The organism is Arthrobacter sp. K4-10C (assembly GCF_059090085.1).
This window is the reverse complement of sequence record NZ_JBNHFI010000010.1, coordinates 1-213,407: the sequence shown is the minus strand read 5'-3', so window position 1 is coordinate 213,407 and position 213,407 is coordinate 1. Positions and strand designations below refer to the sequence as shown.

Annotated in this window: 180 protein-coding genes, 1 rRNA gene and 3 pseudogenes; 107 read left to right on the top strand and 77 right to left on the bottom strand. The window is 63.3% G+C overall.

What is annotated here, in order from left to right; translation table 11 throughout:
• Positions 1 to 96, top strand: a 5S ribosomal RNA gene (rrf, locus tag AC5RUU_RS15575); the annotation flags it as partial.
• A 189-nt stretch (positions 97 to 285) separates the two neighbouring features.
• On the opposite strand, the gene AC5RUU_RS15570 is transcribed toward rrf, so the two are convergent.
• Positions 286 to 1,845, bottom strand: a complete 1,560-nt coding sequence (locus AC5RUU_RS15570; protein WP_493976098.1) for a serine hydrolase domain-containing protein — start codon at positions 1,843 to 1,845, stop codon at positions 286 to 288.
• Positions 1,846 to 2,214: 369 nt separating this feature from the next.
• Between AC5RUU_RS15570 and AC5RUU_RS15565 the strand changes: the two genes are divergently transcribed.
• From AC5RUU_RS15565 to AC5RUU_RS15530, 8 genes are all read left to right on the top strand, one after another.
• Complete coding sequence (locus AC5RUU_RS15565; RefSeq protein WP_493976108.1) at positions 2,215 to 3,579, top strand: GmrSD restriction endonuclease domain-containing protein; 1,365 nt, start codon at positions 2,215 to 2,217, stop codon at positions 3,577 to 3,579.
• A 102-nt stretch (positions 3,580 to 3,681) separates the two neighbouring features.
• The gene (locus AC5RUU_RS15560; protein WP_493976097.1) at positions 3,682 to 4,377 is read left to right on the top strand and encodes an excalibur calcium-binding domain-containing protein; all 696 of its coding nucleotides are present in this window, start codon (positions 3,682 to 3,684) and stop codon (positions 4,375 to 4,377) included.
• A 209-nt stretch (positions 4,378 to 4,586) separates the two neighbouring features.
• The gene (locus tag AC5RUU_RS15555; protein WP_493976096.1) at positions 4,587 to 4,913 is read left to right on the top strand and encodes a hypothetical protein; all 327 of its coding nucleotides are present in this window, start codon (positions 4,587 to 4,589) and stop codon (positions 4,911 to 4,913) included.
• A gap of 235 nt (positions 4,914 to 5,148) precedes the next feature.
• Entirely contained in the window at positions 5,149 to 5,367 is a 219-nt protein-coding gene (locus tag AC5RUU_RS15550) for a hypothetical protein (protein ID WP_493976095.1), read from the top strand.
• Between the two features lie 853 nt (positions 5,368 to 6,220).
• On the top strand, positions 6,221 to 7,156 hold the full coding sequence (locus AC5RUU_RS15545; RefSeq protein ID WP_493976094.1) for a dihydrodipicolinate synthase family protein: 936 nt from the start codon (positions 6,221 to 6,223) through the stop codon (positions 7,154 to 7,156).
• Positions 7,157 to 7,246: 90 nt separating this feature from the next.
• Positions 7,247 to 8,275: a TRAP transporter substrate-binding protein gene (locus tag AC5RUU_RS15540; RefSeq protein ID WP_493976093.1), complete on the top strand. Its 1,029-nt coding sequence runs from the start codon at positions 7,247 to 7,249 to the stop codon at positions 8,273 to 8,275.
• A complete protein-coding gene (locus tag AC5RUU_RS15535) occupies positions 8,272 to 8,853 on the top strand; it encodes a TRAP transporter small permease (protein ID WP_493976092.1) in 582 nt (193 codons plus the stop codon). The genes AC5RUU_RS15540 and AC5RUU_RS15535 overlap by 4 nt, the downstream gene beginning before the upstream one ends.
• Positions 8,853 to 10,136: a TRAP transporter large permease gene (locus AC5RUU_RS15530; RefSeq protein ID WP_493976091.1), complete on the top strand. Its 1,284-nt coding sequence runs from the start codon at positions 8,853 to 8,855 to the stop codon at positions 10,134 to 10,136. The genes AC5RUU_RS15535 and AC5RUU_RS15530 overlap by 1 nt, the downstream gene beginning before the upstream one ends.
• Before the next feature lie 45 nt (positions 10,137 to 10,181).
• Here the strand turns inward: AC5RUU_RS15530 and AC5RUU_RS15525 are convergent, their stop codons facing one another.
• On the bottom strand, positions 10,182 to 11,189 hold the full coding sequence (locus AC5RUU_RS15525) for a LacI family DNA-binding transcriptional regulator (RefSeq protein ID WP_493976090.1): 1,008 nt from the start codon (positions 11,187 to 11,189) through the stop codon (positions 10,182 to 10,184).
• 154 nt (positions 11,190 to 11,343) lie between these two features.
• On the opposite strand from AC5RUU_RS15525, the gene AC5RUU_RS15520 reads away from it, so the two are divergent.
• Genes AC5RUU_RS15520 through AC5RUU_RS15505 form a run of 4 tightly spaced genes read left to right on the top strand, consistent with a single transcriptional unit; the run spans position 11,344 to position 17,235 of the window.
• The gene (locus AC5RUU_RS15520; protein WP_493976089.1) at positions 11,344 to 13,455 is read left to right on the top strand and encodes a hydantoinase/oxoprolinase family protein; all 2,112 of its coding nucleotides are present in this window, start codon (positions 11,344 to 11,346) and stop codon (positions 13,453 to 13,455) included.
• The gene (locus tag AC5RUU_RS15515; protein ID WP_493976088.1) at positions 13,452 to 15,701 is read left to right on the top strand and encodes a hydantoinase B/oxoprolinase family protein; all 2,250 of its coding nucleotides are present in this window, start codon (positions 13,452 to 13,454) and stop codon (positions 15,699 to 15,701) included. Before AC5RUU_RS15520 ends, AC5RUU_RS15515 begins: the two co-directional genes overlap by 4 nt.
• Complete coding sequence (locus AC5RUU_RS15510; protein ID WP_493976087.1) at positions 15,698 to 16,393, top strand: RraA family protein; 696 nt, start codon at positions 15,698 to 15,700, stop codon at positions 16,391 to 16,393. Before AC5RUU_RS15515 ends, AC5RUU_RS15510 begins: the two co-directional genes overlap by 4 nt.
• Positions 16,390 to 17,235: a fumarylacetoacetate hydrolase family protein gene (locus AC5RUU_RS15505; RefSeq protein WP_493976086.1), complete on the top strand. Its 846-nt coding sequence runs from the start codon at positions 16,390 to 16,392 to the stop codon at positions 17,233 to 17,235. Before AC5RUU_RS15510 ends, AC5RUU_RS15505 begins: the two co-directional genes overlap by 4 nt.
• A 68-nt stretch (positions 17,236 to 17,303) precedes the next feature.
• Here AC5RUU_RS15505 and AC5RUU_RS15500 read toward each other — a convergent pair whose 3' ends face one another.
• Positions 17,304 to 18,371 carry a glycerophosphodiester phosphodiesterase family protein gene (locus AC5RUU_RS15500; RefSeq protein WP_493976085.1) on the bottom strand — a complete coding sequence of 356 codons (1,068 nt, stop codon included), beginning with the start codon at positions 18,369 to 18,371 and terminating at the stop codon, positions 17,304 to 17,306.
• Positions 18,372 to 19,369: 998 nt separating this feature from the next.
• On the opposite strand from AC5RUU_RS15500, the gene AC5RUU_RS15495 reads away from it, so the two are divergent.
• A complete protein-coding gene (locus AC5RUU_RS15495) occupies positions 19,370 to 19,879 on the top strand; it encodes a mycothiol transferase (RefSeq protein ID WP_493976084.1) in 510 nt (169 codons plus the stop codon).
• A 15-nt stretch (positions 19,880 to 19,894) separates the two neighbouring features.
• Here the strand turns inward: AC5RUU_RS15495 and AC5RUU_RS15490 are convergent, their stop codons facing one another.
• Entirely contained in the window at positions 19,895 to 21,196 is a 1,302-nt protein-coding gene (locus AC5RUU_RS15490; RefSeq protein WP_493976083.1) for a hemolysin family protein, read from the bottom strand.
• A 194-nt stretch (positions 21,197 to 21,390) separates the two neighbouring features.
• Here AC5RUU_RS15490 and AC5RUU_RS15485 point away from each other — a divergent pair, with 194 nt between their 5' ends.
• From AC5RUU_RS15485 to AC5RUU_RS15470, 4 genes are read left to right on the top strand one after another with little or no spacing between them, the layout of a single operon-like run.
• A complete protein-coding gene (locus tag AC5RUU_RS15485) occupies positions 21,391 to 22,176 on the top strand; it encodes an ATP-binding cassette domain-containing protein (protein WP_493976082.1) in 786 nt (261 codons plus the stop codon).
• Entirely contained in the window at positions 22,173 to 23,054 is an 882-nt protein-coding gene (locus tag AC5RUU_RS15480) for an ABC transporter ATP-binding protein (protein ID WP_493976081.1), read from the top strand. Before AC5RUU_RS15485 ends, AC5RUU_RS15480 begins: the two co-directional genes overlap by 4 nt.
• Before the next feature lie 30 nt (positions 23,055 to 23,084).
• Positions 23,085 to 24,620, top strand: coding sequence for an ABC transporter substrate-binding protein (locus tag AC5RUU_RS15475; protein WP_493976080.1), 1,536 nt, complete (start codon positions 23,085 to 23,087; stop codon positions 24,618 to 24,620).
• The gene (locus AC5RUU_RS15470; RefSeq protein WP_493976079.1) at positions 24,620 to 26,407 is read left to right on the top strand and encodes an ABC transporter permease subunit; all 1,788 of its coding nucleotides are present in this window, start codon (positions 24,620 to 24,622) and stop codon (positions 26,405 to 26,407) included. The genes AC5RUU_RS15475 and AC5RUU_RS15470 overlap by 1 nt, the downstream gene beginning before the upstream one ends.
• Positions 26,408 to 26,611: 204 nt before the next feature.
• Here AC5RUU_RS15470 and arr read toward each other — a convergent pair whose 3' ends face one another.
• On the bottom strand, positions 26,612 to 27,037 hold the full coding sequence (gene arr, locus AC5RUU_RS15465; protein ID WP_493976078.1) for an NAD(+)--rifampin ADP-ribosyltransferase: 426 nt from the start codon (positions 27,035 to 27,037) through the stop codon (positions 26,612 to 26,614).
• Positions 27,038 to 27,159: 122 nt separating this feature from the next.
• Here arr and AC5RUU_RS15460 point away from each other — a divergent pair.
• Positions 27,160 to 27,396: pseudogene (locus AC5RUU_RS15460) on the top strand (DNA alkylation repair protein); the annotation flags it as partial.
• 289 nt (positions 27,397 to 27,685) lie between these two features.
• Here the strand turns inward: AC5RUU_RS15460 and AC5RUU_RS15455 are convergent.
• From AC5RUU_RS15455 to AC5RUU_RS15440, 4 genes and pseudogenes are all read right to left on the bottom strand, one after another.
• The gene (locus AC5RUU_RS15455) at positions 27,686 to 28,720 is read right to left on the bottom strand and encodes a LacI family DNA-binding transcriptional regulator (protein WP_493976077.1); all 1,035 of its coding nucleotides are present in this window, start codon (positions 28,718 to 28,720) and stop codon (positions 27,686 to 27,688) included.
• Positions 28,713 to 30,401, bottom strand: coding sequence for an alpha-amylase family glycosyl hydrolase (locus AC5RUU_RS15450; RefSeq protein WP_493976076.1), 1,689 nt, complete (start codon positions 30,399 to 30,401; stop codon positions 28,713 to 28,715). Before AC5RUU_RS15450 ends, AC5RUU_RS15455 begins: the two co-directional genes overlap by 8 nt.
• Before the next feature lie 250 nt (positions 30,402 to 30,651).
• Positions 30,652 to 31,550: pseudogene (locus AC5RUU_RS15445) on the bottom strand (IS30 family transposase).
• Positions 31,484 to 31,936, bottom strand: a complete 453-nt coding sequence (locus AC5RUU_RS15440) for a helix-turn-helix domain-containing protein (RefSeq protein WP_493976075.1) — start codon at positions 31,934 to 31,936, stop codon at positions 31,484 to 31,486. The pseudogene AC5RUU_RS15445 and the gene AC5RUU_RS15440 overlap by 67 nt, the downstream one beginning before the upstream one ends.
• Before the next feature lie 103 nt (positions 31,937 to 32,039).
• Here AC5RUU_RS15440 and AC5RUU_RS15435 point away from each other — a divergent pair.
• A pseudogene (locus tag AC5RUU_RS15435) lies at positions 32,040 to 32,415 on the top strand (DNA alkylation repair protein); the annotation flags it as partial.
• 33 nt (positions 32,416 to 32,448) lie between these two features.
• On the opposite strand, the gene AC5RUU_RS15430 reads toward AC5RUU_RS15435, so the two are convergent.
• Entirely contained in the window at positions 32,449 to 33,243 is a 795-nt protein-coding gene (locus tag AC5RUU_RS15430) for an alpha/beta fold hydrolase (RefSeq protein ID WP_493976074.1), read from the bottom strand.
• A 110-nt stretch (positions 33,244 to 33,353) separates the two neighbouring features.
• The gene (locus tag AC5RUU_RS15425; protein WP_493976073.1) at positions 33,354 to 34,538 is read right to left on the bottom strand and encodes a metallophosphoesterase family protein; all 1,185 of its coding nucleotides are present in this window, start codon (positions 34,536 to 34,538) and stop codon (positions 33,354 to 33,356) included.
• A 258-nt stretch (positions 34,539 to 34,796) separates the two neighbouring features.
• Between AC5RUU_RS15425 and AC5RUU_RS15420 the strand changes: the two genes are divergently transcribed.
• Positions 34,797 to 35,579, top strand: coding sequence for a hypothetical protein (locus tag AC5RUU_RS15420; protein WP_493976072.1), 783 nt, complete (start codon positions 34,797 to 34,799; stop codon positions 35,577 to 35,579).
• Between the two features lie 145 nt (positions 35,580 to 35,724).
• Here the strand turns inward: AC5RUU_RS15420 and AC5RUU_RS15415 are convergent, their stop codons facing one another.
• Positions 35,725 to 35,907: a hypothetical protein gene (locus AC5RUU_RS15415; RefSeq protein ID WP_493976071.1), complete on the bottom strand. Its 183-nt coding sequence runs from the start codon at positions 35,905 to 35,907 to the stop codon at positions 35,725 to 35,727.
• 142 nt (positions 35,908 to 36,049) lie between these two features.
• On the opposite strand from AC5RUU_RS15415, the gene AC5RUU_RS15410 reads away from it, so the two are divergent.
• The 3 genes from AC5RUU_RS15410 (at position 36,050) to AC5RUU_RS15400 (ending at position 40,019) form a co-directional block, all read left to right on the top strand.
• Complete coding sequence (locus tag AC5RUU_RS15410) at positions 36,050 to 36,943, top strand: VOC family protein (protein ID WP_493976070.1); 894 nt, start codon at positions 36,050 to 36,052, stop codon at positions 36,941 to 36,943.
• Between the two features lie 195 nt (positions 36,944 to 37,138).
• A complete protein-coding gene (locus AC5RUU_RS15405) occupies positions 37,139 to 38,500 on the top strand; it encodes an MFS transporter (protein WP_493976069.1) in 1,362 nt (453 codons plus the stop codon).
• A gap of 211 nt (positions 38,501 to 38,711) precedes the next feature.
• A complete protein-coding gene (locus tag AC5RUU_RS15400) occupies positions 38,712 to 40,019 on the top strand; it encodes an NtaA/DmoA family FMN-dependent monooxygenase (protein ID WP_493976068.1) in 1,308 nt (435 codons plus the stop codon).
• On the opposite strand, the gene AC5RUU_RS15395 is transcribed toward AC5RUU_RS15400, so the two are convergent.
• Positions 40,016 to 40,966, bottom strand: coding sequence for a LysR family transcriptional regulator (locus AC5RUU_RS15395; RefSeq protein WP_493976067.1), 951 nt, complete (start codon positions 40,964 to 40,966; stop codon positions 40,016 to 40,018). The two genes, AC5RUU_RS15400 and AC5RUU_RS15395, sit on opposite strands and share 4 nt — an antisense overlap.
• A gap of 147 nt (positions 40,967 to 41,113) precedes the next feature.
• Between AC5RUU_RS15395 and AC5RUU_RS15390 the strand changes: the two genes are divergently transcribed.
• From AC5RUU_RS15390 to AC5RUU_RS15370, 5 genes are all read left to right on the top strand, one after another.
• Positions 41,114 to 42,703, top strand: a complete 1,590-nt coding sequence (locus tag AC5RUU_RS15390; protein ID WP_493976066.1) for an FAD-binding oxidoreductase — start codon at positions 41,114 to 41,116, stop codon at positions 42,701 to 42,703.
• A 103-nt stretch (positions 42,704 to 42,806) separates the two neighbouring features.
• A complete protein-coding gene (locus tag AC5RUU_RS15385) occupies positions 42,807 to 43,817 on the top strand; it encodes an ABC transporter substrate-binding protein (RefSeq protein ID WP_493976065.1) in 1,011 nt (336 codons plus the stop codon).
• A 40-nt stretch (positions 43,818 to 43,857) separates the two neighbouring features.
• Positions 43,858 to 44,637 (top strand): ABC transporter permease, encoded by a 780-nt coding sequence (locus tag AC5RUU_RS15380; RefSeq protein ID WP_493976064.1) that lies wholly within the window; start codon positions 43,858 to 43,860, stop codon positions 44,635 to 44,637.
• Positions 44,630 to 45,499 (top strand): ABC transporter permease, encoded by an 870-nt coding sequence (locus tag AC5RUU_RS15375; protein ID WP_493976063.1) that lies wholly within the window; start codon positions 44,630 to 44,632, stop codon positions 45,497 to 45,499. The genes AC5RUU_RS15380 and AC5RUU_RS15375 overlap by 8 nt, the downstream gene beginning before the upstream one ends.
• Positions 45,500 to 45,534: 35 nt before the next feature.
• Positions 45,535 to 46,341: an ABC transporter ATP-binding protein gene (locus tag AC5RUU_RS15370; RefSeq protein WP_493976062.1), complete on the top strand. Its 807-nt coding sequence runs from the start codon at positions 45,535 to 45,537 to the stop codon at positions 46,339 to 46,341.
• 74 nt (positions 46,342 to 46,415) lie between these two features.
• Here AC5RUU_RS15370 and AC5RUU_RS15365 read toward each other — a convergent pair whose 3' ends face one another.
• On the bottom strand, positions 46,416 to 47,126 hold the full coding sequence (locus AC5RUU_RS15365) for a GntR family transcriptional regulator (protein ID WP_493976061.1): 711 nt from the start codon (positions 47,124 to 47,126) through the stop codon (positions 46,416 to 46,418).
• A 141-nt stretch (positions 47,127 to 47,267) separates the two neighbouring features.
• Between AC5RUU_RS15365 and AC5RUU_RS15360 the strand changes: the two genes are divergently transcribed.
• The 5 genes from AC5RUU_RS15360 (at position 47,268) to AC5RUU_RS15340 (ending at position 55,025) form a co-directional block, all read left to right on the top strand.
• Entirely contained in the window at positions 47,268 to 49,259 is a 1,992-nt protein-coding gene (locus AC5RUU_RS15360; protein ID WP_493976060.1) for a flavin-containing monooxygenase, read from the top strand.
• Positions 49,256 to 50,773 (top strand): carboxylesterase family protein, encoded by a 1,518-nt coding sequence (locus tag AC5RUU_RS15355; RefSeq protein ID WP_493976059.1) that lies wholly within the window; start codon positions 49,256 to 49,258, stop codon positions 50,771 to 50,773. The genes AC5RUU_RS15360 and AC5RUU_RS15355 overlap by 4 nt, the downstream gene beginning before the upstream one ends.
• Positions 50,774 to 50,905: 132 nt before the next feature.
• Positions 50,906 to 52,414, top strand: a complete 1,509-nt coding sequence (locus AC5RUU_RS15350) for a 4-hydroxyphenylacetate 3-hydroxylase N-terminal domain-containing protein (RefSeq protein WP_493976058.1) — start codon at positions 50,906 to 50,908, stop codon at positions 52,412 to 52,414.
• Between the two features lie 8 nt (positions 52,415 to 52,422).
• Positions 52,423 to 53,856, top strand: coding sequence for an MmgE/PrpD family protein (locus tag AC5RUU_RS15345; protein ID WP_493976057.1), 1,434 nt, complete (start codon positions 52,423 to 52,425; stop codon positions 53,854 to 53,856).
• Between the two features lie 17 nt (positions 53,857 to 53,873).
• Positions 53,874 to 55,025 carry a flavin reductase gene (locus AC5RUU_RS15340; protein ID WP_493976056.1) on the top strand — a complete coding sequence of 384 codons (1,152 nt, stop codon included), beginning with the start codon at positions 53,874 to 53,876 and terminating at the stop codon, positions 55,023 to 55,025.
• Between the two features lie 255 nt (positions 55,026 to 55,280).
• Here AC5RUU_RS15340 and AC5RUU_RS15335 read toward each other — a convergent pair whose 3' ends face one another.
• From AC5RUU_RS15335 to AC5RUU_RS15325, 3 genes are all read right to left on the bottom strand, one after another.
• Positions 55,281 to 56,903 carry an FAD-dependent monooxygenase gene (locus tag AC5RUU_RS15335; protein WP_493976055.1) on the bottom strand — a complete coding sequence of 541 codons (1,623 nt, stop codon included), beginning with the start codon at positions 56,901 to 56,903 and terminating at the stop codon, positions 55,281 to 55,283.
• Positions 56,904 to 56,957: 54 nt separating this feature from the next.
• The gene (locus AC5RUU_RS15330) at positions 56,958 to 57,809 is read right to left on the bottom strand and encodes a fumarylacetoacetate hydrolase family protein (RefSeq protein ID WP_493976054.1); all 852 of its coding nucleotides are present in this window, start codon (positions 57,807 to 57,809) and stop codon (positions 56,958 to 56,960) included.
• A 268-nt stretch (positions 57,810 to 58,077) separates the two neighbouring features.
• Positions 58,078 to 58,740, bottom strand: a complete 663-nt coding sequence (locus AC5RUU_RS15325) for a TetR/AcrR family transcriptional regulator (protein WP_493976053.1) — start codon at positions 58,738 to 58,740, stop codon at positions 58,078 to 58,080.
• A 51-nt stretch (positions 58,741 to 58,791) separates the two neighbouring features.
• On the opposite strand from AC5RUU_RS15325, the gene AC5RUU_RS15320 reads away from it, so the two are divergent.
• Both AC5RUU_RS15320 and AC5RUU_RS15315 read left to right on the top strand, forming a co-directional pair.
• On the top strand, positions 58,792 to 59,241 hold the full coding sequence (locus AC5RUU_RS15320) for a nuclear transport factor 2 family protein (protein ID WP_493976052.1): 450 nt from the start codon (positions 58,792 to 58,794) through the stop codon (positions 59,239 to 59,241).
• On the top strand, positions 59,238 to 60,128 hold the full coding sequence (locus AC5RUU_RS15315) for an SDR family oxidoreductase (RefSeq protein ID WP_493976051.1): 891 nt from the start codon (positions 59,238 to 59,240) through the stop codon (positions 60,126 to 60,128). The genes AC5RUU_RS15320 and AC5RUU_RS15315 overlap by 4 nt, the downstream gene beginning before the upstream one ends.
• On the opposite strand, the gene AC5RUU_RS15310 is transcribed toward AC5RUU_RS15315, so the two are convergent.
• Complete coding sequence (locus tag AC5RUU_RS15310) at positions 60,125 to 60,919, bottom strand: MBL fold metallo-hydrolase (protein ID WP_493976107.1); 795 nt, start codon at positions 60,917 to 60,919, stop codon at positions 60,125 to 60,127. The two genes, AC5RUU_RS15315 and AC5RUU_RS15310, sit on opposite strands and share 4 nt — an antisense overlap.
• 100 nt (positions 60,920 to 61,019) lie before the next feature.
• Entirely contained in the window at positions 61,020 to 62,093 is a 1,074-nt protein-coding gene (locus AC5RUU_RS15305) for a Gfo/Idh/MocA family protein (RefSeq protein ID WP_493976050.1), read from the bottom strand.
• Positions 62,094 to 62,382: 289 nt separating this feature from the next.
• Between AC5RUU_RS15305 and AC5RUU_RS15300 the strand changes: the two genes are divergently transcribed.
• The 9 genes from AC5RUU_RS15300 (at position 62,383) to AC5RUU_RS15260 (ending at position 69,521) form a co-directional block, all read left to right on the top strand.
• On the top strand, positions 62,383 to 63,348 hold the full coding sequence (locus AC5RUU_RS15300; protein WP_493976049.1) for a Gfo/Idh/MocA family protein: 966 nt from the start codon (positions 62,383 to 62,385) through the stop codon (positions 63,346 to 63,348).
• A 116-nt stretch (positions 63,349 to 63,464) separates the two neighbouring features.
• On the top strand, positions 63,465 to 64,349 hold the full coding sequence (locus tag AC5RUU_RS15295; protein ID WP_493976048.1) for an ABC transporter substrate-binding protein: 885 nt from the start codon (positions 63,465 to 63,467) through the stop codon (positions 64,347 to 64,349).
• A complete protein-coding gene (locus tag AC5RUU_RS15290; RefSeq protein WP_493976047.1) occupies positions 64,346 to 65,164 on the top strand; it encodes an ABC transporter ATP-binding protein in 819 nt (272 codons plus the stop codon). The genes AC5RUU_RS15295 and AC5RUU_RS15290 overlap by 4 nt, the downstream gene beginning before the upstream one ends.
• Positions 65,151 to 65,957 carry an ABC transporter permease gene (locus AC5RUU_RS15285; protein WP_493976046.1) on the top strand — a complete coding sequence of 269 codons (807 nt, stop codon included), beginning with the start codon at positions 65,151 to 65,153 and terminating at the stop codon, positions 65,955 to 65,957. Before AC5RUU_RS15290 ends, AC5RUU_RS15285 begins: the two co-directional genes overlap by 14 nt.
• Positions 65,958 to 66,023: 66 nt before the next feature.
• Positions 66,024 to 66,848 (top strand): GntR family transcriptional regulator, encoded by an 825-nt coding sequence (locus tag AC5RUU_RS15280; RefSeq protein ID WP_493976045.1) that lies wholly within the window; start codon positions 66,024 to 66,026, stop codon positions 66,846 to 66,848.
• Positions 66,835 to 67,572 (top strand): amidohydrolase family protein, encoded by a 738-nt coding sequence (locus AC5RUU_RS15275; RefSeq protein WP_493976044.1) that lies wholly within the window; start codon positions 66,835 to 66,837, stop codon positions 67,570 to 67,572. Before AC5RUU_RS15280 ends, AC5RUU_RS15275 begins: the two co-directional genes overlap by 14 nt.
• An 8-nt stretch (positions 67,573 to 67,580) precedes the next feature.
• Complete coding sequence (locus tag AC5RUU_RS15270) at positions 67,581 to 67,898, top strand: hypothetical protein (RefSeq protein ID WP_493976043.1); 318 nt, start codon at positions 67,581 to 67,583, stop codon at positions 67,896 to 67,898.
• A gap of 2 nt (positions 67,899 to 67,900) precedes the next feature.
• Positions 67,901 to 68,539, top strand: a complete 639-nt coding sequence (locus AC5RUU_RS15265) for a bifunctional 4-hydroxy-2-oxoglutarate aldolase/2-dehydro-3-deoxy-phosphogluconate aldolase (protein ID WP_493976042.1) — start codon at positions 67,901 to 67,903, stop codon at positions 68,537 to 68,539.
• Position 68,540: 1 nt separating this feature from the next.
• On the top strand, positions 68,541 to 69,521 hold the full coding sequence (locus AC5RUU_RS15260; protein ID WP_493976041.1) for a sugar kinase: 981 nt from the start codon (positions 68,541 to 68,543) through the stop codon (positions 69,519 to 69,521).
• A gap of 170 nt (positions 69,522 to 69,691) precedes the next feature.
• Here the strand turns inward: AC5RUU_RS15260 and AC5RUU_RS15255 are convergent, their stop codons facing one another.
• Positions 69,692 to 70,336, bottom strand: a complete 645-nt coding sequence (locus tag AC5RUU_RS15255) for a GntR family transcriptional regulator (protein ID WP_493976040.1) — start codon at positions 70,334 to 70,336, stop codon at positions 69,692 to 69,694.
• A 129-nt stretch (positions 70,337 to 70,465) separates the two neighbouring features.
• On the opposite strand from AC5RUU_RS15255, the gene AC5RUU_RS15250 reads away from it, so the two are divergent.
• Positions 70,466 to 71,347, top strand: coding sequence for an aminotransferase class IV (locus AC5RUU_RS15250; protein WP_493976039.1), 882 nt, complete (start codon positions 70,466 to 70,468; stop codon positions 71,345 to 71,347).
• Positions 71,348 to 71,385: 38 nt separating this feature from the next.
• Positions 71,386 to 72,864, top strand: a complete 1,479-nt coding sequence (nhaC, locus tag AC5RUU_RS15245) for a Na+/H+ antiporter NhaC (protein WP_493976038.1) — start codon at positions 71,386 to 71,388, stop codon at positions 72,862 to 72,864.
• Positions 72,865 to 72,987: 123 nt separating this feature from the next.
• On the opposite strand, the gene AC5RUU_RS15240 is transcribed toward nhaC, so the two are convergent.
• Positions 72,988 to 73,716 (bottom strand): hypothetical protein, encoded by a 729-nt coding sequence (locus AC5RUU_RS15240; RefSeq protein ID WP_493976037.1) that lies wholly within the window; start codon positions 73,714 to 73,716, stop codon positions 72,988 to 72,990.
• A 372-nt stretch (positions 73,717 to 74,088) separates the two neighbouring features.
• Here AC5RUU_RS15240 and AC5RUU_RS15235 point away from each other — a divergent pair, with 372 nt between their 5' ends.
• Positions 74,089 to 74,409 (top strand): GYD domain-containing protein, encoded by a 321-nt coding sequence (locus tag AC5RUU_RS15235; RefSeq protein ID WP_493976036.1) that lies wholly within the window; start codon positions 74,089 to 74,091, stop codon positions 74,407 to 74,409.
• 140 nt (positions 74,410 to 74,549) lie between these two features.
• On the opposite strand, the gene AC5RUU_RS15230 is transcribed toward AC5RUU_RS15235, so the two are convergent.
• Positions 74,550 to 75,647, bottom strand: a complete 1,098-nt coding sequence (locus tag AC5RUU_RS15230) for a LacI family DNA-binding transcriptional regulator (protein ID WP_493976035.1) — start codon at positions 75,645 to 75,647, stop codon at positions 74,550 to 74,552.
• Positions 75,648 to 76,012: 365 nt separating this feature from the next.
• Here AC5RUU_RS15230 and AC5RUU_RS15225 point away from each other — a divergent pair, with 365 nt between their 5' ends.
• The 7 genes from AC5RUU_RS15225 (at position 76,013) to AC5RUU_RS15195 (ending at position 84,885) form a co-directional block, all read left to right on the top strand.
• Positions 76,013 to 77,293, top strand: a complete 1,281-nt coding sequence (locus tag AC5RUU_RS15225; protein WP_493976034.1) for a sugar ABC transporter substrate-binding protein — start codon at positions 76,013 to 76,015, stop codon at positions 77,291 to 77,293.
• 78 nt (positions 77,294 to 77,371) lie between these two features.
• On the top strand, positions 77,372 to 78,988 hold the full coding sequence (locus AC5RUU_RS15220) for an ABC transporter permease subunit (RefSeq protein WP_493976033.1): 1,617 nt from the start codon (positions 77,372 to 77,374) through the stop codon (positions 78,986 to 78,988).
• The gene (locus AC5RUU_RS15215) at positions 78,988 to 79,917 is read left to right on the top strand and encodes a sugar ABC transporter permease (RefSeq protein ID WP_493976032.1); all 930 of its coding nucleotides are present in this window, start codon (positions 78,988 to 78,990) and stop codon (positions 79,915 to 79,917) included. The genes AC5RUU_RS15220 and AC5RUU_RS15215 overlap by 1 nt, the downstream gene beginning before the upstream one ends.
• A complete protein-coding gene (locus tag AC5RUU_RS15210) occupies positions 79,914 to 81,767 on the top strand; it encodes a glycoside hydrolase family 13 protein (protein ID WP_493976031.1) in 1,854 nt (617 codons plus the stop codon). The genes AC5RUU_RS15215 and AC5RUU_RS15210 overlap by 4 nt, the downstream gene beginning before the upstream one ends.
• The gene (locus tag AC5RUU_RS15205) at positions 81,764 to 83,494 is read left to right on the top strand and encodes a glycoside hydrolase family 13 protein (RefSeq protein WP_493976030.1); all 1,731 of its coding nucleotides are present in this window, start codon (positions 81,764 to 81,766) and stop codon (positions 83,492 to 83,494) included. The genes AC5RUU_RS15210 and AC5RUU_RS15205 overlap by 4 nt, the downstream gene beginning before the upstream one ends.
• 396 nt (positions 83,495 to 83,890) lie before the next feature.
• Positions 83,891 to 84,676: a hypothetical protein gene (locus tag AC5RUU_RS15200; protein WP_493976029.1), complete on the top strand. Its 786-nt coding sequence runs from the start codon at positions 83,891 to 83,893 to the stop codon at positions 84,674 to 84,676.
• 83 nt (positions 84,677 to 84,759) lie between these two features.
• The gene (locus AC5RUU_RS15195; RefSeq protein WP_493976028.1) at positions 84,760 to 84,885 is read left to right on the top strand and encodes a hypothetical protein; all 126 of its coding nucleotides are present in this window, start codon (positions 84,760 to 84,762) and stop codon (positions 84,883 to 84,885) included.
• Between the two features lie 36 nt (positions 84,886 to 84,921).
• Here the strand turns inward: AC5RUU_RS15195 and AC5RUU_RS15190 are convergent, their stop codons facing one another.
• The 5 genes from AC5RUU_RS15190 to AC5RUU_RS15170 all read right to left on the bottom strand — a co-directional run bounded on the left by AC5RUU_RS15190 (position 84,922) and on the right by AC5RUU_RS15170 (position 88,457).
• Positions 84,922 to 85,140, bottom strand: a complete 219-nt coding sequence (locus AC5RUU_RS15190; RefSeq protein ID WP_493976027.1) for a hypothetical protein — start codon at positions 85,138 to 85,140, stop codon at positions 84,922 to 84,924.
• Between the two features lie 55 nt (positions 85,141 to 85,195).
• On the bottom strand, positions 85,196 to 85,465 hold the full coding sequence (locus tag AC5RUU_RS15185) for a hypothetical protein (protein ID WP_493976026.1): 270 nt from the start codon (positions 85,463 to 85,465) through the stop codon (positions 85,196 to 85,198).
• A 177-nt stretch (positions 85,466 to 85,642) separates the two neighbouring features.
• Complete coding sequence (locus AC5RUU_RS15180; protein WP_493976025.1) at positions 85,643 to 86,716, bottom strand: hypothetical protein; 1,074 nt, start codon at positions 86,714 to 86,716, stop codon at positions 85,643 to 85,645.
• Between the two features lie 142 nt (positions 86,717 to 86,858).
• On the bottom strand, positions 86,859 to 87,221 hold the full coding sequence (locus tag AC5RUU_RS15175) for a hypothetical protein (RefSeq protein WP_493976024.1): 363 nt from the start codon (positions 87,219 to 87,221) through the stop codon (positions 86,859 to 86,861).
• A gap of 627 nt (positions 87,222 to 87,848) precedes the next feature.
• On the bottom strand, positions 87,849 to 88,457 hold the full coding sequence (locus AC5RUU_RS15170; protein ID WP_493976023.1) for a hypothetical protein: 609 nt from the start codon (positions 88,455 to 88,457) through the stop codon (positions 87,849 to 87,851).
• A gap of 492 nt (positions 88,458 to 88,949) precedes the next feature.
• On the opposite strand from AC5RUU_RS15170, the gene AC5RUU_RS15165 reads away from it, so the two are divergent.
• Entirely contained in the window at positions 88,950 to 89,714 is a 765-nt protein-coding gene (locus AC5RUU_RS15165) for a hypothetical protein (protein WP_493976022.1), read from the top strand.
• 18 nt (positions 89,715 to 89,732) lie between these two features.
• Positions 89,733 to 90,311 carry a hypothetical protein gene (locus AC5RUU_RS15160; RefSeq protein ID WP_493976021.1) on the top strand — a complete coding sequence of 193 codons (579 nt, stop codon included), beginning with the start codon at positions 89,733 to 89,735 and terminating at the stop codon, positions 90,309 to 90,311.
• Between the two features lie 75 nt (positions 90,312 to 90,386).
• On the opposite strand, the gene AC5RUU_RS15155 is transcribed toward AC5RUU_RS15160, so the two are convergent.
• A complete protein-coding gene (locus tag AC5RUU_RS15155) occupies positions 90,387 to 92,045 on the bottom strand; it encodes a thiamine pyrophosphate-binding protein (protein WP_493976020.1) in 1,659 nt (552 codons plus the stop codon).
• Positions 92,046 to 92,164: 119 nt separating this feature from the next.
• Complete coding sequence (locus AC5RUU_RS15150) at positions 92,165 to 92,668, bottom strand: Lrp/AsnC family transcriptional regulator (RefSeq protein ID WP_493976019.1); 504 nt, start codon at positions 92,666 to 92,668, stop codon at positions 92,165 to 92,167.
• Positions 92,669 to 92,761: 93 nt separating this feature from the next.
• On the opposite strand from AC5RUU_RS15150, the gene hisC reads away from it, so the two are divergent.
• The 4 genes from hisC (at position 92,762) to AC5RUU_RS15130 (ending at position 101,351) form a co-directional block, all read left to right on the top strand.
• The gene (gene hisC, locus AC5RUU_RS15145; RefSeq protein WP_493976018.1) at positions 92,762 to 93,859 is read left to right on the top strand and encodes a histidinol-phosphate transaminase; all 1,098 of its coding nucleotides are present in this window, start codon (positions 92,762 to 92,764) and stop codon (positions 93,857 to 93,859) included.
• 57 nt (positions 93,860 to 93,916) lie between these two features.
• Positions 93,917 to 95,329, top strand: a complete 1,413-nt coding sequence (locus AC5RUU_RS15140) for an amino acid permease (RefSeq protein WP_493976017.1) — start codon at positions 93,917 to 93,919, stop codon at positions 95,327 to 95,329.
• A gap of 282 nt (positions 95,330 to 95,611) precedes the next feature.
• On the top strand, positions 95,612 to 97,693 hold the full coding sequence (locus AC5RUU_RS15135) for a CHAT domain-containing protein (RefSeq protein ID WP_493976016.1): 2,082 nt from the start codon (positions 95,612 to 95,614) through the stop codon (positions 97,691 to 97,693).
• Between the two features lie 538 nt (positions 97,694 to 98,231).
• The gene (locus AC5RUU_RS15130) at positions 98,232 to 101,351 is read left to right on the top strand and encodes a DEAD/DEAH box helicase (protein WP_493976106.1); all 3,120 of its coding nucleotides are present in this window, start codon (positions 98,232 to 98,234) and stop codon (positions 101,349 to 101,351) included.
• A 60-nt stretch (positions 101,352 to 101,411) separates the two neighbouring features.
• Here AC5RUU_RS15130 and folE2 read toward each other — a convergent pair whose 3' ends face one another.
• The 4 genes from folE2 to queC are packed head-to-tail and all read right to left on the bottom strand — an operon-like array spanning position 101,412 to position 103,926.
• Positions 101,412 to 102,206, bottom strand: a complete 795-nt coding sequence (folE2, locus tag AC5RUU_RS15125) for a GTP cyclohydrolase FolE2 (RefSeq protein WP_493976015.1) — start codon at positions 102,204 to 102,206, stop codon at positions 101,412 to 101,414.
• Positions 102,196 to 102,579, bottom strand: coding sequence for a 6-carboxytetrahydropterin synthase QueD (gene queD / locus AC5RUU_RS15120; RefSeq protein ID WP_493976014.1), 384 nt, complete (start codon positions 102,577 to 102,579; stop codon positions 102,196 to 102,198). Before queD ends, folE2 begins: the two co-directional genes overlap by 11 nt.
• Positions 102,576 to 103,211: a 7-carboxy-7-deazaguanine synthase gene (queE, locus tag AC5RUU_RS15115; protein WP_493976013.1), complete on the bottom strand. Its 636-nt coding sequence runs from the start codon at positions 103,209 to 103,211 to the stop codon at positions 102,576 to 102,578. The genes queD and queE overlap by 4 nt, the downstream gene beginning before the upstream one ends.
• A gap of 1 nt (position 103,212) precedes the next feature.
• The gene (gene queC / locus AC5RUU_RS15110) at positions 103,213 to 103,926 is read right to left on the bottom strand and encodes a 7-cyano-7-deazaguanine synthase QueC (RefSeq protein WP_493976012.1); all 714 of its coding nucleotides are present in this window, start codon (positions 103,924 to 103,926) and stop codon (positions 103,213 to 103,215) included.
• 86 nt (positions 103,927 to 104,012) lie between these two features.
• Between queC and AC5RUU_RS15105 the strand changes: the two genes are divergently transcribed.
• From AC5RUU_RS15105 to AC5RUU_RS15045, 13 genes are all read left to right on the top strand, one after another.
• Positions 104,013 to 104,897, top strand: a complete 885-nt coding sequence (locus tag AC5RUU_RS15105; RefSeq protein ID WP_493976011.1) for a hypothetical protein — start codon at positions 104,013 to 104,015, stop codon at positions 104,895 to 104,897.
• Positions 104,894 to 106,027: a DGQHR domain-containing protein DpdB gene (gene dbpB, locus AC5RUU_RS15100; protein ID WP_493976010.1), complete on the top strand. Its 1,134-nt coding sequence runs from the start codon at positions 104,894 to 104,896 to the stop codon at positions 106,025 to 106,027. The genes AC5RUU_RS15105 and dbpB (AC5RUU_RS15100) overlap by 4 nt, the downstream gene beginning before the upstream one ends.
• On the top strand, positions 106,024 to 107,271 hold the full coding sequence (dpdA, locus tag AC5RUU_RS15095; RefSeq protein WP_493976009.1) for a tRNA-guanine transglycosylase DpdA: 1,248 nt from the start codon (positions 106,024 to 106,026) through the stop codon (positions 107,269 to 107,271). The genes dbpB (AC5RUU_RS15100) and dpdA overlap by 4 nt, the downstream gene beginning before the upstream one ends.
• On the top strand, positions 107,264 to 108,367 hold the full coding sequence (gene dbpB / locus AC5RUU_RS15090) for a DGQHR domain-containing protein DpdB (RefSeq protein WP_493976008.1): 1,104 nt from the start codon (positions 107,264 to 107,266) through the stop codon (positions 108,365 to 108,367). Before dpdA ends, dbpB (AC5RUU_RS15090) begins: the two co-directional genes overlap by 8 nt.
• A 321-nt stretch (positions 108,368 to 108,688) precedes the next feature.
• Positions 108,689 to 111,913, top strand: coding sequence for a protein DpdE (dpdE, locus tag AC5RUU_RS15085; protein ID WP_493976007.1), 3,225 nt, complete (start codon positions 108,689 to 108,691; stop codon positions 111,911 to 111,913).
• Positions 111,906 to 114,503 (top strand): protein DpdF, encoded by a 2,598-nt coding sequence (gene dpdF, locus AC5RUU_RS15080; protein WP_493976105.1) that lies wholly within the window; start codon positions 111,906 to 111,908, stop codon positions 114,501 to 114,503. The genes dpdE and dpdF overlap by 8 nt, the downstream gene beginning before the upstream one ends.
• Entirely contained in the window at positions 114,503 to 115,333 is an 831-nt protein-coding gene (locus tag AC5RUU_RS15075; RefSeq protein ID WP_493976006.1) for a hypothetical protein, read from the top strand. Before dpdF ends, AC5RUU_RS15075 begins: the two co-directional genes overlap by 1 nt.
• Positions 115,333 to 118,341 carry a protein DpdH gene (gene dpdH / locus AC5RUU_RS15070; protein WP_493976005.1) on the top strand — a complete coding sequence of 1,003 codons (3,009 nt, stop codon included), beginning with the start codon at positions 115,333 to 115,335 and terminating at the stop codon, positions 118,339 to 118,341. The genes AC5RUU_RS15075 and dpdH overlap by 1 nt, the downstream gene beginning before the upstream one ends.
• Positions 118,331 to 119,011: a hypothetical protein gene (locus AC5RUU_RS15065; RefSeq protein WP_493976004.1), complete on the top strand. Its 681-nt coding sequence runs from the start codon at positions 118,331 to 118,333 to the stop codon at positions 119,009 to 119,011. Before dpdH ends, AC5RUU_RS15065 begins: the two co-directional genes overlap by 11 nt.
• Positions 119,008 to 123,405 carry a protein DpdJ gene (gene dpdJ / locus AC5RUU_RS15060; RefSeq protein ID WP_493976003.1) on the top strand — a complete coding sequence of 1,466 codons (4,398 nt, stop codon included), beginning with the start codon at positions 119,008 to 119,010 and terminating at the stop codon, positions 123,403 to 123,405. The genes AC5RUU_RS15065 and dpdJ overlap by 4 nt, the downstream gene beginning before the upstream one ends.
• Positions 123,402 to 123,920, top strand: coding sequence for a phospholipase D-like domain-containing protein DpdK (gene dpdK, locus AC5RUU_RS15055; RefSeq protein ID WP_493976002.1), 519 nt, complete (start codon positions 123,402 to 123,404; stop codon positions 123,918 to 123,920). The genes dpdJ and dpdK overlap by 4 nt, the downstream gene beginning before the upstream one ends.
• Positions 123,920 to 125,950 carry a protein DpdD gene (gene dpdD / locus AC5RUU_RS15050; protein WP_493976001.1) on the top strand — a complete coding sequence of 677 codons (2,031 nt, stop codon included), beginning with the start codon at positions 123,920 to 123,922 and terminating at the stop codon, positions 125,948 to 125,950. Before dpdK ends, dpdD begins: the two co-directional genes overlap by 1 nt.
• A 138-nt stretch (positions 125,951 to 126,088) precedes the next feature.
• Entirely contained in the window at positions 126,089 to 126,649 is a 561-nt protein-coding gene (locus AC5RUU_RS15045) for a VUT family protein (RefSeq protein WP_493976000.1), read from the top strand.
• Positions 126,650 to 126,684: 35 nt separating this feature from the next.
• On the opposite strand, the gene AC5RUU_RS15040 is transcribed toward AC5RUU_RS15045, so the two are convergent.
• From AC5RUU_RS15040 to AC5RUU_RS15030, 3 genes are all read right to left on the bottom strand, one after another.
• Positions 126,685 to 128,424 (bottom strand): ATP-dependent nuclease, encoded by a 1,740-nt coding sequence (locus AC5RUU_RS15040; RefSeq protein WP_493975999.1) that lies wholly within the window; start codon positions 128,422 to 128,424, stop codon positions 126,685 to 126,687.
• Between the two features lie 437 nt (positions 128,425 to 128,861).
• Positions 128,862 to 129,347, bottom strand: a complete 486-nt coding sequence (locus tag AC5RUU_RS15035) for a hypothetical protein (protein ID WP_493975998.1) — start codon at positions 129,345 to 129,347, stop codon at positions 128,862 to 128,864.
• 732 nt (positions 129,348 to 130,079) lie between these two features.
• Positions 130,080 to 131,366 carry a GAF domain-containing protein gene (locus AC5RUU_RS15030; RefSeq protein WP_493975997.1) on the bottom strand — a complete coding sequence of 429 codons (1,287 nt, stop codon included), beginning with the start codon at positions 131,364 to 131,366 and terminating at the stop codon, positions 130,080 to 130,082.
• Positions 131,367 to 131,537: 171 nt separating this feature from the next.
• On the opposite strand from AC5RUU_RS15030, the gene AC5RUU_RS15025 reads away from it, so the two are divergent.
• On the top strand, positions 131,538 to 133,337 hold the full coding sequence (locus tag AC5RUU_RS15025) for an NAD(P)-binding domain-containing protein (protein WP_493975996.1): 1,800 nt from the start codon (positions 131,538 to 131,540) through the stop codon (positions 133,335 to 133,337).
• Positions 133,338 to 133,352: 15 nt separating this feature from the next.
• On the top strand, positions 133,353 to 134,408 hold the full coding sequence (locus AC5RUU_RS15020; RefSeq protein WP_493975995.1) for a 2,3-butanediol dehydrogenase: 1,056 nt from the start codon (positions 133,353 to 133,355) through the stop codon (positions 134,406 to 134,408).
• Between the two features lie 123 nt (positions 134,409 to 134,531).
• Here the strand turns inward: AC5RUU_RS15020 and AC5RUU_RS15015 are convergent, their stop codons facing one another.
• From AC5RUU_RS15015 to AC5RUU_RS14995, 5 genes are read right to left on the bottom strand one after another with little or no spacing between them, the layout of a single operon-like run.
• Positions 134,532 to 135,380, bottom strand: a complete 849-nt coding sequence (locus tag AC5RUU_RS15015) for a sugar phosphate isomerase/epimerase family protein (RefSeq protein ID WP_493975994.1) — start codon at positions 135,378 to 135,380, stop codon at positions 134,532 to 134,534.
• Between the two features lie 48 nt (positions 135,381 to 135,428).
• Positions 135,429 to 136,652, bottom strand: a complete 1,224-nt coding sequence (locus AC5RUU_RS15010; RefSeq protein WP_493975993.1) for a substrate-binding domain-containing protein — start codon at positions 136,650 to 136,652, stop codon at positions 135,429 to 135,431.
• Entirely contained in the window at positions 136,652 to 137,764 is a 1,113-nt protein-coding gene (locus tag AC5RUU_RS15005; RefSeq protein WP_493975992.1) for an ABC transporter permease, read from the bottom strand. Before AC5RUU_RS15005 ends, AC5RUU_RS15010 begins: the two co-directional genes overlap by 1 nt.
• Positions 137,761 to 138,798 (bottom strand): ABC transporter permease, encoded by a 1,038-nt coding sequence (locus AC5RUU_RS15000; protein ID WP_493975991.1) that lies wholly within the window; start codon positions 138,796 to 138,798, stop codon positions 137,761 to 137,763. The genes AC5RUU_RS15005 and AC5RUU_RS15000 overlap by 4 nt, the downstream gene beginning before the upstream one ends.
• Positions 138,795 to 140,396 (bottom strand): sugar ABC transporter ATP-binding protein, encoded by a 1,602-nt coding sequence (locus AC5RUU_RS14995; RefSeq protein WP_493976104.1) that lies wholly within the window; start codon positions 140,394 to 140,396, stop codon positions 138,795 to 138,797. Before AC5RUU_RS14995 ends, AC5RUU_RS15000 begins: the two co-directional genes overlap by 4 nt.
• A 278-nt stretch (positions 140,397 to 140,674) precedes the next feature.
• On the opposite strand from AC5RUU_RS14995, the gene AC5RUU_RS14990 reads away from it, so the two are divergent.
• Entirely contained in the window at positions 140,675 to 141,082 is a 408-nt protein-coding gene (locus AC5RUU_RS14990; protein ID WP_493975990.1) for a hypothetical protein, read from the top strand.
• A gap of 48 nt (positions 141,083 to 141,130) precedes the next feature.
• Here AC5RUU_RS14990 and AC5RUU_RS14985 read toward each other — a convergent pair whose 3' ends face one another.
• From AC5RUU_RS14985 to AC5RUU_RS14940, 10 genes are all read right to left on the bottom strand, one after another.
• Complete coding sequence (locus AC5RUU_RS14985; protein ID WP_493975989.1) at positions 141,131 to 141,838, bottom strand: hypothetical protein; 708 nt, start codon at positions 141,836 to 141,838, stop codon at positions 141,131 to 141,133.
• 113 nt (positions 141,839 to 141,951) lie between these two features.
• Entirely contained in the window at positions 141,952 to 142,515 is a 564-nt protein-coding gene (locus AC5RUU_RS14980) for a dihydrofolate reductase family protein (RefSeq protein ID WP_493975988.1), read from the bottom strand.
• A gap of 330 nt (positions 142,516 to 142,845) precedes the next feature.
• The gene (locus AC5RUU_RS14975) at positions 142,846 to 144,123 is read right to left on the bottom strand and encodes an MFS transporter (protein WP_493975987.1); all 1,278 of its coding nucleotides are present in this window, start codon (positions 144,121 to 144,123) and stop codon (positions 142,846 to 142,848) included.
• Positions 144,120 to 145,487, bottom strand: coding sequence for an ATP-grasp domain-containing protein (locus AC5RUU_RS14970; RefSeq protein WP_493975986.1), 1,368 nt, complete (start codon positions 145,485 to 145,487; stop codon positions 144,120 to 144,122). Before AC5RUU_RS14970 ends, AC5RUU_RS14975 begins: the two co-directional genes overlap by 4 nt.
• Complete coding sequence (locus AC5RUU_RS14965; RefSeq protein WP_493975985.1) at positions 145,484 to 146,353, bottom strand: branched-chain amino acid transaminase; 870 nt, start codon at positions 146,351 to 146,353, stop codon at positions 145,484 to 145,486. Before AC5RUU_RS14965 ends, AC5RUU_RS14970 begins: the two co-directional genes overlap by 4 nt.
• On the bottom strand, positions 146,350 to 147,612 hold the full coding sequence (locus AC5RUU_RS14960) for an ATP-grasp domain-containing protein (RefSeq protein ID WP_493975984.1): 1,263 nt from the start codon (positions 147,610 to 147,612) through the stop codon (positions 146,350 to 146,352). Before AC5RUU_RS14960 ends, AC5RUU_RS14965 begins: the two co-directional genes overlap by 4 nt.
• A gap of 33 nt (positions 147,613 to 147,645) precedes the next feature.
• A complete protein-coding gene (locus AC5RUU_RS14955; RefSeq protein WP_493975983.1) occupies positions 147,646 to 148,929 on the bottom strand; it encodes a DUF6421 family protein in 1,284 nt (427 codons plus the stop codon).
• A gap of 55 nt (positions 148,930 to 148,984) precedes the next feature.
• Entirely contained in the window at positions 148,985 to 149,488 is a 504-nt protein-coding gene (locus AC5RUU_RS14950; RefSeq protein ID WP_493975982.1) for a type 2 periplasmic-binding domain-containing protein, read from the bottom strand.
• 243 nt (positions 149,489 to 149,731) lie between these two features.
• Complete coding sequence (locus AC5RUU_RS14945; RefSeq protein WP_493975981.1) at positions 149,732 to 152,089, bottom strand: beta-L-arabinofuranosidase domain-containing protein; 2,358 nt, start codon at positions 152,087 to 152,089, stop codon at positions 149,732 to 149,734.
• A gap of 38 nt (positions 152,090 to 152,127) precedes the next feature.
• Positions 152,128 to 153,123, bottom strand: coding sequence for a LacI family DNA-binding transcriptional regulator (locus tag AC5RUU_RS14940; RefSeq protein ID WP_493975980.1), 996 nt, complete (start codon positions 153,121 to 153,123; stop codon positions 152,128 to 152,130).
• Positions 153,124 to 153,327: 204 nt separating this feature from the next.
• Between AC5RUU_RS14940 and AC5RUU_RS14935 the strand changes: the two genes are divergently transcribed.
• From AC5RUU_RS14935 to AC5RUU_RS14920, 4 genes are all read left to right on the top strand, one after another.
• A complete protein-coding gene (locus tag AC5RUU_RS14935; RefSeq protein WP_493975979.1) occupies positions 153,328 to 154,572 on the top strand; it encodes a S8 family serine peptidase in 1,245 nt (414 codons plus the stop codon).
• A gap of 102 nt (positions 154,573 to 154,674) precedes the next feature.
• Positions 154,675 to 155,244: an RNA polymerase sigma factor gene (locus AC5RUU_RS14930; RefSeq protein ID WP_493975978.1), complete on the top strand. Its 570-nt coding sequence runs from the start codon at positions 154,675 to 154,677 to the stop codon at positions 155,242 to 155,244.
• A gap of 239 nt (positions 155,245 to 155,483) precedes the next feature.
• Positions 155,484 to 156,065 (top strand): hypothetical protein, encoded by a 582-nt coding sequence (locus tag AC5RUU_RS14925; RefSeq protein WP_493975977.1) that lies wholly within the window; start codon positions 155,484 to 155,486, stop codon positions 156,063 to 156,065.
• Positions 156,066 to 156,243: 178 nt separating this feature from the next.
• Positions 156,244 to 156,918 (top strand): aspartate/glutamate racemase family protein, encoded by a 675-nt coding sequence (locus AC5RUU_RS14920; protein WP_493975976.1) that lies wholly within the window; start codon positions 156,244 to 156,246, stop codon positions 156,916 to 156,918.
• On the opposite strand, the gene AC5RUU_RS14915 is transcribed toward AC5RUU_RS14920, so the two are convergent.
• Positions 156,915 to 157,241, bottom strand: a complete 327-nt coding sequence (locus tag AC5RUU_RS14915) for a hypothetical protein (RefSeq protein ID WP_493975975.1) — start codon at positions 157,239 to 157,241, stop codon at positions 156,915 to 156,917. The genes AC5RUU_RS14920 and AC5RUU_RS14915 overlap by 4 nt on opposite strands.
• Before the next feature lie 172 nt (positions 157,242 to 157,413).
• Between AC5RUU_RS14915 and AC5RUU_RS14910 the strand changes: the two genes are divergently transcribed.
• A complete protein-coding gene (locus AC5RUU_RS14910; protein ID WP_493975974.1) occupies positions 157,414 to 157,932 on the top strand; it encodes a DUF2087 domain-containing protein in 519 nt (172 codons plus the stop codon).
• A gap of 235 nt (positions 157,933 to 158,167) precedes the next feature.
• On the opposite strand, the gene AC5RUU_RS14905 is transcribed toward AC5RUU_RS14910, so the two are convergent.
• The 4 genes from AC5RUU_RS14905 to AC5RUU_RS14890 all read right to left on the bottom strand — a co-directional run bounded on the left by AC5RUU_RS14905 (position 158,168) and on the right by AC5RUU_RS14890 (position 162,143).
• Positions 158,168 to 159,757, bottom strand: coding sequence for an alkaline phosphatase D family protein (locus tag AC5RUU_RS14905; protein ID WP_493975973.1), 1,590 nt, complete (start codon positions 159,755 to 159,757; stop codon positions 158,168 to 158,170).
• A gap of 113 nt (positions 159,758 to 159,870) precedes the next feature.
• Positions 159,871 to 160,245 carry a PH domain-containing protein gene (locus tag AC5RUU_RS14900; protein WP_493975972.1) on the bottom strand — a complete coding sequence of 125 codons (375 nt, stop codon included), beginning with the start codon at positions 160,243 to 160,245 and terminating at the stop codon, positions 159,871 to 159,873.
• A 537-nt stretch (positions 160,246 to 160,782) separates the two neighbouring features.
• Positions 160,783 to 161,268, bottom strand: a complete 486-nt coding sequence (locus AC5RUU_RS14895) for a GNAT family N-acetyltransferase (protein WP_493976103.1) — start codon at positions 161,266 to 161,268, stop codon at positions 160,783 to 160,785.
• Positions 161,269 to 161,273: 5 nt separating this feature from the next.
• The gene (locus tag AC5RUU_RS14890; RefSeq protein ID WP_493975971.1) at positions 161,274 to 162,143 is read right to left on the bottom strand and encodes a ribokinase; all 870 of its coding nucleotides are present in this window, start codon (positions 162,141 to 162,143) and stop codon (positions 161,274 to 161,276) included.
• A gap of 150 nt (positions 162,144 to 162,293) precedes the next feature.
• On the opposite strand from AC5RUU_RS14890, the gene AC5RUU_RS14885 reads away from it, so the two are divergent.
• The gene (locus AC5RUU_RS14885) at positions 162,294 to 163,736 is read left to right on the top strand and encodes an MFS transporter (RefSeq protein ID WP_493975970.1); all 1,443 of its coding nucleotides are present in this window, start codon (positions 162,294 to 162,296) and stop codon (positions 163,734 to 163,736) included.
• A gap of 35 nt (positions 163,737 to 163,771) precedes the next feature.
• Positions 163,772 to 164,773, top strand: a complete 1,002-nt coding sequence (locus tag AC5RUU_RS14880) for a nucleoside hydrolase (RefSeq protein WP_493975969.1) — start codon at positions 163,772 to 163,774, stop codon at positions 164,771 to 164,773.
• A gap of 48 nt (positions 164,774 to 164,821) precedes the next feature.
• On the opposite strand, the gene AC5RUU_RS14875 is transcribed toward AC5RUU_RS14880, so the two are convergent.
• The 3 genes from AC5RUU_RS14875 to AC5RUU_RS14865 all read right to left on the bottom strand — a co-directional run bounded on the left by AC5RUU_RS14875 (position 164,822) and on the right by AC5RUU_RS14865 (position 167,021).
• Positions 164,822 to 165,604 (bottom strand): GntR family transcriptional regulator, encoded by a 783-nt coding sequence (locus AC5RUU_RS14875; protein WP_493975968.1) that lies wholly within the window; start codon positions 165,602 to 165,604, stop codon positions 164,822 to 164,824.
• A 98-nt stretch (positions 165,605 to 165,702) separates the two neighbouring features.
• On the bottom strand, positions 165,703 to 166,575 hold the full coding sequence (locus AC5RUU_RS14870) for an alpha/beta fold hydrolase (RefSeq protein WP_493975967.1): 873 nt from the start codon (positions 166,573 to 166,575) through the stop codon (positions 165,703 to 165,705).
• A 59-nt stretch (positions 166,576 to 166,634) separates the two neighbouring features.
• Complete coding sequence (locus tag AC5RUU_RS14865; RefSeq protein ID WP_493975966.1) at positions 166,635 to 167,021, bottom strand: TfoX/Sxy family protein; 387 nt, start codon at positions 167,019 to 167,021, stop codon at positions 166,635 to 166,637.
• Between the two features lie 327 nt (positions 167,022 to 167,348).
• On the opposite strand from AC5RUU_RS14865, the gene AC5RUU_RS14860 reads away from it, so the two are divergent.
• The 3 genes from AC5RUU_RS14860 to AC5RUU_RS14850 all read left to right on the top strand — a co-directional run bounded on the left by AC5RUU_RS14860 (position 167,349) and on the right by AC5RUU_RS14850 (position 170,624).
• Entirely contained in the window at positions 167,349 to 167,552 is a 204-nt protein-coding gene (locus AC5RUU_RS14860; protein WP_009372930.1) for a cold-shock protein, read from the top strand.
• 749 nt (positions 167,553 to 168,301) lie between these two features.
• Positions 168,302 to 170,419 (top strand): carbon starvation CstA family protein, encoded by a 2,118-nt coding sequence (locus AC5RUU_RS14855; RefSeq protein ID WP_493975965.1) that lies wholly within the window; start codon positions 168,302 to 168,304, stop codon positions 170,417 to 170,419.
• A 13-nt stretch (positions 170,420 to 170,432) separates the two neighbouring features.
• Entirely contained in the window at positions 170,433 to 170,624 is a 192-nt protein-coding gene (locus AC5RUU_RS14850; protein ID WP_493975964.1) for a YbdD/YjiX family protein, read from the top strand.
• A 6-nt stretch (positions 170,625 to 170,630) separates the two neighbouring features.
• Here AC5RUU_RS14850 and AC5RUU_RS14845 read toward each other — a convergent pair whose 3' ends face one another.
• Together AC5RUU_RS14845 and AC5RUU_RS14840 are read right to left on the bottom strand one after the other, a co-directional pair.
• Positions 170,631 to 171,980 carry an MFS transporter gene (locus tag AC5RUU_RS14845; protein WP_493976102.1) on the bottom strand — a complete coding sequence of 450 codons (1,350 nt, stop codon included), beginning with the start codon at positions 171,978 to 171,980 and terminating at the stop codon, positions 170,631 to 170,633.
• Between the two features lie 154 nt (positions 171,981 to 172,134).
• Positions 172,135 to 172,869, bottom strand: coding sequence for a FadR/GntR family transcriptional regulator (locus AC5RUU_RS14840; protein ID WP_493975963.1), 735 nt, complete (start codon positions 172,867 to 172,869; stop codon positions 172,135 to 172,137).
• A 185-nt stretch (positions 172,870 to 173,054) separates the two neighbouring features.
• Here AC5RUU_RS14840 and AC5RUU_RS14835 point away from each other — a divergent pair, with 185 nt between their 5' ends.
• The 3 genes from AC5RUU_RS14835 (at position 173,055) to AC5RUU_RS14825 (ending at position 176,047) form a co-directional block, all read left to right on the top strand.
• Positions 173,055 to 173,600, top strand: coding sequence for a gluconokinase (locus tag AC5RUU_RS14835; protein WP_493975962.1), 546 nt, complete (start codon positions 173,055 to 173,057; stop codon positions 173,598 to 173,600).
• A gap of 42 nt (positions 173,601 to 173,642) precedes the next feature.
• Positions 173,643 to 175,046 carry a GntP family permease gene (locus AC5RUU_RS14830; RefSeq protein WP_493975961.1) on the top strand — a complete coding sequence of 468 codons (1,404 nt, stop codon included), beginning with the start codon at positions 173,643 to 173,645 and terminating at the stop codon, positions 175,044 to 175,046.
• A gap of 176 nt (positions 175,047 to 175,222) precedes the next feature.
• Positions 175,223 to 176,047, top strand: a complete 825-nt coding sequence (locus tag AC5RUU_RS14825) for an SDR family NAD(P)-dependent oxidoreductase (protein ID WP_493975960.1) — start codon at positions 175,223 to 175,225, stop codon at positions 176,045 to 176,047.
• A gap of 128 nt (positions 176,048 to 176,175) precedes the next feature.
• Here the strand turns inward: AC5RUU_RS14825 and AC5RUU_RS14820 are convergent, their stop codons facing one another.
• Both AC5RUU_RS14820 and AC5RUU_RS14815 read right to left on the bottom strand, forming a co-directional pair.
• Positions 176,176 to 176,481: a hypothetical protein gene (locus AC5RUU_RS14820; RefSeq protein WP_493975959.1), complete on the bottom strand. Its 306-nt coding sequence runs from the start codon at positions 176,479 to 176,481 to the stop codon at positions 176,176 to 176,178.
• Between the two features lie 280 nt (positions 176,482 to 176,761).
• Positions 176,762 to 178,171 (bottom strand): aminotransferase-like domain-containing protein, encoded by a 1,410-nt coding sequence (locus AC5RUU_RS14815; RefSeq protein ID WP_493975958.1) that lies wholly within the window; start codon positions 178,169 to 178,171, stop codon positions 176,762 to 176,764.
• On the opposite strand from AC5RUU_RS14815, the gene AC5RUU_RS14810 reads away from it, so the two are divergent.
• Positions 178,170 to 179,111: a DMT family transporter gene (locus tag AC5RUU_RS14810; RefSeq protein ID WP_493975957.1), complete on the top strand. Its 942-nt coding sequence runs from the start codon at positions 178,170 to 178,172 to the stop codon at positions 179,109 to 179,111. The two genes, AC5RUU_RS14815 and AC5RUU_RS14810, sit on opposite strands and share 2 nt — an antisense overlap.
• A 53-nt stretch (positions 179,112 to 179,164) precedes the next feature.
• Positions 179,165 to 179,788 carry an FMN-binding negative transcriptional regulator gene (locus AC5RUU_RS14805; RefSeq protein WP_493975956.1) on the top strand — a complete coding sequence of 208 codons (624 nt, stop codon included), beginning with the start codon at positions 179,165 to 179,167 and terminating at the stop codon, positions 179,786 to 179,788.
• 60 nt (positions 179,789 to 179,848) lie between these two features.
• Here the strand turns inward: AC5RUU_RS14805 and rlmC are convergent, their stop codons facing one another.
• Positions 179,849 to 180,976 carry a 23S rRNA (uracil(747)-C(5))-methyltransferase RlmC gene (rlmC, locus tag AC5RUU_RS14800; RefSeq protein WP_493975955.1) on the bottom strand — a complete coding sequence of 376 codons (1,128 nt, stop codon included), beginning with the start codon at positions 180,974 to 180,976 and terminating at the stop codon, positions 179,849 to 179,851.
• A gap of 259 nt (positions 180,977 to 181,235) precedes the next feature.
• Between rlmC and AC5RUU_RS14795 the strand changes: the two genes are divergently transcribed.
• Positions 181,236 to 182,669 (top strand): amino acid permease, encoded by a 1,434-nt coding sequence (locus AC5RUU_RS14795; protein WP_493976101.1) that lies wholly within the window; start codon positions 181,236 to 181,238, stop codon positions 182,667 to 182,669.
• Positions 182,670 to 182,822: 153 nt separating this feature from the next.
• Complete coding sequence (locus AC5RUU_RS14790; RefSeq protein ID WP_493975954.1) at positions 182,823 to 183,590, top strand: IclR family transcriptional regulator; 768 nt, start codon at positions 182,823 to 182,825, stop codon at positions 183,588 to 183,590.
• Here the strand turns inward: AC5RUU_RS14790 and AC5RUU_RS14785 are convergent.
• Genes AC5RUU_RS14785 through AC5RUU_RS14775 form a run of 3 tightly spaced genes read right to left on the bottom strand, consistent with a single transcriptional unit; the run spans position 183,587 to position 185,653 of the window.
• A complete protein-coding gene (locus AC5RUU_RS14785; protein WP_493975953.1) occupies positions 183,587 to 184,354 on the bottom strand; it encodes an IclR family transcriptional regulator in 768 nt (255 codons plus the stop codon). The genes AC5RUU_RS14790 and AC5RUU_RS14785 overlap by 4 nt on opposite strands.
• A gap of 58 nt (positions 184,355 to 184,412) precedes the next feature.
• The gene (locus AC5RUU_RS14780; protein ID WP_493975952.1) at positions 184,413 to 185,168 is read right to left on the bottom strand and encodes a cyclase family protein; all 756 of its coding nucleotides are present in this window, start codon (positions 185,166 to 185,168) and stop codon (positions 184,413 to 184,415) included.
• Positions 185,165 to 185,653: a hypothetical protein gene (locus AC5RUU_RS14775; protein WP_493975951.1), complete on the bottom strand. Its 489-nt coding sequence runs from the start codon at positions 185,651 to 185,653 to the stop codon at positions 185,165 to 185,167. The genes AC5RUU_RS14780 and AC5RUU_RS14775 overlap by 4 nt, the downstream gene beginning before the upstream one ends.
• Positions 185,654 to 185,708: 55 nt before the next feature.
• Here AC5RUU_RS14775 and mmuM point away from each other — a divergent pair, with 55 nt between their 5' ends.
• The gene (gene mmuM, locus AC5RUU_RS14770; protein WP_493976100.1) at positions 185,709 to 186,668 is read left to right on the top strand and encodes a homocysteine S-methyltransferase; all 960 of its coding nucleotides are present in this window, start codon (positions 185,709 to 185,711) and stop codon (positions 186,666 to 186,668) included.
• Positions 186,669 to 186,754: 86 nt separating this feature from the next.
• Here the strand turns inward: mmuM and AC5RUU_RS14765 are convergent, their stop codons facing one another.
• Entirely contained in the window at positions 186,755 to 187,303 is a 549-nt protein-coding gene (locus AC5RUU_RS14765; protein ID WP_493975950.1) for a dihydrofolate reductase family protein, read from the bottom strand.
• A 209-nt stretch (positions 187,304 to 187,512) separates the two neighbouring features.
• Between AC5RUU_RS14765 and AC5RUU_RS14760 the strand changes: the two genes are divergently transcribed.
• The gene (locus tag AC5RUU_RS14760) at positions 187,513 to 188,019 is read left to right on the top strand and encodes a hypothetical protein (protein WP_493975949.1); all 507 of its coding nucleotides are present in this window, start codon (positions 187,513 to 187,515) and stop codon (positions 188,017 to 188,019) included.
• A gap of 18 nt (positions 188,020 to 188,037) precedes the next feature.
• Here AC5RUU_RS14760 and AC5RUU_RS14755 read toward each other — a convergent pair whose 3' ends face one another.
• The 3 genes from AC5RUU_RS14755 to AC5RUU_RS14745 all read right to left on the bottom strand — a co-directional run bounded on the left by AC5RUU_RS14755 (position 188,038) and on the right by AC5RUU_RS14745 (position 190,910).
• A complete protein-coding gene (locus AC5RUU_RS14755) occupies positions 188,038 to 188,190 on the bottom strand; it encodes a diguanylate cyclase domain-containing protein (protein ID WP_493976099.1) in 153 nt (50 codons plus the stop codon).
• Positions 188,191 to 188,281: 91 nt separating this feature from the next.
• Positions 188,282 to 190,468, bottom strand: a complete 2,187-nt coding sequence (locus AC5RUU_RS14750) for a sensor domain-containing protein (RefSeq protein ID WP_493975948.1) — start codon at positions 190,466 to 190,468, stop codon at positions 188,282 to 188,284.
• Positions 190,469 to 190,640: 172 nt separating this feature from the next.
• A complete protein-coding gene (locus AC5RUU_RS14745; protein WP_350004310.1) occupies positions 190,641 to 190,910 on the bottom strand; it encodes a GlsB/YeaQ/YmgE family stress response membrane protein in 270 nt (89 codons plus the stop codon).
• 219 nt (positions 190,911 to 191,129) lie between these two features.
• Here AC5RUU_RS14745 and AC5RUU_RS14740 point away from each other — a divergent pair, with 219 nt between their 5' ends.
• Entirely contained in the window at positions 191,130 to 191,996 is an 867-nt protein-coding gene (locus AC5RUU_RS14740) for an HAD-IIB family hydrolase (RefSeq protein ID WP_493975947.1), read from the top strand.
• A 59-nt stretch (positions 191,997 to 192,055) separates the two neighbouring features.
• Here AC5RUU_RS14740 and AC5RUU_RS14735 read toward each other — a convergent pair whose 3' ends face one another.
• Together AC5RUU_RS14735 and AC5RUU_RS14730 are read right to left on the bottom strand one after the other, a co-directional pair.
• Positions 192,056 to 193,441 carry a UDP-glucose dehydrogenase family protein gene (locus tag AC5RUU_RS14735; RefSeq protein WP_493975946.1) on the bottom strand — a complete coding sequence of 462 codons (1,386 nt, stop codon included), beginning with the start codon at positions 193,439 to 193,441 and terminating at the stop codon, positions 192,056 to 192,058.
• The gene (locus AC5RUU_RS14730; RefSeq protein ID WP_493975945.1) at positions 193,438 to 194,586 is read right to left on the bottom strand and encodes a glycosyltransferase family 4 protein; all 1,149 of its coding nucleotides are present in this window, start codon (positions 194,584 to 194,586) and stop codon (positions 193,438 to 193,440) included. Before AC5RUU_RS14730 ends, AC5RUU_RS14735 begins: the two co-directional genes overlap by 4 nt.
• A gap of 280 nt (positions 194,587 to 194,866) precedes the next feature.
• Here AC5RUU_RS14730 and AC5RUU_RS14725 point away from each other — a divergent pair, with 280 nt between their 5' ends.
• The 7 genes from AC5RUU_RS14725 (at position 194,867) to AC5RUU_RS14695 (ending at position 204,077) form a co-directional block, all read left to right on the top strand.
• Positions 194,867 to 196,417 carry a sugar ABC transporter ATP-binding protein gene (locus AC5RUU_RS14725; protein WP_493975944.1) on the top strand — a complete coding sequence of 517 codons (1,551 nt, stop codon included), beginning with the start codon at positions 194,867 to 194,869 and terminating at the stop codon, positions 196,415 to 196,417.
• Positions 196,414 to 197,460 (top strand): ABC transporter permease, encoded by a 1,047-nt coding sequence (locus AC5RUU_RS14720; RefSeq protein WP_493975943.1) that lies wholly within the window; start codon positions 196,414 to 196,416, stop codon positions 197,458 to 197,460. The genes AC5RUU_RS14725 and AC5RUU_RS14720 overlap by 4 nt, the downstream gene beginning before the upstream one ends.
• Positions 197,453 to 198,568 carry an ABC transporter permease gene (locus AC5RUU_RS14715; RefSeq protein WP_493975942.1) on the top strand — a complete coding sequence of 372 codons (1,116 nt, stop codon included), beginning with the start codon at positions 197,453 to 197,455 and terminating at the stop codon, positions 198,566 to 198,568. The genes AC5RUU_RS14720 and AC5RUU_RS14715 overlap by 8 nt, the downstream gene beginning before the upstream one ends.
• Positions 198,569 to 198,596: 28 nt before the next feature.
• Entirely contained in the window at positions 198,597 to 199,652 is a 1,056-nt protein-coding gene (gene rhaS, locus AC5RUU_RS14710; protein WP_493975941.1) for a rhamnose ABC transporter substrate-binding protein, read from the top strand.
• Positions 199,653 to 199,775: 123 nt separating this feature from the next.
• The gene (locus AC5RUU_RS14705; protein WP_493975940.1) at positions 199,776 to 201,224 is read left to right on the top strand and encodes an arabinose isomerase; all 1,449 of its coding nucleotides are present in this window, start codon (positions 199,776 to 199,778) and stop codon (positions 201,222 to 201,224) included.
• A gap of 236 nt (positions 201,225 to 201,460) precedes the next feature.
• Positions 201,461 to 202,294 carry a PRC and DUF2382 domain-containing protein gene (locus tag AC5RUU_RS14700; protein ID WP_493975939.1) on the top strand — a complete coding sequence of 278 codons (834 nt, stop codon included), beginning with the start codon at positions 201,461 to 201,463 and terminating at the stop codon, positions 202,292 to 202,294.
• 469 nt (positions 202,295 to 202,763) lie between these two features.
• Complete coding sequence (locus AC5RUU_RS14695) at positions 202,764 to 204,077, top strand: cell division protein PerM (RefSeq protein WP_493975938.1); 1,314 nt, start codon at positions 202,764 to 202,766, stop codon at positions 204,075 to 204,077.
• 25 nt (positions 204,078 to 204,102) lie between these two features.
• Here the strand turns inward: AC5RUU_RS14695 and AC5RUU_RS14690 are convergent, their stop codons facing one another.
• Positions 204,103 to 204,534 carry a hypothetical protein gene (locus tag AC5RUU_RS14690; RefSeq protein WP_493975937.1) on the bottom strand — a complete coding sequence of 144 codons (432 nt, stop codon included), beginning with the start codon at positions 204,532 to 204,534 and terminating at the stop codon, positions 204,103 to 204,105.
• 39 nt (positions 204,535 to 204,573) lie between these two features.
• Here AC5RUU_RS14690 and purN point away from each other — a divergent pair, with 39 nt between their 5' ends.
• Entirely contained in the window at positions 204,574 to 205,152 is a 579-nt protein-coding gene (purN, locus tag AC5RUU_RS14685) for a phosphoribosylglycinamide formyltransferase (protein ID WP_493975936.1), read from the top strand.
• Between the two features lie 1,095 nt (positions 205,153 to 206,247).
• On the opposite strand, the gene AC5RUU_RS14680 is transcribed toward purN, so the two are convergent.
• Positions 206,248 to 207,600 carry an MFS transporter gene (locus tag AC5RUU_RS14680; protein ID WP_493975935.1) on the bottom strand — a complete coding sequence of 451 codons (1,353 nt, stop codon included), beginning with the start codon at positions 207,598 to 207,600 and terminating at the stop codon, positions 206,248 to 206,250.
• A gap of 143 nt (positions 207,601 to 207,743) precedes the next feature.
• Here AC5RUU_RS14680 and purH point away from each other — a divergent pair, with 143 nt between their 5' ends.
• A complete protein-coding gene (gene purH / locus AC5RUU_RS14675) occupies positions 207,744 to 209,429 on the top strand; it encodes a bifunctional phosphoribosylaminoimidazolecarboxamide formyltransferase/IMP cyclohydrolase (protein WP_493975934.1) in 1,686 nt (561 codons plus the stop codon).
• Between the two features lie 81 nt (positions 209,430 to 209,510).
• Here purH and AC5RUU_RS14670 read toward each other — a convergent pair whose 3' ends face one another.
• Both AC5RUU_RS14670 and AC5RUU_RS14665 read right to left on the bottom strand, forming a co-directional pair.
• Positions 209,511 to 209,741: a hypothetical protein gene (locus tag AC5RUU_RS14670; protein ID WP_493975933.1), complete on the bottom strand. Its 231-nt coding sequence runs from the start codon at positions 209,739 to 209,741 to the stop codon at positions 209,511 to 209,513.
• On the bottom strand, positions 209,725 to 210,711 hold the full coding sequence (locus AC5RUU_RS14665; protein ID WP_493975932.1) for a trypsin-like serine peptidase: 987 nt from the start codon (positions 210,709 to 210,711) through the stop codon (positions 209,725 to 209,727). Before AC5RUU_RS14665 ends, AC5RUU_RS14670 begins: the two co-directional genes overlap by 17 nt.
• Before the next feature lie 332 nt (positions 210,712 to 211,043).
• On the opposite strand from AC5RUU_RS14665, the gene AC5RUU_RS14660 reads away from it, so the two are divergent.
• Positions 211,044 to 213,263 carry an NADP-dependent isocitrate dehydrogenase gene (locus AC5RUU_RS14660; RefSeq protein WP_493975931.1) on the top strand — a complete coding sequence of 740 codons (2,220 nt, stop codon included), beginning with the start codon at positions 211,044 to 211,046 and terminating at the stop codon, positions 213,261 to 213,263.
• Positions 213,264 to 213,407: the final 144 nt, after the last annotated feature.

Below are 213,407 nucleotides of genomic sequence, written 5' to 3'. Positions count from 1 at the left end.
GAAACGCCCGGTCCCATTCCGAACCCGGAAGCTAAGACCCACAGCGCCGATGGTACTGCACCCGGGAGGGTGTGGGAGAGTAGGACACCGCCGGACACAACATCACGGTCGAGGCCCCAACCACACGGTTGGGGCCTCCCACATTTAAAAACAAACCCCCAACACCGGCGGGAAACCCACACCCCCGCCCAACGCGAGAAAGCGTCCAGGGGAAGGGGCGGCACATGTGTTTGTGGACGTGGGAAGCCCGGCCGTCCTTTTGGGCGGCCTCACTGCAGGCAGCTGTCAACGGGCGGGCCGGAGCCGCGCGAGCCACCAGAGCGTCCGCGGGATCGGACAGAGGATGGCCAGGGCGAGGGCCGGCACCAGGAAGAGTCCGACGTCGGGAAACTGGCGGATGACCACGAACAACTGCGTGTCGAACCTGGCCGGGGCGTAGCCGAGGCACAGCCACATGACGAAGGCGTCCAGGGTAAGTGCTGCAGCGGCGTACGCAGACAACATCCGGCGCCTGCCAGCGGGACGCGGACGGAATAGGAACCGCACTGCCAGCCACAGGCTCAGCAGCTCGGCGAGCAGCAGCCCCAGGGCAACTGCCCAGCTGTACCGCTGGAGCCAGTCCTCCTGGACAACCGCGCGTACCGGGTCCCGGCCGTGGAGGATCCGCAGGACATTGCTGTCGATCGCCTTCAGCCGCGACGGGGCAGCGGCATCGTTCGCGTTGATCACCAGCGCAACGCCCAAACCGGACGACGGAACCATGCCCAAATAGGTGTGGCTGTTACCCCATTCGCCCTGATGCTCCACCAGCCGGGGCAGTGACTCCTCCGGCACCGGCGGAGCGGCTGAATCGGCGGATTCCACCAGCGGCCGGGTGAACCAGCCCATGGCGTACTCCTTGGACCCATCCACCAGGACCTTGGGCTCTAACATCGCCTCCACGCTCTCGGGCCGGAGGACGCGCGCAGTACCGTAGCCGCCGCCGTCGAGCAGTGCGGTCAGCTCATGGCCCAGGTCCTCGGCCGAGGCGTACAGGGTTGACGAAGGCATTCCGGACGTGGGGGCAGGCACGTCCGTCTGGCGCCAGAACGAGCCGAACCAACGGGAGTAGCCGGCGGCGGCCTTGTCGGCCAGGGCCGAGGCGCGGGTGGGGTGGCTGTGCGCCATGTCCAGCGGCCCGAAGACGTGTTCCTCCATGTACTCCCCGAACGGCTGCCCGGCGACGGTCTGCACCAGCAGGCCCAGGATGTTGTAGTTGGCGCTGGCGTAGTGGAAGGCCTCGCCCGGCGTACCGGCCAAAGGCGCATCTGCCAGGGCGCGGACCTCTTCTTCCAGAGCCTCCGGGGCCTGCGCATCAGAGGCTTCGAAGGCCGTGTCCCCGGATCCCATGCCACTCGCTTGGTGCAGCAGGTGCCGCACGGTGATGGACGAGGAGCGGCTGTCATCAAGCGTGAACCAGGGCAGGTAGGCCTGCACCGGTTCATCGAGCCGCAGCCGGCCGGCCTCCACCTGCTGCATCACGGCGATCGCCGTCAGCGACTTGCTGGTGGAGGCGAGCAGGACCGGCGTCTGGACCGTCATCAGCCGGCCAGACTCATCGGCGTGGCCGAATGCGGCCGCGTGCACCTGCGCGCCATCCCGCACGACGGCGACGGCAACGCCCGGGATTCCGAGGATGTCGAGCTGCTCCCGGAGGAAGGCGTCCAGCGTCTCATAGGTCTGCTCCGAATTGGCAGGTGCAGCAGACTGGGAAGCGGCAGGGGCTGCTGAAGGCGTGGCACCGGCGAGAAGGCCAGCGGCCAGTAAGCACACCAGGAAACACCGCAACAAGGAAATCTTCCGCATGCCTGCACCTGCACTTCGGCGGCTTTTCCATTCACGGTATGGCGCGGGAAAGGGCAAGACAAGCCTCGGCCTTTGGGACTGCACAGGAAGTACGACGGCGGCCAGCGCCTCCGGGCGGCGAATTCAGGCAGCAGGGTCTCACCCCATAAAGGTGTTGCCGCATATCCGCCAATTATTAAGCCCTGAAGTTCCAGTACGACAAACAGTCTCAAGATCGGCTCAAGAGCTGCTCAATCTTCAGCGAGGTAAACCGGCGGGACCGAATTCTCTCCCGTCTGGCTAATAGGCTCATCGACAACAAGTTTTGTCGAGTTAAGCAGCAGCCCGGCAATTGCCGGGCCCTTTTCGGGCTCAATCAATGGGGAAATGATGTCCGAATACGAGACCCTTTTGGGTCCATCTCAGTCTGCGCCGGCGCCGAAACCGCCGCGAAGGCCGCTCGCCTCCACAATCACCGTGGGAGCCGTCACCGCACTGTTCGTGCTCGCTGGGGCCCTCAGCAGCGGAATTGGCGGCGCGCTGGTTTTTCTGGCCATCTCGGCCGGACTCACAGGTTTGTACGTCCTGCTGACCGGGCGCCGCTCCTGGGCCTGGCTGCCTGCGAAACGCAAGGCCGGCGCCGTCGCACTTGCAACGTCCCTCGCCCTCTTCATTGCCGGTGGTCTCGCCCTGCCGCGCGTCCCTACCGCGGACCTTGAGGCGGCCGCTTCAGACAGCACCGCTTCGGCTGCCTCCGCCAAAGCGAGCCCAACCGCCACAGCCAAGGCGACGCCGTCGTCCGCTCCCACTGCGGCCGAGACGGGCGCCCCGCTGGATCCCGAGACGCCGTCCCTGGTTGCGCAGGGCGTGTCCGTCACCCCGCCGAATGAGCAGCCCGCGTTCGCTACCAAGGCAATCGACCTGCTGGCCACCCTTCCCATCAAAGGCAGGGCACCGAAGACGGGATATGACCGGGCGCTGTTTGGGCAGGCGTGGGCGGACGTGGACCGTAACGGCTGCGACACGCGGAACGACACCCTCAAGCGTGACCTCACGGGCGTGGCGTACGTGAACAGCGTCCCGTGCAAGGTGAAGTCGGGGATGCTCGCCGATCCGTACACGGGCACGAGCATCAGCTTCCTGCGCGGGCAGACCACCAGCAGTGCTGTCCAGATCGACCACGTAGTCGCTCTCAGCGATGCATGGCAGAAGGGCGCCCAGCAGCTGACCACGGAACAGCGGACGGCGTTCGCGAACGATCCGTTGAACCTCCAGGCGACGGACGGCCCCACCAACATGAAGAAGGGCGACGGCGACGCCGCCACCTGGCTGCCGCCGAACAAGGGCTTCCGCTGCGAGTACGTCGCCCGCCAGGTTTCCGTGAAGGCGACATACGGGCTGTGGGTGACCCAGGCGGAGCACGATGCCATCGCCAGGATCCTCGCCGACTGCAGCGGACAGCTGGCGCCGACGAACGCGCAGGCTCCCGCCCCTTCGCCGGCGCCGGTCGTGGCCGAGCCTGCACCGGCGGCCGTCGCGCCTGCACCTGTCGCCGCGGCTCCTGCACCGGTTGCACCGGCCCCCGCCCCGGCGCCTGCTCCGGCTCCCGTGGCACCGGCTCCCGCCGCGCCGGCTACCGCTTATTTCGCCAACTGTGCCGCTGCCAGGGCTGCCGGCGCCGCTCCGTTGTACGCCGGTCAGACCGGCTACCGGGCCGGGTTGGACCGCGACCAGGACGGCGTTGCCTGTGAGTAGCCGGCTCAGCGTTTTCGGGTCTCGCAGGCCCCAACTGCATCAACATCACAAACCGCCCCAGGGGGAAAAATGAGAGAAAATGCAATTGCTGCAGCTCGCCGTGTGAAGAAGACTCTGGCCTTGGTTGTGCTGGCCGGGGTAACGCTGACCGGATGTAGCGGCCAGCAGGCGGCAACGGAACCCGCAGCCGCTGCTACGGCTGTGGCGACAGCGGAAGACAATGTTACGGTTCCCGGCGTGGTGGACCTGACGCTGGATAAAGCGACGGATCAGCTGGAAGATCTCGGGTTCGAGGTCGAGGCGGTGGACGCCGTTGACGGCAAGGCGATCATGATAGCGAAGAACTGGCAGGTGATTTCCCAGGACCCCACGGAGGGTGCCCTGGCGGCAAAGGGGTCCACCGTCCACCTCGGCGTCAAGTCGCTTGAGAAGGTAGCGGCAGAAAAGGCTGCCGCAGAGAAAGCGGCTGCAGATAAGGCAGCAGCTGAGCTTGCAGCGGTGGAGAAAGCAGCAGCTGAGAAAGCTGCTGCGGAGCAGGTGGCTGCAGCACAGGCCGCTGCCGATCAAGCCGCAAGGGATGCCGCAGCCCGCCAGGCTGCCGAACAGGCAGCTGCGCAACAGGCGGCAAAGCAGGCACCCGCTCCGGCACCGGCTCCTGCAGCTCCCGCTCCGGCGGCTGTCTACTACGCGAACTGCGCCGCTGCACGAGCGGCCGGGGCTGCACCCGTCTATTCTGGTTCACCCGGTTATGGAACGCATCTCGACAGGGATCGGGACGGTATCGGCTGCGATAAGTAAGCCAATGTGAATGCCGTGGATGCCTTTGAAGGTATCCACGGCATTCCTGTTTAAAGCTCGTTCCGGACAACCGCTCCCTGCGCCACCACAACCCGCACCTGCTCAAGAGCGGAAGCACGCCCACAATAGGCGGGCCGCGTGCATGGTTGCCGGTTATATGGGTGCCAAAGGGCTACCGCCCGCCGGGCGCTGCTTTTAGGGTGGGAGCCATGGCTGATACTTTCGCGTCCCTGATTGAGTCATTCAAGAACATCGGCGTCTCCAGGGCCTATGGTTCCCCGGTCCAGCTCGGAGGGGAGGAAGTCATTCCGGTGGCCCTGGTTTCCTTCGGGTTCGGTGGCGGCGGCGAGGCCGGGCAGGAGGGCGCGTCCGGCGGCGGAGGAGGCGGCATGGTGCTGCCGCTGGGCGTCTACCGGAATGTCGGCGGGCAGGTGGCGTTCCGGCCCAACACCGTCGTTGCCCTGGTGTGTTTGGTGCCTCTCATCACCGCACTGGGCGGTGCCGTCCGCAAAGCCATCCGGGCGTCCAAAGCCTAGGAAGCCGCCTTCCCTCGCTGCAGCTCTCATACCCTGGAAAAGAGGGGGAGCCAGGCGGAAAAGGGGGGTCTGTGACCCTTGTTCCCCCTGGTTCCGGTTGGTAGCTTTTGCGTGACGGGCGCGCCCACAGCACGGCTTGGCCCGTACTGCAGGGATTTTGCTGGGAATCCAGTTCACACCCCGCCTCGCTTGATCGGCGGTCCAGCTACCCCTCGTGTCCCATCCAGGAGACAAAGTGTTCAAGCGCATTTTGACGATCCTCGCCACCGTTTTCACGGCAGCTTTCCTCTTCGCAGGGTCCAGCGGACAGGCCACCACCCATGAATCGGGGGCCACAGCCCCCACCACCTACGCCGACTGCCCACTCGAAAGGATCGGCACGCAGCTGGTGCGCTGCGACAATCTCACCGGGAGCGGAGTGGCGGCACCTTTGTGGATACCGGAACAGGAATAGGCACTGCGAAGGAACAAGACCGCACCGTTCTGGAAATGTGTCCGCTGCCGTCCGGCGCCGGTGATGCAGGCGCGCCCATTCGAGGTCAATAAGCAGCAGTGACGATTCAGGCAATTAGTTGGGGTGGACCTGGAGTTTTGAGCCAGCCGATGCTTGCGGAGCTGATGAATATGAAGGCAACAAGAGCGACAGTAGTCACGACCGACACTGAAGTCCGCGCACGTCCCCGTATCAGGAGAGGTAGCACGGTCAGGACCACGGGGATAAGCACCGGCACGAAGATAGACGGGCCGGTTACCTCAAACAGGGTCTGATGGTTCACCTGCCCTAGCCCAGCAGGCGTCACTTTTGCCTGGCTGTACACGGGAACCAGTAAGAGCACCAAGGAAGCAACTAGCGCGAGTGAGCTGGCAAGGACTTGGCTAACATTCGTGGCGTCCCGATGCCGTTCCATCTGTCTCCCCGAACCAAGCTGTACCAGTCAACGAAAGCACCCTTCAAGAGATCCCACTAGAGGAGAGGGACCGCCAACAGCCTGCCTGCAGCCTGGAAACACTGAACCCTTCACTGGGAGTTCCGACAATGACCCCTGGCTGAGTCATTTCCTGTTGCGGACCAGGACCTGAGTTCAGGAGTCGGCCGCTGGAAGCGGATCCGGGGCAGGGAAGTGGCGTTGTGCCGCGATGCGAGAGCAGGACGTGGCGCACTCCAGTGATGCGCCGAAATTCCGGAGGCCATGCATCGTGACGCTCTTGCCAAAATTCAACTGTCCGCCCCTTGACATCGCTCACTGCCTGAAAGGTATCCTTTTTTCAATCCGCACAATCGTTTGCGCTACACGAGAGAAGCAAGCATGGAACAGGTCAAGCTGGAAGGCGTTGTCACCGCGGTAGTGACGCCCTTTAACGACGATGAATCACTGGATCTGGCGTCACTCAAGGCTTATATCGAGCACGTCATTAGCGTTCCTGGTGTAAATGGAATTCTCACCTGCGGGTATTCCGGTGAGGTTACGAGCCTCAACCGCGAGGAGCAGTTGCACGTTGTCAGCTCCGTTGCCGAGGTGGTCAACGGTAGGATTCCGATCCTGACAGGTGTCGAACCAACCTCGACCAGAGACACAATCGCCTTCGGCAATCAACTGAAGGAAGCTGGGGCAACGGTGCTCCAAATCAACACCCCGTTCTACAACATCCTTCGCAGGGGGTTCATCAATAACGAAGACGTCGTCGTGAAGTTCTTCCGGGACCTCGCGGAAGGCATCGACATGCCGATGACCGTCTTTCAGTACCCGGTGTCGTCCGGGGTCAATTATCCGGCGAAGACTATCGCCCGGCTTGCCGAGATCGAGCACGTCATCGGTATCAAGGAAGCAACGTCGATGGAGACCTACGAAGCCGACTACAAGGCCGTGGAGGGTAAGACCGCGGTGTTTGCTGACAACAACACCTACACCCTGCTGGGCATGCTGCTGTATGGATCGCAGGGATCCATGGTCGGCATCGGAAATGTCGGCGTTCACCTCTGGACGGAGCTCTACCGGCGTGTCTCCAGCGGGGAGACCACCGCAGCTGTTGAGCATATGAACTCGAAGATCGTGCCGCTAATCAATACCTTTAGCCGAGACCTGGGGCAGACGAAGTTCTCGTTTATCGCGCGCGTGAAGGAAGCGCTCGTTCAGATGGGGCTAATACCAGGGGGAACTACGCGCGCACCCGAGCCGGCCGTCACGCAGGAAGACAAGGAAGTGGTTCGGTCGACGTTGCTCAAGGTTGGCCTGCTCACGTGAGTGTCGCTCCCGGCATCGTAAGGGGTCAGCAAGGGAAGACTAGGCACTATCGGGCATGGTATAGACGGATCAAGTGCAAGGAGAGGAACATTGCGTACCAGAAAACGCGGCATTGCTGCAGCGATGCTTGCGGCCACAGCCCTCGTCCTCACGGCTTGCCAGGGCGGCCCACCGGGAGGAACCGGCAATCCTGATGAGATTGGTGAGCGAAAGCTCGTCTTCGCTCTGATTACCCCCGAATCGTTCCCCTACTTTGATGGCGCCGAAAAATTCAAGCAAGTAGTCGAAGAGAAAACCGACGGTAAGATCACGGTTGACATATTCGCTGGCGGCCAGTTGGGCCAGGAGCGCGACATCAACGAGTCGATTTTGGATGGTTCGATTCATATAGGTGTCGGAGCTGGGGCGCTTGCGACCCTGGCGCCCGTTATGAATCTGCTCGAGCTGCCATTCCTCATCCAAGACCAGGCCCACATGCAGCGCATCGTTGACTCGCCCGCCGCTGATCAGCTTTCGGAGCGTATCCGCAACGAGGGCAAATTCCACGTGCTCGATTATTTCAGTACGGGAGACAGCTCCATTCAAACTGTGGACGTTCCAATCAATGAACCATCGGACCTCAATGGACTGAAGGTGCGCTCGATTGAGAACCCTGCGCTCACCGACGCTCTGAGGGCCCTGGGCGCGAACCCCACCCCAATGCCTTACGGGGAGGTGTACACGGGTATCCAGACCGGCGTTATCGAAGGTGCAACCCTTGACTGGGGCTCTGTCAACTCGCTGAAGCTCTTCGAGCTCGTCAACTATGCCACCGCTCCGGAGGCTGCTTTCCTCGCGGAACCGCGGCCGGTCATTATGTCGGCGGATTTTTGGGAAACGTTGAACCAGGCTGAGCAAGAGGCTATCTCCACGGCGATGACCGAGGCGGCGACGTATGAACGCCAGTTCTTTGTTGACCTGCAGAAAAAGGCCATTGAAGCCGTAACGGGTGCCGGTGTCGAGGTAACACAGATTAACGAGCAGGCCTTCCTGGAGATTCTAGAGCCGGTCTGGAGGAAGTGGGCAGCTGACCTGGATGCAGAGGACATGCTGAAGACCATCCAGGATTTGCGGGAATGACCTTAGAACCCGCCCACAAGGCCGAGGGTGAAAGGGAGCCATCCACACGGTTGGCTCCCGGGGTACGCCTTGTGAAGGGTCTGGACCAAGCACTTGGGCTCGTTGACCGCATCCTGCTCTGGGTCTGCAGCCTGCTCTTCGTGTCCGTCGTGGGCGTGGTGCTCGCATCGGTCTTTTTCCGATATGTCCTCAACGCCTCGTTGAGCTGGGGCGAGGAACTCGCCCGCTACCTTACGATCTGGCTGGTGTTCCTGGGCCTTACCTGCGCACATCGCCGCAGCGAGCATCCGGCACTCCAATCCCTGCTCGGCAGGATCCCCGGCATCCACCCGGAGATGGCGAGGAGGATCGGTGAACTCGTCACGGTCATCGTGAGCTTTGCTGTCGTCTGGTACGGCGCCGAGGGGACGTTCGCGAATTTCGACCGTAATCAGGTGAGCCCGGCGTTGCAGATTCAGATCGCGTGGGCCTACCTGGCCATTCCGGTCGGCTTTGCACTGATGGGTTTACAGGGGATCGTTCGCATGTTCCTAACAGTGCCGGCTCCACCAGCCGATCCTGAACTCGAGGACATCTGATGCCTGGAATATTGATTGGTGGATTCTTAGGACTGATGTCCCTTGGCGTCCCGCTGGCAATAGTCATTATCGGAACCGGGCTCCTCTACATCATGTTGGCCACGCCTGCGCCGTTGACTGTTGTTGCCCAGCGGCTGTTCGTGGGGATGGACGATTTCACCCTCATGGCCATCCCGCTGTTCGTGCTCGCTGGTTACCTCATGAACGAAGTCGGGCTCACCGAGCGGCTGGTCCGGCTCACTCGGTATTTGTTGCGGAAGATTTATGGAGGACTCGCCCAGGTCGCTGTGCTTGTGTCAATGGTTTTTGGCGGAGTCAGCGGCGCTGCTGCAGCCGATCTCGCAGCAGTTGGAATTACGATGATCCCCGAGATGCAGCGGGACGGGTACAAACGCGAGTTTTCGGTGGCAACAATTACGGCTGCTTCGCTCATGGGCGCAGTGATTCCGCCCAGCATTCCCTTTATCATCTACGGGGTTCAAAGCCAGACTTCCATTGGTGACTTGTTCGTCGCCGGCATTATCCCTGGAATCCTGATCGGTGTAACGGTCATGGTTACCAACTACGTGCTCCTGCGACGGCAGGGCTTTGTCACGCCGACGCTGCGGCCCGATCAGGTGCTAAAGGGCAAAGACCTCGCCATCTCTGCCCGCGACGCGCTGATTGCGCTGTTCATGCCGGTTCTCATCATCGGCGGCATCCTCGGTGGAATCTTCACCCCAACGGAAGCGGCCGCGGTGGCCGTGTTTTACGCCCTCATCGTGGGCCTTGTGTACCGCACGCTGAATGTGGAAAAAGCCCTACATGTTCTTCGCGCTTCGGTCGTCATGACTGCCACCGTCATGATCATCGTGGCCTCATCGGCTGTGCTCAACTGGGCCCTGGCCTACTCCAGGCTGCCAAGTCTCGTGGCGGAACTGATGTTGTCCATTACGGACAGCCAGACGGTGTTCCTGCTAATTGCACTGGTTGTGCTGCTGCTGGTCGGGATGCCGCTCGATCCCGTTCCCGCGATAATCATCGTCACTCCTGTGCTTTTGCCTGCAGCCATCAGTTATGGCGTCGATCCCGTGCACTTCGGCGTCGTCACGGTGCTGGCCCTCACGCTGGGGCTGGCGACCCCGCCTGTCGGGGCAAGTCTTTTCGTCGCTATGTCCATAAGCAAGGTACCAATGGGTCGGCTCTCGGTGGCAGTTATGCCCTTTATCATCGCGCTGCTGGCGCTGACAGTTCTTATTACCTTTGTCCCGCAGATCTACAATTGGCTCCTCGTCGGAGGGTAGTGGTTGAAGGGGTATCGCCTGCGCAGCGTCCGGGTCTTGTTAGGACTAGGAGAGTATTGACGACTGCCTGGGAATCAGTTGGGGGGCCTTAACGACCGACTCGACTGTTTCTCCGTTCATCAAGGCCAAGAGCAGGTCAACGGCGGCGGCCCCCATGTCCATCAGGGGGACGCGGACGCTCGTGAGTGGGATGGGTAGGAGCGAGCTTACTTCAGAGTCGTTGTAGCCAACCACAGCGAGATCGTCCGGGATGCCAAGTCCACAGTCGCGCGCCACGGACATGGCGGCGAGAGCGCTGATATCGTTCACCGCAAAAATCGCCGTCGGCCGGACGGGAAGGTCCAGAAGAGTTCGCGCAGCCCGGCCGGCAGACTCGGCATCGAAGGTGCCCTCCTGTATCAATTCGGAATCGACCGGCAGGTTCGCCTCCGCCATCGCCCGGCGATACCCATGCGCCCGGTTCAGCGCTGTGCTGACGTCCATGGGGCCGCTGATATGCCCAATGCGGGTGTGGCCCTGGTGGATGAGGTGGCGCGTAGCCAGGTAGCCCCCGACTTCATCATCGCCGGTCACGGACGGGTAGTGAGCGGATTTGCGGTTGAGCAGCACGAACGGGACACCCCGCCGCTCAATTTCGGGCAGGTATTGGTCTTGGATCTTTGCCGTCGCGAGTATCAGGCCGTCGATTCTCCTGTCGATAAGACCCTTGATCGCAACATTGTCTACCCCTCCGATCTCCGCTCCCGCGGTGAGCGTGTGGTACCCGAATTCTCTTGCTCGAATTTGCGCAGCCTCAAACATCTGGGCAAGCACAACATCAGTGAAGCGGGGAATCGACAGCCCAATCATCATCGCCCTCTTGGTGCGCAGGCTCTGGGCCCACGGGTTCGGCTCGTATTGCAGCTCGGCGGCGGCCTTGTGGATGCGGTCGACGGTCTCCTGCGGAATGCGGGACGCGGGCAGGCCATTGAGGGCGCGGGAGACCGTAGAGGGATGCACTCCTGCTGCCTCAGCGATGTGCTTGATGGTCGTTTTACGCCTCGATGATTCCACTGTCTCTCTTTTCAGCCAGCCCGGTTCGGATAACCAACTCCAATGTAGTTCTGAACCCTGGTCCTTGACCCCTAACGCCCCTCGTCGGTATATTAGCGCAAACGATTGTGCATTGGGAAATAGGCGTTGGTGCAGCAGTCACGGAGGAAACGAATTGTCTTTCGTCATTGGGGTTGACATCGGCGGGACGTTCACCGACGTTTCCGTCATCGACAGATCTACGCAAGGTGAGGTCATCGCCAAATCGCCAACCACCCCGGATGACCTGATGGAAGGCCTGCTGGACGGAGTGACGAGGGCGGCCCAACAATTCGGACTGTCGTTGTCTGAACTGCTGGAGCAGACAGAGCGCTTCTCCCACGCGACGACCCAGACCACTAACGTGATGTTCACCTGGCAGCAGGGAGCCGTCGTCGGGCTGCTCGCGACCAGGGGATTCGGGGACGAAATCCTCATCATGCGCGCTCGCGGCCGGGTGGCCGGACTGGGACTCGCGGAACGTCGCCATCTCCGCGCCACAGACAAACCTCCCCAGATCGTCACCCGGGACCGCATCGTGGAGCTGGCAGAACGTGTGGACCGCTCCGGGCGAATAATCGAGCCGCTCCGGCGGGAAGACGTTGAGGCCGGCGTGAGGCGGCTCCTCGCCGACGGTGTCACCTCATTCGCCGTCACACTGCTCTGGAGCCACCAAAATCCCGCCCATGAGCAGCTCGTGCGCGAAGTGATCCACGAACTCGCCCCGAAAGCCCACGTGTCGTTGTCGAGCGAAATCTCACCTGTAACGGGCGAATACGAGCGCACCGCAACGACAGTCGTCAACGCATTCGTAGCACCAACACTGGAGAGGTACCTGAAGCGCCTGAATGAACGCCTCATCCGAGAAGGCTTACGTGTTCCCATCCTGATCTTCCAGGCCGGCGGAGGGGTGAGCGACATCCCGTCGATCCAGCCGGTGAGCACTATCGAGTCGGGGCCTGCCGGCGGACTGGTTGCCGTGCAGAAACTAGCCTCAGCTATGAAGCAGGAGCGGGTCATCGCCACCGACGTCGGCGGTACCACGTTCAAGGTGGGCCTCATCGTCGATGGCCGATGGTCAATGGCTCCCGAAACAGTCATCAATCAATACACCCTGCTGTCGCCCATGATCGATGTCGTATCCATTGGCGCGGGCGGCGGCAGTATTGCGTGGGAGGATGACGGCCGCTTGCGGGTCGGCCCCCAGTCCGCCGGGGCGTCACCTGGACCGGCGTGCTACGGCTGGGGCGGAACGAGGCCCACGGTGACTGATGCCGACGCCCTGCTCGGCTACCTCGACCCCGCACGGTTCCTGGAAGGCCGCATCCAGTTGCGGCTGGACCAAGCAGAGGCCGCGGTCAAGGAATACATTGCCGATCCGCTCTTTGGCGGTGACGTGGTAGCCGCCGCGGCAGGCATCCGACTGGTCGTGGACTCGCAAATGGGTGACCTCATCCGGAAAACAACGCTGGAGCGCGGCTATGACCCCAGAAAGTTCGTCCTCGCGGCCTACGGCGGAGCTGGACCGGTGCATGCCGCATCCTACGCGAAAGCTGCAGGTGTCTCCCGGCTGGTGGTTCCGCTCAGCGCGACGGCGTTCTCCGCTTATGGAGTCGTGATCTCAGACACCGTTCGCACGGTCCAGCGGTCCATCAGCAGGGAGGCCGGGCGCGACAACGAGGTACTGGCAGGCAGTTACGACGACGTGTCCAGGCAGGCCATCGAAGCCCTCAATGCTCAAGGCATCGCCACTGACAGCATTACCGTCGTGCGCTGGGCGGACATGCGTTATGAGCGGCAACTGCACGACGTGAGAGTGCACCTCTACGGCGATCATACGCTCAACGGCTCACTCGTTGACGACCTCACGCAAGCTTTCACCCAGCGGTACGAGATCTTGTTCGGAAAGACGGCCCGGCTCAAAGACGCAGTGCCCCGCATTCTGCGGATCGGAGTCGATGCTGCTGCCGCGAGCGGAATCGCAGTCAGGCAAGAGGCACTCCCTCCGGCACTACCCGAGCTTGGTGGACCAGCACACTTGCGCAGTGTCTTCTGGCCCGAGACGGGTGGCTGGATAAACACGGCGATCTACGCCGGCCATCAAGTGAGAATCGGCCACCATTTCGATGGGCCTGCAATCGTCGAACAGCCTGGCACCAGTGTCGCAATTCCACCAGGAGCGGTCGTACAAGTCGACCAGTGGCGCAACCTCATTATTGTCCTGGACCATGCAGGAGAAACCCCATGAGTGACAAAATCGACCCTGTGCTCTTCGAGGTCGTCTGGCATCGCTTGCTGGACATCACCGAAGAAATGGGCATCAAGTACATGCGTACCTCGGGATCGCCCATCCTGGTCGGCGCCTACGATGCCAGCACCGGCATCACGCTGCCCAATGGCAAGCTCGTGGCTATGGGCCCATACATCTCGACTCAGGCCCACGTCTTGCGGCTCATCGTCGATTCCGTCATCAAGCAGCGCGCGGAGCGCCCCGGTATCAACCCAGGGGACATGTTCATCTGCAATGACCCCTACCTGGGAGCCACGCACCAGCCGGACGTTGCCACCGTCGCTCCCGTACATCATTCGGGAGCATTGCGCGCCTGGGTCGGCTCGTCCGGTCACTGGCTCGACATCGGCGGCAGCGAGCCCGGCGGATTCAATATGACCGCAACATCTGTTTTTGACGAAGGGCTTCGCCTGCCACCAACCAAAATCGTCGAGGGACACGAGATCCGTGAAGACATCGTTGACCTCATCATGGCCCAGGTGCGCGAACCCCTCGCCGAGCTCGACTTGCGCGGGCAGCTCGTTGCCAACGAGGTCGGGCGCAGCCGTTTGCTCGAAATCGCGGACGAGGTTGGGCCATCTGTTCTCGATGACGTGATGCGCCGCGGCATCAACCATGTGGCGGGTCGCATGCGTTCCCGGTTGCGGTCCCTCCCAGACGGTGTGTGGCGGGAGGTGCAGTACCTTGACCACGACGGACACAAACAAAACGTCCGCAAGATCGTGTGCACCCTGACGAAATTCGGCGACCACCTGACCCTGGACTTCGCCGGCTCAGATGCGCAGGTCGATGGCTTTGCCAACACAGCTTTCGGTGGGCTTCGCGCCGCGGTGCTGTCCGGCGTATGCATCGCCCTCGGCTACGACTTGACCTGGAACGACGGCGCCGCCGATTGCGTCGAGATCAAGGCGCCGCGGCGTACCATCGTCACTGCCGAATTTCCGACTCCGGTGTCGATGTCAACGATCTCGGCTATCATCGTGACGCTCAATCTCGTGCTCGTTGTACTCTCGCGCATGCTGCTGGCCAGTCCCAGGCACCACGAGCAGGCGATGGCGAGCTGGTGTGCCACGTCGCTCGGAGTCTCCATGGTGGGAGTCAACCGCGACGGAACCTTCACGGTCGCCCCGGAAGCCAGCCACTTTGCCGCGGGAACCGGGGCACGGTCCTATGCCGACGGAGTCGACACCGGCGGCATCATCATCAACACCACGGCGAACATCCCCTCGATCGAAGCAACAGAGGATGCCTACCCGCTGCTCTACCTGTTCCGGCGCCAGTTGACAGACTCAGGCGGAGCCGGGCGCTTCAGAGGCGGGGCATCAGGCGAGGTCGCAATCGTTCCCTATGAGAGCAAGGGCAATTTGTCCACCTCCTTCGCCGGTGTCGGATCGCTCACTCCCAATGCTGTTGGGTTGGCGGGAGGCCTGCCTGGAGCTACCGTCCGCTACCTTCGGTTTCTTAATGCTGCCCGCCTGGACCCGGAAGGCGAAACCCTCGGCCTGGTTGGCACGCTTGACCAGATCGGAGGCACGCGGACCGTTGGCCCACTAAATAGTTCCAAGATCGAGTTCGGAATAAGGACCATTGAGTACCACAACTGGCAAGGCGGCGGCGGGTTCGGTGACACGCTCGACCGGGATCCGGCCAAAGTGCTCACCGACGTGCGAACGGGGCTCGTCTCGGCTGAGGAAGCCTTCAGGACTTATGGCGTGGTGCTGACAGGGAGAACAACCATCGAGCTTGACGATGAGGGGACCGAGGCGCATCGCCAACAACTGCGAAAGCAACGGCTGCAGAGGGCCGTACCCTTCATCGACAGGCATCCGCTCGTTCTCCCTGAATCCCTTACCGCTCAGGAGCCGGAAAGCGGCGTCGAACGCGAGCAAGTGAAGTATTGGGACGTTGTTGCATTCGACAATGCCACAAACACCATGTCCTGCACCCGATGTGGAACCAACCTTGGCTCGGCCACCACGGATGTGCGGAGCGGCTGCGTGATCGAAGAGGTCCCCGCAGCCACCATCGGCCCCATTCGGGGGGAGGACTATGCCGAGGACCATTCCGATGGCGGGGGCGTTCCGATTGCCATCAGGTCCTTCTACTGTCCCGGCTGCGGGCGCCGGCTCGAGGCAGACCTGGTTGTCCCAGGAGAGGTCGGTCCGTCCTCGATCATTTTCCGCGGCGGAGTGGATACGGCATGAGCCTGAGTACAGAGCCCGAGGAATGGCTTGCTTTCGGCACACCGGCTATCTCCGACAGCAATGGCCGCCAAGGAGTGCTGTCGTCCCGTATCCGCCCGCAAACCGGCACAAGCCTCGTCGGACGGGCGTTCTGTGTCCGGGTTGTGGTCGGAGACAGCGCTTCTCTTCACCAGGCGCTTGAGGTTATCCCGCCCGGATCGGTGCTGGTTGTCGACGCAGGAGGTTTCGCGGATCGCGCTATATGGGGTGAGGTCCTGACAGCGGCCGCACAACACCGGGGAGTGGTGGGCGCCGTGATCGACGGAGCGATCAGGGATGTCGCGGCGATCAGGCGGCGCGGTTTTCCGATTTACAGCACCGCCATCTCCGCAGCCGGTCCGCACAAGGCAAGCGGAGGCGAATGGGGGGCCAGCGTCTCCTGCGGCGGGGTCAGCGTATGCACTGGAGACTTAATCGTCGCCGACGAGGATGGTGTGGTCGTCGTGCCTTGGGAATCGAGGGAAAGCATTGCGGAGTCCGCCCGGGCAACGCGCAAGCGCGAAGAGCAGTTGATAGCGCAGATTGCAGACGGTCTGAGCACGGCAGAGTATTTCGGGCTCGTCCAAAACGGGCCGGCCAAGAATGCCAAGAGCACGACCCCGGTAAGAGCCGCTTCCGATGCGACCGCAGATCATGTAGGAGAAACAAAGTGAGAATCGGACGAACCATGCTCGCTGGGGGTCCCGAGTTTATTGTCAGCGATGACTCGCGGAACTGGACCGTATTGTCTTCCTTGGGGCTCACCTACCCGGACACCCGGGCACTGATCGAAGACATCGAGCGCGTCCGTGAACGCATCCCGGGCACGTCTCCCACCCTTGGCGTCGCCGAGAAGGACCTGCTGAGCCCCGTTGTCCGGCCGGGCAAAATTCTCGCAGTTGGGCTGAACTACGCAAGTCACGCCCAGGAGACAGGCGCCACGCCGCCGGAGAAGCCGCTGACTTTCGCGAAGTACCCCAGCTCACTGAACGGTCCGTTCGCTGACGTCGTTATCGGCCCCCGTGTGACGGAGCAGGCGGATTACGAATCCGAACTGGCTGTCGTTATAGGCAAGCCAGCGAAGCGGGTCAGCCGCGATGATGCCGGTAACCATGTTTTTGCGTACGCGGTTGCCAACGATGTTTCCGCCCGTGATGCCCAGAGGTCTGATGGGCAGTTCTCGCGGTCAAAGAGTGCTGACACCTTCTGCCCGATCGGCCCATGGCTGACGACATCTGACGAAGTCGCCAATCCCCATGATCTCCAGATCTCTTCCAGAGTAAATGGTGAGCCTCGCCAGAACGGTTCGACGGCCGACATGCTTTTTGGCGTGGCCGAACTCATTTCCTACCTTTCCACGACGATCACGCTGGAATCGGGCGACGTCATCCTCACAGGCACACCTCCCGGAGTTGGCCTCGGCTTCACGCCACCACGTTTTCTGCAACCCAACGATGTTGTCGAATGCGTCATTGCCGGTCTAGGAACCATCCGCAACAGATTCGTTGCCGACTAGTAGGTAAAAGGAAAGCCCGGCAACAGCCTGAACAGGCTGCAGCCGGGCCAGCTGAACACCGGGGGAAGTTAGCCCTTCAGCGAGTACGCCTTGGGCAGCTTCAGGCCGCGTTCCTCCATAAGGGTGCGCAGGCGGGTGGGGTAGTCGGTGATGATGCCGTCCACGCCCAGGTCCATCAGGCGTTCCATGTCCGCGGTGGCGTTCACGGTCCATGGGATGACGGGCAGGCCCAGCTCGTGGGCTTCGGTGATCATCTCGGGGGTGACGGAACGGAACGTGGGGGAGACGACGTCGTACCCCAGTGCGGCTGCCGCCTTGGGAAGGGAACCGTCGTAGTCGTCGATGTCGATGCCGCCCAGGTTGGGGCTGGCGCCGGGCTGGCCCACGCCCATCCAGGCGTCGCCGCTGGAGAGCGCCACCAGCGGCAGGTCAGGCGCAAGCTCCTTGGCGAGGTTCAGCGAGGACCAGTCGAAGGACTGCAGGGTGGTGCGGGCGGCCATGCCGGAGGCCCGGATCTCGGCTACCACGGCGCGGGTGAGGGACTCCATTCCGGCGCCTCCGATCTGGCTGCTCTCCACCTTGGTCTCCACGTTGAAGCGGACCTTCGCGGCATTGGTGTCGCGGACCAGCTGGTAGACGTCCTTGAGCTCGGCGATCCGGTTGCCCTCGATTACGTCCTGCTCCGGATAGCCGGGCAGCTGCACATAGCCGCAGTTGAGCGTCTTGACCTGCGCCAGGGACAGCTCGGCCACCCGGTCGCCGACGTAGGGGAATTCGCCGTCACCGGCGGTGGCGGGTCCCGTGTCGGCGCACTTGGCGGCCTGGATGGTGTCGTCGTGCCACACAATCACCTTGCCGTCCTCGGTCAGGTGGGTATCCAGTTCCAGGGTGGTCACGCCGAGGGCCAGCGAGTTGGTGAACGCGGCCAGTGATTCCTCGGTCCATTCGCCGCGGCCGCCGCGGTGGGTCTGCAGGTCGAACGACCCGTTGCGTTCGTTCACCTTGACGTGGGAAGCGGCGGCTCCGGCAGCGTTCGACGACGGCGTGCCGGCTTGGCCGCTCGGGGCGGCGACGGCGGGGCTTGCCATGGCGGCGATCAGCGCGGCGGCTGCCGCTGCGGTCAGGACTGTGGGCATGGTGGTTTCCTCCAGCAAGAAACGGGGCGGCCTGCAGGGCCGTTGACCCTCCACCCTAGGGAGGGCACGTTGCGTGCTCGGTGCGGGGAGTTGGAGCGGAGGTGAACGGGACATGCTGGTTCATTCACAGCCTATGGGCAGGCCGCGTGCCAGAAGGACGGTCTCCAGGCGTGCCGGTAGGATCGGAGGACGCCACGTCGGCCACAGTTTTGGGGGAAACTATCGTGAAGATCATGCCGTTGCGGCGCACTGCCGCTATTGCCGTGGCGGCGGGCAGCGCAATGCTGCTGGCACCGTCTCCGGCGCTCGCTGAACATGTCTGCTGGATGTCGGACGGCATCCGGTACTGCTATGACCCTAACGACGGCAGAGTCCCGGCCGAGCCTGATCCCGCGCCCGTCGAGGAGCCTACTTACATCCCAACTCCGCCTGCCGCTTCCGTGGAACAGCCTTGGCTGGTTCCCGCTCCTGCTGCGCCCGCTCCCGAGCAGCCTGCGGCGGCACCGGTTAAACCGATGGCGCCAGCCCCGGAACCGGCCTCAATAAACCAAGTACCAGCCCATGCCTACATTCCGCCACACTCTGTTGAGTCCTACGTACCCTCGGCTCATAAGCGTGCCGGTGCTGCCCCGGTGTCTAAGGAGCCCGCAGGCGCAATGGATTCGCTGTCACCGGAACCCGTGCCTGCTGCGGAGGCAACTACGGCTGAAGTCCCCACCGCCCCAGCGAGCCCACCGGCGTCTTCCACGCCGTCGTCGTCAGTACCCGCTGCGGGGGACGTCAGTGCGGCCATCAGCCAGACGTCCAGGAGGCAACCTTTCGACGCGCAGCCGCTTGTCCTGACAGCAGGCGGAATACTCCTAGCAACTGCCCTGGCCTGGTTTGTGCGCCCCTTCCGCTTGGCGCTAACCCGCTTCTTCAAGAGGAAGTGATGGACCTGCCACCAGTGCCGGTCAGCGGAGTAGCGTGGGACCCACGGCACAGGAAGGGAAACCTGAATGAGGACCAATGAGCTGTTGCTGGACGCGTTTGGCCGGATCCGGGAGACCGTGGAAGCGACGCTTGAAGGGCTCGACGGCGATGCGCTCGCCAGGCGCCCGAACGGCACCGGGAACTCGATCGCCTGGCTCATCTGGCACCTCAGCCGGGTGGAGGACGCACAGGTATCCGCGGCGGCGGGGATGGACCAGGTGTGGACGTCGCGGGGTTTCGAGCTGCGGTTCGGCCTGCCGCTGCCGGAACGTGACACCGGCTACGGCCACTCAAGCGAGCAGGTGGACGCGGTGCAGGCCGGGCCGGAGTTGCTGCTTGAGTACTACGACGCCGTGCACCGGCAGACCTCGGGCTTTCTGGAAGGAGTTGCGGACGGGGACCTGGACCGCGTCGTTGACCGGCACTGGGATCCGCCCGTCACCCTCGGCGTCCGGCTGGTCAGCACCCTTGCAGACTGCCTCCAGCACGTCGGGCAGGCCGCCTACGCCAAAGGGCTGACACGGACACGCACATGAGGCGGCTACAGATCCCTAGGACTGCTCCGGCAGCGCCTTCACCGGGGTCACCCGGATCCGGGCGATCCGCAGCCGGTCCATGCCTGTGACCGTGAGCACGTGTCCGTCAACCTCCACTTGGTCCCCAAGCTGCGGCAGACGGCCAAGCCGGTCGATGACGAACCCGGCCACCGTCTCGTAGTGCCCCTCCGGCAAGGAAATCCCGGAGGCCGACTTGAACTCCTGAAGGATCAGCCCGCCGGCGACGTCCACTGAACCGTTGTCAACGGTGACGCGGTCCTCGGGGTCCGTGCCGGCATCGTACTCGTCGTAGATCTCGCCCACCAGCTCCTCCACGAGGTCCTCGAGGGTGACGATGCCGTCCGTGCCGCCGTACTCGTCCACCACCAGGGCGATGTGCTGGCCCAGCCGGCGCATCCTGGACAGGGATGGCACCACCTTGTTGGTTCCCGGCAGCGGCAGGATCTCCCGGACGATGGACCGCACCGGGGCGCCGTCGTCCGTTCCGTTGCCGGGGATGAGGTCGCGGATGTGGATGAAGCCCAGCACCTCATCCGGGCCGTGGTCAATCACCGGGTACCGGGAGTACGGACCGGCACGGACCAGGCTGCGTGCCTGGGCGACGGACAGGCCGCCGTCAATGAAAGTCACCTCGGTGCGGGGGCGCATGACTTCCTGAAGGGACCGGCTTTCGGCACCGAAGACGTCGGTGAGGATGCTGCGGCTGTGTTCCTCGAGCGTGTCGTTCTGGGCGATCATGTCCCACAGTTCCTCCGGGCTGACGCTTTCCTGCTTCGCCTTCGGGTCGGCGCCAAGCAGCCGCACCACCGCGTCGGTGGACACGGAGAGCAGCCAGACGGCGGGCCGCATCAGGTTCGAGAGGACGTGCAGAGGCGGGGCCAGGACCCTGCTGAAACCGACGGCGCTCTGCATCGCCAGCCGCTTGGGCACCAGTTCGCCCAGCACCAGGGACAGATAGGCCACCAGCAGCGTCATGCCGATGAACGCCGCCGGTTCGGCCGCCGGTCCCAGGCCCGCGGCCTCCAGCAGTGGTTCGACGTCGGGTGCGATGGTTGAGGCGCCGTAGGCGGCGGAGAAGAAGCCGGAGAGGGTGACGCCGATCTGGACGGTGGAGAGGAAGCGGTTGGGGTTTCCGGCCAGTGCGGCGATCCGGGCACCGCGTTTGCCCGCCTTCTCCATCCGGCGCACCTGGCTTTCGCGCAGCGACACCAGCGCCATCTCCGTGCCGGCGAACACCCAGCCCAGCAGCACGAAGAAGAGGACCAGCAGGAAATTGACCAGGGTATCGGCGTCCATGGTCAGACACTACCGACTCGTAGCCAGGTGGTGCCGCGGGAGAAGTGACTGCCACCCGTAGGCGTCCCATTCTGAGAACGGGTCTCCGGGTCGGTGTCACCAGCTGTTGGTGCTTCCAATTTATCTATTGCGAATGATTCTTGATATCGTTTGGAGCGGGGCCGCCCCTTAATCCAACTCTTGAAAGTACCTCCATGACATCTGCCCTCGTGGTGCGCGATCTGACCGTCTCTCTGCGGGGTCGGGCACTCGTCGCCGGAGTCTCCTTCCGGATGGCCCCGGGTGAGCGCGTCGCCCTGCTGGGTGCCTCCGGTTCGGGTAAGTCGCTGACGGCGTCCGCCGTAACGGGGCAGCTTCCGGACGGGATGACCGCCAGCGGTTCGATGCAGATCAATGGCAGGGAAACGGTGTTAGGCAGGCGCGGGCTGGACCGGACCGGAGAGTTCGCCGTGGTTCATCAGGACCCCGCTACTGCACTGAACCCGATGGTGCGGCTTGGCCGCCAGTTGGCTTTTCCGCTGGTGAAGGCCGGCCTTTCCCGTGCTGAAGCGCGCGAGCGCGCCGCCGACCTGCTCATGTCTGTGGGCCTTACGGATCCGGAGCGGGTTCTGTCCGGCCATAGCGGCGAGCTCTCAGGCGGCCAACTGCAGAGGGTCTGCATCGCGCTGGCCCTCGCTTGCCGTTTCACTGTCCTGATTGCGGACGAACCGACGACCGCTCTGGACACCATCAGCCAGGCCAAGGTCCTGGAGGCACTCAGGCACAGTACCGGCAGCAGACAAGCAATGCTGTTCATCACCCATGACCTGGCTGTCGCCGCTTCCCTGTGCACACGCGCTTTGGTCATGCACTCCGGCCGGATCGTCGAAGAAGCACCTATGGACCAGCTCTTGGACAGCCCTAAGCACAGCTATGCGCGCCAGCTGGTGCAAGCTGCAGAGGCCAGCACGTGCGCCTCCACCCAGGGGGCAGGATCATGAGTACCGAACTCCGGGGCCTGAACCTCAGCCGCAGTTACCGCAGCGGCGGCCCGTGGAAATGGGGCCGGACCGTGGATGCGCTGAAGAACGTCTCCCTCTCAGTGACCGCCGGGCAAAGCACCGGACTGGTAGGAAGCTCCGGCTCCGGCAAATCCACGTTGCTGCGTACCCTGCTGGCTCTGGAAAAACCCGCAGCCGGCACCGTAGAGCTTGACGGCGCCACCGTCAAGGCCGGATCCGTGTCCTCACTGCGGTGGTACCGCCGAATCGTTCAGTATGTGCCGCAGAACCCGGCCAGCAGCCTTAACCCGCGCATGAGGGTTGACCAGCTGCTGCTTGAGCCCCTGCAGCAGCTCCGGATCCGCGGAGATCACCACTCCCTGGTCCGGGAAGCCCTGGAGCGGGTGGACCTTGATCCGGAACTCATTGGCCGCAGGCCCGGGGAGCTGTCCGGGGGCCAGAACCAGAGGGTAGCCATTGCCCGGGCGCTGGTGACCTCACCACGAATTCTGCTCGCCGATGAGCCGGTCAGCGGACTTGACCTGCCATTGCGTGAAACGGTCCTGGGCCTAATGGAGCGACTGGTCATCAGGGACGGGCTGGGACTGCTCTTCGTCTCGCATGACCTGGCCGCCGTCGCTCAACTCTGCACCCACACGGTCGTCCTGTCTTCAGGGCAGGCTGTAGAGCAGGGTGCCACTTCCAAATTGCTGGCAAACCCCCAGCATCCGAACACCCGCCAGCTCATCGCCGCGATTCCCCGTCTTCCCGCGCACCGGACAGGCGTTGATGCCGAAACCATTACACGGCTCGGGCCTCCTGAAGCGTGCCCGGCAATTCTAGCCAGCACGATACAGCGGCCACTCCAGCATCGATAACCTCCACGAATGAAAGACAGGTAACGACCGATGGCCAGTTCACGCCCAAAGACAGCTGCCGCGCTGCTCCTGGCAGCAGCGGTGACGCTCAGCCTCAGCGGATGCTTTTCCGCAGCCGCGACTGCCCCGGCAGCAGATGGCGGAGATGGCGACGCCCGCATCAAAGTGGCCATGCTCCAGCCGCCCCGCTCCGGACTCACCCCCCTGAGCGATGACGCTTTCAAACTCTCCCGCTGGAAGACCGCCGAAACCCTCATTGTCCTTGACGCTCTGGGGGACGCTCAGCCAGCGCTTGCTACGGCCTGGGAACAAATCGATGGCAGGACCTGGCGCTTTGAACTGCGGACCGGGGTCACGTTCCACGACGGCACTGCCCTCACCGCAGAGCAGGTCGCAGCGTCCCTGATGGCCGCAGCGAACGCCAGCCCGATACCGCGGATCCTGGACGGTGTCCAGCTCACAGCGATCCCGGACGGTGACAACGCTGTCCTGGTCACCACCCAGACGGATGATCCGTTGCTCCCGCAGCGCCTGTCGAGCCCTCAGCTGTCAATCCTGGCCGCGTCCGCCTACAAGCCCGGCGGTACGGTCAGCCCCATAAACGCAGGCACCGGCCCCTACGTCCTGGTCTCGGTGGACGGAACCACCTCGGCGACGCTGAACCGCTTCGACGGTTACTGGGGTGAAAAGGCGGCCAGCAGCGGCCTGGATGTCCAGTTCGTTCCCGACGGCACCGCCCGGGCCGCAGCACTGAGGACCGGAACCGCCGACGTTATCGAAGCCATCCCTGTGGGGCAGGCAGCCCAGATCGACCCCGCGCTGGTCCACGAAGTGCCGATGCCGAGGACAAACACCCTCTACCTCAACAACAAGTCGGGGCCGTTCGCGGACCCTGCCGTCCGGGCAGCAGCACGTGAGGCCATCGAGCGGGCCACCCTCGTGGAACGCGTTTATGAAGGACGCGCCGATTCAGCCGGCGGACTGCTCGGACCGGCGCTGCCGTGGGCGGCAGCGGAACGCGAAACTACTTCCTATGTGGAGACGCTGACCAAGCGGCCGGCGGCCGCTCCTGTCGACGGTGTCCGGATCAGCCTGGGCACCTTCACGGACCGCGCCGAACTGCCCGAGGTCGCCGTGCAGATCGAACAACAGCTCGAAGCGGCCGGATTCGTCGTGGAACAGGATGTGCGCGAATACCAGCACATCGAGTCCGACGCCCTTGACGGCAAATTTGACGCCTTCATCCTCTCAAGAGCCACCGTCCTGGACTCCGGTGATCCGGTGGCATACCTCTACAGCGATTTTTCCTGCAACGGCTCGTTCAACATCGCCCAGTTCTGCAACCCGGACGTGGACGCGGCACTGGTCAAAGCTGCCGCGATACCGGCAGGGCAGGAGCGCCGGGCGGCCATTGCTGCAGCGGAGGCACTGATCCTGGCCAACGACGCCGTTGTGCCGCTGCTGCACGAGCGGGTCATCCAGGGCGAATCGGCCAAGGTCCGCGACGTGGAGCGTGACCCCCGTGAACGTGCGCTGATCACCAGCAAGACGGGGATCTCGGGATAATGCGGCGCTGCCCGGCCTTCATCAAAACGGCCATCTCCCGCGTTCTGGCGCTCGGTGCGATGGTCATGCTGATCGGTCTTTTGCCCTGGCTGTCCGGGCAAAGCCCGGAATACACCATCCTGCGCGCCAGGTACGCGGACCGGGAAGCCACCGATGAAGCGCTGGGCATGATCCGCAACGAACTCGGGCTGGACCAGGGGCCCCTCCATATCTTCCTCAACTGGCTCGGCGGAGTTGTCCGCGGAGACCTTGGAACATCCTGGATCTCCAACACCCCCGTCGCGCCCGGAACCATCGCTGCTCTGGGCGTCTCCACCACCCTGATGGCCTGCGCCGTTGTGGTGGCTGCGGTCGTAGCCGTCCTGCTGTGCATCCCCACTGTGGTCCGTGGGCTGGCAGGAAAACCCGGACGCGAATCCGGTGCGGCCGCGGCCGCACTGACTTCCCTTCCTGAATTCCTGCTCGCCGCCATGCTGCTCGTCATTGGCGCGGTTTGGCTGGGCTGGTTCCCCCCTTACGGCTGGCAGGGACTCCACCATGCAGTGCTTCCGGCACTGGCTCTTGGCCTGCCAGCCGGCGGCCTGATCGGAAGGCTGCTGTCCGACGCGATTAGCACCGCATTCGCAGAAAAATGGACAGCAACCTGGGCCATGGCAGGCGCCCACCCGGCACAGATCACCGGCGCCGTGCTGCGCCGGGCGATGCCGGCCGTGCTCAACCAAACCGCCCTCGTGGTCATCGGCCTCACCGGCGGGGCGGTCGCGGTGGAAAAAGTGTTTGCCATCCCCGGGCTTGGCCGGGCCATCCTGGGAGCAGCCAGTGCCCAGGACATCCCAGCCCTGCAGGCAGGGATCCTGGCGCTCCTGGCTTTGGCGGCCGCAGTAGGTTCCCTTGCCGCGGCAGCCCGCTACGCACTGCTTGGCGCCGCGCTTCGTTCCGGCACGATGCCCGTAACGGGACATGCGCGCACCTCGAGCCGGCGTGAGGCCGTGGTGCCCCTCAGCTGTGCAGGGGCGCTTTCGGCCATCATCGCCGCAGGGCTCCTGCGTGACCCCTTCAGCTCCAGTCATCCAAAACTCGCCGCCCCCACCCTGCTGTTGCCCTTCGGCGCTGATTCCAGCGGGCGCGACCTGCTGGCACGGGTAGGCCACGGATCGGTCGCCACGTTGGGAACAGCGCTGCTGGTGGTCCTGGCCTGCCTGGCTATTGGCATCATCATCGGACTGTTCCCGCTGGCGGCGACCGGGCCCTTGGAAGTGGCCAACGCAGCACCTCCTATCCTTGTCGGGCTGATCGTGGCAGCAATCACCGGCCCTTCCGCGCACGGGGCGGCCATCGCGGTGACCCTGGTCGGCTGGGCACCGCTGGCCGCGCACACGGCAGCCTTGGCCCAGGAGGCCAGGGCCGAACCGTACATAAAGATCCTTCCAGTCCTGGGCGTGGGCCGGGCCCGCATCCTGTGGCGCTACATCCTCCCAGCAGTCCTTCCCCCGGTATTCAGGCACGCCATGCTTCGGGTTCCGGGAATCGCCCTCGCTCTGGCCGCCCTCGGATTCCTCGGCCTCGGCCCGCAACAGCCTTCCCCGGAATGGGGACTGATCCTTGCCGAAGGAATCAACTACGTGGAGCGTGCCCCATGGGCCATCCTCGCTCCTTCCACCGCACTGGCGCTGGCTTCGGTTCTGGCCGTTTCAGTCGCCAGCCTCGGCACGATGAAGCCGTCAACACGGCCCCACCGGCTGTTCCGTCCGAGGAAACCGCTGCGCACGTCAGCGTCCAGATCCTGACCAAAGAGCATTCCTGGCCTCATGGCGCCAGTTGTGGCAACGGTGTGTTAAAGAGCGGTAGGAGGTCGTAGCCCATCCGTGTCAAGGGTGCCTTGGCGCCAGTGCCGCGGTGGCTCCCTTTCGGTGGCCACCGCGCTTCCCAAGGCACCGAGGGAGCGGGAATCGTCTGACCGATAGCCCATGCTGACCTGGGGGTGGCCGGGCTTAGTCGATGGCCTCGATGCCCTGCCGCTTCAGTTCCTCCAAATGGTTCCGCATGTGCTGCAGCGCCTCGGGGGAGTGCGGCTCCCACTCCAGGATCTCGTCCACCACCCGGAGCGGATCACGGGTGCGGTAGGACCGGGTGGGGTTGCCCGGGAACTTCTTGTCCGTCAGGTTCGGGTCATCCTCGAACCAGCCGGTGGGTTCCACCCGGTAGATCCTGCCGGCTCCCTCGCCCGCGCCGAGTTCCGCGCCCCACGTGGCCGCGTCCAGGGTTGCCGTGAAGTAGATGTGGTTGGCCGCCTTGCGTCCCCCGTAGTTGGAGGCGTAGCCGGGCACCAGCAGGTCCCCGGGCTGCAAATCTGCTTTGGTGCCGTGGTAGAAGGGCCCGCGATCGTCGGGGCCGGCGGCGGTCGGATTGTTCTCCATCACTGCTCCTCGAAGTCGGGCTCCCACTCTAGCCAACCCCGCGCCAAACGGCGGCGCAGTTCCGGAAGTCCGCTGCCGTCGTCGTACGCTGAATACAAAAGCGTGACGGACGGGAGGCAGGCGTGGCGGAAACGACGGCGGGAACGCCGCTGGACGAGGTACTGGCCGAGCTGGCCGGCCTTGAGGACGCCAAGATGCGGGAGGCGAACGAAAAGCGCGGGGACGACCACGGCGTGAACCTCGGCCAGCTGCGCGCGCTCGCGAAGCGGCTCAAGACGCAGCAGGACTTGGCGTACCGGCTGTGGGAGACGGGCGATACCGCGGCACGGCTGCTGGCGCTGCTGGTCTGCCGGCCACAGGGGCGGTTTCCAACGATCGTCGCAACGGGCTCGATTTGAAGGTAACAGTATCTTTGAAGGTAACAGTATCCCTGTTTGGCATTTGCAGGCACCGCGGTGTCTTGGACGACTACTGGTTCACTGCGCGTCGGAGAAGGTCCTTCACGGTGCACTTCACCGGACGGGTCCTCCGGGAAGGCAGACCACGAGTCCCATAGTGGGCCGCGTGGTGAACTGGTCGACCCGTCCGAGGACCCGTCTTCCGAACACTCACGGCGTTCGGAAGTGCAGACAGATGCTCTTGTGCCGGTTAGGTGCGATTGCGCCGGATGGTGGCGCGGTCGGCCAGGGTTGTGGGGAGGTGGTGGTTGGTGGGGTTGCCGGCTCCGTCGGGTTTCTGCAGCCGGTCGAGGAGAAGGGAGGCGGCGAACGCCGCTTCGTCCGCGACGGGTTGGGAGATAGTGGTCAGGCCAAGGACCCAGCTCATCGGATGATCATCGATGCCTATCATGGATATGTCTTCAGGGCATGAGAGTCCGTGTTCCTTGAGTGCCATGAGCGCGCCGAAGGCGACCTCGTCGCATCCAGCGAAGACAGCCGTGGGGAGGTCCCCGCGGTGCTGGATCAGTTCAGACATGGCCTGGCGTCCGCCTTCTATCGTGTACCCCGCCTCGATGACCCAGTCAGGGTGCACGACAGCGTCGTGTTCGGCCAGGGCCAACTCAAATCCCCGTTTGCGCTCCTCGGTCGCCCGGGTCTTACCGTTGCCGGTTTGAGTGCCGGCCAGGAAGGCGATGTCCCAGTGTCCCAGCACCAATAGCCGCGTGGTCGCTTCTTTAGCGGCAGCGACATTGTCGATGCCGACGTTGTCCCAAGGGACCTCATGCATGCCGACGCTCGCCACTTCGAGGCCACTTGCGGAAAGTGCTGCGGTCTGCTGGGCGGTGAGGTCGACGTCGATCATGAGTACCCCGTCGACCCTTTGGGCCAGATCCGTGGGGTCATCAAATATCCGCGACTGGACGTGGTCCTGCCCGCGGAGACTGACGAGTATTGGATCGAGGCCTCCGTCGGCGAGTATTTCCTCAGCCGCCTCCGCGGCCTGGGAGAAGTACCAGGTCGTGGCCTTGGGAACGACGACCGCCACGGCACCAGTGCGGCCGCCCTTCAACCGGGAGGCCGCGGCTGAGGGCCGGTATCCGAGTTTCTCGGCCGCGTCTTCCACCTTGGCCTGGGCGGACGCCGAGACCTTAGGCAGTCCTCTGAGCGCCCGTGACACCGTACATATGGAGAGTCCCGCCAGTGTCGCGACGTCTTTGATCGTCGCTCGATTCACTTCAGCCATGCGACGTCTCAGTCCTCGGCTCTTTGGCTCCGGGGCGGGTGAGTTCAAAGACGCCGCAGCCGAAGCCATCGGCGTGAACCGTTCCTTCATCGACTCCTACGCCGTTGCCGAAGAGGTGCCGCGCGGTGCAGCCCTCAGGAAGCTCGACCGATATTCGGGTTGCGCGCCGAAGCGGGTTGATGACGATGAGATGCGTCTCGTTCCTTAGGTAAACGAGAGGATAGCCGACGGAGAGCAGTCTTCTGGACGCCTTGGTTCCCAGCGCCGGTGTTGATTTACGTAATTGAACCAGGCCTTGGACAAAGTTCAGGAGCGAGTGTGGATCGTCTTTTTGCGCCGTTACGGTTGGCCGGTTGGCGTCGGGATCCTGAGGGAGATACAGCCTGTCGGGGGGTGCGGCCGAGAAACCTGCGTTGGGAAGGGAGCTGTCCCACTGCATTGGTGTTCGGCATCCTGCCCGGTTGAAGGTGGGTGTCCAGATGCTGCCTTCCTTTTCGGGAACCCCTTCCTGGTAGCGCATGCCGATCTCATCGCCGTAGTAGATCGACGGAATGGAGCCCCAGGTCAGCAAAAAGGTGAAGGCCGCGGGGAGTTGTTCCGCCGTTCTGCTCCCGCAGGCCAGCCGAGAAAAGTCGTGGTCGGCGGAGGGCAGCACGACGAGGCGGTCGGCCCCGTTGGTTTCGAGGTGGTGATTCCAGAGGTTGAGGAACCTCTCGAAAGCGCGGGTGCCTTCTGCGGCGTCAGCATCCGGATCGAAGTAGCAGGGCTCGGTGCTGTGCTGCCAGGGCAGTAGGCCGGCGCCTCCGTTATTGAAGAGTGCGCTGTGCTCCTCGTGAATGACCAGCGAGAAGTCCGCATCGAAGCCGCCGCGCACTCCGGCGTCTACTGTTCTGAGCTCGTCGCTCTCGGGGAGGAGGACGGCGTCCGGGTACGATCCGTGCATCCACTCCGCCAGCTCTCGCCATAGAGCTGTGGTTTCGACTAGGCCCGGATCGTCTTTGATCAGCGAGAAGGCCATATCGACCCGGAAACCCGCGACGCCCCGATCCAGCCAGTACCCAATGATTTCCCTCAGGGCACGTCGGTTAGCCTGAGGCCCGGGCGCATCCGGCAGTTGCCGCCACGGTTCTTCCGGAGCCAGCCGCGCGTAACCGAAGTTCAGCGCGGGCTGTTCGGGAAAGAAGTTCTTCAGGTACCAGCCGGGTCGGCTGCCCGGCGAGGCGACAAAGCCCTCACCGGCACGGTTCGACCAGATGTAACGGTGATCGGATTCATCGCTCATGGACGCGTGGAACCATGGGTGGTCAACAGAGGTGTGACCGGCCACCAGGTCGAGCAGTACCCGGATTCCGCGCGCATTCGCTTCTTGGATGAGCGCGGTCATGTCGTCATTGGTTCCGTAGCGAGGGGCGATGGTGAGGTAGTCCGAAACGTCGTAGCCGGCATCGCGGAAGGGCGAGGCGAAGCACGGGTTGAACCATATGACGTTCACCCCCAGCCACTGCAGATAGTCCAGGTGTTCCCGCACGCCGGGAAGGTCACCGATCCCGTCGCCGTTAGAGTCCGCGAACGACTGCGGATAGATCTCGTAAATCACGGCGTTCGCCAGCCAGTCGGGAGCTTTCGGGCTGCCCGCAGGCACCTCTTTGCTCATCACAGTGCCTAAGTTCTGCTCGCTCATGCGCGTCCCGTTCCCTGCCCGAATCGTCAAAGCTGTCGTGTGGCCACAAGAAATATAAATGCTTAATCCCGAGAAGTTAAACGATTACATCCCAGCTCCGCGCGCGTCCCGGCGTGCGCCTTCGTGGTTAGTGAGCGCGCCAGGAAGGGTCAATGGGGAAACGCTTCTCCCGTGCGACCATGCTCGGAACTTTCCTCTGAGGGCTCCGCAGCGGAAGCTCCGTCGTGTCTTCCGCTGTCCACGGTTGGGGTCAATTCCGGTTATCCACGGCTGGGATTGGGAGCCGGTGGGGTAGCTCCCTGGTCGCAGTAGCGGTGGATAACCCTAGTGAATTGTCCCCGGCGGTGGGCAGCCCAGCCGTTTTTTCAGTGCCGTCGGGAACCGCCTTGGTCTGACGTGCAGCAGCGGTTTGGAGGGAAGCAAAGCGCGCGGTTGCGCTATCCCAGTCGAGGACGGCTCGCGGCCGTCCGTTGATTTCATCGGCGGCGAAGCGGACTTCAGCTTGTTCTACCGTGCTGAGGTCTGCACCCTTACGAAAGTACTGGCGGAGCAGGCCATTGGCATTCTCGTTCGAAGGACGTTGCCAGGGGCTGGCCGGATCACAGAAGTAGACGAGAGTTCCCAGCGCCGCGGTGACTTCGGCGTGCTTGGCTATCTCGGAGCCCCGGTCCCATGTCAAGGTCCTCCGCAGCGTGGCCGGCAGGACCCCCATGGCCTCAATGAGTTGGTCACGCATGTTGTGGACCCTGGGCGGAGCGCGAACGCAATCAGGAGCCGGGATAAGCGTTCCACCAGTGTCGCTATCGCTGATTTGTTCCCCTTGCCCATGATGAGGTCGCCTTCCCAATGGCCTGCTTCTTCCCTGGTGGCGATGTGGGCTGGGCGGTCACCGATCTTCAGAGCATTAGCAATGTACTGGCGTGGCTTCACCTTGGTCCTGGACCGCGGCCGCCTGCTGAACTTACCCGATCGCAGCAGCCGGGCAGACCCGGTTGGAACGGGGCGGATGCTCAAATGGTAAAGCGCGCGGTAGACCGTTTCAGGGGCCAAGTGCCGATGCCTTTCACCGGGGAACCGTTTCTTCAAGGCCCGGCAGACCTGCTGAGGGCTCCACCGCTTCGACAGGCACTCCGCGACGTAATGACGCAACTCGTCGTCACCTGCAAGCTTGGCCAGCTTTGGCCTGGCCGTCTCTTCTGTGCCATTTTCTGGGCGCGGAACGGATGATAGCGACGTGAGTCGGGACGGTTGCGAGCTAACTCCCTGCTGATTGTGGACGGGGACCGGCCAAGATCACGAGCGATGGATTGCAGACTTGCCCGAACCAGCAGCCGGTCGGCAATGAAGATGCGTTCGTCTTCTGACAAATAGCGGCTGGAAACAGCTGCCGCCGGAACCGCCTTGCGGGGCCTCGGATCCAGGCCTTGCTGCACTAAGCCCTCGACCCCGTTGCGTCCATTCAACCAGCGAGGGCCCGTGATCGGGTTGATCCCAAGGATCTTGCATGCTGCCCGGTTGGAGTGCCCTTCTTTCATGAGCTGAACATACAAAGGGCCTCTTCTCAACCAAGCCCGGAGGCCCCATTTTCCTCGATCGGCGCGTCGAACTGCGCATAAAACAACACCACTTCCACTAGGTGTTGCGACGTTTGTGAGAAACCGCCAGGCATTCGGGCGGGACGGGCTGGACGCCATGCTGCGGGAGACGCGCGCCCCAAAGGTGCACGACTGGCTGGTGAACTACGTGGTGAAGAAGAGGTAAGTGAAGATGCCCAAAGGGCTGGACCTGCCGGGCGTGCTGGACGTGATCGAGGGCGAAGATGAAGGACGCGCCGGACCGGCTGCAATGGGCGATGAACACTTGCCTGGCGCAGATCGGGATCGAGCACGCCGAGCACCGCGGGCGTGCGCTCGCAATCGGTGAGCGGCTGGAGGTGCTCAAGGACTACCCGACGCCGCCGGACTGCACGTCCCCGTTCGCGCCGGTATGGATCGGGGAGATGGTGCGGCGGAAAGGGGAGTGTAAGGCTCCGGCTTCGGCCCCGCGTTCAGCCGAGCTCGTGAAGGAACGCCGCAGCATCCGCGGCCACCCGGTCCGGGCACTCCCACAGGACCAGGTGCCCGGCGTCGGGATAGACCTTGAGCACGGCGCCTGGAATCCGGGTGGCCAGAACCTGCTGGTCCTGCAGCGGCAGCAGGTCATCCTGGCCGCCGTAAATGATCAGTGCGGGCGTTTGCATGGCGCCCGCTTCCGTGGGCGGGGCGGCAGTGGTCAGCCCGGCCAGGATCTTCTTCCACACGCGGGCGGGCATCCGGACGCCGTCGCGTACCCGGTCCTCCAGGTACCAGCCGGGCACAGGGTGGTGCAGGGTGAACCAGGAGAGCGATGCCCGGACCCAATCCTCATCAATGGGGTCGGTCAACCGATCCACCTCGTCAGCGAAGGGCGCCCGTCCCTGCAGGCTCAGCGGCGACCCCACCAGGACCAGCGCGGCCACCCGCCGGGGTTGGGCTGCGGCCAGCTGCTGGGCAACGTAGCCGCCGCTGGAGGAGCCGAGGACGAACGCCCTCTCCACGCCGACGGCGTCCAGAATGGCCGCCGTGTCCTCAGCCTGTTCCGCCAGCGAGTAGCCGTGATCGGGTTTGTCAGCCTCGCCCTGGCCGCGGAGGTCCGGTGCGTAGACCCGCAAGCCGGTCAGCCGAGGCAACAGGCGGTCGAAGCAGCGGCGGGATTCACCCCACGCATGAAGCAGCAGCAACGGTTTCGCGTCCGCGCCCCCGCAGATGATGCACGGCACAGTGATGCCGGTGCGGAGGGACAGGTTCCGGACCTCGGAGTCCATGGCTTCAGGGTACCCCTGGTGGTGCGGCCGGGGGCTTGCGGCGGCAGGTTCAGAACGGGGGAGTACGACGGCGGTGCCAGCCTCAGGCGGGCCCCTAAGGCTGGCGGCCTCTAAAGCTGGGCGGGGTCCAGGGGCAGGGGAGTGATCGGCTGGTCGTCCGCCGTCAGGTCGATCCCCAGGTCCTTGGCGAAAATAAGCCGCGTCGACGTGTAGATGCCGGGGTGGTTTTCGTCCAGTTCGAAGACGCGGGCGCCGCGGAGCCTGTTCCGCTCGGCGCCGGGCAGCCCGTAGGCGCCGAACCCTGTTCCGGGTCCGTAGCCGAGTTCCACTCCGTAGTAGTTGCCCACGTAGGTGTTAACGTGATCATGGCCCACGAAGTAGCCGCGGACGTCCCCCCGCTCAAGGAAGGCGTTGAACAGCCCGGAGTTGAAGGGGCCGGGGCACTCGTCCTCGTTCCGCTCACCCACGATTTTGTGCTTCTTCACCGCGCGCTGGTGGTCCGCGTCCGTCCGGGAGTCCAGGCTTGCGAACCACATGTTGCGGTGCTCGTGGAGAGCGATGTGTCCCCACATCAGGGACGGGATCTTCCGGCCGTACTTCTGCTCGGTGGCGATGGAGAGGTTCCGGTACCAGGTGACCTGGTCCATCCGTACCCAGTCCCAGTCGGGGTAGCCCTCGAAGTCCTGCCCGTTGATGGTGTCCGGGGCATAGCGGCCGGTGTCGATGAGCCACAGGCCAAAGGCCGGGTCTTTCGACGTGGACGACTGCACTAGCAGCAGCGAGTTGGAGGTGCCCGTGACGCCGTCGGTGGAGTCGCCGTTGACGTTGTACCCGTAGCTCTGCAGGAACTGCAGCATCTTGGCTTCGGTCATCCCGGTCTTTGCTGCGGAGTCCTCGTCGTGGTTGCCGAACGTGACGGCCCACGGGATTTTCCGGCTTTCCATCGGCTGCACCACATGGTTCAGCGCCTGCTTGACGTCCAGTTCGGAGTCGCAGCCGCCGTTGATGACGTCCCCGTTGATCACCACAAAGTCCGGCTTTTCCGCATCCAGTGTCCGGTCCATGAGTTCGACGGTGCGGCGGTCCGTCTGCTCGTCGTCCTGCGTGTCGTTAAACTGGACCACCTTGAAGCGTCCGTCGGGCCGGAACGCCAGGGCGGGCTTGGGTGCCTTCGCTCCCGGTGCTGCGTTAGCCCCGGTTCCCGCAGCCACTGTAACTCCCAGCGCACCGAGGGCGCCGGCCGTTGCCAGGGCAGCGCGCCTGCTGAAGTTGAGTTGATCGGTTTTGCTGGTCATCGTCGCCTCTCCGCGTTTTTTTGCGGCGACTATCGCCGCCGTACCGCCGACAGTAGGAGGACCCGGCAACCGGGTCCCAAACGCCGGGTGAACAGTGGAGATGTCACTGCCCGCTTGGATGAAGGCAAGCGAGCTGTTGCGGGACGCTTTTGGCCGGGTGGAGGACGGGCAGCTTCCGCCGCGGCAGGAGGCCATAGACTCGGGGCCATGTCAGCTTATGGGGGGATGCCGGCTCGGCTCGGAAGAGTCTTGTTCGTTGTGGGCTTTCTGGTCATTGCCCTGGCGGGGTGCGAGTACAGCGGTGCGGACGAGCAACCGGGTGCAGCATCCTCGCCGGCAGCCACACCGCAGCCCCGGTCTTTCGAGGAAAACGTCAACCAGGTGGCGCGTCTGCTCCAGGCTTCCCCAACGGACCCCGGCATGCCTTCCGAGGCGGAGCCCGCCGGGAAGCTGTTCCTTGTCCTGGCGCCGGGGGACTACATGGTCACAGGCGCGTGTGCCGGGGTTCACGGAGCGAAACTCACCATCGTAAAGTCGGACGGCGCGCCGGAGGCATCCAGCTTTGAGTGCGGCTCCACGCTGGACCGCTTCGTTAGGCACGACGGCGGGCCGATCACGATCAGCGCAATTCCGCCCACCGGCAAGCCGTCCGCAACGGGGGTGAAGGTGCAGACCAACCCGGACCGCAGGGCTTCGGAGTTGGAGGACTTGTCGGAATGGTCATCGCAGCAACTGCAGCCGCCTGTCCCCGGGGAGCTGCGCGGTACCAGCGGCGGGAACACAACCACCACCGGGCCACTCATGGCCGAACCGGGCCGGTACGAACTGCACTTCGTCTGCGCAGGACCGACTTGGGCTGAGCTGTCTGTGTCCACGTTGGCAGGCGTTGAAATCCTGGCCCCCGTGCAGGTGCCTTGCACGGGGGCGGAGTTCAGGGCGCCCGTGCTGCTGCCCACTGAAGGGGCGGATCTCACCATGAGCCCGGACGGTGGGCTGGAAGGAAGGTTCGCCTACCGTCTCCTCCCAGCCATCAAGCCCTGACTCGGCAGTCGGGCGGGCAGGGGCCGCTTCGACGTTGATTCGCGCGGCCCAGGCGGGTAGGCCGCTTTTCGGCCGGCGTAGGTGATGACCAGCGCGGCGATATCCGGGACGGCAGCGGCGGCGGGCACGAGCAGCGGGCCGGCCACTACGAGTGCGACGGAACCGCGCGGAGGACGGCTGGCAGGTGATAGATGCCGATGGCTCCCATGCCCGCGCCCCATACCGTCATCAGCGCCAGGGCACGGGGCAGGCTGCCGCCGACGAAAGGCAACAGCAGCAGCGAGACGGCCATTGCCGCCGTCGTGCTACCGGACGATTCCTTACACACCAAATCTACTGGTGGGTAGGAGCGGTACCTGAGGTTTTTTGTTTTTTTGCTAGATAATCGATTCTATCTACGATAGTGTTTTCTGAGTTGCGGATCCGGGAACCCGGATCCGAAAGAGCGGTGCAATGAGTAGGAGACAAGGATGTCTTGGGGATTGATCAGCGCCATGGGCCACGTAAGCATTCAAACGACGGACCTCAGTCAGTCCGTTTTTGACGCAACCCAGATCCTTGGCCTGCGTGAAACGGAGCGGACGGCCGACGCCGTGTACCTGGCCGCCAACGACGTCCACCATGAACTTGTCTACGTCGAGTCCGACGTCAACGGCGTGGACGGATTTGGCCTGGTCGCAGCGGACGGCAATGCGCTGCGCGAGATCCGCGGGCGGGTGGAGGACGAGAACTTCACCATCCTGAGCAGCAGGCCCCGCGGTGCCGGCATCGATGACGGTTTCTCATTTATCGGTCCGGAAGGTTTCGTTTTCGAGATCTATGTAGGCATGCAGGAGAATATCGCCCTCCAGCAATCCTTCGGTCCCGACCGTTATGGGCACATTAACTTCCACCCGCGGGACGTCCGCGGCATGATGCGGTTCCTGCACCGGGTCCTGGATTTCCGCCTCTCAGACGTGATCGGCGACGACTTTGCCTACTTTATGCGCTGCAACCCGGACCACCACGGCATCGCCCTGGTCCGGGGTGAAGGAACCCTCCACCACCATGCCTGGCAGACGCAAAGCATTGCCGACCTCGGCAAGCTCGGCGACCGGTTGAACAAGCTTGGGCGGGAGTTGATATGGGGTCCGGTCCGTCACGGGGCCGGCCACAACATCGCCGCATATTATGTGGAATCCTCCGGCGCCGTCGTCGAGCTTTATACAGACCTTGAACAGATCTACGACGACTCCCGGCCTCCCGTCGTGTGGGGCGAGGACGAAAACTGGTTCAACATGTGGGGCAGCTACCGCCCCCTTGACTTCCGCAGCTTCGGTCTTTCTCCCGTGGACCGGCGATCCCTCAGCGGACTCCACCGCTGAGGCGCTTCACGGTCCTCAGCTTCAAAGTCCTGGTACCCCTTCCGGGAATTAAATACTTTCGCCGCGGTTATGCTTAATCGACTAGCCTTCCCCTGTGATCTGCGTCATGCTTGTAAAAGCGAGTGAAGGGGTTGCTTCGGTACTTGACCAACAACGCCGCCGGTACCGAACTCTCACAGCTTCCGAAAAGAGATCATGTTGAACCCGAAAACCGCCCGGAAGGGCCAGAAGCCCGTGGACCAGCCGTCGGGCGGAAGGCCACCCGCGACTGACTCGCTGAACACCAAGGACATGCGCCGGATTCTCGGTTCCAGCCTCATCGGCAGCATCATCGAGTACTACGACTTCATCCTTTATGCCACCGCTGCATCCCTGGTGTTCGACCGGGTCTTCTTTGCCAACCTCGGCCCCGGCCTCTCCCTGCTTGCCTCCTTCGCGACGCTCGCCGTGGGATACGTGGCCCGGCCGCTGGGCGGCATCATCTTCGGCCACTTCGGCGACCGCCTGGGCCGCAAGCAGATGCTTGTGCTGTCGATGCTCATGATGGGCGGCGCCACCGTCCTGATCGGTCTCCTGCCAACAACGGCCCAGATCGGCGTGGCCGCGCCGGTGGTGCTGGTGCTCCTGCGCGTCATCCAGGGCATTTCCGTTGGCGGGGAGTGGGGCGGAGCCACGCTGATGGCCCTGGAGCACGCTCCGGCCAAAAAGCGCGGCCTTGCCGCCGCGTTCGCCAATGCCGGCGGACCGGCGGGCGGACTGCTGGCCACGCTTGTGGTTTCCGCCGTTTCCGCCCTGACCGGTGACCAGTTTCTGGTCTGGGGCTGGCGGATACCGTTCCTGCTCAGCGCCCTGCTGATCATAATCGGCATGATTATCCGCCTCAGGGTGGCAGAGACACCCGTCTTCCAGAAGCTCGACGCCGAAGCCGCCAAGGTCAAGCACCCGCCTTTGTTAGAGGTGCTCCGCCATCATCCGCGCCTGGTGGTGGTCACCCTTGTGGCAACCCTGGGATTCTATGCCTGCCAGGGGCTGCTGACTGTGTGGGGCGTTTCCATGGCTGTGGAAAGCGGCGTGGACCGTTCTGGCGTCCTGAACTGGAAGGGAGTTGCGGCTGTGGTGACGGTGGCGGTCTGCTTCTACTCTGCACGCCTCAGTGACCGGATTGGCCGGCGCGCTGTCCTTACCGGCGCTGGCGTAGCGGCCATCATCCTTGCCTTTCCCCTGATCATGCTGCTGACGAACGGGACCCTGTGGGGCTTTGCGGTGGCAGTTGTGATCGGCAACGGGGTGGTCCAGGGGGCGCTCGCCGGCCCGCTCGGCGCGTACATCTCCGAACAGTTTCCCACCGGGGTCCGTTACACGGGGGCGTCCCTGTCGTACCAGGGGGCCTCGATGATCGGGGCCGGCTTCACCCCCATGATCGCCACCGGCCTCGTTCTCGCAGCCGGCGGCGGGGTATGGATGGTTGCGGTGTTCTGGATCGTGGTCCTGGCGGCAGGTCTCGCCGCAGTACGCCTCACGCGTGAAGGCTCACGCCTCAGGCTCGACGCCGCCTAAGCGCCCCGGGATGGCCGCCCGGCAGCGGACCCGATACCTGTGTTGCAGGTGGCCCGGCTTGGTTCACCTCTGGGGTGGATTCCATTGGTACATTCATCAATTAATTTGAACTCATTGCGCTGATAATTCTACATTTACGCATCAAGGGCTGCCTGCCATGCTGAATGAAGCGACGCGCCGGTATTGGCGCACATCACGAAAGGACCAGGCGATGAAGCCTAAGAATCACATGGTGCTCACCACCTTCATGCTGCCCGCGGGCTACCACAAGGACAGCTGGCGGATGGAAGGAAGCCGGGCCGAAGAACTTGGCAACCTGGACTTCGTGGCAGACCTGACGGCCATGGCCGAGGCCGCAAAGCTGGACGCGGTATTCTTCGGCGACATCGTCCACGCCAACACCGTCATGCGGGGCGACATCAAAATGAACGGGTTCTACGAACCCATGACCGTGCTCGCAGCCCTGGCAGCCAGGACCACGAACATCGGCCTGATCGGAACCATGTCCACCTCATTTTCGGAACCGTACAACCTTGCGCGGCAGCTGTGCGGGCTGGACCATATGTCCAATGGCAGGGCAGGCTGGAACATCGTCACGTCGTCGGACGGCTTCAGCAATTACGGGGTGGAGGACATCCCGGACCCGGCCGTGCGCTACCGGCGGGCTACTGAGTTCGTGGACGTGGTGCAGCGGCTCTGGGACAGCTGGTCCGACGACGCCATCATCGTTGACAGGGCCTCCGGCGAGTACGTAGACCGGAGCAAGCTCAAGGCAATCCGGCACAAAGGCGAGTTCTTCGAAGTTGAGGGGCCAATCAACATGCCGCGGTCGCCGCAGGGGCGGCCGGTGCTGGTCCAGGCGGGATCTTCGGGACCCGGCATGGATCTGGGATCGTCGGTGGCCGATGGGATCTACACCGCCCAGCCGTTCAAGGAACCGTCCATCGAGTTCTACACCAAGTTCAAGAACATGGTGGCCGAGAAGGGCAGGAACCCCGACGACGTCAAGATCATTCCGGGCATCCTGCCGATTCTCGGCGACACCGGGAAGGAAGCCCTGGACCTCGCGAACGACTTGGCCGGCTACGTCCACCTGGGCAACGGCCGCAAGCAGGTGGGCGCCGATCTCAAGATGGACCTTTCCGAGCTGGAGTTCGATGAAGCGATCCCGGCCGAATGGTTTTCTGACGATCCCAGGCTGGGCAGCCGCTACCAGATCTACCGCAAGAAGAGCGTGGACATGGGCATGACGCTGCGCGAGCTGATCGTGGACCTGGCCCGTTCCACCGGACATCAGTGGATGGCCGGCACTCCCTCCCAGGTGGCCGACCGGATGGTTGACTGGTTCGAGTCAAAGGCCTGCGACGGCTTCAACTTGAATGCACCCTTCAACCCGGGCGGGTTCCAGCTCATCTGCGACAAGCTGGTCCCGGAGCTTCAGGACCGCGGCTATTTCCGGTCTGAATACGAGGGCACCACCCTGCGGGACAACCTTGGACTCCCGCGCCCGATTGCTTAGCTGCCCGTAGCAAGGGCGCCGGCAGAACCAAAGCGTTCGACGGCGACATCCACCCACGCCTGGGCGCGGGCATTGAGCCGCATGCTCCGGGTCCAGGCCAGGGAAACGGTGGCCTGGGCCCGGGTGTGGACGCGGGGCTCGGCAATCCGCTTGAGGATAACCTTCAGCTCTTCGTATGGCGCGTCCAGCATAGGTTGCTGGAAGAGCACGGCAACGCCGCGGCCGCTTGCCACCAGGGATCGCACCGTGGCATAGCTGCGTGAGCGGTGCCGGATGTCCGGGGTGAGCCCGGCATCGCGGTACATCTCCAGGATGCGCGTGGAGATGGGCGCAGCGTCGAAGAAAATGAGCGGACTGGCGGCCACGTCCCGGAGCGAAACCACCTCCGCCTCGCGCAGGGGATGGTCCGCCGGAAGCAGAATGTAAGGCTCCACGGACAGCAGCGGTGCCGTCTTGAGCGCAGGGGAAATGTCCATGTCGTAGACGAAGGCGGCATCGATGGAACCGTTGAGCAGGCGCTCCTGAAGGTCCTCGTGATACCCCTCGATGAAATCGACCTCCACATGCGGGCATTGGTCCGCAAAGTCGGCCAGCATCGGGGGAATGATTGTGGGTCCCAGCGGCATGAAACACCCGACGGTCAGTGGTCCGCGGATGTCCGTCCTGTCCCGTTTAGACAGCGACGCGATCTCGTCCGCGAGGTCCAGCAATTGGCGCGCCTGACGGAATACAACGATGCCCGTAGACGTCAGGGTGAGTCCCTTGGACTTTCGCTTAATGCAGAGCTGCGCTCCGACGATCCGCTCCAGTTCCGCGATGGACATGGAGATGGCCGACGGCGCCATGTGCAGCCGCCGTGCCGCCTCGCTCATGGTTCCCGTCTCGGCCGCCACCACGAAGTGGAGAACCTGCCGCAGCGTGATCGAGGGGTTCAAGGTGATGTTCACATTGTCAATTCTACTGATAACCATGAGCTGAAATCGACGATTTACTTGAGAAGTTTGGCTTGTCATCATGAAAGAAACGGCGCCGACGACGGCGTTCCCGGCTATCGCCGCAGCGGCGGCACCCCTCCCGAAAGTGACGTGACGTAGATGGACGCCCAAGCCACATTCCTTGACCAGGCAGAAGACATTGTCGGCACCGACAATGTTGTCCGAGCCACGCCCCAGGAGGGCTACATCGATCCGTACCCCCTGAATCCAGGACGGGCGAAGTGGCCTGGCGTGCGTCCCGGGTCCGTGGAGGAGGTCCAGGCAGTCGTCCGGCTCGCCAACGACACCGGCGTTCCACTGTGGTCCTTTTCCAAGGGCAAGAACCTGGGCTACGGGGGACCGGAACCCCGCACGCGCGGCATGGTGGCGCTCGACCTGAGCCGCCTCAACAGGATCCTCGAGGTGGATGACCACCTCAACTACGCCGTCATCGAGCCAGGTGTCAGCTTCTTCGACCTTTTCGAGCACATCCAGGAAGAGGGGCTGAAGCTTTGGATGTCCGTTCCCGCCCTCGGGTGGGGCTCCATCCTCGGCAATGCGCTGGACCGCGGCTACGGCATGACGCCGATGGGGGACCACGTGCAGTCCATTTGCGGCATGGAGGTGGTCCTTCCCAGCGGTGAGCTCGTGCGGACTGGAATGTGGGCCATGGAGGGCACGGAACTAGGGCCCATCTTCAAAGGCGGCTTCGGCCCCACCCTGGACGGCATATTCACCCAGTCCAACCTCGGCATCGTCACCAAGATCGGCCTCTGGCTGATGCCCTGGCCGGACGTGTACATCAACGGCGACGTGGTGGTGGAGCGCGAGGAGGACATGCCCAAACTAGTGGACATCCTGACCCAGCTCCGGCGCGAGGACGTCATCCAAAACAACGCCCTCTGCGGCAACGTGGTCCGGGCGGCCACCATGAAAGGGCCGCGGTCACGCTGGTACCAGGGGGAAGGCTCCATCCCGGACGACCGCCTGGAGGAAATGCGCCAGGAGATGGGCATCGGCCAGTGGAACGCGAAGTTTGCGATCTATGGCGACAAAGGGCTCGCTCAACGCAGGCTCGAGATCATCCGGGAACGCTTTGCGGGGCTCGAAGGGTTCACGGTCAACGCCAGGCTCTACGAAGGTGCTGATGGTGTGCAGGTCGCCTATGCCGACATTGCGGACATGGACCTCACCCAGATGGCCGGAGTGCCAACACTTAAACCCTTGTCCACGGTGGCATGGGCGGCAGAAAACGGCGGGCATATCGACGCCGCACCCATCATTCCGGCGCGTGGGGAGGAAGTGTGGGCGTTTTACCGGGAGGCCAAAGAACTGTACCGCCGGTTCGGCTTTGACCTCTACATCGGCTACCACCTGTACCCGCGCCACATGGTGCATGTGACCATGATTTTCTTCGAAAACGACAACCTGGAGCAGCTGGCACGCGCACGGGAGCTCTACTCAGCTCTGCTCGCGGCTGCCCGCAGCCATGGCTACGCGCCCTACCGCAGCCATGTGGACTACATGGACGCCATAGCCGACGGTTTCGACTACAACAACAACGCCGTGCGCCGGCTTCAGGAGACGCTGAAGGACGCCCTGGATCCCAACGGCATCCTGTCCCCCGGAAAGCAGGGAGTCTGGCCGCGGCGCTACCGCGATACGGACGCGGAGGTGCCGGAGGGCGTTGCATCTGCCGTCCCGCAGTAGGACGCCAAGAAACCAAACCCTAGGTTTTCTGTGAGCCTTGCCACAATCTATAGAGCAAGATATATTTTAAGCGCATTATGCATTCTCAACGAGGAGAGCCTGAATGGAAAAGCCCACGATTTACTCCCGTTTAACCAAAGCCTTGGTCCCAGCGCTTGCCGGACTGGCACTGCTGTCCCTGGCAGCCTGCGGGTCGCCCGGCGAGGCGGCCGCCGGAAGCGAGTCCGGCGGCAAGTCGGCTATCAAGGTGGTGGTGGCCCCCATCCATTTCGAGACGGCATACGTCGCTCAGGAGCAGGGCTACTTCAAGGAATCCGGCCTGGACGTTGAGATTGTTCCCGGTGCGGATCCATCCGCAAACCTGGCGCAAACCGTCAGCGGACAGGCGGACATCACCACGGCGTCCTGGGGTGTCATGACCACCGCTACCGCCAAGGGAATGCCGGTCAGGATCATTTCCGGAAACGGTGTGGTTGACCCGGAAGCCGATAACTCCGGCATCGTCATCCCCAAAAACAGCCCCATCAAGACGGTGGCTGACCTGAAGGGCAAGAATGTCGCCGTCAACGGCGTGAACACCGGCGGAGACATCCCGATGCTCCAAGCCGCAATGGCCGCAGGGATCGACCCCAAGTCCCTCACCGAAATCGCCGTACCGTACGCGGGGATGCAGGCAGCACTCGAGCAGGGGACGGTGGATGCAGCATTCGTGGCCGACAGCTACTACCACCAGCTGGTGGATGCAGGGTTCAAGAGCATCGCCAGCCCTGTCCGTGAATTCCAGGGCAACATGCCGGTGACCGTGTGGGCCGCAACTGAGCCGTGGCTCAAGAGCAACCCCGGCACGGCCAAGAAGTTCAACGAGGCCATGGAAAAGGCCGCCAAGTTCTATTCGGACCCCGCGAACTCCGCCTCCATCGTCAGCATCTCGGCGCGCGTCAAGCAGGTGGATACCGCCAAGATCAACCCCAAGGCCTTCGTTCCGGTCAACACCGCCATCAACCTCACCTCAGGACAGGCAGGCATAGACGCCATGGAGGAGCTTGGCTTCGTCAAGGACCCACTGACTGCGGAGGGGATGCTGTGGAGCGGCGCACCCCGTTTTGCGAAATAGCAGCCGGGCCGGCCAAGAAACCCTGACTGGGAGACAAAACATGAAGACACAAATCCGAGCGTTCGATATCGGGCTGACCTGCCAGCGGCTATTGGCCGTCGCCGCACTCCTGGTGGTGTGGCAGCTGGTGATCTGGAGCGGATCGCTTCCGTCGATGACCCCCGGGGTGCCGGCCATAGTCACGGCCATCGCGAATGCATTCACCTCCGCGCTTTTCTGGGCGTCCCTGGCGCAGACGATGACCGCCGCCGTCAGCGGTTGGGTGATTGCAGTGACTGTGGGCACAGTGCTGGGCCTGATGATTGGCTCGGTGCCCATGCTGGACCGCTCCACATCCATCCTTATTGACTTCGGCCGGTCCTTCCCGGTCCTGGCACTGATGCCAGTTGTCATCATGATGCTGGGGGCCACCGCCCAAATGGAAATCTTCGTCGTCTCGCTTTCCTGTCTCTGGCCGGTGCTGGTACAGACGATCTACGGAGCGCGGCGCATGGACGCTTCCGTAGTGGACACCGCGCGGACTTTCCAGATTCCCAGGCTGCTTTGGTTCCGCCGGATCCTGCTCCCGAGCGCCACTCCGTTCATTTCCACAGGCATCCGGATCTCTGCCTCCATCGCCATCCTGGTGTCGGTGGGTGTCGAGGTGCTCAGCCAGGCCCCGGGCATCGGACGGCAGATCACCCTGGCCCAGCAGGCACAGCGATGGGACCAGGCCTTCGCCTACCTCTTCTTCGCCGGTTTGGTGGGCTGGGGCATCGCCGGCCTCCTCAACCTGGCCGAAGGCAAAATCCTCAAATGGAACAGGCAGTCCAATGACTGACACAGCACTCCGTACACCCCCCGAGGCCGCCCCGGGCACGGCTTCACCGAAACGAGGGAGAGCGCAGCGGGCAGGCGCGTCCAGTCACCGCGGCCGCTTCATCACAGCGCTCCTGAACGTCCTGCAGCGGACCTGGCTGATCGCCGTCGTCTTTGCCTTCTGGTGGATCGCTTCGGCTAACAGCACCAACATCTTCATTCCCTCCCTGGAGGACATCCTGCTCAGCCTGCGCCGGGATCTGTCCAACGGGGTCATCGGATCCGGAGCAAGCTACAGCCTGACGAATCTGGGCGTGGGACTCCTGCTGGCGGTGGTGGTCGGGATCGCCGGCGGCCTGATTCTCGGTGAGACCAGGAAGCTGAGGGAAATCGTTGACCCTGTCATCCACTTCTTCCGTTCGGTGCCGCAGGCCGCGCTGGTGCCGCTGATCATCGGTGCTTTCGGCATCGGGCAAGGGCCCAAGATCTACACCATCGCCTTCGCCTGCATGTGGCCGGTGCTGCTGAACACGATAGACGGTGTTCTGAGCGTGGAGCCCACCATCCGAAAATTTTCCAAGGTCTACCGCATCCCGCCGGGACTCCATTTCCGCCGGGTGGTCCTGCCGGCCGCTCTTCCGCAGGTCGTGGCCGGTATCCGCGTAGCCCTGCCCATCGGCATCACCGTGATGGTGGTCAGCGAACTGTTCGCGGCCAACAAGGGCCTGGGTTTCTACATCCTCAATTCATCCGCCACCTTCCAGGTGCCCGAAACCTGGGCGGGTGCCCTGCTGGTCGGCGTCATCGGCTACACCCTCTCGCTTCTGTTCATCGTTTTCGAGCGCAGGATCCTGAGCTGGTACTTCAAGTCCGGCGCCAAATGACATCCACGATTCAACACCCGAAAGAAGGAGCCATCATGGCCGTTCAGGCAGCACCCGAGCAGGAACAGGCAGTGTCGTTGCCACTGCTGAAGGTCCAAGGACTGACGATGAGTTACGGCTTTGGCGAGTCCGAGAACAGGATTCTCGACAACCTCAACCTGGACGTCGACGACGGCGAGTTCGTGTCGATCGTTGGCCCCTCCGGCGTCGGAAAAACAACGTTGCTGCGGGTCCTGTCCGGCTTGCTCAGGCCCAGGAGCGGCACAGTGAGCGTGGGCGGGGAAGCCATCAGCGGCCCGCACCGGGACCTTGCCGTGGTGTTCCAGGACTACAGCCGGTCCCTGATGCCGTGGATGACCACGCTTGAAAACGTCGCGTTCCCGCTCCAGGGCCGCGGAGTGGGCAAGAAGGAGAGGAACGAAACGGCGGAGAAAAACCTTGCGGCTGTGGGGCTGGGCGGTCAGGGCCACAAATATCCCTGGGAGATGTCCGGCGGGATGCAGCAGCGGGTCGCGATCGCCAGGGCGCTGGCGTATAACGCCAAAGTCCTGCTCATGGACGAGCCTTTTGCCTCCGTGGACGCCCAGACCAGGTTTGACCTCGAGGACCTGGTGATCGACCTCCAGTCCAACCTGGGCGTAACCATCATCCTGGTGACCCATGACATCGACGAGGCCCTGTACCTCGCGGACAAGGTTATTGTGCTCGCCGAAAAGCCGGCCACGGTGGTGGACGTGATTGAGACAGGTTTCGGCGACCACCGCGACCAGGTGGAGACCAAGGCGGATCCGCGCTTCGCCGAGGCCCGGGCGCAGATTCTGCACCGGCTCCGCAGCCACTGACCCACCGGTTCCGCCGGGACAACGAAGCCTTCCGGGAACCATGCTGTTCCCGGAGGGCTTTGCGTTGTCAGGAATCAGACCTTGGCAGGCGATTTCCCCTGTGGGGCGGTGCCCTCGTCAATGCCGGATTTGAGGATCGCGTTAAGAGTTGTCTCGTAGTGTTCCCGGATCAGCCGGGAGGCGCGTTTCGCATCCCGCTGCAATGCAGCGTTCAGGATGTCCCGGTGCTCCTGGGCAATGTCCCGCTTGGTGAAACGCGTGGCGGTGCCGGCCCAGCGGCCGTAGAGCTGGGAGAGATCGGACAGCGTTGAGCAAAGGTCGATCAGCACAGGCACCCCGCAGGCTTCCAGGAGTTTGGCATGGAATGCCTGGTGGGCGTGGTTCCAGGCCTCGGTCAGCTGGGCGTCGGTGGTGTCCCGGTAAGGGGTCCGCTCCAGGGTGTGGTGGGCGGCGATGAGCTCGGATTCCCAGGCGAGGTCGCCACGCTCGATGGCCAGCCCTATCCCGAATTCCTCGGACCTGCAGCGAAGCTCGTTGATGTCCTTGAGTTCCGCCAGCGAGAGGGTGGGCACGAAGAAACCCCGATTTGGTTTGAGGAGCACGAGGCGGTCGCCCACCAGGCGGGTGAGAGCCTCCCGGATCACCGTGCTGCTGGTCTCGTAGTGCTTTGAAAGCGCCGCGAGCTGGAGCTTCTCTCCGGGAGCCCATCGGCCTGAGAGTATGTCACTCCGCAGTGAATCCCGGATGTGCTTGCTCAGCGTCTCAGAATCGGTACTTTTCGACATATGCATTATTGTAGCGGCCGATAGAGAATATTTTCTTTATTGACTTATGCAAAGTCGGTACTAGAATTGAGGAAGCCAGAAAGAGGGGCCCGCATCACGCCGGCCCCCTGCAGATCCCGCAAAATTACGAGGAGAACCGCCGTGACCAACTCCAGCACCGAAGCAGTCCGGGCCCCGGGGGAGGCGGTGGTGGATGACCTCTACTGGCGCCCGCGGTACGAGGCCATCACCGAAGACGACGCCTTCCTCCGCCAGGTTGTGGAGCACTCGGACCTTCCGGCCCTCATGGTCGCCCTGGCCGCCGTCACCAGGGACTTCTCGCTGCTGCGCGAAGACCTTCGCCCGCCGCAGCCACCCGCTGACATCGCAGGCCTGCCCCACGGCGGCATGGACGCTTGGCAGCAGGAACAGGCGCGGGAACTCGCCTTCGCGGCACTGAAGCGCGTCCGGGATGAGGAACTGACCGGCGTGGAGGCACTCACGGAAGCCCAGGCACAGGGCATCCTGACGTGGATCACGAACTCAGCTGACCCCGAGTATCACCCGATGCTCATGCATGACATGGCCCTGGTAAAGGGGCATGGCGGCAAGCCGAAGTGGAACTTCGATGACGTCGCCGTCGGGCGGGAGTTCAGCGTGGCCATCATTGGCTCGGGCGTCTCCGGCATGGCCGCGGCTTACCGCCTCAAACAGGCCGGCGTGCCCTACACGGTGTTCGAGAAGGGACACAGCGTAGGCGGCACCTGGTGGAAAAACACCTACCCCGGTGTGCGGCTGGACACCCCCAACTACGCCTACAGCTTCTCCTTCGCGCAGCGGGATGACTGGCCCCAGCAGTTCTCCCAGGGCCCCGAAATTTTCGAGTACACCCGCCGGGTGGCCGAACGCGGCGGGATCCTGGAAAACATCGAATTCAACACCGAGGTCACGTCCGCGGACTACGACGAGGCCACGGGCCTGTGGAACGTTGACACCATTGACGCCGGAGGCCGCGCGGTCACCCGCCGGTTCAATGCCGTGATCACCGCCGTGGGCCAACTCGACCGGCCCAAGTACCCGGACGTTGCCGGCCGTGAATCTTTTGCCGGCATACAGATGCACTCGGCGGAGTGGGATAACAGCGTGGATGTGACGGGCAGGCGGGTGGCCGTGATCGGTACCGGCGCCAGCGCGTACCAGATTGTTCCAGCCATCGTGGACCAGGTGTCCGCGCTGACTGTGTTCCAGCGCAGCTCGCCCTGGATGCTGCCCACCAAGGGCTACTACGATGACATGCCCGATTCGGTCCGGTGGCTGGTCCGCAAGCTCCCGCACTATGGGCAGTGGCTGCGGTTCTGGCAGCACTGGCTCGGAGTAGAAGGACGCCAGCACACCGCCGTCGCCGAGCCGGGCTGGAACAAGCCGGGCAGCGTCTCTGCCGTGAACGAGAAAGTGCGCCGCGAACTGACTGAACTGCTGGCCAGGCAGTACCAGGACCGGCCGGACCTGCTGGCAAAGGTCACGCCCAACTACATCGTTGGCGGCAAGCGCATGCTCCGGGACAACGGCGTGTGGGCGGAATCCCTCAAGAAACCGCAGACCACGCTGGTCACCGAGGGCCTTGAGCGCATGGTGCCCGAGGGCATCGTCACCAGGGACGGCGTGCTCCACGAGGTGGACGTCATTGTCTACGCCACCGGGTTCCAGGCCTCTGAATTCCTCGAGCCGCTCCAAATCACCGGCCGTGAAGGCATGGACCTGCACGAATACTGGGGCGGCGATGCCAAGGCCTTCGCCGGCATCACTGTTCCCAACTTCCCCAACCTCTTTATGGTCACAGGACCCAACACGGGCCATGTGGTCAACGGCAGCCTGTACTCGATGATCGAATACGGCGTCGAGTACATCCTCGAGGCCATCCGGATCATTATCGAAAACGACCTGAAGGGCCTGGACCTCAAGCAGGAGGTCCTGGACGAATTCATCGAAAAGCTGGACGCCGCGAGTGCCACCAAGGCCTGGGGGCATCCCTCCGTGCAGACCTGGTACAAGAACAGATTTGGCCGCGTCTCCCAGATCTGGCCCCACAAGGTTGTGGACTACTGGAACATCACCCGCACGGTGAACCTCGACGACTACAACCAGCTGGCATGAGCGGCAGCGTAACCGCAGGCCAATTGCTGTTCACCACAGGAAGCGGGGAGTACCTCGGAAAGGCGGCCGACGGCGTCGTCCATGTTCCCGGGGTCTGCTACGGCGACCGGGTGGATGCCGCAGACCGGTTTTCGGCGCTGGGTGATCCCGTGCCGGGGCACGCGCAGGCGGGGGCCACGGTGTTTCCTCAGTCACCCGGGTCCCTGGACTGGTTGATGGGCACGGCGCTGTCCCGCCTGCCGCAGGACGAGGACTCCTTCCTGCTGGACATCTGGACGCCGGAGGGTGCCCGGGACCTGCCGGTCCTCGTTTTCCTCCCCGGCGGAGCCTTCATCAGCGGCGCCGGGAACGTGGGCTGGTACGACGGCGCACGGCTCGCCGCCGAAGGCAACGCCGTGGTGGTCACCGTCGGTTACCGGTTGGGCGCGCTGGCGCTGCTGGGCGGACCCGGAGTGCCCCTTAATCTGGGCGCGCAGGACATCCTGCAAGCGCTCAGATGGGTCTCGGCCAACGTCGCCACCTTCGGTGGGGACCCTGCCGCCGTCACCCTTGCCGGTCATTCGGCCGGGGCCTGGTACGCCTATGTCCTAAGCCTTGCCCCGGCCGCCAGGGGACTGTTTCGCCGGACAGCGCTGTTCAGCCTGCCCTGGCAGCCTCCGCTCAGCGCGGACGCCTATGCGGAACGCCGGGAACTGTTCAACGGCTTCCTTGGGGACGCCCTCGGGGACGGTTCCCTCAACGGCGACGGCGACGGCGACGACGCGGCAGGCGGCAGTTTGTTGGCTGATGCGCCGGTCCCGGCAGTCCTGGAAGCCCAGGCAGCACTCGGCAAGGCATTTGCGGGGCGCGGCCTTGGGCTGGTGCCGGCGGCGGACGATGGACTGGTGCCGGGCTGGGCCATGGACTTCCGGCGCGCTGCCCCCTCCCTTCATGTGGACGCTTTGCTGCTGAGCACGACGGACAACGAGGCTGCCGCCTTCCTGCACGCTGTGCCCGTGGCTGCTGTTGGCCCGGAGCAGGTGGCGGGCTTTGTGGCTGCCCACTTCCACGAGGCCCACGAGGTCGTGGACTTCCTGGATTCCCTGCTGCCCGGCGCCGTACCGCACGCAAAGCTCGCAGAGGCCATGAGCCTGCACCAGTTCCACCTTGCCGCGGCTGAGCTAGCCGGTCGGGCCGACGCCGCCGGAGTGGAGTCCACGCTGGTCCGGTTCTCGGTTCCCAGCAGGCTTGCTGGGGCCGGAAGTCCGCACTGTTTTGACCTGCCGTTCCTCTTCGGAAACAGGGCGCGCTGGCAGGACGCTCCGATGCTCCAGGGGTTTCCCGAGGACAGCTTTGGTGCCGTCTCGGACCAGCTGCGGCCGCTGCTGCTCAGCTTCGTTGCCCACGGTCACGCACGCTCCGCGTCCGGCAAGCGGCTGGCGCGGTTCACCACGGACCTGCCGCAGCTGCACGCCGTGACCGCCGAAGGGGTGGTGCCGGGCACCCTCGAACCACAACTTCGGGCGCGGCGCTAACCCCGTCTGCAAACCTCAGGACCAACCATTGTCAAAGTGGTCCAAGTTATATAAAATCGAACAAGAATATATTTTTACTTCAACAGGAAGCGGACCGGCCAGGCGCTGGATCAGGCTGAGAAGGAGATCACAGTGAGTGCACGCACCGGGGCAGAATACAAGCGGGGCCTGGACGACGGCCGCGAGGTGTGGCTGGGAGCGGAGCGTATCTCCGTCCTTGAGCACCCGGCCTTCAAAGGCTCTGTCGAAGGCATGGCCGGCTACTTCGACTACCAGCACAAGTACGCGGCGGACTGCCTTACACCCCATCCGGAGACCGGCGAAGCCATGAACGTGAGCCACTCGCTTCCCAAAAATGCTGAGGACATCGCCCGCCGCCACCGTGCCTTCGACCGCCTGGCCCGGTACTCCAACGGCATGCTCGGCCGCACGCCTGACTACGTCAATGTGGTCCTGGCCGGGCACGTTTCCCGCAAGGACATCTTCGACCGCTCCGGGGACCCGGTGTACCACCAGCGGCTGGCGGCATACCAGCGCGAGGTGATCGAAAAGGACCTCGCGTTGACCCACACCATCGTGCACGCCGCGATCGACAAGAGCGTGGGCGAGCTGCAGGGCATGAACGAGGAACTCACCCTGCGCGTGGTGGAGCGGACCGAGCAGGGCCTTATAGTCAAGGGCGCGAAGATGCTCGCCACCCTCGGGCCGATCGCCGATGAGCTGTACGTCTACCCGGCAGTGCCCATCCAGAAGGGCTTCGAGGAATACGCCATTTCCTTCGCCATCCCGGTGGCCACCCCCGGGGTCGTCGCCATCTGCCGGGACCATTACGGTGTGGACGCCGACTTTGCCGACAAGCCGTTCTCAGCGCGCTTCGACGAACAGGACGCCGTCATCATCTTCGATGACGTGCTGGTCCCATGGGACCGCGTGTTCATCGACGGCAACCTGGACGTTTACAACTCCATCAATGCCGGCACAGCCTCCGGCAACACTCAGCAGCAGACGGCCATCCGCGCAGCCGTGAAGCTGGAGTTCGCCTACGACCTGTGCACGCAGATCGCCAAGGTGACCGGGACCGAGAACAAGCCCGACGTCGGAGCGATGCTCGGTGAAATCTACACCTACCTGCGGCTGACCCGGGCGGCCATCCACTCAGCGGAACTGCGGGCCTCGGACTGGGGTGGCGGAGCGTACTTCTGCCACGACGACATCAGTTCGCTGCGCGCCATCATGCCGGGCTGGATGATCCGGATCAACGACATCATCAAGTCCATGGGCTCGCACAACCTGCTGGCAACCCCCACGGGCGGTGCGTTCAACGATCCCCGGCTCGGCCCGCTGCTGGAAAAGTACCTTCCCGGTGCCAACGGCATCAGCGCCCAGGAACGCGCCCGCATCATGCGCACTGCCTGGGACTTCGCAGGCTCGGCACTGGGCAGCCGGATTGAGCTCTACGAACGTTTCTACCTCGGCAGTATCGGCCGCGCCCGCGCCCTGGACCACCGCAAAGCCCAGGCAGCCGGGGAGACCGGCGCCTACCGGGCCATGTTTGACGAAATCGACGGCCACCCCGATGCCTCGGACGGGGTACCTGCTGCGTCCGCCGGTGACCGGATCGCCGTCGGGGTGCGGGGCTAGGTTCCGCCATGACCGCCCAGACGGTAGCGGCCGCCGGCCCCCGAAACAGCATGGAAAACATGACGGGCACCGTGGCCCGCCATATCGCTGACACCGGCTTCGAGGCCCTTGACGCCGCCACAGTGGCCAGGGCCAAGGTCCGGATGATCGACGCGCTGGGCAACATCGCCGCCGGCCATCGCGCCCAGGGCAACCGCGCGGTCCTGGACCTCGCCAGCCACTGGGGCGGTGCCCCGGAAGCAAGCGTGCTGGTCCACGGCATCCGGCTGCCGGCGCACAATGCAGCGCTGGTCAACGCCGTGATGATGCGCTCCTACGACTTCGAGCCGATCGGTGCGGAATACGAGGACCGGACGCAGTCCGCTGCCCACATCAGCGGTACCACCATTCCGGTGGCCCTGGCCGTCGCCGAGCAGCAGCGCTCCTCGGGACGGGACCTGCTCACCGCATTGATCCTGGGGGATGACCTCACCTCGCGCCTCGCCGCGGCGTCGGGCTTTGACGTTTACAGCGGCCAGGACAACACAGGCACCGTCAACGGACTTGGCGGCACTGCCGTCGCAGCCAAACTCATGGGACTCGGCGCAGGGCAAATCCGGAACGCGCTGGGCATCGCGGTGAACCAGCTGTCCGGAACCGTGGCCAACATTTTCGACCAGAGCCTGGCATTCAAACTTCCCATCGCCTTCGCCGCCCGCAACTCCATCGTTTCCGCCGAGCTGGCGCAAGCGGGGTTCACCGGCCCGGCGGACGCCATCGCGGGCCGGCACGGGTTCCTGGACATGTACTGCACGGCACCGGCACCGGAGAAGGTGACCCGGCGGCTTGGCGAGGCGTTTTATGCGGACTGCGTGATCAAGCCCTGGGCCGCGTGTCGGGCGAGCCACCCATCCCTGGATGCCTGCGTGCGGCTGGCCACGGACAACCCGCTCAACGTAGATGAGATCGAGGAGATCCTCATCCACGTGACCCCGCGGACCCTGAACGGTTTCGTGGGACAGCCCTTCGTGATCGGGGAGTGCCCGGAAGTTTCCGGCGCCTTCAGCATCCGGTTCACGGCCGCCACGGCCCTGATGTACAGGACGGTCCGGCCGGAACACCTCACGCTCGAGCACATGCAGGATCCGCTCCTGCAGCGGCTGCTGGACAAGATCCGGCTGGTGGATTCCCTTCCGCCGGCGGAAGCGCTCACCGCCGAAGTGGAGCTGCGGCTGCGGGACGGTTCCGTGCTCAGGACACGGACGGACGTGCCCAAGGGTGATATCTACGCCAGCCCGATGAGCGAAGCAGAGATCGTGGACAAGTACTACGCCAACGCCGAGTTCGGCGGCAGGACCCCGCGCAGGAATGCCGAGGAAGCACTGCGGCTCGTCCAGCGCCTGGAGGAGCTGGACAGCCTGGCACCCCTCATCAAACTCTTCACACCCGACTCCCAGCAATAAAATCCCAGGAGGATGAAATGAATACACAACAGGCTGTTCCCGCCGCGGAGATCACTGTCGATCCCGCTGCTTTCCGCCACGTCGTTGGCCACTTCGCCAGCGGCGTCACGGTGATCACTACCGTCGTGGAAGGCGAGCTGTACGGCACGACGGCGTCGGCCGTGTCATCGCTGTCCATGGAACCTCCCATGATGCTCGCCTGCCTGAACCGCTCCAGCTCCACGCACGACGCCGTGCTGAAGGCAGGAGTGTTCGGCATCAACATCCTGGCCGAGGACCAGAGCGACCTCGCCATGAAGTTCGGCCGCAAGGGCGGAGACAAGTTCGACGGCGTCGCAGTCACCAGGTCTGCCGAGGGCGTTCCCATGCTGGACGGAGCCCTTGCCACCATCGTCTGCAGGGTTGCCGAAACCCCCACCGGCGGCACGCACACGGTGTTCCTTGGCCTGGTAACAGACGCCAAGGCAACTGCAGGGGAGCCGCTGGCGTACTTCCGCGGCGCCTTCGGACGGCTGGAAAGGGTCAAGGAGCTTGCAGCCTACGACGCCGTCCGGGACTGGGTGCTGGGCCGCCGAACCCCGCTGCGCCACGCCTTGGATCCGGTGGAGATCGCTGTCCAGTCCAAGTCAGATCCGCGCAACGTCCACAATGCCCTGGTTAAGTTGACTGCCGAATCCCTCGTTATCCGGGGGGACAGGGGCGAATTCCTGCCGGCGCCCATTACCCGCCAGCTGACGGACAGTGTCTACGACGGCCGGCTCACCATCGAGCTGGGAGTCCTGGCCAGCCACTTCGAGAAGTTCACGGACGAGGACATCGCGGAACTGAGCCGGCTCACCGACGAGCTGGCCGTACTGCGCCAGGGCGGCCAGGAAGCACTGGACAGATTCCTCAAGACCAACGCGAAGTACCACAACCGGCTGGTCAGCGTGGCGGGCTCCGCCCAGCTCACCGACGCCTTCCGCCGGCTCGGGATCGGCACGGTCTGGCGCGAGGCCCTCAACAGCGAGGAGTGGGCCAGGAAGATGGACCACAGCCACATCGTGGAGCTCACGGCTGCGCTGAAGGAACATGACTACGCACGGGCCGCAGAGGCGCTCCGCCTGCACACCACCTTCGGCAAGCAGCTTGCCAGCGACGTGATTGAGCGCCACGGCGGCGAAGTCTAAACAGCCGACTGAAAGCCCGACGGCGGGGCCGCACCCAGGGATTCTGAAACCTGCAGGGTGCGGCCCCGCCGTCGTTCGCGTTTTTGCCAGTGTGCGGTGCCCCTCATCTTCCCCAACTAGGTAGCAGCAGATGTCGTTCTGAGCCTCCATAACGACATCTGCTGCTACCTAGTTGGGCCTGGGACAGCAAAAGGAGCGGGGACCCCCAACCGGTCTCCCCGCTCCTTTTTCTGTTGCCCGCTTTGTTGCTGTCTGTCAGGTGGTGGCCGGCGCTCCCGATTCGGCCTGCCGCAGGAGCGGCAGCTCCGGCACGTAGGCGGCCAGTGCTTCAAACGCCGCCTGCTCCGTGTGCGGGGTGGTGGCTGCCGCAACGTAGCGGTCGGGCCGCACCAGCAGGGTGATACCGCTGCCTGCCACAGCAGCGAAAGCGCCGCTGGTGTCCATGACGGCGGTGACGCCGGCCAGCGCGAGGCGCACGCCGTCGTCGTTCCCTGCCACTCCGTTCCCGTCACTGACCAGTCGCTTTACCTCGATAGGCACGCCGCGATCGAAGGGAAAGTGCAGCAATGCCCAGCCCGTACCGAGGACGGTGTCCAGCTGGACGGTGTCGCCGGTGGTCAGCGTCACCTCCGGCTGGGACAGGGAACGGCCCACCAGGGCGCCCGCTGCCTTGCACACGCCGTCGCCAGGGGCGGCCACGCAGCCGGTGGTGAAGTGTGGCTGTTTGAGGAACTTCATGCCGGCGAGCCAGGCCTTCGCCGCCGGCACGATGCCGGAAGCGATGATGGCGGCATCGCGGATGGTTGTCAGCGCGGGGTTGACGTTCATCACCACTTTGCCGATCCGGTGGGACAGGCGCACCATGTCCACCGCGTGCGGACGCCGCTCCGCCTGGTAGGTGTCCACCAGGGCGTCGGTGCCGGTACCCCGGACGTTGGCGGCGATTTTCCAGGCGAGGTTGGCGGCGTCGCGGATGCCGGCATTGAGGGCCTGGCCTGCGAACGGGGGCATCATGTGGGCCGAGTCGCCGGCCAGGAGCACGTGCCCCACGCGGTAGTGAAGCGCGACGCGCTGGTGGGCAACGTAGACGGCCGCGCGGCGGATGTCCGCCGCGGCTATCGACTGGAACGGCGCGATGAGCCGGATGATGGCGTCCGGAGACGTCATCTCCGCCGCCTCCTCGCCGGGCAGAAGCATGAACTCATAGCGGCGGCGGCCGTGGACTCCGGGGACCACCACAACTGGACGCGTCCCGTTGCAGTGGAACTCGGAGAACGGTTCCGGATCACCTGGGGTGTTGATGATGTCCACCACGATCCACTTCTGGACCTGGGTGGAACCTTCCATCGGGATGCCGAGCTGGGAGCGGACAGGGCTCCGGCCGCCATCGCACGCCACCACCCATTTCGAGCGGACGGTGTGCTTGCCGTCGCCGTCAATAAGCACCGTGTCCGCATGCGCGGGGCCGTCCTTGATGCGGAACGCTTCGGTGTTGAAGCGGATGTCGATCAACGGGCGGGCCCGGGCGGCTTCGAGGAGCAGCGATTCCATCACAGGCTGGTCGAACTGTGACTTGCCGGGCTGGCCCAGCCGCGGGGCGGCAGGGCGGACCTCCGCCAGCAGCTGTTCCTTCCGGCCGTAGTAGCGGGCGCCGGTGTCCATCAGCACTTCCGGCACCAGCCGGTTCAGGACGCCGATTTGCTGCATGACGCGCAGGGTCTCGTCGGTGACGCTGATGGCCCGCGGCTCATCGCTGGTACCGGCATGGCGTTCAACGAGCATCACGTTGACGCCCTGGTCCGCCAGCAGGTTCGCAACGGCCAGGCCGATGGGGCCTGCCCCAATGACAAGTACGTCGGTTTCGATGATTGTGTCCATGCCGGTTCAGATTCCGATCCTAAGAGAGGGCAGTCGGGCGGGGGCCAGGGCAGGTCAGGGGACGAGCTCCACCGTGTTTTTCAGGGTGCCCAGACCGGTGATCTCCACCTCCACCACGTCACCTTCTGCGAGCAGCCCGGATGGTTCCATAAACAGACCCACACCGCCGGGGGTGCCGGTGACCACCACATCGCCGGGTGAGAGCCTGGTGAAGCCGGTGATGTAGGCGATCAGCTGCGGAATGCTGAAGTAAAGGTCTGCCACGGAGGCTTTCTGGCGGATGTCGCCGTTCACCCGGGTTTCCAGGGTGAGCGCGTTGACGTCGCCGAGTTCGGCAGCCGGGACGAGGTAGGGGCCGAAGCCGCCGGTGCCGGGGAAGTTCTTGCCGGGGATCCACTGCGAGGCCGCAAGCTGCCAGTCGCGGACGCTGAGGTCGTTGTAGGCGGCGTAGCCGGCAACGTAGTCGAAGGCGTCCTCTTCGCTGACGTGGAACGCATCCTTGCCGATGACCAGGGCCATTTCACCTTCGTAGTCGAACTTGGTGGTGCTGGCGGGCATTTGGGCCGGCTGCAGGTGCCCCATCTGGGAGTCTGCGAAGCGGGTAAAGATGGTGGGCGCCTTCTGCTCCGTCTTGCCGGACTCCTCCTGGTGGCTGCGGTAGTTCACGCCGATGCAGATGATCTTGCCCGGGTCCGTGATGGCGGGAAGGAACTCGATGTCCGCTTCCGCGCGGGACGGGGCGCTGAGGAACTCCTCGCCGACGGTGCCGAAGAGGCCCTGTTCGACGGCGGTGCGGAGGGTGGGTGCCTTGTTGGCCCCGCTGGGGCCGAGATCGTACGCCTGTCCGTTGGCAATAATGCCCCAGGTGGGGGAGCCGTCTGCGGATACAAAGCTTGCGTAGTTCATGATGGTGGTTCCTTTCGCAGCGGCAGAGCGCCGGGGAGGTGTGGCCAATCCTTCCCTGTCGGCGGCTTTGCCGGGCAGGAGGAATGTGCATCCTTTGACACAGAATACATTATCCTGCTTTTAGGCATTCTGGCTAGGGTTGGCGCCATCGCAGGGGGATCGCCGGAGCTCCTGCCGCTGGCAGGAGGAGTAGGTGCCGGACCGTGAGGGCCGATACCCGGGCGTTATCGGCCGCTTCAAGTCCAGAAAGGGCCGGCTTTCCCGGTTCTCATTGGTGCCCTTCAGGGAGCAGGGAGACGATCATGAATTGGGTGACGTACTGGGCGAACCGCGACAGGGACCAGCCCCGCTTCAACACGAGCAGTTCGTAGAGCTCAGCCGAGCTGCAGACCCAGAGTATGTCGGTCGCCTCACCAAGGGAGACGCCCTCCCGGAGGTAGCCGCGGTCCTTCAGGTACCGGGCGTGGTGGCGCATCCGTTTGAGGCGCTCACTCTCGATGTCTTCGAGCAGGCTTGCCATCTCCTGATCGTTGACGGCGGCAGAGCGCATTAACAGTCGGATCGGCGTGACCAGTGAAGCCACCTCGGCAGTCAGGAGCCCCCACTTCCGCATGACCGTCGTCGGATCGCTCTCGCGTTCCCGCATGGCGTCAGAGCGATCATATGCAGGGACGGGTCCAGTCCCGGCCAGCCCACGCTCGTAGAGGGCGCGCACCAGCCCCGCCTTCCCGCCGAACGCCTTGTAGACGGTCTCGACCGAAACGCCTGCCTCGGCGGCAATGGCGGCTAACGTTGCGCCCGCATAACCACGCTCACCAAGCTGCCGCTCGGCTGCCTGGAGGATGGCGTCCTTATTCCGCCGGGCCTGCTCTAAACGTCCGCTGGAGTCGTAGCGACGCTTACTCTTGACGTTTTCCAATATTCGTTCCATGCTTGAGTATCAGATACAGATGACTGTATCAGAATCATTCGAGGAGTTGGAATGATGGGCAATGCAGATGCTGCCGGAGACTTACTGCAACGGTTGCTCAGCGCAGTAAATGCGCACAAGTTGGACGACCTCGTGGCATGTTTTGCCGACAACTATCTCAATGAGACGCCCGCCCACCCCCAGCGGGGTTTCCGGGGACGAGACCAAGTGCGCCGGAACTGGACAGAGATCTTTTCCCGGGTTCCGGACATTCGCGCACGGGTGCACAGCACGGCGGGCAGCGGCGACACCCGGTGGACCGAGTGGGAGATGTCCGGGACGCGGACCGATGGGGCTGCGTTCCTGATGCGGGGAGTGGTCATCTTCGGCGTCACTGACGGGGTCATTTCCTCGGCCCGGTTCTACCTTGAGCCGGTCGAGGATGTCAGCGGGGACGTCAACGCAGCAGTCAGCCGGGTGCTGGGCAGCGATTCAGCACCCCGAGTAAAGGAAACATCATGATTCTTGTCGTGGGGGCCACCGGCCAGTTGGGTGGTCTCATCGCTCAGACGTTGATCCATAGAGGTTTTGAGGTGCGCATTTTGGTGCGCAAAGGGTCGGCGTACGAAACTCTCGTTAGGGCGGGTGCCCAGCCAGTCGTCGGTGACCTTAAGGATCCTGCGTCACTCGCAGAGGCCTGTGCCGGCGTCGACACCGTGGTGACCACGGCCAACTCCTCCGCACGGGGCGGCGAGGACAATGTGGATTCAGTGGATCGCGCCGGCAATCGGAACCTGATCGGTGCCGCCGTCGATGCCGGCGTCCGCCGCTACGTCTTTGTCTCGAACCTCGGCGCCAGCCCGGACAGCCCCAATCCCTTTATGGCTGCCAAAGGCGAGACGGAGCAACTGCTTCGCAGCAGCGGGATGTCCTGGACGATAATCCAGCCCAACCTCTTTATGGATAAATTGCCGGTAATAGTGGTTGGCGGGCCGGCTCTCGCAGGGCGGCCGGTCACTCTCGTGGGGGAAGGCAGGCGCGTGCATTCCCTGGTGGCAATGCGGGACGTGGCACAGTATGTGGCTGCCGTGCTTGAGCATCCGGAGCGGGATGGCCAGCTGCTGGTCATCGGCGGCCCGGAGCCGGTCTCCTGGCGTGATGTGGTCACGGCATTCGAGCTCGAACTGGGGCGGCAGATTCCGGTGCAGACAGTTCCCCCGGGAAAGCCGATAGCGGGTATGCCGGAGTTGCTCAGCGGTTTCCTTGCGCTGCTGGAGACCTACGATTCAAGGCTCGACATGAGCGACCTGCCCGCCCGCTGCGGAGTGGTGCCGACCACCCTTCGGACCTGGGTGCACGACTTTGTACAGGAGTCTTCCGGCGTCTCAACCAACGCAGGCAGGGGTTAGGCCAGGTCGCAGACTTGCAGCAGATCAGTTCCCACCAGGAGATTGCCGTGAAAACTCTGTTGGACGATCTCCCGCCATTTTTCTTCCGGCAAGTCACCCGGAATGAGGTGAGTCAGCACTAGAAGGGAGACTTCCGCAGCTGCAGCCACGCCACCCACGTCATGGACTGACGTGTGGTACTCCGGTATGCCGTAACCCGGGAAGAGTGCCTCATGAATCAGTACATCGGCGCCGCGGGCGGCTGCAATCAGCTTGTCGGACGGCCGGGTATCACCGGATATCGCAAGAGAATGGGCGGCGGTGCGGAACACGTATCCGAAGGCGTCCTCGACAGGGGAATGTTCCACCTGGACAGCAGACACCTGCCATCCTGAGAAGTTCAGAATGAGGCCGTCATGAACCTCCACGACCGGAACGCTGAGGTTCTCAGGGTCGTATCCGTGCGGAAGCCTGGCCCGGATGTCATAGTCATGAGCGGCGAAGATCCGATTGACGTATTCAAGTGTGCCGGGGGGACCGATGACGGTGGGCGCCTTCTTTTGGGTTCGGTGGATCCAGGGCGCCATGATGAGGAAGCCCAAGTCAGCATTGTGGTCAAGGTGGTTGTGGGTGATCAGCACATGAGTCACATCTTCCGGGCGCCAGCCGAGGCGGAACAACTGGTAGACGCAGCCGTTGCCGGTATCAACCATGACAACGTCGTCGCCGATGGCAAGAACCGTCGAAGGACCGTAGCGGCCGTCGACCACCGCTGGGGTACCTGTCCCGCTCAGCCAGCAGCGAAGCCGCATCCGCGCAAGTTCGGTTGGCTCTGGCTGGGCCTGGGCACGCCGTCCGCGGGCGAGTTGTTCGCCTAGCAGGTATTCTCCCAGGAGCGACTTGGGCTGATGGTTAGACGCCATTGTCGTTCCTGTCTTTCGTTTCAACCTGAGCTGAGGCCATGTCCGAGGGGCGCATGGATCGGCCCGACGCCGCGGACTGGTAGGCGGCGAGGATCGTCTTCAGGCTGCTGAGCAACCGGGTCGGGCTTGCCTCCGGTTCGGTTCCAGTTCTTATGCACTGGACAAAGTGGCTCATCTCCTCCGTGAAGCCCATCGAACTGTTTGCATCCTCAACGGTTGTCTGGCTCCCCTCGACGGAGTAGCTGACGCGGCCGGACCAGACGTCCAGCTCCAGCGAACCCTTGTCGAAGAACAATTCCAGTCCAAGACGCCGAGGTCCCAAATGCCTGGAACGCGCGGTGAAAACGAGCGAGCCCAGCGTGCCGGATTTGAACAGCGCGCTGACCACCGCCGTACTTTCCAAAGCGCCATTCGGTGCCATGTCCTCGGCGCTGGTGTAGGCCGCAACTTCCTCAAAGGGCCCAACCATGGCTTCGGCCAGTGCCACCGTGTGGATACCGGCCTGCATCAGGTACCCACCTCCGGCGGTGTCGGCCGAAAAAGTCCAGGCGGGAGCACCGCCTGTCGGCGACACGTAAAGTGAACTTTCGTGCCTGGCCTTTATCAGGAACGGGTGGCCTAGGGCATGCTTGCGGATAATTTCTTCAGCCTGCCGGCGCGCGCTCGAGAACAGCCAGTTCTCCGCTACCATCACCGTTTTGCCACTGGCCTCTGCCGCCCGCGCAATAGCTTCTGCATCGTCCAGGTTCGTTGCCATCGGCTTCTCGACCAGCACGTGGAGATCTGCGCCTAGAGCGCTGAGGACCATGGGGGCGTGCAAATGCGGTGGCGTGCAAATGTCTACAGCATCAACTTTGCCGGACCGGAGAACTTCCTCGAGGTCCTCTGCGCAGTTGGGGATCCCGAACCTGGCGGCTATCCGTTGAGCGCGCTCCTGGTTGGTGTCCACCAGCACATCCACTCTGGCATCCTTTGCGGCTGCCCAGGCTGGCAGATGCGCCACTTCAGCGATTTCGCCTGCCCCTACGAGCGCGACGCGTACCGGTTCATCGTTGGCTGCCATAGCCTCCGCCTTTCGGCTTTTCCGCCATTGAGAAGATGCGACAACCGTACCGCAGGCAGGACTATTGCGGAAGGCTTTGTCTGACTAAAGCTATCCCTTGACGCCCTGTTCCTGCACAAGTTAGTCTGACTAATGAAGCGGACGAAGCAGTGCAGCCCGCGGAGAAGTACGGCCGTGACCAAAGGGGATCGCAGTGCAGTTAGGGATGATCGGAAGCGATCTGCTCCACGCTCTGGAGTACACGTCTATTCTCAACGCGCGCCCAGGACCGGCTTTTCCTAAAGCCGACGTGGACCATTCGGCGGCTGTCGGTGGCATGCCCTCACCGGAATTCCGGTGTCCCGGTGCCTGGGATCCGGCACTGCCCTCAGCTGACGAGATTCTTGCTGACAGCGCTTTCCACAACGCAAAGGTCACCTCATGGTGGGGCCAGGACAGCGAAACAGTCAGGAAATGGGCCGGCCAAACGGGCGTGCAACACGTCGCCAGGACTCCGGAAGAAATGCTCGGAAGAGTTGATGGGGTCTTGATTTGTACCTGGCACGGCAAGGACCACGCAGCACTGGCCCGTCCCTTCGTGGAAGCCGGCTTGCCCGTGTTCGTGGACAAGCCCTTCACGGAAAGCACGCAGGAGGCAAAGGAACTCCTCAGCCTGGCCGAGAGGAGTGGCTCTGTTGTCTTTTCGTCCTCACCCTGGAAGTGGTCGCCCTCCATCCTTAACCTGATGGCGCAGGCTCCCAATCTCGGGGACATCAAGACCTGTATTGCCAGCGGTCCTTACCTGGATAATCCCTACTTCTATACAACCCACATGGTCGAGACCGGGCAGGCGATACTGGGCCCGGGCGCCGTATCTGTTCAGGCGCAGCACACGTCGCAGGCACGCGTGATCGTCGTGACCTACGACGACGGGCGCATGCTCGTTGTGAATGCCCTGCAAGGAGCAGCAGCCACGCGGCACGTGGTGCTCTACGGCTCGAAGGGATACCTCGAGGCCGATGTAGGTGAGGCACAAAAAGAAGCAGGGATGGTGGAGACGCTCGCCAGGTTCCTGCGTGGGGCCGCCCAGGGCAAGGCCCCCCTTCCCCACACCTATCCCCTGGAAGCCACAGCAGTTATGGAGGCAGCGCAGGCCTCCATCGAAGCCGGCGGAAGGCCGGTGCACTTGGACGCCATCCTGGATGACAGCATCAGCGGCCAGGAGTTCACGTCCAGCGCAGCCTCACCACCCCTCAAGAAAGAAGGAACATCGTGAAAGTTCTTAATTCCGGACGTTCCGGACTCATTGGACTTTTGTGTCTCGCATTTGCGTTCGTCACCACAGGCTGCGCGGGAGATACCCAGCAGCAGGGCCAGGACGCAAAAGTCCCGATGACTTTCACCGGGGCGGGAAACCTGTCCTGGCTCAACGTCTTCGTGGCCGAGGATGAGGGCATCTTCGACAAGCACGGCATCGAATCCACCGTGAGGGTTTTCGACGTCGGGTTCCTGGGAACCGAAGCTGTCCTGGCCGGCGAAGCCCAAACTGCAGGTTCAGTGGAGTTTCCGCTCCTCGGGCTCCTTGGCCAGGGGGCCGGCCTGGTTGTACCTGCAGTAGTGGCCACCGCGGAGGATCAGCGCATTGTGGTCAACGATTCCATTCAAAAACCAGAAGACCTGCGTGGAAAGAAAATCGGGCTGATTGGCGGTTCGGCCTTCGAATACTCCTTCCAGGAGTATCTGAACCATTTCAACATCCCCAGGGAAGAAGTGGAATTCGTGAATGTTGATGCTGCCGAGCAGGTTGCTGTTATGGCGCGAGGTGACATCGACGGCTTCCTGAACGTAGAGCCCGTTGTGACCCGCGCGCTTAACTCCCTGGGCAATGCCCACGTCCTTGAGCCGGGCACGGAAGAGGTGTACACGACCCGCATCCTGCTCCAGATGAACAAAGAGTGGGTGGATGCCAACCCCGACGGTGTGAAGAAGGCACTGGCCGCCCTGATCGAAGCAAACGACTTTATCAAGGCGAATCCGGACAGGGCAGCTGAGATCGGAGCGAAGTGGACGAAGTCCGAAAAAGCGACCGTGACGTCCTTCCTCGAGGACGCAAAGTTTGACTACACCGTGCACTATGACGCGGCGGCTCGGGAAAGCATGGAAAAGATCGGTAACTGGATGATGGAAAACGGCAAGCTGGAAAAGATGCCTGACCTCGACCAGGTGTTCGTGACGGATCATCTGCGGGAAGTCGCGCCGGGGCAGGTGAAGGAATGATGAAGCGCGCAGAAGGCGGGACCAAAACCGCCATGACAGGAATCGAGCTGCAGAAAGTCACGAAGCATTTCCCAAGCACCCGGACCACCGCCGGGTACACGGCAGTCCGCGATGTTGACCTCGCTGTACGCCCGGGAGAATTCATGTGCATCCTGGGCCCCAGTGGATGCGGGAAGTCAACCTTGCTGCACATGATGGCCGGATTCGAGAAGCCGAGCGCCGGAACGATACTCATCAACGGACATCAGATTGTCCGCCCCGGTGCAGACAGGGGGGTGGTCTTCCAGAATGAGATCGCCCTGTTTCCGTGGCTGAACGTGGAACGCAACGTGGAATACGGGCTCAAGGTCCGCGGCGTGGACAAACGGCAGCGGCACACCGCCGTCGATGATGCCCTCTCACTGGTGGGCCTGGACCAGCATCGACACAAACTGCCAAGGGAACTCTCGGGCGGCATGAAGCAACGCGTCCAGATCGCCAGGGTCCTGGCCAACGACCCCGACGTCATGCTGATGGATGAACCTTACGGGGCGCTTGACGCCCAAACACGGATGAGGCTCCAGGACGAGTTGGTGGACGTCTGGCAGCGGAAATCGAAGACTGTCGTGTTCGTGACGCATGACGTATCGGAATCCGTTTACCTGGCTGACCGGGTGGCAGTGATGACGGCCGGGCCTGCTGCACGGATTAAGAGCGTCCTGGAGATTGATCTGCCTCGCGTAAGGAATCGGACCGATCCGCAATTTGTGGAGTTGGCGTCGACATTGACGGCCGAACTCCAGCACGGGAAGGAACATGACGATGGCAATAACTGACGTCCATGTGACACATCCGCCCGCAGAGTCAAGGGGAAAGCTCGAAGGCCGTCCCTGGATTACGTACACCGCCGTAGTCGCTGCTGCCTTCGTGGTTTGGCATCTGCTGTCTCTGGTTGTGAACCCGCTGTTTCTGCCCAGTCCCTTGCGCGTTGGCGCAGCCACGGTTGAATTGATCGGGTCCGGGGAAATGCTCCAGCATGTTTCTGCCTCATACGGCCGGGTCCTGTCCGGGTGGTTCATCGGGGCTGCCTTGGCCATCCCCTTGGGATTGTTGGCAGGGCGGGTGACACTGCTGCGGGTGGCGTTGGAACCGTTCCTGAATTTCTTCCGCTTTGTTCCACCGATCGCCTTCTTGAGCCTGGCCCTGATCTGGCTCGGCATTGGCGAGACATCCAAAGTCGCGCTTATCGTGTATGCCTCGTTCTTCATCGTCTTCCTCAGTGCAGTCGCCGGGGTCCAGGGCGTGGACAAGGAGAAAATTCATGCCGCCCAGTGTCTAGGGGCCAGCAGGAGGCAGGTGATAACCACCGTGGTGATGCCGGCGGCAGTTCCGGAAATCGTTACTGGCCTGCGCACAGCCATGGGCATCGCCTTTATGACCGTGGTGGCAGCCGAACTCGTGGCAGCGGAGAGCGGCATCGGATTCCTCATTTACAACTCCCGCTTGTTCGCCCGTACCGATATCGTGTTCGCCGGCATCCTGGCCCTGGGTGTCATGGGCCTGACCGCGGACATCGTGTTCCGGCAACTCACGCGACCGATCCACTACCGGTATGCGCTTCGCTTCTGATCCACACACTGTGAATATTGTTCGTGGCGCTGGACTTTCCACTGCCAACAATCTGGAAGGAGACAAATGGGTGCGGCCAGCAGGGCAGACCAAACGTTCGAACAGCTGGAGAGACTCATTGTGGAGCTCAGCAGCCAGGACGTGGACCGGCTGCCACCCGAGACGGAGCTTAGCCAGAAATTCGGGGTTTCCCGGGCGACGGTTCGGGAGGCGCTAGGCCGTCTTGAGGCTGCTGGAAGGGTGCAACGCAGGCGGGGAAGAGGGACAATCCTGACGCCGCTGGTGCGGCCGGCAATACGCTACCCGGCGAATATCATCGGCTCCTTCGCCGACTTCCTCAAGGAATCCGGTGTGGATCACAGGCTTCTGGAGTTTTCCGTGACGCATCTGGAGCTTGAGGACGACATCGTCAGGATGTTTGATGAACACAGCCTGTCGAAGTCAGGCTTCCGAAGTGTCAGGTGCTATGCCCTCGGCGACGTGCCGGCAGCACTCCTCTACCATCTTCTCCCGGCAACTATCCAGGGACAGCCACTCGGTGTGGAGAAGCTCCGCGGCGACATCGTTCCCTTCCTGGAGTCCGTACACAATGTCCAGATCGACAGCGTCACAAGTGCCATCACGGCCGAGGAAGCTTCCGAGGACGTAGCCAGGCAATTGGGCCTCAAACAGGGAAGCGCCGTGCTGGTGATGTACACCCGCGTCATCGACAGCGAAGGCGCAACGCTCGCTTTGGGCGCACTGGCATTCAATCCGGCGGTTGTCACTCTCGGGGTGGAAGCGCTGGAGCACGTAACTGCAGGCGGCCAGTTGCAGTTCCCCACCGGATGGCTGCAAGGCAGTATCGCCACCCGAAGTCCCGCAAGGAGGGAAAAGAATGAAACATATTGATGTCCACCAGCATCTTGGTCCTTGCAACGTATTCGATCTGGAGGTCACGAAAACCCAATTAGCGGCAGCCATAGACGGGACGCCGCTGGAGGGTTGTATCGTTCAGCCCTTCCCGGGAGCTGCTGACGCTCCTTCGCAGCATGACGCCATCGCGGACCTGGCGAGGACGGCTCCCTTTAAAATCTGGGGCATTGCCAGCATCAATCCGCATATTCCTGATGATGCGTACCGCAGCGAAATCCGCCGCTGCGTTCAGGACTTGGGGTTCGTCGGGGTGAAGCTCCACTCCATCGGCCACGCTGTCCATCCGGGCAGCAGGGATGGGCGCAAGGTCTTCGAAGCCGCGCAAGAGCTTTGCGTTCCGGTCATGGTGCACACGGGGGACGGGGTGCCGTTTGCTGACCCGACCGCCGTCCTCGGTCCGGCGCAGGAGTTCCCTGACGTAACCATCGTCCTGGCGCACGCCGGTATGTCCACTTTTGCTGGCAATGCGATCGCTGTGGCGCGCGTCTGCCCGAACGTCTACCTCGAACCCTCCTGGTGCAAGACGCCGGAAATCGGCGCCATGATCCAAACCCTGGGCGCGGACCGCGTGATGTTCGGAGCTGACCTGCCTTACAACGTCAGGCCGGAGACAGAAAAATTCCAGGCCCTTGGACTGTCAGAGCGCGACCTGGAAGCAGTCATGTGGGGCACCGCTTCCGACGTTTTCAAACTGCAATGAGGGACACAATGGTGCGCGTCAGCGTCACGATTATTGTCCGTCCGGAGAAAACGAGCGAAGTGATTGCCCGCTTCGAGGAGTCCTTCTATCCTGCGATTTGCCGCCAGGACGGCTTTCTAGAATGCGTCCTGCTGACCGAAACAGACCGCAGTGAAACCCGCGGGGATCAGCACCTTCGAATGGATATCAGCTTCAGCAGCGAGCGGGAAAGACTCAACTGGGTGGAAACCGATCTGCACGATGACGTGTTTGGACGCCTGGTGGAGGGCGCATCCAACTATGAAGCGCTTCACCTGTCTGCCGTGTCGGGACGAACAGGGGATTGACTATGGATTCGCCCAATGATCTGGGTGTCATCGCCATCGTCCGCCTCCGGCAACGGCCGGCAGTGGATGAGGTCCTTGAGGCCCTAACCGGCGCAGGTATCCGGAACGTTGAAGTAACGCTAGGGACTCCCGGGTGCCTCGAGACCGTAGCCAGATGGAGCCGGGCAGGACGGGGCAACGTCGGAGTAGGCAGCGTCCGCACTGAAGCGGATGCCCGGCAGGCCATCGAATCCGGCGCCCGCTTCCTGGTCACCCCCACCACGGTGCCGGCGGTGCTGAAGGCTGCCACGGAATCCGGGACGCCGGTAATCTGCGGCGCCATGACTCCCACCGAGATAGACTCCGCCTGGCAACAGGGTGCAACTGCGGTCAAAGTATTTCCTGTCGACGCGCTCGGTGGCCCCGCCTACATTCGGGCGCTGCAAGGACCCATGCCGGACATCCCGCTGGTTCCCACCGGCGGCGTCGATACCCACCAGAGCAGGGATTACTCGCTTCTTGGCTGCGCGGGTGTGGGTGTCGGCAGCGCCCTGGTAGAGGAAAAGATCCTCACAGCTGGTGATTGGATTTCCTTGGCAGAGCGCGCCGCCGCCTTCGTTAAGTCATGGGAGCCCTCCGGCCGGGCTGGAACCGGGGCATGACGTGGCTTGGTCACCGCGCGCGCAGCCTTTAGGCGAGCGGCTCGACGTCGTGGGAGTCGGCGAAGTGATGATGCTCCTTCAGGCACCGCCGCCGTCGAGCATTATGGAAGCACCCCAACTCGAAGTGAACGTGGCCGGCGCAGAGTTCAACGCATGTGCAGCCGTGGCGCGCCTTGGCGGACGCACGGCGCTGCTCACACGAATTGGTGACGACGCCCCCGGCCAACGGGTGATGCACACGATGACGGAACTGCCCGTCGAGACACAACTGGTCGCGGTGGACCCAGCCCGTCCAACGGGGATCTTTCTCCGGGAGACTCCCAGCGACGGCAGCCGGCGTGTGTTCTATTACCGCCGGGGATCGGCAGCCTCGGCAATGGACATGTCGGATGCGGACCGGTTGATGACGGAACACGCGCGGGCCGTCCTGCTCTCCGGGCTGACTGCCGGCCTCGGTAGAGGACTGCGGGCCCTGATCCACAAAGTTTGTTCCGAAGCGGCCGGTCGGGGAGCTGCGATAGTGCTTGATGTAAACCTTCGGCCCGCCCTGGGCAGCATGGCCGAGGTCATCGCCACAATCCGTGGCGTGCTTCCCTTCGTTGACCTCCTGGTACTGGGTGATGACGAATCCACTGAGCTTTTTGGAACGACGTCACCCGAAGCCGTCTTCTCCGCCGCAGCTGAAGCGGGGGTCCGGGAGACGGTCCTCAAGGGCGCCGAGCGTGGCTGCTGGTTCCAGGACGAGGACGGGAAGCCGGTCCACCAGCCGGCACTCGCCACCATAGTGGTGGACCCGATCGGGGCCGGTGATGCTTTCCTGGGCGGCTATCTTGGAGCCCGCCTTGCTGGTGTCCCGCCAGCCGGGGCGGCAGTGCTCGGTTCGCAATTCGCAGCGGGCGTTATCGCCTCCGTTGGAGACATCAACGGGCTGCCGACACCGTCTGAAGCCAGGGCGCTTTTGGAGGCTGTTTCCCTGGGCTGAACGCCGGCTACACCAAATGGGCAGAGGCGGTGGCTGACAGAGCGGTCTCCTTTCACGCAGGTTCCGGCAGCGTTCGACGGCGGGGTGACGACTTCGTTCTTTGAGGCGGCGATGGCGGGACTGGGCTGCAGCGAGCATGCGGTGGGTGCCTCAAGCAGGGTACTTGAACTTCAGTGGCCAGGTTCGGCGAGGTGCTCTTCAAGTTTTCCGGCGGCACCGAGGATGTGGTTTTCAGTCAGCTGCCCGGCCAGCTCCGCGTCACCGGCTCGAACTGCGTCAACGATCGCTTGATGTTCGGCCTGGGTCTTATTGACGTAGTTCCCGAGCCGGAGGACTGTGTGGAACCGCGAGGCTTTCTCAAGTTGGGCACAGGCCATAGTCGCTAAATGCCTATAGGGGCAGGGCTCCACCAGTGCTGCATGTAGTTGGACGTTCAAGGCGGCGTAGTCTTCGTCGCCGGACGCCATCTTTTCCATGATGGTTTCTACCTGCGCCAGGCTCTGGGCATTGTGGAAGGGAACCGCGTGGCGGATGGCCGCCGTTTCCAACGCCGCCCGGATGACGGCGGTCTCGTGAACTTCTCCAGGCTCGAGCTTTGGGACGTAAGGCCCCACGTGTGGGGCCCTGGCCAGCCATCCCTCTCCAATCAACCGGTCTACGGCTTCACGCACCGGAACTTTGCTCACGCCAAGTTCCACAGCCAGTTGGTCAATGACCAGCCGCTGCCCGGGCTGGGGATTCCCATTGAGGATGCCCTCTTTCAACTGCTCATAAACCAGTTGGCCCTTAGTGCGGTAACCGCTCAAAGCGTTCACGATCTTACTCCCAGCGCTGTGTAAACCCGGGTTAGGTTAAAGGATATCGTATCCGATCTATTGACCGTGCCGCCTTGCGATGCGTATCGTATCCGATATACGACAATCCAACGTGAGGGGTATCACACCGTGTCTGAGCTGAAAATTTATCTGGACGGCAACATCGTCCCCGCCTCCGAAGCTAAGGTTTCGGTCTTCGATGCCGGCTTCCAGTCAGGTGATGGCGTCTGGGAGGGCATGCGCGTCTACAACGGCGTCGTGCTCCGCCTTGAAACCCACCTCGACCGCCTTCGTGACTCAGCAAATGCGTTGCGCATCAAGCTTCCGCTTGAACGGCATGAGATAGCTGCAGCGATCTACGAGACGCTTGCAGCCAACGACTTTACCCACGACACCCACATCCGTCTGATGGTGAGCCGCGGCGCCCGGAAGACCTCCGGCATGGATCCCAAGAACGCACCCGCCGTCGGTTCCCTGGTAATCATCGCCGAGCACAAGCCGGTCGCCGAAAGTCCGAAGCCGCAGCGGCTGCGGACTGCCAGCATCCGCCGCCCCTTCCCCCAGATCGTTGATCCCGGCGTTCACCACTCCAACCAGCTGAACTCCATCCTGGCCCGCCTTGAGGTCTGGAATGATCCGGGCATCGATGCTGCGTTGATGCTTGATACTGACGGGTTCGTTGCAGAGGCGGACACCGCCAATATCTTCTGCATCACCGACGGAATCCTCCGGACGCCCTTCGCGAACTCGTGCCTGCACGGCATCACCCGCGGCACCATCCTTGATGAGGCCCGCAAGATGGGCATGACGGCCCAGGAGGAACGGCTCTCGCTTTTTGAGTTCTACCGCGCAGAGGAGGTGTTCGTCACCGGAACGGTCTGCGAACTCGTGCCCGTCGTGGAGATCGATGGACGCAGGATCGGCACCGGCGAGCCCGGACCCATCTGGCGGAAGCTCCTTGACGCCTACCGCGAACACGTAGCCCACGAAATTTCCCAAACCAACCCGTGAAAATCCCCAGTCCAGCAGCCACGAGAAAGAACATGACCATGGATACTTCCGGCGCAACCGCCGCAAGCCAGCACCGCGCCCCCACGCGCATTGGCTTCGCCCTGCTCTCCCTCGCAGCGGTCACAGCAGTACTCGTGATCGGCCTTGTCGTCCTGAAGGCACCCTTGCCGCTCATGATGGCAGCAGCATTTCTCGTGGCACTGGGCCTGGCCAGGCTCCACGGTGTCAGCTATGAGACCGCGGAAAACGTCAGCTTCGAAATGATCAAGCGCGGCCTCCAGCCCCTTCTGATCTTCGTTGCCGTTGGAGCCCTGATTTCATCCTGGATCATGTCCGGGACGGTTCCGTCGATGATCTACTACGGCCTGCAGCTCATCCACCCTGCCTGGTTCCTGCCTGCAGCATTGATCCTGAGTGCCCTCGCAGCCCTGGTCAACGGTACCAACTTCGGGACCGTCGCCACCGTGGGCGTCGCCCTGATGGGTGTAGCCCTTGCCTTGGGAATCCCGGCACCGATCGCCGCCGGCGCCATCCTCTGCGGTGCCGTCTTCGGCGACAAGATGTCTCCGCTGTCCGACACCACCGTCATGGCGCCGGGGTTGTCCGGATCGAGGCTGATGCCGCACATTCGGCACATGCTCTGGACCACCGTTCCCTCCATCGTGATCAGCCTGATCATCTTCACCATCATTGGTTTCAGTTATGGCTCCGCCAGCGGCGGCGCAGACCAGATCGCCGAAGTCAGCAGTGGGCTTCAGGGAGCGTTTGATATTGGGCTCATCCCCCTCATCCCGCCGATCGTCGTCCTGGGACTCCTCGTTGCCCGCGTTCCGGCTTTCCCAGCCATCGCTATTGGCGCCATCCTGGGCGCGTTTATCGCCGTCGTATTCCAAGGGGCCGGAGCCACCGCGGTGGTTACCGCCATGTGGGCTGGCTACACCCCGCCTGCCGATCTTGGCGCTCTCGGCAACCTTCTCTCCGGTGGTGAAACCGGGGGCGCGCTGAAGATGCTCGGACTGGCGTCCATCGTCATCTTCGCACTCGGTATCGCGGGCGCCTTCACCGCCGCCGGCATCATGCAGTCCCTCCTTAACGCCATCACTCCTAAGCTGGACACGCCCAAAAAGCTTGTCCCGGCGACGATCGTCATCACCTTCTTCCTGAACATGCTCGGCGGCGCTGTGAACTTCGCCGTCGCCATGGGAGCGACCTTTCTTCGCCCGGTCTATGAGCGGATGGGTCTCGCACCGAAGAACCTCTCCAGGGCAGTAGAGGATTCCGGAACGATGACCGGCCCCCTGATCCCGTGGAACGCCACAGCGGTCTTCACGGCAGGAGCCCTCGGGGTCAGCACGGGCGAATATATCCCCTTCGCCTTCTTCTGCTTCCTCTGCCCGCTCTTCTCACTGCTCTACGGTCTGACCGGGTTCACCATCGTGAAAACCGAAGACGTGCCGCAGGACTCCCTGCAACCCGCCGACGAGCTCTCTGAAGCCCTGGTTCCGGAAGCCCGATAGGCGACACCCAAAGGTCTGCCCGCCCCTTATCAGGGGTGGGCAGACTTGCTGGACGTGGCCGGCCCGTCCCACATTGGGCGGTGACAGGACGGCCGCTTCGCCGACAGCCTCGTTCCGAAGCGATTAGCCCTGGCCGGGCCGGAGGAGCAGCACGATGCTGGTGGCCAGGACCCAGACCATGAAGAGCAGGAAGCCGGCGAAACCGACGACGTCCAGCACGCCTCCCTCGGGAACGGTCAGGATTACTCCCGCGATTGAAATGAGCAGCAGCACGGCCGTGGCGGCAGCCAGCCAGCCCAGCCACTGCGGTAGCGCCCGGGTGGTCAGGATGGCCAGCGCCGCCCCGAGGAACATCGCGACACCGGCGGGCACAATGACACCACCCACCCATTCGTTGAGGACGATGAGGGCGGGAAGCACTGCCGGGTCGGGCTGGCCACCGGACGCGTACTGGATGAGCGCCAGATACAGGCCCCCCGAAACCAGCATGAGCGTCACCACGGCAGCGCCGGCGGCGAGGACCAGCGCGGCGAATATCCCGGCCCGGCCCTCCCATCGGCGCAGCCTGCTCCAGAGGCCGGCCAGGAATACCAGGAAGGCGATGTCGGCGAGGAATCCCAGCAGCAGGGAAAGCTGGTGGGCGCTGCGGTCCCGGGCAAGCTGGGCGGCGATGTCCTCCGCCGGGGTGTCGGTACTGGGTGTCTCGGGCGTAAAGAAGCTGGCCACAACCAGGGCGGTGAACACCAGCCCTGCCACCGCGGTCCAGCGGTCCGGCCTTCCCGTCGCCGCGCCCGCCGTGACTTGGCCGGGCGTGCGGCCGTCCAGCGGCTCGGAATTCTGCCTGGCATCCATGGGCGTTCCTTCCCTGGCGCTGCGCCCTGGGCGTTCTGCAACACACGGGGTGCAGATCTAGGATCATTTTAGACCGACGAGATTCCGCACGGGCAAGCCCCGCTAAACACAAACGGCCACACGATGGGCGGGGGCGGCCGTCAGTGTCCCTGCCTTTAGATTTCCGCGCGTATTGACTGCGTGTAGCCCGAGGAATAGCGTCTGCCCTAACGGGGTCACCCACCCCGTTTCCACGGGATAAGGGGCCGGATCTGGGCCGCTCCTGCATGGCGATGGAGCCAGGTGAGGAGGAGTCTGTGTGGACGTCATCCTGCACCACAGTTCCATGGCGATCAGCGGCCGATGGGATAGGAATCCAGGAAAGGAATGACAATGCCGAAGTATCTGTTTGAGGCGACATATGTGGGCCAGGGCATCAAGGGGCTGATGGAGGAGGGCGGCACCAAGCGGCGGGACGCGCTGGTGGAGGCTTTAGGGTCCGTGGGCGGAACGCTTGAGTGCTTCTACTACGCTTTTGGCTACTACGACGTCTTGGGCGTTTTTGAGGCGCCGGACGATGCAAGTGCCGCAGCACTGTCGCTGCTGATCAATTCGACCGGGAGCGTCAACGTCCGCCTGAAACCGCTCCTGACCGTGGAGGACATCGACGAAGCCGCCAAGAAGACGCCGTCCTACCGGCCGCCAGGACAATAAAGCGCCGGGACAGTAGGGGAGTTTGGCACTACGGCCAGCGCGGCCAGCGGGCCGCCGTCGTAAATGTACGACGGCGGCCCGCTGGCGTCAGTGCCGCGGCGGGGGAGCGCCGCGAGAGCCCGCCGCCTTTGGTCGCGGTTTTATGTGCGGCCAGGGACCAGGTCGCTGGAGCGTGGAACGGCTGTGCTGCCACGGACCAGGAAGTCGGTACTGATGAGTTCGTGAAGGTTATCCGGGGGCGGGGACTCTTGAACGCCGGGCATGGCGGCAGGGCCACTTTCAGCCGCACCGTTAGAACGCGCCGCCGTCTCCGACAACTTCTGCAGGAGCCGCCGTGCCGCCAGTTGTCCTTGCTTGCGGGGAAATTGCTGGATGGTGGTCAGCCCGAAAGTCTCGCCGAGCTCATGCCCGTCGATGCCCACCACGGACAGGTCCTGCGGCACCTGGAGGCCAAGGTCCCGTGCAGCAAGCATCACGCCGATGGCCATCTCGTCGGAAGCGGCAAAGACGGCGGTGGGGCGTTCCGGCATAGCGAGGAGCCTCCGGGCTTTTTGGTAGGCATCCTGCAGGGTGAAGTCCGACGCGATGATCCACTCCGGCCTGATGGGTGTCTTGGCTTTTTGCATCTCGTGTTCGAAGCCGGCCTGGCGCTGGTCGGTCAGTTTGAAGTCGCGGTAGGGGTCGGTCCCTCCGCTCACATGGGCGATTTTGTGGTGGCCAAGGCCCAGAAGATGCCCGGTGGCCAGGGAAGCCGCAGCGAAATGGTCGATCCCAATTGTTGAAACCCCCGGCATGGGTCCGCCGATGCCCACCACCGGGCGGCGGATTGAGAGCATGCGCGTCAGTTCCTCTGTTGTCAGCTCGAGTGAGACCGGCAGCACCGCGTCCAGGCGCTGCCTCATGAGGAAATCCCCGAGCACCGCGTCCTGATGATCGCGGTCGCCAAAAATGTTGTACAGCGCCAGATCGTAGCCCACCGTAATGAGTTCCTCGCCGATTCCTGCCACCACTTTGGCGAAGTACCAGCGGTCAACAGACGGCACGATGACGCCGATGATGCGGCTGCGGCCTGTGACCAGGCTCGAGGCGTTATAGGAACGAACAAAGTTGAGCTCCTTGGCCGCGGCCAGCACCCGGGCCCGGGTTGCGGCTGCCACCGAGCCGTTGCCACTGAGCGCGCGGGAAGCGGTACCCACGGAGACGCCGGCGCGGGCAGCAACTTCCTTTATGCCTGTCACGGTCAACTTTCCTCACCTTGGAGCCGCGCCTGTACGGGCGCAGGGAGCAGCCGCTTTGGCTCCTCGTCTGTTCACGGTAGTGGAAAAACTGCCCCTCCGCAGAAGGAGGCACAGCGCTCAACGGCCGCAACTGACCCTGTCGAGCGCCGACGCAAGGCTAAGTGCTCGAGAATATTGTAAACGTTTCTAATTGTATTGGCCCCTGTATTTAAGGGAAAATCTGTGCGCGTGCGGCTTTCAAACGAGCTTTTGAGCTACTACTGGACGCAGCTATTGGAAACGCTTACACTTTTTCGTGACACAGGTCACGCGGCCTGCCTTCCTGAGGGAGGCGAGGCGGCATTCCTCTTTCAAAGGAGAAACAGATGAGTAGGATTCAGGGCACTCTCGCGGTCACCGCCACCGCCATGCTGCTGCTTACCGGGTGTGGAAACGCTACCCAGGCAAACCAGCCGGCCACATCATCACCGGCTGCGGCTGGGTCCACCGCAGCCCCGGAACGGGCGGACGCCGATCTGGTGATCTGGACCGACAACTTGAAAGCCGATTCGGTGCGCGCCTTCGCGGAAGACTTTGCGGCCGACAACGGCATCAGCGTAGCCGTCCAGGTGGTGTCGGGTGAGTTCCAGACTGCCCTCGTGACAGCAAACGCTGCAGGCAACGGGCCCGATGTGTTCACCGGCGCACATGACATGATCGGCAACCTCGTGCAGAACGGCTCCATCGATCCGCTGCAGATAGCACCGGACCAGCTCAAGGGTTACACCGAGACTGCGGTTAAGGCCGTGACCTACAACGAGTCCGTGTACGCGCTGCCGTATGGGATCGAAACGCTTGGTCTCTTCCGCAATACAGGCATTGTCCCTGAGGCCCCGGCGACTTTGGAGGATGCCTTCGCCAAAGGTGAGGAGGCTGTGGCTGCCAAGAAGGCAGAAGTTCCTTTCAGCCTGCCGCAAGGGAACAGCGGTGATGCCTACCATATGCAGCCGTTGTACTCCTCGATGGGTGGGTACCTCTTCGGTGCAACAGCCCAGGGCGACCCGGATCCCTCCGACCTGGGCGTCGGAGGTGAAGGTTCCGTGGCCGCCGCCCGGAAGATCCATGAACTCGGGGAGGCGGGAAGCGGTGTCCTGAAACGCTCCATCAGCGTGGACAATTCGATTTCATTGTTCGCTGACGGCAAGGCGCCCTACCTGGTGGCCGGTCCTTGGGCCCTGAACCAGGTGGAGAAGGCGGGAATCCCCTTCGAAGTAACGCCCATCCCCGGTTTCGAGGGACAGGCTGCTGCCCAGCCCTTCGCCGGCGTTCAGGGCTTCTATGTGGCGTCGAACGGGAAGAACGAAGCCTTCGCTCATGAGTTCGTGGAGAACGCGATGAACACCGAAGAGGGCATGACGCGGATGTTCGAAGGAGCGAAGCTGCCGCCCACCATGACGTCCGTCCGGGAGAAGGTCGCCGGCCAGAATCCTGCCATTGAGACGTTTGCCTCCGCAGCGGAATCCGCCCAGCCCATGCCGGCCATTCCGGAAATGGCTGCCGTTTTCGCACCCCTTGGCCAGGCCTTCGCGGCGATCGTTGGTGGCGCTGAGCCGGAAAGCACCATGCGCGCGGCCGGGGAAACCATCGCGGCTGCAATCGGCAAGTAGGAAGCGGCCCCGGGGGCCGATGCACATGTCTTCGGCCCCCAGGGCCCTGCTGCCCGGATTGGAATCCAGGAGAACCCCATGATCGAAACACTCAAGCGCCTGCAGCGCCCCTCGTCGCCCGCACCGGAAACGTCCGGCACAGGCCGTGAACGCACCACCTCACCGGTGGCACTCTTCGCCAAAATCCTTGCGCTGGGCACCGTAGTCGGCTCAGCGGCTGCCCTCACCCCTGCCCTCATCGCTACCGGGCGGTGGGGATTCCTCGCAGCAATCTGGGTCGTCGCCGGGGTCCTGCTACTGACTTACATCACCGGTCGTGGGGTGCCGGCCAAGTATCTGGTGCCCGGCACACTCCTTCTGGTGGTCTTCCTGGTGTATCCCATCGTGATGACGTTCCAGATGTCGACGACGAACTTTGGTGATGGAACGAGGACGTCAAAAGAAGAAACCGTCTCTCAAATCATCGGCGCTTCGGTGGTCCAGAGCCCTGACTCCCCGCGTTACAACCTCTCGGTAGCCACAGAAGGGAACCCCACCACGGGGCCGTTCGCTTTTCTCCTTGTTGAGCCCAAAAGCGGAGAAGTGTTCCTCGGTACTCCTGATGACGGGCTTCAGGAGCTTGACCCGGCAGACGTTACCGTTGCCGGCGGGTTCGTCACCGAGGCGGATGGTTACGAGCTCCTGACGCCGCAGCAGGTCAACAGCGCGAGCGAAGAGCTCAAGGAATTTGCGGTACCCACGGATCGTGGTGCCATCCGTCAGTTGGGCATCCGCCAGGCGTTCGAGGGCGCTTCGCCGCTCAAGTACGACGAGGCGCGCGGCGTCATCGCCAACACGGCCACCGGTGTGGATTACACCCCGGTCCGGCAAGGCGACAGGGAATACTTCGTTGACGCAGAGGGTAAGCGGTTGTCCGACCAGTCCTGGCTGGCCAATGTGGGCTTTTCGAACTATCTGCGCGTCTTTTCGGACACCAGGATCAGCGGGGATTTCCTGCAGATCTTCGCCTGGACGTTCATCTTCGCAACAGTGTCCGTAGCAGGAACGTTCCTGCTCGGGCTGGGGCTGGCTACCGCGCTTAACGATCCGCGGATCAAGGGACAACGCTTCTACCGGGCCATCCTCATCCTGCCCTACGCGATCCCGGGATTTATCGCCTTGTTGGTCTGGTCCAGCTTCTGGAACAAGGACTTCGGCCTCATCAACAGCGCCCTGGGCCTGGACTTGAACTGGCTCGGTGACCCCTTCTTGGCGAAGGCAGCCATCCTGATGACCAATTTCTGGATGGGGTTCCCTTACATGTTCCTGGTCTGCACCGGGGCCCTCCAGGCCATCCCGGCCGACCTTAAGGAGGCCTCCCGGATCGACGGCGCCAGCGGGTTCCTGGGCTTCCGGAAGATCACGTTCCCGCTGCTCCTGGTGACTGTTGCCCCGTTGCTGGTGTCGACATTCGCCTTCAACTTCAACAACTTCAACGCCATCTATCTGCTGACAGAGGGCGGACCGTTCGATCCCGCGAACCCGACGGCGGGAGCAACTGACATCCTGATCAGCTACACCTACCGTCTGGCCTTCGGCGGGCAGGGCGCACAGCTTGGTTTTGCCGCGGCCGTGTCCGTGTTGCTGTTCGTTGTCACCGGCATCATCGCCGCCATTCAGTTCCGTTTCACCCGCACCCTGGAAGAGGTGAACTGATGTCGTCTTCCCAGACACGTCTCGCTGAAGTACCGGTTCAGGAGCCGCACCGTACCCCCGCATCCCGGCGCAGGCACCATCGAAGCCGATGGTTTGCCGAAGTGGGGTGGCGCCACCTCGTGGCAATTGCTGCGGTGTTCATAGCCCTGTTCCCCGTTTTGTTCATTGTCTCGGCGGCGCTGAACCCGCTGGGCACCGTGGCCTCCACCAGCCTGATTCCCCGTGAAGTGAGCCTGGTGCATTTCCAGGCCCTCTTCACGGACCCCAACCGGCCTTACCTTCGGTGGTTCGCCAACACGCTGATCATCAGTACAGTGGTCACGCTGGGGCAGATCCTGTGCAGCGCCCTCGCCGCCTACGCCTTCTCCCGGTTCCGCTTCAGCGGCCGGCGGATCGGCTTGCTCAGCCTGCTCCTCATCCAAATGTTCCCCCAGTTCCTCGCTGTCGTGGCGTTGTACCTGATGTTCACTGCCATCGGTGAGGTCATTCCCCAGCTCGGCCTGAACACCCTCCTGGGTTACGGACTCCTGCTCATGGGCGGGGCGCTCTCGCAGGTGTGGCTGATCAAGGGATTCTTCGATTCGGTGCCGAAGGAACTGGACGAGGCGGCCACCATGGACGGGGCGGGCCACGCCACGGTGTTCTTCCGGGTCATCTTTCCGCTGATAACGCCGATCCTTGCAGTCACCGGCCTGTTGTCCTTCATCGGTGTGCTGGGCGAATTCGTCCTGGCATCAATCTTCCTCACCGATAACGACGTCAAGACCCTGGCCGTCGGCCTGTACGCCACCATCGACGCCGACCGGTCGGGCAACCTGGGCGTCTTCGCCGCAGGAGCCCTCCTGACCAGCCTGCCCGTGGTGCTGCTGTTCCAATTCCTGCAGAAGTTCATCACCGGGGGACTCACCGCCGGGGCGGTCAAGGGATGAGCACAACACAGCTCTGGGACCAGCCGCACCATGACGGCTCGGCGATGTACGTTTCCAACCCCAACCCTGAACTGGGGGAAACAGTCACGGTGTTCCTTCGGGTTCCCCGGTCCAGCGGCGTGACCAAGGCCTTGCTCCGCGTGTGCATCGACGGCGAACAGGCCCTCGTGGCGGCGGGCGTTGATCGGGAAGACGGCAATGAAGTCTGGCTGCGCGCCGATTTCCCCATGGAGAACCCAATTGTGAACTACCGGTGGCTGCTCGACGGCCCGCCCAGCGGTTACCAGTGGTTGAACGGAACCGGCCTGCACACCGGTGACGTCACGGATGCCAGCGACTTCCGTATCACCGCGTACGCCCCGCCGCCTGCCTGGGCGAACAGTGCAGTTCTGTACCAGATTTTTCCGGACAGGTTCGCAAAATCCATCGACCGGCCGGCACCCGACTGGGCCATCCCCGAGGACTGGGGAAACAAGGTCATCGGACGCGGACCCGAGACCCCCTACCAGTACTTCGGCGGAGACCTCGACGGAATCACCGCCCGCCTCGGGCACATTGCATCCTTGGGGGTGGACACTGTCTACCTGACGCCGATCTTCCCCGCACGGTCGAACCACCGGTATGACGCGTCCAGTTTCGAACAGGTGGATCCGTTGCTTGGCGGCGACCAGGCGCTGCAACGACTGTCCGGCGCTTTGCATGCCCGGGGCATGCGCCTGCTGGGCGACCTGACCACCAACCATTGCGGGGACGCCCACGAGTGGTTCAAAACCGCGGTTGCAGATCCGGACAGCGTCGAAGCAGGATTCTTCCTCTTCACCAACCACCCTGACGAGTACGTGTGCTGGTTCGGGCACAAGTCCCTTCCCAAGTTCAACCACGCCAACCCGGAACTGCGCCGGCGCCTCTACGAGGGCAAGGAATCCGTGGTGGCCCGCTGGCTGGGGCCGGAGGGGTTTGACGGGTGGCGCATCGACGTCGCCAATATGACCGGACGGCACGGGACCACCGACCTGAACCACATGGTGTCCACCACCCTCCGCCGCACCATGGCCGAAACCGATCCTGACGCGCTGCTGCTGGCTGAACACAGCCACGATGCATCCCGTGACCTGCAGGTGGATGGCTGGCACGGCGTGATGAACTATGCCGGTTTCACCCGCCCGGTATGGCAATGGCTCAAGCCGGCAGCCCCCGTTCCGTTCGAGGAGGGGCCGTTTGTTGCCATTCCGCGGCTCTCCGGGACGGACATTGTGGGCTCCATGCGTGCCTTCGCGGCGGCCGCCCCCTGGCGGGCCACTGCGCACGCCCTGAACCTGGTGGGTTCCCACGACACCTTCCGGATCAGCACCATGCTCGGTGACCCGCGCCTCGTCACGGTGGCCTTTGGCCTGCTGGCCACCATGCCCGGCATCCCGATGTTGTGGGCGGGAGATGAGATCGGGCAGGAGGGCGAAAACGGTGAAGACGGCAGGCGCCCCTTCCCCTGGGACAACCCTGGCGAATGGGACCATGACCGGCTCGCCGCCACCCGTGCCCTTTTCCAGGCGCGGAAGCAGTCCGAAGCCCTCCGGCACGGAGGACTGCGGTGGCTCACCATCGGCGAGGACGCCTTCACGTTCCTGCGTGAATCGCCCCATGAAACGGTCCTGGTCCACGCAGCCCGGGCGGACCACGCCGCCATCAAGATGCCCGCCCGAGTCGCCGGCGCCCACCTTCGCGGCCTGGCAGGAACCCCGGACATCCACGCAGATGCCGGGGGAATGATTACCCTGCCCAGCCACGGGCCCGGCCTTGCCATGTGGCGCTGTGAAGCGCCAGCCACAGGATTCGAAAGGAACCATCCATGACTGTGCCCTCCCACTCGCGGTCGAAGACCCTCCAGCTTTCCCCGGCCCACGACTGGTGGCGCCAGGCGTCCGTGTACCAGATCTACCCGCGCAGCTTCCATGACAGCAATGGGGACGGACTGGGCGACCTGCCCGGTATCACTGCCAAGGTGCCCTACCTGAGGCAGCTGGGCGTCGACGCCGTCTGGCTGAGCCCCTTCTATCCCTCCGCGCTCGCCGACGGAGGATACGACGTCGACGACTACCGCAATGTGGACCCCCGGCTGGGCACCCTGGAGGACTTCGACGAGATGGCTGCGGCGCTGCACGAAGCAGGCATCAAGCTGATTGTGGACATCGTTCCCAACCATTCCTCCGACCGGCACGAATGGTTCCGTGAGGCGCTGGCTTCCCCCGCCGGATCACCGGCCCGGGACCGCTACATCTTCCGCGACGGGCTGGGACCCGACGGAGCCGAGCCGCCGTCGGACTGGCAGTCGATCTTCGGCGGTTCCGCCTGGGAGCGGGTCACGGAACCGGACGGTTCCCCCGGACAGTGGTACCTCCACCTGTTCGCCAAGGAGCAGCCCGACTTCAACTGGGACAACCAGGAGGTCCGGGAAGACTTCCTCACCACCCTCCGGTTCTGGGCCGACCGCGGTGTTGACGGGTTCCGCGTGGACGTGGCGCATGGCCTGACCAAGCACCTTCCCGAGACCCTGCCCGCTGAGCTAGAGATGCCGGGCATGGCCTCGGAACACGGGCAGCACCTGTTCTGGGACCGGGACGAGGTCCATGACATCTATGCCCAGTGGCGGCAGGTGTTCAACGAATACGATCCACCGCGGATGGCCGTAGCCGAGGCGTGGGTCCACCCGTCCCGGCGGGCCCGCTACGCCAGCCCGGAAGGCCTTGGGCAGGCCTTCAACTTCGATCTCCTGACGGCGGACTTCGATGCGGCGGACTTCCGCTCGTCCATCACCAGGAACCTCGCCGAAGCTGACGCCACCGGGGCCTCTTCCACCTGGGTGTTCTCCAACCACGACGTGGTCCGCCACCCCACCCGCTACGGGCTCTCTGCAGCGCCGACGCCTGCGGCGGCCGCGGAAGCGGAGACGGGCACGCCGATGGCAGGCGGAGCACATGATGGCAAGGCGTGGCTGCTGGCCGGCGCGCCGGAGCACGAACTCGACCGGGACCTTGGACTCGCCCGTGCAAAGGCCGCCACGCTGCTGATGCTGGCCCTTCCCGGATCCGCCTATCTGTACCAGGGGGAGGAACTGGGGCTGCATGAGGTGACGGACATCCCGGATGAGCACCGCCAGGATCCCGCATTTTTCCGCAACCCGGGCGTGGACATCGGGCGGGACGGCTGCCGTGTGCCGCTTCCCTGGGACGCCGGTCACACCGCGTTCGGCTTCAGCGCCACCGGGGCGCACCTGCCCCAGCCGGAGTGGTTCGGCATGGTGGCAGCAGGAGTGCAGGAGACGAACCCCCGGTCTACCCTGAACCTCTACCGGAAAGCCCTGTGGCTCCGCGGGATTCTGCAGGGGCCGGAGGACCTGCAGTGGATTGAGGAAGATGACCCGCAGGTCCTTCACTTCGCCCGTCCGCAGGGCTGGCACAGCGTCACCAACTTCGGCGACAAGCCGGTGCCGCTCCCCGCCGGCCTGGTGCTTTTATCCAGTGGCGTCCTTCCCCAGGACGGAACGTTGCCGCCTGCCACAACCGTCTGGCTCACCCGCTAATTGGGCAACCCTCTCTCACCTGCTGGGGTCTCCTGGAGTTACCGGATGCACACTGCCGCGGCAGCACCGCCGGCGGGACTTCATTAGGGAAGTGATAGAGGGAGGCGCAAAAAGCTGCGGGAGCTGATAGAGCGTTGGGATGCTGGGTTGGAAAGCGGCGGATTCGTAGGCACCCAGGCACCTACGCTTGCAGCGCCTGGTTAGTTGGATACCGCGGCCTTCGCCACTTGGGAGGCCGGCGGTGATGTGACCAGGGACGTCCGACGGCGGCACTTGCGTGAGTGCCGCCGCCGCTGATCGTGAGGGGCATCTGCTGGCGAACCACATCGCCGCGGGCCGTAGACTCGGGTCATGTCAGCTCTTGGGGGGATGCCGGCTCGGCACGCAGGAATGTTCATGGTTGCGGCCGTTCTGGCCATGTCGCTGGCGGGGTGTGAGTACAGCGGCCCGGATGAACGGCCGGCCCCGTCATCCCCGCCGCCTGTAACGCCACAGGCCCGGTCCTTCGAGGACAACGCCAATGAAGTGGCGCGTTTGCTTGAGGCTTCACCTGGGGCCCCCGGCATGCCGTCCGAGGCTGAACCCGCGGGGAAACTGTCCCTGGACCTGGCGCCCGGCGACTACCTGGTCACCGGCGCCTGTGCAGGGGTTTACGGGGCCAAGCTCACCGTAGTCAAGGCTGACGGCGTCCCGGAGGCGGCCAGCTTCGAGTGCGACTCCACGCTGGACAGGTTTGTCAGACACGACGGCGGGCCGCTCACCATCAGCGCGGTTCCGCCAACGGGCAGGCCAGCCGCAACGGGGGTCAAGGTGCAGACCAACCTTGACCCCAGGGCATCGGAGCTGGAGGACCTCTCAGAGTGGGCAGGGCAGCAGCTGCAACCACGCTTGCCCGGCGAGCTGCGGGGAACGAGCAGCGGGAACACAACCACCACCGCCAGCCTGTCGGCCCAACCGGGCCAGTACGAACTGCACTTCGTCTGTGCCGGATTACCGACGGCTGAGCTGTCCGTCTCCACGTGGAAGGGAGCAGAAGTCCTCGCCCCCGTGCAGGTCCTTTGCGGCGGGAGCGTGTTCAAAGCGCCGGTGCTGCTGCCCACCGAGGGGGCCGACCTCACGGTGGGACCCGGTGGCCTGGACAGCCGGTTCGCGTACCGGCTCGTCCCCACAGGCCAGCCCTGACTCTCTTCATCCAGGGCGGCCAGCCCCCCGCGATTAGTTGTCGTCTCCGGGGCAACAAACTGCTGCAGCCTTAGGCTTGGTCCATGTCTACTGATGATGAGAAGGACCCGCCCGTGCCCGCTGACGTTGAAGGTAAGATCCCGAAAAAGGTTCACGACAAGCCAGGTGCGGATGATGGTGATGCGCGGGCCGATGAACCTCATGACTAACTAAGTCGTCATCCCGGCCGGGCCCGGATGTCACGGTCACCCGGGTCGGTCGTGGTCGTCCAGCACGGTGCTGCCGCCAGCCCACTTCGCGCCGCACTTCGGGCACTCGATGTAGCAGTCGTCGCTCCCGGGGAACTCGATCATTCGGCCCACGTTCTCGCCGCTAGACGGGCACCATGCCTTCATGTCCTCTTCCTTTTGGAGGATCGCCTGTTGAATCTTCAGGAAGTCGAGGTCGTTACCGTCTCTGCTCATGTACGCGATCCTAGGCAGAGTGACCGACATCAAGCATCCGGAACCTATGGGTTAGCTACCCCGCCGCCGCCGCTTTCGTCGCCTGGGACGCCTTCATCCACTCGCTCAACCAGGGGGCGCGGACGCTGGACGTGATCCGGCAGTCGGCCACTATGGTTCCCCTGGCGCCGGCGTCGATCCAGTCCTGCAGTGCGGAAAGGTCCGACAGTGAGCGGATAATCGTCGACTCGGAACCAAGCACCCGGGCGACCCCGCTGAAATCCACTTCGGGGATCAGCATGGGCTTTTGGTTGGCGTTGAAGACTCCGACCGCTGTACGGGGCACGGAAAATCCCTGGCACCAGAAATGTGTCAGGGATTTTCTATGCCCGCTAGTTGCAGCATCGGAGAAGTACGACAGCGGCGCACATTGGGTGCGGCCGATAAGGCGAGCTTGACATGCTTAGACAGATTCGCGGGAACCTGGAAAGTCCTGCACCGCACAGCGGCGCCGGCTGAAGCCCTACTTAAGGGTCGCCGACCAGTTTCCATCTGCCGTGACCTGGTAGAAGCCCGGTGACCAGACAACAGTTCCCGTGTAGGCGCCGATCTCGTTGATTAGTAGATCCGTACGCGTGCCGTACGTTTTTACTGCGATGTTCGACGACCCGTCGTGAATGAACGTGGCAGCCTTGGCGGCGCCCGTGTACGCAAAGACGTCGTCGCCTCTGCCTGTCATGGGAGCAGTGCCGTCAAAGGACCGCACGCTCGTCAGCGGCACAAGCTTAACGGTCCATGTCCCGTCCGCGGTTATTTTGAGGGCCGTAGTCTCACCCCGGCTGCTGCGAACATCGAACAGTACCGTGCCGCTGTAGTTTCCAATTGTGTTAACAAGAAGGTCAGTGGTGTCCAAGGTGGCGTCGAGAGTCTGAACGGCGAAGTTGCTCCAGCCCGCGTGAGTGATGACAGCCACCTGGGGGCCTGTGCCGTGCTTGGTGATAGTGAGGACATCAGCACCGGCGCCGGAGTACTCCTTTGGCGCTTTGGCCGCCGCTTCTGCTGCCTCGGCAGCGGCTTTTGCCGCTGCTTCACCGGCTGCCTTCTTGGCGGCGGCCTCGGCGGCTGCCTTGGCATCTGCTTCCTTCTTGGCCTTGTTGCCCTGATAGGAGGAATACTGTGTCTTGCACTTGTCCAAGACTTTGGCTTCCGCAGCCTTGTATGCCTCGCGATCCAAATCCTTCTGGTCACTCTCACCCAACTCCTTGAGCGGATGGGCCAAGTCAAGAATCAGGGGCTTCATTGTGTCATTGGCGGTATTGGCTGCATATTCGAGATCGCCTGCATTTATCTTGGCTAGCGTGCGTTGGGACTTATCTACGTCGGCAAGCAGGTTGGCCACGAACGTCGAGGCACGGATCAGACGACTTTCGTCGCCCTTGTCCAGGAGCTGGTTGCAGGTCTGGTTGGTGTCGTAGACCCCGGCCCTGCCCGTAGCGGACGGTGATGCGGTTCCGGAAGAGCCTGCGTCGGATCCTCCGCCGCAGGCCGTCAAGGCAAGGACGACGGCGGCCGCAGCCGCTGAAGCGAGTTTGTTCATTTTTCCCCAATTGTTTATTCAAATTTGCCGAGGCCCCCGACAGGATGATTGACCTGGTAGTCAGCATTCCGCCGCCGATAGGCGGTCAACGCCAGCGGCTTTACTTCGGTCTCGCAGCCTTACCCTCAGGGGGCGGTAAGACTTAGGCTCCGTAGGGCTTCCAGCGCGCCAAAGTTGATTCGAGGCTGGGCGCAGCCAAGCTGTACTCCAGCCGCGCTTGCCGGCAGGCATCGGATACCGTCGACTGGGAGTCGCAAGCGTCGTTCACCCTGATTGCAGCTAAGACTTCGGCCTTGGCTTTCGTGTCTGAAACTAGACTGTCCAACTCAGTTGGATAAGGTGCCAACTCTGACAGCTCTCTAACTAGGATCTGTGCACGAATTGCGTGCGTCTGTTTGCCGATGGAGCAAGACAGGGCTGCAATGTTGTCAGTAAATGCTTTGGGGTTACCTTCCGCGTTGTATTCATACAGGCGGCAGTCTTCATCCAAGTCAATCTGTTTCACGTTTGTATTGTGCTCCGCCACTACAGAAGCTAACTGCTGCGGGGTGGACGTTTTCACTTTGGTTGCGGTAGGCGTTGAACTTGATGTCACCGGTGCAGGGGAAGTCGCAGAAACTTGGTTTCCGCATCCCGTTCCGCAAAGACCCACTGCCAGTAGTACCCCAATAAGCACATGTGCGCTTCTCAACACGCGACCCCCGATCTTGAATAACTTTGAGTGTGATAGACAGCAGCGCGATAAGGTGCCGCCGACGTTTATCCCAAGGAGATCGAAGTATGGCCCGTGCCCTTCCTGCGATTGCAGTTTAGATATAGGCGCCGCTTGAAGAGCGCCAGACGGGAGGATTTGAAATTTTCTTAGAGAAAGCTTGGCTATATCTTGATGGAAACTTGATCTAAGACGTCATACTTTGGGGGTACGGGATTGGACGGTGGCCTACCGAGCGGCGACAATGCCCGGGCCTGCCGCACGGGGCTGTCAGGCTATGCAAGCGTGGCGAGGGCCTCAGGGACTGGCTGCAGCGGAGCTTATCGCAGCCGTGCGACGGACCACCGGAAAGCCGTTTTAAGCAGATGCACGCCAGGGCGTTTCTTTCACCCTGGCGTGCGCTTACTTGAAGCGGTCGCGTTACTTTGTGTCGGAAGAAGATCCTGAGCACGATGCCATAGCAGCCGTACCGGAGCCGCTATTTTTGGAAACGCTCGTACCGTCGACCAGGATTTCGCAGGTGACTGACGTGTCAGCGGTGAAGTCGCCCGTCACGCTCAGGGTGCTGAAGCTGAGCCCCGATGCCGTCACTTCCTTCTTCCAGTCAGCCGAGATGTCTTCGTTTGAAGATCCATCACCGTTCCAGTACGTGACCTTGGCAGGGCCTGTAGTCGTGACGACGTACTCGATCTTGTGTTCCTTGTTCAACGCCTCGTCCACGCTGTTCGCGGCCGCACTAATCATCGCGGTGACAACGATGGCAATGATGACAGCGACCGCGCCCAAGATTAGGCCAGCAATGGAGGTGCCCTTCTTGGTGAACTTACGGGTCAGGCCAATCACACCAAAGATCAATGCGAGCGGGCCCAGAATGAAAGCTATGAAACCCACAATAGGAATGATTGCGAAGACCACGGCGACAATGCCGAGGACCAACGCTGCGGTTCCGAATCCATTACCCTTCAGCGGCTGATTGTAGCCGGGTCCCGAGGGAGCTTGGGCAACGGGTGGGGAATACGGTTCACTCATGACTGTCCTTTGTTTGATGCGGTACCTAAATGATGCCGCTGTCAACCAATTTAGGTGGAGTGGCAAGTCGAGCTCGTTTCCCCCAAGCAACGGCGATCTCAGTGTATGTAAGTTTTGGGTATATGTCCGGCACTCTGACAAATGTGGCTAAATTGTGTCGATTTACCCAGTGTGGACAAGTGAGCGGGGAGCCAAATTTGATCGAACCCTGCTGAAAAGCTGGGGCAATTTGGTGGTTGCAGATGACTGAAGCGGTATATGCTCCCGAAATGGGCTGGGATGGAGCTCATTCAGGCTCGTTCAGGGGGATACGTGAAAGTCTATAACTCGCCGAAAAATTGGCCGTCGCCGCCTGCGGGTTGGCAGCCCCACAAGGACTGGCGTCCAGATCCTGTCTGGGGTCCAGCTCCTCCGGGGCATGAATTTTGGATTGATGCTCCGGACACGATCCCCTCACCGGAACCGCGTGCAAGGACGTTAACGGTCACAGCATTGGTGCTTGCTGCCGTAGCTCTGGTGATGTGTTGGATCCCGATCCTCAACATATTGAGTCTCCTCCTTGCGCTCAGCGCCGTAGTCCTGGCAATCATCGACCTGGTGGCTGCACGTCGCGCCGGAACGGCGTGGCAAGGTATGACCGTTACCGCCCTTGCTATCGGAGGGGCGTCCGTACTCGGATCCGTTTTGTTCTTAACGGCGTACTCGTCAACGTCCAAGGAAGGCACTAGTCCAAGTACTGCCGCGGAGACCAAAGGTTCGGTGTCGGCGGGGGCTGACGCGACACCGTCAGCAACTCGCATTCCTGAAGCAACTGCGGCACTGGACGGCACAGCTGAGAAACCGTACCCGCTTGGGACGTCAGCCCTCGTGGGTAACGAATACCAGGTTCAAGTTCTTGGGGTCAAACTTGATGCGACTGAAGAGGTCGTCGCCAACAATATGTTCAACGATGCACCCGAGGGAAGGTACATCCTCGTCGACCTTGCTGTCACGTACGCAGGGGCTGATGAAGGAAATCCCTGGGTCGACTTGTCCCCGACCTTCGTTGGCACAGATGCCAGACAGTACGATGCCGGCTCTTGCGGGGCATCTCTCGACAATGGGGCAATGAATGTCCCAACGCTTGAAAAGGGCGGCGCAGCAAGCTACCAAGTCTGCATGGACGTTCCAGTTGGGGCGATAGAGGGTGGCAAGATTTTCATTCAGAAGAGCATGTCTATGAATAGCAAAGCCAGGATCTACTGGGGATTGAAGTAGCGCTGCAATGGGGGACCAATGACCGAGAACATCCAACCAATTCCACCAGAACCTAGGCCAGGGCCTAGCTACCCATCGCATGCGCCCTCCGGCCCCGTTCAGGGCAATGAGCCGGCATACGGAACGCCGCAGCATTACAACCAGCCGCACCCGGCTCCTAATGGCCAGCAACTTCAATACACGCATCCCCAGTACGGCCAAGTGCCACCGCAGTATGCGCCGCAGTGGTACCCGGCCGTACCAGAGCTCAAATCTTCGGGCTTTAGGGTCGCCGCCGGCATCGTCGGCATCGTGCTCGGCGCCGTGCTGCTGCTTGGGTCTATGGCGGGGTTCGGCTCCAACGCGATCGCTGGCCTCCTCTTGCTGGTGGCTGCACTGGGCAATGTCACGACCGGAATCGTGCTTTTGGCCAGTCAGCGCGGACGGACCCGCGGTGCGCCGATCACGTCCATCAGCTTCGCGGGATTCGCGCTGCTGGCGGCACTTCTGGCGGTGCCGTTTATCGGCGGCGCTGTGCTTTTCTTCGTGGTTCTTCTTGCAGCTCCAGTCATTATTCTCTTGGGCCTTGGGCTCGCACGAGAGAAAAGCGGCGCCTAATCCGTCGGGTAGAAAGACCCGGGCCATGTGGTTCGGGTCTTTCGCTATTCGCCGGCACAGGGTGCCCGTGAGTGGTTACCCCGCCACGGCCGCCTTCGCCGCCTTCGAGGCAGCCATCCACTCGCTTAGCCACGGGGCCCGGACGCTTGCCGTGATCCGGCAGTCGGCCACAAAGGTGCCCTTGGCGCCGGCGTCGATCCAGTCCTTGAGCGCGGCAAGGTCGGACAGCGAGCGGATGACCGCGGACTCGGCGCCCAACGCCCGGGCAACGCCGCTGAAGTCCACCTCGGGAATCAGCATTGGCTTTTCCGTCAGGCCCTGGGAGCCGTACTGGTGGATTTCGGCCCCGTAGGCGGCATCGTTGTAGATCACCACAATCGCACTGCGAGCCGCACCAACCAGCGATTCGAGGTCCGCGAGGCCCATCAGGAAACCGCCGTCGCCCGCGGCCAGCACCAGGGTGCGGCCGTCCTCCAGCGCGCGGGCTGCCCCGACGGCGCTCGCGAGTCCCAGCCCGATGGACTGGAAGGCGGTCCCCACCATCACCAGGTCCTGCGGCCGCGGGATGTTCCAGTACATGGGTGCCCAGCCGATGAAGTGCCCGCCGTCCTGGACCACCGTGCGGCGCTCCGGCAGCACGGCATCCAGCGCCATGGCCAGGGCGCGCGGGTCCAGCCGGCCGTCCGGCGTCTCGTCGGAGCCTGTGTGGTGGGCCGGTCCTTCTGCCAGGCGCTTGCGGGCTTCCGCCCGCCACGCGCCTGCGGCACCTTCGCCGTCCAGCAGCTGAAGCAGGCGAGCAGCGGCGGACTTCACGTCCGCGCTGACGAACAGGTCCACCCGCGGGTTGGTCGGCTGCAGGGCGGTGTCGATCTGGATGACGGTGCTGTCCGGGCCCAGCAGGTGCCCGAACCGCATAGTGAACGGGCTCAGGCTCGCCCCGGCCACCAGGACCACGTCGGCCTCGCCCATGAGCCCGGCCGCTGTGTCCGTGCCGAAGCCGCCGGCGACGCCGAGGTACCCCTCGCCCTCGAGGAGGTTGAGTGCCAGGGCAGTTCCGGCAGTCAGGGCACCGAGGCGGTCGGCGAGTTCCCGGAGCTCGGGGCCGGCTCCGGCGAGGTGTGCACCGCGTCCGGCGAGGATCAGCGGCCGCTTGGCACCGGCGAGCAGGCGGGCAACCTGCCCAAGGTCCGTGCCGCCGTCGTGCGTTCCCTGGGGTGCGGGCGGCGCCGGAAGGTCCTCGTCCCCGGCCTCGAGTGCCGCGAGGTCGTAGGGGATGGCAAGTACGACGGCGGTGCGCCGGGTGAGTGCGTATTCCACCGCCTGCCGGGTGATGGCGCCGGCGGCGTCGCGGGTGACGGTGAAGGTGGCCGCGCCGAGGCCGGCGGCGATGGCCGCCTGGTCCACGTCCCAGGGCCTGGCGCCGCTGCTGGGGGCATCCCCGGTGACCAGCACCACCGGGATCTGCGCCTGGACGGCTTCGGCCAGGGCGGTGAGGGCGTTGGTGTAGCCGGGGCCGTAGGTGGTGGTGCCTGCGGCGAGCCGTCCCGAGGCCCGGTAGTAGGCGTCGGCTGCGGCGATGGCGGCGCCCTCGTGCCGGACCGGGGAGAAGCGCACGCCCTGTTTCTCTGCGGCGTCCAGGAAGTAGGCGTTGCCGTTGCCCATGACGCCGAAGACGTCGGTGAGATGGCTGCTGAGAACCTGTGCCACGCGGCCGGAGACGGTGAGAGTAGTCATGCAGGAATCGTGTGGGACAGCCTTCGGATAGGCAACACCTTCGAAGCCAGCTGGGATTTTTGGCAGAAGAAGCTGCAGGAAGTGACAATGTGCTCACATGTGGCCTGCGTCACTCGCCTTTAGTCGGAAGCGCGGGCTTCCTGCTCGGACAGGCGGCTGATGAGACCGTCGTAGCGGGGCGGCATGAGTTCGAGGATGGAAATGGCGGTGCTGGTCCGCTGGATCCCGTCGATCTCCAGGATCTGGTTCGTGATGCGGTAAAGATCGGCCGTGCCCCTGGCCACCACCTTGGCCATGAGGTCCGCGTCCCCGGTGGTGGCGTGGACCTCAATGACCTCCGGGATCGCGGCGAGCCCGTTTTCCACCGATCCTGTACGGGTCTGACTGATGGAGAGCGAAAGGAAGGCCATCAGGTCGTAGCCGAGTGCGGCGGGGTCCAGCCTGCGGCTGAAGGAGCGGAGCGCGCCACTGCGCTCCAGCCGCGCCAGCCGGGCGTGGACGGTGTTGCGTGCGACGCCGAGTGTCCGGGAGAGTGCCAGGGCGCTGGCTTCGGGGTCCTTGTCGAGGGCCAGGATGATCCTGCCGTCGAGGGGATCGAGGGTGCGAGAGTTCGTGATGGTCATATTTTCACCAGAGTTACTAGAAGTTGAGCAGAAGTCCCAATGGCTAGAGCGTATCTTGCAGTGTGGGCGGGGTCACAATCATGATCGGTCTTCATGACCCCTGATCAACTCCTGACAAGACCGGACACCGCACTGCCCACCCTTCGCGGCGCTGTAACCGGACTGCCGTCCTACGTCCCGGGTCGGCGGGGCGCCGGTGCGGACATCGCAGCTTTGGCCAGCAACGAAAGCCACTACGAGCCGCTGCCCGCCGCCTCGGCTGCGGTGGCTGAAGCGGCCGGCACCATGAACCGCTACCCGGACAGCACCGCCGTCGAACTCCGTGAACGCCTTGCCAGGCACCTGGGCGTCAGCGGCGGGGAGATCGCGGTGGGGCCCGGCAGCGTGGGTGTCCTCCAGCAGATCATCACGGGATTGTGCGACGCCGGGGATGAGGTGATTTTCGCGTGGCGCTCCTTCGAGGCGTACCCCATCCTGGTCGAGCTGGCGGGCGCCCGGCCGGTCCGCATCCCGCTGGACGAGGCTGAGGGCCACGACCTCGACGCCATGGCCGCTGCCGTCACCGGCCGCACCAAAGTCATCCTGCTGTGCACCCCCAACAATCCCACCGGCGTGCCGATCAGCCATGGCCGCATCGAGGCGTTCCTGCAATCCGTCCCGTCTGACATCCTCGTGGTGATCGACGAGGCCTACGTGGAATACGCCGACGCCGGCAGCGGCCCCCACTCCCTGGCGCTCTACCGCGAATACCCGAACGTCTGCATCCTGCGCACCTTCTCCAAGGCGTACGGGCTCGCCGGCCTGCGCGTGGGCTACGCCGTGGCGGCGCCGGCCATCGCCGAAGGGCTGCGCCGCACCGCCCTTCCCTTCGCCGTGAGTGCGCTGGCCCAGAAGGCGGCCGTCGCGTCGCTGGACGCGGGGGAGGAGATGGAAGCACGGGTGGCCGCCGTCAGGCAGGAGCGTGTCCGGATGGCCGCGCAACTGGAAGCCCAGGGTTGGAACCTGCAGCCGAGCCAGGGCAACTTCCTGTGGATCCGCGCCGATGACACGCTCCGGGCACGGCTGGTGGACGCGTTCGACGCCGCCAGCATCATGGTCCGGGCGTACCAGGGCGACGGCGTGCGGATCACGGTGGCCGACCCCGCCTCCAACAACCGCGTGCTCCGGATCCTCGAAGCCCACGCGGCCTGACAACCGACTGACCCTAAATCCCCAACCCCGTTCCACCTACACCTAAGAGGAATCCCCATGGAACAACAGACAAAGACGTCTGCCCGCGCCCTCGGCGCCGCGCTCAAACCTCGCCAGCTGACCATGATGGGCCTGGGCAGCGCGATCGGCGCGGGCCTCTTCATCGGCTCCGGCGCCGGCATCCAGGCTGCCGGCCCGGCGGTGCTGATCTCCTACCTCGTGGCCGGAACGCTGATCATCCTGGTGATGTGGGCGCTCGGCGAGATGGCCGCGGCCAATCCGGACAGCGGCGCCTTCTCGGTCTACACGGCCAAGGCGTACGGGCCGGTGGCCGGTGCCACGGTGGGCTGGCTGTGGTGGCTGCAGTTGGTGGTGGTCATCGCGGCCGAGGCGCTCGGTGCCGCAGGCCTGCTGGCCACCATCTTCCCGGCGCTGCCGGTGTGGCTGATGGCCTTTGTGTTCATTGTGGTGCTCACCGCCGTGAACCTGACCAGCGTGAAGAACTTTGGCGAGTTCGAGTTCTGGTTTGCGCTGCTGAAGGTCGTTGCGATCGTCGGGTTCCTGCTGGTGGGCTTCGCGCTGCTGTTCGGCTTGGTGCCGGGCGTGCAGTCGCCGGGCCTGGCCAACTTCATGGGCGAAGGGTTCGCACCTAGCGGGTTTGGAGGGATTGCGACGGCGCTGTTCGTGGTGGCGTTTGCGTTCGGCGGCACCGAGATCGTGTCCGTGGCTGCAGCCGAGACAGCTGAGCCCGCCCGCAGTGTGAAGAAAGCTGTCCGGACTGTGCTGTGGCGCATCCTGGTGTTCTACATCGGTGCCATCTTTGTGATCGCTGCCGTGGTTCCCGTGGGTTCGGAGGGGCTGAAGAGCCCGTTCGCTGCTGTGCTGGAGGCTGCCGGGATGCCCGGCGCGGCGACCGTCATCACGCTGGTGGCCGTCGCAGCCTTGCTGTCCGCGCTCAACGCCAACCTCTACGGTGCCTCCCGGATGGCGTACTCCCTGGCCGAGCGCGGCGAGGCGCCGCGTGTACTGGCCTCCGTGTCCAAGGCCCGGGTCCCGGTGGTCGCCGTCCTGGCCAGCGTCGCCTTCGGCGTGGTCACGGTGGTGCTGGAGATGGCCTTCCCCGAGATGGTGCTCGGCGTCTTGCTTAACATCGTGGGCTCCACCTGTCTGCTGGTGTGGACGTCCGCGCTCCTGGCCCAGCTTGCACTGCGGCTCCGCGCCGACCGTGACGGAACCGAGCTTCCCCTGCGGATGCCCGGGTTCCCGTGGCTCACTGGCCTTGGCCTGCTCATCCTCGCGGCGATCTTCACGGTGGGCTTCATCGGTGAGGATTCGCGTCCGCAGTTGCTGAGCACTTGCGGGCTTGTGGCGGTTCTTGCGGTGACGAACTGGCTAAACCAACGGAACCGGAAGGTTCCGGCCGTTGTACTGTCGGCGGAGGGAACAAAGCAGCCCGTCCTGGTCGAGTGAAGCGCACGCGCCTGACCACTTCGCGGCTGCGGCAACGAAAGGGCGAGTTCGCAGATGCGCTGGTCCCCGGAAGTTGGACTGTTTAACTAGGTGCTTAAGCTGCGAGGGCCTGCGCACGGTATTGCACCGTGCTCAGGCCCATGAGCTTTGTTGAGATTCTTCCGGTGACCAGTTCTTTGCTAGCTCCGTTCGTTCGGAATTGACGGTAGCCGTAGCGCTGTTCCCCTTGCGACACGGTGCGACTTCACTAGGACACAAGGACTTGTAGGGCAGAATCGGCGCGTGACTTCTATCAGCGTCCGTAGACCGATGTACGTGGTTGCCTGTGACTTGCCAGGCGCCATGGATCATCGCGAAGACCCAGTTCTTTGGCTTGACGCCGAGGAGTCGACGCCGTTCGATGGATCATTCGACGAGCGCTTGGAACCAAGCTTGGTAGGTGTTCGGTATGCACTACACCTTCCAAAAACAAGGTTCGAGACGCTTGACCTCCCGTACGTGGGGATTCAGGACATGTTGAGCGATTCCAGAAAGAGCGTCGTTTACTTTGTGCCTGTCGATTTCCTTAGGCATGGACACTTTCCTCACCTCACGAGTATGTATGAGCGTGCGCTCATAATCTGCCCGTCCCACGCACTCACGACTGCGGGCGAGGTGTCGAGAAACCTGGGCTTTACTTTGCCTCCCATATCGATGGATAACCTGTCGCAGAAGTCGCTTGACGATCATTGGGGGGCGCTAACTGCAATCTGGGCGGAAGAGTGGCCCGCCGGGGTGAAGTTAGATCCGAAAGCCCCCAGATGGCTGGAAGGGGATACCCGCGGAGGATCTGATCTCTCGCAGAAGCGTTTGGCACGGCTCATGGGCGATAGCATGTACGAACCGGTGCAAGACGTCGATGAGAGCATCGGCGCTCTGCAGCTGATCATGCTCAAGGCCCGCCTTAACGCACTGGTTCGCTTCAGCGATCAAGGTCAAGATGATAACTTCGTGCGCGCAAATCTTGATGTGGCGGCCCGCGCCATTGCCCCCACACTTCGTATGAAGTTGGTCTTGTCGTTACCAGGCGTTGCACCGCGCTATCGAAAGAAAGCCGGCGGAACCGCACTCGGCGCGTCCGCGACACAGGCTAACTACTGGACCGCCTCCCACCGAACGGCCGTGGAAACTATGGTCGCCCACGATGTAACAGAATCGGAGGCCATGGGTGTGCTGCGATCTTCTCAGGTCCCGGACGAGGCATTTCATGCTCTGGCCGCGCTTGAAAAGCATTGGGTTGACGGTGCTAAGCCGGCAAAGGTGAAGAACCTCCTGAAGAGGCTGAACACCGCTGCACGAGATCTGTGGACGGATTCCTTTGTCAAGGTAGTTCAACACGCCGCTTCTATCCATGCATTTACAAATTTCCCCATTGGGCTGCTGACGGTACCGGGTGACACGGCTCCACTGGCTGCGAGAGTTCCTTTGGCGTATAGGTCTGTGAATCCACTGACTCGTGCCCTCCAGATAGAGCTGACACCAGTTCCAGGTGTAGAACTCGGTGGGCACTTGAGGGTTCTTATCGCGGAATGCATCCCATCGGATGATCCTGTAGGGCAGGCCTCCCGCAGCGCGTGGAAGTCGGCAACAGAAGAGTACGTTACGGGCAATTCGATGACCGTGGAAGTGCACGAAACGCTTTCGGTTAGTTCGCTCCGAGCGAAAATTGAAGAGCTGCGCCCTTCCGTACTCGTTATCAGTGCTCACGGGTTCTACCGTCCTGATTCCAACGTTGCCGGGTTAGTCATCGGCACTGACTATGCGATGGGCCTCGAGTTTGGCAACATGCCGCCGCTGGTGATCCTAAGCGCTTGCCATACGGGACCGCGTGGTGGAGGAGTCGTTGCGGTTTCGGACATGCTCGTTGCATCAGGTGCCACTGCTGTCCTGAGCACGCTAGTGCCGGTCGATGTCTCTCATAACTCGGTATACATGGTGCGGTTCCTCATGTACTTAGCGCTTGCTGCAAGCAAGAAAGAACCCGAAATTACCGTGCTTGACGTGTGGCATCGGGTACAACAAAACTCAATGATCATTGACATCATTTACGGAAACTCAAAACTGCTCGAGTGGGCTCATACTCGCGTTGACGGCATAAGTCCGCTCGAAGAGTTCATGAACCATGCGTCGAAGGGACGCCTGCGAGCGGCGCACTCATACGCGGATGCAGAAGCGGTGCTTATAGAAATCGCGGATCGTGGTGGATTTGGGGCTAAAGTCCGCAGTTGGCTGAAAGATCCGGGGTATCTGCCAGAAGCCATCATGTACACCATGATGGGATATCCCGAACTGATCCGCCTGCCAGCGGTTCATCCGGTGCCTTGAGTCCCATCCAATCTGTTATCTGGTCGCACCTCTAATGCAGCTTCCCTTCGCTGCATCCCTATAGGTGGAGGGTATTGAAGAGCACCAGCGCCGCTGCACCGGCCCATTGGACGCCTTGTCGAGGTAAGGCCTGCCTGAAGTCTCATCCTTCTTGTTGATATAACGAGACGCGGGGCGGCTCACGTATGAAGGTCGGGCTTTTGTCGGTGACGGTCGAAAAGTGAGCCATTGCGACGCCAAGCCCGCAAAACGGCTCACTTTTCGACCATCGCTGACAGCTTTGCTTGTTCATTCGAGCTTATGGTGTCTGCAGTCAACCGGGCGCTTGTTAGGCGAAAAACCGGAAGATCAAGCTCAGTCTGCTCGACCCGTGGTCGACTAGGGTCAACCGGAAGTCGGGATCATCGACGGCTTCCCCTACTGAATGGTATGGTCGGATGCCAAATGGTAACCCGATGACGGGTTGTTGGAGTTTGTAGGTTTCAAGACATAGCCTGGCGCAGTGAATCTTTCGGATGGGGGACGGGCAACTGACCAATTGCCCGAGGGTCTGTATGAGTTGCTAAATACTGACGGGCTGCTAGCAAGTCTGTCTAGAGTTCCTGAATTGGAACCACACTTTGGGCTAATAAATGACGAAGATAGTCCGGATATCCTGTCCCGTCATGTGGCAGACGCTGTTCGGAAGGCTCTCGCTCGAGCGAAGCCAACTGATCGTGTCAAATTAGCAAATCGACTTCTTCGCGAGCTGCGGTACGACGACCTGATCACGGATATCCCTTCCCAGCTTCAGTCACTCCATCGCCCGGACACACTCAAGCGCCGCCAACTCCGCCGCCCCACCACAAAGCTGAGCGACTCAGCCCTGCTCACCAACAGCAAGAATGATCCGAATCTCGCGGCCGAGCTGCGGGCCGAGATGGAGTCGGCTGATGCCGTCGACCTCCTCTGCGCCTTCGTACGGTGGACAGGCCTCAGGCTCCTGGAACCTGCCCTCCAGCAACTCAAAGATCGCGGAGCAAGGCTCCGGGTCATCACCACCACCTACATGGGCGCCACCGAACGCCGTGCCATTGATGAACTCGTCAACCGGTACGGGGCCGAGGTAAAGATCAGCTACGAAACCCAGGCCACAAGGTTGCACGCCAAGGCCTGGCTGTTCCGCCGTAACACGGGCTTCGATACCGCCTACGTCGGCAGCTCAAACCTGAGCCAGGCTGCACTCCTGGACGGGCTGGAATGGAACGTTCGGCTTAGTTCCGTCGCCACACCCGCCCTCCTGGATAAGTTCGAGGTGACTTTCGACAGCTACTGGGAGCAGCGCGCCTTCCAAAGCTACGACCCGGAGCGTGACGGCGAAAAGCTGGACGATGCGTTGGAGCGGAACGGCGGCCGTCGAACAGCGGCGCCGGATGCAACCACCGGTCTTGAGGTTCAGCCGTTCCTTCACCAGGAGGAGATGCTGGAGGACCTGGAAGCGGAGCGGCTCAAGGGTTTCAGTCACAATCTCCTGGTCGCTGCCACGGGCACCGGCAAAACAGTCATCGCCGCTCTGGACTATAAACGGTTAAGCGAGGCTGCCGGCCGTGACCTCAAACTGCTCTTCGTCGCGCATCGGCAGGAGATTCTCAAGCAGGCGATGCGCACCTACCGCGACGTCATGCAGGACGGCGCCTTCGGTGAGCTCTACGTGGGGGACCACAAGCCGCGGGAGTGGAAGCACATCTTCGCGTCCGTCCAGTCGCTGTCTTCCCTCGGCATCGAGCAGCTGGAGTCTGACTTCTTCGACGTCGTCGTCATCGATGAGTTCCACCATGCCATGGCGCCCACGTACCGCCGCCTGCTGGACCATCTGAAACCGCAGCAGCTCCTCGGACTCACGGCGACCCCGGAACGGGGCGACGGAGTCGACGTCGCCAAGCAGTTCTTCGATGGCCGGACAGCCAGTGAGCTTAGGCTCTGGGACGCTCTGGACGCTGACCTTCTGGTCCCGTTCCACTACTTCGGCGTCTCCGATGACGTCGACCTCAGCCAGTTGGAATGGAAGCGCGGCAACTACGACACCACCCAGCTGAGCGCCCTCTACACCGGAAACGACGCCCGGGCCGCCAAGGTGATTCGCGAACTCCGGGACAAGGTCACCAGCACCGATCAGATGCGGGCCATCGGCTTCTGCGTCTCGGTGCAGCACGCACGCTACATGGCCGAGGTTTTCAACCGCGCCGGCATTGCCTCCGTCGCCGTCGACGGGACCACTGACAATGCTGACCGCGAGGAAGCACTAAGGCAGCTGGGGCAACGGAAGATCACCTGCATCTTCGCCGTCGACCTTTTCAACGAAGGCCTGGACCTGCCGCAGGTGGACACCATCCTGCTGCTCCGGCCCACGCAGAGCGCCACAGTCTTCCTCCAGCAGCTGGGACGCGGACTGCGCCGTGCCGAAGGTAAAGCGGTGCTGACGGTCCTGGACTTCATCGGCCAGCAGCGCCGTGAATTCCGCTTTGACCTGCGCTACCGGGCGCTGACCGGCTACGACCGAAAGGAGCTGGAGAAGGCTGTCGAGGACGAATTCCCGTACCTGCCGTCCGGCTCGCAGATCATGCTCGACCGGGTCGCGCAGAAGGTGGTCCTCGACAACATTAAGGCGCAGCTCCGGTTCAACCGGGCGCAGCTGGTCCGGGACATCGCATCGTACGCCGAGGTCGAGTTGGAGGCGTATCTGGAGCGGTCGGGGAACGACGTGAAGACGATCTACCGTTCCACCAGGGACTCGTGGACCGGCTACCTCCGCCAGGCAGGGCTAATCGAAGGGTTCTCTCCCCTGGAGACCGTACTCCGCGGGAAGATTGAAGAGCTGTCGGACGCGGAGGAAAGGAAGCTGCTGGGCCGTATGGCCGCGCTGATTCACGTGGACGATCCGGAACGCGCCGCTGCCTATTCCATGCTGGTTGCTCCCGGCGCGCCCCGCTACGCGGAGTTTGGCATGCGTGAGCAGGCTTTTGCGCGCATGCTGTTTTATACATTGTGGGATGACGGCGGCGGGTTCAAGACGTACGACGACGGACTGGACTATCTGCGCGGGTATCAGTTTGTGTGCCGCGAGATTCAGCAAATCGTAAACCTCGGCGCTGCCGCGTCCAAACACGCAGCCAAGAGCCTCGGCGCAGGACTGCAGCACATCCCGTTGCTCTCGCATGCCACCTACCGGCGGGAGGAGGTTTTGGCGGCGCTGCAGTACGGCTCGCTGGAACAGGGCAAGAACGTGCAGCACCGCGAGGGCGTTGCATGGTGTCCTGCAACTTCCACAGATGCCTTCTTTGTCACCCTGAACAAGGACGACAAAAAGCATTCAGCGACCACGATGTACAAGGACTACGCCATTAGCCCGGAACTGTTCCACTGGGAGTCGCAGAACGCGACCTCACCGAGCAGCCCGACGGGACGGCGCTATCTTGACCGGGCTTCACATGGTTCGCGGGTCCTTATCTTCACGAGGGACACAGCCGATGACGAGACCGGGCTGACAATGCCGTACACCTGCCTGGGGCAGGTGGACTACGTGCAGCACTCCGGCACAAAGCCGATTGCGATCACCTGGAAGCTTCACCGTCCGATGCCTGCGGACGTCTATGCGACGGCGGCCGCCGTCGCCCAATGAAAAAAGCGCCAGACGCTGCATTAGTGGCAGTGTCTGGCGCTTCCCACAGGAAAGCCTGGTCTAGACAACTGAAACAGGCGGGGGAGCCCACGAAACTGAGGCGACTGCGTCGTGGCTATGAATGCTCTCCAAATTCCGGATGCTTACGGTGTGGCCCACGTTTTTCCGTCGCAACTCCATTGAGATGTCTCGGGCCATATCTTCAACAAATGCGGGGTTGTCGTACGCCGTCATGGTGATCGCTCGCTCATCGGGGCGCTTAACGATGGGGTACACCGGGCATGAACCACTTGCTCGAATGAGTTGGACAAGGTCCGCAATGTTTATCGGATACGGATCGCTGTCCGTTCCGGAGACTGATACTTTCACATCGCTACGTTGATTATGGGCACCGTAGTCACTAATGGTCTTGCTGCAGGGGCAAAGGCTCGTCACCTGAGCAGTGATGGAAGTGACCAGCTCAAATGAACCAGTGTCGATGGCGGCTGAAAGATGCAGATCACTTGTCTGAAATGCCTTAAGCCCAGACACAGGTGAGACGACGGTGGTGGCTACTGGCAATGCCACCCGAACAAGCGCCCTATCAATGTCCATTCTGGCGGCTACTTGCTTTAAGACGAGCGGTAGCTCTCGGGGATCGATGACTGCCAACTGTTCCTGCACCAACTGAACCATTCGGCTCATGTGCGTGCCCCTGCGATCGGAGGGGAGAGTCACCAGCACATCGAACGAGCCAATGCCTGATTGCCGCGTTGCCCCGTCTGTGAACTCAGTTGGATACCTGAGCCCAGAGATGCCCACTTCATCTAGTGCAATGCCGCGAGCGTCGACTTCGTCTTGTACGTCAGGCAGCATCAGATGTTTCTCCCCGGTAGATACACCCCGAAGTGCACGTCTCGCGCACCTGTATCGCTGAAAGATTGGGCAGTACGTTCACCAGTCGGGTCCAGATCCACTTAGCAAGGATCTCACTCGTAGGGTTTTCCAAACCCTGCACCTCATTGAGATAGTTGTGGTCCAGTTGATCTTCTAGAGGTTTAAAAGCAGCTTTGATGTCGCCGAAGTCCTGCACCCAGCCTGTGTCGTCGCCTACTGCACCGGTGACATGAACCTCGACGCGATACGAGTGCCCGTGCAGGCGACTGCACTTGTGTCCCTCAGGAACGTTCGGCAGTCGATGAGCCGCTTCAAAAGTGAACTCGCGGTATATCTCGGCGGAGAAGGTCATGGGATTCCTAAGTACTTGTGGGTTTGCATGCTCAGTTGCCACTTGGGGTGCTCCAAGCAGAATTCGACGGCAAGCCGGGTGTTCTCGACGACGTCTGGGCCATCCATGGGCTGAACCCGAAAGGTATCGAAGCCCAGTTCTTCAAAGATTCTGGGATCGACACCTGCTTGTGGATAGACAAACTTGAGTTCCTGGCCGCCTGCGACTACCAGGTCCGCTCCGATTTTGGGGCTGACGCATAACCAGTCCACGCCGATGGGGGGCACTTGGGTGCCGTTGGTCTCAACTGCTACATAGAACCCGCGTCGCTTTAGCTCGGCGACTGCAGCGTCGTCCAATTGCAACAGCGGTTCGCCGCCAGTGCAGACGACCATCCTGTTTTCTGTCCAGCCCGAAGGCCATGCGGCCTCCACGGCGTCAGCAAGGTCCTCAGGGGTGGCAAACTTCCCTCCACCCTCACCGTCAGTTCCGACGAAGTCCGTATCGCAGAACTTGCAGATGGCCCGTGCTCGGTCGGCTTCGCGACCGGTCCACAGATTGCAAAGGCTAAAGCGGCAAAAAACGGCGGGTCGGCCGGCGTGTGTCCCCTCACCTTGAAGTGTGTAGAAGATCTCTTTGACTTTGTAGTTCAAGTTATACGCCTTGGTAAGCGATGGGATCGTGGCATCCGGCTTCCGCAAAACCCTTCAGCCGGAGAAGACAAGAGTCGCAGTGCCCGCAGGAGCGGCCGGCGTCGTCAGGGTCATAACAAGACGACGTCAGGCTGTAGTCGACGCCCAAGGCCAGTCCCATCTGGACAATCTCGCCTTTAGTCTTATCCATCAATGGGGTGTGAATCGTTATTGCTCCACCTTCTACCCCAGCGCGCGTGGCCAAGTTAGCCATGGCCTCGAAGGCCCGGATGTATTCCGGGCGGCAGTCCGGGTAGCCGGAATAGTCCAGAGCGTTCACGCCAATGAAGATGTCAGTTGCCCCTACTACTTCGGCGTATGCGAGAGCGAATGAGAGAAACACCGTATTTCTTGCAGGGACATAAGTAACCGGGATATTCTCTTCTACTTGGTCAACAGAAGCGTGCTTGGGAACTTCGACATCCGAAGTGAGGGCTGAGCCACCAAAAACTCGCAGATCTATATCGCAGACAACATGGTCAGCAACACCTTGTGCCTCTGCCACGCGCTTTGCTGCCCTTAGTTCCACAGCATGGCGTTGACCGTAGCGGAAGCTGAGGGCATAGGGATCAAAGCCGATACTCTTCGCGTGGGCTAGCACCGTCGTCGAGTCCAGTCCTCCGCTCAGTAGAACTATAGCTTTCCTTGTCATGCTTTCCCTCTCGTTGTTCCCCAAGCAGTTTCGCTTTGTCATGCCTTCGATGAAACTACACGATACAGTAGGTCCAAGGCGTTCGTAGTTTAGGAGCAAGGGTAAGTGGTGTGGCGGAGAAACTAACAGTGGTCGTAACTTGTACCGACCGCAAATCTCTGACGCCGGTCGAACGCTTACGAGTCGAGAACCTTCCCGCGGGGCAACAATCGGAGCGCGTTAGACAGTGGCGGGCAGCGCTTCACCAGGAGTCCGGACGCGTAAGTTTGCGGCGCCTCTACCAGGGTGACGCTTGGAAGCAAGCGTTTGAACTGGAACGTACTCTCCGTGATGTCGGTTTCGATCCTCATGTCCTGGTTGCTTCGGCAGGTTTGGGACTGGTGCCAGTGGACGAAGAGTGGCCCGCGTACGCAGCGACGTTTACGTCACGTCACGCCGATGCCGTAGGCCGCGACACGTCAGACATCAGAACCTGGTGGAAGCTCATCACGGGAGAGCAGAAAAAGCTGACTGAACATGCAGAGGGGCAGACGCTCATGGTTCTTTCGGAAACCTACAGTTCTGCAATGGCTGACGACTTAGCAGCCTTCAAAGGACGGGACGACGTCGTAATTTTTGGCGGCTCCAAAGACGTTCCGGGGGAGTTGAGGATTCCCGCTGACGCTGCACTTCGAGCGAAGCTTGGCGGTACTTCGGGCAGCCTCAACGTAAGAACGGCCAAGGCTTGGATTGCTACGCTCGATTCGCCGATCCTCGTGGGGCAGCGCAATAATGGCCGCTGGCGTGCCTGGGTGGAGGAGGTGCGTTGCCCCGAGGTGTACGGACGCAACCCGATGGCCGACGCCGACGTCCTAGCCTTCATTCGCGAAGTGCGCGTACGTGAGCCCAAGATGAGAAAGACAGCTGCCCTTCGGCTGCTGAGGGACAATGGGTGGGCCTGCGAGCAGCGACGTTTCGGTGGTTTGTTTAGTGCTGTAGAGAAAGAGGACAAATGACCGAGGGTTGGTTGGAGCGGCGGTGCCTCAAGGTTCTTCAAAACGAGGAAACACCGCTTTATCTTTTTGCGCTGGCTGCGGAAGAAGTGGATCTCATTGCCTCGGTCGCGCGGATAGGACGCGATGAAGCGGGCAAACTCATAGGCTATCAACGCCCTGAAAAGAAAAAGCATGTAAAGCAAATTCAAGACTATCTGGATAGTGCAGACGTTCTTTTCCCGAACGGACTGATCCTGGCGTTGCCTCCCGAGGTGCGCTTCAAGTCGAGTCGTGGACCGACCACGAGTGACGGTCTCGTTGTTGCTGGAACCCTGGAGATTCCACTGAGCCAGGGAGAAGACGGTCCTCGACCTGCATGGATTGTCGACGGACAGCAACGGAGCCTTGCGCTTTCACGGACCAAGAACCGTCGACTGCCAGTGCCGATAGCCGGATTCGTTGCAGACAACCTGGAGATACAGCGCGAGCAGTTCTTGAGAGTGAACACGGTACAACCTTTGCCCGTGAACCTGGTCACGGAACTGCTGCCTGACATAACACGTGTGCCGTCGGGCCGCATGCCTACCCGGAAACTACCTTCGGCCCTGGTCGATATGTTAAACCGGGACCCACTTTCGCCGTTTGCGGGAATTATCAAACGCGCTTCCACAACTGACGAGGCCAAGAAGGCGGCCATTGTTACTGACACCGGTCTTGTCGAAGCCTTGAAGGAGTCTTTGGAATCGCCGTCTGGGGTGTTGTTTCCGTACCGAAACATCGCCACGGGAACAACTGACACGGAGGGGATCAGGGACGTATTGATCACCTACTGGACGGCCGTACGCAATACATTTTCGGACGCCTGGGGCTTGCCGCCCACCAAATCCCGGCTGATGGGCGGGGTTGGCATTCGTGCTATGGGCCGATTGATGGAACGGGTGATGGCCCATGTCGATGTCAATTCGCCGACTGCAATAGAAGATGCCGAAAGAGAATTGGGTATCATTGCAGCGAATTGCTTTTGGACCAAGGGCGTATGGCCAGAGTTGGGCTTGCCTTGGGATGAACTACAAAACACGCCCAGGCATATCAGTGCACTCTCAAACTATTTAGCGAGAGCGTACGTGGCAAACCGGGCGGCTATGAAGTGAAGTTCTACTTTCCCGATAGCCAGGACTTGGTCAGTCCGACATATGACTTCCAGCATGACGAATACTCTCCTCTGAGGGTGAGGCAGAGAGACGATCTCTACGCGCACGAAATCTTGGACACCCCGCCTTACAGTGGCATTCTTGTGAGCAAATCCATCGTCGATGGGGCGATGAAGGGCGCGGGGAAATACACGAGCGCGCAAAGGGCTCGTCTGTACAGGCTAGGTGTTGAGCGCTTCTTCCGACTGCCCGAGAGTGTTGAGTCACTGGGTGACAACGGGGCCTTCAATTACGTGGAGGAACTGGTGCCGCCGGTGACGGTCGAGGAGACCCTGGATTTCTACGTTGGATGTGGGTTTGACGCGGGAGTAAGTGTCGACCACATCATTTTCGGATACGACCCTTTGGCCTCACTGGATGACGTAGATCCCGCGTGGGCGGAACGCCGTCGAATCACCCTTCGTCTCGCTGAGGAGTTCATAACACGGGTGTCAGAGCAGAACCTGAATCTCCAACCAGTGGGTGCTGCCCAGGGCTGGAGTCCTGCAAGTTTTGCTGACAGTGTCGAACAGCTTCAGAAAATGGGCTACCAGCGGATTGCCCTGGGCGGCATGGTCCCGCTAAAGACCAAGGACATTCTCGACTGCTTGCAGGAGATTGATAACGTTCGCCTTCCAGGTACTGAGTTGCACCTCCTCGGCGTAACGCGAGTGGAATCGATGGACTTGTTCAGCGACTTCGGGGTTACGAGCTTCGACAGCACGTCCGCTTTCCGACAAGCTTTTATGGACGATAGAAACAATTTCCATACGGAAAACGACGCGTTCATAGCACTGCGCGTTCCACAGGTTGACGGAAATCCAGCACTGAAGCGCGCCATCCTGGCCGGTAGGGTCTCCCAAAAGGACGCGATTGCCCAGGAACGAGTCTGCCTCCGCGTCCTGCGCGAATTCGATGGCAGCGCCGGGGCCATCGAACGAGCCATCGCAGAACTTGATGCCTACGAAACGATCTGTCAGGTCAACAGAAGTCACCAAGCGGAGTACGAGCGCACACTCACTGCTGCCCCATGGAACGAGTGTGAGTGCTCGCTTTGCAAAACGCTTGGCATTGAAATTGCTATCTTTCGGGGGACCGAAAGAAATAAGCGCAGAGGATTTCACAACATGTCTGTACTGGCAAACAAAATGAAAAAACTCAAGAGCAATGTGCTCACATCCACAACAAGGAGTAACCATGGCTGACCGCTACGAGATGAGGCTGCCGGCAATCCGGCTCCAGCAGGGCGCGCAGCATATTTACTGTTTTGGGGTGGACGGCAAACGCATCCACGATTTCGCAACCGTATCCCGCGTCCACCGCGACGACGACCTGCTGCAGGGCTACCAGAGGCCAGAGGTCCTGAGCCACATACGAGCTATTCGCCGCTATCTGGAGTCAGACTCACCTCTTCTTCCGAACGCCATCGTCCTGGCCTTTGATGAACGTGTGAAGTTTGAGCCGAGTGCACCGGTGGGGGATTTATCGTATTCGGTCGTTGGCGAACTCATCATCCCGGTGGATGAGGCGCTGCCCGACGACGAAAAGCCGGCCTGGCTGGTGGACGGTCAGCAGCGTAGCGCGGCCATTCGGGATGCTGATCTTGCCCAGTTTCCAGTTGCTGCCGTCGGATTTATAGCGCACGGTGAGGCTGAACAACGTTCCCAGTTCATCCTGGTGAACAACACCAAGCCTCTGCCGAAGGGGCTTATCCATGAACTTTTGCCGGATACAACAGGGCATCTTCCCGTTGCGTATGCGCGCAAGCAACTGCCGGCCCTCATAATGACCCGGCTAAACGCATCGGCGAAGGAAATAGGGACACCTTTTGGGGGAAGAATTTCTACCCCAACCACACCCGATGGATACATAAAAGACAACAGTATTTTGAAGATGATTGAGAATAGTCTTTATGAAGGAGCGCTTTACCAGTATCGTGACCCGTCCGATGGTTCAGCGGACGTGCAGCAAATTGAACTGCACCTCAACTACTTTTGGACCGTTGTACAAGCATCCTTCCCCGAAGCCTGGACTTTGCCGCCGCTAAAGTCGCGACTGACACATGGGGCGGGCATTCAATCCTTGGGCTACGTGATGGATTCCCTAACCGAAGGAGTTCCTGCCGCTGAACTTCCTGGTCTTGATCTCGAAAAGGCTATTAGTAAGCTCAAGCCAATCGTTGCCTGGACAAGTGGAACATGGGATTTCGGACCGGACAATGTAAGGCGGTGGAACGGCCTTCAGAATACGCCCAGCGATGTCAGCCTGCTGACTAACCACCTACTCAGGGCGTTGAAATAGGGCGTCGCCTGACAGTAAAACATGCGAGGCGGAAGGTGTCCATCTTGATACATGAACCGACCGCACAGTTGGGGCGTTGGAAGCCGTGGGCAGAGGAGTAAGAAGGGAGGCTTTAGAGCGAAAATTTCCGGCAGGGCCAGGCGCTCTGGATACTGCGGTGTGGTGATTATGTCAAAGTCGCATCTCAGTGGTTAGATTGGGTCACTCTGGCTCGTCACCGCTGCGCCGCGCCGGTTCGATGTGGGGATGCAGCGGAGCAAAGGAGCGCATACGGATGCGTGCATCGGTCGTAGCTGCCCGGAAGCAACCTGAGGTGAGCATTTGATTGCCGGCAGGCTCAGCCTCGGCCAATTCGCCACTTACGCAGGTGCCCCTGGTATTGGCCGAATAGCCGATGTGCGTAGAGACGCTGCAACGGTGGAATTTTTTGAATCAGTCGCAGAGCCTTCGGTAGGTGCAACGATTGTTCCGGTCCAGAATCTGAGACTAGTCCAATTAGAACGGGAGACTCGTGTCTTCTTTAAGGATGAGGATCTGAGGTGGCGTGCAGGGCGCATAATTGCTTCCACGACCGATTCCCAGGGCGAGGAGGCCTACTGGGTTCGCTTGCCCAATTCCCTTCAAGACACGCTAGTACCTGCATCTAGTATCCGTGTTCGATGGGACAGGCCGTCGTGCAATCCGCTGCAGATTCTGCTTGCCAATGGTAATGAGACCCCACGATTTCGTGATGCTCGTCAACCCGTTCGTGCACTCCTCCTCGAGGATCGCGCGTCGAGTGCTTCGGCCACCGGTATCTCCTCTGCAGGTGTGCAGATGCATGCCCATCAGGTGGCGGCGGCGTTTCGCATAATAAGGGACCCCATACAGCGATACTTGTTGGCAGACGAGGTGGGTATGGGAAAGACCATCGAAGCCGGCTTTGTCATCCGCCAAACGCTCCTTGATGATCCCAGTTGCAAGGTAGGCATCATCTGCCCGGATGCACTGGTTGAACAGTGGCGGGCTGAACTCCGCGATAAGTTCTTTATCGGTGACTTTGGAAGGTGCGTAAAAGTTACGGGCCATTCCGATTTCCGGATGTGGAGAACTCTTGAGGGTGTCGATCTTCTGGTTGTGGATGAAGCGCACCTACTTGCCAAGGTGGCTTCCCCGAATGAACCGCCCTACGCCTCGCTTGCCCATCTCGCACACAGTGCGGGCCGTTTGCTGTTGCTCTCTGCGACGCCCTTTGGGCAGGAGAGCACAACGCACCTCGCTTTGCTGCATCTCCTCGATAAGGAACTTTTCTCCTGGGAGCGACGCCAAGATTTTGAAGCCCTCTTGGCGGCCAGGCAGGAACTCGCCTACGCCGTCTACCTCCTCGACGAGGAACCGGACCCCGAGAACCGGGAATACCTCGAATACCAACTTGAAGAACTGAAAAGCAAAGTCCCTGCGGATGCGTTGCTTGAGGAACGTATAGCCTCAGTCTTGTCCACTTTCGACACTGAACCAGTCGACGCGGACCTGCTCAAAGGGCGCCTTGCGGCAGTAAGGGCACATGTCTCTGAAACTTACCGCTTACACCAACGAGTGATCAGAAATCGTCGCCACAGTATTCAGCACCAGCGCCTGGACGAAGAAGGCGTCATGACGCCGTTCTCGTTCACGGGTCGGGTGAAACCGAAACTGGCCAGACTGGCTTCAACCGAAGTGGATTACAGCGCAAACTTGGTTGAAGAGTGGCTCGCGGCGTGCAGTGCATATCTCCTGGACAACGAACTGAGCCCACGCGCGTACGGGGCGCTAGCCGGTGTGCTCGTCTCTCGAATCGGAGGTCCGATTAGAGACCTGCTAAACATCTTGCGATATCGGGTAGGACTTGGCGGAGAAGCTTCGTCTCTAACCGGCGAGGAGCGTCGCATAGTTGAATCCGCGCCCTCTCTGCCGTTTGAGCGCGATTTGCTGGGAACAGTTCAGCAGGTGGAACAGGATGCCGTCTCTGCCCTTTCGAATCAGATAGTCGCCGCGTCTAGCCCGGGTGACAAAGTCGTAGTCTTTTGCGGACGCGGATCATTTGCTCATGACCTGGTCAGAAGGCTGCAAAACTCGATCCGGGGGCGCCGGTGGGTGCTTGAACATTTGGCCACGCAATCAGACAGTGAGCGAGAACAAGCAGTCTCCGAATGGCGAAGGCGAGGGGGTGTACTTATTGCTGACGAGTCCGGCGATATAGGACGTAATCTCCAGGACGCGACCCTGACCGTACACGGACGATTGCCTTGGAGCCCTAATCATTTGGAGCAAAGAATCGGCCGTGTAGACCGTTATGGTAGATCTCGGTCCTCCCGAGGGATGGTCATTGCCGACAGCAACCCGCACGGTGTACTCACTGCCTGGGCAAAGTTGTTGTCTCGCGGTTTCGGTGTGTTCGAGCGCTCGATTTCGGCAGAACAAGAGGCAGTCGCCTCGCTTGCCGAGAGGGCATGGGACGATCTAGCCCGAGAAGGAATCGAGGCATTTGGCTTGCGGGAGCAATTGACAGCGGCCGCGCTGGCCGCTGAAACACGCCGCATTGATGAGCTGGATGCGCTGGAGTCAAGTTGGGAAATAACTGAAGAACTAGGAACTTTGGCCGAGAGCATCGCGAATTACGACGATCGCCATGAATCGATAGAGCGCCACTTCCGGTCCTTAATAACAGGAGTCGAAGGATTCCGATTTGAAGAGCGTCCGTGGGACGGAAGTCTGCGGTTCGCACCTGACGATAGAAAGGATCCGCTTCTCGCCCCTAGGTTGGCTAAGGTCCTCGGAGTTGATGAGAAATCGCGAATCGGTAATTTCGACCGGTGGAAAGTGCAACCAGGCAGACGTCTCTTTCGCCGAGGAAACCCATTTATAGACGCCGTCGAGAAGGTCCTAACACTCGATGATCGAGGTCAATCGAGCGCAGTCTGGCGAGTTGATCCAAGCTGGTCTGAAGATGCCCTCCTGTACTTTGCCTTCGATATCCTAGTGGAAGCGGATCCGGGACCGCTTCTCAAGTTGTTGGGTGACCAAAACAGCCTCATCGCTATGGCAGTGCGGCGTTGCGACTGGGCGCTCCGGCCATTCTTGCGCCGGGTTTGGATAGCAACTAATGACATGAAACCGGTTGAAAACGTGGCAGATCTGAAGTTTTTAGAGGCACCTTTTCATGACGCCCGAGATATCAATCTGAATCCAACGCGAATTGCCGCATTGCACAATGTCCTGGGGCTAGGCAATTTGGAAGCAGTGGCAATGGAGGCGGAGACTGCCTCACGCGAAGCGTTGTTGCAGACCACCGCACTGAAAGAAGCCTGTGCTCGCGCTGCTGCGAAGGTGGCAAGCGAGACTGAGGTGCTGATGGCGAGAAACAAAGCTAGGACTTCAGCCGCAGGGATGGTGGCTGACCCAGAGTCCCTAGAAATGGAGGTCGAGATTGGCCGTGCCGTCCGAGAGGGCGTGGAGAACCCGCTTATTCGCGAACTGGCGGTGACCTGCCTAGTGCGCTCAGCCGAGGGGTGGGGTGAGTATGTTTAGCGGAAACCTTGCCCTTGCCCAGACCCTAATTGATGCTTGGCCGGGCACGGGCAATCTTAGGCATGGGGCGAGCGACGCGGTTCGCCGACTCCGAGATACCTTTCAAGACTTTAGGGATGGAGCGGAAAGAGCGGGTTGGCGCGACGTTGGAAGCCTCATTCGCCAGATCCTGCTAACTGATCAGTACTCATTCGGTGGAACTGCGCAGCTAGTCGTTCCCGCCGTTGGACCCTGGCCCAGCCTGGCTCAATGGCGAGAACTACATTGTCGTGCCATATCGATCCCTAGCGGGGGACTCAGAGTGGTCGCTGATCCCTGGAGTCCGAGCCTCGGTGAAAGTGACGGCGCCGAGGAGTTGGCACAGATCGCGCTTGCCGATGTGTTCCGCGGGCAGTTGATGAACGAGCCGCAACAATTGGACGCCGACCCTTTTTGGGCTCGGACGCATGGCTACGATGCCTACCGGGGTGTGGCGCAACAGCAGGCAGCGCGAGCGGCCGTAACGAATGACGGCAACCCCCTGCTGATTTCCCTTCCGACTGGCCGAGGGAAGACTGCGGTCGCCTGGTCGAAGGCGCTCTTAGCATCGCGGGGCGTCACTGTCATAATTGTGCCTACGGTTGTCCTTGCCCTGGACATGGAACGTAGAACGCGGGAACACGAGCAGAAAACTAAAATAAAACTGAGTTCTGTCAACCGGTATGCATATATTGGCAGTCTCGATGGAGAGACAAAGCGAGCAATCCGGAGTGCCGTTAGGAGCGGAACTCAAAGAATCCTCTACACGAGCCCTGAAGCGTTCGTAACAGGTTTGAGTTCGGCAGTCCTTGATTGCGCACGTGATGGTCTTCTTCAACAAATCGTCGTCGATGAAGCACACCTTGTGGACCAATGGGGGGATGACTTTCGTCCCGAGTTTCAAGTCCTTCCGGGATTGGCTAAAGTGGCGTACGAAATAGCTCCCGATGACCACAAACCGTCGCTTGTGATGATGAGCGCTACCATCGCGCAACGACAGGTCGACAAACTCTCGCGCTTGTTCTCACAAGGGGACCTCGAGTTTGATCTTGTTTGGGGCTCCGCCTTGCGGTCCGAGCCCGCTTACTTCTCCCATGAGTTCACGGATGACGATGCTCGGAGAAGCGCCGTTTTGAACGCCGTTTCCATGCTGCCCAAGCCGCTAATCCTTTACACGACTACAGTCGAAGATGCTAATGCTTGGGCCACACGCCTCCAGGCACACGGCATGTTCAGGACAGGGGTAGTGACAGGACAGTCACCAGATCATGACAGGCAAGCGGCTGTCGAGAAATGGCGGGGACTAGCGGTAGGCGGTGAGGAGGCGCCAACACATTACGACGTCATAGTCGGAACATCTGCGTTTGGGCTCGGAGTAGATGTTCCGAACGTTCGCAGCATTGTTCATGCCTGCTTACCGGAATCCATCGATCGCTATTACCAGGAAGTTGGGCGCGCAGGCCGGGACGGACGCGCGACAGTTGCAGTGCTATACCCGGGGCCGCGGGATGCGGCGATTGCTGCGGGGCTCGCAGGGGCTACCTTCATTGGGGAAGAAAGGGGATGGCGGCGGTGGTTGTCGCTTCTGGACACAGCATCACTGCCAGACGGAGAGGAAGGTCGGCGTTATCGCGTTAGGAAGAGCGCTTTACCCTCTTACTTGGACAAAGGCTTTGGTCGAAGCAGTCAATGGAACGTACGCACGCTAACTTTGATGGCCCAAGCTGGGATCATCGCACTTCGGGCCCCCATGTGGGTGCCTCCTATTGGTGCGAGCAAGGAGGAATCCGACCTACTGAAGGAAAATTTCCTGGACGAGGCGTCGGATTTTATCGATTTTGAATTGTTAGATGGCCGATTGTTATCACGCGAAGGATGGTCGGCAGCCCTGCAAGCAGAGAGGCTGCGTGCAAGGTCGGAATCCAATGCCTCGCTTCATGCTGTCCACGGAATCCTCAAGGGAAGTAAGTGTGTGGGTCAAGTACTGGCTTCCCACTATCGTGTCCATCCGAGCAGCGGTGGCATGTTACAAACTCTTCCTCTTTGCCGAAGTTGTGAATGGTGCCGGGCTCATCCCGAGTCTGCCACAGGGGTGACAACCGAAGAATTTACTCTCCCACGCCTCCCCGACCGCCGCACTCCTGCTGACCCCTTGCTCCGCTGGAGAGGTGCATCGCCGATGCTCTACATAGCCCTGTCTGACGGCGACGATACCTCGGGGATGCTTCAAAAGTTATCGTCTCTCGGGTTACAAGTCTTTTACGGACTTTCGCCCGAAGGAGGGCGGCGGCTTCAAAGTGTGGCAGGGTTTCGACCAGTGATTATCGGCGATGACAATTCCGACAGCGTCCCATTAGCCCTGTACTACCGAGACAGCATCGTTTTTTTGCTGACAGGTAGTGAAGCAAACCTCGCCAAGAACCAGGATCTCGCGCTCGAACGGGCGGCGTTGGGGCTGCCGACGTATGTTATCGGCCATAAGGAACTAGAGCATCCTCTCCGAACTGGATGGGCGTACGCAGACGTCCATGATCCTTCTATCAGCGCAGACGCTCTGCTCAAGGAGTTGTAATGGAACTATTAAATCCAAGTCCTGCCCCGATTCTCCCCCGGACGATGTGGGTCTTGTATCGGGCGCTGATGTCTACGCCAGGGATGACTCGGCGCGAACTGACTGAGGCGGTATGCCCGTCTACCATGAGGGATGAGACTCCGAGTAACGGCGCGCATATAAACCGCGCACTGGACGCGCTTATTCGATACGAACTGGTCACCGTAGACGAAAGCTCGGACAGCGAAACACAGACTTTGGCTGCAGCACAAGATACTTCTGCCCAGGCATTTGTGCGACATGTACGTTGGAGGATGCTAACGGCCTCACAGGGTGTTGAACCGCCACCGGAAGACCTCCGGCGAGGTGCGGCCTGGCTACTAACGCAGCCCCCGCAAAAGCGGTTGGATCAGCGTACAGCGGACCATGAAGTCCCCGGACTCTTCATTAATGACACTCGGTGGAATACTTTCACTTATTGGGCCACTTTTCTTGGATTGGGGCGAGAATGGCCTTTGGAACCCGGTGGACTGTCGGCTGACCCTACTCACGCGGTCGCTGATGTTATCCGTTCTTCCTCTGGTCGGCACATTGGAGAAGACGGAATGGCACTCGAGTTGGAGTCGCTAGTTCAGTTTGTTGAAACGGAATTGCCTCTCATTGCAGGGGAACATTTTGGAGCGGAACATGACGTGAGCCATGCATTGGCTCATGCATTCCGCTCGCTCGGCAGTAAAGGCTTACTTACTTTTGAGCGCCGATCTGACGCCCGCTCCGTTGTCAGATTTCCACCACTCCCGGGTGCGACCGAAGAAATGTACTCCCATGTCCTTGTCAGGATGGATGTCTGATGACTGTGATGACAAATTATGTGTGCTGGAAGCCGGAAGTAGTAACGGCGACAATAGCGACTGAAGCAGCAAGCCCTTCCCCTGCCGTGCTGTTGGCAACACACACTCCTTTGAAGATCCGCTTGCGAGATCAAATTGAAGCCGAGGGTTCTATAACTGAAGCAGAATTTCTGGAGCAGTTTCTGAACAGTCCAGCGAAGGAGGGTGTGCGTGTTGCGCCAATCCTCGGTGAATCCGGTTCCGGCAAGTCCCATCTAGTTCGATGGGCAAAAGCCAAGATTTCAGAAATTCCCGGTCAACGCAAAGTCATTTACCTGCCAAAGACGCGCACGAGCCTCCGCGACGTTATTGAAGAGTTGTTGAATGGTCAAAGCGGTCCCGTTTTCGACGAAATCCGCGGGCAGTTGGGTAGTCTGCGCGAGTCTGTGGACAAGGAGAAACTCGAACGGCGAATCCTCGACGAACTCGCTGAGGCAGTCCGCGAAGTTGAGCGCGTTGACATGTTCACCAAAGTTCTTGGCGGCGAGCGTGGGCTTTATGTGCTGCTGCACGATCCAGTCTTCCGTGAGTACATGCTTCAACCGGAATCATTCGTCCCAAAACGAGCCGAGCATGCCCTGCGCGGCCGGGGTGAAAACGAGGACGACGTCCCACCGGCATTCACAACGGACGACCTCCCAACGTCGATTGCGAGCCTCTCCGAAACCAGTGGTCCGGCGAAGGCCATGTATCGGCGATTGACGTCGGACCCTAAATTGCAGACCGCCGCCATAGATCTTCTTAACGATCATCTCGATCTCGCGGTAATGCGGGCAGCGGATATCGGTGTTGGCAGCATACAACGTGCCTTCATGGCACTTCGTGAACAACTTGTCGGGCAAGAAATCATCCTCCTTATCGAGGATTTCGCTCTAATTCAAGGGATCAGAAGAGACCTCCTGGACGCAATCATCGAAGTTGGCAAAGTAGAAGGTGAGGAGCGCTACGCAACAGTACGGACGATGATGGCGGTGACCACGGGTTACTATGACAAACTCGACGACACCTTCCGTACTCGAGTGGCGGCCAGTTCTCCTGTATATACGGTGGATTTGGCCATTACCGACGCTGACGTTGATGGCGGTGGGACATTAACTGAATTTGTAGGGCGCTATCTGAACGCAGCGCGGCTTGGGGCTCAGCGGATCGAAGCGGGACCGGATCACGTTAACGCCTGCATGGAGTGTCCCTTGATGGACGAGTGCCACGCTGCTTTTGGTGCCACCAAGGATGGGTACGGCTTGTATCCCTACAATGAGCCAGCCATCCGGCGAGCGATTGCGATCACTGCTGATCCGGAACGTAAGGGTTTTTTCAATCCTCGCAGAGTGCTGTCGCGGATGGTCAGAGGAGTCCTGACAACCGAGGCCAGCGCTATCAGGGAGGGACGCTTCCCGTCGCCGGAGTTTTTGCAAGAGGACAGGGCGAGAGATTCCTCGCAACCGCCCAATCGTCGATTGCCTGACCTCGACCTGTCGGTACGAGAAGCTGTATACGACCGTTATGAGGAACCGGAACGTGGACGGTATATGTCAATTTTCCAGTTCTGGGGTGCTAGGACGCCAATAGTAAAAACTGAAATTTATGGTGCCTTCTCGCTTCCCCCTGCGAATATACAGTCCGAATCTATATCTGAGGGCTCCTCACAGAACCAACAGCCTCCGGTAGAAGCTCAACCGACTGGTAGGCCTAAAATCCGAGAGTCGCTCCGGCGGCAACTTGCCGACGTTGACGAATGGTCCAAGGGCAGCCAACTGCCGCAGGCTGTAGCGCGCGACATCCGAAACATTGTGCGCGCAGCATTAGTGGCAGACCTCGATTGGTCTGATCCCATCATGAAGAACCCGTCCGCTAATGTCCTGAGATCTGCTGCACCAGACGGTGGACAACTGGCTCGCACGGTTTCTATTGAAGGAAGCCCCGAGAATTTACCGCAGTCGGTCAAATCAATTGTGCGCTTCGAGCGCAACCCCAAAACAGCGAGTTTCTTTCAGTCGCTCCTGCGCTTCAAGGACAGCGGAGGGCAGGAATCAACTGAAGCACTTATTCGCCTACGGTCGATTGCTGACGAATATCGTCCAGAAGTCGTTGCACGTGTCATCAGGGCTGCTGATTACACGGAAGAACAACTGGCCGCTGCCGCGGCGTCGCTAATTGCTGGCGCTGCGCTATGTGGCCAACTCCCGCCCAAACCCAAACTTAAGGAAGCCGTGGCCGCCATGCTTTGGAGTGGCAAGGCTTTTCGTCGGGGGGACGCGGCGCGCACTGGCAGATGGATTGAAGCCGAGGCATCTTACATCGCTGCCCGTGAATCGGCAGTTGAGCAACTGCGGGCCGCACTCGGCGCCAGTCAGGGTGTTGGCGCCGTACACGCTGTCGATGATCCGCGGGTACGAAAGGTTGCCGAAGCCGCCCTTAGTCGTATGGACGCTCTTGGGGCGAGCGATTTCCCGGCTTGGTGCCGCACAGCAGAACGGGCACGGACTATCCTGGAAGCTCACATCCCGGCTCAAGTGACCGCTTGGAAAACTCTCCTTGGTGACATCCGTCAGCATGTGCCCCTTGAAACGTCCTATTCCTCCACCGTTGATTCAGTCATCGCAGCCACGAGTGTGGGCCAAGCACTGGGCTTTGTAAAGGCATCTCTTGCTGAAGTTGAGACGGCAAATCGACTGGCTAAACAATACGACTTTGGCGCGGTGACCCGAATGGAGGCGTCACTCACTGCTGTGGACAGCCTGCCACCGAACGAATTGGCAATCGTTGTCGGCAGTGTCGACGCTGACCAGGTATTGGCGATCAGAAACTACCTGCACTGGACTTCGGAATGGCTTGATGCCGGTCTCGCCGATGCAGAGGGGCGGGAAAGAGCCGGAGTAATCGATGTCGACGATGACATCGAGAAGGCACTTGAGACCTGGTTGGGAGTCCTGAGCGCAGATGGGGATGAGGGGTTCAATGTCCAATGATCTGATATCACGTGCTAATCGCCTTGAGAAGCTTGCAAAATTAGCGAGTGATAGCCAAGGTGACAAGCAAAACATTGAGCGGATTAAGACATCCCTCGAAAAACTTACGGCTTCAATCCGTGATCTTGATGATCAGTTGAAAACCCGCCGCGCGCTAGATCAACTGGATGTGCCGCGAGGAGCCGAACCGGACTTGCTTGGCCCCCTTCAGGAACTTCGCACATTTATTGCGAGCCGAGGCCGACCTTCACCCCAGAAACTCCAGGGTGCCACGGGTCGCGTTAGCCAACAAATTGCAGCGCTTGAAGGCGATTCGCGGGTGCGATGGGCAAGTTGGACACAAGAGGAGCTTGAGGATCTGCCGCAGCATAAGGCTGCCGCCCTTTCACCCCAAGGGCGGCAGAGAGTCTATAACAGCATCAGGGAGCTCGAGTCTCTTGCTAAGCGCATTCCCACTCCGGCTCTGACGATTACGTTTCGACACCTACTACGGCAAGTGCATGAAGACCTTGGACAGGTTTCACTTAGCGATGCCGTCCTCGAGGTTCTCAAGCGTTTCTCTTCGGCAGAAGGGGTCCCCCTCACGGAACTGAGCGATGCAGATATTGTTACGCTTCGTTCCGATCCCGAGATCGCTGCTCAGTTCGTTTTACGTCGGCAGGTTCGATGAGCGAGACATGGGCCGGGGTCCCTGCCCTGCTGACCGCGCTCGAGGATCTCGAACTCCCTCGCCTATCTTGGGGCATTGTCGACGGCTTTATTAGTGAGGCTGAGGTTCGACGAGTACTCGAAGACCGAGTGCTGGATGACATTCGTTCTGGGAATTCAGGGCCAACCAGCGACGAGTACTTAGATTACCTGCTGGAGAAAGGCCTTCTGCACCGTGTGGAGGGCGTAATGCAACCGCGGTTCCGAACGCGCTTTTCGGAAGGACTTCGTTTATTTCGCCGGCTGCGTCAGTTATGGGTGCCAGACTCGAAGGATGCCATCGGTTGGTGGCGATCTCGCCCTCCCTTAGTGGCTGACTACCGGTTGCGTGTCGCTCCTCGACTCTATCCCCGGCGCGAAATCTCTTTGTCTGACGTGACCGAGCGACTCGGGCGCAGGGCGGGATGGAACAGTGTTCAACAGGCAGTTGTTGAGAACATTGTAGGTGAGCGAAAATTGGCTCGTTTTCAGGTCGACGCTTCGCTGAGTGCCATTGAAGCCCTTCAGCTTGGCCGCACGGTAGGCCGAATCATCACGGCAGGTACCGGCTCCGGTAAGACGCTCTCTTTTTATCTGCCTGCGCTACTCCACCTTGCGGTGAATCGAGTTTCCTCCTCCCAAACACCCCAAGTACTCGCCTTGTACCCACGCAACGAACTGCTTCGGGATCAGGCGCGCGAGGCTCTGCTTCAGTGCCGAAGAGCCAACAAGGCTCTTCCTAAGGGTGCCCGTCCCATCAAGATAGCCCTTCTGTACTCCGCCACTCCCAAGGACGCAGACCACTTCCGCCGACAGCATCTTCCGAAGGGGTGGCGCCAAACCGCGTCCAGGGACGGTTGGATCGCCCCATACTTCCCCTGTGCCACCGACGAATGCCCGGGCGACCTCGTGTGGGCTGAACATGATCGCGTACGCAAAATAGAACGGCTGAAATGCAATGACTGCGGATCAGTAACTGAGGGCTCTGAAATTGCCCTGACTCGTAGCACCATGTCCGCGTCACCACCAGACATTCTGTTCAGCACGACCGAGATGCTTAGTCGAACTTCGACGAGCAGCACGCTGGGCCGACTGCTTGGATGGAGGGGAAATAGTTCTATTCGGCTTGTTTTGCTTGACGAGGCTCACACGTATGCTGGGGTCCATGGAGCCCAGGTCGCGCTTATGCTGCGGCGGTGGCGCTTCGCTAACGGGCAGTTCGGGTCCCCTGCCCCTGTTTTCGTAGGGTTGTCGGCAACACTTAAGGACGCTGGCGAGTACTTTGCCACACTAGTCGGTACGAACAGATCAGATGTCGAGGTCATTGGTCCTAGCGACAGCGAACTGGTAGCTGTGGGCAGGGAGTACGGTCTCGTGCTTCGCGGAGACCCGTCCTCTGGGGCGTCGCTGTTGTCCACCACTATCCAGTCCGTCATGCTCGGCGCTCGACTGCTTGACACTCAGCCAGGGATCTATGGTGCCTCCACCTTCGTTTTCACGGACGATCTGGATGTGACAAACCGTCTGTACGACGACTTTAGAGATGCCGAGGGCTACTACAACAACCGGGAAAATGGAAAACCTCGGTTGGCGGATCTTCGTGTTTCTTCAGACCCTCAGGGTGCCGCACGATACGCCGAGGGGCAGTCGTGGGGTGTCGTAGAACAGTTAGGTCGTCTACCTGGAGGCCTCCGGATCGGCAGGACCTCTTCGCAAGATAAGGGCGTTGACTCTGCTGCCGACGTCATCGTAGCGACGGCGTCACTGGAGGTTGGGTTTAACGACCCGCGTGTCGGTCTGGTGGTGCAGCATAAGGCGCCGCGTGACATGGCGTCGTTTGTGCAGCGGCGTGGGCGTGCCGGCCGTTCCCTCGATATGAGGCCAATCACGGTGGTTGTGTTGTCGGATTATGGCCGTGATCGAATTCTCTACCAGTCTTACGAGCGACTGCTGGTTCCAGAGATCGACGCACGGTCGCTTCCGACACGGAACCGCTTTATCGCGAAAATCCAAGCCACACACGCGATGCTGGACTGGCTCCATCGCAAACTCGGACTGGACGTGCGATCGCTGCTCGTCGCACCAAACGGCCGGCCTGCGCCTGACGAGGTGTCCACCCGGCTTATAAGGGAACTCGATGGGTTGCTTCAGAATGAGGCTGCCAGAGCTTCGTTGCAGGAGTTCATTCAGAGGGCCCTGCATGTCGGCTCCGACGATGCGGCCGCCATACTCTGGGAGGAGCCACGGTCCTTGCTGCTTGCAGCGGTGCCTACGGCACTGAAGAACTTGGAGTCAAGGTGGAGAAACGCTAAAGGTGAACTCGTTCCCTCCACAGGCTCGCCCCTGCCGGAATTCATGACAGCGGCGCTCTTTGACGCCCTTGATAGCCCCGACGTCATTTTCGATCTTCCATCTGAGATGGTCTCGGATGAAGATCCTTCCATGCCCATCCGCCAAGCCCTCACGGAGGCTGCACCGGGTAGGGTCAGCCGCCGGTTCGGCTACAAACACGCCTCCCATAGATCCTGGATGGCCCTTCCCGAAGAAGGAAATGACCTTTCCCTAGAAGGGGTCGTTGCCGCTGGCCATGATTTGGGCGAATGGACAACATCCGATGGATCGGTTTACCGAGTCGTTCGTCCCATACACCTTCGGATGACGAAACCTCCGAAGGAAGTCCGGGATTCGTCCTCTGCTGCACCGGTGTGGCGCAGTTCGTTTGTCTTCCCTGTAAGCGGCAGTTCTCAGGCGGATTTTCCCGAAAATTCGCGCTTTGCACCCTTGGTCAAGTCCTGCGAGTTTGCTCTTCATTTGGCGGGCAACCCCCTGACCGTGCGACGACTTGCCATCGGCTCAGAAGGCGAAATTGTCTATAGTGATGGCACCCGGAGGCCTCATTCAACTCGGTTCAATCATGATGGAGTGCCCGCGGCACTAGGATTTGAAATCGAAGTTGACTCGTTTATTGTGCGAGGTGACTTGAATGGGCTTCGCAAGCTCAATCTTGAGGAATTTGCGGCTGGCCCTGAATGGCGAACTCTAGCTTTTCGGTCTCGAGTTGAGGAAGACAATCGTTTGGACGGTTGGGCTAACTACTTCGTGCGGACGTCGCTTGCCGAACTGTACCTGATGGCCTATGCGCGTAACGCTATTGTTGACGGCGACCGTTCCTCGGCACTGCTCAAGACTTCCAACGGTGGCTGGTATAGGCCCGTAGATGACTTCTTCCGAGCTATTTATAGGTCAGATGAAGGCGCCCCGGACGCGGCCATGAAAAGAGTCAAGGAACTGGAGCAGTTGGCCGGTGTACCTGAAGTGAATGAGGTCTTGGACGAACACGCGCGGATCCTTTCCGACTCTGACATCGCCTCCACGACAGAGGACCTGCTTCTACGGTCCGTGCTGGACACATTCGCATCGGCACTTTTGGCCGCGATACACCGACGTGTCCCTGACGCGGAGGACGCAAATCTCGTTGTAGATGTCGTGACTGACGAAGCATTACTTGAATATCGCATTATCGTCTCGGAAACAGAGTTGGGTGGGCTTGGTTTACTCGAGGAGTTCCAGCGTGACTACGCCTCTGACCCGCGCCGTTTCTGGGAAATCGTTGGGGATGTTTGTGGTCCGAGCGACTACGAGGACGTGGACGCTTCCATGCTGTGGGCTGTGAGTGAAGTGGCCAAGCATGGCTCCCGGCTTGCAGGCGCCGTTTCTCGGTATCGGGGCGCTGCCTCGTCTGCCGAACTTGATCAGGCGATCGGTGAAATTAAGGACACAGTTCAGGAAAATGAAGGTCCAGCGTCTCACCTCCTGATGTCGACCATAGCCACCCGGATTCTGCGCCCAGGCGCGTCGCGTTCGGCCGACACTGCAGCGGCCTTCCTGGCCAGTCGCTGGATTGAGTTGGAGTCGCAACTTGGTGTTGAATTAGATGCCCGTCTTGTTGCCTTTCATGGTGCCAGCGGGGACCTCGGCCAAAGCATCGAGCCACTGACCGCGGACTCAGCAGTGGCCACGCTTTGGCAACGTGGACCAGTGGCGCGGAATGTAGCCATAGATGATTGGCAGCCTTTTGCAACAAATCGCCTACGTGAACGGCTCATACTTTGTAGCATCGTGGCCGACAGTTCTTCGATCGTGGATATCTCTGCGGTGGATTGGGAGGGCAAGTATCTCGAAGCGATTGCTTGTGACGGCGAGGTACGCCTATCGGTCGTGGTCTCGCAACGCGAGAAGCTTGCGAGTGCCCTGAGAACCGTCACTGCCTTGCCCATCGAAATCGGTGCGCTTCGCGTTTACGGCCAACTGAGAAAAGTGCGGCGCAACGGTAGATACTTGATTGCCTCCATCGCGCTGGCTGAGGGAAACCAATGAGACGAAGCCGGGCAATCCGTACGCGCCCTCGCAACGGCATCGCTATCACTGAAGTTCTGAGCACGGTCATGGTTTCCGAACTCGTGCACCCTAGCAGCGAAATATGGCTCGTGTCGGGGTGGGTGAGTGACGTCGTCGTGATAAGAAACGAAATGGGTGCGTTCGATGATGTACTCCCTGATGCTGGACCAGGTGCAGTGACACTAAGCAATGCGTTAGCGCGGTTAAGCGAGTTTGGTACTCGGATCAATGTTGCCGTCCGCGATGACCAGCACAACGAACAGTTCCTTGAGATCTTGAGGCGGCGATGCGCCCAGGGGAGCCTCCGCATCTACAAAAGCCCGGACCTACACGAAAAAATCCTCGCAGGGGACAACTGGTTCTTGAGAGGCTCAATGAACTTTACCTGGAATGGTCTCAATGCCCATGAGGAAAGCATGGAGTTCGTTCTCGATGCAGCTGAAGCCGCCAGGCACCGCCTTGAATTGAGCGTGCGATGGGGAGGAAACGGTTGATGGTTATTTCTGAGCATGATTTTTTAGAAACCGTGTTTGCCAGCCCCAATGTTGTTTGGCCAAATCGCGATCCGCTGCATCCGTCAGCGGCGTTTTTGGAGAAGTTCCTTCGGGAACTCCCTCATAGGAGCGAGGCGCCTTTGGTACTTCCCCGCAAGGAAGAAGGTTGGCCGGTTGCGAGCACCTACGTGGTTTGCTGGTCGCGTAGTCATGCGGGACGCATGAGGACGCTTCTTAGAGCATGGGTTGCTGATAACTGGTGTGACTTCGATGGTCGTGTGACGCAGTTACGCATGGATGACCGGCTTGAGGCAGCGATACTTAGCCTGGTTGGACCTGGTACAACGTACTTGCTTCGACCACCGGATACTCGGGCTCACATTGGACTATTTCGGGCATTGGGTCTAATGGTCGATACGATTGGGCATAAACCTACTCGTGTGAATCGAATGCCGCGGCCAGTGGGACGTTTGCTTCGCGACTTTGAGACTTCCCTCGCGGCCGGTCAAGCCGCAACCTCCCTTGAACTCCTTGAGGCAATTGAGCAAAGCGGCGGAGTGTCGCACGAGAATGTTGCATTTCTTCGCATCCGACGACTCGGACAACTTGGCGAGGACCAAGAACTGCTCGGCAGCCCTTCCTTGGGAACTGTCGTGTCAGTTGAGCCGCCTCGCCTAGTTCGAGAGGCAATTCTCGGAGCATGGTTTCGCAGCATGGGTAGGAATTGTCGCACCTTCTTAGATTCCATGAATGACGGGATGCGCAAGGAAGGCATTGACATCCCCCTGCTCGTGGACGAAACGCTTGTTCGAACAACTGACCCAGACGCGTGGGCGGCGAGCATGGTAATTTCCCTGGCAAGGCGCGATTTACAGTTCGCCACGCGACTGCTCAAGTCAAAAGTGCAAGGGGCTGCGGATCTTCGACATGAGTTGGAAGTTCTGCTGGATGCACACCAGGAGGCTGCCCCTTCATCCCCCGAGGCAACTCTGGAAAAGGCACTCGATTCAGAAGTTCGACAGGAGTCCGGGCAAGAAAACCAAACAAACCTTGGATTGCACCGCGAACCGGATGCGGATGTTTTCCCGCGGGACGCAGCACCGGCTTCTTGGGCCGGGTGGCTCTCATCACTGTCGGCTGGATATGACAGCCCTCTCACGACCGAACATGTGGAAGGGTGGACTGCTCCGGGGGAATCAGACGAGCAGCTTGCCTCTGCGATTCAAGAACTTCCTATAGGCCTAACTGACCGGCTTTTCTCGGGGCTGGGTGCGTTCATCGGTGCGGATGATCCATCGAAACCTGCATGGCGGACCTCCGCGGAGTTGATTCTCCGGCACCTGGTGGGGGACTACCTGACGCCCAGTGATCTTGGTGCCATTAGTGCCCTGCTTGCCATTTTTCTCCGCGCTGCACCTGGCGAATCCGACTATCGCGAATTACTTCAGGATCTCGCCGATTTTAGAGCACGCTGGTCGTCAATCGGTACGGCAGCAACGGCGATCGACATTGCTGATCTCGTCGTTTGCGCTCCTACGGCCGACAGTCAGGCCCGCCAGGCTTTTGTTGCGAGTGCTTTGGAGCCGTTGCACGCGCTACGGCATCGACTTCCGCCGTCGCTCCGCACCGTTGCTGCCCTCGTCACAGCCGACCTCGCCCTGGAATGGGAATGGGTTGCTCCTGATGTCGACCTTGTGGACGACGAAAACTCAGCTTTTGTATTACCACGTGCACTTCTTCTCTACAGCCTCGACAAGGGCGTGCTGGCCCGCGCGAAGTCGGCTCTAAGTGAGCTCTACCCTTCTCTAACTGTGCATCTGTCCGACGCGAAGGTGGGCAGTGATGCATTGAAATCCCACGTGCGCAATGCGGAGGTAGTTGTTCTTGCCACACGAAAGGCCACGCACGCGGCCACACTCTTCATCCAGTCGCATGTACGAGAGACCACTCGAGTTGCCTATGCCGACGGGTGCGGTTCCGGTTCGATGATGCGTGCAGTCCACAGCGCCATTATGGACTTCGGCCACTAGCCGTGACTCGGTTCTGTCATGTGCTAAGAGCGGACCCCGTGGTTGGATATGATCTAGGGTCGGCACGGGGTTTTGGCATTTGGGGATGCACCTAGGACACCATGTGCGTTTCACACCCATGAATCTTAGGAGATACGAATGTCACGCACCGTCCTTTCTGAAACGCCCACTCCTGTCAGGAGGAAGAACGTTGCCGTAGGTGCAGTGGCGGCGTTGGGCCTACTAGTCTGCGTCATAGCTGCAAACCTCGTGACCACTCGTTATGGCTTGGTCCCGGTTGGTTTTGGACTTATGGCCACAGCAGGGACCTATCTTGCAGGTTTGACTTTTGTCCTTCGCGATTTGTTGCAAGATGCACTCGGTAACAAGTGGGTGCTGGGCCTTATTGCGGTTGGTGCTGCCTTGTCATTTCTCCTGGCGGACCCATTCATCGCAGCGGCCTCTGCTGTCGCATTTTTGCTGGCTGAAGTAACCGACTTTGCGGTTTATACGCCATTGAGGAAGCGAGGCTATATTCGCGCCGCGGTAGCGTCCAATGTCGTAGGGGCTTTCATTGACACTGTCGCTTTCCTAAGTATCGCTGGCTTTGCCATTCAAGACGCGCTTCCTGGACAAATGGTGGGAAAGTTGGCTATGACAGCACTCGCTGTACTTCTTGTAGTCGGAATTCGTGCATGGTGCAAGGTCCGAGTTGGTTAGGCTCTCTCGCGCAAGCGTGGATCCACTGAATACCTCTAGCTAGAGTGCTGGTTGAGTAATTCTGCTTCTACGCGTTGAAGCAAATCTACAAGTTCCCAGTCCAATGTCGCTGCGGTGGCCATTTTGGCTAATGAGCGGGCGGAGAGCAGTTTTCCATCGGCGTTCGGGCAGTGCTTGTTCCACCCCTCGATGACTCTGTCCGCAGGAACGAGGCGTAGCCGATTCTCGAAGCTTAGCCACTCCTGTTCAAACTCTTGCCTAATCTTCGTTAGCAGTGTCGACGCGGCAGCGAAGGGCATCAGGGATAGCTTTGCGCTGGAAAGGTCGTTGAGAGTCTCTATCTTCAGTTCCTCCAGAATATCCGTCAATTGACGAACAACGTCATCATGGGGACGGCCAGTTGCCGCAGCGATAATGGAAGGCTCCAGTAAGTAACTTTTTAGTTCACGTCTGTGCCAGATGTGTGCGGTGACGCTGGACTCGAGCAGGTGCGTCTCAATGGATCTGCACTCGGTCGGAGCGCGGTAACCGCTGTCAAGGATTAGGCGTACCTTAACGTCGGAGCCAAGAAATCCCTGTTTCAGCCAGGCAAAGGATTGCACGCTCGGCCACTGACGAAAACCCTGTAGTGGGATTACGGCCAATCCCTCTTCCTTGACCAACTTCGCGCACCCCAATTGCGCAGCAAGGACCCTGATGAGCTTAAAGTCGTCACTCTTAACAAAGAGGGCCAGTTTTGCTTTTAAGGCCCGAGCGAGAGAAAGGTTGAAGGCACTGCCAAGACCTTCAGTGATTCCACCCCGTTCGCTCTCCAAAGTGATTCTTTTCTCGTGCGACGAGCTTCTCTCTATCCAGACGAGGCTTTCAGGATCGGCCTCCGACGCTACTTCAGCAGCATGGGACGAGATCACCACCTGATGCGGGCGAGCCTCTAGGATTCGAATTAATCTGCGCTGAAGGTCGGGGTGGAGGAATACGTCTGGTTCGTCAAGGATGATTGTTTGGCTAGTTCTGACCCTCCAAATGTGGAATAGAATCTGGATCCAAATTTGAAGGCCGTCACCAGCCCAGTAGATTTCCTTCTCGGTACGGCCATTCGTGTCCCTGTAATAGAGATCGATCCAACTCTCAGCATCACGAAACTGGCGGACAAGTTGAAGCTCCGCTAGTTCAGGAGTGTGTTCCAGCAAGAAAGTGTTCAGGCTTTCGAACTCATCCGGGTCTGTTTCTTTCACTGCAAAAAGGTTGTTTCTGAGATGGCGACTCGAGAGTTTGGTTTCCAAGTTGGAACGAAGATGTTCTGAGCTCAACTGTTTTTCATCTCGCTCCAGGGGTGTGAGAGTGGGGGCTACCCCGATGGCGCCCACGAGGCGCTTGGCTGCCGCCGCTGTCGCCACCGCTTGATCCCTGTACTCCAACCAAAAAAACGCCGGTTCGTGTACGGGCCATACAAGATGGATCGTCGCACCGGACTCATAGCGGAGCGATAAGCGGGTAGCTTCCTCTTCAAATTCGTATCTGAGATTTTCGAGATTATATGAATGAGTTCGCAGTTTCGAGATGTGATGACCGTAGACGCTTCTGTCGCCGTCGCGGAAACGCTCCCTCGGCCCGTTTCGGGTGGTGAATCGTGCGGCCTCGTGGGCAAGCCTAATGGCCCCGATTATTGTGCTCTTCCCAGCGTTATTGGGCCCTAATAGCAGCGACTTCGATTTAAAAGCAACGCTGAAATTTTTGAATCCCTTGTACCTATGGAGTTCAAGCGTGTTGATCATTGAGTCGGCCTCTCGCCTTCTTCGTCAGCGCAGGCGCACCGTCGCTGGCACGCCGAAAGGGAGGATAATTGCTTCCTGCGGCGGCTTTCTCGTCACTGATGCCAACCGCTACTGTGACGTCCGGTCTGGCCTTGGTTCTGAGTGAAAGCTCAAGGATTCCGGTTATTAGTGGTGACGTCCCAAGTAGCTGACACCGGGACTGCTGCCTCCCTGCAGAGTTCTCAGTCATCCTCAAATCCTTCCGACCTGCGTTTCCTCTGAGGATTGTTGCAGGTGAATGAGAATGAGTGGCTGCTCACGTAATTTCTTGAGGGAAAATTGCGGTCGTCGTCCTAGCAGCCAACCTCCTCGCAAGTCAGGCAGGCAATCATTTCGCTAGAGCGAGTTGGGGCGCGGCTTCCCACGCCATTGAGATCGCTCTGAGGGCGAGTGAATTGCTACAGTTTCTTAGGCCGCACGGCGGCCCTCGATAAGCGGCGCGGTCCCCGTGCGGCCGCCTCCATCGCAGCCTCCACAATATTCACGTCGATTTGCTCAGGGGCTGATGTCAGTTGCACCCTGCCCGCTTCTGCAAGAGCCTTTCCGGCGAGCACGTAGGGGCGAACTGTGGCATACGGCTTTCCTAGCGCTTTCGCTGCCCCGTTGATGTTCATGGGGTACCTGGGTGTAGCTACGGATGGGGATATGGCCCGCAAGTACGTGGCCCGCGCCCAAAGTACCTTCCAATCATTCCTGGCCGCCGCTGCTGCTTCAAGAGCAGCGCGCGCTGCTCCTTCCCGCGCCAGTTCATCGCCTTTCATTTTCACCGTCTGCCCCTCCAGTAGTAACAGGCGCGGCTTCTCTGCCGCGTATAACGCATCATAGCCATTGAGTACGACGAACAGAGCGGTGCCAGCGACGGTTGCCAAATCTATGCCCGGCATCTCATTAGGAGGATTGTTAGGTTGTAGATTATCGGCAATCTTAATTGTCTTAGAGAAGGAGTTTCGAACGGCGTCCGGGTCCTCCAGCCACGGGCAAGCGAGTTGCTAGCAATCCGACGACATCACTCAGGTCAAATGGAATTCGAACAAACTCAATTCGCCGGAGACTTAAAACCTAATTTGTAGTTGGTCATGAATTGCTGTTTCGGGGATTCCGCACCATTATTGTGCGAAGATGCCGCGCCGGCGCTGGAAGAGAACTTTGCGCCGCACCTGGTGGAGACGCTGTTGACCCCGACTCCGGTTTTGGAGCCTGTGCCTACACTTGTTGGATAAGTCCAAAACTGCCAGTTCCGCCGGGACCGTGCCAGGGCCATGATTGGAAGTACAGAGCGCTGCGATTGGATCGGAGGCTGCCATGATCCACGCCCTGCTGTGCAAGCTCAACATGCGGCACGAATGGCAATCTTGAACATGCCGAGGACGGGGCCGTCTATAGGCGCTGTCGCCGGTGTGGCAAGGATGACGACCAGCGCGGCGAAGGGAGAAGGGGCGACTTCAGCGCTTGGATCGGGCCGTCAGGCGGGTGAGCTGACCAGGACACAGAAAACGCGGGACGACAGCAAAGGAGTGCTGTCGTCCCGCCGGTTCGGTTCCTGAGGGCCTCTTGTCTGGCGAGCCGATCACCGAGTGAGCGATCACGGCGTGGAGATCAAATTTGCCGGGCCAGGCTCACCCAATGAGCACAGAGGAAGCGCGGAACGCCGAATACCGGGGATCATCACGTCCCACCAGCTGTCCCAGCGCCTTCACACCCTCCGCGTCCGCGGACCCCATATCCGTGGATAGCCACCGAACCAGCAGCGCCGCGTCACACCTGGACCGCACCGCCGCTCCAACGGCCAAGTCCAGTTGGTCCCGTAGCAGCTGCACGGCCAGGACTCCGGACCGCGAAAGCAGGGGAGCGGTGTATCCCTCCATCGCCTCGGCCACCCGGCCTTCGCGCAGCAGCCGCAGCACACGCCCCGAATCCGAACACCCGGCCAAGCCTGCAGCCAGCCGGTACGGGTTGGACTCCACCGCGTCGCCCAGCACCGATCGCACCCGAAACATCTCCGTCCGGATGGCCTGCGGCGTGCCCGCATCGCCATGCAGCTCATACGCCAGCTCCTCCGCGGACCAGCCCTGCGACCGCGAGTCCAGCAGCGCGAGGATCTCCGCCCGTCGCAGCGTCAGCGGCACCCGGCTCCCATCGGCAAACACCGCAGCAGGCTTGTCGCCCAGCAGCTCCAGCGAGGAAACAACAGCACCAGGCCGCCCCACACTCCGCCGGGACGCACGCGCGGGAGAAGACGCACTCAGGGAGGCGCCGCCGTCGGGCGTTGCCAGCAGCGACTCCACCACCCGGACCGCGCACCGCACCATCCGCAGCGTGTCCGCGCTGATGGTGTCCAGCGGTCCGGACACGTCCAGCACACCCAGCAACGCACCCGTCAGAGGGTCCGTGATGGGCGCCGCGGTGCATGCCCAGTCGTGGTGGGTGCGGACCAGGTGCTCGGCGGAGAACAGCTGCACCGGCCCGCCGGTGACCAGCGCCTCGCTGATGGCGTTGGTGCCGATTCCCGCCTCGGACCAGTCCGCACCTTCCGAGAACTCCAGCCGGTCCGCCCGCCGCAGCGCCTCCCGGCTGCCCACCCGCCACAGGATCTCCCCGCCGGCGTCGGTGAGCACCAGCAGATGCCGGCCGGAACTCGAATCGTCGGCCAGCAGGTCCTGCAGCGCAGGCATCACCCGCTGCAACCGGTGCTCCCGCCGCAGCTGCAGCACCTCGGACGGATCGTGCACGTGCCGCGGGCTATGCTGGTCCGGGCTGATGCCCAGCGCCATGGACCGCCGCCACGACTCCGCCAGCGGCACGGGGATCTCCGGGCGCGGGACACCGGCGATGACCTGCTCGTGCGCGCGGCGCAGGGCGCGCGCGTACTTCGCCGGGTCCGAGAACCTCAGGCCGTAGTCCACCGTCTCCTCCTCATCGCCGGCGTCCTTGCCGGCAGCGCCCGTGTAACGCGCTTGTTACCCCCGCCGCGTTCCAATAGTGATGCAGCTCACGCCCGCCCCAGCATACCGCAGGGACACCGGCGGGAGGGGGCCGCCCGGACCACCCGAGGGACCGCACACAAAGGAGTGGAGATGACCGAAACACCCACCGCCGCCGCGCAGGCCTGGCTGGCCAGCCTGGACGGCGCGCTGCAGCGCCGCGACGTGGACGCCGCGCTGGACCTCTTCGAGGAGGACAGCTACTGGCGCGACTTCGTGGCGTTCACCTGGAACCTGAAAACCCTGGAGGGCAAGGCGGACATCCGCCGCATGCTGGAGGCCACGCTGGACCACGTGCAGCCAGCCAACTGGGCGCTCGCGGAGGACGCCACCGGCAGCGCCGCGCCAGACGGAACCGTGGAAGCCTGGATCACGTTCGAGACCGGCGCCGCCCGCGGCTACGGCCACCTCCGGCTGCGGAACGGCAAATGCTGGACGCTGCTGACCACCATGCAGGAGCTGAAGGGCTTCGAGGAGAAGAAGGGCCCGCGCCGCGAGCAGGGCGTGGCGCACGAAATCATCCGCGGCCGCCGCTCCTGGAAGGAACTCAAGGAGGAGCAGGAGGCGCGGCTCGGCTACGAGGAGCAGCCCTACTGCGTGATTATCGGCGGCGGGCAGGGCGGCATCGGCCTCGCGGCGCGGCTGCGGCGGCTGGGCGTGCCCACCATCGTGATCGAGAAGAACCAGAACCCGGGCGACTCCTGGCGCAACCGTTACAAGTCCCTGCACCTGCACGACCCCGTCTGGTACGACCACCTGCCCTACCTGAAGTTCCCGGACGACTGGCCCATCTTCGCCGCCAAGGACAAGATCGGCGACTGGCTGGAGCACTACACCCGGATCATGGAGCTGAACTACTGGTCCGGCACCGAGTGCGTGGGTGCGGAGTACGACGACGGCACGCAGGAATGGGCGGTCAGCGTCCTCCGCAACGGGGAACCGGTGACGTTGCGGCCCAAGCAGCTCGTCTTCGCCCTGGGCGTCTCCGGCTACCCGAACATCCCCGCGTTCGACGGCGCGCAGTCCTTCCTGGGGGAGCAGCGGCACTCCTCGCAGCATCCCGGCGGCGGCGACTGGACCGGGAAGAAGGCCGTGGTGATCGGCTCCAACAACTCCGCGCACGATATCTGCGCCGACCTCTGGGAGCACGGCGCCGACGTCACCATGGTGCAGCGCTCCTCCACCCACATTGCCCGCAGCGAGTCGCTGATGGACCTGGCGTTGGGCGACCTGTACTCGGAGAAGGCTTTGGCGAACGGGGTGACCACGGAGAAGGCCGACCTGTTGTTCGCGTCGCTGCCCATGCGGATCCTGCCCGAGGCGCAGGTGCCCGTGTACCAGGAGATGGCGAAGCGGGACGCGGAGTTCTACTCCCAGCTGGAGGCTGCCGGGTTCGAGCTGGACTTCGGCGTGGACGGGTCCGGCCTGTTCCTGAAGTACCTCCGGCGCGGCTCCGGCTACTACATCGACGTCGGCGCCTCCCAGCTGATCATCGACGGCCGGGTGAAGCTGAAGTCCGGGCAGGTTTCAAAGATCACCGGCAACGCCGTGGTCATGGACGACGGCACCGAACTGGAGGCCGACCTGATCGTCTACGCCACCGGGTACGGGTCCATGAACGGCTGGCTGGCGGACCTGGTCTCGCCCGAAATCGCGGACCGTGTGGGCAAATGCTGGGGATACGGCTCAGACACGCCAAAAGACCCGGGCCCCTGGGAGGGGGAGCTGCGCAACATGTGGAAGCCCACCAATGTCCCCAACCTCTGGATCCACGGCGGCAACCTGCACCAGAGCCGGCACTACTCGTCCTACCTGGCCCTGCAGCTCAAGGCCCGGATGGAGGGGCTGGAGACACCGGTATACGAACTGCAGCCCAGCCACCACACCCGCTGAAAGGAAGAACCCATCATGAAGGCAGCACGATTCCACGGCAAAAAGGACATCCGCATTGAGGACATCCCGGAACCGGAGCTCCGCGCAGGGGCGGTGAAGATCGACGTCGCGTGGTGCGGCATCTGCGGCAGCGACCTCCACGAGTACCTGGAAGGGCCGATCTTTGTCCCCGCCCCGGGCCATCCGCACCCGCTGTCCGGTGAGGACGCGCCCGTCACCATGGGGCACGAATTCTCCGGGACCGTCTCGGAAATCGGCGAAGGCGTGGAGGGGCTCGCGGTGGGGGACAACGTCGTCGTCGAACCCTATTTCGTGGACGGCGACTGCGACATGTGCCAGGCCGGCAGCTACCACCTGTGCCGGCAGATGGGCTTCATCGGATTGTCCGGCGGCGGGGGAGGGCTGAGCGAGAAGATCGTGGTGGACCGGCGCTGGGTGCACCCCATCGGGGACATCCCGCTGGATGAGGCGGCGCTGATCGAGCCGCTCTCCGTGGCGCACCACGCGGTGGCGCGCAGCGGCGTGAAGGCGGGCGACACGGCGCTGGTCGGCGGGTCCGGGCCCATCGGGCTGCTCACCGCGGCCGTGCTGAAGGGCATGGGGGTGACCACGATCATCAGCGAACTCACCCAGGCCCGCAAGGAGAAGGCAGCGTCCAGCGGGGTCGCGGACCATGTGCTGGATCCCAGCCGGGAGAACGTGCCGGAGCGGGTGCGCGAGCTGACCGGCGGGGCGGGGGCCGACGTCGCGTTCGAATGCGCCGGCGTGAACGCCGTGCTCGACACCATGCTCGACGCCGTCCGGCCTGGGGGAGTGGTGGTGAACGTGTCCATCTGGGGCGCCCCCGCCACAATCGACATGCAGAAGCTGGTACTCAAGGAGATCGACCTTCGTGGCACCATCGCCTACGTCCGCGACCATCCGGCGGTGATCAAAATGGTTCAGGACGGCAAGGTGGACCTCAAGCAGTTCATCACCGGCCGGATCGCGCTGGAGGACCTGGTGGAGCAGGGCTTCGACACCCTCATCAACCACAAGGACACGGCGGTGAAGGTGCTGGTGCACCCGTAGGGGTGCGACGACGGCGGGAGGCAAGTCCCGCCGTCGTCGTTCCAGCCCTTCCTGCTGGCCCGGCAACGGAATCCGGCGCCCCTGCCCCGGTTGCACCTAGCGCACGCCGTGACCGCAGAACGGTCACAAACCCCGCAGGAAAGCCAGGCCGCTGGCCGCCAGCTCATCCTGGCTCGGCGCGAGCGGCCGCCAGATTGAGGCCGCAACGGCAATCGCGGCATTCTTCGCAGTGAAACTTTCAATGTTCAACGGACCGCTGTAGCCCACCTCGTCCAGGGCCTGCAGGAAGCCAGCCCAGCCGGTCTGGTCCCCGCCGGGGGCACCGCGGTCGTTCCCGCAAACCTGAACGTGCACCACGTGTTCTCCCGCCGCCCGGACCGCGGCGGCCAGTGAGCGCTCCTCGATGTGAAGGTGGTAGCTGTCCAGAGCAAGGCCGACGCCGTTGCCAAGCAACGGCTCCAGCGCCTCCAGTGCCTGCTCCACCGTGTTAATCAGGGATGTTTCGTACCGGTTCAGCGGTTCGATGCCCAGGACCACGCCCGCTTCCATGGCCCGGGCCGCCACCGGCTCAAGGTTCCGGCGCAGCTCGGCGTAGGCCTCCCGCCGCTGCCCGGGCGACATCCGCCAGACCCGGCCGGTCTGGGCGTAGAAGGGACCGCACACAGTGGGCGAACCGATATTGCCTGCCATGCTGATGCAGTCCAGAAGGTAGGCCTGCGTCCTTTCCACGGACGCCGGGGCAGCGGACACGAGGTCCCGCCCCGGCGCCATGGCACCGACCAGAAACGGTGTGAGCCCCGTGGACTCCAAGGATTCGCGGACGGCGGCGGCGGTGAAGTCGCCGGCGTTTTCCAGCGGAAGTTCGACGGCGTCAAACCCCAACCCGGCGATCCTCGCCAGGTGTTCGCCCAAGTTGGCATCGGTCAGGGGAGACTCCCAGACCCATGTGCTGATCCCGATGGAACGCTTCACGCCGCTCCCTTCAACGCTGCTCCCTTAAACGCCGCCCGCAGGGCAGGGTCAGGGGATTTGCCGCTGCTGCCAGACCTCCGGGTAGCCGGGCAGGTCTTCTCCGCCGAACTTGGCGTAGTGGCCGCCGGGCATCCCCTGGTTGCGCTGCAGCCAGTCGTCCAGTTCGTCAGCGAGGATCGGCTTCTGCGGGAGAATCCATTCGGCCGGGATCTGCTCGCCCTTGAAGATCTTTTCCAGGGCCAGCAGCGGGGTCCGCCACTGGAAGTTGGAGTAGACGGGGGCCATGGCATCGATGCCGGTTTCCTTCCACTTGGTGAGGAAGCTCATCTCATCCTCACCGGTCATCACCGGAAGGGCCTTGCCGGCATCCTCGAAAGCCTCGAGCGCAGCCACCGCACCGTCTCCGGCGTCCATCCACACACCCTTCACGTCGCCGGTGGCCAGTTCATCGGAGATGATTTTCTTGATCTCGGTGGGGTCGGCTCCGGTGAAGTAGTCCTTGGCCTGGATGCCCTTCTCCTCAAAGATCTTCTTTGCCGCCGCCCAGCGGTGTTCCAGCACGTCCACGCCGGGAAGGATGCGGAGGGCCACCACCTTGTCACCGGACTGCAGCCTCTCGGAGAGGAACGTGGCGGTGTCAATGCCCCAGGCGAAGCCGCCGATCGGGTGGATGAACGTGGTGGCGCAGTCGGTTTCCACCCCGCGGTCAAACACCACCACCGGCTTGCCGGTCTGGCAGGCACGTTCCACGGCCTGGGTCAGGGCCGCTGTGGAGTTGGGGGAGATGACGAACGCATCGCAGTTGCCCTCGTCGATGAAGTAGTCGATGTCCGCGATCTGCGTGTTGTCGTTGTCCTTGGCATCCCGGGTTTCCATCTCGGAAATGACCCCCGAGTCCTGCAGGACCTTGAGCTGCTGGTTCATGGTGATCCAGCCGGTCTGGCGCCACGGGTTGGAGATGGACGCATTGGCGAAGCAGGCCTTTTTGGCCCCGGGGGAGGCGAACTTGGCGGTGTCCGTCATGTTGCCTGCTATGTACTGCAGGTAGGGCTGCTCCGCATTCCCTTCGAAGGTGGCCGAGCGTTGCTGGAACTGGTCATCGTAAAGCGTCTGATCGAACCAGTCCTGGCTCGCTGGCGTGGTTGCTGCCGGCGTGCCGGTACCTGGCGCCGTGGTTTCGGTAACCGACGGGTCCGTGGTGGTACAGGCAGTCAGCACCACCAGCGGCATTGCTGCCCCAAGTGCGATCGCGCGGATAGAGTTTTTGCGCATCAGACTCGATCTCCTCCTTGTTGGGTGCCCTCGTGGGGCATGGGTGCTGCGCTTAGCTTGTGCCGTTCGTCGTGGGCAGCGGAAGTGGCTCCCTTGCGTTTCCGCTGCCATGACTTGGACGCTGCTGCCACAGCGATGATGATGATGACCCCCTGGACCGTGTCCCGCCACGTGGCCTGGACACCCATGAAGTTCAGGAGGGTGAAGAGCGCCTCGAGGGCGAACGCGCCCGCCGCCGCGGACAGGACCCAGCCGCGTCCGCCTCCCAGCACCACGCCACCGAGGACGACGGCGGTGATCGCCGTGAATTCGTATCCCCGCCCCACCGAGGGGTGTACTCCGGCATAGCCCACCAGCAGGATGCCTGCCACGGTGGCCGACAGCGACGAGATGATGAACGCCCGCGTCCGCACCCACCAGACGCGGGAACCGGCAAGCTCGGCCGCCCTCGGATTGTCACCGACGGCGATGAGCGTGCGGCCGAAGGGGCGGCGCATCAGGACGAACGCCAGGATAGCCACCGCGGTGAGGATGATGACCGGATAGGGGATGATGTCCAGGACCGGGACGTCCTGGATCCCGCCGCGCCCAATCTGGCGGAAGCTGTCCGCCGGGTTCCCCTGGGCCGCGCCGCCGGTCCAGTAGAGGACCAGTCCCAGCAAGGCCAGCATCATGCCCAGCGTCACGATGAAGCTGGGCACCTTCAGCAGCGTTGTGATCAGCCCGTTCACCAGACCGATGAAGGCACCGAGCACAAACATAAGGACCAGGACCGGGATCACCCTGGAATCGTCCTGCCGGATGAGGTTGCCGGCGACGATGACCTGCATGGTCACCACCGATCCCATCGACAGGTCGAATTCGCCGCCGACGATGACGAAGTACTGGCCGACGGCGGCGATGGCGATCGGCGCTGTCCTGCCGATGAACCGGATGAAGGAGCCCGGCTCCCCGAACGAGGGGTTCAGCGCAATGATGGCCGCTAAAAGGGCGATCAACAGGATGAATACAGCGCCCCCGGGGGTGCGCACAGCCCGCAGAAGCCGCTGCGAGCGGCTGGCGCGGTTCTGCCGCAGGACCGCGCTGCGCCCGGAGGGCAGTGCCGCGCTCATGGCCGCGCCGCCGGTGCAGGCTGCGCGGCAGGCGCTTCCGCGGAACCCTTCGAACTGAACCGCTCCGGCCTGCTGACGATCCTGCGCCGGGCATACACAGCGACGGCGACGACGATCACCACGCCCCGGACCACGTCCTTGAGGAAGGGGTTGATCTGCATGACGGACATGATGTTGTCCAGCATGGCGAAGATGAGGACGCCGCCGAGGGTGCCGGTGATGGTCCCTTTGCCGCCGGCCAGCAGGGTGCCGCCGAGGACCACTGCGGCGATGGAGAGCAGGTCGTAGCCGCCTTGGGAACCCACCGTCGGGCTGCCCACGCCCAGCCGGCTGGCGAGGAGCAGCCCCGCCATTCCTGCCAGCAGCGAACAGATCACATGCGCCGTGATGACCGGCAGGTCGACCCGTATTCCGGAGGTCCGCGCCACGGAAATGTCACCGCCGACGGCGTAGAGGTGGTGGCCCACCCGGGTGCGGTGAAGCAGCAGCATGGCAAGGCCCGCGCAGGCCAGCATGATGATGGTGGAGATGGGAACGGGCCCCAGGCCGGTCGCCCCGATCAGCCGGAACGAGAACGGGGTCTGGCCGAAGCTGCCCTTGAAATTGGTGGCGAGGTAGCCGCTGATGATCAGGCCCATGCCCAGCGTGGCGATGAACCCGTGCACATTGAGGCGGGCCACGATCAGCCCGTTCGCCAGGCCGATGATTGCCGCGGCACCCAGCGTCAGCAGGACGCCGGGCAGGACGTTGCCCGGGTTGTTGGCCATCACCCCGGCGGCAATGAGGCTGGCCAGGCTGGCGACATACGGAACCGAGAGATCCAGGCTGCCGGCCAGGATGACCAGGGTCTGTCCGATGGCAATGAAACCCAGGACGCTGGTTCCGGTCAGGATGCTGGAGATGTTGCCCTGGCTGAAGAAATTCCGTCCTACCGTGCTGACAAGCACGGCACCAACGGTCATTGTCAGCAGCGCCACCAGGTAGACGATCTGTGTGGAGGACAGGCGATCCATGAAGCTGCCCCGTTGTTTCATATCCCTCCTCCAGGTGCAGTCCTGGCGCCCGTTCCCAACTGCAGGACGGCTTCCTCGGATGTTCCGGCCGGAAGCTCGCCGGCGAGGCGCCCGTCGCGCATCACCAGGATCCGGTCCGACATGCCGATGACCTCCGGCAATTCGCTGGAGACCATCAGGATGGCTTTGCCTTCTGCTGCCAGCTTGCGCATCAGCCGGTACACGGCCACCTTTGCTCCCACGTCTATGCCGCGGGTAGGTTCATCCAGCAGGACCAGGCGGGGACGGATGGCCAGCCACTTGGCAAGGACCACTTTCTGCTGGTTTCCGCCGGAGAGATACTGCACCTCCTGGTCCAGGTCCCGGGCCACGACTTCCAGGGAGGAAAACACTCCTGGGATCTCGGTCCGGGCCGTCCTTGTGCGGCGCGGGAAAACCGATCTGATGACGGTGAGCGCGTTATTGAGGATGGACTGGTTGAGGCTCAGCCCCTCAGCCTTGCGGTCTTCGGTGATGAGGGCCATGCGCGCCCGGACCCCCTCCCGCGGGGACTTGGGCACAACGTCCCGGCCCTCCACCTTCATGGTGCCGCGGGTGAAGGGAGCGGCGCCGAAAACGGCGTGCAGCAGTTCAGTCCGGCCGGAGCCCTGGAGGCCGGCCACCCCCACAATCTCACCTGGCTGGACGCTGAAGCTGATCCCGTCCAGCTGGCCGTTTCCGGCACCCTGCAACTCGAGGATCGGCTTTGCGGGGAGAACGGCATCTCCAGCGTTTCTGCCTTCAGCATCGCTGTCGGTCCGCGGCAGCTTGTCCGGGAAGAACGCTGAAATAGGCCGGCCCACCATCAGGCGGACCAGCCTTGTATCGTCGAGTTCCGAGGCGGCGCCGGTGCTGACCACGCGGCCGTCCTTCAGTACGGTGATGACGTCGCACAGATCGAAGAGCTCCCGCAGCCGGTGGGAGACGTAGAGGATGCCCGTTCCACGTTCCCGGAGGCGGGACACGATCTGGTAGAGGAGTTCGACTTCGGCGCCGGCCAGTGCGGCGGTGGGCTCGTCCATTGAGACGATCCGGGCGTCATAGCTGACGGCCTTCGCAATCTCCACCACCTGCTGCTCAGCGACGGTCAGGCTCCGTACCTGCGCGGTGGGCCGGATGGCGGTGATCCCGAGCGACTCCAGCAGCTCCGCCGTTTTCACGTTCATCAGTGACTTGTTCACCAGGACTCCGCGGCGGGGCTCCCGGCCCAGGTAGATATTCTCGGCCACCGTCCGGTCGGGAAGGAGATTGAACTCCTGGAATACCGACGACAGCCCGGCTTCGTGGGCCTTCGTTGGGTGGCCGAACCTGACTTCCTCGCCGTCCAGAAGCACCGTTCCCGCGTCCGGCTGGTAAACCCCGGCAAGCACTTTCATCAGGGTGGACTTCCCGGCGCCGTTTTCGCCCACAAGCCCGTGGACCTGGCCGCGGTGAAGGGTTAGGTGGGCGTCTTCCAGGACGGGAATGCCGAAGAAACTCTTGGTCAGTCCACGGACTTCCAGAAGTGGCGGCGGGGCCGCGGAACCTTGAGGGAGCCCACCGGGGATCGACGCCGCGCCAGTCCCCTCGTGGTTCTCCATCGATCCGCCCACGCCTAACTGTTACAGGGCGGGTTCTGTTCCGTCAAGGGATAAACGATTGCTTACTACCAGGGCGGTTTTGGCCGGGTTCTGTGGCTATGCAAGGCGTCAAAATGAGAGTCGGGGAGCCGACCACGGGGAGCCGGGGTCCCTGTAGTCCACGTTGAGGTCGTGGCCCAGTTGGGGTGAGTACCGCCGTCGTCCGCGGGAGACATTGCCCTCCTCCCACGCCCGGCGGTACTCTCTTCGTCCCGGCCGTGCCCCTGGAAGGACCGATCATGAAAGCCTTGGCGTCAGTCTCGCTGGTGCAACTGATCCTGCAACTCATAGCGGCGCGGAAAGCCACCCGGGACGGGATCCCCTACGACACTCCCATGGGGCGGGGCAAGCCCGAGGATGTGGCACGCGACATGTGGGGCATGGGCAGCGGGCTGTCTGCGCCGTGGCATACGCTGGCGGTCCATGCCGCAGGGACCGCTCTGCTGATTGCCATGCCCCGTCCGTGGGTGAGGCGGGCGGTCGGGTGGATGGGGACCGTGCACATCTTGGGCATCTCGTGGGAGCGGATCACGCGGGAGTCGTTCCGGCATCCGGACAGGGAGACCACTCCGCTGATTGCTTCAGGGCTTGCCCTGTCTGTTGCCATGGCTTTGCTGGGTCTGGCCGGACGAAAAGCAGCGCGCTGACGCACCCAGTTGACCGCCGACGCCTTGGGCAAGATGCTGCTGGAGTTTTCAGAAGTGGTGTGCGCAAATGTCGGTGCCCGAAGGCATAACCGTTCCCTGTCCGAATGCGGGGTGGTCCTCGCTTCCGGTCCAGATGGCACCGCCTCCAGGGCACGGCATCACCTCGAACGCCCGGCCTCCACGCTGGGCCCGCAGGTGGCTCCCGTCATCCTCGACCACTTCCCAGCCCGCCTCCGGCAGCGCTGCACGGTAGTGCTGCAACACATCGGCGTCGCCTGAGAGCACGAACCAGCGGGCACAGCCGCCCACGCCACTTATGCCTCCACCGCTAAATTGGCCGATGTGCCTGATTGAATCGAACGCCTGCTGGGACTCGCGATCTGCGGTGGCCATGGGCTCATCCGTGCCCTCGGTAATGCATTGCGGAGTGGAAACGTATTGACTCTCGGTTTTCTGCTTCAGCGCCGGGGGCGTGACAGCGAGCATCCCGAGCAGCATTATGACCGGAATGGCCACGGCCGTCAGCCGCATCCACAGTCGTGGTGAGAGCACCAAGCCGAGCACGGCCACCACCGCGACCAGACCGAGCGCCAATCCGGCGGGACCGGCCGTCAACCCCCAGGTGAGGCCCTCGAAAGCGTTATCGGTGATATCGCCGTACATCGCCATGAAACCGTGGTGGACCAGCACGGCCAGCAGCGCCAACCCTGCCTCGACAGCGAGCAGAACCACAACAGAGACAGCTCGGCCGGTCATGGGCATGGCTAATAGTAGGTTCCGCCTGAACAGCTGTACATGGGTCCCACGCTCGCAGCTTGTCCTGGCTGGCGTGCTTCGTTGGCGACGGCGTGGTCAGGCTGCCCGGGTACTCAGCGCCTGGTCTCGTACCTGTTCAGGACCACGCCGCCGGGAAATGTCCGGGTCTCCACCAGGCTCACGTTCACCCGTTTGTCCAGGGCTGTGAAGAACGGCGTGCCGCCGCCCACCAGGACCGGATGGGTGACGATCGCGTACTCGTCGATCAGTCCGGCCCGCATGGCCGCCGCGGCGAGTGTGGCACCGCCGATGTCCATGGAGCCGCCGTCGTCGGCCTTGAGCCGGGTGATCTCGGTGACCGCGTCGCCGGTGACCAGGCGGGTGTTCCACTCGACCGTGCTGGTCGTCGAGGAGAACACCATTTTCGGCATGTCGCGCCAGCGGCGGGCGAACTCGACCTGCGCGGGTGTGGCGCCAGGCTGCTGGTCGGCGGTCGGCCAGTGGGAGCTCATGGTCTCCCACAGTTTGCGCCCGTACAGCGCCAGGTCCGTCGCCCCCACCCGGTCGGACCACCATTGGAACAGCTCGTCGCTCGGTATGCCCCAGCCGTGGTCGTCGCCGGGCGCGGCGATGTAACCGTCCAGGCTCACGTTCATACCGAAGGCCAGGTTGCGCATGGCGTCAGTCTCCCGTGAGCCGGCATCCGTTGTACAGGCCAGCACGGGATCAGCTTGGCGTCATCGTTGAGCGGGCGGACCGTGGATCAAGTAGGCAAGTGGCGACCACGGCCGCGACGCGGCGTGAGCGAGCCGCTGCCTCCACCGTGAGCAAATCACCGATGCTGGCCCCGAGGAGAGGATAACGAGTATCCGAACCGGGGCGTTGGCGTCCCGTAACCGGAGGAAGTGGACCCGATGGTTCCTCCAGGGCCACCACTCCGAGACCGGGGCACGAGTGACTGTCTTCGGCCTTGTTCAACGGCGCCGGGCAGATGCCCTGCACCTCGTTTAGCCCGCAGCCACCAGGTCGCGGGTACCGGCCTTCCGGAAACTCCGGTGCCGCAAAATGAAGAACATTACCGCCGACAGGCCCAGGAAGCCCGCCCCCAGTTGGAACCATCCTCCGAGCCCGTGGTTGGCCACAGTGAACGTCAGGATCAGCGGCGCCGCCATGACACCCAGGGACGTTCCAAAGGAGAAGACCCCCTGATAGGCGCCAAGCCTGCCCTGGTCGGCCAGGGCGTAGCTGAGGGTCCAGCCGGCGGCGGAGAAGATAACCTCCGCAACTGACAGGGTCACCACGCCAAGGACCAGGGCAATGATGGCGAACACGGTATTGGACGATCCGGTTGCGCTGAACAGGACGGCGGCGAGAGCCAATGCGGCGCCGGACAGCAGGCAGGCCCGGACGGCGGCCCCGTAGCCGGATGCCATGGCCGCGAACCGCATCTGCAGGGACACCACCAGGACGGTGTTGAGGATTACCGCCGCGGAGATCATGAAGGTGGGCATGGATGTACCCGTGGTGATCCACAGCGGCAGGAGGAAATCCAGGACGAGGTACAGGACTGACATCAGCCCCGCCAGCAGCGCGAAGACCATGTACTTGCCGTCGCGGACAACCATTCCCACGGGGAAGTGGCCTTTGGCAGCAGGCATTGCCGTACGCTCCGCGGCGACCCGAAGAAGAAAACCGCCGGCAAGGACTTCCAGGGCCGCCATGGCGGCAAAAGCTGCCACGTACCAGGGTGCCGTGGAGGCAAGCAGAACGGGCACCGCGGCGGACGCCCCGAGGGAGATTCCGATGTTGCCCACGGTCCGCATCAGCGCGCGCGTCCGGACCGAGTATTCACCGGGTACGGCAATTCCGGCGAGCGTGGCGTTGCTGGAATTCGAAACACGATCGGCGAAGGTGGCCACGCTCAGGAGAACGACAAAGACAGATGCGTGCGGGAAGACCGCCAGCCCGGTGAGGGCCCCGGCCGCCAGGAATGAGGAGACGGCCGCGATTGTCCGCGGATGCCACCGGTCTGACAGGAAGCCGCCCAGGAGCGAGCCCGCGAGCCCCAGTCCGCCGGCAACGGTGAATGCCCAGGCCGTCTCACCGGCGCTTAAGTGCACCTGTGTGGTTGCGAACAGGACTGACACCGCGACCAGGAGCCCCCGTGCAAGTGCTTTGAAAAGGGCGCTGTAGGTCATGGACGCAAGCGTCCTGTGGTTGGCCGTTCCGAGCTGGTTTTCGTTCAGCCAGGCAATTCCGGCAATCTCGAGGAACGCGGGTTTCATCTGCCCAGTCCACGTCCCAGGTAGGTCCGGTCGCCGGCAGCGGACTCGGGAAAGTGCTTGCGCTGCCACTGACGCAGTTCGGCGACATCCTGGGTGACGGGAACAACGAGCGATGCCTCGTGGAACCACTCCTGCAAGGAACGGATCCTGGCTTCCAGCTCGGCGTCCGTGCGGGCTACAACCAGTGCCTCCGCGGACCGGATGTGCGTTCCGTGGCTTTCGCCGTGGGTGATGACTGATCCCGGCGGCAAAAAGACACGGGCGAACTCCACGCCCGGCTGGGCCTCGATGTCCTGGTAACTGGGTGCCGCCAGCAACGTTCCCGGCACGTTCAGCAGCTGCGTGGTGCCGACTGCTGCGGGCGAGGAAACAGGGGCGCAGTCCGGCCTTTCGCCCAGGCAACAGTTCAAGGCCGCTTCAACGATGTTGTAGGAATACTTGGCCAGGAGTTGTTCATACGTGAAGGCGCCGCCCCGGCGGATGCCGCATTCACCGAAGATGGCCGTACCGTCGCTTGGGCGGTAGAAGAACTCCATGTGGAAGGCGCCGTTCCAGGCGCCAAGGGCAGCCAGCGCGTCATGGACAAAAGGTGTCAGCCGTTCCACGTCCACGCGGTGCACGTCGTGGTCCAGCTTCTGCATCGTCATCGCCCGTCCGCCGCCGAGCGAGTCCAGGCACGGCTCACCGTAACGGCTGAAGGAGAGAAACTCGACGTTCCCGTCGAAGATGATTCCATCCGCGATCCACTCGTCACCGTCGATGAACTCCTCCACAACGTAGTTCAGGTCCTCGGCCCTGGTGCCGCGGATCCGGCCTACCGTTTCAAGAAACTCGTCCGGGGTGGAGACCTTGGCCGTATGCATGGTCCCGGCGCTGGCCACCGGTTTCAGGACATGGGGTTCCGACCAATCAAGGGAGGAGGGGTCGAAGGCCAGGATGTCGTCCACATGGACAGCGCCTGCGGTACGAACAGCGCTTCCGCCGAGCGCCATTTTCTGCACGGCCTTATCGCGGAACTGGATGACCGACCCGTTCGAGGTCATCCTGGGCGTACCGGCCAAGTCCGCCAGCCGGTCAGCCGCACCGATGGAGAACTCGTCCGTGGTGTAGACGCCGTTGAAGGATTCCAGGTCAAGCCTGGCGAGGCTGAGGGCTGAAAGGCACTGATCGATGACCGACTGGTCCTCCACCAGAAGCGGGGAAAGTTCATCTGTGTGGGAGCGGAAGGAGTTTTTCCACGCCTTGCTGGAGCAGATGACCACGACGTCCAGGCCCATCCGGTGTGCTGCATCGATGGCGGGCCAGTCCAGCCCCACCATGAGGACGCGCCGGCGTGTGCCGGGGCCAGTGTCCGGCCCGTTCATACCAGCTCCTTCACCCGGGTCAGGGACAGGTACCAGTCGCGGATGCGTCCGGCCGTCACGGACGCGGAGTATGTTGTTTGGTTGATCCGGGCCACGGGAAGGATTTCGTATGCAGTCCCGCAGACAAACACCTCGCTCGCCGCGTCCAGCTCCGCCACGTCGATATCCCGGACGTGCGACTTCAGGCCAAGCCCGGCCGCGCCGTCGAGAATCGTCTGCCGGGTAATTCCTGCCAGGAACGAGTCGCAGTCCGGGGTGTGCAGTTCGCCATCGATGACCAGGAAGATGTTGGCGCCGGTGAGATCGGCGACAAACCCCCGGTGGCTGAGGAAGAGGGCGTCGTCGAACCCTGCCTGGCTTGCCTCGGAAGCGGCGAGCGTGCCGATGGTGTAAAGATTCGCGCACTTTGCTTCCGTGGGCGCGGACTCAGGCGACGGCCGCCTCCACCGCGAGACCTGGACGGAAATGCCCCGTTCAACCTGCTCCCGGGAGAAAGGGGAGGGCCACTCCCAGGCAGCGACGGCGACGTGGACGGTTGACCGTTCGCCCCGCACGCCCACAGATTCCTCGCCGCGCCAGACAACCGGGCGGACATAGGCATCGCGAAGCCCGTTCCGGACCACCACATCGGCGACTGCCCGCTGCATCTCCGTCATGGAGAACGGAAGGTCATAGCCCAGGATTGCTGCCGAGGAAGCCAGCCGGGCCAGGTGCTCTTCGCTCTTGAAGGGCGCGCCGTCATAAACCCTGATCCCTTCGAAGGCAGAGCTTGCGTAGTGCAGGCTGTGGCTCATCACGCTGATGCTGGCCTCGTCGGCCCGCACCATGCGTCCGTCACACCAGATGGTGTCTGCTTCTGTGATCACTGAAACACCACTTTCAACCTGTCGTCGAGATGCTTGTGGAAGCCTTCCAGGTCCTCCATGTCCTCGTGACGGGACAGCACGAACCCTGGATACCCACTGAATTCCGGATAGGGCTTAACTACGTGGCCCCGCTGCATGGTGGGAACCACCAGGTCGACCCTGGGGTCTGCTTCGATCTCGTCCAGGCCATCAACGCCCTGGAACACCCCTGCTCCCTGGCACTGCACGATGTAATTGCCTGCGGCCGCCCGGGCCGGGATTTCCGGCAGCGACATCACTGCCGGCTCACGGCCAACTGCTGCGGCCAGAACTTCCTCGAAGTAGTCCACTCCGGTTGACGCCTGCACGATGTAGTGCGAAACACCCGAGCCGCCCACCCGTCCACCGATTTCCAGGATGTACGGCTGTCCTCCCGGGCCGAGCCTGAGTTCGGTGTGCGTGGGTCCCCAGCCGATGCCAAGGTGCTGGTGCGCGGCTAGCACCTGCTCGTGCACGAGCGAAAGGAGCTTGCCATCCAGCCGGGCCGGGGCTTGGTAGACGCTTTCCTCGAAGTAGGGGCCGGCGGGTTGTCCCTTGTATCCGATGGCGAGGATGCGGGTGCGGCCCGCATAGCTGAGGGACTCGACGGCCAGTTCCACGCCGTCGAGGAATTCCTCCACCACAATGCGCTGCCCGGCGATGCCGAGCTGTTCGCGGAGTGGCCGGGCAGCCTCCTGGCAGCTGGCAATTGCCGCCGGGAGCAGCTCGTGCCGGTCTACCCGAATGACCCCGGCACTCGAGTAGCCATCCACCGGTTTCACCACTGCCGGAAACTGCAGCGCGGCACTTGCTGCCAGAAGGTCCTCCTCCGAGGTGCCTGCAGCGAAGCGGGGAACGTTCAGGCCGGCGTCGTCCAGGGCCAGGCGGAAGGTCCCCTTGTCCCTCAACACGTCCGCCGTGGCCGGGGAGATGCCTGGAAGGCCGCAGGCTTCAGCCAAGCGTGCCGCCAGGGCCACCGAATCCTCGTGGCAGGCGAGGACCCCGTCGATGGCGTGGTCTGCAACGACCGTGCCCAGGAAACTGACAAGGTCCTCAGCGTCCCTCGTGTAATCAGCCGGGACAACGTCCGTGACGCACGGCGGCAGCTGGGCGGGCGTGACTGCCTTCTCTGCATCCAGCGGCACCAGGACGATGTCAAAACCGGCGGCGGCCGCACTTTCAAACAACCAGCCGAGGCTGGTCCGCTGGTGCAGTGCCAGTACTTTGGGCCGTCTGGTCAATTCAGGCTTGGTTCCTTCAACGGTCATCGCGGATCACAGAACCGGATCGGAGAAATCAAGGGCTGCCTGGTCCGCGAGGTGGCTGCTTTTGGAGCGCAGAATTTCCTGGTATGGCAGGAACTTGTACCGGCGGCCGGCCTCGCCGGGTGCCAAATACTCGTAGACAAACGACTTGGCTGCGGCCTTGTACTCCTCCGGCGTGTGCGCGCCGTTCTCAAGGGCTTCGATTTCCGCCACGAGGGTAGGAAGTTGCGCGAGGACAGCGTCCCGGTCGATGTGGAGACGGTCAGCGGACACCTTGATGGCGCCGGTTGCGTGGAACCAGGAATACAGGAAAACCCCCGTCGCGGCGTCAAAGTTGGATTCCGCTTCCTTTTCCAGCGGGTACCGGAACAGCCGTTCGACAAGAATCATGGCGAGCAGTTCATCGGCATACGGCATGGAGGTGGAGTGGGCGAGGAGGATAGCCTTCGCATCAACTTTGAGCTCTTCGAGGACCCCGATGAACCAGTTCATTTTCAGCAGGGTGTAATCAGAAATAGGCCACTTTCCGCTGAAGTGCGCCCTGTCATGCAGGTAGCCCCAAAGGCTACGGGCCTCATAGCACGCGTACGGGTCCATGCCATCGGAATCCAGGATGACGGATTCCGGTGTCATCACTTCACGGGCTGCCGCAACTCCGATGCCCTCATGGATGGCCTTGAACTTGCTGAAGAAAAACACGGCATAGTTCTGCTCTTTGATCTTTTCCGCGGCGGCAACGTTTTCCGGGAAGAAAACTAGGCAGTTGCCGCGCGTGAAACCTTCGCTCCCTGCAAGAAGGATGACTTCCTGCACCACGTTGTGCGGGTGGGGGTATGCGTCCGCTATCGACGTCACAAACGTGGGTTCGTGGCGCTGCGCGTAGAAATAGTCCAGCCGGTGGCCACACGGCTGCTCGCTGTTGGTTGTGTACACGGCCCCCAAAAAGAACATCTCTGCGTTGTTCGGAACCACAGCGAAGGCGTCCCTGCTGCGGTCAAAGCCTGGTTTGGCGCCCAGGCCAGCCTCCAGCCAGCCGTCAATGTCCTTACGCAGGGCATCCGCCTGGCCGACCCGACCCATCCCGGTAAGGAATGCAACAGCCACGTCCGCAATCTCCCGGAGCAGCACCGCGTCGCTGTCCTGCGGCTGTTCTATCCGTCCATCCAGTTCCTGCCGACGCCGGAACGTTTCCACGAGCGGGGACAGCGTGCGGCGCAGGTGGTCCGCGCGGTTCCTGGTTGTCTCTTCGACAAAACTCCCAAGGGTCCTGGTGGCCGTTGTTGTCGGGTTCATTTATTGCTTCCTTCGTTTAACGTCTGTTCCAGTTGTGTCTGATCCGCTGCGGCGTTCAGGGCGCGGCATGCAGCGTGAAGGCCATAGGTACCGGCCCGAAGTCATGGAGCACGGACATGCCATGCCGTCTGGCCGAGATGTCGGTGGTGATACAGGCATCAGCCAATCCATCCAGGCAGTCCAGGGCGGCCTGGGAGTTGCTGGTGCTTTCCACCCAGCGCACGCCCTCCGGCAGCAGGGAACTCGGGGCACGGTGGCTGGCGCACGTGGATATGGCGCTGTCCTTTGGCGCGGCCAAAACCATGTTGTGCGTGGGCATGATGAAGCTGTCCACGATCTCCAGGGTTGCGAGGTTTCCGAACACAATGTCGTGAAACTTTGGATAGGCGGCGCAGGCCATGACTGCTTCGTGTTTGCCGTCCGCGCTTTCGATGGCGTCTTCGACGCTGGAATGCAGCACTACGGTTCCGGCGATGTTATTTCTCCGGAACCATTCATGGGCAGCAGCCTCGAGATTCGACCCCTCCGGGCCAAGAGTTCGTACAGTTTTGAAGTCCAAATTCCCCAATATGGTTCCATTTCAATTAGCCAGGACCTGCACGGAAGCGCACCGCATAGGCTGCGAACTCGATGTTGAAAATCGTGCCGGTCCGGAAGTCATAAAGTCTTGTTACAAGGTTTGTCATCCAACGACTGGATATATTCCGGCGTGACAAGACAATACAGAGCCGGGCCCGGTGATGCGGTTTGTTACGCAAGGGAGGACTCACGGCCGCTACCGGCGTGGTGAAGCCACCCCCCATCAGCCAGCCTGCCCGCACTCAAGCAACTCGACGGAAAGCAGGTCACCGGTGGCGGTGCCGGGGAGGGCATGGACGGCGAACACGAGTGCTCCGGACACTTCAGTCCTTGCCTCTGCGGGGACTGCGTATTCGGTAACCTCGGCGCCATGCTCGACGCTGGAGCGCAAAGCCTCGGTCAGTGCCACACCGTTGAGGCTGATCCGCTGCCCGTGTCCTGTGCCAGGCCGCATCCTTATCCGTAGGGTGGCGGCCCTGCCGCCGGAATCCTTGAGGACATAGGAGAACCAACCCGTCGCGTTGCGCCAGTGCACTCCGTCGTTGCCGCCGGCCCGGGTCGCTTCACCGGCGAAGAAATGGTCCGACTCCGGCTGCTGCTCGCCCGCGGTCACGGCGTCGACGACGCCCCTCTTGTCCGCGGCAGCATCCGTCGCGGCAAGCTCGACCGTCCGTACCTTGGCGGAGGCACCCGTGGGCCAGTACACCGTGTAGCGCTCGTCGTGGATCCCGGCGAACGGCTCCAGCTTGAGCCGCACGGTTGCGCCGTCCCGGACGGCGGTCAGTTCCGCGGTGACGGCAGCCCGGTTGGACAGTTCGACGGCGGCTGCCGGGTCTGCCGCAACCACCACCGGAGTGCCGGCCAGGGGAGCCTGCGGACCGGAGGCAACATGGCCCATGCGCTCGTCCGGCGCCTGCACGGCTTCCACACCGGCGGTTCCCTCCCGCGCCGCGAGGACCACGGGCCCGTAGAGGAAAGAAACCCAGGGGGAACCGTCAGGCAGGGCTTCGGCCAGGATTTCGGCCTGCAGCCGGACGGAGACCGTGGTGGTTCCCTCCCACACGCGATGGAGGAAGCCGGTGTTCCCCTCCACTGCCTGCGCCTGCGGCTGCCTCCCGGCAGCGTCCGTTTCATGGACAAGAATTTCCATGGCCGTTGCCCATTCCGGCCGGCGCAGCTGCAGGGTGAAGGCTGTGGGGTTTTCCGCCGTGACGGTCAGCAGGACTGTGTCCGAGTGCGGAAAATCCGTCTCCATCCGCACCTTCACTCCGCGTTCGGCCCAGGTGAGCTCAGAGGCGATGTAGAGGTTCACCGCCAGGCTGCCGCCGCTGTGGCTGTAGATCAGCTCGCCATAGCGGGCATGGTTTTCCAGGCCGGAGCCCACGCAGCACCACATGGACTCATGGACGGTGGAGTACACGCGGTAGTGGGACGGACGCATCGGCGTGAAGTACACGAACCCGCCGCGCTCGGGGTGCTGTGAGGAGAGGATGTGGTTGAAGGTGGCACGCTCGTAGAACTCAAGCGCTGCCGGGTGGCCGGCCCGCTCGAAGCGCAGCTTGGCGAGCTTCAGCATGTTGTAGGTGTTGCAGGTCTCCGGCCCCTGGACGTCGAGGATCATGGGCGTGAAATCGCGCGACGGGTGGAAATGCTCCCGGACGCTGTTGCCCCCGATGGATACGGTCCGCTCCCGGGTGACGGTGTGCCAGAAGCAGTCGGACGCCTTGCGGTGCTCCTGGCTGCCCGTGGCCTGGGCGTACCGCTCGTACCCCACCACCTTGGGTATCTGCGTGTTGGCGTGGAGCCCGTCCAGCCGGTCCTGGCCCGCGGCGAGGGGTTCCAGGATGGCCCGGTGCGAAAAGCGCTGAGCCTCGCGCAAATACTCCTCCCGCCCGGTCAGCTGGGCTAGGGACGTCAGGGTGTCGTTCATCCCGCCGAACTCAGTGGCCAGGACGTCCTCGAACGTGGCATCGTCCAGGCCGGCGGAAACCGTGAGCCACCAGTCCGCCATGCGGGTCAGCATACGCAGGGCAGACTCGGCCCCGGCATACGTGTGGGCGTCCAGCAGCCCGGCGAATGTCTTGTGCAGGTTGTACAGCGGGACCCAGCGCCCGTTGAGCGTGAACAGGTCCGCATCAACGACTCCTGCCCGCAGTTCTTCGCCCAGTCGGCGGCCGCCGGGAACCCCGCCCAGGTACCCGGTGCCCGCCGCGTTCTGGCACTCTTCGAACACGCCCAGCACGTACTGCAGCCGTTCGAGCAAGCGGGCATCGCCCGTTGCCGCAAACAACTGCGCGCAGGCCGAAAGGTAGTGCCCGCCGATGTGTCCTCCCATGCCGTCGGATTCCCACCCGCCGTACCCCGCCGCCGTCGTCGTAAGTCCTGCTTCCCTGCGGTAGGGCGCACAGAGGCGGTCGGCGTCCAGTGCCAGGACATAGCGGATGCTGGTGTCCTGCGCGTTCTTGAAGTCGCCGGGCAGCAACCGGACGCTGGCCAAGGGAAAGGACGACGGCGGCAGGGTGGTTTCCGCGGTGGCGGTGGTGGGGTGCATGGGAAGTGCGGCCGGCGGGGAGTGCATCATTGGACCCTAGTGGTCGTTTACGTTGGCGTGGATGGAGGTTAGGTGGAATCGCGGACGATGAGCTGGCAGGGCTGTGCTTCCACTCCAGTCCTGCTGTTTCCGCCGATGGCTTCCAGGACGCGTTCTCCTGCGGCGCGGCCCAGTTCCTCGAGGTTCATATCGATGGTTGTCAGGGCGGGCCTGCAGTTCACGGCCGCCGCCGCCCAATTGTCGAAGCCGATGATCGCGACGTCGTGGGGCACCACAATGTTTGCCTCGCGGAGTCCGTCAGCCACACCGCGGGCGATTTCGTCACTGCCGCAGAGCACGATGTCCACAGGTTCCACCCGCTGGCGCAGCATCTGGGCGGCCTGCCTGCCCCAGGCCTCGGACCAGTTTCCGTAGAGGGGACGGTCGCTCACCAGGGTCAGGCCGAAGGCTCCGGCATGTTCCTGGACGGCCTGGGCGCGGATGCGGGCCGAGTAGTCCTGGCGCGGCCCGGCCACATAGGCGATGTTCTGGTGGCCCAGGTTGGCTGCATGTTCGAGCGCGAGGAGCATCCCCTGCACCTGGTCAACCACCACGGACATGTCTTCGGGGTCGGAAGAATGGCCCATGACATAGACGATCGGAACTGATGTCGGGGGCAGTGGGGTGCGGGGGCCGGTGAGGTTGGTCATGACCACGATCGCATCGACATTGCGTGAGGCCAGCGTCTCCACGCAGTGGCGCTCGCGAACCAGGTCGCCGCGGGAGTTGCTGATGAGCACCGAGGCGTGGTCCGGGCCGAACGAATCCTCCAGCCCGTACATCACGGGAATGCTGAAGCGTCCGATGTCGTCCGAGGTCACCAGGCCGATGGTGAGGACGTCGTTGCTGCTGCCTTCCGGAGAAGCGGCCTCGAAACCGAGCTCCCTTGCCGCGGCCAGGACACGGTCCCGGGTGTCTTCACGCAACTGGCCGCGCTTGTTGAGCGCCTTGGATACCGTGCCGATGGAAACACCGGAGGCATTGGCGACGTCGGCCAAGGTGACCCTGCGGGACGTGAAGCTCACGGATCCTCCTGGAAGTGCTGAACGTGTGCAATACATTCACGGTAAGTTGCGGAAACTTTTCTTGTCAATAGGAAAAGTTTCTGCGCAATTCCCGGGCACAGACGCGAAGACGACGGCGGCGCCCGCCGCGCGTGCGTTGGCTGCGGGACTATAAGGGGGCATCTCCCCCTATCGAGCCAGCACGGGTGCGCGGAAGATGACCCTATGAAGAAACTCGTGCCGGCGGGCTTAGCCGCGATCACCTTGGTTCTTGGTTCCCTGTTCGGCGCCGTCGTCCCCGGCAATGCTGCGCCCCAGCCGTCAATTACGGAGGGGCAGATCCTCGTCAAGTTCCGCGACGACCGTGCGGCCGCGGGCGTGCTGCGCCAGCATGCCCTCGGCGACGGACCCGGCGTCGGCAGCACCGGCGCCCGCCTCATCACTGTGCCGGCCGGGAAGGAGCTGCAGCTCATCGAAGCCCTGAGCCGGAACCCGGTGGTTGAGTATGCGGAGCCGGACCAGGTGGTCCTTGCCTCTACGACCGATGAGTTCTTCCCGCGGCAGTACGCCCTGCAGAACGACGGCCAGTCATTCACCAACACCAAAGGCGACATCCAGATAGCGGCTGGCACGAAGGATGCCGACGTAGACGCCGTCGAGGCCTGGACCGTCACCACCGGCATCGGTATCAAGGTGGCCGTCCTTGATTCCGGCGTCGCCAACGACAATGGCGACATCGCACCGAAGGTTGCCGCCCGCGCCAACTTCACCGCCGGGGAGACTGGTGACGACAACTACGGCCACGGCACACATGTTTCAGGGATCGTCGCCGCCACCGCCAACAACGGTGTCGGCGTGGCCGGCGTGTGCCCGGGCTGCAGCATCCTGGACGGCAAGGTCCTCAATGACAGCGGCGTCGGATCCAGCTCAAGCCTGGCGAACGGCATCAACTGGGCGGTGAGCAATGGTGCAAAGGTCATCAACATGAGCCTTGGAGTGCGAGCCTCACGCACCCTCGAAGCTGCGGTGAACAACGCTTGGAACAAGGGTGTGGTGCTCGTTGCCGCAGCAGGCAACGGAGGCAACCAGGCGCAAATCTATCCGGCTGGTTACCCCAACGTCATTGCTGTCGCCGCCACGGACAACAAGGACGCGAAGGCATCCTTCTCAACCTACGGCGCCAGCTGGGTGGACATCGCCGCACCCGGATTCAACGTTTACTCCACGTTCCCGAATCATGCATTCGTACTGGGGACGCAGAACAACCGTTCTTTCGGGTACGACGTTGGCAACGGGACCTCCATGTCCTCGGCTATCGTCTCCGCGGCCGCCGCCCTGGCCTGGAGCACCAACCCCGGAGCAACAGGCTCGGCAATCCGCGCAAAGGTCGAATCGACAGCCGACAAGATCGCCGGGACGGGCACTCTCTGGGCGAATGGCCGGGTGAACGTCGACCGGGCCGTTCGCTAGTTGCAGGGGTCACCGCGCCCCGGTTCTTGCTCGGTAAGGGGGCTGCCAAAATTGTTCGATCATTTGCGACACACTTAGGCAGGTGGTGGACAGGTACAGGGTATGAGTCATCTATCGAGGGCCCCTGACAGGGCGGACGTCTTTCGGTCGTTATATGAATCCGCATATGCCGACCTACTGAAGTTTGTTCAGCGTCGCACCGACACGGAAAATGCGGAGGACGTGGTCGCTGAGGCGTTCCTTGTCGTTTGGAAGCGTTTCTCTGAAGCACCGGCGAACGAGAACGATGCCCGTGCCTGGGTTTTCGGGATCGCGCGGAATCTTATGCTGAATGCCCGACGCGGTGAACAGCGACGGCGGGCACTCGGCGTCCGTCTCGCTGAAGCAGAACCAACTGCGTGGAGCACCTCTCATGCTGATCTGGTCGGTAGTCGCATAGATCTAAGCCGCGCTTGGATGCTTCTTTCTGAAGTCCATCAAGAAGCTCTGGGACTTGCCGTCTTCGAGAACCTTGCCGCGCCGCAGGCGGCCACAGTCCTCGGAATCTCGCCCGTGGCTTTCCGACTGAGACTGACCCGCGCCAGACGGGCTCTCCGGCTTCTACTCGACCACCTCCCCCATCATGCTTCCGACATTCCGGCGGCAACACCTGAGAAGGCGCCAACGTTATGAAAAATGACCAGAACCTCGACACACTGCTGCGCTCCCTGGACGCAGCCGGGCAGAGCCCACAGGCTAACCCCACCCGGGCGGAAGCAGACCTTGTGCGCATACTTAGCTCGGAACCAACTTCGGCTCTCCCTGGCAGGTTGGGTGTTACTCACAAGCAGGCCAAATCCACGACCACCCGCAGACGACGAGCCGTGGCTCTCGGAGGCCTGGTAGCAGCAGTCACGGCGGGATTAATCGTAGTGCCCGCACTTTCAGGGAAAGGCGACCCGGCATTCGCCACGTGGACTGCCGTACCGGGGACGCTTATTGGCGCCGAGCGTGACGGCGCCGTCGCAGACTGCCTCTCGTCAACCCGACGTGTTGGCGACGGAATGTACTCAAGCGAACTTTCAGCGGCGGAAGTAGCCGTTGCTGAGCGGCGGGGGGCATGGGTGACTGTGGTCCTCACTGGTCCTGACGGTTTCGAAGCGTCATGTACCGCCGACGCCACGGCCCCCTGGTTCGACAAAGGGTCATTCGGCTCGGTCGGAAAAACCACGAACGCGGCGGCACTGCCTGCACGAGGTATTGCTGCGACCCAACTCGGAACCGGAACAAGCTCAAACAAACCCCTCTCGCTTGCGTCAGGTCGCGTGGGAGCCGAAGTCGCGGCGATTACCTACACCAACTCGGCAAACGAAGAAGTGATAGCAACCGTCGCGAAAGGCCACTTCGCCTTTTGGCTACCCGGCAACGACCTGCGGAATGCCTCTGATGAAGGAGTGCCCGTCGAAGTTACCTACACTGACGGGTCCACGGACGCCCAACTACTCAAATTCTGAGTCCCGTGGAACAGCTCCCTCTGCTTCTTTCATGAGCTGAACATACAAAGGCCGATTCTCAACCAAGCCCGGAGGCCCCATTTTCCTCGATCGGCGCGTCGAACTGCGCATGAAACAACACCACTTTCCGCCGGTGTTGCGACGTTCGTGAGAAACCGCCCTGTTAGAGTCGGGCTCCATGACCGAATTTCGTCCAGCAGCCGCGGGTATGGTCGGCTTCCTCCACACGGCGCAGGTTCACGAGGCGACGTTCGAGGCCCTGTCCCGTGAGCTCATGCCCTCCGCCTCCACGGTCCACCGCGTGGATCCCGAAGCCCTGGAGGTGGCCAGGCGGAACGGGGACGCCGAGAGCGTGCGTGCCATCGTAACCTCCCACCTTGCGGAACTTCGCGAGGCCGGGTGTGAGGTGGTGCTCTGCACCTGCTCGACGCTGGGCGAGGTAGCGGAGGGACTGTCGGGCGGCGGACTGGATGTTATCCGTATCGACCGGCCGATGCTTCGCCGGGCCGTGACTCTCGGCCCGCGGGTCGGTGTCCTCGTGGCGCTCACGAGCACAGTTGAGCCGACCACACGCGTCCTCGCGGAGGAGGCCGCAAACGCGGGATCGGATATCTCTGTTGAGGTCAGCGTCGTCGAAGGTGCCTGGGAGGCCTTCCTGGCAGGGGATGCGGAGGCTTACCACTCACGCATCGCCGACGCGGCCCGTGCGCTCGCAGGCTGCTGCGACGTCGTTGTCCTTGCCCAGGCGAGCATGGAACCTGCCGCCGCCCTCCTGAACGGGCTCAAGACTCCGGTCCTGACGAGCCCGCGCTCCGCCGTTGAAGCGGTCGCGGCCGTGGTCCGGTCCCGTTAACAGGACGCCATTGGCGCGAGACTAGGGGAGTGGCTGCCGTTCGCCGGCGCTGACTGAAGCGCCGGACGTGACGTAGTCCCGCCGTCGACGGCGGCCACAATGCCCAGCCCCACGACGGCCAGGCCGGGCAGCATGGCCGCAGCGAGAACGCCGTCCACCAGGCCGCGCAGCACCTCCGCGGGAGAAGAGGAACCTGCGCCGCCAACAGGTGCCGCCTTCGGCATGAGCGCGGTTAGCACGGCGACGGCGAGCCACACCGTCACCGCCGTGTAAGCAAGGCGAAGGCCCTGACGCGTCCAATAGATGCGGCTGAGTTCCTGCATCGATTCCCCCATGTTCGGTTCGCCGGAAGCCCGTGCCCGGGCCTGTCTAGGGGAATCGTATAGGCCGGACGTAGGCTGCTGTCCCAGCTTTAAGTCAGTTCTTGCTGAGCTTCGGGGCCGGGAGAAATGTGAACTGGACCCTGTTCTGCGCAGCGGCGGGAGGTGGAGTGCCATGAACGGATCACCGGGTCAAGGTGGACCGCACTGGCGCCGGGTCATGGCGGCGCTCGCGAACCGGGATGCGCGGACTGCTTATGCGCAGATCGTGCTTGGTGAGGATGTACTCCCGGGCGTCAAGGACCAGCAGCGCTCAAAAGCCATCAGCATTCTGCTGGAAGCCGGTCTTGTCGAATGGAGCGGGAGCAGCGGCCTGGTGGCGTCGGAGGCGGTCTTCCGTGAGCTTCTCTCCCAGCAGCCAAGGCGCCAGCCGAGGACCGGGGTGGACCGCTTCCTGCGACTGGGCCGAATCGAACGGTACCCGGCCAGCCCGGTGGACCGGCGCGAGCTCCTGGCGTGGATCGTGCGTGAAGCTATCCGGCCGGGGGAGGACCTCACCGAGAGGCAGGTCAACGAGCGGTTGCTGAGCTACACCGAAGACGTGGTGCTGCTGCGCCGCTATCTGGTCGACTTCGGCCTGCTGGAGCGGACTGCTTCCGGATCCTCATACCGCCGGACGGTTACGGAGGAATAGCGGCAGACTTCACCAAGGCCTTGGCTTTCAAACACCTTCGGTGTCTCGGAATCTCCCTACTGTCCGCCGCGCCAGTCTTGGGCAGCGGGTGGCCGGCAGTAAAGCAAGCCACCCGCCGTCGTCATGCGCCCTGATACGCAACTTATGTCCGGGCCTCAATCGGCACTCCGCGTCAACAAAAGAGAAGGCAACTCCCCGGCCCCCAAAAGTTGCGCATCTTGTGCAGAGGCAGAGGCTAGCCGCGCATCTGCAACCCCGGTACTCCGTCCTGGATCGCGAACGAAGCCTTCGTCGAAACGGGGGCGCCCGGCGTCGTGACGTAGTCCAGTACCCGGAAGTCCGCGGTCATCGCATCCTTCGTAACGCGCGTGTTCACGTAGCCGCGGTTGTCGTTGTAGAACTTCAGGTGCGGGTTCCAGGCCATGACTGGGTCGGTGGTGGAGCCAGTGCCGTTGCCGGTGGAGGTGATGGAGGTGCAAACCAGTTCGGAGCCAACTACGGGCGAGGCCGGGTCCTTGTAATCGGCCTTGAGGTCGTTGGCCCAGTTGCGGTGCACGTCGCCGGTGAGGACGACGGCGTTGCGCACGTTGGCCTCTACCCAGCCCTGGGTGATGCGGCGGCGGGAGGCGGCGTAGCCGTCCCAGCCGTCCATGGAGACGTCGTCGATGTCCGCGGCGGCGTTGCGGTCGCGTTCGGCGAAGAAGACCTGCTGGCCCAGGATGTCCCAGCGCTGGGTGGAGTTCTTGAACCCGTCCAGCAGCCACTTCTCCTGCTCGGCGCCCGTGATGGTGCGGTCCTCGGCGAGGCGTTCAGTGACGTTCTTCTTCCAGCCGTCGCCGGCCAGCTGGTCGTCGCGGTACTGCCGGGTGTCCATCATGTGGAAGTTGGCCAGCTGCCCCCACTGGATGGTGCGGTAGATCTTCATGTCGAACCCGGCAGGGACGGACGACGCGCGCAGCGGCATGTTCTCGTAGTAGGCCTGGAAGGCGGCGGCGCGGCGCTGGCGGAACCGCTCGGTGGTGTCGTTGAGCTGGGCGGCGTCGTTGTTCTCCGGGACCTCGTCCGCCCAGTTGTTGTCCACCTCGTGGTCGTCCCAGACCACCAGCCACGGCGCGATCGCGTGCGCTGCCTGCAGGTCGGCGTCGGACTTGTACTGCGCGTGCCGCTGCCGGTAGCCAGCCAGCGTGGTGGTCTCCGGACCCTGGTGGTCGCGCGGGTTGCCGCCGCCGATCACGTAGCTGTCCTTCTTGTACTCGTAGAGGTAGTCGCCCAGGTGCAGCACCAGGTCCGGGTGGTCCTCGGCCAGGCGGGTGTAGGCGGTGAAGTAGCCGTGCTCGTACTGCGAGCAGCTGGCGAACGCCATAGCCAGCGCCGCCGGCGTCTCGTGCGGCGCCGGGCTGGTGAGGGTGCGGCCAACCTCGCTGATGTGGCGGCCGCTGCGGAAGCGGTAAAAGTATTCGCGGCCGGGCTTGAGGCCCTTGAGTTCCACGTGCACGGAGTGGGCGGTTTCGATCCTGGCCTGTTCGACGCCGCGGGATACTACCTGGCGCATGTTCGGGTCTTCGGCCACTTCCCAGGCGACGGGGACCTGCCGTGACGGCATGCCGCCCAGGCCGTCCTTGGCCAGCGGGTCCAGTGCCAGGCGCGTCCAGATCACGAAGCCGTCGGGCCACGGCTCACCCGAGGCGATACCAAGCATGAAGGGATCAGTCCGGAGGCCGGCGTCGTCAGCGGTGGAAACCGCGACGGCGGCGCTCGGCAGGGCAGCGACCAGGCCTGCCCCAAGGCCGGCGGAAATCAGGGATCTGCGTGAGATGTTGTCCATGCCTTCGACCGTAGGAAGGCCGGTTGGACAGGTTCCGAGGAGGATGTGAATGGCCGGTTAACTGCGTGACAAGGATAGTCGAATGGCCCGGGGAAGTTCCCCGGGCCATATAATCAGTGCTGGCCACCCAGGACGGAATGCGCGATCAACATGTCGAGACGCCGGATGTCGGCCTTCTTACCGACTTTGATCTTGATGTGACCTGCCCGGGTCCACAGCTCAAGCTCGGCGTCGAGATCGAACTTCCCGGCATTCTCTGACGACCACATGTTGATGGCGGAGTAGGGGAGCGAATAGACCTCCACCTTCTTGCCCGTGATGCCCTGGGCGTCCCGAACAATCATGCGCTTGGTGGTGAAAATGGCGCTGTCCCGGAACGTCCGGTAGGCCGCGACGGGCTGCTCACCGCCAACCATGAGTTCCATGACGTCATTGGGAATCGGGCATTCCTCGACGAACATCCATGTAGTTACTGCTGCTGCTTCCAAGTCGAGCTCCCCCTAAATCGGCGATGGTGTGCAGCAAAAGCCTAGCTACTATTCGGCAGGGGCTATCGCGGTGGCTAGAGCCGGCGGGAGTTCAGGGAGTCGAACTGCTTCTGCCAGTCTGCCCGGTCCTGGTCCACGTAGCGCCGGTGCGCCTGGTTCCATTTGGGAATCAGGTCCGGCATGACTTCGGCGTCGGCAGGTTTCTTTGCCGGCGCCGGAGGGACCGGTGCGGCGCTGCGGGGCGGAGCCACTGGTCTCGGAGCGGGCCGCGCATACCGGTTAGGACCAGCACTCACCTTCTGACGGGTCGTTGAGCCGGCAAGGCCGAAAATCCAAAGCATCGTCCGGCAGAAGAGCCAGACCACTCCGAAGAAAACGAGGGCGGCGAAAAGGACGCCAACCCACAACAAAATTCCGATTGCTGAGAAGAGCACAACCATGGCCAATTTTATCTTCTCGGCCCTCGATGTGGGGCGGGAATCCAGGCATCGACCGGCTCGGTTTCGACAGGCTCAACCACCGGGAGGCTTCGGTCTCCTAAAGCTCCAGCCGGAACACCCACAGCAGGACGTCCTCGCCCGGCACGTACCAGTCCCGGTCCGGCGCGCGGCGGAAGCCCAGGGACTCGTACAGCGCGTGGGCACGCTCCATGAAGGTTGCACTGGTAATGCAGATCGCGCCGATCCCCGGCAGGGACCTGGCATGGTCGATAACCCGGCGGACCACGGCCCGCCCCACGCCGCCGCCCTGGATCGCCGGGTCCACCGCGAGCATCCGGAACTCCAGCTCCCCCTCCATGGCGATCTCGCTGTACGGCTGGCCGGCGAACGTCAGCATCACCGCCGCGACCACATGGCCGGCCGTTTCGGCCACCCACACCTCGGCGTGCTCCGCCCGGTGTTCCACGTCCTCAAGCACGCCCATGTACGGGTGGTCCGCCGGAAAGTGCCCGGCCGAAAGGTAGGCGTCCCGCGTGATCCGCCGGACGTCGTCGTAATCGGCCGGCACTGCAGGCCGGAACATCAAGTTCACGGCCCGGACACGTCCGCCCCGGCAACCCTCGAAACGTACCCGGCCAGCGGGGCAAGCGCCGGCTGGGACGAGGGATCGCCCACCGCGTCCGCACCCACCGCGTTGGCAACGGAAAGCGCTGCCGCGTAGCCGAGCCCGGCACCGAGGGCCAGTACCAGGGCTGCGCAGAACGCGTCGCCCGCGCCGACCGTATTCACCACACGCACCGCAGACGCCGGCGCCTCCGCCACCTTCCGGCCGTGCTCGAACATGGCGGAACCCTCGCCACCGTACGTGACCGCCACCAGCTTGGCTCCGGCGAGGGCAGGGATCAGGGCGTACTCGCTCTCATTGACGATCACCAGGTCGCAGCGCTCCAGCAGCTCCGCCGGGAGATCCATGGCCGGCGCCGCGTTCAGCACGAAGGGGCCCTTCGCCCGCCGGGCCGCCTCCACCACCACGGGCAGGCCCACCTCCAGCTGGCACAGCACCGTCTCATCGGGGCCGAACTCCACACCCTCCAGCGAGAGGCGGGAGTTGGCGCCCGGGCACACGACGATCTGGTTCTCGCCGTCGGCGTCCACCACGATCAGCGCGGTACCGGTCGCTTCGGGCAGGACGGCAACGGCAGCGGTATCGACGCCGGCACCTGCCAGGGCGTCCAGCATCCGCTGGCCCTGCGCGTCTTTGCCCACGGCGCCGACCATGCGGGCGCTGCCGCCGAGCCGCGCCGCCGCCGCTGCCTGGTTGGCACCCTTGCCGCCGGGCTGTTCGGACAGCACTGCGCCCCCGATGGTTTCGCCGGCTGTAGGAAGCCGTTCTGCGGTGGCGATCAGGTCCAGGTTGATGCTGCCGACCACGGTGACGGCAGGAAGTCGATTGCTCATGGAAAGTCTCTTTCGGAGGGGTGCCGGACGCGGCGGGAACAGAAATCAGTGTACGCCATGGGTTGTACTTGTCAGTCATACATGGTTGTATAACAACTCGATCTTGCCCGCAGAAAGGCAAGCACGCCTGCTCGAACAAAGGAGTTTGATGTGAACACCCCGACCCCGGCGGCCGCCGCGCCGCCCGCTGAAGCCGCAGCCGCCGTCGTACTTCCCGACAGCCCGGCCAAATTTTCCGGCCGCCGCGCCGCCCTGCTGATCTCCACCCTGCTGCTCGGCGTGCTCTCCTTCCAGCTCAACGCCAGCATGGTCACGCCCGCGCTGCCGCAGATCGCCGCCAGCTTCGGCCGGAACGCCGATGCCGCAGCCCCGGTCCAGTCCATGTTCTTCCTTGCCGGCGCCATCGCCGGGCCCGTGATCGGCAGGTGGAGCGACTTCATCGGCCGCCGCGCCGCCCTGCTGCTGGTCCTCGGCATCATGGGCGCCGGCACCATCCTCTGCATCACCGCGCCCACGCTGGAGCTGCTCATCACCGGCCGGTTCCTGCAGGGCGTCTCCAGCGCGGTCTTCGCGCTCGCGTACATCGTCCTCAGCGAGAACCTCCAGGCGAAAGTTTTCGGCACCTCGGTGGGCATCATCGCCGCCATCAACGGGGGAGTGGGCGGCGTGGACGGCTACGTGGGCGGCCTCATGGCCGAGACCCTGGGCTTCCGGTCCATCTTCGTCGTCGTGCTGGTCCTAACCGCCGTTGCCGCCGCCTGCATCATCCGGGTGGTCCCGGCCGGCCGCCCCGAGGGGGTCCGCGGCGCCATGGACTGGTGGGGCGCCGGTTCACTCTCGCTGTTCCTCGTGTTCATCACGTACTTCGTCTCCGGCGGATCCGCCGCGGGCTGGACCGCACCCGGCACGCTGGCGTTGCTGGCCGCCACCGTCGCCTCCTTCGCCGCGTTCTGGTTCATCGAAAAACGCCGCAGCCACCCGCTCATCGCCGTCCACCACCTGCGCTCCCGCCAGGTGTGGCCGGTCATCGCCACCACCGTCCTCACGCTGGCCGGGATCTTCGCGATCATCAACTTCACCGTGGTGCTGCTCAGCCAGGATTCCGACGGCGGCTTCGGGCTTTCCGCGTCCGTGTCGGCTTTGCTGTTCCTCACCCCGGCCGCGCTTATCGGCGTGTTTGCGGCACCGCTTGCCGGCTGGCTGGCCGACCGGCGTGGCTGGATCAAGACCCTGCGCGCCGGGACCGGGCTGAGCCTGGCCTGCGCCATCACTGCCGCCGCGTTCTCGGAGAGCCAGGTGGCGGTGCTGATCGCCGTCGCCGCGCTGGGCATCTTCTATAACGGCTTCTTCCTCACCGCCATCAACGGGCTCTCGGTGCTGCTCTCGCCCAAGGAGGCCCCGGCTGCACTGCCCGGCATCAACGGTGCCTCCTTCGGCATCGGGGCGAGCCTCGGCGTCGTCCTCGTGGCCCCCTTCGCCGCCCAGGCCACGGCCGCCGGGTACGCCACCGCCCTCTGGATCTCGGTAGGCATCACGGCCGCCGCGTTCATCGTCAGCCTCTTCGTCGCCGCCCCCAAGGGCGGGACCGTCTGACCTCTCTGACCCATCACCGATCTGAAAGAAGCACCATGACTGCCACCTCCCCGTTCTACCTGGACTGCGACACCGGGATCGACGACGCCCTCGCCCTGGCCTACCTGCTCGCCGCCCCTGCCGCCGAGGTGGTGGGGATCGGGACCGTCAGCGGCAACGTGAGCGCCGCAGTCGGGGCCCGCAACACGCTGGACCTGCTCCAGCTCGCCGGTTCTGCGGACATCCCGGTGGCGCTGGGTGCCCACGATCCGCTCGCCGGCGCTTTCGGGGGTGGTGCGCCTTGGGTGCATGGGCAGAACGGGATCGGCGAAGTGTCGCTTGCGGCTTCTCCTGCCGGGCTGGCTTCCGAGTCCGCGGCGGAGATGCTGGTGCGGCTGGCCCGCTCCCATCCGGGGACGCTGCGGGTGCTCGCCATCGGCCCCCTGACCAACATCGCCGAAGCCCTTCGGCTGGAGCCCGCGCTGCCTTCGCTGGTGGCTTCCGTGACTGTGATGGGCGGCGCGGCACTCGCTCCCGGGAACATTACGCCGGTGGCCGAGGCCAACATCCACAACGACCCCGAGGCCGCCGCCCTTGTGCTCGCCGCCGACTGGGACGTCACCCTGGTGCCGCTGGACGTGACCATGAAGTCCGTCCTGGAGGAGCACCACCGGCAGGAGCTGCTGGCCTCGTCCGCGCCGGTGCCGCAGGCGCTGGGAGAGATGCTGGGCTACTACTTCCGCTTCTACGAGGGCATCTACGGCCGCCCCTGCTCGGCGATGCACGATCCGCTGGCGGCGGCGCTCGCCGTGGGTGCAGTTGAAGCTGCGGCGGCTCCGGTGGTGCGTGCCGTCGTCGACACCTCCTCCGGGCCATCCCGCGGACAGACCGTCTGCGACATGCGGGGATTGTATGCCGGCTATCCGGACGTCCGAGGTGCGCGGTGCCGAGTGGTGCTGTCGCTGGAAGAGGATTTCGCGCCGCACCTGGTGAAGACGCTGCTTGGCTATTTCGAAAGCACGACGGCGGCACTTGCCTCAGCGGGGTCGTCCGCCTGACGTCCGGCCGGAGCTTGCGGCAAGTACCGGCTCGAGGGGCGATTGCAGTCAGGACTGGAACTGCTGCATTACCGAGAGATGCCCCGCGCGGGCCGCGATCAGACACTTGGCCAGGTAGAACGGCTGGCTGCCGTTCCTGACGTACTGCGTGAGGACCAGCACCGGGTCCGACGGGCGCAGGTCCAGCAGCTTGGCGCGGCTGGGCCCCGCCTGGCTCAGGCTGATCTGGCACTCGCCGGGACCGGGTAGCCGGCCCAGCTGTTTGGTGAGGGTGGCAAGCAAGGTGGCGCCGCCGTCGTCCTTTATCTCCAGGGGCGAGGCGGCATTCTTGCCGATGCTGACGGGTTGCGCGGAGACGTTTTCCTGCAGGTGCGCGATGATCTCGCCGTCGCGGATCAGGACCGATTCCCAAAGCCAGCAGTCACTGCCGGGCTCCACCCCGATGCCGGGGGCCACGAACTCGGATGCTGCCTGCCGGACCACCTGGGTGCGCTTCACCTCAAGCTGCTGCCCCGGGCTGCCAAGCACGTCCTCGAACGGCTGGATCCGCTCGATGCCGATGCGGGGGAGCGTGTCCGAGACGAAACGCCCGACGCCGCGCCGCGCCCTGATCAGGCCGTCCTCCTCGAGCAGCATGAGGGCTTCGCGGACCACGGTGCGGCTCACTTTCATGTCGGCGCCGAGCTCGGTCTCGGTGGGGATCATGGAGCCGGGCGTCAGGAGGCCGTTGCGGATCGCCTCAGCGATCCGCGAGTACACCGCGACCCGCAGCGGCGAGCCCGGCTGGGCGGCCACCGGCTGGGACAGGAACCGGGCGGCGTCCTGGTGCACGTTTGCCTCGCTTTGTTGTGGCTGGGTCCGGGGTTTCCAGCCTAGAATAAGTTGCACGTGTTTGTTGGACAAGCCAAATAGCAGGCGGCAGCGTCTGCCTAACGGTCCCCGCGAACGTCCTGCAGAATCTCGGCAGTAGTGGATTCCGATCTGACCCGTGGCATGGTTCGGGCATCGACCCGCCCTGCATTCGTGACGTGCCCGGGTGTGGTTCCTTCGGCCGCTGCCCAGTGCCGCAGGAGCCCTTCGGCCAGGCGCTTCGGCTCGATCCGGTGAGGCGGGTCGAAATGGTGCCGTCGCGGGAACACCTCCAGGTGGAAGTCGGGAAAGAAGACCCGTGCCAGCCGCGCCGCCATTTCCCCGTAGTCGTCCGGATGACTCAGTCCGCCGAGGGCAAAGAACACCGGCTGGCTGAAGGCGGCCAGCCGGGACCTGTCCAGGTCGTAGTTCTCGAAGGTCCTGAGGAACGCCCTGATGCCGGCGGGCCGCCTGGCCATCCACGGCGGCGGGGGACCAGGCTCGGGTGGCGGAAGGACGACGTCGGGCCTCACTCCCAGCCTCATGAAGGCGGTCATGAACTGCTCCGGAGGGAGCGCTGCCAGCTGCCCGTACTTCTTCCGGTGCTCCGTGTAGGCCGGACTCCAGTCCCAGGTCCCCGCCCAGGCCGGCTCCAGCAGGGCCAGGCTCTGCAGCCTTTCTGGGTGCCTGGCAGTCAACGCCAGCGCGGCGGCACCGCCACCGGAATAGCCCGCGAGGTGGAACGACTCCCAACCGCGGGCATCGGCTTCGCGCAGGACGGCGTCGACCTCAGTGTCCAGGGTCCAGTCCTTTGCCGGTTCGTCGTCCCTGTACAGCTCCAGGTCCTTGGCAACAGCCTGCACACCGGGCCCGAGGGCATCAATCAGAGAGTTATAGGCCAGGTCCGCAGGCAGCACGGCGCCGGGTAACAGGATGGCCCGAATCGGTTCCATGGAAGAACCCTACGCCCGAACCGGACGTAAACAAGGGGCCGCAAATCCGGGCAGCCCCGCTACCTTTTGGCGGCCTTCGGCGCGCGGACCTTGGGTTCCTTCGGCGGCAGCGTTGAGACAAACTCATAGGCCTTGGTTACCCAGGCCTTGGCCCGGGCGTCGTCGCCGTCTCCCTCTTCGTTCCACACCTCGGGAAGCCCGCTGTAGCCTGCCATGGGCCGGTCCGCCGGGCCGAACGGGACTGTCCGCTCAGAGGATTCCAGCATCACCCGGTCCTCGTCGGAGAGCTTGACGCCGATGGTGGGGCCGAAGAGTCCGGCAAACATGTTGCCGTTCACGAATGCGCCCAGGTTGCCGAACATGGGCTTCACCACGACGTCCGGATGGGCCGGCACGACCGACCGGAAGCGTTCCTTGTCTTCCTCGGTTGCTTTGGGCATCTCCATGGCTGGTGTCTCCCGTTCGAAGGATTCGGCTCGGTATGAGTGCAGAATAGGCCCAAACCGGGTGCTGGTCGAGGGAGCCTGCACCGTGAATGGCGATGTAATCCGGGAGGGTTTTTGGCGTGATCATGACACTGCCGGGGCTGGTGGTAGGGCAAACGCATAAGTTCCTGTAGTGTTGAGTCTGTTGTTGTGTTTATGCAGTTGGTAGTTCAGGCAGTACGCGCGGTCGAAAGTCCGTGTTCTTCTGAAGTAGCGGTTTTTGAACACCCCACGCCGGAGGGCCCGAAAGTCGGGACTTTCCCTCCACCTTCACGAAGGACAAAAATAATGGCTACTGGCACCGTCAAATGGTTTAACGCTGAAAAGGGCTTCGGCTTCATCTCCCCGGACGACTCCTCGCAGGACGTTTTCGCGCACTACTCCGCGATCAACTCCAACGGCTTCCGCTCCCTCGAAGAGAACCAGAAGGTTTCCTTTGACACCGAGCAGGGCCCCAAGGGTCCCCAGGCCACCAACATCCAGGCTCTCTAATCACTTAGAGTTCCGGGACCGTTAGGTTTCTTCAAGTAGGGCTTGCCCTATTGGACTGCTCCCCGAAAGTTGGACTGAAAATTCAGTTCTGACTTACGGGGAGCAGTTTCGTTTTAAGGGCAAGTTAGTTGTTTGTGGAGCAGTGTGAGGGTGCGGTGGCGCTGACCCGGTCAGCCCGTGGTGGCGGAGCAATCTAATGAAGCGGCGCGAGCGTAACTGGGAGCCGCGATTCGGATGCAGGACGGTCCTCCCGGACCAGCGACTGCGTCCTCACGGCACCTGGCAAAGACGGGAAACTCCGTAATCTTGGACATCAGATTCGTCATCTTGGCCATCTGAAGGGCGCTTCTTCCAGAGATTGCGCCAACGCTGTTTTCCCAGCCCAGAAAGTTCCTTGACCCGCCGCGGTGCCCATGCTTCTATAGCTTCGCTCTTACGTGAGCCACCGCACAGTTCAGTCGCTTTGGCGATGGTCTGCACAAGACCGGCCCACATTGGCCTGGCTGCTGCGATACTTCAACTACCCAATAGGTGGATAAATGCAGTTGCCCGATTCTCAAAGTCGAGACGTGGGAAAAACGTACGAAGTAGAGTCACCGAACACATCGTCGGATGATTTTTTTAATAGCGACCCAGCCCTGCCCGCAACCGCGGTGAGTGAGGCGAGGGAAGCTGAAGATAATAAATGGACACCAGCCAAGATCGGGCTGTGGGTTGGAATTGCCCTTCTGGGCGGGGTGGCTTGGTTCATGCTCGCCATCCTCCGTGGCGAAACGGTCAACGCCATCTGGTTTGTCTTTGCCTCAGTCTGTACATACCTGATCGGCTACCGCTTCTACTCCAAAGTGATCGAACGGTACATCACTAGGCCGAACGACCGCCGCGCCACCCCGGCCGAATACAAGGCGGACGGCAAGGACTATGTCCGCACTGACCGCAACGTGCTGTTCGGCCACCACTTCGCGGCCATCGCCGGCGCAGGTCCGCTCGTCGGTCCCGTCATCGCGGCCCAGATGGGATACTTGCCGGGTACTATCTGGATCATCATCGGCGTCGTACTTGCCGGAGCTGTCCAGGACTACCTCGTCCTGTTCTTCTCCATGCGTCGCGGCGGCCGGTCGTTGGGCCAGATGGCCCGCGAGGAACTCGGCGTGATCGGCGGTACCGCCGCCCTGGTCGCCACGCTGCTCATCATGATCATCATCGTTGCCATCCTCGCGCTCGTCGTCGTCAACGCCCTTGGTGAGAGCCCGTGGGGCGTGTTCTCCGTGGGCATGACCATCCCTATCGCCCTGTTCATGGGCGTATATCTGCGGTTCCTCCGGCCCGGCAAGGTCATGGAGGTTTCCATCATCGGTTTCGTCCTGCTCATGGCTGCCATCATCGGCGGCGGCATCGTCGCGGAGACCGAGTGGGGCGCGGCGTTCTTCCACCTGGACAAGGTCACCATCGCTTGGGGCCTCATTGTCTACGGTTTTATCGCCGCGATCCTGCCTGTGTGGCTGCTCCTCGCTCCGCGCGACTACCTGTCAACGTTCATGAAGATAGGCGTCATCGTCATGCTGGCGCTGGCCATCATCGTGGTCCGTCCCGAAATCGCCGTGCCCGCGTTCAGCGAGTTCGCCAGCCGGGACAACGGTCCGGTGTTCTCCGGGGCGCTGTTCCCGTTCCTCTTCGTCACGATAGCCTGCGGTGCGCTGTCCGGCTTCCACGCATTGATCTCCTCCGGCACTACCCCCAAGCTGGTCGAGAAGGAACGCCAGACCCGCATGATCGGCTATGGCGGCATGCTGATGGAGTCCTTCGTGGCCATCATGGCTCTCGTGGCTGCCATCTCCATTGACCGCGGACTGTACTTCGCCATGAACTCACCGGCCGCCCTGACGGGTGGAACAGTGGAAACCGCGGCCACGTGGGTAAACAGCCTGGGGCTTGCCGGTGTGAACCTGACTCCGGACCTCCTGTCGCAGACGGCCGCCAATGTCGGTGAGGAAAGCATTGTCTCCCGCACCGGTGGCGCACCCACACTGGCGGTGGGGCTGGCCCACATCATGCAGCAGTTCATCGGCGGCACGGCCATGATGGCGTTTTGGTACCACTTCGCCATCATGTTCGAGGCGCTGTTTATCCTGACCGCCGTTGACGCCGGCACCCGCGTTGCCCGCTTCATGCTGCAGGACTCCATTGGAAACTTCGTTCCCAAGTTCAAGGAGCACTCGTGGCGGCCCGGGGCATGGTTGTGCACAGCGGTCATGGTCGGTGCGTGGGGAGCGGTGCTGCTGATGGGCGTCACCGACCCGCTGGGCGGCATCAACACACTGTTCCCGCTGTTCGGCATCGCCAACCAGCTGCTCGCAGCCATCGCGCTGTCCGTGTGCCTGGCCATCGCGGCCAAACGCGGCTCCTTCAAGTACCTCTGGATTGTGGCCCTGCCGCTGGCGTTTGCCGCCGTGGTTACCATCACCGCCAGCTTCCAGAAGATTTTCTCCCCGGTGCCCGCGGTGGGTTACTTCGCCAATAACGCGGCCTTCTCCAAGGCCCTTGCGGACGGCAAGACGGAATTTGGAACGGCCAAAACCGTTGCGGCCATGGAAGCGGTGGTCCGCAACACCGCCATCCAGGGCTGGCTGTCGGTGATCTTCGTCGTGCTGAGCATCACCGTCATCACAATGGCTGTGATCGCCACAGTGAAAGCCTTCCAGAATGAGGCCGCCGGGGTTGCCCATACGGACCACGAAGACCCGGCCTTCCCGTCCCGGGGCTACGCCCCGGCGGGCTTTATTCCCACGGCGGCAGAGCGGGAACTGATGGCCGAGTGGAACAAGCTCCCTGCCGAGTTGCGGCTGGAAAAGTCCGGGCACCACTGATGCGGACCTGGCCGTGAACGCGATAGTGGAAGGGGTTCGGGGGGTCGCCCGTTACCTTGCCGGAGTGATGGGCGGGGACGCCTACCAGAAATACCTGGAGCACTACGTTTCCTCCGGACACACCCAATCTCCACTCAGCGAACGGGAGTTCTGGCGCGACAGAACCGACCGCCAGGACAGCAATCCGCAGGGCAGATGTTGTTGAATTGCCCTAGGCCGGGGGCCGCTGTCGGAGTCTACTCCGGCAGCGGCCCTTGCCGTTTGTTAACTCACCTGTGCCGCCAAAAGTCCAAATGCTGATTGCCCGCCGGCTGCAGGGCGGATTCGTCGCCGTAAGCCTGGACCACCTCAGCGCCGGCGGACTAGCTGGCCTTTCGCCGGGGCCTGCGGGGTAGCCGCCCCTGCGGTTCGCCGCAATGATCGCCAGGGCTGCGGCCACCGGAATGGCCGCTGCCAGGGGCACCAGGCCGGCGCCGAGGGTGGTGAAGGCCGCTGCACCGTAGGAGGCGCCGACGGCGATGCCCAGTTGGATGGTGACGACAGTCAGGCTGTTGGCGGCGTCCCGGTGCTCACCGCCGGCCCGAAGGACCGCCGCCTGGTTGTAGATGCCGATGGCCCCGAAGGCGATTCCCCACAGCGCCATCAGCGCCATCGCCCCCGCCCAGCTTCCGCCCAGTGCGGGAAGCAGGGCAAAGACTGCCAGGAGCCCGGTCACAGTGGCCAGCAAGGACCGCCGCGGCTGCGAGTCCGTGGTGATGCCGGCAATCCAGATTCCCACCAGGCTGGCCACCCCGATCACCGTCAGGGAGATACTCACGGCGCTTGCCGGCAGGCCCGAGGCCAGCAGGAACGGGGCGATGTACGTGAAGAGCGTGAAGTGCGCCAGGACCAGCAGCGGCCAGGCCACTGCAACGGCGACGACTCCCCGTACCGCCAGGGCGGCGCGCAGCGACGGTGACTCCCGCCCTGCGTCCGCCGCCGCGGGAAGCAGCCAAACGGCCAGCAACCCGAGGAGTGCGGCAACGCCGGCAAGAACCAGGAAAGAGGACCGCCAGGACAGCACGCCACCCATCATGGTTCCGAGCGGGGCGCCCACGGCCAAGGCGATGCTGTTGCCGCTGAAGACTATGGCCATCGACTTTCCCACCGCATGCGCCGGGACAATCCGCGCCACAAACGGCGCCATCCCCGACCAGAGGAGCCCGTGCGCCACGCCTCCAAGGAGCCGGGCGCCGATGGCAAACGGGAGATTCGGGCTGAGGGCCAGTATCACGTTGCTTAAGGCGAAGGCGAACACGGCCGCGATCAGCAGCGTCTTCCGGGGAACGCGTCCGGCCAGCAGCCTGGACAAGGGGAGCGCGGTGAAGACAATCACCGCCGCGTACACGGCCGTCAGCGATCCGACGGCGGACTCCGCCACCCCTAGGTCGCGGCTGATTTCCGGCAGGAGGCCGGAGGGAAGGAGCTCAGTAGTGATGGCGGTAAAACCCGCCGCTGCGAGGACAAGAAGTCCGGCCCTCGGGATTCTTGTGGGAGCGGGCGGACCGGACGGGGGTGCCAGTGCTGGTTGTTCAGTCGTCGGTACGTGAGGGAGTTTGCTGTTTGTAGGGATTGCCACGCTTCCAACAAAACCAGCAACTGCCACGGCGCTGGGAGTCCCTGCTGGACCGGGTTCTGGCAGTGCCCCTTTTCATGTGGCAGGCGAAACCACCGGGCTAGTGCAGGCCCATCGCCTCGCGCACCTCGTCCAGGATGTGGTGCATGGCCCGCTCGGCCACGACAGTATCGCCGCGTGCCACCGCCGCGGCCACGTCCTCGTGAGCCTGCAGTGCCTCGTTCCGGGGCTTGAACGGCATGAGTCCCTGCTTGGTCCGGCTGGTGAGCACCTCCGCAACCATGTCTTCCAGTGCCCGGAACATCTCGTTGCCGCAGCTCCGCAACAGCAGCTGGTGGAACTCGATGTCGGCCGCCAGGAAGCCCTGCAGGTCACCGGCTTCGCCCAGCCTGCGCAGCTCCGCGCCCAGGGCAACGAGCTGGGAACGCTCCGCCGCACTTGCCCGGCGCGCGGCCCCGGCAGCGGCAATGGGTTCGACGGCGATGCGCAGCTCGGTCAGGCTGCTGTATTGGTCGGCGCGCCGGTCGGACGCGAGCCGCCACCGCACCAGTTTGGGGTCATAGACGTTCCAAAGCGAAGGCTCCTGCACCACGATGCCCACCCGGCGGCGCGAGTAGACGAGGTTCATGGCTTCCAGGACCTTCATGGTGTCCCTCGCCACCGTCCGGGAAATGCCGTAGTCCTGCTGCAGCCCCTCAAGTGTCAGCCGGCTGCCGGGCGAAAGCTCAAAGGAGGCGATAGCTATGCCGACCGCCTCCAGAACACGCTCGTGCATCGCTGGGGAAGCCCCGCCGTCGTGCGCGTCATCCGCGTTCTGTACCGTCGTCGTCGACATCGTTTCCGCCTTCCCGCGCCGGAGCGCTCCTTCAGGATAGCCAAGATGACGGAAAGGTATGACTTGTGACACTGAAAGATAGTATTTATCGTCCCAAAAGGTGATACCTTATGGCGTAGCGCCCTAAAGCGGGCTTGCAGCGAGCTTCTTCGAAAGCCAAAGACGTCTTCTCCGGAGGTATGAACATGCAGTATCCACCCACGCATCTTGTGGTGATGGGCGTTGCCGGATCCGGCAAATCCACCCTCGCGGCCGCACTGTCCAAGCAGCTGGACTGGGCCTGCGCCGAGGCCGACGAATTCCACCCCGAAGCCAACATCGCCAAGATGAGCCAAGGCATTCCCCTGCAGGACGGGGACCGCTGGCCCTGGCTCCGGGAAATCCGCGACTGGATGACCGCCCAGGCGCAGGCCGGCTGCAGCACGGTCCTTACCTGCTCGGCCCTCAAGAAGAGCTACCGCCAGCTGCTGTCCGAAGCCGAAGGGCGCGTCCTCTTCCTCCACCTCGACGGCGGTGCGGACCTGATCAGCCAGCGGATGCAGGGCCGCGAAGGCCACTTCATGCCGCCCACCCTGCTGCCCAGCCAGCTGGCCACGCTCGAGGCGCTCAGCCAGGAAGAGCTCGACGCCGGCAGCCTCCGCCTCGATATCTCCCGCTCGCCGGAGGAGCTGGCCGCCGCCGTCGTGCAGGCCTTGAAGCTTTCCTCCGGACAGGCGCCCTGCCCCTCCTAAACCCCACAAACCCCAACAAAAGTTCTGTTTCAAAGGAGAACCATGACCATCGAAGGATGGACCCAGACGCTGGGCGCAGGCCCCCTGCTGCTCATCGCCGCGGCCGCGATCGTCGCGCTGCTGTTCCTGATCATCAAACTGCGCATGCACGCCCTGATCGCCCTGATCCTGATCAGCCTCGCCACGGCCTTCGCCACCGGCATCCCCGCCAACCAGGTGGTCCCGGTCCTGATCAACGGCTTCGGCACCACCCTCGGGACCGTGGCACTCCTGGTGGGCCTGGGCGCCATGCTCGGCCGGATCGTGGAAACCAGCGGCGGCGCCAAGGTGCTGGCCGACTACCTCATCGGCATATTCGGTGAAAAACGCGCCCCGTTCGCGCTGGGCCTTGCCTCGTTGATCTTCGGCTTCCCCATCTTCTTCGACGCCGGCCTGGTGGTCATGCTGCCCGTCGTCTTCGCCGTCGCCCACCGCCTGGGCGGGGGAGTGCTGCGCTACGGCCTGCCCGCCGCCGGCGCGTTCTCCGTAATGCACATCTTCCTGCCCCCGCACCCGGGCCCCGTCTCCGCTTCCGCATTCTTCGAAGCCAACGTTGGCCTGGTCACCATTGCCGGCCTCATCGTGGCCATCCCCACCTGGTACGTCACCACCTACCTCTACGGGCTGTACACCGGCAAGAAGCTGGTCCTTCCCGTGCCGGAACTGCTGGGCCACGCCACCGCCGAAGCCGAATCGCACCCGCCGCGCTTCCGCACCATCATCGGGCTGCTGCTCCTGCCGCTGCTCCTGATCTTCATCAACACCGGGCTGAACACCCTGGCCACCTCCGGCGCGCTGTCCGAGGACGTCAAGAACGAGCAGTGGTTCCAGGTCCTGCGCACCATCGGTGAAACCCCGGTGGCCCTGCTGATTTCGGTGCTGGTGGCCACCTTCGTCCTCGGTGCCAAGCGCGGCAAGGATGCCGGCGCCCTGGAGAAGCTGCTCGAATCCTCCCTCGGACCGGTCTGCTCCGTCATCCTGATCACCGGTGCCGGCGGCATGTTCGGCGGCGTGCTCCGTGCCTCCGGGATCGGCCAGGCACTCGCCGACGTCCTGGGCAACCTGGGTATCCCGCTGATCCTGGCCGGCTTCCTGATTTCCGCCATCCTCCGCATCGCCCAGGGCTCGGCCACTGTTGCGCTGACCACCACCGCCGGCCTGATAGCCCCGGCCGTCGCAACCGCCGGACTCAACGGCATGCAGGTTGCCGCGATGGTCCTGGCCGTCGCCGCCGGTTCCGTGGTGGTCTCCCACGTCAACGACTCCGGCTTCTGGCTGGTGGGTCGCTTCTTCGGCATGGACGTCAAGACCACGCTGAAGACCTGGACCGTCATGGAAACCCTGATCGGCGTGATGGGCTTCGCCATTGCCGCGGTGATCTTCCTGGTGGCCGGGCTGGCAGGCTAGTTCCCCCTCCCAACTAGGTAGCACCAGGTGTCGTTTTGAGCGCTCAAAACGACACCTGGTGCTACTTACATCTGCGGGCCGGGGCGGCGGGCGGGAACACCGGCCGCCCCGCCGTCGTTGTTTCCCTCTGTGTGCCGGCTCCCGGCGCCTTTCCGCCACAAACCAAAGGACATCCCTTGACTCCTCGCACCATCGTCATCACCGGCGCCAGCGACGGCATCGGCGCGGCAGCAGCCCGGACGCTCGCGCAGGCAGGGGAGCAGGTGGTTGTCGTCGGCCGTTCCGCGGAGAAGACCCGCGCCCTCGCCAAAGACATCAACGCGGACTACTTCGTGGCCGACTTCGCCGAGCTGGACCAGGTCCGCACCCTCGCCGCGCAGCTGAACTCCGACTACCCGCGCATTGACGCCCTGGCCAACAATGCCGGCGGCATCATGGGCAGGCACACCCTCACCGTGGACGGCAACGAGTCGACGTTCCAGATCAACCACCTGGCACCGTTCCTGCTCACCACGCTGCTGATGGACACGCTCACGGCCAGCAACGCCAAGGTCATCAACACCGCCAGCGCCGCCAACGGCATCGGCAAACTGGACCTGTTCGACCTCAACTCCGAGCACAGCTACTCCACCAACCGCGCCTACGGCACGGGCAAGCTGGCCAACATCCTCTTCACGTCCGAGCTGCACCGCCGCTTCGGAAACAAGGGAATTACGACGGCGGCGTTCCACCCTGGCGTGGTCCGCACCAACTTCGCAGCCGAGTCCACCAGCCCCTTCCGGCACGCCTACAAGACGTTGTTGAACCGCTTCATGCTCACCCCGGACCAGGGCGCCGACACCTTGCTCTGGCTCATCAACGGCACCCCCGGTGCCGATTGGTTCTCCGGCGCCTACTACGCCAGGCGGGCACTGGCCAAGGCCAACCCCCAGGCCTACGACGACGAACTGGCCCGCGGCCTGTGGGAGCAGAGCGAGGAACTGGTCCGGCCTGGCGCCTGAAGCGTTGCCAGGCCTGGGCGGGCCCGGAATGCGTGCTTTTGGGTTCCTCGGCAGGGGCCGATCCCGGCGATCCTGAGGTTTGGGGCAGGCGCAAGCTCAGGCACGCATCCTGGTCATCGCTTGCCGCGTCACTCGCAGCCGATACCGTCGTTGTCCCGGTCCAGCCCATAGGGGTCGTTGCCGATGACGTGTACGGGGCCCTGGACGTAAGCCGGGCCGTTGCCGCTTCCGCCAGCGCAGTCAACGTCAGAGGCGATGGGGACGCACCCTGAATAGTTGGGGTCGCAGCCCGATGGCGCAGGGGGAGCGGTGTGGGCTGGCGGCGCCGGAGCCGGCGCCGGCGCCACGTATTGCGGTTCAGGTGGTGCTGCCTGCCCTGACTCATCCGGCTGAGGTGCTGAGCGGTTTGGTTGGTCAGCAACCACCGCACTCATGAAACCTTGAGATTCGCCGCAACCGGTCAGGAGGAACGCAGCAGCGCAGGCAGCTGACAGAATTCCCCTCAGTGGTCCTATTCGCCGGGTTCTCCCTGCGGTAACCAGCCCCACATCCAGGCAGCGCTGCGGCTCGAAGAGGTCGTGGCTTGTGTTCATTTTATGCCCCCATGAATGAGCCGGATGCGACGTGCATGGCCAGCGTAGCCGCCGTCCACAGGGGGAGGAGGAGCCAGGATGAATCTTGATTCATTCCTGCGGGTCCACCACGGGTCAGGCCCTAACCCACCTTGACCAGCGCCTCGCCGATGACCCGGGCGCCGTCCGGATAGGCGCCCGGATTGGGGCCGGCGAAATTGAGCCGGACGAACGCGCCGGCGGGTTCTGCCGGGAACCACTCGGTACCGGCGGCGATGATCACGCCGTTGTCCTCGCAGTCCCGTGTGAGCCGCGCCAGGTCCGTCCCGTCGGGCATCCGCAGCCACAGGTTCAGTCCGCCCCTGGGCAGGAGCTCGATGTGGGCCTGCGGAACATGCTCGCGGATGCTGGTGACCAGCAGGTCCCGCCGCGACTGCAGCTGCTGGCGCAGGCTGCGCAGGTGCGTCTGCCAGCCTGGCTGCGTAACCACATCCAGCGCCGCGGCCTGCAGCAGCCCGCTCACGTACATCGACTCGGCGGCGCGGTGCGAGAGGATGCGTTCCCGCGCCGGACCACGGGCAACCACCGCCGCGACGCGGATAGCCGTGGAAACGCTTTTCGTCAGCGACCGGAGGTAGATGACGTGGCCTGAATCGTCCCGCGTGGCCAACGGCACCGGATCCGAGGTGATGCCAAAATCGTGGGCCCAGTCGTCCTCCACCACGAACGCCCCGTGCGCGCGGACCACCTCAAGCACCTCATCACCACGGCCCGGCGCCCACTGCGCCCCGGTGGGGTTGGCGTAGTTGGGCTGCGCGTAGAACACCCGCGCCCCGGTCTCCTGGAACGCCCTGGCCAGTTCTGCCGGATCCGGTCCGTCAGGTCCGCTCGGCACCGGCACCACCCGGACTCCGGTCTGCGCCGCGGCAAGGATCGCGCCCCAGTAGGTGGGCGACTCCATCAGCAGCGGCTGCCCGGCACCCACCAGCGCCCGAAAAATGGAGCTGAGTCCGCTCTGGCTTCCCGGCAGCACGATCACGTCGCTCGGCGCCGGAGGAGTGAAGCCGGCGGGAGTAGCGGAACCCAGTTCGTGGGCGAACCACTGCTGGAGCTCCGGCATCCCGGCGGCTGGCGGCCGGGACAGTGCCGCAGTGCCGCGCGCGGCTCGGGTGAGGGCGCCGCGGACCAGCCGCTCCGGCAGCAGTTCCCGGTCCGGATAACCGGAGTGGAACGGGATGGCATGGTTCGGCACGTCCCGCATGGTGCTGGAGGAGGACGGCAGGGCCGACGACGGCGACCCCAGCGCCGCCGTCTGCCAGCCATAGTCGGAGGGCCGGGCGGTCCGGGCAGCACGCACGAAGGTCCCCACACCGGGCCGGCTTTCGACAAGCCCCTGCGCCGTCAGCGTCTGCAGGGCCTTCTGCACTGTCACGGGGCTGGCCTGGTACTCCGCCACCAGCGAACGGGTGGAGGGCAGCCGGGCGCCGGGAGCAGCACCGGAAATCCACTGCCGGAGTGCCAGAACGATCCGGGAACTGCTATCGTTGTTCATGAAAGACAATAGTAGCGCTACTGTCCTGGTTCGGCCGGTGATACCGTCCGATCCCGAGACAAGGACGCAGACCGGAATCTGGTGGGGACTCCTGGGCGTGGCCGCCTTCTCCCTCACCGTTCCCTTCACACGGGTGGCAGTGGCCGGCCTGGATCCGCTGTTCATCGGCTCCGGCCGCGCAGTGGTCGCCGCCGGACTGGCAGCGGCAGCCCTGGCACTCACGCGGCAGCGGCTCCCTCAACCACGGATCTGGGCAAGGCTCGCGCTGGTGGCCGGTGGCGTCGTCGTCGGCTTTCCGTTGCTCACCTCCTATGCCCTCACGGCCGTACCCGCCGGCCACGGCGCAGTGGTCATCGCTCTCCTGCCCGCTGCCACCGCGACGGCGGCCGTGCTGCGGACCCGTGAACGGCCGCCCCTGATGTTCTGGCTGGTCACCGGCCTCGGCTCTCTGGCGGCCCTCAGCTTCGCGGTCCTGCAGTCCGGCGGGATGGGGCACCTGCACTGGGCCGACCTCCTGCTGCTCGGCGCCGTGGCCTGTGCCGCCGTCGGATATGCCGAGGGCGGCCTGCTGGCACGGGAAGTCGGTTCCTGGCAGACCATCGCCTGGGCGCTGGTCCTCGCCGCCCCGCTGATGCTGGCGCTGGCCGCGGTCTCCATATGGGACCAGCCGCTGGAGGCCACACCCGCCCAGTGGGCCGCCTTCGGGTACCTCGCCGTGGTGAGCATGTTCCTCGGGTTCTTCGCCTGGTACCGCGGACTGGCCGTCGGGCCCATCGCGAAGGTCAGCCAGATCCAGCTCCTGCAGCCCGTCATGAGCATCTGCTGGGCTGCGCTCCTGCTGGGCGAGGCCCTCACCTGGACCACAGCCGTCGGCGGCCTGGCCGTGATCGCCTGCGCCGGCGCCGCCGTCCGCGTCCGGCTAAACCGGCCCGCCTCCTGACAAGCTCCGCTTCCTGACAAGCTCCGCCCCAACCACCGAAAAAGGACTCTCCGATGTACATCCCCGCCCATTTTGCCGCCGGCCCCGACGCCGTCCGGGATCTCCTGACCCGCCCGGCGGCGGCCAACCTGGTCACCGTGACGGACCAGGGACTGCTGGCCACGCTCCTGCCGTTCGTCTACGAACCGTCCGTGGGGGAGCACGGCGCTCTCCATGCCCATGCAGCGCGCAACAACCCGCAGTTCTCCGGCGCCGCGACCGGGGAGGCGCTCGCCATCCTCGAAGGCCCGAACGCGTACATCTCGCCGTCCTGGTACCCGTCCAAGGCTGAACACGGCCGTGTGGTGCCCACCTGGAACTACTCCACCGCGCATGTGTACGGCCGGCTGGTGATCCATGACGACGCCGATTGGCTGGCCCGGCACGTCCGGCACCTGACCGGCCTGCACGAGGGCGGACGGGAACACCCGTGGAGCGTGGACGACGCGCCCGAGCGGTTCATCGCCGGCCAGCTGCGCGCGATCGTGGGCGTTGAATTGCTGATCACCCGGATCGAGGCCAAGGAAAAGCTGAGCCAGAACCGCTCTGCCGCCGACGCCGAGGGCGTCATCGAGGGCCTGCGGGCCGCCGGGCAGGAAGCCAGCGCTGCCGCCGTCGAGCGGGTGCGCCGGGGCTAGCCGGGCGTCGGGCTAGCCGGGCGCCGGGCTAGTCGGGCGCCGCGGCGCACCCGGGGCAGGTCAGCTGGCGCGTTCCAGCAGGACCATCACCTCGTAGTGCGCGGTCTGCGGGAACATGTCCAGGACCCGGGCGCGCCGTGCTGTGAATGAGGGGAGTGCGGCCAGGTCGCGTGCCAGCGACTGGGAGTTGCAGCTGGAGTACACCAGGTGCTGCACGTCCCGGGATTCCAGCCAGCCGCACAGTTCCTTGCCGATGCCGCGCCGGGGCGGATTGACGATCACCAGTTCGGGGGAGCGGTCCGCCGCGAGGGCGAAGGCGGTGGCGTCCCCGGCCTGGAAGCCCACCTGCTGCAGGCCGGCCTCCTTGCTGCTGAGCCGGGCCGAGGCAATGGCCTCCCGGCTGGTTTCGATGCCGGTCACGTGCCGCGACTGTCCGGCACAGTGCAGGGCGAAGCCGCCCACGCCGCAGTAAAGGTCCCAGACCGACGCCGGGTCCAGTTCGTCCACCCACTCGCGCCCCTGCCGGTACAGTGCCGCGGCCATGGGGGTGTTCGTCTGGAAGAAGCTCTGCGGCCGCAGGTGCAGGTCCAGTCCGTTAACCCGCATCCGCAGCGTGGACTGTTCCGTCAGCAGGATCTCGCGGTCACCTTCCAGCACAGCCTTGTGTTCCGGGTGCAGGTTGACCGAGACCACCTTCACCTGCGGCAGGGCGGCCAGAAGCGCCGGCAGGTGCTTGCGGATGCGGGGCACCAGCTGTTCCGACCGCAGGACCAGCCGGAGCATTACCTCGCCGTCCGGTGATTCGGTGATGATTACGTGCTTGAGCTCGCCGCTGCGCCGCGGAACGTCATAGGGTGTCAGGCGTGCCTGGCTGATGAATCCGGCCAGCACCGGAAAGCAGGCCAGTAGCCCCGGTGAACAGACCCCGCATTCGCGCAGGTCAACGCCCTGGCCCTCGGCGTCAAGGATTCCAATGGTCGGGTTCTGCGCGGTTCCCCCGACCACCATTTTGGCTTTATTGCGGAAGCCCGACTCCTGGCTCCCGACGGGCGGCAGCCATTCCAGCTGCGCATGCGGTGAGAGGAGTGTCTCGCAGTGCCTCTGCTTGCCAGCCAGCTGATCCTCGTAGGGCCTGCCCATGTGGATGCAGGAGCGGCAGGAGGCGGCGTCGAAGTAAGAGCAATGCATAACCGGACAATTTTACCCGTGGAGACGGCGACGGCGGCACCGGCGGGAGTGCCGGCGTCGTACCGTCACGCGGTGGTCAAAGAAGGTAATAAGTGTGCAATATAAGCATGCACACATGCTTTTGTTGATTGTTTCTTCGGCAGGCGTGCTAATTTCGGCAGTGCCACCGTTCACTTCTTCGATGTCCGCAGCCGCTCTTCCGGCGGGCCGAACCCGGGACGGCACGCACCTTCGCCACACCAACCCCTTGGAGACGCCCGTGGAACACTCATCGCCGCTAAATTTGGCCACACGGCCGGACGCGCCGCCGTCGGAGTCGGGACTTCGCCGTTCCATGGGCCCGCGGCACCTGGTGATGATTGCCATGGGCGGCGTGATCGGCTCCGGCCTGTTCCTCAGTTCCGGCTACACCATCTCCCAGGCCGGGCCGCTCGGCGCGGTGATCGCCTACCTGGTGGGCGCCTTCGTGGTGTACCTGGTGATGGCCTGCCTGGGTGAACTGGCCATTGCCTACCCGGTGTCCGGCGCGTTCCACATCTACGCTTCCCGCTCCATCGGCCCTGCCACCGGCTTCACCACCGCATGGCTGTACTGGCTGTGCTGGGCGGTGGCCATCGGCTCGGAATTCACGGCTTCGGGCCTGCTCATGCAGCGGTGGTTCCCGGACGTTGAGGTCTGGGTCTGGTGCCTGGTTTTCGCCGCGGTCCTCTTCGGCTTCAACGCCGTGTCCTCCAAGTTCTTCGGCGAGTCCGAGTTCTGGTTCGCCATTGTGAAGGTGGGCGCGATCATCGGCCTCATCGTCCTGGGCGGCGCGGCCCTGTTCGGCTTCCGCCCGCTCAGCAGCGGCGGGGGCGACCACCCGTTCGGTTTCGCAAACTTCGCCACCGAGGCCGGCCTGTTCCCCAACGGATTCACCGGCGTCCTGGTCACGGTGCTCGCCGTCTTCTACGCCTTCTCCGGCTCCGAACTCATCGGTGTGGCGGCCGGCGAAACCAAAGACCCCGCCACCAGCATCCCCAAGGCGATGCGCACCACGGTGATCCGCCTGCTCATCTTCTTCGTCGGGGCCATCACCGTCATCGCCGCCACCATCCCGTACAGCGAGGTGGGCCTGGATGAGAGCCCGTTCGTGACGGTCTTCTCCGCCATCGGCCTCCCGTTCGCCGCCGACATCATGAACTTCGTGATCATCACCGCCCTCCTCTCGGCTGGCAACAGCGGCCTCTTCTCCTGCGCCCGCATGCTCTACTCGCTCGCAGACGAAGGCCACGCACCCCGGGCGTTCAAGAAACTGACGCGCCGCGGCATCCCCCTGGTCGCGCTCGCGGTGAGCATGGTGGGCGGCGTCGCATCGCTGATCAGCAGCGTGGTTGCCCCGGAAACGGTCTACCTGGTGCTGGTGTCAGTGGCCGGTTTCGCCGTGGTGGGCGTGTGGATGTCGATCACCGCCTCGCAATTCTTCCACCGCCGTGCGTTCGTGCGGAGCGGCGGCGACGTGGCCGCCCTTGCCTACAAGGCCCCGCTGTTCCCGCTGGTGCCCATCCTGGCGTTCTCCCTGTGCGTCGCCTCCCTGATCGGCATCGCCCTCGACTCCACCCAGGCCGCCGCGCTCTACTTCGGCATCCCTTTTGTCGCAGCCTGCTACGCCTGGTTCCACTTCCGGCACGGGCGTAAGGCCCTTCCCGCCGGGTAACGGGAACCGACGACGGCGGCTGCCGGCAAGGTGCGTGGGGCAGGCACCTTCCGGGCGGACGTCGTCGTTCTTTCCAGCCCCTTTCCTGCCTCGCCCTTCGAGGGGAGGGGCCGTGGAAGAATGGGGCGAGGTTACCGGCGGGGAGGGGCAAGCGTGGATTCGTCCGCTGAGGCGTCGTCGATGGCGCAGGGGCTCCGGATCGTGCGGCTGGTGGCCGACCGGGAGAAACTGGGCCGGCAGCTGCTGGGCGTTTCCCAGCTGGCCGCCGAGCTGGACATGGAGCAAAGCCGCGTCTCCCGGCTGGCGCAGGAACTGTGCGAGCTCGGACTGCTCGAGCGCGTGGACCGGGGGCCGTTCCGGACCGGCCAGCGCTTCTTCAACCTCGCCGCCTCACTGAACACCGGCTGGGTCCGGGAGGCAAGAACCGAACTTGAGGCTCTGGTGGCATCGACGGGGCTACGGGCCCGCCTCTCGGTCCGGGATGGCTACCGGGTCATCCTGGTCAGGAGTTCAAGCAACGACGCAGTTCCCGGAAGCTTCGTGAAGCCGGGAATGGTGACTCCGGTGTGGTGCACGGGTGCGGGCCGGGCGTTGCTGTGGGACCATGACCGCGCAGCCCTCGGTGCCCTGCTCGGGGCTGTGAACTACATTGGCGTCGGCGGGCCGGGTGCTGCCCATTCCACCGATGAGGTGTGGGACTTGATGGTCCGCGACCGCGCGGCCGGGGTCGTTGCCGCTGCCGAAGAATTTGAGCACGCGGTGGTGGAAGTCGCGGTGCCCGTCCGGGACGCCGGCGGAACCATCCTTGCCTCAGTCAGTGTGCTGGGAAGCCGGGCCGGGATCGGGCCTGATCCCGAAGCCGCCGCGGCTGCCCTTCATCGCGCCGCGGAGCGGCTCGGGTCCTTTCAGAAGACCAGTTAGTCCTGCGGCTGGTAGCCGAGCCTGCCTTCGAGCCACTTCCCCTGGGCCACCAGCGCGGCAGCGCATGCTTCCCGGCGCGGCTCCAGCCGGTCCTTGATGCCCACGATCTGAAGGGCCGCCACCACATCGCCCTTGAAGTCCCGGATCGGGACGGCCAGCGAATAAAGCCCCGGTTCGGCCTCCTCATCAACGACTGAGTAACCCCGCGCCCGCGCAGCCTCGCGGCGCGCAAGGAAGTCATCGACGTCGGCGGGCGTGTTGGGGCCGTGGCGCACAAAGGCCACGTCCGCGAAGACGGTCCGCACTTCTGCTTCTGATGCCTCCCACAGCACCGCCTGCCCGGCGTCGCTGCAGTAGGCGGGGTAGGGACGGCCCAGCCACGAACCCACCAGGTTGCTGCTGGCCGGAACGCTTTCACCGATGGTCACCGTGCTGTCGCCGTGGAGGACCCCAAGGAAGCAGGCTTCGTCGGTTTCGGAGGCCAGGTCTTCCAGGGCGGTGGCACCGTCACTGTGAAGCCGGCGTTCCGTCAGTAACTGGGCGTCGGTGAGGACCGACCAGTCAAGGGCGTAGGCCCGCTGGTTGGTGCGGGTGAGGAAGCCTTCCTGCTCGGCGCTGCGCAGGTTGCGCGACACCTGGCTGCGGTCCTTGCCCAGGTCCACCGCTATGTCGGCTACCGTCCCGCCGGGTTGTCCCGCCGCATGGCGGGCGCCCACAGCCAGGACAGCCATGATTCCGCGGCCCATGCTGGAGGTTTTTGGCATGGAGTCGAGTCTAGTGGAGAAACTTTCCGGCCCTGCGCCGGCACCCTCTGACGCCGGTTCAGCAGATGGCAAACACCCGGGCAGGGAAGCCGCTGCCGTCCAGGGGCTTGGCCCACGTCGCGACGACGGCGGCGCCCGTTTCCGGTAGGCCGTCCAGATTGGCCAGCAGTTCGATCTGCCAGCAGTCCTGTTCCAGGACATAGGTTTCCAGGCTGAAGTCCTGGCGGGAGGTGGCGAGGCCGGGATCTGTGTCAGTCTGCTCGTGGCCTACTGCCGAAACCAACCGCTCCTTGATCAGGAAGGCAAGCACCTCAAGGGACCAGCCGGGCGTGTGGCTTAACCCGTGGCTGTCACGGTTGGCCATGGCGTCCGGGTCCGGCCAGCGGCGGCTCCAGCCTGTCCGCAACACCACGAAGGCGCCCGCCGCGATAGTGCCATTCCGGCTTTCCCAGTCCTGCACGTCCTGCAGGGTGGGCGTCGCGTCCGGGTCGCCGGCCACCCGTGAGGTGATATCCAGGACCACCAGCGGAAGGATCATCTGCTCCACCGGGATCTGGTCAAGTGTCCTGCCGCCGCGGATGAAGTGGGAGGGCGGGTCCACATGGGTTCCCCATTGGCCCACGATCGAATAGTGGTGTGCGGTGAACCCGTCACCCTTCTCCAGGTCGAAGAGGGCTTCCCGCTCCTCATCCGGAAAGGCGGCGAAATGCGGCTGCCCCGGGTGGAAGGCGTGCGTCAGGTCAACGAACTGCCTGCCCTCGAGCACCGACTGCAGGCCTTCCCACAGGGACGCGGTGACGGTGGTGCCTGTCATGGTGCGGCAGCTCCTTCGGGTGCCAGCGCGGTGCTGGAGACGCTGATGGGTCCGGTCAGTTCAATCACGGGCACTTCCCACGGATGGATATCCACGATCTGCCGCATGAAGCGTTCGACGGCGGCGTCCTCCAACGAGGCATCGAAGTAGGTAGTGAACACGAACGTCGGGGACAAGGTCTGCTCGCCCACCCGGCCCAGCGTCGGATTGGCCCCCTCGGCGCTGGTGAAACCCTCGAAACCCAGGCCGGACTCGAACACGTGCTTGTAGTTGCCGAAATCGCCCAGTTCCCGGAACTGCGCCAGGGCCTGCAGCAGGTTTGCGATGCCCGGATCGTCACGGAAGGCACCCGCTTCTCCTTTTGCCAGCTGTCCGAAGGTTGTGCCGCTGATCGGCCAGTGCACGCGCAGTTTGCGTACCGGGTGCAGTTGAACGTCCAAATAGCTGTCCTCTTTCCTCCCGCCGGGCTGACGGTTGCCTGCCATCGTGACAGAAAGAAACAATCATTACAAGCATGAGTAGATGCGTATTATGACTACCATGCCTTCTAACGCGCCACTGTCGTCCTTGCTGGAATCCGGGGAGTACCTTCCTGCTGACGGTGCATTGGCCACCGAGCTTGAGGCCCGCGGCTGCGGTCTAGACGATCCCTTGTGGTCCGCGAAGGTCCTGCTCGAACAGCCACAGTTGATCAGGGAAGTCCACCGCGACTACTTCGCAACGGGTTCCAGGATTGCCACTACCGCCAGCTACCAGGCAACGCCGCAGGGGTTTGCCCGGAGGGGGATGAGCGAGCGGGACGCCCTGGGGCTCGTTGCCCTTTCGGTCCGGCTGGCGGATGAGGCCCGCCGCGAACACCTCGCCGGCCATCCCGACGGCGGCCCTTTGCTGGTTGCCGGATCGGTCGGCCCCTACGGTGCGTACTTGGCGGACGGTTCTGAATACCGCGGGGACTATGTCCTCACGCCAGCCGGGTTCCACGACTTCCACCGTCCCCGCGTTGCCGCGCTGGTGGAAGCCGGCGCTGATTTCCTCGCCTTCGAGACGCTGCCGTCCTTCGCCGAGGCGGAGGCCCTGTTGGCACTCAGCGCGGAGTTCGACGTCGAGTCCTGGTTCTCCTTCTCACTCCGCGACGGCGCGCACATCAGTGACGGCACCCCGCTGGCGAAAGTGGCCGAACTGCTCGACGGCGAAGCCCGGGTGGCCGCGGTTGGCGTGAACTGCGTGCCCCTAAACCTGGTCACCCCGGCGCTCGCCGAGCTCGCCGGGGCCACGGGAAAGCCGCTGGTGGCCTACCCCAACTCAGGCGAAACCTACGATCCCGGGACCAAGACCTGGAGCCAGACCCCAGCGCCTGGCAGCGGCAACCAGGATGGGCACCCCGCCGGCCTTGCTGATGGAGCCGCGGCCTGGCGGGAGCTGGGGGCCCGCATCATCGGTGGCTGCTGCCGGACAACGCCCGGCGACATCGCCGCCCTCGTCCGTCGCGGGGCAGCGTAAAGCGAGACGTGCCGTATCCGCGCCGGTTCCGGCGCGTACGTGTCAATGTGCCCCGCAAGGCTGCTGGTGCCCGCAGATGCAGGGCCCTACTCCAGCCGGCCGTAGGTGCTGATGACGTTGCCTTTGCTGGTCCTCCGCTGGTCCTGCAGCACCAGGCGTGTTGCAGGGTCTCCGTCCTCGAAGAGCCGGCGGCCGGTTCCGGCGATCACGGGGTGGGTCATCAGGGTGAGCGAGTCCAGCAGCCCGGCGAACAGCAGCTGCCTGGTGACGGAGATGCTGCCGCAGACGGCGATCTCGCCGCCTTCGCGCTCCTTCAGCTTGGCTACGAACTCCTCCAGCGGGGCGTCCATGAGGTGGGAGTTCTGCCATTCGAGCGGTTCGGTCAAGGTCCGCGACGCCACATGCTTTTCCACCGGGTTGATGAAGGCCGCGAAGTCCTCGTCCACTGAGGCGTTCGGCCAGTAGCCTGCCCATTCCTGGTAGCTCACCCGGCCCAGCACCACGGTATCCACGGTGTCCATCATCCGGGTGAGGCCTTCACCGAGCTCATCGTCAAAGCTGTCGAACTGGAATTTGTAGGGATCGGACACCACGCCATCTACGGAATGGAACAGGCCGGCAGTTACTTTGCGCATTCGAAAACCTCCTGGAAATCGGGCGGACAAATTCACCGTAGTGGGACTGCCCGCAGCGGGAAAGATCCTTCCAAAAACGCGCGACGGCGGGTCCGCCAGTTACGTTCATCACTCGCCACGGTGTCTTGCCGTGTTTCGCCTGAGTCCGGCCCCATACTTGTGTTGATGCGGCCACTTTCCGCAGCCCCCGGCCAGGCAGGAGGAAGTGCATGGAAACCCTGAAAAAAGTCGTGACCAACCAGTATTTTCCCGCCGCTGCAGTTTTGACGGCAGTAATTCTTTTCTGGGCCGTGGGACTGCTGGGAGGGCTGTCCCTCCTGCACAACAACCAGCCGCCGCTGACCACCCTGACCTGGATGCTGTTCGTGTACGGGGCCGCAGTGCTCACGCCCCTCGCCGGCGTGCTGGCCGCGGGCGACCTGGTCCGCCGCTGGCGCCGCAACCACGCCGCTGAAGAAATGGCCGACGGCGATACTTTCGTCAGCGCGGCCGTTCCGGGCCGCGCCGCAGAGGCAGCACTTCCCGCAGAAGCGGGCGATGCAGGCCTTGAGCGGATGCCCAGCCAGGAACAGCCGGCCCAGCCAAAGCCGGCCCAGGAAAATCCGGCCCAGCCAAAGCCGGCCCAGCCAAAGCCGGCCCAGGAAAATCCGGCCCAGCCAAAGCCGGCCGTAAAGAAGCCCAGCATCAAAAAGCCGGGCACCAAGAAAGCCGCCTGACAGTCGCTCTTTGCCGTCCTACCTGGCCAGTTCCACCCTGTTCCGGCCCGCCGCCTTCGCTGCATACAGTGCTGCATCCGCTGCGCCCGGCAACGCGTCAGCGTCCCGGCCCTGGGCGGGGGAGAACGTCGAAATCCCGGCGCTGAGCCGCAACTGGCCGGCCGCCCACACGCACACCGCGATGGGCCATGAACGTCCATGCCCTGGCGTTCACCCCGCCCAGGAGGGCAGCACGTACTCCGGGCTGTCCTGCTTCCGGAACCTACCGTGCCTTCAGGGCCTGAAGGGCTTCCTCCGCCCGGCGCAACGCGTGGTCCAGCCGCTCCCCGGGCTCCGGGAGCGAGAACAGGTATCCCTGCAAAGAGTCGCACTCCAGCGCAGTCAGGTAGTCGGCCTGCGCCGCCGTTTCCACACCCTCCGCGGTCACTGTCAAACCAAGGCTGTGGGCCATGTTGATCATCGAACTGAGGATGGGGAGCCGCTCCTCGCCGGTACGCACCATAGATACGAAGCTTTTATCGATCTTTACGGTATCCACAGGGAGGTCCTGCAGCCGGCCGAGTGAGGAATAGCCCGTGCCAAAATCGTCCAGCGCCACCCGCGCGCCGGCGTCCCGCAGGGTGCTGAGCTGCTTGATGAGGCTGCAGTCAGCGTCAAAAAAGACGCTCTCGGTCACCTCCAGCACCAGCTGGTACGCGGCCACGCCGCTGGCCTCCGCCAGGTGGAGCACGCCCTCGGCGAAGTCCGGATCCTGGAGCTGGACCCCGGAGACGTTGACGGAGAGGGACCGCGAAGGATCCTCGCCCAGCCACGCCGCCAGCTGCACCATCCCCAGGGCCATCACCTCCGCACCGATTTCACTGATCAGGCCGGTGCGTTCTGCCAACGGGATGAACACCGACGGCGGGATCCGCTCGCCGTCCCGGTCCCACCGCGCCAGCGCCTCGAACTTCACCACCTGGCCCATGCGGTGGGACACGATGGGCTGGAAGTCCACCGAGATCTGTCCGTGGAGGACGGCGAGCTGCAGCGCGCTTTCCATATCTGTCCGCTGCACGAGCGCCGTCATCATGTCCGGTTGGAACCGCAGGAAGCGGTTCTTGCCGGCGGCCTTTGCCGCATACATTGCAATGTCAGCCTGCCGCAGGAGTTCGGACGGGCCCACGCTGTCATGCGCCAGCGACGCGAGCCCCAGGCTCAGGCTGGGGCGCAGCACAGTGCCGTTGATGGTCACCGGGACGTGCAGGCACCGGACGATGCACGCGGCGATCTCGTCGGGGTCCGGGCAGGCAGTCAGCAGCACCACGAACTCGTCACCGCCCAGGCGCGCCACCACGTCGGCGGTGGGGGTGCAGCCGCGGAGCCGCCGGGACACTTCGACCAGCATGTCGTCGCCCGCTTGGTGGCCGAGGATGTCATTGACTTCCTTGAAGTCGTCAAGATCCAGGAGGAGGACGTCCACAGCTTTCAGCCGCGGCTCCTGCAGCGCTTCGGCCAGGGCATCATTGAAGACTGCCCGGTTTGCCAGCCCGGTCAGCGGGTCCTGGAAGGCCATGGCGCGCAGTTTCTCGGCTTGCGCCGCGAGGTCCAGTATGGCCTGCTCCGCCTGCTCCTGGGCCTTCCGCCGCGAAGTCACGTCGCGGAAGCTCCAGACCCGGCCCACCACCTTGTCGCCCACGCGCTGCGGCCGGGAGTACCGTTCGAACGTCCGGCCGTCCTTGAAGTCCAGGGCATCATGGCTTTCGGCTTCCGGGTCCTCTTCCAGCTCCGTCAGCCGGGCCATGAACGCGACGGGATCAGAAACCTGCGAAACGATAAGCCGCATGACAGGTTCTCCGGTGTCGCCCGCCAAAAGCTCCGGCGGAATGTTCCACATGGCCAGGAACTGGTCGTTGAAGCCGGCCACCCGGCCCTCGGAACTCATCACCAGTATGCCGTCGGCGGTGGATTCCAGGGTGGCGGTGAGCAGGGACATGGCCTGCCGCAGGTCGGCGTCCGCCGCCTGGCGGTGTGAAGTACCCCGGACCGAGAGGAGGAGCCGCGTGCCGGCGGGGATACCGCCGTCGTACCCGCCCGGCCTTTCCTGGAAGGGGACTGGTCCCTGGTGGCTGTCGTCGAAGGGAATGAGGGAGCCCGCCACCTCGGCGGAGAACTCGCTGCCGTCGCTGTGCAGCCCGTAAACCGCGCGTGGCGGCGGATAATCGCCGGGCCGGAGCATGAGCTGGTGGAGCAGCCGGGCCACCTCGTCCCGGAAGCCGGCAGCCAGCAGCGTCCGGTAGTCACGGCCTGTCAGCTCTTCCCGTGGAAACCCGAAGAGCCTTGCGGCGGCGGCGTTTGCCATTGTGATGGTGCCGTCTGCGGTGACGGCCAGGAGGGCGTCAGGGTTGGCGTCAATAATCGCACCGAATGTCCGGACCGCCACATTCTTTGCCTGGCCTGAATCAGGCATACCACCACCCCCTCGCACATCATAAATGCGGACGCAGCACTTTCCACATGCCGCGGGGAATCGGTTCCCATTAGTTACCTTCCAGCGTCTGGCGCCCGGGAAGGCTTTAACGCAAGAACGCCGCCCTCCGGGATGGAGGACGGCGTCCTGCGCTGGTAAATATGTGGTGCCGCTACACCCTGCGGTGGCTGCGGTTGGTGACCGCCCCGTAGACCAGCAGCACAATGATGGAACCGAGAATGGCCAGGAGCCAGGTGCGGATATCGAAGAATTCCGCCAGTCCGCCGCCGAAGATCAGCGAACCGATCCAGCCGCCGAGGATGGCCCCGACAACTCCGAGGACCAAGGTGACCACCCAGCCTCCGCCTTGGCGGCCCGGCAGGATTGCCTTCGCAATAGCTCCGGCGATCAGGCCCAAAATGAGAAATCCAAGAATGCCCATGTTGTCACTCCTTAATCAGTTAAGTTGTGCCGGGCCCCCATTTCCGGTGTCCTAATTCAATCAGTGTGCTTACTGCTCTGCAAGGCCCTTAATATCACAGGATGACTGTCAGTTTTCCCGCAGCTCTCGGAACTTTTGGCCGCCGGAGGGCAGGCAAATCCCGCTATTCCAGCCTTGGATAGGATGAAACGGTCCCCGCAGCAGACCAAGGAGTCCGGCATGCCCAGTCCGCAGAACCACCGGCCACGCGCCATTTTCCTCGACATCGACGGCACGTACGCCGACCACGGGATGGCACCCGAAGCGCACGTGGATGCGGTCCGGACAGCGCGGAGGCTGGGCCACCTGGTGTTCGTATGCACCGGGCGGCCGCTGTCCATGGTCCCCGGCCACATCCTGGAGGCCGGATTCGACGGCGTCATCACGGGCGCCGGTGCCCGCGTGGACCTGAACGGGGAAGTCCTTAAGGACACGCGCTTCGAGCCGGGCCTGGCCGCGCTCATCGTGGAAACGCTGGACGCCCACAATGCCGCCTACATCCTGGAAGCGCCCGAGGCGCTGCACGGCCGGACCGGCGTGGACCAGCGCCTGCGGCAGGTGCTGGGGCCCGTCTTCGCCGGCCGCCAGCAGCACGACGGCGTTCTAAGCACCGACGTTGATCCCGTCGAGGACATCCTGGGCCCGATGCAGTACAGCGACGACCTGCGCTCCGCGTCCTTCGCCAAAATCTCCTGCTTCGACTCGCCAGTGCCCCTGACGGAACTCCTGCACATCTTCGGCCCCCGGGTGGGGCTGATCCCAAGTTCCCTGTCGGCCCTGGGTGACCGGGCCGGGGAGATCTTCATGGCCGGAACCCACAAGGCGGTGGGAATCCAGGTGCTGGAGCAGCGTCTCGGGCTCAAGCGGGAGGACATCGTGGCCATTGGCGACAGCGCGAACGATATCGAGATGCTGGAGTACGCCGGAACGGGCATTGCGGTGGAAGGCGGGCACCCGGGCGTGCTGGCGGTGGCAGACCGGGTCACCCCTGGCCCGGCCGGGAACGGGGTGGCGCTCGCGTTTGCCGAACTGGGGCTCCTTGCCTAGGACGCCATAACTGGTCTGCCTCCCTAGTCTGCTTATTTAGCCTGCTTACCTAAGGCTGTTTACCTGGTCCGGGCAGCCGGCACCGGCTCGGCGGCAGGGGACGCCGCGGCCGAGGTGCCCAGGCCGCGCACCAGCCAGCCCCCACCCTGCCAGGTGGCGGCATCCAGGACGTTGCGTGCGTCCAGCACCACCCGGCGTCGGACCAGCGCGCCCGCGACGGCGGGGGAGAGCTGCCGGTACTCGTCCCATTCGGTCAGGAGCAGCACGAGCTCGGCGCCCTCGAGCGCGCGTTCGGTGGAGGTTTCGAACCGCAGCCTGGGATAGCGCCGCCAGGCGTGGTTCACCGCCTTGGGGTCCGTCACCGTCACATGTGCCCCTGCGGCCGCAAGCCTGTCTGCCACGTCCAGCGCTGGCGAGTCGCGGATGTCATCCGTGTCCGGTTTGAAGGACGCTCCCAGCACCGTTACGGTGCGGCCGGACAGGCTGCCGCCGCACAGTTCCGCCGACAGGTCCACGGTCCGCGACCGCTGCCCGAGGTTCACCGAATCCACCAGCCGCATCCAGTCCTCCACAGCGGTAACACCCCGGCCGGCGGCCTGCGCCCGGAAGCTGCGGATGTCCTTGGGCAGGCAGCCGCCGCCGAAACCCAGCCCGGCGTGCAGGTACCGGTTCCCGATCCTCGGGTCCAGGCCCATCGCCTCGCTGAGTTCGCCAACATCCGCGCCGGAGGCGTCGCAGAGTTCGGCAACGGCGTTGATGAAGCTGACCTTGGTGGCCAGGTAGGCGTTCGCCGCCGACTTGATGAGCTCCGCCGTCGCAAAATTGCAGACCAGCCGCGGAATGCCGGCCCGGAGCAGCGGCTCGTAAACGGCATCCAAAGCGGCCGTCACTCCCCGCGGCGCACCTGTAGAGGGGTTGAACGCGGCAGCGCGCCCACCGTGCACGCCGTAGACCAGCCGGTCCGGCACCAGCGAGTCCTTCACCGCAGTGCCCTGCCGGAGGAATTCCGGGTTCCAGCCCAGCAGCACGTCCGGCTTCCGGGCAAGGATGCCGCGGAGCATGTCCACAGTGCCTACGGGCACGGTGGATTTACCGACGACGACGGCGCCCGCCGCCAGGTGCGGCAACAAGGTTCTCGTGGCGGTGACCAGGAAGGTGAGGTCGGCGGCGTCGGACGTTTTATCCTGGGGCGTGCCCACGCACAGGAAGTGGACCTGCGCACCCCTGGCGTCCGCGGGGTCCGTGGAGAAGTGGAGCCTGCCGCTGGTCCGCCCGTCCCGGAGGAGTTCGTCCAGCCCGGGTTCGTGGAAGGGGGCGGTTCCGCGTCCCAGTTGTTCCACCTTGGCGGGATCGACGTCGATGCCCACCACGGTGTGGCCCATGGACGCCAGGGTGGCGGCGTGGACGGCGCCCAGGTAGCCGCAGCCGATGACCGAGATTTTCACTGTGCTGCCCCTGCCCGTGCCCGCGCTGTCGGCGCTTCGGCCACGACGTCCGTGTAGTGGCGGACCAGCTCTCCGCAGAGCGCCGGCCACGTCCTGTCCTGCACCGATGCATGGGCCGCGGCGGCGAACGCCCGGCGCTTGGCGTCGTCGCCTATCAGGTCGAGGACATGGGCGCGCAGCCCTGCCAGGTCGCCCGGTTCATAGAGCCACCCCGTGCGTGAGTTCTCCACCAGGTCCAGCGGGCCACCGCGGCCCGTGGCCACCACCGGCACTCCCGATGCCATGGCCTCCTGGATGGTCTGGCAGAACGTTTCGAATTCGCCCGGATGGACGAACAGGTCGAAGGAAGCCACGGCACGCGCCAGGTCGTCGCCGCCCAGGAATCCGGTGAATGCGGCATCCGGCAGGGCTTCTTCCAGCGCAGCCCGTTGGGGCCCGTCACCTACGATCACCAGCTTGGTGTTGGGCATCCCGGCCAAGGCTGCGAGGTCCTCAACCTGCTTTTCCACGGCAAGCCGGCCCACGTAGCCGATGATCCGCTCCCCGCCGGGCGCCACCCAAGCCCGCCACCCGGCGTCGCGCTTCTCCGGCGAAAACCGCGCTGTGTCCACACCTCGGCGCCACATCTGCACCCGGGGGATGCCCCTGCCGCGCAACTGGTTCAGCGCGAACGTGGAGGGTGCCAGGGTACGGGTGGCCAGCAGGTGGATGTTTTCCACGCGGTTCCAGGCCCAGTTCTCCAGGAACGGCACGCCATACCGCGCGGCGTAGCCGGGAACTTCGGTCTGGTAGATGGCGACAGTGGGGATGCCCAGCTGGTGGGCTGCCTGGACGGCCCGCCAGCCGAGGACGAACGGCGAGGCAAGGTGGACAACGTCCGGTGCGTAGTCGGCAAGGATTCGCTTGACCCGGTACACACCGCCCATCGCAACCCGCACATTCGTATACCCCGCCAGCGGCACCGCGGGCAGCCGGTGGACGTCGGCACCCTTGACCTGGTCCGGCGCTGTCCCGTCCTGGGTTGATGGCGCTATGACCAGGACGTCGTCGCCCCGGACCTGCAGATGGTCCAGGACCCTCAGGATGGAGTGCGTTACGCCGTTCATCAGCGGCAGGAATGATTCAGCGACAATTGCGATCCTCACCCCTCCACGGTGGGTGCCAACCCTGACAGAGCGGGGGCGAAAGCGTGACCCGAAGGGAAAAGTTGGGTGAACAGAAGTGTGCCGCGGGCCGGGTCCTGGTCCCTTGGCCGGTCCCTGTCTTGTGCCTGCCTCTGGGGCGGGAGCACAGATCGGTTACGAATGCCGCCGGGTACCCGGATTCTATTGACTGTGCTGGTGAGCGCGCTTTATGATTCAAGTCACACGGTGTTCTGAAACGATTCATTCACCGCTGGTAAACCTCGAAGGCGCGGTTCACTTTATGCAGCAGATCCCGAATGCCCCGGCTGTTCCCGCGTCAACGGAACGGTTGCAGGAGGTCCTCCTTTCGCTGACGGGCGCCGCCAAGACCTTCGGGCCGGTGGTAGCTCTCGCGGACGGCACCATTGAGATCCGCGCCGGCGAAATCCACGCCCTGGTGGGTGAGAACGGTGCCGGCAAATCCACCCTGGTGAAGATCCTGGCGGGCCTCCACCATCCTGACTCGGGGGATTTCCGGCTCAGCGGGGAGCCGGTCCACTTCCGGAATGTGGCCGAGAGCAAGGCCGCCGGCATCTCGGTCATCTATCAGGAGCCCACGCTGTTCCCGGACCTGACAGTGGCGGAGAACATCTTCATCGGCCGGCAGCCGAAGGGACGTTCGCGGCTGATCAGCCGTGCCGAGATGAGACGGCAGGCCGCCGAACTTTTCAAGCGGCTGGGAGTCCCCATTGACCCCGCCCGGGTGGCGGAGGGACTCTCCATCGCCGACCAGCAAATCATCGAGATTGCCAAGGCCATTTCCCTTGAGGCGAAAGTGTTGGTCATGGACGAACCCACAGCCGCCCTCAGTGGAGTGGAAGTGGACCGGCTGTTCGCCGTCGCCCGCGCCCTGCGGGACAAAGGAACCGGGATCCTGTTCATCTCGCACCGCTTCGACGAGGTGTTCGACCTCTGCGACCGGATCACCGTCATGCGGGACGGACGGTACATCGCCACGCACCGCACCGCTGACGTCACGGTTGAACTGATCGTCCGCGAGATGGTGGGCCGGGACATCGCCACGCTGTTTCCCAAGGCGGAGGCCGAGACTGGCCGCACGGTCCTCAAAGTCGAGGGACTCAGCAGTGCCGGGGTGTTTCGTGACATCAGCTTCGAGGTCCGTGCCGGGGAAATTGTGGCCCTGGCTGGACTGGTGGGAGCCGGCCGCACCGAGGTTGCCCGGGCCGTGTTTGGGATCGACACCTACGATTCCGGGCGGATCGAAGTGGAGGGCAAGCCGTTGAAGGCACACGACCCCCAGGCAGCCATCGCCGCCGGCCTGGGGTTCGTCCCGGAGGACCGCCGCAAGCAGGGCCTGGTCATGAACCTCTCGGTGGCGCGCAACGTCACCCTGACCCTGCGGGAGAAGTTCGTGACCGCGGGGCTCATCAACGGTGCGAAGGAACGCCGCGCTGCCCAGGAATGGAGCAAACGCCTGCAGGTCAAGGCCGGCTCCCAGGAACACGCCGTTTCCACGCTCTCCGGCGGCAACCAGCAAAAGGTGGTCCTGGCCAAATGGCTGGCCACCGACCCCCGGCTGCTGATCATCGATGAACCTACCCGCGGCATCGACGTCGGCACCAAGAGCGAAGTCCACCGCCTCATTTCCGACCTGGCCGTGCGCGGCATAGCCATCCTGATGATCTCGTCCGAACTGCCGGAGGTCCTGGGCATGGCTGACCGGGTCCTGGTGATGCGCGAGGGCCGCATCACGGCCCGGCTGGACCGGTCCGAGGCAGATCCGGAAACCGTCATGCACGCGGCAACATCATCGACGGGAGTGATGGAATGAGCGCGGCAGTCGACCAAAGGAAAAAACATCCGACGGCGGCAGGTCCGGGAGCCGGCGGCGCGCTGGCTTCCCTGCTGCGGCTGCGCGAACTTCCCGTCCTGATCGCGCTGGCCCTGCTGATCGTCATCACGTTCGTCAACAACCCCCTGTTCCTGTCGCCGCAGGGGATCAAGGACCTCCTGCTGAACGCGACCATCATCGTGATCCTCGCCGCCGGACAAACCCTGCTCATCATCACCCGCAACATCGACCTCTCGGTGGGATCGATGCTGGGGCTGGTGGCGTTCGGCACGGGGTCCATCTTCGTTGCCCTGCCGGACCTGCCGATTATCGCCGTCATCCTCCTGGGGATGGCTTTCGGGGCCGTGCTGGGCTCGATCAACGGGCTCCTGGTCACTGTGGCGAAGGTACCGGCGCTGGTGATCACGCTCGGCACGCTCTACGTGTTCCGCGGCCTTAACAACGCCTGGGCAGGCGGAAAACAGTACTTCGCCGGCGACCGGCCGGAAGCGTTCGGTGCGTTGTCAGTGGACACCGTGCTCGGATTCCCCATCATCACGCTGCTGGCCATCGCGGTGGTGGTCGCCGTGGCCGTGTACATGGCCGGCACGCGCCCGGGCCGGGACCTGTACGCCATCGGCTCCGACCCTGAGGCTGCAAAGCTATTCGGCATCAAGGTCTCCAAGCGGGTATTCCTGGCCTTCCTCGCCAACGGCGCGCTCGCAGGACTGGCCGGGGTCCTCTATGCCAGCCGTTTCAACTCGGTAGGGGCCACGACCGGGAGCGGCATGGAGCTCGACGTGGTTGCGGCAGCCGTGGTGGGCGGCGTGGCCATCTTCGGAGGCAGCGGAACTGTTGCCGGGGCCGCCCTGGGCGCCCTGCTCCTGACCACCATCACCAGTTCGCTGACAGCATTGCGGGTGGACAAGTTCTGGCAGCAGGCAATTGTGGGCATCCTGATCCTCACGGCCATCATCATCGACCGCCTGGCCAGCATGCGGACCGCGAAGAAACTGAGAACCAGCGAGGCGCGCAATGTCTGAGACCACCACTCCCGGAACCAAGCCGGCACCGCCTGCGGCAGCGGCGGACAGCACCAAGCCGCTGGCTGACGAGCCAAAAGGCAGGACGGGGGCCGCCCGCATCCTGGCAAGCCGCGACGCCGTCACCATCTACGCGCTCCTGGCTTTCCTGATCTTCGCCGCGGCTGCCATCCCGCGTTTCGCATCCCCGGTCACCACCGGGTTCCTGCTGCTGGATGTCATACCCGTCCTGCTGATCGCGATGCCGATGACGCTGATTATCATCACCGGCGAAATCGATCTGTCGGTGGCCAGCACGGCCGGCCTTACCAGTGCCCTCATGGGGGTTTTGTGGGCGGGCGGCATGGATATCTGGCTGGTGCTGGTCATCTGCGTGCTGGCGGGAACAGCAGCAGGAATGTTCAACGGCTTCCTCATCGCCGTCCTGGGACTGCCGTCGCTCGCCGTCACCATCGGCACGCTTGCCCTCTTCCGCGGCCTCGCCCTGGTGGTGATCGGCGACAACGCCGTGGCCAACTTCCCGCGGCCGCTGACCGCTTTCTTTACCTCCAAACTTGGCGGCACCGGCATTCCGACGGTGATGATCGGCGTCGTCCTGGTCATGCTGTTCTTTGGCATCCTGCTGCATTTCACGCCCTTCGGGCGCGGGCTCTACGCCATGGGGTATAGCAAGGAAGCCGCCACGTTCGTGGGGATCAAGGTGTCCCGGAGCAAGTTCTGGCTGTACGTTGCCTCGGGCGCCGTTTCAGCGCTGGCAGGAATCTACTGGACGCTGCGGTACACCAGCGCCCGCAGCGACAACGCCTCCGGGCTGGAACTTGCCGTGATCGCTGCGGTCCTCCTGGGCGGTGTGTCCATCTTCGGCGGCAAGGGCACTATCCCCGGAGTGATCGCCGGCGTCCTGCTGATCGGCACGCTGAACTATGCCCTGCGCCTGGGGCGCGTGTCCGACGTCGTTCTCATCACGGTGACCGGGCTGCTGCTCATCGCCTCGGTAGTGGCTCCCAGCATCGGCGCGGCCATCCGGGAATGGCGGCACACCCGCCGGGTGCGCCGCAGCTTTGCCCAGCCGCCGGAAGCGGCACCAGTTGCCCACCGCGTCCAATGATCCGACCGCATCAAGGGAGAAGGAAACAATGATGTTTAACCGCAAGAACAACGGACTGGGCGGGCGCATGGTCCCGCTCGGCGCCCTCGCAGCTGCGGCAGCGCTGGCCGTGACCGGATGCAGCGGTGACGCCGGAACACCCGGCCAGACCGGCGCCGTGGAGGAGCAGAAGATCACCTTCATCCCCAAGCAGTTGAATAACCCGTACACGGACGTTGTCCTGGGCGGCGGCAAGAAGGGGTCCGAGGAAGCCGGCTTCGCGTCATCCCAGGTAGTCGGCCCGCTCGAAGCCTCCGCGTCCAGCCAGGTGTCCTTCATCAACGCCGAGACCCAGGCCGGGACGAACGTCATCGTCATCGCCGCCAATGATCCCGACGCCGTCTGCACGGCTTTGGGCGAGGCCCGCTCCGCAGGTGCCAAGATTGTCGCTTTCGACTCGGACGCAAACCCTGACTGCCGCGACGTCTTCATCAGCCAGGTGGTGGCGAAGGAAGTGGCGCTCATCCAGACCAAACTGATTGCAGAACAGATTGGCGGATCCGGCGAGATCGCCATCCTGTCCGCCACAGCGAACGCCACCAACCAGAATGAATGGATCAAGTTCATGGAGGAGGACCTCGCCTCAAACCCGGCCTACAAGGACATCAAGCTGGTTGCCAAGGTGTACGGCGACGACGACGATACCAAGTCGTTCCAGGAAGCACAGGGCCTGATGCAGGCCCACCCGAACCTGAAGGGCATCATCTCGCCCACCACCGTGGGTATTGCCGCTACTGCCCGCTACCTCTCCACGTCAGCCTACAAAGGCAAGGTGGCATTGACGGGCCTGGGGCTGCCCAATGAGATGCGTCCCTTCGTCAAGGACGGAACCGTGACGGAATTTGCATTGTGGGATCCGGCCCAGCTGGGTTACGTTGCAGCGTTCGCCGGCAAAGCCCTGGTGGAAGGCAAGATCACGGGAGCCGTGGGCGACACCTTCACCGCAGGGGAACTGGGGGACCGCACGGTTGAGGAAGGCGGAATTGTCATCGTAGGCCCGCCCACCGTCTTCAACAACGACAACATCGACCAGTACAACTTCTAGCGCCCTCGGGTCCGGTTCTGGGCAGGCCGTGCAGGCCGTCCGGAACCGGACCCTTTGACGGGTGCTTCCACGTAATGCGTGACAAGCAGTTGCTTGTGGACTTAGGAGCCGGAGGGCAGCGGGTTGGCAGATCCAAACCGTCTTGAAGAGTTGCTGAAGCCGCGTCGGCGGCGGCCCACCCGCATCGGGCTGGTGTCCGGAGGGCTCGGAGCGTACTGGCCCCAGTTCCCCGGACTCCTGCCGGAGCTGCAGGAATCCTCCCGCTACGTCGCCGGCCGCCTCGGGGAGCTTGACGCCGAGGTGGTGGACACCGGCTTCATCTCCGATGCCCCCGAGGCCGCAGCGGCCGGAGAGAAGCTGAGGGTGGCCGATTGCGACCTGATCATCATCTTCCTCGCCACCTACCTGACAGCCTCCATGGTCCTGCCCATCGCCCAGCGCTCGCGCACGCCGGTGCTGGTCATCGACCTTCAGCCCACCGAGGCCATGGACCATGCGAACTTCGATACCGGTGCGTGGCTTGCCTATTGCGGACAATGCCCGGTGCCGGAAGTCGCCAATGTGTTCCGCCGTGCGGGGATCGAGTTCCGCTCCGTCTCCGGGCACCTCAGGCAGGAGTCGGCGTGGGACAGGATCACTCAATGGGTGCATGCCGCTGGCGTCAGGGCCCGGCTGCGTCATGCCCGCCACGGCCTGATGGGACACCTGTACCCGGGGATGCTGGATGTTTCCACTGACCTGACCACCGTTTCCACCACCTTCGGATCGCACGTGGAAGTGCTCGAATTCGATGACCTGCGTGAACGAGTCAATACTGTGACGGACCAGCAGGTGGCGGAGCGGCTGGCCTTGGCCAAGGCACTGTTCGTCCTCGATGAGTCCGTGCATGAAGAGGACTTCGCCTGGGGCGCCAAGGTTTCGGTGGGTTTGGACAGCCTGGTCGAGGACTTCGACCTGGACTCCGTGGCCTACTACCACCGCGGCCTGGCGGGGGAACAGCACGAACGGCTTGGGGCGGGCATGATCCTGGGTTCCTCCATCCTCACGGCACGTGGTGTCCCGATGGCGGGGGAGTACGAGTTGCGGACCTCGATCGCCATGCTGGCCGCGCAGGCCATCGGGGCCGGCGGTTCCTTCACGGAGATCCAGGCCCTCAACTTCTTCGATGGGGTGGTGGAGATGGGCCACGACGGCCCGGCGCATCTTGCGGTATCCGCCAGGGAGCCTCTCCTGCGCGGCCTGGGCACGTACCACGGCAAGCGCGGCTGGGGAGTGTCGGTCGAGTTCGATGTCCGGCAGGGACCCGTCACCACGGTCGGCCTCGGCCAGGACCCGGACGGCAGCTACGTTTTCGTCACCTCGGAGGGCGAGGTGGTGCAGGGCCCGTTGCTGGAAATCGGCAACACCACTTCCCGGGTGGATTTCGGGGGAGACCCCGGGCTTTGGGTGGACCTCTGGAGCCAAACCGGCGTCGGCCACCACTGGGCCCTCTGCCTGGGGCACCGAGCGGCCGACATCAAGGCCGCGGCCTCCCTCCTGGGCCTTGAGTACCGGCACGTTTCAATTCCCTAGGCGGGCACCTTCGGCTGGCGTGCCCGGCGCAACCAGGCGGCCGCAACTTGCCGGCGCTAAGATTTTCCCAAGAAAATTACTAAGTATGCTTTGCAATTGATGCTAAGCATGCTTACGGTATAGGGGCAGCCAAGGAAGCCTCAAGCAGCCGGGGCGGCGGCCGGAGAACGGATTCCCCCGTCCGGACCACCTTTGGCTAAGCGAAACCCAGCGCAAGGCACACCCAAGGAGACGGCATGCTCAACCGGGAAAATATTGAAGACCTGCTCAACAGGAACGGCAACGTCATCGGCTCCGACGGCGAGAAGATCGGTTCGATCGGACAGCTGTACGCGGACGACGACACGGGTGAACCGACGTGGGTCACCGTAAAGACGGGGCTCTTCGGCACCTCCCAGTCCTTCGTTCCCGTTGAAGGCGCGCACACCCAGGGCGATGACCTGGTGATTCCGTACACCAAGGACCAGGTCAAGGACGCGCCCCGCGTGGACGCGGACGGCCACCTCACCCCCGAGGAAGAGGACCGCCTGTACACCCACTACGACCGTGGGGCCCGCACCTACTCCGACACTCGCGGGGATGTGGACCTCCAGGGCGATGCCGACCTCAACGCCGGCACCCCCACCGCCGGCATTGACCGTGATACTGCCACCCGCGGCGCGGTCGGCCACGACACTTCGGGCCCCAACACCGATGACGCCATGACGCGCTCCGAGGAGCAGTTGCATGTCGGCACTGAGCGTGAGGCTACCGGCCGCGTCCGGCTGCGGAAGTACGTCACCACCGAAAACGTCACCAAGACCGTCCCCGTGCAGCGGGAAGAGGTCCGCCTGGAACGTGAGCCCATCACGGACGCCAACCGTGGCGCCGCAATGTCCGGGCCGGACATCAGCGAAGAGGAGCACGAGGTGATCCTCCACGAGGAACGCCCCGTCGTCGAAAAGGAAGCAGTGCCCGTGGAGCGGGTCCGCCTGGACAAGGACGTGGTCCAGGAAGACGTCACGGTCAACGAGGAAGTCCGCAAGGAGCGCATCGAAGCGGACGGCGTGGACGGCGACCGACGCCCTTGATCAAGTGAAGGCACGCCTCCTGAAGCGGCGCTGACAGCGGACGCGGACGGACCGCGGCGACCTGCCGCCCACAACAGTCGACGCCGGGAACCTGCTTTGGGGGTCCCGGCGTCGACTGTGCTTGCAGACTTCATGAAAACGCTGGTGCAGCCTCCGTCTAAACGGTGACTGCACCAGCCAGTAGGACGAATATCTTCAGAACTTAGTGTTCATCTCTCATTCGCGGCTCCTGTTTCCCGGCTTACGGTTTCCGGGCCCAGCGCCGGCCCTGCTTTCCATGCCGCTGGTTCGGTCACAGGACCAGGCGTACTCTCGATGCACCCTTCCGGGGTGCCGGCGCTTGCAGTAAGTCCCATTTTACGGCGGACCCCTAAAAAAAGCGCCGCGAAAGGACCCTGCAAGTGTTAGTTGATCCGGGGAGCCTGTCGCTTCCGGGCCCGGCGGATCCGGCGTGACACCATGGATCACGATGAAACTGCGCGCTGACCAGACCGGAGACCGTGGCCTGCCCATGCCCCTATGGCTGCAGGGCGCCCTTGAAACAGCCCAGGCAGCGATCATTTCCGCACTGGTGGTGATCGCTCCGATCATTGCCGTCTGGGCAACGGCCGGCTTCCAGGACGGACAGTTCGATACTCTGGCACGCCTGGCCGGGCAGTCCTGGCTGCTGGTCCACGGGGTGCCGCTCGCGCTCACCGCCGCAGGCACCGACGCCGCGGCCCATGCCGGCGCCGGCCTCCTGACCCTCATTCCGTTGGGGCTCACCCTGATCCCGTTCCTGCTGGCATGGCGCGCAGGACGGCGCCTGGCGCGTGCCTCCTATACGGACCAGCTCTGGCAGGCGCTCCTGGGCTCATGGGTGGTCTACTCAGCGTTCGGAGCCGCCACGGGTTTCGTTTGCCGCACCCCGGACGTCGACATCAATCTGGGGCATGCGATGCTGGTTCCCCTGATTCCCTACGCCTTGGGAATGGTGACCGGCGCCCGGCGGGAAGCGGGGTCCTGGAGCAGGCTCATCGGGGTCGACGCCGTGGACTGGATCTCACGCACCAGCCAGCACTCGCGCTGGGCGGGCTCATACCTCGCTTCTGCGGCCAAGGCCGGCTTCGTGGCGGTGGTATCCGCGCTGGCGCTGGCTTCGACGCTGCTGGCCGTCGACCTTTTCATCCACTGGAACCTCGTGGTTGCCGTGTATGAAGCGCTCGACGCCGGCGCCATCGGAGGTGCCGCCCTCACCGTCGCACAGCTGGGCTACCTCCCCAATCTGGTGGTCTTTGCCCTCGCCTGGATGTCCGGCTCCGGGTTTGCCCTGGGGGTTGGCTCCCAGGCGGGTCCGCTGGGAACCGCCGTGGGGCCGTTGCCGTCCATCCCGGTGCTCGCCGCGATTCCCAGCGGGCCTCTGGATTATGCCTTCGTTGCGCTGATCGTCCCGGTATTGGCCGGTGTCCTGGCCGGCTGGTGGTTCCTGCGGGAAGGCGAGAACCATTTCGATGAGTGGCTTTCCATCAAGGTCCGGGCACGCTGGTTCACGGCAACAATCTCCACCCTGGTGCTCGGCGCGCTGACCGGGCTGGCGGCCGGGCTGTTGACCGCGGCGCTGGCGTGGCTGGCGCGGGGTTCGGCCGGTATCGGACGGCTGACTGACCTTGGCCCCGACCCCTTGTGGACGGGAGTCTGGGTAGCAGCTGAGGTGGGTGCCGGCGTCGTCGTCGGATACGCTGCCGGGCCCTGGCTGGAACGCGAGCGGGCGGCGAAGGAAACGGACGCGGAGCTGGTCCACTAGCCGGTGAACCTGCTTCTCCCGGAGATCAGGGGAGTTGCGCGGGCAACGAATTCTCCAGCTGTACGCGGCAGGCTGACTGGGCCTGATCCGTCAGCGCCCGGCCCACACACGCCTGGTATTCGCGCACTTCCGCGAAGAACACTGCCGTAACAACGATCAGCAGCACCAAAATGGCCGCTACCACCAACCCCGAGATGGTGCCGATGAGAACGAGCTTGGACTCCCTCAACCGGGCCGCCCGGACCAGCAGCACAACGCCCAGGGCAAGGCTGGCGGCCGTGAGGATGGCCGTTAGCCAGAGGTAGCTGACGTCCAGCTGGTAGACGAAGAACGCGCCCAGTACCGAGACAACGAACATCCGGAACAGCGTGTGGGTCCTGGCGAGCGAGGCTTTTGCCGCCTCGCTGAGCGGCGCCCGGGTCCGCTGCTGCTGCGCCGGTTCGGGGTTGCTGTTCATGTTTTCCAGCCTACGCGAGGCTGCCCATAAGCTAGACCAATGCGCATCGTAGTCCTCGTTTCCGGAACCGGGTCCAACCTCCAGGCAGTCATTGACGCGGTTCAGGCGGGCGAGCTCGACGTCGAAATCGCCGCCGTGGGTGCCGACCGTCCTGGGACCTACGGGGTGGAACGCTCGGCCGCCGCCGGCATCCCCACCTTTGTGGTCGACTTCAAGGCCTACCCGGACCGGGCGGAGTGGAACGGTGCGCTGACGAAGGCTGTGGCGGCTTTCGAGCCGGACATTGTGGTGTCGTCCGGGTTCATGCGGATCGTGAGTCCGGAATTCATCGACGCCTTCGACGGCAAATACCTCAATACACATCCGGCGCTGCTTCCCGCGTTTCCGGGCGCACACGGGGTGCGGGACGCTATGGCGTACGGGGTGAAAGTCACCGGCTGCACGGTGCACTGGGCCGACGCCGGCGTGGACACCGGGCCTATCATCGCCCAGGAAGCCGTGGCGATCGAGGATGGCGACACCGAGGAAACCCTCCACGAACGAATCAAGGTGGTGGAGCGCCGGCTCCTGGTCTCCACCCTCGCACACCTCGCCGCCACCCACTCCGCCTGCGCCTGACCCGCACAACTCCCGCCCCACCCAACTCCCGCCCCACCCAACTAGGTAGCAGCAGATGTCGTTCTGAGCCCTCAAAACGACATCTGCTGCTACCTAGTTGGACGGCTCGGGGGAGCCTGTGGATAACTTTCGCCGCGCAGCGCGGAGTTTGTCACCATAGGCCCATGAAGACTCCCCGCCCGATGCCCCAACCGCTGTGTTCCGCTGCTTTCACTTTCCAGGAAGCAGTCGACGCCGGCGTAACGGTTGGGCGGCTGAGGCACCGTTCGTTGGCTGCACCGAGCCGAGGTATCAGGGCGCCTTTACGCCGGCCCGTTTCAGAGCTGTCGTCGAGCGTCCGGCCGCTGACCTTGATCACAGCATTCTCGGCTGCTTCACATGCGACAGCCTTCACGTTGTGGTCCTTCCCGGGCTTCCTCCCGGGCCTGGATGATCCTGTTACCCACATCTCCAGGCCGGACACCGTGGCCATTCCGCGTCGGTCCGGAGTTCGGGGGCATCGCGGGCAATTCTTTGACGATGAGATCACAACCTTGAACGGCCTCTTCATCACCTCCCGGACCCGCACGTGGCTGGACTGTGCGCGGAAGATGAGTACTGATGAGCTGACGGTGGTGGCTGACCACCTGCTGAGGATTCCCAGGCCTGAACTCGAGGCCAGATCCGAGCCCTACGCAACGCATGAGGACCTCGCCGAGATGCTGGACAGGCACAAGGGAACTCCCGGAATCCGCAAAGCCCGGCTCGCGCTTGAGCAGGCCCGCATCGGAGCGGAGTCTGCCCCGGAAACCCGCCTTCGGCTGGCACTGCAGTACCGCGGGCTGCCGGAACCGCAACTGAATGTCCCCGTGGAACTGGGTACCGACGCCGTACGCCAACCCGACATGAGCTACCCGGAACACAAAGTGGCAGTGGAGTATGACGGCGAAGGCCATTCCGAGGCAGCGCAGGTCGTCCGGGATATCGCCCGGGAAGAGGACTTTGCGCGCTCTGGATGGACGCTTGTCCGGATATCCAAACGGCACATGGAAAACGAGGCAAAGGCCGCCGTCGCCAAAGTCCGTTCGGCCCTGCTTGGCTGCGGGTGGGAGGGGGCTACTCGAGGCGGCGCTGCTTCGTTTCGGGGGAGAAGAACGCCATCCACAGGACCGCCAGCAGTACCAGTCCGCCGGCCAGGGCAAAGGACGTTGCCAGCCCCAATTCCGGCCAGAAGTAGTTCGCGAAGATGAGCGGACCGAAACCGGCACCGAGCCGCGAGAAAGTGGACGCCCAGCCGAAGCCGGTACCGCGCAGTTCGGTGGGGTAGAGCTCGGACACGTATGCGTAGAGCACCGGGATGGCCACCTGCACCACGAACCCGAACACCAGCAGCCAGAACACCGCTGCCGTGGGGATGTCTACCACGAACGCGACGATCACCAGGGTCAGCGCAGACAACGGACCCGTGATGGCCAGAATCCACTTGCGGCCCACCCGCTCCACCAGGAGGGCCGCAACGATGACGCCCAATAGGCCCACGGCGGCCATGGACGCCGTGGTCACGAACGCCTTGTACTCCGCGAAGCCGGCGCCGATCAGGATGCGCGGCATCCACGTCAGGGACAGGTAGTAGACCAGCAGGATGCTGAAGAACAATGCCCAGGCCGCAGCCGTGATCTTCCAGTTGAACTGCCACACGGACCGCAGCTGGGTCCACGCGCTGCCGGCGGAGAGCCGTGGCACGTCCCTGGCGTCCGGCAGGCTGTAGGCGCGGGCTTCGGCGCCGGTTGCCTTCACAAGGCCGTCAATGACCTTCGCGGCCTCCTCACGCCGGCCTTTGCGGATCAGGAACAACGGTGATTCCGGCACGCTCCGGCGGACCCAGAACACCAGCAGGGCGGGCAGGACCATCACCAGCATGGTCAGCCGCCAGTCACCAAACACGCCTACGAGAGCGGCGGAAACGAAACCCGCGAGGGCGGCGCCGACCGGCCACCAGCCGTCCATGGCGGTGAGCACCTTGCCGCGCTGCTTCCGCGGCGTGAACTCACCCACCAGCGCGTAGTCCACCGGGATACACCCGCCCAGGCCAAAACCGGCCATGAACCGGAACACGCAGAACCAGATGAAATCGGGGGAGAACGCGCCGAACACGGTGAAGAGCGAGAAGATCAGCAGCGTGGCGGTGAACGCCTTCCTGCGCCCGATGGTGTCCGCGATGGTGCCCCACACGAAAGCCCCAAGGGCCATGCCGATGAGGTTGGACGTTCCCACCCACGCCACCTCGCCGGGAGTCAGCGCCCAGTGCGTGGAGAGCAGCGGAATGAGGATGCCGTTCAGCGTCACGTCCCAGGCATCGAACATGAAACCGAGCCCGCCGATCAGGAAGATCTTGCCTTGGACTTTCCATCGCCAGGGCAGTTCCTGGACCACCTGCTCGCCGCTCGGCACAGTGGTGTAAGTATTCATCGCAGCCTCCTGATCAAAAACTCTAGCCGGGCCCCCGGGCGTTCACACTCCGGCTGACACGCGGGGCAACCTGCGCTTCGCGATAAACTGGCCCTATCCCCACCAACCGCGGCACTGTTCCGCGAGATAAGACGGAGACATTTGTGAGCTTCACGCAGCATGAGCGCGTAACCATTGACCGTGTTCCCATCCGCCGCGCCCTGATCTCGGTTTACGACAAAACCGGTCTGGAGGAGCTCGCCCAGGGCCTGCACGCAGCGGGAGTGAAGCTGGTTTCCACCGGCTCCACGGCCAAGAAGATCGCCGCCGCCGGCATCCCCGTCCAGGAAGTCGAAGAAGTCACCGGCTCGCCGGAAATGCTGGACGGCCGCGTCAAGACGCTCCACCCTCGTGTCCACGGAGGCATCCTTGCGGACCGCCGCGTCGAGGCGCACATGGAGACGCTGGTCAGCATGGAGATCGAACCCTTCGACCTGGTGGTGGTGAACCTCTACCCGTTCGTTGAAACCGTCAAGTCCGGTGCCGCCCAGGACGACGTCGTCGAACAGATCGACATCGGAGGCCCGGCCATGGTGCGCTCCGCAGCAAAGAACCATGCCGCCGTCGCTATTGTGGTGGATCCATCCTTCTACGGCCAGGTGGTCTCCGCAGCCGCTGAGGGAGGCTTTGACCTGAACACCCGACGGCGGCTGGCCGCCAAGGCGTTCGCCCACACCGCTTCTTACGACAACGCCGTGGCCACCTGGACCGCCAGCCAGTTCCTTGACGAGGACGGCGACGGCGTCATCGACTGGCCGGCCTACGCCGGTATGTCCCTGGAACGCTCGGAGGTCCTGCGCTACGGCGAGAACCCGCACCAGCAGGCGGCACTGTACGTGGACAAGGCCGCGCCGGTGGGCATTGCCCAGGCAGACCAGCTGCATGGCAAGCCCATGAGCTACAACAACTTCGTGGACGCCGACGCAGCCCTTCGCGCCGCGTACGACTTCAACGAACCCGCCGTGGCCATCATCAAGCACGCCAACCCCTGCGGCGTGGCCGTCGGTTCCGCCGATGCCGCCGACCCCATTGCCGACGCCCACGCCAAGGCCCACGCCTGCGATCCCGTCTCCGCGTTCGGCGGAGTGATCGCGGCCAACCGCACGGTCACCGCGGCCATGGCCAACACCGTCAAGGACATCTTCACCGAAGTTGTCATCGCGCCTGGCTTCGAGCCGGAGGCCGTGGAGATCCTGGCCAAGAAGAAGAACATCCGCCTGCTTTCCCTGCCCGAGGGCTACGGCCGGTACCCCACGGAGTTCCGCCAGGTGTCCGGCGGAATGCTGGTCCAAGTCAGCGACAAGGTGGATGCCGACGGCGACAACCCCGCCAACTGGACGCTGGCAGCCGGTGAAGCCGCTGACGAGAAGACCCTTGCAGACCTGGTCTTCGCCTGGACCGCCTGCCGCGCCGCAAAGTCGAACGCCATCCTGCTCGCTGCTGACGGTGCCGCCGTCGGCATCGGCATGGGCCAGGTCAACCGCCTGGATTCCTGCCGCCTGGCAGTAGAGCGCGCCAACACCCTTGGCGTGAAGGTTGAGTCCGACGTCGACGGGGCGGGCGGTGCCTCCAACACCAGCGGTTCGAACGCACCTGAGCGCGCCCGCGGCGCAGTCGCCGCCTCCGATGCCTTCTTCCCTTTCGCCGACGGCCTGCAGATCCTGACCGACGCCGGCGTCCGCGCGGTGGTGCAGCCCGGCGGTTCCGTCCGGGACGAGGAAGTCATCGCGGCCGCAAACGCAGCCGGCATCACCATGTACTTCACGGGTGCGCGCCACTTCTTCCACTAGCCCCCATTGCCGCGTGGGCCCGGCAGGCCCAAGACGACGACGGCGCCTGTCCCCGAGGGGGCAGGCGCCGTCGTTGTTTGCTCAGGCAGGTTGTTCGGGCGGCGATTCCACGGGGCCGGCATCGGCCCCGTCACGGTCCGCGTCCCTCTGCTTGAGACGCGGACCCTCCGCCGGAAGCCGGAGCTCCCGGGGCTTGGCTTCCGCCATCCGCTGCTTCGTCCAGTACTCGAGGATTTCCTCGTGCGTCTGGGCTACATCGCTGCGGGTGACGGAGTCCTGGCCGGACGGATCGCTGCTAGGAGATTTGTGCATTTTGGTACGTTGCCTGGATGACCGTGCCCCAGTACGGGCCGTACATCACTTTGGAGCCGCTGTACCCGTAGCTGTTGACCGAGTTCTGGACACCACTCGGGTTGGTGCTTGCAGGAACGCCGGAGGAGCTGGTGCCGATGAACCAGGGGCCGCCGGAAGCCCCGCCGGTCATGTCGCAGGGGATGCCCTGGGTGTCAAAGTTATTGGTGGTGTCCGGAGTCGCCGTGCCGGTACAGCTCTTCAGCGTTTCGCCGTTGAACGGTTTGGCTGCCGGGTATCCGAAGGACTTGTAGGCCAGGCCGCGGGCCTGGTTGAAGGCGACGCCGGAGCCGCCCACCACGTCGGTCAGGGTCTGGCTGTTCAGCTTGTTCATCACGGCAAAGCCGGTGTCGTAGGAGATGTCACCGCCGGCGCTCCACTGGGTGGGGGCGAAGTAGGCCCGCGCAGTCCATTGGCCGTAGGGGGCGAGGCCGTTCTCATAGGCAGGAACAAAAATGAAGTTCGTGGCAAACGCACCCGGGCCCTCGTTCAGGCAGTGTCCTGCCGTAGCGACCGTGCTCTCATTGGCCGAGGACACCGCGTTGGCGGAGCACACATAATTCGAACCGCCCAACGTGAAGAAGACCTTGCCGATGTGCTTCACCGGGGCTTCGCTGGCTGCGATGGTCTGCTTGCCCCTGGTCGCCTCAACCTGCGAGCTTTTACCCTTTTCGACAGGGGCAGTGGAGCGGCTGCCGCGCTCCAGCGCCTTGCCGGCCAGGACGTCGCCAGGAATGGCGTTCTTCATTCTTTCGGCTGTCCAGTACTCCGCGGCTCCGGTGCTGTCAACGGTGATGCTGGCGACGGCCGGCGCCGTCCTGTCGTCCGAAGCAGCGGGTGCGGCCGAGGCTCCACCGGCCGTGGTCAGTGCCAGAACGGCAGCTGCTGAGAGGCTTAGGAGGCCCGAGGCCAGAGACCTGGTGCGTGTCATTGTTGTCCTGTCTGAAACGGGGTATCGGCCCCGGGGCGGGCCGGAGAGTGACGTAGCGAATTTATCGCCATATGACAAGTTTGTAAATAGTAGTGACGTATCATGTATGGCCTTCGGGCCGGGGCGGCGCCAAGGCCCGCGGAGAATTCCGGCGGCGGCGCGCACCCCGGGCGGGTGCCGCCGTCGTGCGTTTTCCATCGCTGTAATCCTGCTCATCGCGGGGTAATCAAGAGGCGCCGGTAGGGCCCAAACCCGCCTCCTCGGGTAAGTTGTAGATGGTGAAATAGACCGACATTTCACAATCAAGCCGACCCACAGGGAGACGCCCGCGCATGTCCAAGATTATCTACACCCACACCGACGAAGCGCCGATGCTGGCTACCTATTCGTTCCTGCCCATCATCGAGGCGTTCGCTTCGACCGCAGGTGTGGAGGTGGAGACCCGCGACATTTCGCTTGCCGGCCGCATCATCGCCGTTTTCGGTGACTACCTCACCCCGGAACAGCAGATCGGCGACGCCCTTGCTGAACTGGGTGAACTGGCGAAGACGCCGGAAGCCAACATCATCAAGCTGCCGAACATCAGCGCCTCCATCCCGCAGCTGAAGGCCGCCATTGCCGAGTTGCAGGGCCAGGGCTACGCGCTGCCGGACTACCCGGACAACCCCTCCTCGGATGAGGAAACGGCCATCCGCTCCCGTTACGACAAGATCAAGGGCTCCGCCGTGAACCCGGTCCTGCGTGAAGGCAACTCGGACCGCCGTGCACCGCTGTCCGTGAAGAACTACGCCCGCCAGAACCCGCACTCCATGGGTGCCTGGACCGCAGACTCCAAAACCAACGTGGCCACCATGGCACAGGACGACTTCCGCTCCAACGAGAAGTCCGTGGTCATCGAGTCCGAGGGCACCATCGCCATCCAGCTGGTCCGCGAAGACGGCTCTGTGAAGGTCCTGAAGAAGGCCTTCCCCGTGCTGGCCGGTGAGGTCATCGACGGCACCGTGATGCGCGCCGCTGCCCTGGACGAATTCCTCAAGGCCCAGGTTGCCCGGGCCAAGGAAGAAGGCGTGCTGTTCTCCGCCCACCTGAAGGCCACCATGATGAAGGTCTCGGACCCCATCATCTTCGGCCACGTGGTCAAGGCCTACTTCTCCGAACTCTTCGACACCTACGGCAAGCAGCTCGCTGCCGCCGGCATCAGCCCCAACAACGGCCTCGCAGCCATCCTGAGCAGCCTCGAGGACCTTCCGGAGGACGTGCGCGAAGGCGTGCAGAACCTCATCAAGAAGGGCCTCGAAGACGGTCCGGCGCTGGCAATGGTGGATTCGGACAAGGGCATTACCACCCTGAACGTCCCCAGCGACGTCATCGTGGACGCGTCCATGCCGGCAATGATCCGCAGCTCCGGCCACATGTGGGGCCCGGACGGCAAGGAAGCCGACACCCTGGCCGTCCTGCCGGACAGCTCCTACGCCGGGATCTACCAGGTTGTCATCGATGACTGCCGTGCCAACGGTGCCTACGACCCCACCACCATGGGCACCGTGCCGAACGTTGGCCTGATGGCACAGGCCGCCGAAGAATACGGCAGCCATGACAAGACCTTTGAAATCCAGGAACCGGGCACCGTCCAGATCGTGGACGGCTCCGGCAACGTGCTGATCGAACACCAGGTCTCGGAGGGCGACATCTGGCGCGCCTGCCAGACCAAGGACCTTCCCATCCGCGACTGGGTCAAGCTGGCTGTCACCCGTGCCCGCGCCTCCCAGACCCCCGCCGTCTTCTGGCTGGACGAGGAGCGCGCCCACGACGCCAACCTCATCGCCAAGGTCAACGAGTACCTGAAGGACCATGACACCGAGGGCCTGGACATCCAGATCATGTCCCCGGTCAAGGCCATCGCTTTCACCCTTGAGCGGATCCGCAAGGGTGAGGACACCATCTCCGTGTCCGGCAACGTCCTCCGCGACTACCTCACGGACCTGTTCCCAATCCTGGAACTGGGTACCAGCGCCAAGATGCTCTCCGTGGTTCCGCTGATGAACGGCGGCGGCCTCTTCGAAACCGGCGCCGGCGGCTCCGCACCGAAGCACGTCCAGCAGCTCCTCAAGGAAAACCACCTGCGCTGGGACAGCCTGGGTGAGTTCCTGGCCCTGGCCGTCAGCTTCGAGCACCTGGCCACCACCGCTGGCAACGCCCGCGCCCAGGTACTGGCCGACACCCTGGACCGCGCCACCGGCACCTTCCTGCTGGAAAACAAGTCCCCAAGCCGACGGGCAGGCGAGCTGGACAACCGCGGCAGCCACTATTACCTGGCCCGCTACTGGGCGGAGGAACTGGCCAAACAGACGGACGACGCCGACCTGGCCGCCGCGTTCAGCTCGGTCGCCGACGAGCTGTCCTCCAAGGAGGAAACGATCGTTGGGGAGCTGGCAGAGGTGCAGGGCTCCCCGGTGGACGTCGGAGGCTACTACCACCCGGACGATGCCAAGGCCTCGGCAGTGATGCGTCCGTCTGCCACCCTGAACAAGGTCATCGCCACCCTGAACTAGGTGATTGCTGCTGTGGCAGGGGATAATGATGCGGCGCTCCGGTCTATCTGAACTGCTCCCCGAAAGTTGGACTGAGAAATTCAGTTCCGGTTTTCGGGGAGCAGTTTTATGCGTGAGGACAGTTCGCTATCAGCGGAGCAGCGC

What these genes read in the sequence shown, in the direction of transcription:
- AC5RUU_RS15570 (WP_493976098.1), bottom strand. Translation starts at nt 1,845, where the DNA reads ATGCGGAAGATTTCCTTGTTGCGGTGTTTCCTGGTGTGCTTACTGGCC.
- AC5RUU_RS15565 (WP_493976108.1), top strand. Translation starts at nt 2,215, where the DNA reads ATGTCCGAATACGAGACCCTTTTGGGTCCATCTCAGTCTGCGCCGGCG.
- AC5RUU_RS15555 (WP_493976096.1), top strand. Translation starts at nt 4,587, where the DNA reads ATGGCTGATACTTTCGCGTCCCTGATTGAGTCATTCAAGAACATCGGC.
- AC5RUU_RS15545 (WP_493976094.1), top strand. Translation starts at nt 6,221, where the DNA reads ATGGAACAGGTCAAGCTGGAAGGCGTTGTCACCGCGGTAGTGACGCCC.
- AC5RUU_RS15535 (WP_493976092.1), top strand. Translation starts at nt 8,272, where the DNA reads ATGACCTTAGAACCCGCCCACAAGGCCGAGGGTGAAAGGGAGCCATCC.
- AC5RUU_RS15530 (WP_493976091.1), top strand. Translation starts at nt 8,853, where the DNA reads ATGCCTGGAATATTGATTGGTGGATTCTTAGGACTGATGTCCCTTGGC.
- AC5RUU_RS15515 (WP_493976088.1), top strand. Translation starts at nt 13,452, where the DNA reads ATGAGTGACAAAATCGACCCTGTGCTCTTCGAGGTCGTCTGGCATCGC.
- AC5RUU_RS15510 (WP_493976087.1), top strand. Translation starts at nt 15,698, where the DNA reads ATGAGCCTGAGTACAGAGCCCGAGGAATGGCTTGCTTTCGGCACACCG.
- AC5RUU_RS15500 (WP_493976085.1), bottom strand. Translation starts at nt 18,371, where the DNA reads ATGCCCACAGTCCTGACCGCAGCGGCAGCCGCCGCGCTGATCGCCGCC.
- AC5RUU_RS15495 (WP_493976084.1), top strand. Translation starts at nt 19,370, where the DNA reads ATGAGGACCAATGAGCTGTTGCTGGACGCGTTTGGCCGGATCCGGGAG.
- AC5RUU_RS15490 (WP_493976083.1), bottom strand. Translation starts at nt 21,196, where the DNA reads ATGGACGCCGATACCCTGGTCAATTTCCTGCTGGTCCTCTTCTTCGTG.
- AC5RUU_RS15485 (WP_493976082.1), top strand. Translation starts at nt 21,391, where the DNA reads ATGACATCTGCCCTCGTGGTGCGCGATCTGACCGTCTCTCTGCGGGGT.
- AC5RUU_RS15480 (WP_493976081.1), top strand. Translation starts at nt 22,173, where the DNA reads ATGAGTACCGAACTCCGGGGCCTGAACCTCAGCCGCAGTTACCGCAGC.
- AC5RUU_RS15475 (WP_493976080.1), top strand. Translation starts at nt 23,085, where the DNA reads ATGGCCAGTTCACGCCCAAAGACAGCTGCCGCGCTGCTCCTGGCAGCA.
- AC5RUU_RS15470 (WP_493976079.1), top strand. Translation starts at nt 24,620, where the DNA reads ATGCGGCGCTGCCCGGCCTTCATCAAAACGGCCATCTCCCGCGTTCTG.
- arr (WP_493976078.1), bottom strand. Translation starts at nt 27,037, where the DNA reads ATGGAGAACAATCCGACCGCCGCCGGCCCCGACGATCGCGGGCCCTTC.
- AC5RUU_RS15455 (WP_493976077.1), bottom strand. Translation starts at nt 28,720, where the DNA reads ATGGCTGAAGTGAATCGAGCGACGATCAAAGACGTCGCGACACTGGCG.
- AC5RUU_RS15450 (WP_493976076.1), bottom strand. Translation starts at nt 30,401, where the DNA reads ATGAGCGAGCAGAACTTAGGCACTGTGATGAGCAAAGAGGTGCCTGCG.
- AC5RUU_RS15440 (WP_493976075.1), bottom strand. Translation starts at nt 31,936, where the DNA reads ATGAAAGAAGGGCACTCCAACCGGGCAGCATGCAAGATCCTTGGGATC.
- AC5RUU_RS15430 (WP_493976074.1), bottom strand. Translation starts at nt 33,243, where the DNA reads ATGGACTCCGAGGTCCGGAACCTGTCCCTCCGCACCGGCATCACTGTG.
- AC5RUU_RS15425 (WP_493976073.1), bottom strand. Translation starts at nt 34,538, where the DNA reads ATGACCAGCAAAACCGATCAACTCAACTTCAGCAGGCGCGCTGCCCTG.
- AC5RUU_RS15410 (WP_493976070.1), top strand. Translation starts at nt 36,050, where the DNA reads ATGTCTTGGGGATTGATCAGCGCCATGGGCCACGTAAGCATTCAAACG.
- AC5RUU_RS15405 (WP_493976069.1), top strand. Translation starts at nt 37,139, where the DNA reads ATGTTGAACCCGAAAACCGCCCGGAAGGGCCAGAAGCCCGTGGACCAG.
- AC5RUU_RS15400 (WP_493976068.1), top strand. Translation starts at nt 38,712, where the DNA reads ATGAAGCCTAAGAATCACATGGTGCTCACCACCTTCATGCTGCCCGCG.
- AC5RUU_RS15390 (WP_493976066.1), top strand. Translation starts at nt 41,114, where the DNA reads ATGGACGCCCAAGCCACATTCCTTGACCAGGCAGAAGACATTGTCGGC.
- AC5RUU_RS15385 (WP_493976065.1), top strand. Translation starts at nt 42,807, where the DNA reads ATGGAAAAGCCCACGATTTACTCCCGTTTAACCAAAGCCTTGGTCCCA.
- AC5RUU_RS15380 (WP_493976064.1), top strand. Translation starts at nt 43,858, where the DNA reads ATGAAGACACAAATCCGAGCGTTCGATATCGGGCTGACCTGCCAGCGG.
- AC5RUU_RS15375 (WP_493976063.1), top strand. Translation starts at nt 44,630, where the DNA reads ATGACTGACACAGCACTCCGTACACCCCCCGAGGCCGCCCCGGGCACG.
- AC5RUU_RS15370 (WP_493976062.1), top strand. Translation starts at nt 45,535, where the DNA reads ATGGCCGTTCAGGCAGCACCCGAGCAGGAACAGGCAGTGTCGTTGCCA.
- AC5RUU_RS15365 (WP_493976061.1), bottom strand. Translation starts at nt 47,126, where the DNA reads ATGTCGAAAAGTACCGATTCTGAGACGCTGAGCAAGCACATCCGGGAT.
- AC5RUU_RS15355 (WP_493976059.1), top strand. Translation starts at nt 49,256, where the DNA reads ATGAGCGGCAGCGTAACCGCAGGCCAATTGCTGTTCACCACAGGAAGC.
- AC5RUU_RS15345 (WP_493976057.1), top strand. Translation starts at nt 52,423, where the DNA reads ATGACCGCCCAGACGGTAGCGGCCGCCGGCCCCCGAAACAGCATGGAA.
- AC5RUU_RS15340 (WP_493976056.1), top strand. Translation starts at nt 53,874, where the DNA reads ATGAATACACAACAGGCTGTTCCCGCCGCGGAGATCACTGTCGATCCC.
- AC5RUU_RS15335 (WP_493976055.1), bottom strand. Translation starts at nt 56,903, where the DNA reads ATGGACACAATCATCGAAACCGACGTACTTGTCATTGGGGCAGGCCCC.
- AC5RUU_RS15330 (WP_493976054.1), bottom strand. Translation starts at nt 57,809, where the DNA reads ATGAACTACGCAAGCTTTGTATCCGCAGACGGCTCCCCCACCTGGGGC.
- AC5RUU_RS15325 (WP_493976053.1), bottom strand. Translation starts at nt 58,740, where the DNA reads ATGGAACGAATATTGGAAAACGTCAAGAGTAAGCGTCGCTACGACTCC.
- AC5RUU_RS15320 (WP_493976052.1), top strand. Translation starts at nt 58,792, where the DNA reads ATGATGGGCAATGCAGATGCTGCCGGAGACTTACTGCAACGGTTGCTC.
- AC5RUU_RS15315 (WP_493976051.1), top strand. Translation starts at nt 59,238, where the DNA reads ATGATTCTTGTCGTGGGGGCCACCGGCCAGTTGGGTGGTCTCATCGCT.
- AC5RUU_RS15310 (WP_493976107.1), bottom strand. Translation starts at nt 60,919, where the DNA reads ATGCGGCTTCGCTGCTGGCTGAGCGGGACAGGTACCCCAGCGGTGGTC.
- AC5RUU_RS15305 (WP_493976050.1), bottom strand. Translation starts at nt 62,093, where the DNA reads ATGGCAGCCAACGATGAACCGGTACGCGTCGCGCTCGTAGGGGCAGGC.
- AC5RUU_RS15295 (WP_493976048.1), top strand. Translation starts at nt 63,465, where the DNA reads ATGACTTTCACCGGGGCGGGAAACCTGTCCTGGCTCAACGTCTTCGTG.
- AC5RUU_RS15290 (WP_493976047.1), top strand. Translation starts at nt 64,346, where the DNA reads ATGATGAAGCGCGCAGAAGGCGGGACCAAAACCGCCATGACAGGAATC.
- AC5RUU_RS15285 (WP_493976046.1), top strand. Translation starts at nt 65,151, where the DNA reads ATGGCAATAACTGACGTCCATGTGACACATCCGCCCGCAGAGTCAAGG.
- AC5RUU_RS15280 (WP_493976045.1), top strand. Translation starts at nt 66,024, where the DNA reads ATGGGTGCGGCCAGCAGGGCAGACCAAACGTTCGAACAGCTGGAGAGA.
- AC5RUU_RS15275 (WP_493976044.1), top strand. Translation starts at nt 66,835, where the DNA reads ATGAAACATATTGATGTCCACCAGCATCTTGGTCCTTGCAACGTATTC.
- AC5RUU_RS15270 (WP_493976043.1), top strand. Translation starts at nt 67,581, where the DNA reads ATGGTGCGCGTCAGCGTCACGATTATTGTCCGTCCGGAGAAAACGAGC.
- AC5RUU_RS15265 (WP_493976042.1), top strand. Translation starts at nt 67,901, where the DNA reads ATGGATTCGCCCAATGATCTGGGTGTCATCGCCATCGTCCGCCTCCGG.
- nhaC (WP_493976038.1), top strand. Translation starts at nt 71,386, where the DNA reads ATGGATACTTCCGGCGCAACCGCCGCAAGCCAGCACCGCGCCCCCACG.
- AC5RUU_RS15240 (WP_493976037.1), bottom strand. Translation starts at nt 73,716, where the DNA reads ATGGATGCCAGGCAGAATTCCGAGCCGCTGGACGGCCGCACGCCCGGC.
- AC5RUU_RS15235 (WP_493976036.1), top strand. Translation starts at nt 74,089, where the DNA reads ATGCCGAAGTATCTGTTTGAGGCGACATATGTGGGCCAGGGCATCAAG.
- AC5RUU_RS15225 (WP_493976034.1), top strand. Translation starts at nt 76,013, where the DNA reads ATGAGTAGGATTCAGGGCACTCTCGCGGTCACCGCCACCGCCATGCTG.
- AC5RUU_RS15220 (WP_493976033.1), top strand. Translation starts at nt 77,372, where the DNA reads ATGATCGAAACACTCAAGCGCCTGCAGCGCCCCTCGTCGCCCGCACCG.
- AC5RUU_RS15215 (WP_493976032.1), top strand. Translation starts at nt 78,988, where the DNA reads ATGTCGTCTTCCCAGACACGTCTCGCTGAAGTACCGGTTCAGGAGCCG.
- AC5RUU_RS15210 (WP_493976031.1), top strand. Translation starts at nt 79,914, where the DNA reads ATGAGCACAACACAGCTCTGGGACCAGCCGCACCATGACGGCTCGGCG.
- AC5RUU_RS15205 (WP_493976030.1), top strand. Translation starts at nt 81,764, where the DNA reads ATGACTGTGCCCTCCCACTCGCGGTCGAAGACCCTCCAGCTTTCCCCG.
- AC5RUU_RS15200 (WP_493976029.1), top strand. Translation starts at nt 83,891, where the DNA reads ATGGTTGCGGCCGTTCTGGCCATGTCGCTGGCGGGGTGTGAGTACAGC.
- AC5RUU_RS15195 (WP_493976028.1), top strand. Translation starts at nt 84,760, where the DNA reads ATGTCTACTGATGATGAGAAGGACCCGCCCGTGCCCGCTGACGTTGAA.
- AC5RUU_RS15190 (WP_493976027.1), bottom strand. Translation starts at nt 85,140, where the DNA reads ATGAGCAGAGACGGTAACGACCTCGACTTCCTGAAGATTCAACAGGCG.
- AC5RUU_RS15180 (WP_493976025.1), bottom strand. Translation starts at nt 86,716, where the DNA reads ATGAACAAACTCGCTTCAGCGGCTGCGGCCGCCGTCGTCCTTGCCTTG.
- AC5RUU_RS15170 (WP_493976023.1), bottom strand. Translation starts at nt 88,457, where the DNA reads ATGAGTGAACCGTATTCCCCACCCGTTGCCCAAGCTCCCTCGGGACCC.
- AC5RUU_RS15160 (WP_493976021.1), top strand. Translation starts at nt 89,733, where the DNA reads ATGACCGAGAACATCCAACCAATTCCACCAGAACCTAGGCCAGGGCCT.
- AC5RUU_RS15155 (WP_493976020.1), bottom strand. Translation starts at nt 92,045, where the DNA reads ATGACTACTCTCACCGTCTCCGGCCGCGTGGCACAGGTTCTCAGCAGC.
- AC5RUU_RS15150 (WP_493976019.1), bottom strand. Translation starts at nt 92,668, where the DNA reads ATGACCATCACGAACTCTCGCACCCTCGATCCCCTCGACGGCAGGATC.
- hisC (WP_493976018.1), top strand. Translation starts at nt 92,762, where the DNA reads ATGACCCCTGATCAACTCCTGACAAGACCGGACACCGCACTGCCCACC.
- AC5RUU_RS15140 (WP_493976017.1), top strand. Translation starts at nt 93,917, where the DNA reads ATGGAACAACAGACAAAGACGTCTGCCCGCGCCCTCGGCGCCGCGCTC.
- folE2 (WP_493976015.1), bottom strand. Translation starts at nt 102,206, where the DNA reads ATGCTGCCTGACGTACAAGACGAAGTCGACGCTCGCGGCATTGCACTA.
- queD (WP_493976014.1), bottom strand. Translation starts at nt 102,579, where the DNA reads ATGACCTTCTCCGCCGAGATATACCGCGAGTTCACTTTTGAAGCGGCT.
- dbpB (WP_493976010.1), top strand. Translation starts at nt 104,894, where the DNA reads ATGACCGAGGGTTGGTTGGAGCGGCGGTGCCTCAAGGTTCTTCAAAAC.
- dbpB (WP_493976008.1), top strand. Translation starts at nt 107,264, where the DNA reads ATGGCTGACCGCTACGAGATGAGGCTGCCGGCAATCCGGCTCCAGCAG.
- dpdF (WP_493976105.1), top strand. Translation starts at nt 111,906, where the DNA reads ATGTTTAGCGGAAACCTTGCCCTTGCCCAGACCCTAATTGATGCTTGG.
- AC5RUU_RS15075 (WP_493976006.1), top strand. Translation starts at nt 114,503, where the DNA reads ATGGAACTATTAAATCCAAGTCCTGCCCCGATTCTCCCCCGGACGATG.
- dpdH (WP_493976005.1), top strand. Translation starts at nt 115,333, where the DNA reads ATGACTGTGATGACAAATTATGTGTGCTGGAAGCCGGAAGTAGTAACG.
- AC5RUU_RS15065 (WP_493976004.1), top strand. Translation starts at nt 118,331, where the DNA reads ATGTCCAATGATCTGATATCACGTGCTAATCGCCTTGAGAAGCTTGCA.
- dpdJ (WP_493976003.1), top strand. Translation starts at nt 119,008, where the DNA reads ATGAGCGAGACATGGGCCGGGGTCCCTGCCCTGCTGACCGCGCTCGAG.
- dpdK (WP_493976002.1), top strand. Translation starts at nt 123,402, where the DNA reads ATGAGACGAAGCCGGGCAATCCGTACGCGCCCTCGCAACGGCATCGCT.
- dpdD (WP_493976001.1), top strand. Translation starts at nt 123,920, where the DNA reads ATGGTTATTTCTGAGCATGATTTTTTAGAAACCGTGTTTGCCAGCCCC.
- AC5RUU_RS15045 (WP_493976000.1), top strand. Translation starts at nt 126,089, where the DNA reads ATGTCACGCACCGTCCTTTCTGAAACGCCCACTCCTGTCAGGAGGAAG.
- AC5RUU_RS15040 (WP_493975999.1), bottom strand. Translation starts at nt 128,424, where the DNA reads ATGATCAACACGCTTGAACTCCATAGGTACAAGGGATTCAAAAATTTC.
- AC5RUU_RS15035 (WP_493975998.1), bottom strand. Translation starts at nt 129,347, where the DNA reads ATGCCGGGCATAGATTTGGCAACCGTCGCTGGCACCGCTCTGTTCGTC.
- AC5RUU_RS15025 (WP_493975996.1), top strand. Translation starts at nt 131,538, where the DNA reads ATGACCGAAACACCCACCGCCGCCGCGCAGGCCTGGCTGGCCAGCCTG.
- AC5RUU_RS15020 (WP_493975995.1), top strand. Translation starts at nt 133,353, where the DNA reads ATGAAGGCAGCACGATTCCACGGCAAAAAGGACATCCGCATTGAGGAC.
- AC5RUU_RS15010 (WP_493975993.1), bottom strand. Translation starts at nt 136,652, where the DNA reads ATGCGCAAAAACTCTATCCGCGCGATCGCACTTGGGGCAGCAATGCCG.
- AC5RUU_RS15005 (WP_493975992.1), bottom strand. Translation starts at nt 137,764, where the DNA reads ATGAGCGCGGCACTGCCCTCCGGGCGCAGCGCGGTCCTGCGGCAGAAC.
- AC5RUU_RS15000 (WP_493975991.1), bottom strand. Translation starts at nt 138,798, where the DNA reads ATGAAACAACGGGGCAGCTTCATGGATCGCCTGTCCTCCACACAGATC.
- AC5RUU_RS14995 (WP_493976104.1), bottom strand. Translation starts at nt 140,396, where the DNA reads ATGGAGAACCACGAGGGGACTGGCGCGGCGTCGATCCCCGGTGGGCTC.
- AC5RUU_RS14990 (WP_493975990.1), top strand. Translation starts at nt 140,675, where the DNA reads ATGAAAGCCTTGGCGTCAGTCTCGCTGGTGCAACTGATCCTGCAACTC.
- AC5RUU_RS14985 (WP_493975989.1), bottom strand. Translation starts at nt 141,838, where the DNA reads ATGACCGGCCGAGCTGTCTCTGTTGTGGTTCTGCTCGCTGTCGAGGCA.
- AC5RUU_RS14980 (WP_493975988.1), bottom strand. Translation starts at nt 142,515, where the DNA reads ATGCGCAACCTGGCCTTCGGTATGAACGTGAGCCTGGACGGTTACATC.
- AC5RUU_RS14975 (WP_493975987.1), bottom strand. Translation starts at nt 144,123, where the DNA reads ATGAAACCCGCGTTCCTCGAGATTGCCGGAATTGCCTGGCTGAACGAA.
- AC5RUU_RS14970 (WP_493975986.1), bottom strand. Translation starts at nt 145,487, where the DNA reads ATGAACGGGCCGGACACTGGCCCCGGCACACGCCGGCGCGTCCTCATG.
- AC5RUU_RS14955 (WP_493975983.1), bottom strand. Translation starts at nt 148,929, where the DNA reads ATGAACCCGACAACAACGGCCACCAGGACCCTTGGGAGTTTTGTCGAA.
- AC5RUU_RS14945 (WP_493975981.1), bottom strand. Translation starts at nt 152,089, where the DNA reads ATGATGCACTCCCCGCCGGCCGCACTTCCCATGCACCCCACCACCGCC.
- AC5RUU_RS14935 (WP_493975979.1), top strand. Translation starts at nt 153,328, where the DNA reads ATGAAGAAACTCGTGCCGGCGGGCTTAGCCGCGATCACCTTGGTTCTT.
- AC5RUU_RS14930 (WP_493975978.1), top strand. Translation starts at nt 154,675, where the DNA reads ATGAGTCATCTATCGAGGGCCCCTGACAGGGCGGACGTCTTTCGGTCG.
- AC5RUU_RS14920 (WP_493975976.1), top strand. Translation starts at nt 156,244, where the DNA reads ATGACCGAATTTCGTCCAGCAGCCGCGGGTATGGTCGGCTTCCTCCAC.
- AC5RUU_RS14915 (WP_493975975.1), bottom strand. Translation starts at nt 157,241, where the DNA reads ATGCAGGAACTCAGCCGCATCTATTGGACGCGTCAGGGCCTTCGCCTT.
- AC5RUU_RS14910 (WP_493975974.1), top strand. Translation starts at nt 157,414, where the DNA reads ATGAACGGATCACCGGGTCAAGGTGGACCGCACTGGCGCCGGGTCATG.
- AC5RUU_RS14905 (WP_493975973.1), bottom strand. Translation starts at nt 159,757, where the DNA reads ATGGACAACATCTCACGCAGATCCCTGATTTCCGCCGGCCTTGGGGCA.
- AC5RUU_RS14895 (WP_493976103.1), bottom strand. Translation starts at nt 161,268, where the DNA reads ATGTTCCGGCCTGCAGTGCCGGCCGATTACGACGACGTCCGGCGGATC.
- AC5RUU_RS14890 (WP_493975971.1), bottom strand. Translation starts at nt 162,143, where the DNA reads ATGAGCAATCGACTTCCTGCCGTCACCGTGGTCGGCAGCATCAACCTG.
- AC5RUU_RS14880 (WP_493975969.1), top strand. Translation starts at nt 163,772, where the DNA reads ATGACTGCCACCTCCCCGTTCTACCTGGACTGCGACACCGGGATCGAC.
- AC5RUU_RS14870 (WP_493975967.1), bottom strand. Translation starts at nt 166,575, where the DNA reads ATGGAACCGATTCGGGCCATCCTGTTACCCGGCGCCGTGCTGCCTGCG.
- AC5RUU_RS14865 (WP_493975966.1), bottom strand. Translation starts at nt 167,021, where the DNA reads ATGGAGATGCCCAAAGCAACCGAGGAAGACAAGGAACGCTTCCGGTCG.
- AC5RUU_RS14860 (WP_009372930.1), top strand. Translation starts at nt 167,349, where the DNA reads ATGGCTACTGGCACCGTCAAATGGTTTAACGCTGAAAAGGGCTTCGGC.
- AC5RUU_RS14855 (WP_493975965.1), top strand. Translation starts at nt 168,302, where the DNA reads ATGCTCGCCATCCTCCGTGGCGAAACGGTCAACGCCATCTGGTTTGTC.
- AC5RUU_RS14840 (WP_493975963.1), bottom strand. Translation starts at nt 172,869, where the DNA reads ATGTCGACGACGACGGTACAGAACGCGGATGACGCGCACGACGGCGGG.
- AC5RUU_RS14835 (WP_493975962.1), top strand. Translation starts at nt 173,055, where the DNA reads ATGCAGTATCCACCCACGCATCTTGTGGTGATGGGCGTTGCCGGATCC.
- AC5RUU_RS14830 (WP_493975961.1), top strand. Translation starts at nt 173,643, where the DNA reads ATGACCATCGAAGGATGGACCCAGACGCTGGGCGCAGGCCCCCTGCTG.
- AC5RUU_RS14820 (WP_493975959.1), bottom strand. Translation starts at nt 176,481, where the DNA reads ATGAGTGCGGTGGTTGCTGACCAACCAAACCGCTCAGCACCTCAGCCG.
- AC5RUU_RS14810 (WP_493975957.1), top strand. Translation starts at nt 178,170, where the DNA reads ATGAAAGACAATAGTAGCGCTACTGTCCTGGTTCGGCCGGTGATACCG.
- AC5RUU_RS14815 (WP_493975958.1), bottom strand. Translation starts at nt 178,171, where the DNA reads ATGAACAACGATAGCAGTTCCCGGATCGTTCTGGCACTCCGGCAGTGG.
- AC5RUU_RS14805 (WP_493975956.1), top strand. Translation starts at nt 179,165, where the DNA reads ATGTACATCCCCGCCCATTTTGCCGCCGGCCCCGACGCCGTCCGGGAT.
- rlmC (WP_493975955.1), bottom strand. Translation starts at nt 180,976, where the DNA reads ATGCATTGCTCTTACTTCGACGCCGCCTCCTGCCGCTCCTGCATCCAC.
- AC5RUU_RS14785 (WP_493975953.1), bottom strand. Translation starts at nt 184,354, where the DNA reads ATGCCAAAAACCTCCAGCATGGGCCGCGGAATCATGGCTGTCCTGGCT.
- AC5RUU_RS14780 (WP_493975952.1), bottom strand. Translation starts at nt 185,168, where the DNA reads ATGACAGGCACCACCGTCACCGCGTCCCTGTGGGAAGGCCTGCAGTCG.
- AC5RUU_RS14775 (WP_493975951.1), bottom strand. Translation starts at nt 185,653, where the DNA reads ATGGCAGGCAACCGTCAGCCCGGCGGGAGGAAAGAGGACAGCTATTTG.
- mmuM (WP_493976100.1), top strand. Translation starts at nt 185,709, where the DNA reads ATGCCTTCTAACGCGCCACTGTCGTCCTTGCTGGAATCCGGGGAGTAC.
- AC5RUU_RS14765 (WP_493975950.1), bottom strand. Translation starts at nt 187,303, where the DNA reads ATGCGCAAAGTAACTGCCGGCCTGTTCCATTCCGTAGATGGCGTGGTG.
- AC5RUU_RS14760 (WP_493975949.1), top strand. Translation starts at nt 187,513, where the DNA reads ATGGAAACCCTGAAAAAAGTCGTGACCAACCAGTATTTTCCCGCCGCT.
- AC5RUU_RS14750 (WP_493975948.1), bottom strand. Translation starts at nt 190,468, where the DNA reads ATGCCTGATTCAGGCCAGGCAAAGAATGTGGCGGTCCGGACATTCGGT.
- AC5RUU_RS14745 (WP_350004310.1), bottom strand. Translation starts at nt 190,910, where the DNA reads ATGGGCATTCTTGGATTTCTCATTTTGGGCCTGATCGCCGGAGCTATT.
- AC5RUU_RS14740 (WP_493975947.1), top strand. Translation starts at nt 191,130, where the DNA reads ATGCCCAGTCCGCAGAACCACCGGCCACGCGCCATTTTCCTCGACATC.
- AC5RUU_RS14725 (WP_493975944.1), top strand. Translation starts at nt 194,867, where the DNA reads ATGCAGCAGATCCCGAATGCCCCGGCTGTTCCCGCGTCAACGGAACGG.
- AC5RUU_RS14720 (WP_493975943.1), top strand. Translation starts at nt 196,414, where the DNA reads ATGAGCGCGGCAGTCGACCAAAGGAAAAAACATCCGACGGCGGCAGGT.
- AC5RUU_RS14715 (WP_493975942.1), top strand. Translation starts at nt 197,453, where the DNA reads ATGTCTGAGACCACCACTCCCGGAACCAAGCCGGCACCGCCTGCGGCA.
- rhaS (WP_493975941.1), top strand. Translation starts at nt 198,597, where the DNA reads ATGATGTTTAACCGCAAGAACAACGGACTGGGCGGGCGCATGGTCCCG.
- AC5RUU_RS14700 (WP_493975939.1), top strand. Translation starts at nt 201,461, where the DNA reads ATGCTCAACCGGGAAAATATTGAAGACCTGCTCAACAGGAACGGCAAC.
- AC5RUU_RS14695 (WP_493975938.1), top strand. Translation starts at nt 202,764, where the DNA reads ATGAAACTGCGCGCTGACCAGACCGGAGACCGTGGCCTGCCCATGCCC.
- AC5RUU_RS14690 (WP_493975937.1), bottom strand. Translation starts at nt 204,534, where the DNA reads ATGAACAGCAACCCCGAACCGGCGCAGCAGCAGCGGACCCGGGCGCCG.
- purN (WP_493975936.1), top strand. Translation starts at nt 204,574, where the DNA reads ATGCGCATCGTAGTCCTCGTTTCCGGAACCGGGTCCAACCTCCAGGCA.
- AC5RUU_RS14680 (WP_493975935.1), bottom strand. Translation starts at nt 207,600, where the DNA reads ATGAATACTTACACCACTGTGCCGAGCGGCGAGCAGGTGGTCCAGGAA.
- AC5RUU_RS14670 (WP_493975933.1), bottom strand. Translation starts at nt 209,741, where the DNA reads ATGCACAAATCTCCTAGCAGCGATCCGTCCGGCCAGGACTCCGTCACC.
- AC5RUU_RS14665 (WP_493975932.1), bottom strand. Translation starts at nt 210,711, where the DNA reads ATGACACGCACCAGGTCTCTGGCCTCGGGCCTCCTAAGCCTCTCAGCA.
- AC5RUU_RS14660 (WP_493975931.1), top strand. Translation starts at nt 211,044, where the DNA reads ATGTCCAAGATTATCTACACCCACACCGACGAAGCGCCGATGCTGGCT.